General features: G+C 71.3%; 200 protein-coding genes, 3 pseudogenes and 2 riboswitches. Of the genes and pseudogenes, 105 read left to right on the top strand and 98 right to left on the bottom strand.

Annotation, left to right across the window (positions count from 1 at the left end; all coding sequences use genetic code 11):
- Positions 1-822: 822 nt before the first annotated feature.
- The 6 genes from cobA to ACBJ59_RS44450 all read right to left on the bottom strand — a co-directional run bounded on the left by cobA (position 823) and on the right by ACBJ59_RS44450 (position 7,508).
- Positions 823-2,055 (bottom strand): uroporphyrinogen-III C-methyltransferase, encoded by a 1,233-nt coding sequence (gene cobA, locus ACBJ59_RS44475; RefSeq protein WP_364127177.1) that lies wholly within the window; start codon positions 2,053-2,055, stop codon positions 823-825.
- Between the two features lie 80 nt (positions 2,056-2,135).
- Positions 2,136-3,131: an agmatinase gene (gene speB, locus ACBJ59_RS44470; RefSeq protein WP_375116129.1), complete on the bottom strand. Its 996-nt coding sequence runs from the start codon at positions 3,129-3,131 to the stop codon at positions 2,136-2,138.
- Positions 3,132-3,173: 42 nt separating this feature from the next.
- On the bottom strand, positions 3,174-4,244 hold the full coding sequence (gene cobT / locus ACBJ59_RS44465) for a nicotinate-nucleotide--dimethylbenzimidazole phosphoribosyltransferase (protein ID WP_375116128.1): 1,071 nt from the start codon (positions 4,242-4,244) through the stop codon (positions 3,174-3,176).
- A gap of 13 nt (positions 4,245-4,257) precedes the next feature.
- On the bottom strand, positions 4,258-5,103 hold the full coding sequence (locus ACBJ59_RS44460; protein WP_364127171.1) for a sirohydrochlorin chelatase: 846 nt from the start codon (positions 5,101-5,103) through the stop codon (positions 4,258-4,260).
- A 70-nt stretch (positions 5,104-5,173) separates the two neighbouring features.
- Positions 5,174-6,349, bottom strand: coding sequence for a precorrin-6y C5,15-methyltransferase (decarboxylating) subunit CbiE (gene cbiE, locus ACBJ59_RS44455; protein ID WP_375116127.1), 1,176 nt, complete (start codon positions 6,347-6,349; stop codon positions 5,174-5,176).
- Positions 6,350-6,428: 79 nt separating this feature from the next.
- A complete protein-coding gene (locus ACBJ59_RS44450; protein WP_375116126.1) occupies positions 6,429-7,508 on the bottom strand; it encodes a GNAT family N-acetyltransferase in 1,080 nt (359 codons plus the stop codon).
- Positions 7,509-7,584: 76 nt separating this feature from the next.
- On the opposite strand from ACBJ59_RS44450, the gene ACBJ59_RS44445 reads away from it, so the two are divergent.
- Positions 7,585-7,992: a DUF2795 domain-containing protein gene (locus tag ACBJ59_RS44445; RefSeq protein WP_364127164.1), complete on the top strand. Its 408-nt coding sequence runs from the start codon at positions 7,585-7,587 to the stop codon at positions 7,990-7,992.
- A gap of 3 nt (positions 7,993-7,995) precedes the next feature.
- The gene (locus ACBJ59_RS44440) at positions 7,996-9,009 is read left to right on the top strand and encodes a Vms1/Ankzf1 family peptidyl-tRNA hydrolase (protein WP_375116125.1); all 1,014 of its coding nucleotides are present in this window, start codon (positions 7,996-7,998) and stop codon (positions 9,007-9,009) included.
- Here the strand turns inward: ACBJ59_RS44440 and ACBJ59_RS44435 are convergent.
- Genes ACBJ59_RS44435 through ACBJ59_RS44425 form a run of 3 tightly spaced genes read right to left on the bottom strand, consistent with a single transcriptional unit; the run spans position 8,999 to position 11,662 of the window.
- Positions 8,999-9,556 (bottom strand): lactate utilization protein C, encoded by a 558-nt coding sequence (locus tag ACBJ59_RS44435; RefSeq protein ID WP_375116124.1) that lies wholly within the window; start codon positions 9,554-9,556, stop codon positions 8,999-9,001. The genes ACBJ59_RS44440 and ACBJ59_RS44435 overlap by 11 nt on opposite strands.
- Positions 9,543-10,934 (bottom strand): lactate utilization protein B, encoded by a 1,392-nt coding sequence (locus tag ACBJ59_RS44430; RefSeq protein ID WP_375116123.1) that lies wholly within the window; start codon positions 10,932-10,934, stop codon positions 9,543-9,545. The genes ACBJ59_RS44435 and ACBJ59_RS44430 overlap by 14 nt, the downstream gene beginning before the upstream one ends.
- On the bottom strand, positions 10,931-11,662 hold the full coding sequence (locus tag ACBJ59_RS44425) for a (Fe-S)-binding protein (RefSeq protein WP_375116122.1): 732 nt from the start codon (positions 11,660-11,662) through the stop codon (positions 10,931-10,933). The genes ACBJ59_RS44430 and ACBJ59_RS44425 overlap by 4 nt, the downstream gene beginning before the upstream one ends.
- Positions 11,663-11,760: 98 nt before the next feature.
- Here ACBJ59_RS44425 and ACBJ59_RS44420 point away from each other — a divergent pair, with 98 nt between their 5' ends.
- Positions 11,761-12,459 carry a FadR/GntR family transcriptional regulator gene (locus ACBJ59_RS44420; protein WP_375116121.1) on the top strand — a complete coding sequence of 233 codons (699 nt, stop codon included), beginning with the start codon at positions 11,761-11,763 and terminating at the stop codon, positions 12,457-12,459.
- Positions 12,460-12,471: 12 nt separating this feature from the next.
- Here ACBJ59_RS44420 and ACBJ59_RS44415 read toward each other — a convergent pair whose 3' ends face one another.
- The gene (locus ACBJ59_RS44415) at positions 12,472-13,890 is read right to left on the bottom strand and encodes a sulfatase (RefSeq protein WP_375116120.1); all 1,419 of its coding nucleotides are present in this window, start codon (positions 13,888-13,890) and stop codon (positions 12,472-12,474) included.
- Positions 13,891-13,979: 89 nt separating this feature from the next.
- Between ACBJ59_RS44415 and ACBJ59_RS44410 the strand changes: the two genes are divergently transcribed.
- Positions 13,980-14,984 (top strand): LLM class F420-dependent oxidoreductase, encoded by a 1,005-nt coding sequence (locus ACBJ59_RS44410; RefSeq protein ID WP_375116119.1) that lies wholly within the window; start codon positions 13,980-13,982, stop codon positions 14,982-14,984.
- Between the two features lie 61 nt (positions 14,985-15,045).
- Here the strand turns inward: ACBJ59_RS44410 and ACBJ59_RS44405 are convergent, their stop codons facing one another.
- Both ACBJ59_RS44405 and ACBJ59_RS44400 read right to left on the bottom strand, forming a co-directional pair.
- On the bottom strand, positions 15,046-16,983 hold the full coding sequence (locus tag ACBJ59_RS44405; RefSeq protein ID WP_375116118.1) for an FtsX-like permease family protein: 1,938 nt from the start codon (positions 16,981-16,983) through the stop codon (positions 15,046-15,048).
- Positions 16,980-17,663, bottom strand: a complete 684-nt coding sequence (locus ACBJ59_RS44400; RefSeq protein WP_364136838.1) for an ABC transporter ATP-binding protein — start codon at positions 17,661-17,663, stop codon at positions 16,980-16,982. The genes ACBJ59_RS44405 and ACBJ59_RS44400 overlap by 4 nt, the downstream gene beginning before the upstream one ends.
- Positions 17,664-17,754: 91 nt before the next feature.
- Here ACBJ59_RS44400 and ACBJ59_RS44395 point away from each other — a divergent pair, with 91 nt between their 5' ends.
- Together ACBJ59_RS44395 and ACBJ59_RS44390 are read left to right on the top strand one after the other, a co-directional pair.
- Positions 17,755-18,402: a response regulator transcription factor gene (locus tag ACBJ59_RS44395; RefSeq protein WP_364136836.1), complete on the top strand. Its 648-nt coding sequence runs from the start codon at positions 17,755-17,757 to the stop codon at positions 18,400-18,402.
- A 154-nt stretch (positions 18,403-18,556) separates the two neighbouring features.
- Complete coding sequence (locus tag ACBJ59_RS44390) at positions 18,557-19,162, top strand: DUF4328 domain-containing protein (protein WP_375116117.1); 606 nt, start codon at positions 18,557-18,559, stop codon at positions 19,160-19,162.
- A gap of 39 nt (positions 19,163-19,201) precedes the next feature.
- Here ACBJ59_RS44390 and ACBJ59_RS44385 read toward each other — a convergent pair whose 3' ends face one another.
- From ACBJ59_RS44385 to ACBJ59_RS44375, 3 genes are all read right to left on the bottom strand, one after another.
- The gene (locus tag ACBJ59_RS44385) at positions 19,202-22,849 is read right to left on the bottom strand and encodes a DNA polymerase III subunit alpha (RefSeq protein ID WP_375116116.1); all 3,648 of its coding nucleotides are present in this window, start codon (positions 22,847-22,849) and stop codon (positions 19,202-19,204) included.
- Positions 22,849-23,115 (bottom strand): DUF6504 family protein, encoded by a 267-nt coding sequence (locus ACBJ59_RS44380; RefSeq protein WP_168015120.1) that lies wholly within the window; start codon positions 23,113-23,115, stop codon positions 22,849-22,851. Before ACBJ59_RS44380 ends, ACBJ59_RS44385 begins: the two co-directional genes overlap by 1 nt.
- Before the next feature lie 79 nt (positions 23,116-23,194).
- Positions 23,195-23,941 (bottom strand): GntR family transcriptional regulator, encoded by a 747-nt coding sequence (locus ACBJ59_RS44375; protein ID WP_364136830.1) that lies wholly within the window; start codon positions 23,939-23,941, stop codon positions 23,195-23,197.
- 112 nt (positions 23,942-24,053) lie between these two features.
- Here ACBJ59_RS44375 and ACBJ59_RS44370 point away from each other — a divergent pair, with 112 nt between their 5' ends.
- The 6 genes from ACBJ59_RS44370 (at position 24,054) to ACBJ59_RS44345 (ending at position 30,216) form a co-directional block, all read left to right on the top strand.
- The gene (locus ACBJ59_RS44370; RefSeq protein WP_375116115.1) at positions 24,054-25,208 is read left to right on the top strand and encodes an ABC transporter substrate-binding protein; all 1,155 of its coding nucleotides are present in this window, start codon (positions 24,054-24,056) and stop codon (positions 25,206-25,208) included.
- Positions 25,205-26,029, top strand: a complete 825-nt coding sequence (locus ACBJ59_RS44365) for an ABC transporter permease (RefSeq protein ID WP_375116114.1) — start codon at positions 25,205-25,207, stop codon at positions 26,027-26,029. The genes ACBJ59_RS44370 and ACBJ59_RS44365 overlap by 4 nt, the downstream gene beginning before the upstream one ends.
- Complete coding sequence (locus tag ACBJ59_RS44360; RefSeq protein WP_364136824.1) at positions 26,017-26,865, top strand: ABC transporter permease subunit; 849 nt, start codon at positions 26,017-26,019, stop codon at positions 26,863-26,865. Before ACBJ59_RS44365 ends, ACBJ59_RS44360 begins: the two co-directional genes overlap by 13 nt.
- Positions 26,862-27,935: an ABC transporter ATP-binding protein gene (locus ACBJ59_RS44355; RefSeq protein ID WP_375116113.1), complete on the top strand. Its 1,074-nt coding sequence runs from the start codon at positions 26,862-26,864 to the stop codon at positions 27,933-27,935. Before ACBJ59_RS44360 ends, ACBJ59_RS44355 begins: the two co-directional genes overlap by 4 nt.
- Entirely contained in the window at positions 27,925-28,515 is a 591-nt protein-coding gene (locus tag ACBJ59_RS44350; protein ID WP_375116112.1) for an HAD family hydrolase, read from the top strand. The genes ACBJ59_RS44355 and ACBJ59_RS44350 overlap by 11 nt, the downstream gene beginning before the upstream one ends.
- Before the next feature lie 75 nt (positions 28,516-28,590).
- A complete protein-coding gene (locus ACBJ59_RS44345) occupies positions 28,591-30,216 on the top strand; it encodes a serine/threonine-protein kinase (RefSeq protein ID WP_375116111.1) in 1,626 nt (541 codons plus the stop codon).
- Between the two features lie 116 nt (positions 30,217-30,332).
- Here ACBJ59_RS44345 and ACBJ59_RS44340 read toward each other — a convergent pair whose 3' ends face one another.
- Positions 30,333-30,881 (bottom strand): TetR/AcrR family transcriptional regulator, encoded by a 549-nt coding sequence (locus ACBJ59_RS44340; RefSeq protein WP_375116110.1) that lies wholly within the window; start codon positions 30,879-30,881, stop codon positions 30,333-30,335.
- A 175-nt stretch (positions 30,882-31,056) separates the two neighbouring features.
- Between ACBJ59_RS44340 and ACBJ59_RS44335 the strand changes: the two genes are divergently transcribed.
- The 4 genes from ACBJ59_RS44335 (at position 31,057) to ACBJ59_RS44320 (ending at position 35,801) form a co-directional block, all read left to right on the top strand.
- Positions 31,057-32,793: an ATP-binding cassette domain-containing protein gene (locus ACBJ59_RS44335; protein WP_375116208.1), complete on the top strand. Its 1,737-nt coding sequence runs from the start codon at positions 31,057-31,059 to the stop codon at positions 32,791-32,793.
- 242 nt (positions 32,794-33,035) lie between these two features.
- Positions 33,036-33,899 (top strand): virginiamycin B lyase, encoded by an 864-nt coding sequence (locus ACBJ59_RS44330; RefSeq protein WP_375116109.1) that lies wholly within the window; start codon positions 33,036-33,038, stop codon positions 33,897-33,899.
- A 331-nt stretch (positions 33,900-34,230) separates the two neighbouring features.
- A complete protein-coding gene (locus tag ACBJ59_RS44325) occupies positions 34,231-35,178 on the top strand; it encodes a quinone oxidoreductase (RefSeq protein WP_375116108.1) in 948 nt (315 codons plus the stop codon).
- Positions 35,179-35,183: 5 nt separating this feature from the next.
- Positions 35,184-35,801 carry a LysE family translocator gene (locus ACBJ59_RS44320; protein WP_375116107.1) on the top strand — a complete coding sequence of 206 codons (618 nt, stop codon included), beginning with the start codon at positions 35,184-35,186 and terminating at the stop codon, positions 35,799-35,801.
- A 14-nt stretch (positions 35,802-35,815) separates the two neighbouring features.
- On the opposite strand, the gene ACBJ59_RS44315 is transcribed toward ACBJ59_RS44320, so the two are convergent.
- From ACBJ59_RS44315 to ACBJ59_RS44305, 3 genes are read right to left on the bottom strand one after another with little or no spacing between them, the layout of a single operon-like run.
- Positions 35,816-36,859, bottom strand: coding sequence for a PucR family transcriptional regulator (locus tag ACBJ59_RS44315; RefSeq protein ID WP_375116106.1), 1,044 nt, complete (start codon positions 36,857-36,859; stop codon positions 35,816-35,818).
- Positions 36,859-37,650: an ABC transporter permease subunit gene (locus tag ACBJ59_RS44310; RefSeq protein ID WP_375116105.1), complete on the bottom strand. Its 792-nt coding sequence runs from the start codon at positions 37,648-37,650 to the stop codon at positions 36,859-36,861. Before ACBJ59_RS44310 ends, ACBJ59_RS44315 begins: the two co-directional genes overlap by 1 nt.
- Complete coding sequence (locus tag ACBJ59_RS44305) at positions 37,628-38,536, bottom strand: ATP-binding cassette domain-containing protein (protein WP_375116104.1); 909 nt, start codon at positions 38,534-38,536, stop codon at positions 37,628-37,630. Before ACBJ59_RS44305 ends, ACBJ59_RS44310 begins: the two co-directional genes overlap by 23 nt.
- Positions 38,537-38,656: 120 nt before the next feature.
- On the opposite strand from ACBJ59_RS44305, the gene ACBJ59_RS44300 reads away from it, so the two are divergent.
- Positions 38,657-39,469, top strand: coding sequence for a patatin-like phospholipase family protein (locus ACBJ59_RS44300; RefSeq protein ID WP_375116103.1), 813 nt, complete (start codon positions 38,657-38,659; stop codon positions 39,467-39,469).
- Between the two features lie 28 nt (positions 39,470-39,497).
- The gene (locus ACBJ59_RS44295) at positions 39,498-40,502 is read left to right on the top strand and encodes a 1-acyl-sn-glycerol-3-phosphate acyltransferase (RefSeq protein ID WP_375116102.1); all 1,005 of its coding nucleotides are present in this window, start codon (positions 39,498-39,500) and stop codon (positions 40,500-40,502) included.
- Between the two features lie 33 nt (positions 40,503-40,535).
- Here ACBJ59_RS44295 and ACBJ59_RS44290 read toward each other — a convergent pair whose 3' ends face one another.
- Positions 40,536-42,026: a cobyric acid synthase gene (locus tag ACBJ59_RS44290; RefSeq protein WP_375116101.1), complete on the bottom strand. Its 1,491-nt coding sequence runs from the start codon at positions 42,024-42,026 to the stop codon at positions 40,536-40,538.
- A 135-nt stretch (positions 42,027-42,161) separates the two neighbouring features.
- Between ACBJ59_RS44290 and ACBJ59_RS44285 the strand changes: the two genes are divergently transcribed.
- Positions 42,162-43,475, top strand: a complete 1,314-nt coding sequence (locus tag ACBJ59_RS44285; protein WP_375116100.1) for an MFS transporter — start codon at positions 42,162-42,164, stop codon at positions 43,473-43,475.
- Positions 43,476-43,577: 102 nt separating this feature from the next.
- Here the strand turns inward: ACBJ59_RS44285 and ACBJ59_RS44280 are convergent, their stop codons facing one another.
- A complete protein-coding gene (locus tag ACBJ59_RS44280) occupies positions 43,578-43,871 on the bottom strand; it encodes an antitoxin (protein WP_375116099.1) in 294 nt (97 codons plus the stop codon).
- 35 nt (positions 43,872-43,906) lie between these two features.
- Entirely contained in the window at positions 43,907-44,218 is a 312-nt protein-coding gene (locus tag ACBJ59_RS44275; protein WP_375116098.1) for a hypothetical protein, read from the bottom strand.
- A 96-nt stretch (positions 44,219-44,314) separates the two neighbouring features.
- Here ACBJ59_RS44275 and ACBJ59_RS44270 point away from each other — a divergent pair, with 96 nt between their 5' ends.
- Positions 44,315-45,013 carry an SDR family oxidoreductase gene (locus ACBJ59_RS44270; protein WP_375116097.1) on the top strand — a complete coding sequence of 233 codons (699 nt, stop codon included), beginning with the start codon at positions 44,315-44,317 and terminating at the stop codon, positions 45,011-45,013.
- Positions 45,014-45,046: 33 nt separating this feature from the next.
- A complete protein-coding gene (locus ACBJ59_RS44265) occupies positions 45,047-45,997 on the top strand; it encodes a MerR family transcriptional regulator (RefSeq protein WP_375116096.1) in 951 nt (316 codons plus the stop codon).
- A 115-nt stretch (positions 45,998-46,112) separates the two neighbouring features.
- Here ACBJ59_RS44265 and ACBJ59_RS44260 read toward each other — a convergent pair whose 3' ends face one another.
- Positions 46,113-46,991 (bottom strand): NAD-dependent epimerase/dehydratase family protein, encoded by an 879-nt coding sequence (locus ACBJ59_RS44260; RefSeq protein ID WP_375116095.1) that lies wholly within the window; start codon positions 46,989-46,991, stop codon positions 46,113-46,115.
- A 186-nt stretch (positions 46,992-47,177) separates the two neighbouring features.
- On the opposite strand from ACBJ59_RS44260, the gene ACBJ59_RS44255 reads away from it, so the two are divergent.
- Together ACBJ59_RS44255 and ACBJ59_RS44250 are read left to right on the top strand one after the other, a co-directional pair.
- Positions 47,178-48,605: a PLP-dependent aminotransferase family protein gene (locus tag ACBJ59_RS44255; protein ID WP_375116094.1), complete on the top strand. Its 1,428-nt coding sequence runs from the start codon at positions 47,178-47,180 to the stop codon at positions 48,603-48,605.
- Positions 48,602-49,501, top strand: coding sequence for a DNA-3-methyladenine glycosylase family protein (locus ACBJ59_RS44250; RefSeq protein WP_375116093.1), 900 nt, complete (start codon positions 48,602-48,604; stop codon positions 49,499-49,501). Before ACBJ59_RS44255 ends, ACBJ59_RS44250 begins: the two co-directional genes overlap by 4 nt.
- Here ACBJ59_RS44250 and ACBJ59_RS44245 read toward each other — a convergent pair whose 3' ends face one another.
- Entirely contained in the window at positions 49,502-49,765 is a 264-nt protein-coding gene (locus tag ACBJ59_RS44245; RefSeq protein WP_375116092.1) for a winged helix-turn-helix transcriptional regulator, read from the bottom strand.
- A gap of 237 nt (positions 49,766-50,002) precedes the next feature.
- Between ACBJ59_RS44245 and ACBJ59_RS44240 the strand changes: the two genes are divergently transcribed.
- Positions 50,003-50,371 (top strand): STAS domain-containing protein, encoded by a 369-nt coding sequence (locus tag ACBJ59_RS44240; protein ID WP_375116091.1) that lies wholly within the window; start codon positions 50,003-50,005, stop codon positions 50,369-50,371.
- Positions 50,372-50,380: 9 nt separating this feature from the next.
- On the opposite strand, the gene ACBJ59_RS44235 is transcribed toward ACBJ59_RS44240, so the two are convergent.
- On the bottom strand, positions 50,381-50,659 hold the full coding sequence (locus tag ACBJ59_RS44235) for a hypothetical protein (RefSeq protein ID WP_364136763.1): 279 nt from the start codon (positions 50,657-50,659) through the stop codon (positions 50,381-50,383).
- Positions 50,660-50,871: 212 nt separating this feature from the next.
- Here ACBJ59_RS44235 and ACBJ59_RS44230 point away from each other — a divergent pair, with 212 nt between their 5' ends.
- Together ACBJ59_RS44230 and ACBJ59_RS44225 are read left to right on the top strand one after the other, a co-directional pair.
- Positions 50,872-52,074: a hypothetical protein gene (locus ACBJ59_RS44230; protein ID WP_375116090.1), complete on the top strand. Its 1,203-nt coding sequence runs from the start codon at positions 50,872-50,874 to the stop codon at positions 52,072-52,074.
- 90 nt (positions 52,075-52,164) lie between these two features.
- Positions 52,165-53,592, top strand: a complete 1,428-nt coding sequence (locus ACBJ59_RS44225; protein ID WP_375116089.1) for a hypothetical protein — start codon at positions 52,165-52,167, stop codon at positions 53,590-53,592.
- 10 nt (positions 53,593-53,602) lie between these two features.
- Here ACBJ59_RS44225 and ACBJ59_RS44220 read toward each other — a convergent pair whose 3' ends face one another.
- Both ACBJ59_RS44220 and ACBJ59_RS44215 read right to left on the bottom strand, forming a co-directional pair.
- Positions 53,603-54,967, bottom strand: a complete 1,365-nt coding sequence (locus ACBJ59_RS44220; protein ID WP_375116088.1) for a sensor histidine kinase — start codon at positions 54,965-54,967, stop codon at positions 53,603-53,605.
- Positions 54,968-55,061: 94 nt separating this feature from the next.
- On the bottom strand, positions 55,062-55,472 hold the full coding sequence (locus ACBJ59_RS44215) for an organic hydroperoxide resistance protein (RefSeq protein WP_375116087.1): 411 nt from the start codon (positions 55,470-55,472) through the stop codon (positions 55,062-55,064).
- Between the two features lie 82 nt (positions 55,473-55,554).
- Here ACBJ59_RS44215 and ACBJ59_RS44210 point away from each other — a divergent pair, with 82 nt between their 5' ends.
- A complete protein-coding gene (locus ACBJ59_RS44210) occupies positions 55,555-56,124 on the top strand; it encodes a TetR/AcrR family transcriptional regulator (protein WP_375116086.1) in 570 nt (189 codons plus the stop codon).
- Positions 56,125-56,134: 10 nt separating this feature from the next.
- Here ACBJ59_RS44210 and ACBJ59_RS44205 read toward each other — a convergent pair whose 3' ends face one another.
- The 4 genes from ACBJ59_RS44205 to ACBJ59_RS44190 form a co-directional block, all read right to left on the bottom strand.
- Positions 56,135-57,271 (bottom strand): HupE/UreJ family protein, encoded by a 1,137-nt coding sequence (locus ACBJ59_RS44205; RefSeq protein WP_375116085.1) that lies wholly within the window; start codon positions 57,269-57,271, stop codon positions 56,135-56,137.
- Between the two features lie 60 nt (positions 57,272-57,331).
- Entirely contained in the window at positions 57,332-58,807 is a 1,476-nt protein-coding gene (locus ACBJ59_RS44200) for a metallophosphoesterase (protein ID WP_375116084.1), read from the bottom strand.
- Positions 58,702-61,212: a hypothetical protein gene (locus ACBJ59_RS44195; protein WP_375116083.1), complete on the bottom strand. Its 2,511-nt coding sequence runs from the start codon at positions 61,210-61,212 to the stop codon at positions 58,702-58,704. The genes ACBJ59_RS44200 and ACBJ59_RS44195 overlap by 106 nt, the downstream gene beginning before the upstream one ends.
- 273 nt (positions 61,213-61,485) lie before the next feature.
- Positions 61,486-62,487: a LacI family DNA-binding transcriptional regulator gene (locus tag ACBJ59_RS44190; RefSeq protein WP_375116082.1), complete on the bottom strand. Its 1,002-nt coding sequence runs from the start codon at positions 62,485-62,487 to the stop codon at positions 61,486-61,488.
- 320 nt (positions 62,488-62,807) lie between these two features.
- On the opposite strand from ACBJ59_RS44190, the gene ACBJ59_RS44185 reads away from it, so the two are divergent.
- On the top strand, positions 62,808-63,599 hold the full coding sequence (locus ACBJ59_RS44185) for a ThuA domain-containing protein (protein WP_375116081.1): 792 nt from the start codon (positions 62,808-62,810) through the stop codon (positions 63,597-63,599).
- Positions 63,596-64,726 (top strand): Gfo/Idh/MocA family protein, encoded by a 1,131-nt coding sequence (locus tag ACBJ59_RS44180; RefSeq protein ID WP_375116080.1) that lies wholly within the window; start codon positions 63,596-63,598, stop codon positions 64,724-64,726. The genes ACBJ59_RS44185 and ACBJ59_RS44180 overlap by 4 nt, the downstream gene beginning before the upstream one ends.
- On the opposite strand, the gene ACBJ59_RS44175 is transcribed toward ACBJ59_RS44180, so the two are convergent.
- Positions 64,704-66,098 carry a S28 family serine protease gene (locus ACBJ59_RS44175; RefSeq protein WP_375116079.1) on the bottom strand — a complete coding sequence of 465 codons (1,395 nt, stop codon included), beginning with the start codon at positions 66,096-66,098 and terminating at the stop codon, positions 64,704-64,706. The genes ACBJ59_RS44180 and ACBJ59_RS44175 overlap by 23 nt on opposite strands.
- A gap of 409 nt (positions 66,099-66,507) precedes the next feature.
- Between ACBJ59_RS44175 and ACBJ59_RS44170 the strand changes: the two genes are divergently transcribed.
- On the top strand, positions 66,508-66,879 hold the full coding sequence (locus tag ACBJ59_RS44170) for a DUF4267 domain-containing protein (protein ID WP_375116078.1): 372 nt from the start codon (positions 66,508-66,510) through the stop codon (positions 66,877-66,879).
- A gap of 69 nt (positions 66,880-66,948) precedes the next feature.
- Here the strand turns inward: ACBJ59_RS44170 and ACBJ59_RS44165 are convergent, their stop codons facing one another.
- Together ACBJ59_RS44165 and ACBJ59_RS44160 are read right to left on the bottom strand one after the other, a co-directional pair.
- On the bottom strand, positions 66,949-67,962 hold the full coding sequence (locus ACBJ59_RS44165; protein ID WP_375116077.1) for a hydroxyacid dehydrogenase: 1,014 nt from the start codon (positions 67,960-67,962) through the stop codon (positions 66,949-66,951).
- Positions 67,963-68,123: 161 nt separating this feature from the next.
- A complete protein-coding gene (locus ACBJ59_RS44160; protein WP_375116076.1) occupies positions 68,124-69,989 on the bottom strand; it encodes a DUF2264 domain-containing protein in 1,866 nt (621 codons plus the stop codon).
- Positions 69,990-70,136: 147 nt separating this feature from the next.
- On the opposite strand from ACBJ59_RS44160, the gene ACBJ59_RS44155 reads away from it, so the two are divergent.
- Positions 70,137-71,213, top strand: coding sequence for a LacI family DNA-binding transcriptional regulator (locus tag ACBJ59_RS44155; protein WP_375116075.1), 1,077 nt, complete (start codon positions 70,137-70,139; stop codon positions 71,211-71,213).
- Positions 71,214-71,271: 58 nt separating this feature from the next.
- On the opposite strand, the gene ACBJ59_RS44150 is transcribed toward ACBJ59_RS44155, so the two are convergent.
- The gene (locus ACBJ59_RS44150) at positions 71,272-71,421 is read right to left on the bottom strand and encodes a hypothetical protein (RefSeq protein WP_375116074.1); all 150 of its coding nucleotides are present in this window, start codon (positions 71,419-71,421) and stop codon (positions 71,272-71,274) included.
- A 310-nt stretch (positions 71,422-71,731) separates the two neighbouring features.
- Here ACBJ59_RS44150 and nhaC point away from each other — a divergent pair, with 310 nt between their 5' ends.
- From nhaC to ACBJ59_RS44135, 3 genes are read left to right on the top strand one after another with little or no spacing between them, the layout of a single operon-like run.
- Positions 71,732-73,198 (top strand): Na+/H+ antiporter NhaC, encoded by a 1,467-nt coding sequence (gene nhaC, locus ACBJ59_RS44145; protein WP_375116073.1) that lies wholly within the window; start codon positions 71,732-71,734, stop codon positions 73,196-73,198.
- Positions 73,182-74,579, top strand: a complete 1,398-nt coding sequence (locus ACBJ59_RS44140; protein ID WP_375116072.1) for a basic amino acid/polyamine antiporter — start codon at positions 73,182-73,184, stop codon at positions 74,577-74,579. The genes nhaC and ACBJ59_RS44140 overlap by 17 nt, the downstream gene beginning before the upstream one ends.
- Positions 74,580-74,588: 9 nt before the next feature.
- Positions 74,589-75,842 carry an arginine deiminase gene (locus ACBJ59_RS44135; protein WP_375116071.1) on the top strand — a complete coding sequence of 418 codons (1,254 nt, stop codon included), beginning with the start codon at positions 74,589-74,591 and terminating at the stop codon, positions 75,840-75,842.
- Positions 75,843-75,846: 4 nt separating this feature from the next.
- On the opposite strand, the gene ACBJ59_RS44130 is transcribed toward ACBJ59_RS44135, so the two are convergent.
- Positions 75,847-77,220, bottom strand: a complete 1,374-nt coding sequence (locus tag ACBJ59_RS44130; protein WP_375116070.1) for an alpha/beta hydrolase domain-containing protein — start codon at positions 77,218-77,220, stop codon at positions 75,847-75,849.
- A 208-nt stretch (positions 77,221-77,428) separates the two neighbouring features.
- Between ACBJ59_RS44130 and ACBJ59_RS44125 the strand changes: the two genes are divergently transcribed.
- Positions 77,429-78,580 (top strand): low temperature requirement protein A, encoded by a 1,152-nt coding sequence (locus ACBJ59_RS44125; RefSeq protein ID WP_375116069.1) that lies wholly within the window; start codon positions 77,429-77,431, stop codon positions 78,578-78,580.
- A 19-nt stretch (positions 78,581-78,599) separates the two neighbouring features.
- On the opposite strand, the gene ACBJ59_RS44120 is transcribed toward ACBJ59_RS44125, so the two are convergent.
- Positions 78,600-78,905, bottom strand: coding sequence for a hypothetical protein (locus ACBJ59_RS44120; protein WP_375116068.1), 306 nt, complete (start codon positions 78,903-78,905; stop codon positions 78,600-78,602).
- Between the two features lie 214 nt (positions 78,906-79,119).
- Here ACBJ59_RS44120 and ACBJ59_RS44115 point away from each other — a divergent pair, with 214 nt between their 5' ends.
- Positions 79,120-79,578, top strand: a complete 459-nt coding sequence (locus tag ACBJ59_RS44115) for a hypothetical protein (protein WP_375116067.1) — start codon at positions 79,120-79,122, stop codon at positions 79,576-79,578.
- Between the two features lie 92 nt (positions 79,579-79,670).
- Positions 79,671-79,988: a DUF5713 family protein gene (locus ACBJ59_RS44110; protein ID WP_375116066.1), complete on the top strand. Its 318-nt coding sequence runs from the start codon at positions 79,671-79,673 to the stop codon at positions 79,986-79,988.
- A 319-nt stretch (positions 79,989-80,307) separates the two neighbouring features.
- Here ACBJ59_RS44110 and ACBJ59_RS44105 read toward each other — a convergent pair whose 3' ends face one another.
- Together ACBJ59_RS44105 and ACBJ59_RS44100 are read right to left on the bottom strand one after the other, a co-directional pair.
- Positions 80,308-82,068, bottom strand: coding sequence for an amidase (locus ACBJ59_RS44105; RefSeq protein ID WP_375116065.1), 1,761 nt, complete (start codon positions 82,066-82,068; stop codon positions 80,308-80,310).
- A complete protein-coding gene (locus ACBJ59_RS44100; protein ID WP_375116064.1) occupies positions 82,065-82,364 on the bottom strand; it encodes a hypothetical protein in 300 nt (99 codons plus the stop codon). The genes ACBJ59_RS44105 and ACBJ59_RS44100 overlap by 4 nt, the downstream gene beginning before the upstream one ends.
- 341 nt (positions 82,365-82,705) lie before the next feature.
- Between ACBJ59_RS44100 and ACBJ59_RS44095 the strand changes: the two genes are divergently transcribed.
- The gene (locus tag ACBJ59_RS44095) at positions 82,706-83,494 is read left to right on the top strand and encodes an MOSC domain-containing protein (RefSeq protein ID WP_375116063.1); all 789 of its coding nucleotides are present in this window, start codon (positions 82,706-82,708) and stop codon (positions 83,492-83,494) included.
- 281 nt (positions 83,495-83,775) lie between these two features.
- Positions 83,776-84,246, top strand: coding sequence for a hypothetical protein (locus ACBJ59_RS44090; RefSeq protein WP_375116062.1), 471 nt, complete (start codon positions 83,776-83,778; stop codon positions 84,244-84,246).
- 76 nt (positions 84,247-84,322) lie between these two features.
- Here the strand turns inward: ACBJ59_RS44090 and ACBJ59_RS44085 are convergent, their stop codons facing one another.
- Complete coding sequence (locus tag ACBJ59_RS44085) at positions 84,323-85,054, bottom strand: SDR family NAD(P)-dependent oxidoreductase (RefSeq protein WP_375116061.1); 732 nt, start codon at positions 85,052-85,054, stop codon at positions 84,323-84,325.
- A gap of 98 nt (positions 85,055-85,152) precedes the next feature.
- Here ACBJ59_RS44085 and ACBJ59_RS44080 point away from each other — a divergent pair, with 98 nt between their 5' ends.
- Positions 85,153-85,749, top strand: a complete 597-nt coding sequence (locus ACBJ59_RS44080; RefSeq protein ID WP_375116060.1) for a TetR/AcrR family transcriptional regulator — start codon at positions 85,153-85,155, stop codon at positions 85,747-85,749.
- A gap of 84 nt (positions 85,750-85,833) precedes the next feature.
- Here the strand turns inward: ACBJ59_RS44080 and ACBJ59_RS44075 are convergent, their stop codons facing one another.
- From ACBJ59_RS44075 to ACBJ59_RS44060, 4 genes are all read right to left on the bottom strand, one after another.
- A complete protein-coding gene (locus tag ACBJ59_RS44075; RefSeq protein ID WP_364134644.1) occupies positions 85,834-86,379 on the bottom strand; it encodes a dihydrofolate reductase family protein in 546 nt (181 codons plus the stop codon).
- 146 nt (positions 86,380-86,525) lie between these two features.
- Positions 86,526-88,061 (bottom strand): ATP-binding protein, encoded by a 1,536-nt coding sequence (locus ACBJ59_RS44070; RefSeq protein WP_375116059.1) that lies wholly within the window; start codon positions 88,059-88,061, stop codon positions 86,526-86,528.
- A gap of 1,575 nt (positions 88,062-89,636) precedes the next feature.
- Positions 89,637-90,251 carry a hypothetical protein gene (locus ACBJ59_RS44065; RefSeq protein ID WP_375116058.1) on the bottom strand — a complete coding sequence of 205 codons (615 nt, stop codon included), beginning with the start codon at positions 90,249-90,251 and terminating at the stop codon, positions 89,637-89,639.
- Positions 90,252-90,942: 691 nt separating this feature from the next.
- Positions 90,943-91,782: a transposase family protein gene (locus ACBJ59_RS44060; protein ID WP_375116057.1), complete on the bottom strand. Its 840-nt coding sequence runs from the start codon at positions 91,780-91,782 to the stop codon at positions 90,943-90,945.
- Between the two features lie 288 nt (positions 91,783-92,070).
- Here ACBJ59_RS44060 and ACBJ59_RS44055 point away from each other — a divergent pair, with 288 nt between their 5' ends.
- The 6 genes from ACBJ59_RS44055 to ACBJ59_RS44030 all read left to right on the top strand — a co-directional run bounded on the left by ACBJ59_RS44055 (position 92,071) and on the right by ACBJ59_RS44030 (position 95,378).
- The gene (locus tag ACBJ59_RS44055) at positions 92,071-92,718 is read left to right on the top strand and encodes a hypothetical protein (RefSeq protein ID WP_375116056.1); all 648 of its coding nucleotides are present in this window, start codon (positions 92,071-92,073) and stop codon (positions 92,716-92,718) included.
- Positions 92,715-92,999 (top strand): hypothetical protein, encoded by a 285-nt coding sequence (locus ACBJ59_RS44050; RefSeq protein WP_375116055.1) that lies wholly within the window; start codon positions 92,715-92,717, stop codon positions 92,997-92,999. The genes ACBJ59_RS44055 and ACBJ59_RS44050 overlap by 4 nt, the downstream gene beginning before the upstream one ends.
- Complete coding sequence (locus ACBJ59_RS44045) at positions 92,996-94,552, top strand: hypothetical protein (RefSeq protein WP_375116054.1); 1,557 nt, start codon at positions 92,996-92,998, stop codon at positions 94,550-94,552. The genes ACBJ59_RS44050 and ACBJ59_RS44045 overlap by 4 nt, the downstream gene beginning before the upstream one ends.
- A 93-nt stretch (positions 94,553-94,645) precedes the next feature.
- Positions 94,646-94,828, top strand: a complete 183-nt coding sequence (locus ACBJ59_RS44040) for a hypothetical protein (protein ID WP_375116053.1) — start codon at positions 94,646-94,648, stop codon at positions 94,826-94,828.
- Between the two features lie 14 nt (positions 94,829-94,842).
- Positions 94,843-95,109 (top strand): hypothetical protein, encoded by a 267-nt coding sequence (locus ACBJ59_RS44035; protein ID WP_375116052.1) that lies wholly within the window; start codon positions 94,843-94,845, stop codon positions 95,107-95,109.
- A 2-nt stretch (positions 95,110-95,111) separates the two neighbouring features.
- Positions 95,112-95,378 (top strand): hypothetical protein, encoded by a 267-nt coding sequence (locus ACBJ59_RS44030; protein ID WP_375116051.1) that lies wholly within the window; start codon positions 95,112-95,114, stop codon positions 95,376-95,378.
- A 102-nt stretch (positions 95,379-95,480) separates the two neighbouring features.
- Here ACBJ59_RS44030 and ACBJ59_RS44025 read toward each other — a convergent pair whose 3' ends face one another.
- Positions 95,481-95,648 carry a hypothetical protein gene (locus tag ACBJ59_RS44025; RefSeq protein ID WP_375116050.1) on the bottom strand — a complete coding sequence of 56 codons (168 nt, stop codon included), beginning with the start codon at positions 95,646-95,648 and terminating at the stop codon, positions 95,481-95,483.
- Between the two features lie 412 nt (positions 95,649-96,060).
- Here ACBJ59_RS44025 and ACBJ59_RS44020 point away from each other — a divergent pair.
- A pseudogene (locus ACBJ59_RS44020) lies at positions 96,061-96,183 on the top strand (adenosine deaminase); the annotation flags it as partial.
- Between the two features lie 96 nt (positions 96,184-96,279).
- On the opposite strand, the gene ACBJ59_RS44015 reads toward ACBJ59_RS44020, so the two are convergent.
- Together ACBJ59_RS44015 and ACBJ59_RS44010 are read right to left on the bottom strand one after the other, a co-directional pair.
- Complete coding sequence (locus ACBJ59_RS44015; protein WP_375116049.1) at positions 96,280-96,744, bottom strand: hypothetical protein; 465 nt, start codon at positions 96,742-96,744, stop codon at positions 96,280-96,282.
- 159 nt (positions 96,745-96,903) lie between these two features.
- A complete protein-coding gene (locus tag ACBJ59_RS44010) occupies positions 96,904-97,272 on the bottom strand; it encodes a hypothetical protein (protein WP_375116048.1) in 369 nt (122 codons plus the stop codon).
- Positions 97,273-97,507: 235 nt separating this feature from the next.
- Between ACBJ59_RS44010 and ACBJ59_RS44005 the strand changes: the two genes are divergently transcribed.
- Both ACBJ59_RS44005 and ACBJ59_RS44000 read left to right on the top strand, forming a co-directional pair.
- Positions 97,508-97,669 (top strand): hypothetical protein, encoded by a 162-nt coding sequence (locus ACBJ59_RS44005; RefSeq protein WP_375116047.1) that lies wholly within the window; start codon positions 97,508-97,510, stop codon positions 97,667-97,669.
- A 570-nt stretch (positions 97,670-98,239) separates the two neighbouring features.
- On the top strand, positions 98,240-99,349 hold the full coding sequence (locus tag ACBJ59_RS44000) for a cytochrome P450 (protein ID WP_375116046.1): 1,110 nt from the start codon (positions 98,240-98,242) through the stop codon (positions 99,347-99,349).
- A gap of 43 nt (positions 99,350-99,392) precedes the next feature.
- On the opposite strand, the gene ACBJ59_RS43995 is transcribed toward ACBJ59_RS44000, so the two are convergent.
- Together ACBJ59_RS43995 and ACBJ59_RS43990 are read right to left on the bottom strand one after the other, a co-directional pair.
- Positions 99,393-100,241, bottom strand: coding sequence for a PIN domain-containing protein (locus ACBJ59_RS43995; RefSeq protein ID WP_375116045.1), 849 nt, complete (start codon positions 100,239-100,241; stop codon positions 99,393-99,395).
- Between the two features lie 76 nt (positions 100,242-100,317).
- Complete coding sequence (locus tag ACBJ59_RS43990) at positions 100,318-101,250, bottom strand: NAD(P)/FAD-dependent oxidoreductase (protein WP_375116207.1); 933 nt, start codon at positions 101,248-101,250, stop codon at positions 100,318-100,320.
- Between the two features lie 161 nt (positions 101,251-101,411).
- Here ACBJ59_RS43990 and ACBJ59_RS43985 point away from each other — a divergent pair, with 161 nt between their 5' ends.
- A complete protein-coding gene (locus tag ACBJ59_RS43985) occupies positions 101,412-101,558 on the top strand; it encodes a hypothetical protein (protein WP_375116044.1) in 147 nt (48 codons plus the stop codon).
- Positions 101,559-101,675: 117 nt separating this feature from the next.
- On the opposite strand, the gene ACBJ59_RS43980 is transcribed toward ACBJ59_RS43985, so the two are convergent.
- The 5 genes from ACBJ59_RS43980 to ACBJ59_RS43960 form a co-directional block, all read right to left on the bottom strand.
- On the bottom strand, positions 101,676-101,855 hold the full coding sequence (locus ACBJ59_RS43980) for a hypothetical protein (RefSeq protein ID WP_375116043.1): 180 nt from the start codon (positions 101,853-101,855) through the stop codon (positions 101,676-101,678).
- 124 nt (positions 101,856-101,979) lie between these two features.
- Entirely contained in the window at positions 101,980-102,390 is a 411-nt protein-coding gene (locus ACBJ59_RS43975; RefSeq protein ID WP_375116042.1) for a hypothetical protein, read from the bottom strand.
- Positions 102,391-102,400: 10 nt separating this feature from the next.
- The gene (locus ACBJ59_RS43970; protein WP_375116206.1) at positions 102,401-103,225 is read right to left on the bottom strand and encodes a polymorphic toxin-type HINT domain-containing protein; all 825 of its coding nucleotides are present in this window, start codon (positions 103,223-103,225) and stop codon (positions 102,401-102,403) included.
- A 105-nt stretch (positions 103,226-103,330) separates the two neighbouring features.
- Positions 103,331-103,786 carry an SUKH-3 domain-containing protein gene (locus ACBJ59_RS43965; RefSeq protein WP_375116041.1) on the bottom strand — a complete coding sequence of 152 codons (456 nt, stop codon included), beginning with the start codon at positions 103,784-103,786 and terminating at the stop codon, positions 103,331-103,333.
- A 78-nt stretch (positions 103,787-103,864) separates the two neighbouring features.
- Positions 103,865-112,765, bottom strand: a complete 8,901-nt coding sequence (locus tag ACBJ59_RS43960; protein WP_375116040.1) for a DNRLRE domain-containing protein — start codon at positions 112,763-112,765, stop codon at positions 103,865-103,867.
- 538 nt (positions 112,766-113,303) lie between these two features.
- Here ACBJ59_RS43960 and ACBJ59_RS43955 point away from each other — a divergent pair.
- Positions 113,304-114,953, top strand: coding sequence for a hypothetical protein (locus ACBJ59_RS43955; RefSeq protein ID WP_375116039.1), 1,650 nt, complete (start codon positions 113,304-113,306; stop codon positions 114,951-114,953).
- A gap of 23 nt (positions 114,954-114,976) precedes the next feature.
- Here ACBJ59_RS43955 and ACBJ59_RS43950 read toward each other — a convergent pair whose 3' ends face one another.
- From ACBJ59_RS43950 to ACBJ59_RS43930, 5 genes are all read right to left on the bottom strand, one after another.
- Positions 114,977-115,804 (bottom strand): SAM-dependent methyltransferase, encoded by an 828-nt coding sequence (locus ACBJ59_RS43950; RefSeq protein WP_375116038.1) that lies wholly within the window; start codon positions 115,802-115,804, stop codon positions 114,977-114,979.
- A gap of 105 nt (positions 115,805-115,909) precedes the next feature.
- Positions 115,910-116,545: a response regulator gene (locus ACBJ59_RS43945; protein ID WP_375116037.1), complete on the bottom strand. Its 636-nt coding sequence runs from the start codon at positions 116,543-116,545 to the stop codon at positions 115,910-115,912.
- On the bottom strand, positions 116,542-117,564 hold the full coding sequence (locus ACBJ59_RS43940) for a sensor histidine kinase (protein WP_375116036.1): 1,023 nt from the start codon (positions 117,562-117,564) through the stop codon (positions 116,542-116,544). Before ACBJ59_RS43940 ends, ACBJ59_RS43945 begins: the two co-directional genes overlap by 4 nt.
- A 202-nt stretch (positions 117,565-117,766) precedes the next feature.
- Entirely contained in the window at positions 117,767-119,041 is a 1,275-nt protein-coding gene (locus ACBJ59_RS43935; RefSeq protein WP_375116035.1) for a glycosyltransferase, read from the bottom strand.
- Positions 119,038-121,275, bottom strand: coding sequence for a glycoside hydrolase domain-containing protein (locus ACBJ59_RS43930; RefSeq protein WP_375116205.1), 2,238 nt, complete (start codon positions 121,273-121,275; stop codon positions 119,038-119,040). The genes ACBJ59_RS43935 and ACBJ59_RS43930 overlap by 4 nt, the downstream gene beginning before the upstream one ends.
- 156 nt (positions 121,276-121,431) lie before the next feature.
- Here ACBJ59_RS43930 and mqo point away from each other — a divergent pair, with 156 nt between their 5' ends.
- Together mqo and ACBJ59_RS43920 are read left to right on the top strand one after the other, a co-directional pair.
- A complete protein-coding gene (mqo, locus tag ACBJ59_RS43925) occupies positions 121,432-122,943 on the top strand; it encodes a malate dehydrogenase (quinone) (protein ID WP_375116034.1) in 1,512 nt (503 codons plus the stop codon).
- Complete coding sequence (locus ACBJ59_RS43920) at positions 122,936-123,622, top strand: FadR/GntR family transcriptional regulator (RefSeq protein ID WP_375116033.1); 687 nt, start codon at positions 122,936-122,938, stop codon at positions 123,620-123,622. The genes mqo and ACBJ59_RS43920 overlap by 8 nt, the downstream gene beginning before the upstream one ends.
- Here the strand turns inward: ACBJ59_RS43920 and ACBJ59_RS43915 are convergent.
- Positions 123,612-124,574, bottom strand: a complete 963-nt coding sequence (locus ACBJ59_RS43915; RefSeq protein ID WP_375116032.1) for an endonuclease/exonuclease/phosphatase family protein — start codon at positions 124,572-124,574, stop codon at positions 123,612-123,614. The genes ACBJ59_RS43920 and ACBJ59_RS43915 overlap by 11 nt on opposite strands.
- A 276-nt stretch (positions 124,575-124,850) precedes the next feature.
- Here ACBJ59_RS43915 and ACBJ59_RS43910 point away from each other — a divergent pair, with 276 nt between their 5' ends.
- Both ACBJ59_RS43910 and ACBJ59_RS43905 read left to right on the top strand, forming a co-directional pair.
- On the top strand, positions 124,851-126,203 hold the full coding sequence (locus ACBJ59_RS43910; RefSeq protein WP_375116031.1) for a family 43 glycosylhydrolase: 1,353 nt from the start codon (positions 124,851-124,853) through the stop codon (positions 126,201-126,203).
- Positions 126,204-126,367: 164 nt separating this feature from the next.
- Entirely contained in the window at positions 126,368-127,762 is a 1,395-nt protein-coding gene (locus ACBJ59_RS43905; RefSeq protein WP_375116030.1) for an FAD-binding oxidoreductase, read from the top strand.
- A gap of 10 nt (positions 127,763-127,772) precedes the next feature.
- Here ACBJ59_RS43905 and ACBJ59_RS43900 read toward each other — a convergent pair whose 3' ends face one another.
- Positions 127,773-128,330: a CGNR zinc finger domain-containing protein gene (locus ACBJ59_RS43900; RefSeq protein WP_375116029.1), complete on the bottom strand. Its 558-nt coding sequence runs from the start codon at positions 128,328-128,330 to the stop codon at positions 127,773-127,775.
- A 51-nt stretch (positions 128,331-128,381) separates the two neighbouring features.
- Entirely contained in the window at positions 128,382-129,500 is a 1,119-nt protein-coding gene (locus ACBJ59_RS43895; RefSeq protein ID WP_375116028.1) for a S1 family peptidase, read from the bottom strand.
- A 137-nt stretch (positions 129,501-129,637) separates the two neighbouring features.
- On the opposite strand from ACBJ59_RS43895, the gene ACBJ59_RS43890 reads away from it, so the two are divergent.
- Entirely contained in the window at positions 129,638-131,014 is a 1,377-nt protein-coding gene (locus tag ACBJ59_RS43890) for a PP2C family protein-serine/threonine phosphatase (RefSeq protein ID WP_375116027.1), read from the top strand.
- Here ACBJ59_RS43890 and ACBJ59_RS43885 read toward each other — a convergent pair.
- Positions 130,933-133,506: a tetratricopeptide repeat protein gene (locus ACBJ59_RS43885; RefSeq protein WP_375116026.1), complete on the bottom strand. Its 2,574-nt coding sequence runs from the start codon at positions 133,504-133,506 to the stop codon at positions 130,933-130,935. The genes ACBJ59_RS43890 and ACBJ59_RS43885 overlap by 82 nt on opposite strands.
- A gap of 260 nt (positions 133,507-133,766) precedes the next feature.
- Here ACBJ59_RS43885 and ACBJ59_RS43880 point away from each other — a divergent pair.
- The 3 genes and pseudogenes from ACBJ59_RS43880 to ACBJ59_RS43870 form a co-directional block, all read left to right on the top strand.
- Positions 133,767-133,928 (top strand): annotated as a pseudogene (locus ACBJ59_RS43880) (hypothetical protein); the annotation flags it as partial.
- Between the two features lie 19 nt (positions 133,929-133,947).
- The gene (locus ACBJ59_RS43875; protein WP_375116210.1) at positions 133,948-134,163 is read left to right on the top strand and encodes a hypothetical protein; all 216 of its coding nucleotides are present in this window, start codon (positions 133,948-133,950) and stop codon (positions 134,161-134,163) included.
- Between the two features lie 132 nt (positions 134,164-134,295).
- Positions 134,296-135,837: an endonuclease/exonuclease/phosphatase family protein gene (locus ACBJ59_RS43870; protein ID WP_375116025.1), complete on the top strand. Its 1,542-nt coding sequence runs from the start codon at positions 134,296-134,298 to the stop codon at positions 135,835-135,837.
- Between the two features lie 64 nt (positions 135,838-135,901).
- Here ACBJ59_RS43870 and ACBJ59_RS43865 read toward each other — a convergent pair whose 3' ends face one another.
- Both ACBJ59_RS43865 and ACBJ59_RS43860 read right to left on the bottom strand, forming a co-directional pair.
- Entirely contained in the window at positions 135,902-137,176 is a 1,275-nt protein-coding gene (locus tag ACBJ59_RS43865) for a DUF5994 family protein (protein ID WP_375116024.1), read from the bottom strand.
- A 237-nt stretch (positions 137,177-137,413) separates the two neighbouring features.
- Complete coding sequence (locus tag ACBJ59_RS43860) at positions 137,414-137,620, bottom strand: cold-shock protein (protein WP_364134589.1); 207 nt, start codon at positions 137,618-137,620, stop codon at positions 137,414-137,416.
- 581 nt (positions 137,621-138,201) lie between these two features.
- Between ACBJ59_RS43860 and ACBJ59_RS43855 the strand changes: the two genes are divergently transcribed.
- Together ACBJ59_RS43855 and ACBJ59_RS43850 are read left to right on the top strand one after the other, a co-directional pair.
- Positions 138,202-138,519: an STAS domain-containing protein gene (locus tag ACBJ59_RS43855; RefSeq protein WP_375116023.1), complete on the top strand. Its 318-nt coding sequence runs from the start codon at positions 138,202-138,204 to the stop codon at positions 138,517-138,519.
- A gap of 247 nt (positions 138,520-138,766) precedes the next feature.
- On the top strand, positions 138,767-138,892 hold the full coding sequence (locus tag ACBJ59_RS43850; protein ID WP_364134583.1) for a hypothetical protein: 126 nt from the start codon (positions 138,767-138,769) through the stop codon (positions 138,890-138,892).
- Between the two features lie 193 nt (positions 138,893-139,085).
- Here ACBJ59_RS43850 and ACBJ59_RS43845 read toward each other — a convergent pair whose 3' ends face one another.
- Complete coding sequence (locus ACBJ59_RS43845; RefSeq protein ID WP_375116022.1) at positions 139,086-139,778, bottom strand: helix-turn-helix domain-containing protein; 693 nt, start codon at positions 139,776-139,778, stop codon at positions 139,086-139,088.
- A 123-nt stretch (positions 139,779-139,901) separates the two neighbouring features.
- Between ACBJ59_RS43845 and ACBJ59_RS43840 the strand changes: the two genes are divergently transcribed.
- Positions 139,902-141,101 (top strand): cytochrome P450, encoded by a 1,200-nt coding sequence (locus ACBJ59_RS43840; protein WP_375116021.1) that lies wholly within the window; start codon positions 139,902-139,904, stop codon positions 141,099-141,101.
- Between the two features lie 372 nt (positions 141,102-141,473).
- On the opposite strand, the gene ACBJ59_RS43835 is transcribed toward ACBJ59_RS43840, so the two are convergent.
- Positions 141,474-142,337, bottom strand: coding sequence for an aminoglycoside phosphotransferase family protein (locus ACBJ59_RS43835; RefSeq protein ID WP_375116020.1), 864 nt, complete (start codon positions 142,335-142,337; stop codon positions 141,474-141,476).
- Between the two features lie 131 nt (positions 142,338-142,468).
- Here ACBJ59_RS43835 and ACBJ59_RS43830 point away from each other — a divergent pair, with 131 nt between their 5' ends.
- Together ACBJ59_RS43830 and ACBJ59_RS43825 are read left to right on the top strand one after the other, a co-directional pair.
- Entirely contained in the window at positions 142,469-143,488 is a 1,020-nt protein-coding gene (locus ACBJ59_RS43830) for an ABC transporter permease (RefSeq protein WP_375116019.1), read from the top strand.
- 40 nt (positions 143,489-143,528) lie between these two features.
- Positions 143,529-144,794: an SMI1/KNR4 family protein gene (locus ACBJ59_RS43825; protein WP_375116018.1), complete on the top strand. Its 1,266-nt coding sequence runs from the start codon at positions 143,529-143,531 to the stop codon at positions 144,792-144,794.
- A 99-nt stretch (positions 144,795-144,893) separates the two neighbouring features.
- On the opposite strand, the gene ACBJ59_RS43820 is transcribed toward ACBJ59_RS43825, so the two are convergent.
- Positions 144,894-145,814, bottom strand: a complete 921-nt coding sequence (locus ACBJ59_RS43820) for an aminoglycoside phosphotransferase family protein (RefSeq protein ID WP_375116017.1) — start codon at positions 145,812-145,814, stop codon at positions 144,894-144,896.
- 146 nt (positions 145,815-145,960) lie between these two features.
- Between ACBJ59_RS43820 and ACBJ59_RS43815 the strand changes: the two genes are divergently transcribed.
- On the top strand, positions 145,961-146,539 hold the full coding sequence (locus ACBJ59_RS43815; protein ID WP_375116016.1) for a dihydrofolate reductase family protein: 579 nt from the start codon (positions 145,961-145,963) through the stop codon (positions 146,537-146,539).
- Here ACBJ59_RS43815 and ACBJ59_RS43810 read toward each other — a convergent pair.
- The gene (locus ACBJ59_RS43810) at positions 146,536-147,228 is read right to left on the bottom strand and encodes a FadR/GntR family transcriptional regulator (RefSeq protein ID WP_375116015.1); all 693 of its coding nucleotides are present in this window, start codon (positions 147,226-147,228) and stop codon (positions 146,536-146,538) included. The genes ACBJ59_RS43815 and ACBJ59_RS43810 overlap by 4 nt on opposite strands.
- 216 nt (positions 147,229-147,444) lie before the next feature.
- On the opposite strand from ACBJ59_RS43810, the gene ACBJ59_RS43805 reads away from it, so the two are divergent.
- Genes ACBJ59_RS43805 through lexA form a run of 5 tightly spaced genes read left to right on the top strand, consistent with a single transcriptional unit; the run spans position 147,445 to position 153,217 of the window.
- Positions 147,445-148,824, top strand: coding sequence for an ABC transporter substrate-binding protein (locus tag ACBJ59_RS43805; protein ID WP_375116014.1), 1,380 nt, complete (start codon positions 147,445-147,447; stop codon positions 148,822-148,824).
- Complete coding sequence (locus ACBJ59_RS43800) at positions 148,821-149,735, top strand: carbohydrate ABC transporter permease (RefSeq protein WP_375116013.1); 915 nt, start codon at positions 148,821-148,823, stop codon at positions 149,733-149,735. The genes ACBJ59_RS43805 and ACBJ59_RS43800 overlap by 4 nt, the downstream gene beginning before the upstream one ends.
- A complete protein-coding gene (locus ACBJ59_RS43795) occupies positions 149,725-150,606 on the top strand; it encodes a carbohydrate ABC transporter permease (protein ID WP_375116012.1) in 882 nt (293 codons plus the stop codon). Before ACBJ59_RS43800 ends, ACBJ59_RS43795 begins: the two co-directional genes overlap by 11 nt.
- 20 nt (positions 150,607-150,626) lie before the next feature.
- Positions 150,627-152,540: a hypothetical protein gene (locus ACBJ59_RS43790; protein WP_375116011.1), complete on the top strand. Its 1,914-nt coding sequence runs from the start codon at positions 150,627-150,629 to the stop codon at positions 152,538-152,540.
- Positions 152,541-152,548: 8 nt separating this feature from the next.
- Positions 152,549-153,217, top strand: a complete 669-nt coding sequence (gene lexA, locus ACBJ59_RS43785; protein ID WP_375116010.1) for a transcriptional repressor LexA — start codon at positions 152,549-152,551, stop codon at positions 153,215-153,217.
- Between the two features lie 35 nt (positions 153,218-153,252).
- Here the strand turns inward: lexA and ACBJ59_RS43780 are convergent, their stop codons facing one another.
- Positions 153,253-156,201 carry a hypothetical protein gene (locus ACBJ59_RS43780; protein WP_375116009.1) on the bottom strand — a complete coding sequence of 983 codons (2,949 nt, stop codon included), beginning with the start codon at positions 156,199-156,201 and terminating at the stop codon, positions 153,253-153,255.
- Positions 156,202-156,352: 151 nt separating this feature from the next.
- Between ACBJ59_RS43780 and ACBJ59_RS43775 the strand changes: the two genes are divergently transcribed.
- The 3 genes from ACBJ59_RS43775 to ACBJ59_RS43765 all read left to right on the top strand — a co-directional run bounded on the left by ACBJ59_RS43775 (position 156,353) and on the right by ACBJ59_RS43765 (position 159,035).
- A complete protein-coding gene (locus ACBJ59_RS43775) occupies positions 156,353-156,583 on the top strand; it encodes a hypothetical protein (protein ID WP_375116008.1) in 231 nt (76 codons plus the stop codon).
- A gap of 230 nt (positions 156,584-156,813) precedes the next feature.
- Positions 156,814-158,115, top strand: a complete 1,302-nt coding sequence (locus ACBJ59_RS43770) for an alkaline phosphatase family protein (RefSeq protein ID WP_375116007.1) — start codon at positions 156,814-156,816, stop codon at positions 158,113-158,115.
- A 143-nt stretch (positions 158,116-158,258) separates the two neighbouring features.
- Complete coding sequence (locus tag ACBJ59_RS43765) at positions 158,259-159,035, top strand: LLM class flavin-dependent oxidoreductase (protein ID WP_375116006.1); 777 nt, start codon at positions 158,259-158,261, stop codon at positions 159,033-159,035.
- A 58-nt stretch (positions 159,036-159,093) separates the two neighbouring features.
- Here ACBJ59_RS43765 and ACBJ59_RS43760 read toward each other — a convergent pair whose 3' ends face one another.
- The 5 genes from ACBJ59_RS43760 to ACBJ59_RS43740 form a co-directional block, all read right to left on the bottom strand.
- On the bottom strand, positions 159,094-159,930 hold the full coding sequence (locus ACBJ59_RS43760) for a carbohydrate ABC transporter permease (protein WP_375116005.1): 837 nt from the start codon (positions 159,928-159,930) through the stop codon (positions 159,094-159,096).
- The gene (locus ACBJ59_RS43755) at positions 159,927-160,868 is read right to left on the bottom strand and encodes a carbohydrate ABC transporter permease (RefSeq protein WP_375116004.1); all 942 of its coding nucleotides are present in this window, start codon (positions 160,866-160,868) and stop codon (positions 159,927-159,929) included. Before ACBJ59_RS43755 ends, ACBJ59_RS43760 begins: the two co-directional genes overlap by 4 nt.
- A 63-nt stretch (positions 160,869-160,931) precedes the next feature.
- A complete protein-coding gene (locus tag ACBJ59_RS43750; protein WP_375116003.1) occupies positions 160,932-162,236 on the bottom strand; it encodes an ABC transporter substrate-binding protein in 1,305 nt (434 codons plus the stop codon).
- Between the two features lie 213 nt (positions 162,237-162,449).
- Positions 162,450-163,490 carry a LacI family DNA-binding transcriptional regulator gene (locus ACBJ59_RS43745; protein ID WP_375116002.1) on the bottom strand — a complete coding sequence of 347 codons (1,041 nt, stop codon included), beginning with the start codon at positions 163,488-163,490 and terminating at the stop codon, positions 162,450-162,452.
- Positions 163,487-165,949, bottom strand: coding sequence for a glycoside hydrolase family 2 protein (locus tag ACBJ59_RS43740; protein ID WP_375116001.1), 2,463 nt, complete (start codon positions 165,947-165,949; stop codon positions 163,487-163,489). Before ACBJ59_RS43740 ends, ACBJ59_RS43745 begins: the two co-directional genes overlap by 4 nt.
- Positions 165,950-166,256: 307 nt before the next feature.
- On the opposite strand from ACBJ59_RS43740, the gene ACBJ59_RS43735 reads away from it, so the two are divergent.
- The 4 genes from ACBJ59_RS43735 to ACBJ59_RS43720 all read left to right on the top strand — a co-directional run bounded on the left by ACBJ59_RS43735 (position 166,257) and on the right by ACBJ59_RS43720 (position 171,858).
- Positions 166,257-168,707 carry a cellulase family glycosylhydrolase gene (locus tag ACBJ59_RS43735; RefSeq protein ID WP_375116000.1) on the top strand — a complete coding sequence of 817 codons (2,451 nt, stop codon included), beginning with the start codon at positions 166,257-166,259 and terminating at the stop codon, positions 168,705-168,707.
- Positions 168,708-168,717: 10 nt separating this feature from the next.
- Entirely contained in the window at positions 168,718-170,118 is a 1,401-nt protein-coding gene (locus ACBJ59_RS43730) for a glycosyl hydrolase (protein WP_375115999.1), read from the top strand.
- A 99-nt stretch (positions 170,119-170,217) separates the two neighbouring features.
- Positions 170,218-170,679, top strand: a complete 462-nt coding sequence (locus ACBJ59_RS43725) for a GNAT family N-acetyltransferase (protein WP_375115998.1) — start codon at positions 170,218-170,220, stop codon at positions 170,677-170,679.
- Between the two features lie 111 nt (positions 170,680-170,790).
- Positions 170,791-171,858: a hypothetical protein gene (locus ACBJ59_RS43720; RefSeq protein ID WP_375115997.1), complete on the top strand. Its 1,068-nt coding sequence runs from the start codon at positions 170,791-170,793 to the stop codon at positions 171,856-171,858.
- Positions 171,859-171,896: 38 nt separating this feature from the next.
- Here the strand turns inward: ACBJ59_RS43720 and ACBJ59_RS43715 are convergent, their stop codons facing one another.
- Positions 171,897-173,294 carry a serine hydrolase domain-containing protein gene (locus ACBJ59_RS43715; RefSeq protein ID WP_375115996.1) on the bottom strand — a complete coding sequence of 466 codons (1,398 nt, stop codon included), beginning with the start codon at positions 173,292-173,294 and terminating at the stop codon, positions 171,897-171,899.
- A gap of 123 nt (positions 173,295-173,417) precedes the next feature.
- Here ACBJ59_RS43715 and ACBJ59_RS43710 point away from each other — a divergent pair, with 123 nt between their 5' ends.
- The 3 genes from ACBJ59_RS43710 to ACBJ59_RS43700 all read left to right on the top strand — a co-directional run bounded on the left by ACBJ59_RS43710 (position 173,418) and on the right by ACBJ59_RS43700 (position 175,782).
- Complete coding sequence (locus ACBJ59_RS43710; RefSeq protein ID WP_375115995.1) at positions 173,418-174,164, top strand: TetR/AcrR family transcriptional regulator; 747 nt, start codon at positions 173,418-173,420, stop codon at positions 174,162-174,164.
- Positions 174,165-174,316: 152 nt separating this feature from the next.
- Positions 174,317-174,490 (top strand): hypothetical protein, encoded by a 174-nt coding sequence (locus ACBJ59_RS43705; protein WP_375115994.1) that lies wholly within the window; start codon positions 174,317-174,319, stop codon positions 174,488-174,490.
- 89 nt (positions 174,491-174,579) lie between these two features.
- Positions 174,580-175,782, top strand: coding sequence for an erythromycin esterase family protein (locus ACBJ59_RS43700; protein WP_375115993.1), 1,203 nt, complete (start codon positions 174,580-174,582; stop codon positions 175,780-175,782).
- Between the two features lie 22 nt (positions 175,783-175,804).
- On the opposite strand, the gene ACBJ59_RS43695 is transcribed toward ACBJ59_RS43700, so the two are convergent.
- The gene (locus tag ACBJ59_RS43695) at positions 175,805-178,786 is read right to left on the bottom strand and encodes a discoidin domain-containing protein (RefSeq protein WP_375115992.1); all 2,982 of its coding nucleotides are present in this window, start codon (positions 178,784-178,786) and stop codon (positions 175,805-175,807) included.
- A gap of 239 nt (positions 178,787-179,025) precedes the next feature.
- Between ACBJ59_RS43695 and ACBJ59_RS43690 the strand changes: the two genes are divergently transcribed.
- Positions 179,026-180,390 (top strand): DUF1996 domain-containing protein, encoded by a 1,365-nt coding sequence (locus ACBJ59_RS43690; protein ID WP_375115991.1) that lies wholly within the window; start codon positions 179,026-179,028, stop codon positions 180,388-180,390.
- Positions 180,391-180,450: 60 nt separating this feature from the next.
- Positions 180,451-181,506, top strand: coding sequence for a LacI family DNA-binding transcriptional regulator (locus ACBJ59_RS43685; protein WP_375115990.1), 1,056 nt, complete (start codon positions 180,451-180,453; stop codon positions 181,504-181,506).
- A 29-nt stretch (positions 181,507-181,535) separates the two neighbouring features.
- On the opposite strand, the gene ACBJ59_RS43680 is transcribed toward ACBJ59_RS43685, so the two are convergent.
- Complete coding sequence (locus ACBJ59_RS43680) at positions 181,536-181,844, bottom strand: hypothetical protein (protein WP_375115989.1); 309 nt, start codon at positions 181,842-181,844, stop codon at positions 181,536-181,538.
- 33 nt (positions 181,845-181,877) lie between these two features.
- Between ACBJ59_RS43680 and ACBJ59_RS43675 the strand changes: the two genes are divergently transcribed.
- On the top strand, positions 181,878-182,534 hold the full coding sequence (locus tag ACBJ59_RS43675; RefSeq protein WP_375115988.1) for a DeoR/GlpR family DNA-binding transcription regulator: 657 nt from the start codon (positions 181,878-181,880) through the stop codon (positions 182,532-182,534).
- 54 nt (positions 182,535-182,588) lie between these two features.
- On the opposite strand, the gene ACBJ59_RS43670 is transcribed toward ACBJ59_RS43675, so the two are convergent.
- Positions 182,589-183,236, bottom strand: a complete 648-nt coding sequence (locus ACBJ59_RS43670) for a TetR/AcrR family transcriptional regulator (RefSeq protein ID WP_375115987.1) — start codon at positions 183,234-183,236, stop codon at positions 182,589-182,591.
- 140 nt (positions 183,237-183,376) lie between these two features.
- Here ACBJ59_RS43670 and ACBJ59_RS43665 point away from each other — a divergent pair, with 140 nt between their 5' ends.
- The 3 genes from ACBJ59_RS43665 to ACBJ59_RS43655 all read left to right on the top strand — a co-directional run bounded on the left by ACBJ59_RS43665 (position 183,377) and on the right by ACBJ59_RS43655 (position 186,507).
- The gene (locus tag ACBJ59_RS43665) at positions 183,377-184,048 is read left to right on the top strand and encodes an SRPBCC family protein (RefSeq protein ID WP_375115986.1); all 672 of its coding nucleotides are present in this window, start codon (positions 183,377-183,379) and stop codon (positions 184,046-184,048) included.
- A gap of 228 nt (positions 184,049-184,276) precedes the next feature.
- Complete coding sequence (locus ACBJ59_RS43660; RefSeq protein ID WP_375115985.1) at positions 184,277-185,815, top strand: PQQ-dependent sugar dehydrogenase; 1,539 nt, start codon at positions 184,277-184,279, stop codon at positions 185,813-185,815.
- Positions 185,816-186,033: 218 nt separating this feature from the next.
- On the top strand, positions 186,034-186,507 hold the full coding sequence (locus tag ACBJ59_RS43655) for a hypothetical protein (RefSeq protein WP_375115984.1): 474 nt from the start codon (positions 186,034-186,036) through the stop codon (positions 186,505-186,507).
- Positions 186,508-186,534: 27 nt separating this feature from the next.
- Here the strand turns inward: ACBJ59_RS43655 and ACBJ59_RS43650 are convergent, their stop codons facing one another.
- Complete coding sequence (locus ACBJ59_RS43650; RefSeq protein ID WP_375115983.1) at positions 186,535-187,119, bottom strand: O-methyltransferase; 585 nt, start codon at positions 187,117-187,119, stop codon at positions 186,535-186,537.
- Between the two features lie 15 nt (positions 187,120-187,134).
- Entirely contained in the window at positions 187,135-187,731 is a 597-nt protein-coding gene (locus ACBJ59_RS43645; protein WP_375115982.1) for a TetR/AcrR family transcriptional regulator, read from the bottom strand.
- 68 nt (positions 187,732-187,799) lie between these two features.
- Here ACBJ59_RS43645 and ACBJ59_RS43640 point away from each other — a divergent pair, with 68 nt between their 5' ends.
- Positions 187,800-188,723, top strand: a complete 924-nt coding sequence (locus ACBJ59_RS43640) for an NAD-dependent epimerase/dehydratase family protein (protein ID WP_375115981.1) — start codon at positions 187,800-187,802, stop codon at positions 188,721-188,723.
- Positions 188,724-188,828: 105 nt separating this feature from the next.
- Here ACBJ59_RS43640 and ACBJ59_RS43635 read toward each other — a convergent pair whose 3' ends face one another.
- Positions 188,829-189,464: a CHAP domain-containing protein gene (locus ACBJ59_RS43635; protein ID WP_375115980.1), complete on the bottom strand. Its 636-nt coding sequence runs from the start codon at positions 189,462-189,464 to the stop codon at positions 188,829-188,831.
- Between the two features lie 12 nt (positions 189,465-189,476).
- Positions 189,477-189,627, bottom strand: a riboswitch (cyclic di-AMP (ydaO/yuaA leader).
- A 423-nt stretch (positions 189,628-190,050) separates the two neighbouring features.
- Positions 190,051-190,195, top strand: a riboswitch (cyclic di-AMP (ydaO/yuaA leader).
- 12 nt (positions 190,196-190,207) lie between these two features.
- Between ACBJ59_RS43635 and ACBJ59_RS43630 the strand changes: the two genes are divergently transcribed.
- Entirely contained in the window at positions 190,208-190,972 is a 765-nt protein-coding gene (locus ACBJ59_RS43630) for a glycoside hydrolase family 25 protein (RefSeq protein ID WP_375115979.1), read from the top strand.
- 252 nt (positions 190,973-191,224) lie between these two features.
- Here the strand turns inward: ACBJ59_RS43630 and ACBJ59_RS43625 are convergent, their stop codons facing one another.
- Both ACBJ59_RS43625 and ACBJ59_RS43620 read right to left on the bottom strand, forming a co-directional pair.
- The gene (locus ACBJ59_RS43625) at positions 191,225-193,561 is read right to left on the bottom strand and encodes a fibronectin type III domain-containing protein (protein WP_375115978.1); all 2,337 of its coding nucleotides are present in this window, start codon (positions 193,559-193,561) and stop codon (positions 191,225-191,227) included.
- 244 nt (positions 193,562-193,805) lie between these two features.
- Positions 193,806-194,405 (bottom strand): TetR/AcrR family transcriptional regulator, encoded by a 600-nt coding sequence (locus tag ACBJ59_RS43620; RefSeq protein ID WP_375115977.1) that lies wholly within the window; start codon positions 194,403-194,405, stop codon positions 193,806-193,808.
- 155 nt (positions 194,406-194,560) lie between these two features.
- Here ACBJ59_RS43620 and tal point away from each other — a divergent pair, with 155 nt between their 5' ends.
- Positions 194,561-195,676, top strand: a complete 1,116-nt coding sequence (gene tal / locus ACBJ59_RS43615) for a transaldolase (protein ID WP_375115976.1) — start codon at positions 194,561-194,563, stop codon at positions 195,674-195,676.
- 116 nt (positions 195,677-195,792) lie between these two features.
- Positions 195,793-197,115 carry a sensor histidine kinase gene (locus ACBJ59_RS43610; RefSeq protein WP_375115975.1) on the top strand — a complete coding sequence of 441 codons (1,323 nt, stop codon included), beginning with the start codon at positions 195,793-195,795 and terminating at the stop codon, positions 197,113-197,115.
- Positions 197,116-197,345: 230 nt separating this feature from the next.
- On the opposite strand, the gene ACBJ59_RS43605 is transcribed toward ACBJ59_RS43610, so the two are convergent.
- Together ACBJ59_RS43605 and ACBJ59_RS43600 are read right to left on the bottom strand one after the other, a co-directional pair.
- Positions 197,346-198,374, bottom strand: coding sequence for a B12-binding domain-containing protein (locus tag ACBJ59_RS43605; protein ID WP_375115974.1), 1,029 nt, complete (start codon positions 198,372-198,374; stop codon positions 197,346-197,348).
- The gene (locus tag ACBJ59_RS43600; RefSeq protein WP_375115973.1) at positions 198,371-199,900 is read right to left on the bottom strand and encodes a PP2C family protein-serine/threonine phosphatase; all 1,530 of its coding nucleotides are present in this window, start codon (positions 199,898-199,900) and stop codon (positions 198,371-198,373) included. Before ACBJ59_RS43600 ends, ACBJ59_RS43605 begins: the two co-directional genes overlap by 4 nt.
- A gap of 203 nt (positions 199,901-200,103) precedes the next feature.
- Between ACBJ59_RS43600 and ACBJ59_RS43595 the strand changes: the two genes are divergently transcribed.
- The 13 genes from ACBJ59_RS43595 (at position 200,104) to ACBJ59_RS43535 (ending at position 214,349) form a co-directional block, all read left to right on the top strand.
- The gene (locus ACBJ59_RS43595; RefSeq protein ID WP_364133206.1) at positions 200,104-200,496 is read left to right on the top strand and encodes a GntR family transcriptional regulator; all 393 of its coding nucleotides are present in this window, start codon (positions 200,104-200,106) and stop codon (positions 200,494-200,496) included.
- Entirely contained in the window at positions 200,493-201,383 is an 891-nt protein-coding gene (locus ACBJ59_RS43590; protein WP_375115972.1) for an ABC transporter ATP-binding protein, read from the top strand. Before ACBJ59_RS43595 ends, ACBJ59_RS43590 begins: the two co-directional genes overlap by 4 nt.
- Positions 201,380-202,429 (top strand): ABC transporter permease, encoded by a 1,050-nt coding sequence (locus ACBJ59_RS43585; RefSeq protein WP_375115971.1) that lies wholly within the window; start codon positions 201,380-201,382, stop codon positions 202,427-202,429. The genes ACBJ59_RS43590 and ACBJ59_RS43585 overlap by 4 nt, the downstream gene beginning before the upstream one ends.
- On the top strand, positions 202,426-203,871 hold the full coding sequence (locus ACBJ59_RS43580) for a S41 family peptidase (protein WP_375115970.1): 1,446 nt from the start codon (positions 202,426-202,428) through the stop codon (positions 203,869-203,871). Before ACBJ59_RS43585 ends, ACBJ59_RS43580 begins: the two co-directional genes overlap by 4 nt.
- Positions 203,872-203,882: 11 nt before the next feature.
- Positions 203,883-205,040 carry an alpha/beta hydrolase family protein gene (locus ACBJ59_RS43575; RefSeq protein ID WP_375115969.1) on the top strand — a complete coding sequence of 386 codons (1,158 nt, stop codon included), beginning with the start codon at positions 203,883-203,885 and terminating at the stop codon, positions 205,038-205,040.
- 126 nt (positions 205,041-205,166) lie between these two features.
- On the top strand, positions 205,167-205,937 hold the full coding sequence (locus ACBJ59_RS43570) for a hypothetical protein (RefSeq protein ID WP_375115968.1): 771 nt from the start codon (positions 205,167-205,169) through the stop codon (positions 205,935-205,937).
- A 305-nt stretch (positions 205,938-206,242) separates the two neighbouring features.
- The gene (locus tag ACBJ59_RS43565; RefSeq protein ID WP_375115967.1) at positions 206,243-206,803 is read left to right on the top strand and encodes a hypothetical protein; all 561 of its coding nucleotides are present in this window, start codon (positions 206,243-206,245) and stop codon (positions 206,801-206,803) included.
- A 75-nt stretch (positions 206,804-206,878) separates the two neighbouring features.
- Positions 206,879-208,258 carry a DUF4331 domain-containing protein gene (locus tag ACBJ59_RS43560; protein WP_375115966.1) on the top strand — a complete coding sequence of 460 codons (1,380 nt, stop codon included), beginning with the start codon at positions 206,879-206,881 and terminating at the stop codon, positions 208,256-208,258.
- Between the two features lie 25 nt (positions 208,259-208,283).
- Entirely contained in the window at positions 208,284-209,585 is a 1,302-nt protein-coding gene (locus ACBJ59_RS43555) for a tetratricopeptide repeat protein (protein ID WP_375115965.1), read from the top strand.
- Positions 209,582-210,904, top strand: a complete 1,323-nt coding sequence (locus tag ACBJ59_RS43550) for a High-affinity nickel-transporter (RefSeq protein WP_375115964.1) — start codon at positions 209,582-209,584, stop codon at positions 210,902-210,904. The genes ACBJ59_RS43555 and ACBJ59_RS43550 overlap by 4 nt, the downstream gene beginning before the upstream one ends.
- 129 nt (positions 210,905-211,033) lie before the next feature.
- Positions 211,034-211,459, top strand: a complete 426-nt coding sequence (locus tag ACBJ59_RS43545; RefSeq protein ID WP_375115963.1) for a metalloregulator ArsR/SmtB family transcription factor — start codon at positions 211,034-211,036, stop codon at positions 211,457-211,459.
- On the top strand, positions 211,456-213,552 hold the full coding sequence (locus ACBJ59_RS43540) for a hypothetical protein (protein WP_375115962.1): 2,097 nt from the start codon (positions 211,456-211,458) through the stop codon (positions 213,550-213,552). The genes ACBJ59_RS43545 and ACBJ59_RS43540 overlap by 4 nt, the downstream gene beginning before the upstream one ends.
- 404 nt (positions 213,553-213,956) lie before the next feature.
- The gene (locus ACBJ59_RS43535; RefSeq protein ID WP_375115961.1) at positions 213,957-214,349 is read left to right on the top strand and encodes a MerR family transcriptional regulator; all 393 of its coding nucleotides are present in this window, start codon (positions 213,957-213,959) and stop codon (positions 214,347-214,349) included.
- An 80-nt stretch (positions 214,350-214,429) separates the two neighbouring features.
- On the opposite strand, the gene ACBJ59_RS43530 is transcribed toward ACBJ59_RS43535, so the two are convergent.
- The 10 genes from ACBJ59_RS43530 to ACBJ59_RS43485 all read right to left on the bottom strand — a co-directional run bounded on the left by ACBJ59_RS43530 (position 214,430) and on the right by ACBJ59_RS43485 (position 223,050).
- A complete protein-coding gene (locus tag ACBJ59_RS43530) occupies positions 214,430-215,086 on the bottom strand; it encodes a response regulator transcription factor (RefSeq protein ID WP_375115960.1) in 657 nt (218 codons plus the stop codon).
- An 87-nt stretch (positions 215,087-215,173) separates the two neighbouring features.
- Positions 215,174-215,980 carry a phosphate ABC transporter ATP-binding protein PstB gene (pstB, locus tag ACBJ59_RS43525; protein WP_364138077.1) on the bottom strand — a complete coding sequence of 269 codons (807 nt, stop codon included), beginning with the start codon at positions 215,978-215,980 and terminating at the stop codon, positions 215,174-215,176.
- A 41-nt stretch (positions 215,981-216,021) separates the two neighbouring features.
- Positions 216,022-216,900, bottom strand: a complete 879-nt coding sequence (gene pstA / locus ACBJ59_RS43520; RefSeq protein WP_364138075.1) for a phosphate ABC transporter permease PstA — start codon at positions 216,898-216,900, stop codon at positions 216,022-216,024.
- Positions 216,897-217,844, bottom strand: a complete 948-nt coding sequence (gene pstC / locus ACBJ59_RS43515; protein ID WP_375115959.1) for a phosphate ABC transporter permease subunit PstC — start codon at positions 217,842-217,844, stop codon at positions 216,897-216,899. Before pstC ends, pstA begins: the two co-directional genes overlap by 4 nt.
- Positions 217,841-218,839 carry a PstS family phosphate ABC transporter substrate-binding protein gene (locus ACBJ59_RS43510; protein WP_375115958.1) on the bottom strand — a complete coding sequence of 333 codons (999 nt, stop codon included), beginning with the start codon at positions 218,837-218,839 and terminating at the stop codon, positions 217,841-217,843. The genes pstC and ACBJ59_RS43510 overlap by 4 nt, the downstream gene beginning before the upstream one ends.
- Positions 218,840-219,126: 287 nt before the next feature.
- Positions 219,127-219,867: a cation transporter gene (locus ACBJ59_RS43505; RefSeq protein WP_375115957.1), complete on the bottom strand. Its 741-nt coding sequence runs from the start codon at positions 219,865-219,867 to the stop codon at positions 219,127-219,129.
- Positions 219,864-220,268, bottom strand: coding sequence for an ArsR/SmtB family transcription factor (locus ACBJ59_RS43500; RefSeq protein ID WP_375115956.1), 405 nt, complete (start codon positions 220,266-220,268; stop codon positions 219,864-219,866). The genes ACBJ59_RS43505 and ACBJ59_RS43500 overlap by 4 nt, the downstream gene beginning before the upstream one ends.
- Positions 220,269-220,326: 58 nt before the next feature.
- Positions 220,327-221,286 carry a cation diffusion facilitator family transporter gene (locus ACBJ59_RS43495; protein ID WP_375115955.1) on the bottom strand — a complete coding sequence of 320 codons (960 nt, stop codon included), beginning with the start codon at positions 221,284-221,286 and terminating at the stop codon, positions 220,327-220,329.
- Positions 221,286-221,672 (bottom strand): ArsR/SmtB family transcription factor, encoded by a 387-nt coding sequence (locus tag ACBJ59_RS43490; protein ID WP_375115954.1) that lies wholly within the window; start codon positions 221,670-221,672, stop codon positions 221,286-221,288. Before ACBJ59_RS43490 ends, ACBJ59_RS43495 begins: the two co-directional genes overlap by 1 nt.
- A gap of 76 nt (positions 221,673-221,748) precedes the next feature.
- Positions 221,749-223,050: an aminotransferase class V-fold PLP-dependent enzyme gene (locus ACBJ59_RS43485; protein ID WP_375115953.1), complete on the bottom strand. Its 1,302-nt coding sequence runs from the start codon at positions 223,048-223,050 to the stop codon at positions 221,749-221,751.
- 895 nt (positions 223,051-223,945) lie between these two features.
- On the opposite strand from ACBJ59_RS43485, the gene ACBJ59_RS43480 reads away from it, so the two are divergent.
- Positions 223,946-225,100, top strand: coding sequence for an alpha/beta hydrolase family esterase (locus ACBJ59_RS43480; RefSeq protein ID WP_375115952.1), 1,155 nt, complete (start codon positions 223,946-223,948; stop codon positions 225,098-225,100).
- Positions 225,101-225,218: 118 nt separating this feature from the next.
- On the top strand, positions 225,219-226,355 hold the full coding sequence (locus tag ACBJ59_RS43475; RefSeq protein ID WP_375115951.1) for a hypothetical protein: 1,137 nt from the start codon (positions 225,219-225,221) through the stop codon (positions 226,353-226,355).
- Positions 226,356-226,407: 52 nt separating this feature from the next.
- Here the strand turns inward: ACBJ59_RS43475 and ACBJ59_RS43470 are convergent, their stop codons facing one another.
- Both ACBJ59_RS43470 and ACBJ59_RS43465 read right to left on the bottom strand, forming a co-directional pair.
- The gene (locus tag ACBJ59_RS43470) at positions 226,408-227,616 is read right to left on the bottom strand and encodes a cytochrome P450 (protein WP_375115950.1); all 1,209 of its coding nucleotides are present in this window, start codon (positions 227,614-227,616) and stop codon (positions 226,408-226,410) included.
- A gap of 11 nt (positions 227,617-227,627) precedes the next feature.
- Positions 227,628-227,817, bottom strand: a pseudogene (locus tag ACBJ59_RS43465) (ABC transporter permease); the annotation flags it as partial.

Genomic DNA, 227,817 nt, shown 5'->3' with positions numbered 1-227,817 from the left:
CGTCATCGCCTGGCCGTCCTTCAGGACCGGGCCACACCCCAGAACGCGGCCGCCTCTCAGCGTCCGACCGTCCCTGGGCATCCGGCCGCCCCTCAGCGCCAGGCCGTCCCTGGGCATCCGGCCGTCCCTGAGCTCCGGGCCTTCCCTGAGCGTCCGGCTGCCCCTCAGCGCCAGGCCGTCCCTGAGCGTCCGGCCGTCCCTGAGCTCCGGGCCTTCCCTGAGCGCCAGGCCGCCCCTCAGGGGCCGGCTGGTCGTCGAAGCCCGGCGGTGGCCGGTGCCCCGAGGGGCCGTCGGCCGCCGGGGGCCGCCGCAGCGCGGCAGGCTTCTCGAAGAGCGAGGGCCGTCGAGCAGGGGGCTCCTCACGAGCCCCGCGGACGGCGGGCTCGCCACGGAACCACTGACCGGCAGAGCCCTCATCGGCCTCACGGTCGGCAGCCTCGGCCCGGGCATCCCGCCCGGCCGAAGCGTCCCGGGCATCGCGCCCGGTGGAAGCGTCCCGGGCATCCCGCCCGGCCGACCCATCCAGGGCATCCCGCCCGGCCGGACCGCCCGGGGCATCGCGCCCGGCTGACCCGGCGCGCGGGTCGCGGCCGGGCGATTCGGCCGGTGCGTCTCGGGCGGCCTGGTCGGGGCGGGGGTCGTGGGGGGCCGGGTGGTCGGGCCCGTCGGGCGTGCCGGGGTCGGCGCGTTTGTCGCGCGCCGTCCCCTCGCCGTCCAGGGCGTCGTCGTCCCGGACCTCGTCGAGGTCATCATCCGTCACCGGGCGGAAGCTCAACGTCTGCTCCCCGGGTGACTCGTGCCGCCCGTCATCCATGGCCGTGTTCACGGCAAGCGCTCCGCTCGAACCATCTCGACCTCCTGGCCGACCCTCACGACGTCGCCGACGATGACGATCGCCGGCGGCCGTATCCCAGCCGCGGACACGCGGTCGGCCACGGTGGAAAGCGAAGCGATTACCGCCCGCTGGGTCGGAAGGGTACCGTCCTGTACCACCATTACGGGAGTCTCCGGCGAACGTCCGTCGCGAAGCAGGGCCTCGGCGACCTTCGCCAGCCGCTCGACGGCCATCATCAGCACCAGCGTGCCCTGGGAACGCGCCAGGCCGGGCCAGTCGACGGTGGACTTGGGGTCGTCGGGTGCCACGTGCACGGAGATGACGTGAAATTCCTGGCTCACCCCGCGATGCGTCACCGGCACCCCGGCGGCGGCGGGCACCGCGACGGCGCTGGTGATGCCGGGGACGATCAGCACCGGGATGCCGGCCTGGGCACAGGCGATCATCTCCTCGCCGCCGCGCCCGAACACGAACGAGTCGCCGCCCTTGAGCCGGACCACGAACTTGCCCTGCCTGGCGCGGTCCACGAGCAGCTCGTTGATCGTCTCCTGGGACAGCGACCGGCCGTAGGGCACCTTGGCGGCGTCGATCAGCTCGACGTCGGGGGCCAGCTCGTCGAGCAGCGCCCGGGGCGCGAGGCGGTCGGCGACCACCACGTCGGCCTGGGCGAGGAGTTGCCGCCCGCGCACGGTGATCAGGCCGGGATCGCCGGGGCCACCGCCGACGAGCGCCACGCCGACCGGCTTGGTGCGGTTGCGCCGGGCGTCGACCGTGCCGTCGCGCAGCGCCTCGACGATCGCGTCACGGATGCCGGCGGCCCTGCGCGGGTCGCCGCCCGCGGTGACGGCCACGCTGATCTCGTCGACCCGCCCCGTGGCGGGTGTCCAGGCGGCGGAGGCGTCCTTGTCGTCGGCCCGCACGCACCACACGCGCTTGGCCTCCGCCTCGGCGGCGACCGCCGTGTTGACGGATCTCTCATCGGTGCACGCCTGCACGAGCCAGGCCCCGTCGCAGTCGCCGACCTCGTAGGGCCGGGCGTGCCACGTGACCCTGCCCGCGGCGATCAGGTCGTCGAGGGCCGGCGTGACGGACGGCGACACGACGGTGACCTCCGCACCGGCCTCTAGCAGCGCGGGAACGCGCCGCTGGGCGACACGGCCGCCACCCACGACGAGGACCCGGCGGCCGGAAAGCCGCAGGCCGAGGAGGTAGGGACCCATGGGGGGAATCTCCCGTTCGCGAAGGTTGTGTTTAGCAGCTAAACCTACCGGCTCCGCATGTGTCATTTGCTGCGCACGGGTTAACGACCGTCGAGAAGAGGTTGCCGGGGATCCCAGCGAGGCCCGCCCTCATCGTCCTTACGGCGTCTGGCCATCGCTGACAAGGCTTCAAGGATAACCCGGTTCCCGAGGTAGGCCGTGATGTCGGCGTGATCGTACGGCGGCGCCACCTCGACCACCTCCATTCCGGCCACCGGCATTTCATAGCAGATCCGGCGAACCGCATCGAGGAGCTGCCTGGCCGTGAGCCCGCCCGGCTCGGGCGTGCCGGTGCCGGGCGCGTGGCCGGGATCGCAGACGTCGATGTCCACCGACAGGAAGATCTGGTCGCACTCGTCGAGCGCGATCCGGAACGACTCCGTCAGGCATTCGTCAAGCCCGCGAGCCACAATTTCGGTCATCTCATATGAACGCATCTTCTGCGAAGCCATCCAGCCGAGCGTCTCGGGCTCCGGCCAGTAGCCGCGCAGCCCGATCTGCAGGAACCTGTCGCCGCGGATGGCCCCGGACTCGATGAGCCGCCGCATGGGCTGGCCGTGGCCGTACAGGTGGCCGAAGGCGATGTCCCCGGTGTCGGCGTGCGCGTCGAAGTGGATCATCGACGTACGTCCCGCCGCGTACGCCCTGGCCGTGCCCCGCGCGTCCGGCAGCGCCACCGTGTGGTCACCCCCGAGGACCAGCGGGATCGCCCCCGAGGCGGCTACCCGGTGCACCGCCTCCTCGATCGCCGACAGCGCCCCCTCGACGTCGCCCGAATAGCACTCCACGTCACCGGCGTCCAGCACCCGCAGGTCCCGCAGGGCGTCCACGCGCAGCGCCAGGCTGGGCCGGGAGCCGTCGTGCGGCAGGTAGCAGGCCTGCCGCAGCGCCATCGGGCCGAACCTGGCGCCCGGCCGGTTCGAGGTGCCGCCGTCGAACGGGGCGCCGATGATCACCACGTCGGCGCCCTCGTAGCTCGCCGGGTCGTTGACGTCGCATCGGTCGACGCCGAGAAACGTGATGTCAGGGCCGTACATCGGTCCATATCGAGACACTGAGCACCTCCAGTGTCTCCATCATCACACGGGCTTTTCGGTCACTCCCGCCGAATCGAACGTGGCCACGTCGTGCATCACGCGTACGGCCGCGCACACCATCGGGTGCGCCAGCAGCCCGCCCGTCCCCTCGCCGAGCCGCAGCTCCAGGTCCACCAGCGGGCGCAGCCCGAGGTGGGCGAGCGCGGCGGCGTGGCCGGGCTCGGCGGAGCGGTGGCCCGCCACGCAGTGGTCGGTGACGGCCGGATCGAGCGCGGCGGCCACGAGGGCGGCGGCGCCGGCGATGACGCCGTCCAGGATCACGGGCACCCGCGCCGCGGCGCCGGCCAGGATGAAGCCCGCCAGGGCCGCGTGCTCGAACCCGCCGACGGCGGCCAGGGCCCGCAGCGCCTCGCTGGGCGACGTCGAGGCGTCCGACAGCGCGTTCGCGCGCAGGGCCTCGCGGACGATGCCGACCTTGAGCTCGTACGTCTCGTCGTCGATCCCCGTGCCCCTGCCGGTCACCTCGGCCGGGTCCTTGCCGGTGAAGACGGAGATCAGCGCGGCGGAGGCGGTGGTGTTGGCGATGCCCATGTCGCCGGTGATCAGGCAGCGCGCGCCCTTGGCCACCAGGTCCCTGGCCACGACGATGCCGGCCTCCAGGGCCCTGACGGCCTGGTCGACGGTCATGGCCGGGCCCTTGGACAGGTCGGCGGTGCCGTACGCGATCTTGTGCTTGACCAGGGCGGGCGCGTCGGGCAGGTCGGCGGCGACGCCGACGTCCACCACGGTCACCGACGCGCCGGCCTGAGCGGCGAAGGCGTTGGCCACCGCACCGCCCGCGAGAAAGTTGGCGACCATCTGGACCGTGACCTCCTGCGGCCACGGGCTGACACCGCGCGCGTGCACACCGTGATCGGCGGCGAAGATGGCCAGAGCCGCCGGCGCCGGCATGGGAGGCGGGCTGGTGCCGGCCGCCCCCGCGAGGCGTATCGCGATCTCCTCGAGCGCGCCGAGCGAACCGCGGGGCTTGGTGAGGCGGTCCTGATGGGCGCGGGCCTCGGCGAGCGCCGGCGCGTCTGCCGGGCGGATCGCGGCGAGTGTCTCAGCGAGCACTACGAACCTCCACTTAGGGAACGAGTTGGAGCGCTTCCTCGTATCGGTCGATCACGACGTCGGCCAGGATCTCGCAGTCGCCGATCACCTCGGCGCAGCGGATGTCGAGGTCGGGGTGTCCCGCCCCGTACGCCAGCGCCTGGGCCCACACGCGCTCGAGCATGCCGCCCGCGAACAGCAGGTACGGCACCACGATCACCCGCTTGGCCCCCAGGCGGCGGCAGCGCTCGAGCCCGCCGGGCACCCCGGGCGGGGTGACCGACACGAACGCGGTCTCGACGGTCATGAAGTCGTAGGCGTGCGTCTCCCAGAACAGCCGGGAGACGCGGTGGATCTCGGCGTTCGCGGTCGCGTCCGTGGAGCCCTCGCCGACCAGGACGACCGCGGTCTCCCCCGGCTCGACGTGCGTGAGGAGGTCGTCGGACGGGATCGCGTCCACGGCGCGCAGCCGGGGCCTGGCCCCCACCAGCTCCAGCGCGCGCGGCTTGGAGATCTCGGCGGCGGCCTCGTTGAGCCGCTCGGCCAGCAGCGCCAGCACGCGGGGGTCGGGGCCGAGGGGGCGGCCGTAGTCGTACATCAGCGTGGGGTGCCGCTGCTGCTCCAGCGCCATCGCGGCGGGGAACTCCTCGCCCACCCGGCTGAGGCTCAGCGGCAGCGCCACGAGCCGGTGGTGACCCCTGGCGACCAGGGAGGCGACGGAATCGCTCAGCCGGGGCGTGGCCCGCTCCAGATAGCCCCCCGACACGTCCGCTCCGGTCTGGTCGAGTCGACAGCGCAGGCGGTGTACGAACCTGCCGAACTCCGCGGCGTAGGCGTCGTCCTGTGAGCCCTGCCCGATCAGCAGGAGCGGCGGCTTCATTGTGAGGGATTCTCCGGTGCGCTAGACAAAGTCACGCGAGGATAACCGATGCGCACCGGTAGGGAACAGGTCACGCTGTGTGCGCAGGTGTCGCATGCACCACGAAAACGGGGTCAGAGGCGGTCAGGCGGTGGGAACCGTCGGGGTTGAGGGTCAGCTTCGAGGCCAGGATCTGAGTGCCCTCGCCACGGTAGCCCTGCTCGCGCAACCGGTCCAGCACGGCGGTGACCTGCTCGACCTTGCTCAGCGCGCACACGAGCACGCGCGGGCGCCGGGCGGCGCAGGCCACCACCACGTCGAGGCCGCCGCCGCCCACGTAGACGGCGTCGGGGTCGGGCAGCGGCTCGAGCGCCGGGGGCGCCTGTCCCCTGGTCAGAGCCACTTTCACGCCGTGTTCGAGCACGTTGGAGCGCAGTTGGGCGCACCGCTGCTCGTCCCGCTCGACGGCCATGACGGCCGCCCCGTGGCGGGCGCACTCGACGGCGATCTGGCCGACGCCCGCGCCGACGTCCCAGACCAGGTCGCCGAGCCGGGGCCCCAGCTTGGCCAGCACGTACGCCCTGACCTCCGGCGGGAGCCCGCCCTCGAACGGCAGCGCCCACTCTGCGGGCCCCGGCCCGGCACCGGCCACCCAGCTCGGCTCCTTGGCCTGGTGCAGCGGGTCGATGACGAGGACCACGTCGGGGTCCTTCCACGGCCTGGTGGTGGCCTCGCCCATGCGGCTGTGCGTGACCCGCTCGTCGGGGCCGCCGAGGTCCTCGCACACGATCAGCGCGCGCGGCGTGGTGGGCGCCAGCTCCCTGGCGATCTCGCCGGGGCCGACGCCGGGCGCGACGAGCAGCGCCACCTTGGGATGGGCGCGGCAGGCGTTCACGGCCCGGTTGAGCTGGCCGGGGCCGGACGGGGCGACGACCAGGGCGTCCTCCCAGTTGAGGCCGGCGCAGGCGAAGGCGCGGCTCACGAGCGAGATGGCGGGCAGGACGTCCGGCTTGAGGCCGTGTGCCCGCAACGTGCGTACGACGCCGAAGAATCCGGGATCGCCCTCCGCGACCACGACCGCGGGCCCCTCGCCATGTTCGAGGTGGTCGTCGAGGGTCTCCAGCAGCGACCCGTCGGCCGCGGTCGCCGCGGTGAGCCTGAGCTGCCCGAGAATGGCGTCCGGCCCCACGACGAGCCTGGCCTCGTGCAGCTTGTCCACCGCCCTGGCCGAGAGCTCGGACCCGTCCCAGCCGACAACCGTGATCATGCGCCTCACCGTCCTCACCTCAAGGGTGACGGCTGCGGAGGAGATTCACAAAGGGTGCGGGGGTCAGTCCGGTGTGCCCTCAGGCCAGGTCGGACGGGATGAGGCTGTAGATGACCATGTCCGCGCCGCCGAGCGAGGCGCGGGCGACGCCCTCGCGGACGAACCCGGCCTTCTCCGCCACCCGCTGCGACGCGGTGTTGGCCACGACGGCGCGCAGCTGGAGCCGGCTGAATCCGTGCTGCTCGAACAGCCAGCGCGCGAGCGCCCGCACGGCCTCGCCGGTGAACCCCCTGCCCCGGGCCCAAGGGGCGGCCATGTAGCCGACCTCGGCGGTCCGGTTGTCCCAGTCGAGGTGCTGCAGGTCCACGTTCGCCACGTAGCGGCCGGTGCCGAGCTCCTCGGCCGTCCAGACGGCGCCCAGACCCCTCATCCGCAGGCGCTCCGCGTGGGCGATGTACGCCCGCGCGTGCTCCTCGGTGTAGTCACGGGGCACGCCCGTGTACGCCTGCGACAGCGGGTCCGCGGCGGTGTCCGTCAGGTGCCGGACGTCCTGGGGCCCCTGCGGCCGGAGGAGCAGCCGCTCGGTGCGCAGCTCCGTCCTGGGCAGGGCGGCGGTGCGCGTGCCGCTGTCGTGGCGCAGCAGGCCGAAGATGACGAGGTCGTGCGTGCCGTCGCCGTCCAGGACCGCGTCCCGGAGCACGCCTTCCCAGGTGAAGCCCGCTTTGCAGGCCACGCGGAGCGAGGCGAGGTTGTCCAGGTTGGCCGTCAGGTCGATCCTGCGCAGCCCCACCGTCTTGAACGCCCAGTGGGTCAGCCCGCGTACCGCCTCGGTGGCGAACCCGCGGCCCCGGTAGAGGGGATGCACGCCGTAGCCGACCTCGGCGGTGCCGGCGGTCCACGACGTCTTGAACAGGCTGATGGCGCCCACGATGAGCCCGTCGGCGTCGGCCATGGCCAGGTGGACCCCCTGACCGGAGCGACGCAGCTCGTGCACGTCGTGCATGAGCCACCGGTGCACGCCCGAGCGCCTGGCCGGGGCGCCCGGCGGCAGGAACTGGACGCCGGACCCCACGATGGAGCTGACTCTGCGCGCGTCCTTGAGGCCGAATGGCCGCAGCGTAAGCCGTGCCGTGGCGATGCTCACGTCAGGATCGAACACGCTCGGCAGGCTACACACCCGCGATGTTTGCCCACGAAAGCGGGGGTAGGGGCGCACTGAGAGGAGTGAGGGAACTATGGAACGTGGGAGCGACAAGCACGGGCCCCGCCTGGACGACGAGCAGAAGCACGAGACCGAGGGCATGATGCGCGGTGGCGGCTCGACGCACGCCGAGGAGTGGAAGGAGCCCGAGGCCATGCCGGCGGCCGGTGAGGAGCCGCGGCAGTCGTACCCGCCCGGTCACGCCCCCGGCGTCCCCGAAGGCATGACGCAGCGCGACGTCGACGTCCGCAGCGACCTGGCCAAGTGGCTGAGCGACACCCACTGGCCGGCGGACAAGCGCCAGCTGCTGGAACGCGCCCACCGCCACGGTGCCCCGGACCCGGTGATCGACATGGTCGAGGCCCTCCCCGACCGCAGTTTCGTGAACATGGCCGACATCGCCAAGGCACTCGGCATCGGCGTGGAAAAGCGGAGGTGGTGACCGGTGCGGCTCGACTTCATCCGGCCCCTGTACGAGCGGCGCGGCCCGTACGCGTCCGTCTACCTGGGCGCGCTCACCGGGCCCGAGCGGGAGAGCCACTGGCGCGGCGTACGCGACCAGCTCGACCACCACGCCGACAAGGCGACCCTGGACGCCCTCCAGGAGGAGGCCCTGCGGGCCGCGGCCGGGCGGGCGCTGTTCGCCACGCACGGTGACGTGGTGCTGGCCGAGTCGCTCGCGCGGGCGCCGTCCGAGCTGGCCGTCTGGACCTCGCTGCCGCACGTCACCCCCATGCTGATGCAGCGCGGCGAGAACGTGCCGCACATCCGGGTCATCGTGGACCACGCGGGGGCCGAGGTCACCGTGTTCGGGGGCGGGTCGCCGCGCAAGGCCACCGTCGAGGCCGCCTCGTGGCCGCTGCAGAAGACCGCGCAGGGCGGCTGGTCGCAGAAGCGGTACGAGCGGGCCGTGGACGAGGCGTGGGAGAAGAACGCGGTCGCCGTGGCCCACGAGATCGACGAGCAGGTACGCCGCATCGGGGCGGAGCTGGTCCTGGTGGCGGGCGAGCCGAAGTCGCGCTCGTACCTGCTGCACCACCTCGGCACCAAGGCCGCCGACCGGGTGACGATGGTCGAGCACGGCAGCCGGGAGGACCACGGCCAGTTCGAGGTGGACGTGGAGCGGGCCCTCGACGACTGGCTCGACCGCCGGCGCGCCGAGCTGCTCGAACGGCACCAGGAGTCGTCGGGCCCGACCGGGATGGCCCGGGTCTCGCAGGCCCTGCGCGAGGGCCGGGTGCACGCGGTGCTCGTGCCCGGCGAGCTGCCGAAGCCGGTCTGGATCGGCGAGGGCGGCACGCAGTTGGCCACCGACCAGGGTGAGCTGCACCGCTGGGGGGTGGAGGAGCCGATCCAGGAGCGCTCGGACTCCGCGCTGGCCAGGGCGGCCGCGATGACGGACGCCGAGCTGTGGTTCACCGACGCGGTGCCGGACGTGGCGGCCGTGCTCAGGTACTGATGATCACTTCGAGGGTCCGGGGGCCGTGCACGCCCTCGACCCGGTTCAGCTCGATGTCGCTGGTGGCCGACGGGCCGCTGATCCAGGTGAGCGGGCGGGCCGGGTCGAGCCGGGCGACGGCCTCCGGGACGCCGGCCACGATCTGGTCGGCCCGCACCACGCACAGGTGGTAGTCGGGGACCAGCGTCTGCGCCCTCGTGCCCTGGCCCGGGCCGTGGTCGAGGACGATGGTGCCGGTCTCCGCGATGGCCACGGCGCAGTTCGTGACCACGCCGTCGGCCGTCCTGACGTCGCTCCACCCGCCGGCCCGGTCGAAGCCGTCGGGGACGATCATGCGGCGCTCGCCGAGGCATTCGTCGATCTTGCCCGGCACCTCCGCCGCCGGGATGACGTGCACGATCGCCCGGTAGTCGTCCACCCGCTCGGCGAACAGCTCGACCAGGGCCTCGCCCGGCCGCTCGGTGCGGTAGTGCCGGGGGATCTCCACGTCTTCCACGCCGGCGACGGCCTTGCCGATCCGGGCGAGGATCTCCTCACGCGCGCTCATTCCGCTCCCACCAGTCTCTGAAGGATTCTTCCGGAATTTCAGGAATGTCCCTGGTGTCGGTCCACGCCGACAGCGGGCCGGGCATGCGCTTGGGGACGAGCTTGCGCAGCCGGCCGGCCGCACGCTGCGCCTTGGCCAGCCGGCGGTGGTCGTTGAATATCCAGCCGGCGACCTTCATGCCGGCCCGCTCGGCCGCCGCGTGCGGGGCCTTGGCCCGCAGGTCCACCAGGACCTCGGGGATGTCGATGGCCACCGGGCAGGCCTCGTAGCAGGCGCCGCAGAGGCTGGAGGCGAACGGCAGCGAGGCGTCCAGTTCGGAGGACATGCCCCTGAGCTGCGGGGTGAGGATCGCGCCGATCGGGCCGGGATAGACCGAGCCGTACGCGTGGCCGCCCGCGCGCTCGTACACGGGGCACACGTTCAGGCAGGCCGAGCAGCGGATGCAGCGCAGCGCCTGGCGGCCCACCTCGTCGGCGAGCACGTCGGTGCGGCCGTTGTCGAGCAGCACGAGGTGGAACTCCTGGCCCTCGACCGCGCCCGTCCACATGCTCGTGTACGGATTCATCCGCTCGCCCGTGGAGCTTCGCGGAAGGAGCTGGAGGAACACCTCCAGATCCCGCCAGGACGGCAGCAGTTTCTCGATCCCGACGACGCTGATCAGGGTCTCCGGGAGGGTCAGGCACATGCGGCCGTTGCCCTCCGACTCCAGCACCACCAGCGTGCCGGTCTCGGCCACCATGAAGTTGGCGCCGGAGATCGCGACCTTGCTCCTGAGGAAGCGTTCGCGCAGGTGGAGGCGGGCCGCCTCGGCCAGGGCCGGCGGGTCGTCGGTGAGGTCGGGCGACACGCCGGGCATCTTGTCGAGGAAGATCTCCCGGATCTCCGACCTGTTGCGATGGATGGCCGGGACCAGGATGTGGCTCGGGAAGTCGTCGCCGAGCTGGACGATCAGCTCGGCCAGGTCCGTCTCGTACGCGGTGATGCCCGCCGCGGCCAGCGCCTGGTTGAGCTCGATCTCCTGGGTGGCCATCGACTTGACCTTGACCACCTCGGTCTCGCCGGTGGCCTTGACCAGGTCCGTCACGATGCGGTTGGCCTCGGCGGCGTCCCTGGCCCAGTGCACGGTGCCGCCCGCCCGGGTCACCGCCGCCTCGAGCTGGAGCAGGTAGCGGTCGAGGTTGCGGAGGGTGTGGTCCTTGATCGCCTTGCCGGCCGCGCGGAGCTCCTGCCAGTCGGGCAGCTCGCCGACGACGCTCGCCCGCTTGCCGCGGATGGTGTGGGTGGCCTTGCGGAGGTTGAAGCGGAGCTGGGAGTTCTGTACGGCCTCTTTGGCGTTCTCCGGGAAACTTCCCGGCATGCCGAGGAACGTCGAGCTCATTGGGCCTCCTCCGTGGACGCGAGGATCTCGGCCAGGTGCATGGTCCTGACGCCGGTCTGCTGGCGGCTCAGGGTGCCGCCGATGTGCATCAGGCAGGAGTTGTCCGCCGCGCAGAGCACCTCGGCGCCCGTGCCCAGGACGTTGCGGGTCTTGTCGGCGCCCATCGCGGCGGAGACGGCCGGGTTCTTGACCGCGAAGGTGCCGCCGAAGCCGCAGCACTCCTCGGATCCCGGCAGCGGCACCAGCTCCAGGCCACGTACGTTCCGCAGCAGCCTGGTGGGCCGGTCGCCCAGGTGGAGGCCGCGGAGCGAGTGGCACGTCGGGTGATATGTCACCCGGTGCGGGAAATATGCGCCGACGTCATCGGTCTTCAGGACGTCGATCAGGAACTCGGACAGCTCATACACCTTCGGGACGACCTCCGCGATCGCCACCGCTCCCCTGCTGCCCGGCCTGGCCAGCTTCGGGTACTGCTCGCGCACCATGGCCGCGCACGAGCCCGACGGCGCGACGACCGCGTCGTATCCGGCGAACACCTCGGTGAAGTGCCGGGCCAGCCGCACGCCCTCCTCCCGGTAACCGGTGTTGACGTGCATCTGCCCGCAGCACGTCTGGGCGGCGGGGAAGTCCACGTCGCAGCCGAGCCTGCGCAAGAGCGACACGACGGCCTTGCCGGTGCCGGGGAAGAGCGTGTCGTTCACACACGTGATGAACAGGGCGACTCGCACGACTCTCCTTCCAAGGTATGGTCCGACCACAGTATGGTCAGACCATACCGAACCACACCACTTCCGGCCACCATCCATCCCGGCACCAGGAGGCTTCGTTGGACGGCACCGGCTGGCGCCCCGTCAAGCGAACGCGGACGTTCGAGGACGTTCTTGCCCAGATCGAGCGGCGCATCACCGAGGACGGCCTCACCGTCGGCGACCGGCTGCCCGCCGAACGGCAGCTCGCCGAGCAGCTCGGCGTCAGCCGCTCGTCGGTGCGCGAGGCGATGCGCGTGCTGGAGACGCTGGGCGTGGTCTCCTCGCAGGTGGGCCGGGGTCCGGACGCCGGAGCCGTGCTCACCTCGCGCCCGGACTCCGCCCTGACCGACCTGCTCCGGCTGCACCTCGGCCTGGCCAGCCTGGAGATGCGCGAGGTCATCGACGCCCGGCACATGATCGAGCAGTGGGCCGCCGCGCAGGCGGCCGCCACCGGGGCCGACACCTCCGCGCTGGCCGCCGCCCTGGACGGGATGGACGGGGCGAAGACGGCCGAGGAGTTCGTGGAGCACGACACGGCCTTCCACTGCGCGATCGCGGACGCGTCGGGCAACCGGCTCATCGCCGCCATCATGCGCTCGCTCCGCGACTCGATGCGGAGGTACTCGGTCGAAGCGGTGCAACGGCTGGGGGACACGTCGGTCCTGCGCGCGGACCACGTACGCATCCTGGAGGCCATCGAGCGGGGCGCTGCCGACGAGGCCGCCCAGGCCGTCTCGGAGCACCTGGCGCACGCGTACCCGTCGCTGTTCCGCTGATCCGTCAGCGGCTCACTCCCGCCGGTCCGCCTCCCGGCACGTGGCCCCCGAACACCCCGCCATCCCCGTCAACCGCTGGTCCAACCGTCCCACCAGCGCCGGATCGGCGTACTCGGCCAGGTTCCGCAGCTGGTACGGATCAGCGTGCAGATCGTAGAGCTGCCGCTCCCCCGTCTCGTAGCGCACATACGTGTACTGATCGGTCCGCAACGCCTGATAGGCGGGCACGGGCGTCTGAGCCGCCGACGACGGGTCGGCCGGCCGGCTGAACTCGATCAGCACCTGTTTTCGCCAGTCCCCCGGCGGGGTCCCCTTCAGCAGCGGCACCAGCGAGCGGCCCTCCGCGAACGGAGCCGCCGTGGCCCCGCCCAGCTCCGCGAACGTCGGTGCCAGGTCGATCGTGGCGCCCATCTGCGTGACCGCCGCGCCGACCTTGACGCCGGGGCCGCGGACGACGAGCGGGACCTTGATGGCCTCCTCGAACGGGGTGGTCTTGCCCTGCTTGAGGCGGTGGGTCCCGAGGTGGAAGCCGTTGTCGGAGGTGAAGAAGATGTAGGTGTTGTCGAGCTTGCCCGACTCCTGCAGGGCCCGGACCACCGAGCCGACGAGGTCGTCCACGCCGAGCATGGATCGCAGCCGGGTGCGGTAGCGCTCGTCGATCCCGGCGATGGCCGGCTCCGGGATCCTGGGCCTGGTGCGCAGCCAGAGCGGCTCGTCGCTGACGTCCTCCTGGTTGAACGAGGGCGTGCGCGGCGCCGTGGCCGTCGGGAAGGCGTCGAGGTGCCGGAGGGCGGGGTTGGCCGGGTTGTGCGGGCCGGTCGGGGCCAGGTAGAGGAAGAACGGCTCCGGCGATCCGGTGATGAAGTCGTGGGCCTTGCGGGCCAGCACGTCGGACAGGTAGTCCTGCTCGGACCAGCCGTAGTCGTACAGGCTGCCGTTCTCGTTGAGGCGGTAGCCGTACTCCTGGTAGAGCGCGCGGACCGGCACGTTCCACTCGTTCCAGCCGGGCGGCACGAACGACTCCTGGGCCGAGGCTCCCGGATAGTGGTTGAGGTATTTGCCCATCAGCGCCGTCCGGTAGCCGGCCTGCTGCATCCAGGTGCCGATCGTGGAACGTTCCAGACCCTGGGTGTGGAAGCGGTCGAAGCCGCCCTCGGGCGGGGTGTTGGTGAGCACGCCGTGGCTGTGCACGTGCTGGGAGCGCAGGATCGACGCCCTCGACGGGCAGCACCAGGAGTTCGTCACGAAGAAGCGGTCGAACGAGGTGCCCTGGCCGACGAGGTGCTGGGTGATGTTCGGGAAATTCGGCAGGGTGCCGCTCTCGAGATCGTCGGCCAGCACGAGGACGATGTTCGGCCGTGAGTCGCCCTCGGCGATCGTGGGCTCGGCCGCCGGCAGGAGAAGCAGCAGGCAGGCGAGTCGACAGAGCACTTTGAGCACAGAGTCTGACTTCCCCGGAAGATCCCATTGACACCAGGATCGAGCTCGACCGTAATAGAACTTAATTCCGGAGGTGTCCTATGAAGCTCGGCCTGAACCTCGGCTACTGGCAGCGCAACGCCGACGACGCGACGGAGTCGGTGCTGGCGGCCGAACGGCTCGGCTACGACTCGGTGTGGACCGCCGAGGCGTACGGCAGCGACGTCTTCACGCCGCTCGCCTGGTACGGCGCGCGTACGACCCGCATCAAGCTGGGCACCTCGATCGCCCAGATCTCGGCCCGGCCCCCGGTCACGACGGCGATGACCGCCATGACGCTCGACCACCTCACCGGCGGCCGGCTGCTGCTCGGCGTGGGCGCCTCCGGGCCGCAGGTCGTGGAGGGCTGGTACGGCCAGCCGTTCGCCCGCCCGCTGGCCAGGACGCGCGAGTACGTCGAGATCATGCGCAAGGTGTGGCGCCGCGAGGAGCCGGTGACCAGCGACGGCCCGCACTACCCGCTGCCCCTGGCCGGCGGGCTGGGCAAACCGCTCAAGCTCATCACCCATCCGCTCAGGCCGGACATCCCCGTCTACCTCGGGGCGGAGGGCCCCAAGAACGTCGCCCTCGCGGCGGAGATCGGGCAGGGGTGGCTGCCGCTGTTCGCCTTCCCCGAGAAGATCGAGGAGATGTACGGCGAGGCGCTGTCGGGGGCCGCTCCCGGCTTCGACGTGGCCGCCATGGTGATGGTGATGATCTCCGACAACGTCCGGGCCGCGCTGGACGGCGTGAAGATGATGCTCACGCTGTACATCGGCGGCATGGGCGCCAAGCAGCGCAACTTCCACGCCGACATCATCGGCCGGATGGGCTATGCCGAGGCCGCCGAGCACATCCAGTCGCTCTACCTGGCGGGGCGCAAGGACGAGGCGTTCCGGGCGATCCCGGACGAGCTGGCCGACGGCATCTCGCTCGTCGGCCCGCCCGGCCGGATCAAGGAGCGCCTCGACCTGTGGCACCGCAGCCCGGTCACGAGCCTGCTGGTCATGGGGCCGCGGGACGAGCCGACGCTGAAGCTCGTCCGCGACCTCGTGCTCGACGGCTGATCGCAGAGGCGATGCCGGGCGCAGGCCGGGCATGGGCCGGCGCCCGGCTCGTACCGGGTGGCTAGTCCGGGCGCGGGGCCGGGTCGGCGGTGACCGAGCGCAGGAGCGGGCGGCTCAGCGCGCCCGCTCCGATCACGCCGGCGAAGCCCGCGACGACGCAGCCCACCAGGGTCGTCACGCCGATCACGTTGATGCCGCCGATCATGAACGGCATCGCGCAGAACGCCCCGACCAGGATCGCCCCGCCGCCCATCACCGTCAGCGGGATGAGCGTCTCGGCCCGGCGGGCCCGGTCGAGCACCTCCAGCGGCGTGCCGGCCAGCCGCAGCAGCCCGTACGCCTGCCGCCGGTCCAGCACCGACGACATGGCGGTGATCCCCGAGCTGGCGATGGCCACCAGGAACGACACCGACAGCACCACGATGGTGCCCACGCGGACGTCGGCGAGGATCTGGGTGCCGAAGCGCTGGTCGTCGGTCTCCGTGGTGGGCGTGCGGCCGGGGACGAGCCCGGAGAGCGCGGTGCGGGCCCGGTCCAGCGTGGCCGCGTCGGCGGCGCTGCCCAGGGACGCGACGACGACGTTCTTGACGGGCCGCACGGTGGCCGTCACCCCCGCCTCGCGCAGCCGCTCGCGGGCCCGGCCGGTCAGCTCCGCCGCCTGCCCGGCGGGCGCGGTGACGCGGAGCTGGGGCGGCCCGGCCGCCTGGTCGTCGAACGCCGCCGGGCTGAGTAGGCCCAGGAAGCCCGCCACGAAGCCGGTCAGCGCCACACCGCTCACCGTCCGCCAGGCCGAGCGGGGGTCGTCCACGAGCCGGCGGCCGGCGAGCAGCCGGGCGGGGCCGCGCGCGCTGCCGGCCGTGATCCGGCCGATCATGCCGACCACCCACGGGCCGGCCAGGTTGACGCACAGGAACGCGAGAGCGAGCGCCACCGCGACGATCGCCACGCTGGTGCCCCTGGTCAGCAGCGGGAACGCGGCCAGCACCGCCAGCAGGGCGAGCACCCGTACGAACCGCATGGCGGGCGGCGTCTCCCGCTTGGCCACGCCGAGCGGGCTCACCACGACCCGCCGCAGCCCGGCCACCGCCGACAGCCCCACCAGCAGCGGCACCGCGACCAGCACGGCGGCCAGGATCAGCGGGTCCGGGAACAGGTCCGAGACGAACCACGGCCCGCCCTGCATCCTGATCCCGGCCAGCAGCGGCACGGCCAGGGCGAAGGCGACGGCACCCGTGAGCGCGCCGGCCAGCGCGACGATCACCGCCTCGGTCACGGTCATGGTCACGACCTGGCCGGGCGTCGCCCCGACCAGCCGCAGCGCGGCCAGCCGCTGGTTGCGCCGGGCCACCGTGAGCCGGGCCGCCGCGCCCCCGAAGACCAGCAGCGGCACCACCATGAGCACGCTGGCGATGAGCGAGAGCATCCGGTACGCCTCGGCGTCCTCACTCGGCTTCCCGGCCAGGCTCGCGACCTTGGCGGGCGGCTTGGCGACGATCCAGTCGTCGCTGCGGGCGGCGGTCATCGCCGGGGCGCCGGGCTCGTGACCGACGACCGCGACCAGCTCGCCGGGGTGGACGAGCGCCTCGTCGCCGAGCACGCCCTCGGGATCGGGATAGCGGTCGGCGAGCTCGGCCGCGGGCAGCTCCCTGGCCAGCTCGGCCAGGGCCGGCGACAGCCACACCTCGCCCGGCGCCGGGAAGCGGGGCAGGCCGGGCGGCGGGGTGGGGGCCTTGCCGAGCGCGGCCAGGTCGATGACGGTGATCGCCTGGTCGCGGACGAAGTCGTAGCGGGACGCCTCGACGGCGACCGCGCCGGAGGAGACCGGGACCGGGTTGCGCCAGGCGCCGCGCTCGGCCCTGGCCTGGAAGGCGGAGTTCGCGGCCACCGCGAACAGCAGCAGCGCCGTGGCCACCGCGACGGCCCCCAGCGTGAGCCAGGTGCCGAGCATCCCCCTGCGGCCGCCGCCCTTGAGCAGGCGCCAGGTGAGGTCGAGGTTCACGCGCGTACCCCGCTCGCGCCCGCCAGGATCCGGCCGTCGCGGACCTCGACCATGCGGTCGCACCAGGCGGCCACGTTCGGGTCGTGGGTGACGACGATCAGGCAGGCGCCGTTGTGCTTGGTCGCCTCCACCAGCAGCCGCATCGTCTCCTGCCCGGTCTGCTGGTCGAGCGCGCCCGTGGGCTCGTCGGCGAAGACCACGGCCGGCTTGCTCACCAGTGCCCTGGCGATGGCCACCCGCTGCGCCTGGCCGCCGGACAGCTCGCCCGGCCGCCTGGTCTCCATGGAGTGCAGGCCGAGGGGCGCGAACCACTCGCGCGCCTGGCGTACCGCCTGGGCCCTCGGCACCCCGCCCAGCATGAGCGGGAGCGCCACGTTCTCCTCCGCGGGCAGCTCCGGCAGGAGCTGGCCGAACTGGAAGACGAAGCCGAAGCGGGTGCGCCGAAGCGCGCTGCGCTGCCGCTCGCCCATGGCGTCGATGCGCTGCCCGAGCAGGTGCACCTCGCCCCCGTCCGGCTTCATGATCCCGGCCAGGCAGTGGAGCAGGGTCGACTTGCCGGAACCGCTCGGCCCCATGATCGCCACGGCTTCACCGGCCCGTATCGCGATGTCCACGCCGCCGAGGGCGACCGTCTGCCCGAACCGCTTGGCCAGGGCCCGTCCAACAAGCACGTCGTTCATGGCGTCCAGCCTGCCGGGAGCGGGGTGGCGGGAGGATCGGCCGTGCGTCCATAACCGCCTCGGCCGAACGGCTGATCCTTAGAGTTGGGGTGTGACTATTCGGGTTCTCATCGCTGACGACCAGCAACTGGTACGCACCGGCTTCCAGATGATTTTGGATGCCCAACCGGACATGGAGGTCGTGGCCGCGGTCGCGGACGGGGCGGAGGCCGTGGCGGAGGCCAGGCGGCTGCGGCCGGACGTGTGCCTGCTCGACATCAGGATGCCCAAGCTCGACGGGCTGGAGGTGACCCGCGCGCTGGCGGGCCCCGGCGTGGAGAACCCGCTGCGGGTGGTCATCGTCACCACGTTCGACCTGGACGAGTACGTCTACGGAGCCCTGCGCTCCGGCGCCACCGGCTTCCTGCTCAAGGACAGCGGGCCCACGCTGCTGATCGAGGCGGTCCGGGCAGCCGCAGCGGGTGACGCGCTGGTGTCGCCTTCGGTGACCGTGCGGCTGCTGCAACACCTGGCCCAGCCCCGCCGGACGATGCTCCCGGTGAACGAGCCGCTGACCGATCGCGAGCTGGACGTCGTACGGCTGGTGGCCAGGGGGCGGACGAACCAGGAGGTGGCCGCGGAGCTGTTCGTGTCGCTTTCCACCGTGAAGACACATCTCGGCAGCATCTTCGCCAAGCTCGGTGTCCGTAATCGGGTTGGAATCGCAGCTTGGGCGTGGGAATCCGGCGTGGTGAGCTGATTAACAGCGGGGCTCCCGGGATACAAGTGAATCAGAACCTCAGCGCATGGCCCGGGGGGAGAACAACGTGCGCTACACCCAGGCATCGCCTAACAGAGCCGCCTCTGCCGTATATGTGACACTCACTGCTCAGGTCCTCTCCCTCGGCGCTTTGGTGATCTTCGAACAGGCCCGCGGCCGCGAACTCGCCGCCCAGCTCGCCGCGTTCGGCGGCCGTCCCGAGGGGGCGGACGCGGAAGCGGTGGTGGGGGCGGTGACGACGTTCGCGGTGCTGATGATGCTGGTGGCGGGCACCTCGATCGCGGCCGCGGCCGCCTACGTGACCTGGCTCGTGCGGGCCAGGCAGGCCAACGACCGCTCGGCCGCGACGGGTCCGGTGGCGGCCGCCTGGCTGCTGCCCGGCGTCAACCTGATCGCCCCGGTGGTGCTGGTCGACGAGGTGTGGCGGGGCACCCGGCCGCCGGCGGGCCGCCGCGGGCGATGGCTGGCGCTGGTGTCGGGGTGGTGGCTGAGCTGGCTGGCCGCGCTGGCGCTGGTGACGATCCGGCTGCCGCTGGGCGCCTCGGCGGGCGACCTGACGGGGGTGGGGATGCCGGAACTGGCCTGCGCGGGGCTGGCGGCCGTGCTGTGCGCGGCGACGGTGCGCGAGCTGAGCCGGCTGCAGCGGGCGGCCCTCTGCGCCAAGAGCCCCGAGCCCGGCACCGTGCGCGCCTTCTCGCCGTCCGCCACGATCGAGGGCCTGGCGACCGACCCCCGCTGACCGGCGGCGGCACGGCGGCCGCTCCCACGAGGGAGCGGATCAGGCCGCCGTCGGGCCCGAGCTGCCCGGGCTGGCGTGCCAGAGCCGCCTGGGCGGGTTGGCCGCGATGGCCGGGCCGAGGTCGGAGTAGGGCGAGAGGCGGAAGCCGTTGGCGTACTCGATCTTGCGGCCGCCCACCCCGGCCAGCTCCTCCGGGGCCCGGTCGATGACGGCGCGGACCGCCTCGATGCCCTGGGAGCGCCGGAGCGCGTCCAGGTCGGCCAGGTTCCAGCAGTCCACCGCCCGCATCGACACCGCCCGTGTCCCCGTGCGCCGGACCACCCCCCTGGCCAGCACGAGCCACGAGCCGAACACGATCGACGCGCACCGCCCCTGCACCGACTCGAAGAACGTCAGGTCGATCGGCCCCGTCGAGTCGTCGAGCGTGGTGAAGATGACCCGCTGGCCCGAGCGCACGGCCGGCGTCTGGGTCGCCACCTTGACCCCGGCGACCAGGATCTCCGCCCCGTTGCGCTGGGCGAGCAGATCCCTGGAACGTACCACCCCGAGCGCGTCGAGCAATTCGTCGTGGAAGCTGATGACGTGCCGGCTGACGTCGATGCCGAGGATCTCCAGCTCGGCCTCGACCATCTCCGTCTCCGTCATCTCGGGCAGCTCCCCCGGCGGCAGGTGCTCGCCGAACCCCAGCGGCAGCTGGACCGCCGGAGGAGCCGCGTTCTGGGCGGACGACAGGTCCATGTGCGAGCTGTAGCGCCGGGACTTGCGCGGGCCCGCCTGCACGCCGATCGCCGAGGTCCGGTCGAGCACGCCCACCTGGGCGATCAGGTCACGGCGGGTCAGCTCGCCGGGACGCCAGCGGGGCCCGCCCGGGTGCAGGTCGTGCAGCGCGTCCAGGCCGCCGACCTGGACGATCCGCTCGATCGTGGGCCGCGAGGGCCGGGCGCGGTCCCAGAAGTCGGCCAGCGACGTGTACGGCTGCCCGGCCACCATGCGCTCGACCTCCGCCTCGCTCACCCCCTTGATCGCCGAGAACGGCACCCGCAGCGCGTACCCCTTGCCGATCTCCCCGACCTTGAACTCCCGGCGCGCCCGCGCGCCCTCCAGCGCGGCCGGCCGCACCCGCACCTGGACGCGCGGCCCGAGCCGCTCCACCCGCCAGTCCTTGCCCGACTTGTTGACATCGAGCGGCAGGATCTTCACCCCGCACTGCCGGGCCTCGTCGATGATGACCCGCGGCGGGTACATGCCGGGCTCGTGCGTGAGCACCCCGGCGAAGAACGCCGCCGCGTGGTGCCGCTTGAGCCAGGCCGACTGGTAGGTGGGCAGCGCGAACGCCGCCGCGTGCGCCTTGCAGAACCCGAACGCCCCGAACGCGTCCAGCACCTTCCAGGCCCGCTCCACGGCCGCCTCGTCGAACCCGTTGGCCTTGGCCAGGGGGACGAACGCCCGGCGCACCCGTGCGCGCCCCTCCGGCGTGTCCAGCGTCCGCCGCAGCGTCTCGGCGTACGACAGGTCGCGCCCGGTCATCACCGAGATGATCTTCAGCACCTGCTCGTGGAACACCACGACCCCGTGCGTCTCGTTCAGCGCCTCCCGCAGCCTCTCGTGCGGGTAGTACGGCTGCCGCCACCCGTGCCTGGCCTCCAGGTAGGGGGTGACCATGTCGGAGTTGACCGGCCCCGGCCTGAACAGCGAGATGTCCACGATCAGGTCGTGCATCCTGCGCGGCTCCAGCTTGGCCACCAGCTCGCGCTGGCCCGGCGACTCGATCTGGAAGCAGCCGAGGGTGCGCGAGGCGCAGATCATGTCGTAGGTCTCCTGGTCGTCGTGCGGGACGTATTGCACCTCGGGGTCGTCGCCGTGCTGGGTGTCCAGCTCGACCACGACGTCGTCCACCCGCTTGATCTCGGCCAGCGTGTACGCCATGGCCGACTGCATCCGCACGCCCAGCACGTCGAGCTTGAGCAGCCCGGCCTCCTCCACGTCGTCCTTGTCGAACTGCGACATCGGGAACTCCAGCAGGCTGCGCTCCACCGGCGTCCGGTCCCGCAGCGCCGAGTTGCCGATCAGCACGCCGCACGGGTGCAGCGCGATGTGCCTGGGCAGCCCGTCGAGCTTCTCCGCCAGCCGGAACACCCGGTCGAGCCCCGCCTCGCCGAGCCGGCTCTCGCGCAGCTCGGGCAGATCCTCCAGGGACGCGGTGATCTGCCTGGCCCTGATGTGCGGGAACGCCTTCGCGATCGCGTCGATCTCGTGCGGCGGCAGGCCCATCGCCCCGGCCACGTCGCGGATGGCGCTGCGCGCCCGGTAGGTCTCCATCATGGACACGCAGGCCACGCGGGACTCGCCGTAACGGTCGAAGATGGCCTGGTAGCAGTCGAGCCGGCGGGCCGACTCGACGTCCACGTCGATGTCGGGCAGCCCGATGCGGCCCTCGGACAGGAAGCGCTCCATGAGCAGGCCGTGGTCGATCGGGTTCACCTCGCCGATGCCGATGAGGTAGTTGACCAGGCTGCCGGCGCCCGAGCCGCGGATGGCGCAGCGGATGCCCATGCCGCGGATCATGTCCGTGATGCCGGCCACGGCGATGAAATATCCGGACAGGCGCTTGCGCTCGATGATGGCCAGCTCGTCCCGGAGGCGCTCCTTGGCGTCGGCGGAGCGGTCGAGGCCGCGCCTGATCAGCCCGTCCTCGACCCGGTGGCGCAGCAGCGGCACCGGGTCGCGGCCGATCTCCGGCAGGTGCAGGGCGGGCGGGTCGTTGCGCAGCGCGAGCAGGTCGAGCGGATCCATCGAGCACGCCTCGGCCAGCCGCCTGGTGGTGAACAGCAGCCGGGCCACCCGCTCCTGGTCGCCGGCGCACACCTTGGCCGCCACCTGCCGCATCTCCTTGGTGCTCTTGAGGTAGGCATGGGAGGTGGTGCGCTCCAGGTGGCGCGGGTGCAGCGGGACGAGCTGGCGGGCCGCGTCGAGCACGTCGCCCACCTGGTGGTCGGCCGGGTCGAGGTAGCGCACCGCGTTGGTCAGGATCGCGGGCACGCCCATGGACTCGGCCAGGCCGAGCATGCGCACGGCCGTGGTGGCGTCGCGGAAGCCGTACTGGTCGACCAGCTCGATCACCACGCCGGGCACCGCGGCGCGCCACAGGCCCAGCAGCGTCCTGGCGTGCTCGTCGCGCCGCTCGGCCACCGCGCGGCCCACGTCGGACCTGGGGCCGAGCAGCACCACGAGCCCGTCCTCGGCGCCGAACCCGTGGTCGCCGCCGGGTCCGCCGGCCCACTCGGCGACCAGCTCGCGGGTCACCTTGGGCGCGCCCCGCTCGCCCGTGTGGTGGGCGGCCGTGACCAGGCGGCACAGGCGGGACCAGCCCTTGGCGCGGGCCAGCACCGTGACGCGGTCCTCGGCGTTCGGGCCGGTCCTGGGGCGCGGCGGGCGGACGCCCGGCACCGGGGTGAAGGCGGAGGCGTGGACGTCGAGCGCCAGGTTCACGCCGAGCACCGGGGCGACGCCGGCCTCCGCGCACGCCTGGGCGTGCTTGATCGCGCCGTAGAGGCCGTCGCGGTCGGTCAGCGCCAGGATGTCCATCCCGTGCTCCACCGCCCGGCTCACCAGCGCTCGCGGGAACGCGGTGCCGTAGCGCATGGAGTAGGCGGAGCTCACGTCGAGGTGCGGGAACGGGGGCGCCATCAGTCCCACGCCCTCAGCAGCAGCCAGCCGTTGCTGGCGGTGTCGTAGCGCAGCTCGTAGGAGCCCACCTCCCGGCCCGGGCTGGCCTCCACCCGCCAGAACTGGCGCTCGCCGGGATCACCCTCACCGGTCTTCCACCACTCGCGCGCGACCACCCATTGATCGAGGACGCGGCGGACGAGATAGAGCCGATCCCGCCAGACGAACTGGGTCGGCTCCCCGTCCCGGGTCCACACCTCTATCGGATCGCCATAGAGTCTGCTCAAGACGCTTCTCCCCGCGGCTCTTGTCCGTATGCTGAGCCACCCGGGGGAAGACGGGCGCTTATGACTCGAACATATGTTCTCAGCGCTCGAAACGCAAGTCGCCCGCCTGCCGCACGAGAGGGTTGGCGCCGATCGAGTTGCGGATGCTGAAGGCCACGCTGCCCGCCCGGTAACGGTCGTCCGACGACTCCACGGGGCGGCCCTCGTGGGTCGTCGTGGTCCGGCGCTGGCGCAGGAGCGGGCTGCCGCGGCGCACGCCCAGCAGGCGGGCGTCCTGGGCCCCGGCGGGCACCGCGTCGATGAGGTGCTCGCCGTAGGCGAACACCAGGCCGACGGACTCGTACAACGCCTCGGTGACCGACTCGCAGTCGGCGGGGAGCCGCTCGACGGCGGCGGCCACCCACCCGGCGTAGACGGTGCGCTCCACGAGGACCGGCTCGCCCTCCAGCGAGCGCAGGCGCAGCACCTCCAGCACCTCCTCCGAGGCGAGCCTGGCCGGCTCCGCGCCGCTCGCCGGCCGGCGGCGCTGGGCGATCACCTGGCCGCCGAAGCGGTAGCCGTTCGCGCGGGCCCACTGGGCGAAGCTGTGCAGCTCGGCGAAGCTCTGGCTGCGCGCGTTGCCGAGCACGATGCGCCTGGCGCCCTGGCGGGAGCCGACCAGGCCCTCGGCGGCCAGCACGGCCACCGCCTGGCGTACGGTGCCGCGAGCCGCGCCGTACCGCTCGGCCAGCTCCGCCTCGCTGGGGAGCTGGGAACCGACCGGATGAACGCCGGAGAGGATCTCGTCCCGCAGCTCATCAGCGATCCGTTCATAGCGCGAAACCATCACCGACCATCCCTATTCACGAAAGAGCAATGTTTATGGGACTTACTGGTGCTCGCTTGTTTGTACAAGTTCCCCTACGTTCGTGCCACACCCCCTGGAAATTGGAGGCGTCGTGCTCACATCTCGCGCCCGTGCGACCGGCGTGGTCGCAGTCCTTACCGTAGTCACCGCGGCGTGCGGCGCCGCTCCCGGCACCCAGCAGACCACCCAGGCCTCGCAAGGCGGTGTGAACGCCGCCACCGCCACCTCCGCCGCCGATTTCGGCGGATTCGACAAGCTCGTCGAGGCGGCCAAGAAGGAGGGCAACCTGCACGTCATCGCCCTCCCGCCGGACTGGGCCAACTATGGCGAGATCATCGAGAAGTTCCAGGCCAAGTACGGCATCAAGATCGAGAGCGAGACCCCCGACGCGGCCAGCGCCGACGAGATCAACGCCGTGAAGACCCGCAAGGGCCAGGACCGCGCCCCCGACGTGCTGGACCTGGGCCAGTCGTTCGCGATCAGCGGCGCCGCCGAAGGGCTGTTCGCGCCGTACAAGGTGCAGACCTTCGACAAGATCCCCGAGGGCCAGAAGGAGGCGACCGGGCTCTGGGTCAACGACTACGGCGGCTACGTGTCCATCGGCTGCGACGCCAAGCAGATCAAGGTCTGCCCGACGAGCTTCGCCGACCTGCTCAAGCCCGAGTACAAGGGCCAGGTCGCGATGAACGGCAACCCGACCAAGTCGGGCTCGGCCTTCGCCGGCGTGTACGCGGCCTCCATCGCCAGCGGCGGCTCCTTCGACGACATCCAGCCCGGCATCGACTTCTTCAAGAAGCTCAAGGAGGCCGGCAACTACAACCCGGTCGAGACCACGCCCGCGACCATCGAGAAGGGCGAGACCAAGATCAGCATCGACTGGGACTACAACAACGCCGCCTACGCGCCCCAGATGGCCGCCAAGGGCCTCGACTGGAAGGTGAACGTCCCCACCGACGGCAAGTACTTCCAGATGTACGCCCAGGCGATCAACAAGGACGCCCCGCACCCGGCCGCCGCCCGGCTCTGGCAGGAGTACCTCTACAGCGCCGAGGGCCAGAACCTCTTCCTCAAGGGCTTCGCCCGCCCCGTCCTGCTGCCCGCGATGACCACCGACGGCACCGTGGACCAGGCGCTGGCCGACAAGCTGCCCGCGGTCGAGGGCGAGCCCACGTTCCCGACGACCGAGCAGGTGGACACGGCCAAGGCCAAGCTGGCCAGCGGCTGGGACGCCGCGATCTCGGGATGACCCGCTCCCGTTCGAGGGGCTGGCTCGGCGCGCTGCCGCTGCTGGCGTTCTTCGCGCTCGTGTTCGGCATCCCCGCCGTGGCGCTGGTGGCCGGAGCGTTCACGGCGCAGGGGCGGCCGAGCCTGTCCAACCTGTCACAGAGCCTGCAGGGCGGTTACCTCACCGCCATGGCCGGCAGCGTCAAGCTGTCGGCCGTGGTGGCGCTGCTGGGGGCCGTCCTGGGCACCTTCCTCGCCCACGCCGTCGTGACCTCGCGCAGCACGCTGCTGCGCGAGTCCGTGCTGACCGCGTCCGGCGTGCTGGCCAACTTCGGCGGGGTGCCGCTGGCGTTCTTCTGGATCGCCACGCTCGGCAACTCCGGCGTGATCAGCGGCCTGCTGGGGCTGCCCTCCGGCTCCCTGTACACGTTCTGGGGGCTGGTCATCGTCTACCTGTACTTCTCGGTCCCGCTGATGGTGCTGGCCATGGCCCCGGCGCTGGACGGGCTGCGCCCGCAGTGGCGCGAGGCGGCGGCCAACAGCGGGGCCACCACCTGGCACTACTGGCGCTTCGTCGCGCTGCCGGTGCTGGCCCCGGCCATGCTGGGCGGGGTCGTGCTGCTGTTCGGCTCGTCCTTCTCCGCGTACGCGACCGCGAACGCCATGGTCGGCACCGTCGTCCCGCTCGTCACCCTGAAGATCGCCAGCGCGCTGACCGGCGACGTGCTGGTCGGCTACGAGAACATCGCGCTGGCACTCAGCCTGGACATGATCGTGGTGGCCGGGCTGGTGATGGCGATCTACCTGCCGCTGCAGAGGAGGACCTCCCGATGGCTGCACTGACCGGTCTGGAGGGGGTCTCCGGCGCCGCTCCCCGTCGCCCGCCGCGGGCGTGGCGCGGCGCGGTGTTCCTGCTGGCCGCCGTGTACTTCCTGGTCCCCCTGTGCACCTCGCTCTGGTACACGATCTACACGCCGACCTCCGGGGTGTCGTTCTCGGCGTACGGCGAGCTGTTCACGGCCGAGGGCTTCGTCCGCTCGCTGTCGCTCTCCCTCGGGCTGGCCGTCGCCACGATCGCGCTGGTGCTGCTGCTGGCACTGCCCGCGATGCTGGCCGTGCGGCTGTTCGCGCCCCGGCTGCGGCCGGTCATGGAGGTGCTCTGCACCTTGCCGCTGGTCGTGCCGCCGATCACGTTCGTGGCCGGGATCGGCACGTCGCTGCGCAACGGGACCGAGGTGCTGGCGCCGACGCCGTTCTGGGCCACGCTGATCGCGGTGCAGGATCCGGCGTTCCCCGTGGTGCTGGTGCTGGCGTACGTGGTGCTGGTGCTGCCGTTCGTGTACCGGTCGCTGGACGCCGGGCTGCGCACGATGGACGTGCGGACGCTGGTGGAGGCGGCCCGCAACCTGGGAGCCTCCTGGCCGTACGTGCTGGTGCGGGTGATCGTGCCCAACCTGCGCTCGGCCCTGGCCAGCGCGTCGTTCCTGACGCTGGCCCTCGTGCTGGGCGAGTACACCGTGGCCAGCCTGCTCGGGTACGAGCCGTTCGCGGTGTGGATCGTGACCGTCTCGGGCTCCAAGGGACAGCTGTCGGTCGCGGTGTCGATCCTCAGCCTGCTGCTCATCTGGCTGCTGCTGCTCGGAGTGTCCACCATCTTTGGCAAGGAGAAGGGGAAATGACCGCATCGGTGGAGTTCCGTGCCCTGCGGCGGGAGTTCGGGAAGACGGTCGCGCTGGACGGCCTCGACCTGATCGTCGCCCCCGGGGAGTTCGTCGCCCTGCTGGGCCCCTCGGGCTGCGGCAAGACGACGGCGCTGCGCTGCGTGGCCGGGTTCGAGCGGCCGGACTCGGGGGCGGTGCTGGTGGACGGCAAGGACGTCACGAACGTCCCGGCCAACAAGCGGGACGCGGGCATGGTCTTCCAGTCCTACTCCCTCTTCCCCAACCTGAACGCCCGCGACAACGTCGCCTTCGGCCTGCGCGTCCGCAAGGTGCCGGTGGCCACCAGGCGGGCGAAGGCGGACGAGCTGCTCGAACTCGTCGGCTTGCCCACGCACGCCGACCGCTACCCGCACCAGCTCTCCGGCGGCCAGCAGCAGCGCGTCGCGCTGGCCCGCGCGCTCGCCCTGGAGCCGAGCGTCCTGCTGCTGGACGAGCCGCTGTCGGCACTGGACGCCAAGGTACGCGTGACGCTGCGCGAGGAGATCCGCCGCATCCAGCTCGACCTGGGCATCACCACCATCTTCGTCACGCACGACCAGGAGGAGGCCCTGTCGATCGCCGACCGGGTGGCGGTGCTGCGGGACGGGCGGCTCGAACAGGTCGGTGCGCCCGCCGAGGTGTACGACCGTCCGGCCACGCCCTTCGTCGCCGAGTTCGTCGGCACCATGAACCACCTGGCCGGGCGGGTGTCCGGGGACCAGGTGACGGTGCTCGGCCAGCTCCTCCCGGTGGACGGTCCCATTCCTGAGGATCCGTCCGTGGACGTGCTGATCCGTCCGGAGGCGGTGCAGGTCGTACCGTCCGAGGACGGGCCCGCCGAGGTGCTGGCCGCCTCGTTCCGCGGCTCCTCCGTCCGGCTCAGGCTGGCGGTGGAGGGCGGGGAGGTGCTCGCGGACGTGCCGGGACACGAGGCGATCCGGCTCGGGCCGGGCACACGCGTCACGGTGCGGCTGGTGGAGCGGCCCGTCCTGGTGGCCGCCCGCACGGTCACCGTCCCCGTGCCGGTCGTGCCCGCCGATGCGGTCTGACCTGCCCGAGGCCGTCCTGCTAGACCTGGACGGCACGCTGGTGGACACCGAGGGCCTCTGGTGGCAGGCGGTCGCCGCCGTCGCCGGATCCCTCGGCCGCCGCCTGTCCCCCGCCGACGCCCCGTACGTACACGGCCGCACGATCGAGGACGTGGCCGGCTTCCTCGGTGAGCCGGAGCTCACCGGACGGCTCACCGACGCCTTCGCCGACCGCGTCGTACGGGACCTGACGGTCATGCCGGGGGCGCGGCAGCTCCTGTCGGACCTGGCCGCCACCGCCATCCCCACCGCCCTGGTCAGCGCCTCTCCCCGGAGCATCGTGGAGCTGGCGCTGCCGCGGCTGGGGCACGCGTTCGACCTGGTGATCGCGAACGAGGACACGGAGCGGGGCAAGCCGTGGCCGGACCCGTACCTGGAGGCGGCCCGGCGGCTCGGCGCGACACCCTCACGCTGCGTGGCCGTCGAGGACAGCCCGACCGGGATCGCGGCGGCCACGGCGGCGGGGTGCCGGGTGCTGGTGGTGTCGCAGGAGAGCGGGCTGCCGTCGTTGGATCGCCTGCGCGGGTCCTTCCCGCCCTGATCGTTACCCTCGGTGTACGCGTGTCCGTGCGCGAGGCCTGCGGCGGGAAGGCTTGTGTCGGTAAGCTAGCGCGCCGTGAGCGGTGAAACCTCCCACATCGGGCGCTACAGGCTGCTTAGTGTGCTGGGGCGGGGCGGGATGGGCACGGTCCATCTGGCCGAGGATCCTGCTGGGCAACGGGTCGCCGTCAAGGTGATCAACCCGGAGCTCAGCCAGCACGAGCAGTTCCGCATGCGGTTCCGCAGGGAGGCGGACGCGGCGCAGCGGGTCCGCAGGTTCTGCACGGCCGCCGTGATCGAGGCCGCGCTCGACGGCGACCAGCTCTACGTCGTCACCGAATACGTGCCCGGCCCCAACCTCGACGAGGCCGTACTCCAGTCCGGGCCCCTGCGCGGGTCCAGCCTCGACGCGCTGGCCGTCAGCGTGGCCACCGCGCTCACCGCCATCCACGGGGCCGGGGTCGTGCACAGGGATCTCAAGCCGTCGAACGTGCTGCTGTCGCCCGTCGGCCCCCGGGTGATCGACTTCGGCATCGCGCGGGCTCTCGACACGCTCGGCGGCGTCACGAGCACCGGCGAGATCGTCGGCACGCCCCGCTACATGGCCCCCGAGGTACTGCGGGGCGACCCGGTGTCCCCGGCCTGCGACGTGTTCTCGTGGGGCTGCCTGGTGGCGTTCGCGGCCAGCGGGCGGGCGCCGTTCGGCGGGGGCACGCTGCCGTCGATCGTCTACCAGGTGCTCAACACCGAGCCGAACCTCGACGCCGTCGAACCCGGCCTGCGCGAGCTGGTCGCCGCCGCCCTGCACAAGGACCCGGCCATGCGGCCCACCGCACAGCAGCTGCTCGACCACCTCGTCGGGCGGGAAGCGGCGCCGGAGCAGGCGGCCCGGACCGTGAGCGTGGCCTGGCAGCAGTCCACGCTCCCCTACACGCCCGCTCCGCCCGCGAAGCCGGGGCGGGGCAAGCTGTACACGGGTCTCGCGGGGGCCGCGGCCGTCCTGGTGGCAGGGGGCGTGACCGCGTGGGCCGTGCTGGCCCCCGGCGGACCGCCCGACGACCTGAGCGTCCTCTACCGGGAGGACTTCACGCAGACCACCGGCGGCTGGAACGGCGTGTACGACCCTGAGGAGACCACGAGCTACGGATACCGGACCGACGGGACCTACGGGCTGGACGTGGAGGAAGGGTACGAGGAGCGGTGGGCGAAGGCCCCTCTCCCCTTCCTGGTCACCACGCCGACGGCCACGCCCGGCCCGTCGGCCAGCCCCACGCCGATGTTGCCCTCGTCCGTCGTCGTCGCCGTCACCGCCGAGGTCAAGAGGTCCGTCGGCACCGGCGAATACGGCATTTACTGCCACAACTCCGATGACGACGACACCTACTACGAGTTCGGGCTGGACACGACCGGCAAGGCCCGGATCCGGCGCATCCTCGACGGGGCTGGGGGCACGCTGGCCGCTCCCGTACAGGTGGACGGCCTGCCGGGCGGCAAGACCCGGATCGTGGCGTCGTGCGAGCAGGCCGGGAGCACCGTGCGGCTGACGATGTGGGTGAACGACGAGCAGGTGCAGCAGGTGGAGGATCCGAACGGGATCGGCAACGGGACCCTCGGGTTGTTCGCGCGTACGCCGAAGGACGGCAAGTCGCTGCTGAAGACCACGTTCGACGACTTCGAGCTGCGCGGCCAGAAGGAGCCCTGACCGCCCCGTCCGGGCCGCCGAGGGCTCCCGTCCTGGCGGTCAGGGGCTCCCGTCCTGGCCGGCAAGAGTTCCCGTCCGGGGCTGTCGAAGGCTCCCTTCCGCGCCGCCGCCGAGGGCTACAGGACTCCGGCGCGGGCCGCGGCCAGGGCCGCGTCGGCGGCGCGGTCGGCGTCGCGCTCGGTCACCGGCTCGTGCGCGACGAACAGCCGGTAGTAGACAGGCGCGACCGCCACCCTGATCACCTCCCTGACGTCCACGACGTCGGGCAGCTCACCCCGCTCGACCGCCCGCCGGACCACCTCCGCCGACTGCTCGTGCCGGGCCACGAAGAACTCGTGCAGCGCCCGCGCGGCGGCGGGATTCTGTACGGCGGCCGCCACGAACGCCGACGACACCGGCCCCAGCTCGGGATCGGCGAACCCGCTGCGTACGAGCTGGACGATGCCCCGCAGATCACCCTCGATCGAGCCGGTGTCCGGAATGGGCCACGGCTCGTCCCTGGCCAGCTCCAGCGCGTCGGAGATCAGCCCTTCGACACCGCCCCAGCGCCGGTAGACGGTCGTCTTGTGCACGCCCGACCGCTCGGCGACGCCCTCCACCGTCAGGCCCGGGTAGCCGTGCTCGACCAGCTCGGCGAGCGTGGCCTGGCGCACGGCGTCACGCACCCGCGCGCTTCGTCCTCCGGGGCGCTTGCTGGTCTCCAATTACTACTCCAGTTGCGTTAGCCGTCTCCGCATGGCATTCTAACGCTACAACAGTAGCGATTGGAGTTCCATCCTGATCCACCTCCGCGGGGTTTCCAAGTCATACGGCGAGCGGGCCGTCCTCACCGACGTGTCCATGTCCGTGGGGCCGGGCGAGCGCGCCGGCATCGTCGGCGAGAACGGCTCGGGCAAGTCCACGCTCCTGCGCCTGCTGGCCGGGGTCGAGCGGCCCGACGACGGCGAGGTGCGCGTGACCGGCGACCTCGACCTCGGCTACCTCGGGCAGACTCTCGGGCTGCCGCCCGGCCACACGGTCCAGCAGGCCGTTGACGCCGCGCTGGCCGATCTGCGCGCCATGGAGCGCAGGATGCGCGAGCTGGAGTCGGCGCTCAGCGAGTCGGCGCCCACTGAGTCGGCGCCCACCGACGAGGCGATGGACGAATACGGGGAGCTGCTCACGGCGTACGAGCTGCGGGGCGGCTACGAGGCCGACGCGCGCGTGGACAAGGCGTTCCACGGCCTGGGGCTGGCCCACGTGGGCCGCGACCGGCGGCTGTCGAGCCTGTCGGGCGGGGAGCAGGCGCGGCTGGGCCTGGCGTGCGTGCTGGCCGCCGGGCCGCGCGTCCTGCTGCTCGACGAGCCGACCAACCACCTCGACGAGCCGGCGCTGGCCTGGCTCGAAGAGCGCCTGCGCGAGCACCGGGGCACGGTGGCCGTGGTCTCGCACGACCGCGTCTTCCTCGACCGGGTCGCCACGGCCGTCCTCGAGGTCGAGCACGGCACCGTGACCCGCTTCGGCGGCGGCTACCCGGGCTTCCTCGCGGCCAAGGCGGCGGCCAGGGCGCGCTGGGAGCAGGCGTACGCGGCGTGGCGCGAGGAGGTGCGGCAGGTGCGCGAATACGCGGCCACCACCGCGCACCGGGTGGCCGCGGGGCGGCTGATGCGCGACAACAACAAGATGGCCTACGACCGCAATGCCGGCCGGGTGCAGAGCTCGGTGGCGGGCCGCGTCCGCAACGCCCACGAACGGCTCCGCCGCCTGGAGTCCGACCCGGTCCCGCGCCCTCCTGACCCGCTACGCTTCCGCGGCACGTTCGGCACCGCCGCCCCGGCCGACCACCTCCCGGCCGCCCCTCCGCCCACGACCCAGTACGCCCCCAGGCGATCGGCCCCGGACACCACCACGGGATCGGCCCCGGACACCACCGACCAGCCCGCCCGCGGTGGGGCCGAGCAGACCGCCGGGGAGACGGGCGCGCAGGCGGCCGAGGAGACCGGCACGCGGGCGGCCCGAGGCGGGGCCGAGGAGGTCCGTGGCCGGGCCGAGGAGGCGGGTCCTCGCGTGCTCGTGGAGTTGCGCGACGTCCGGGTCGGTGACCGGCTGCGGGTCGAGGCGCTGACGATCAGGGCGGGCGACCGGTTGCTGGTTCGCGGGGTCAACGGCGCGGGCAAGTCCACGCTCCTGCGCACCCTGGCGGAGCGGGCCGAGGGCAGGGTGGGTTACCTGCCGCAGGAGGTGAGCTTCGATCCGGGCCAGAGCGTGCTGGAGGCGTACGGCGTGGGTTATGCGGACGAGCGCAGGGCCGCGCTGCTGAGCACCGGGCTGTTCCGGCCGAACACCCTCGACCAGCGGGTGGGCACGCTGTCGGTCGGGCAGCAGCGCAGACTGGCCCTGGCCAGGCTGCTGGCCGGGGAACACGACCTGCTGCTGCTCGACGAGCCGACGAACCACCTGTCGCCGGTGCTGGCCGAGGAGCTGGAGCAGGCCCTCGACGCCTACCGGGGCGCGCTCGTCGTGGTGTCCCACGACCGCGCCCTCGTCCGACGCTTCCGTGGTACCGCGATCGAGGTGGAGAAGGGGCGCGTACGTTGACCCAGCCGCTGATCAAGCCCGCTACGCCCCTCACCGACCGAGACGCCGACCGGCCCGACCGGCCCGACCGGCGCCAACCGGCGTCAACCGGCCAGGACTTCGGCAGCCGTGAGCAACCGGCCGCCACCGGCCAGGATTCCGGCCCGACAGCAACCGACGCCCACGGGCCGAGGCTCCGGCCGACAGCCACCGGCACTTGCAAGCAGGACGACCAAGCTTCTCGGGGGAAACATATGTTGACCATGATCAAAGACGGCGCGCCGTACGGCATCGCCACCGCGCCGGACGGGGCGCTGTGGTTCACGCTCGTCCACCAAGGGCGGGTGGGGAGGTTGGTGCCCGGTGAGGAGCCTGTCATCCACCAGCTCGACCCGGCCGACGGGTTGCCCACGGTGATCGCGCCCGGGCCCGACGGAGCCATGTGGTTCACCGAGTGTAAGGGTGGACGGGTCAGCCGCATCACCACTGACGGGCGGCGCACCGTACACGAGGTGAGCTCTCCGTACGGGATCGCGGCGGGGCCCGACGGGGCGATGTGGTTCACCGAGATGGAGCCCGGCAGGATCGGCCGGATCGGCGCCGACGGGGCGTTGACCGAGTTCGACGTGCCGGTGGAGGGTGGCATGCCGTCGTTCATCACGGCGGGTCCCGACGACGCCCTCTGGTTCACCCTCAACCAGGGCAACGCCATCGGCCGCATCTCGTTGGCGGGCGAGGTGAGCGTTCATCCGCTTCCCACGGAGGGGGCCGCCCCGGTGGGGATCACTCTGGGCCCGGACCAGGCCCTGTGGTTCGTGGAGATCGGGGCGGGCCAGGTGGGGCGGATCGACACGTCCGGGGCCATCACCGAGCACCCGCTTCCCGACCGCGCCGCCCGTCCCCATGCGATCACCGCCGGTCCGGACGGCGCGCTCTGGTTCACGGAGTGGGCCGCCGACCGGATCGGCCGCATCACCACCGACGGGGTGATCGAGGAGTTGCCGCTTCCTGGGCTGCCGGGGGAAGGTGACGGCGGGCGGAAGGCCGAGCCGCACGGGCTGACCGTGGGGCCGGACCGTGCCGTATGGGTGGCCCTGGAAGCGGGCGCTCTGGCCCGGCTGGGCTGACCGGGCGGCGAGGCGGCTTCGGAAGCGGCCTGCCTTTCCGCCTCAGCCGGCCCCGCACGGCCGATCACGGGCCCACCCGGCCGAACGGCCTGTCCCCGCCTCGCCTGGCCGCACGGCCTGTCACGGGCGCACTCAGTAGAGCGGCCTGTCACCACCTCACCCGGCCGCACGGTCTGTCACGGCCTCGCCCGGCTGGGCGGTCTGGCGTGGTCCGCGGCGGACGGGGCGTCATGAGGCTTTCGGCGGCTCGGCCCCGTCGCGGTTCTCAAGTGATGGGTGGAACGCCCGACCCGGGTGGCATCGTCTGGTGGTGGCGGAGTTGACTAGGGGCATGCATGCCATCATCGTCTCCGCCCAGGGCGGCCCCGAGGTTCTGGAATACGTCGAGCATCCCGATCCGACTCCCGGTGACGGGGAGATCGTGGTCGACGTCGCCGCCAGTGGCGTCAACTTCATCGACATCTACCACCGCTCCGGCGCGTACCCGCTCAACCTGCCCACCTCCATCGGCTCCGAGGGCGCGGGGACGGTGTCGGCGGTCGGGGCCGGGGTGCGGGACGTCTCGGTGGGGGACACCGTCGCGTGGGCCAACGTCCTCGGGAGCTACGCCGAGAAGGCCGTGATCCCGGCCGGCAGGGCGGTGCCGGTGCCGGAGGGGGTGTCCGCCGAGGTGGCGGCGGCGGCGATGTTGCAGGGCATGACGGCCCACTACCTGACCCACTCCACGCACGAGGTCAAGGAGGGCGACCAGGTTCTCGTCCACGCGGGCGCGGGCGGGATGGGGCAGCTGCTGATCCAGCTGGCCAAGCTCAAGGGCGCCAAGGTGTACGCCACGGTCTCCACCGGTGAGAAGGAGAAGCTGGCCCGGGAGGCGGGGGCCGACGAGGTGCTGGGGTACGACGGCTTCGCCGAGGCGCTGCGCGGCAAGATCGACGTGGTGTACGACGGCGTCGGCAAGGCCACGTTCGACGGCGGCCTGGAGGTGCTCCGCCCGCGCGGCCTCATGGCCCTGTACGGCGCCGCCAGCGGCCCGGTGCCCCCGTTCGACCCCCAGACGCTCAACAAGAAGGGCTCGCTCTTCCTCACCAGGCCCACGCTCATCCACTACATCGCCGAGCGCGAGGAGCTGCTGCAACGCGCCTCCGACCTGTTCGGCTGGATCGCGGCCGGGCAGCTCCGGATCAACGTCTCGCACCGCTACCCGCTGGCGGACGCGCGGCAGGCCCACGAGGACCTGGCGGCCCGTCGTACGACCGGAAAGCTGCTTCTCATACCCTGACGTTCATGGACATCGCAGGATCGATCTGGTCGTTCGCCGCCGTGGTCGCGCTGCTCACCCTGACTCCCGGCCTCGACACGGCCCTCATCCTGCGAACGTCCCTCCTGGCCGGGCGGCGGCCCGCCTGGGGTGTGACGCTGGGCATCCAGGCGGGCACGCTGACCTGGGGCGTGCTCACCGCGGCCGGGCTGTCGGCGCTCCTGGCGGCCTCCGAGCTGGCCTACGACGTCCTGCGCTGGGCCGGGGCCGCCTATCTGGTGTGGATGGGCCTGCGCATGCTCATGACCAAGGCCGAGGCGCAGGACATGCCGGAGCGGCAGGAGGTCCGGTTCTGGAAGGGGTTCCGGCGCGGGCTGGTCACGAACCTGCTCAACCCCAAGGTGGGGGCCTTCTACGTGGCCATGCTGCCGAACTTCATCCCCCCGGAGGCGCCGCACGCGCTGATGGGGCTGGCGCTGGCCGGGGTGCACGTGGTGGAGGGGCTGGTGTGGAGCGCGGTGCTGATCGGGTTCGCGTCGCTGATGAGCGGGGTGCTGCGCTCGGCCCGGGTACGGCGGTTCCTCGATCGGCTGACCGGGGTCGTGATCGTCGGGTTCGGCGTACGCCTCGCGGTGAGCGACTGACGGACCGGCTGGCTTCAGCGGGCGAACCCGGCCGGCCAGCCGAGGAGGCGGGCGCCCAGGACGGCTGTCTCCAGGGTGAAGCGCTGTGTCGGGTCGTCCGGGGAGAAGCCGGTCAGGCGGCGGATGCGTTCCAGCCGGTACGTCACCGCCCGCGGGCTCAGCCCCAGCCGCCGCGCGGCCGCCGTCTGGTTGCCGTGCGAGGCGAAGACGGCCTCCAGCGTCTCCAGCAGCGGCTCGTGCCCGCCCCGTGCCTCCAGCAGCGGGTTCAGGACGCTGGTCACGAGATCCTCGATGGCGTTCCTGTCGCGCAGCAGCACGGGGAAGACCAGCAGGTCGGCGGCCTTGACCACGTCGATCCGCAGGCCGAGCCCGTCGGCCAGCTCCAGGGCCTGCGCCGCCTCCCGGTACGACGCCACCACGCCGCCCGGCCCCCGCTGCGCCCGGCCCACGCCCACGCGCCAGCCGGGCGGGAAGCGGGCGCGTACGTGGTGGGTGAACTCCCCCACGGCGACGGGCAGCGTCGCCGGGGCCACGCACACCAGGAGCCCGTCGCGTACGGCCACGAGCACGTTGTGCGAGCCGAACCGGGCGATCAGGTCCCGCTCGATCCGGTCCTGGTCGCCGTCGCCCATGCCGCGGGCCACCGCCACCACGTACGACTCCGCCAGCCGCAGCCCGAAGTGCTCGGCCCGCTCGGCCAGCCGCTCGGCCCGCCCCTGGAGCAGGTCGTCCACGAACTCCCTGCGCGCGTCCTCCTCGCGGCGGAGGGCCGCGAGCTGCGCCTGCCCGTACCCCTCCATCAGCGCCGAGACCGCCTTGCGCAGCGCGGGCAGCACCGCGGGCAGCCCCTCGCCGGCGGCGAGCGCGGCGTCCACGAGGGACCGCAGCGGTACGCCCAGCTCGGCGGCCCTGGTGCCGGCGGCGCGGTAGGCGTCCATCGCCACCCGGTCCGGTAAGCGGCCCGTCGCCGCGTGGGCGGCCAGCCGCTCCCGATGCCCGGCCAGCAGGCCGGCGAGCAAGCCCGCCGGCAGGTCGGCGGGCAGGTCGGAGATCGCCATCAGACTCCTACGTCACGCCTGTCGAAGGCGAGCACCGCGGTGAGCGCGAGCACGGCCGTCGCCCCCGCCAGGACAAGGTAGTCCCCCACCGGCAGCCCCTCGTAGAGCGGCCTGCCCTCGGTGTAGTAGTGGAACGGCGAGAGCCACTTCAGCCAGGCGATGGCGTCGATGTTCCGCCCGATCGTGACGACCACGTACCCGGCCACCGCCCACACCCCCACCACGGCCGAGGCGACCAGCCGACGTCCCGTGGCGGCGCCGACGGCCAGCGCCACGGTGCCGAACAGCAGCCCCAGCAGGAACACCCCGGTGTGCGCGGCCAGGATCCGGTCGAACGCCACCCCCATCTCCACCGACACGGTGATCGCCCACGTCAGGAGCAGGGTCACGAAGGCCACCGCGAGCAGCGACACCACCAGGGCCGCGAACCGCTCCAGCACCAGCCGCCGCCGGTCCACCGGCAGGGTGACGAGCAGCTCCAGCGTGCCGGTCTCCTCCGGCTGCGCGATCGCCCGGTTGGCCAGCAGCGTGCCGCACACGATGAACAGCATGGGGACGAAGATCTGGTAGACGACCGACTGGAGGTAACCGGGGCCGGAGACGAAGTCCGTCATGCCGCCCATGAGGTCGCGCAGCGGGCCGGGGAACTTGTCCGTCCCGACCTGGCCGTAGGTCTCGGGGTCCTGCTTGACGGTCGCGTACGCGCTCAGGTAGATCGCCATGAAGACGCTGATGCCGGCGGTCCACCAGATGAGCGCCCGCCGGTTGTCACGCAGACTCTTGGCGATCATCGTGCCGCTCCTCGCTGTAGTAGGTCAGGAAGATCTCCTCCAGGTCCGGCTCCGCGCTGACCAGGTGCACCACCGTGAACTTCGCCGCCGCCTTGACCAGCGCGTCCGGCCGGCCGTCGATCGTGCACCGCACGCTGGCGCCCTCCACCCGCAGGTCGCGGACGCCGGGCAGCCCCTCGAAGGCCGTGCGCGGCACGGGGGCGTCGAAGTGCAGCTCGATCCGGCGCACCGCCTTCTCGCGCAGCGCCGCCACGTCCTCGACGGCCACCAGGCGGCCGTCGCGGACGATGCCGACCCGGTCGGAGACGACCTCCACCTCGGCGAGCACGTGCGAGGACATGAGCACGGTGCGCCCGGCCTTGCGCACCTCCCGCAGCAGGGCCAGGAACTCCTGCTGCACCAGCGGGTCGAGCCCGCCCGTGGGCTCGTCCAGGATGAGGAACTCCGGTTCGTGCATGAACGCCTGGATCAGCCCGACCTTCTGCCTGTTGCCCTTGGAGAGCTTGCGCATCTGCACCGACAGGTCGGCCTCGAACCGCTCCGCCAGCGCGTCGATGCGGGTCTCCGGCACGCCGCCGCGTACCCTGCCGAGGAAGCGCAGGTAGTCCCTGGCCCGCTCGCGGCCCTCGAGTGCGAGCTCGCCGGGCAGGTAGCCGATCCTGGAGCGGATCGCGGGCTCGCGCGGGTCGGCGCCGAGCACCCGTACCGAGCCGCGGGTGGGCCTGATCACGTCGAGGAGGAGCCGGATCGTGGTGGTCTTGCCGGCGCCGTTCGGCCCGAGGTAGCCGAAGATCTCGCCCGGCTGGATCTCGAGCGTGAGATCCTCCAGGCCACGGCGTTTGCCGTAATACTTGGTCAGCCCTTCGGCCTGCACCACTGCTGTCATAACCGAATCGTCCCGCTCGCCGGGCCCGTGCGTCATCGGGCGGATCCGGCAGCTTGTTTCGCGCTTCGTTTCCGGGACACGGCAAGAACTTCCGGGAAAGGTCCAGAGGGGTGGTGCCGGGTGGAGACCGCGTTCGTGCTCGGTGGGGGCGGCGTGCTCGGCGCGCACGAGGTCGGCATGCTGCGCGCGCTCGACGAGGCAGGGATCCGGCCCGACCTGGTGGTGGGCACGTCCGTCGGGGCGCTGAACGGGGCGGTCATCGCCGCCGGTCCCGCCGAGGCGGTCGGCAGGCTGACGACCTTGTGGCGGTCCGATGTCGTACGTACGGCGTTCGCCGGTTCCTGGGTGTCCCGGCTGTCCACACTGGCCAGGACGCGCACCCATCTGCACCCGATCGGCCCGCTGCGGGAGGTTCTGAGCGAGACCGTGCGGGTTTCCCGGATCGAGGAGCTGGAGGTCCCGTTCCAGTGCGTGGCGGCCTCGGTCGAGCGGGCGGCGGCGCACTGGTTCACCGGCGGGCCGCTGGTGGAGGCGGTGCTGGCCTCGTGCGCGGTGCCCGGGCTGCTGCCGCCCGTCGTGATCGGCGGTGAACACTTCTTCGACGGCGGCCTGGTGCACAGCATCCCGATCGGGCGGGCGGTGCTGCTCGGGGCCAGGCGCGTGTACGTCCTGCACGTCGGCCGGATCGAGCGCCCGCTGGCGCCGCCCCGGCGGTTCTGGGAGGTGGGCATGGTGGCGTTCGAGATCGCCCGCCGGCACCGCTTCGCCGAGGACCTGGCCACGCTGCCGCCGGGGGTGGAGGTGCACGTGCTGCCGGCCGGGGTGACCGAGGCGCTCTCGCCGCTGCGCTATCGCGACGTGTCGCAGATCTCGGCCTGCATCGACCGCGCCTACCAGGCGTCTTCGCGCTATTTGCGGAGCAGGGGAGCATGATGAAAGTAAGTCCTTGAGGGAGGCCGCGTTGCTTCCACCGCGTATTCTGCGCCGGCTCGTCCTGGCTCCGCTGGTCATCGTGGTGACCGCGTTCATGCTGGTGACGCTGCCGTTCTGGCTCGTCGTCACGGCGGCGGCGTCCCTCCGGCTGCCACCGCCGCAGCGCAGGGGGCTGCGGTTCGTCTGGTTCGGGGTGGCGTGGCTGACGCTGGAGTCGGCGGTGCTGATCGCGTGCCTGTGGTTGTGGGTGGCGGGCGGAACCCGGCGCCAGGAGCGGCACTACGAGCTGGTCAGGTGGTTCCTGTCGAAGGTGTACGCGGCGGCGGTGCGGATCTTCCGGCTGGCCATGGACATCGAGGAGCCGGAGCCGACGGAGGAGGAGCGGGCCGCCCGGCTGGCCCGGCCGATCATCGTGCTGTCGCGGCACGCGGGTCCGGGCGACTCCTTCTTGCTGATCTATCACCTCCTGGCGCGCTACCGGCGGCGGCCCCGCATCGTCATGAAGGCCGCCCTCCAGTACGATCCCTCGCTCGACGTGATCATCAACCGGCTGCCGAACGCGTTCGTGCCGCGGAAGGCCGGGCACCGGCGCATCATCGACGAGATCCACCACCTGGCCGCGACCATGGACGACCGGGACGCCCTGGTGATCTTCCCCGAGGGCGGGAACTTCACCCCGCGCCGCCGCCGGCTGGCGATCAGGCGGCTGGAGGAGAAGGGGCTGGCCGAGGAGGCCGAGCGGGCGCGCGGCCTGGACCACCTGCTGCCGCCCCGCCCGAACGGCGCCATCACGGCCATCGAGGCGTGCCCGTCGGCGGACGTCATCTTCGTCGCGCACACCGGGCTCGACGACCTGATCACGCTGGGGGACGTCTGGCGCAAGCTGCCCTTCAGCGCGCACATCACCGCGAAGTGGTGGCGCGTCCCCGCCGACGAGGTGCCCCAGGCGCGGGAGGACCGGATCCGCTGGCTGTACGACCACTGGGAGCAGATCGACGCCTGGATCAGTGCCCAGCGCATGGCCAGGACCTGAGGCTCAGGCGCCCGGGGCCCGGATGCCGGGTGCTCAGGCGGCCGGGGCGCCCGGTGGGAGCGTCGGGAGGCCCTCGGGCGGGCCGTGCTCAATGAGGCGGAGCAGGGCGTCCGTGTCGAGGTGCCGCTCGACCAGGTCCCCGAGCGCGTCGAGCCGCTCCTCCCGCAGCCGGGCGAAGTCGGTGGCGGGATCGGGTACGAAGTCACGCCCCGCCCGCCCGGCCACGTCGGCCAGGAAGGCCCGCCGGAACCCGTCGTTCTCCAGGGCGCCGTGCCAGGTCGTGCCCCAGACGTTCCCGGCCCGGCAGCCGTCCAGGAACGGCTCGCCCCCTTCCACCGTCGCCATCCCGTGGTGGATCTCGTACGCCCGCACCGGCTCCCCGTACGCCGCCCCCTCGGGCCTGCCCAGCCGCTTCTCCCGCCCGAACTCGACCCGCACCGGCAACATGCCCAGCCCCTCGACCCGCCCGGCCCCCGACTCGACCTCGTCCACGATCTCCCGCCCCAGCATCTGGAACCCGCCACAAACACCCAGGACAGGCCCTCGACGCGCGCGGACGGCCGCCGCCAGGCCGGTCTCCCGCAGCCAGGCCAGGTCGCTGACCGTGGCCCGCGAGCCGGGCAGCACCACCAGGTCGGCGTCGTCCAGCTCCACCGGATCGCTAGCGAACCGCACCACCACGCCCGGCTCGGCGGCCAGCGCGTCGACGTCGGTGAAGTTCGAGATCCTGGGCAGCCGCACGACCGCCACCCGCAGGGTCTGCCTGCCGTACGGCGGGCGTACGGCGACGCGGCGGCTGTCGAGGGCCAGGGAGTCCTCGACGTCCAGCCAGAGCCCGTCGAGCCAGGGCAGCACGCCGTACACCTCCCGCCCGGTCAGCCGGCGCAGCATGTCGAGCCCGGGCTCCAGCAGCTCCTTCGCGCCGCGGAACTTGTTCACCACGAAGCCGGCGAGGTGGGACTGGTCGGCGGCGTCCAGGAGGCCCACCGTGCCGTAGAAGGCGGCGAACACCCCTCCCCTGTCGATGTCGCCGACCACGATGACGGGCAGGTTCGCGGCCGTGGCCAGGCCCATGTTGGCGATGTCGCCGCGGCGCAGGTTGATCTCGGCGGGGCTGCCCGCGCCCTCGCACACCACCACGTCGTACTGCTTCCTGAGCCGCCCGAGCGCCTCCAGCGCCGAGGTGCGCAGCAGGTCCTTCAGCGCGCCGTACTCCATGGCGTCCACGTCGGCCACCGGCCGGCCCATGAGCACGACCTGGCTGCGGCGGTCGCTGCCCGGCTTGAGGAGGACCGGGTTCATGTCGGCGACGGGTTCGAGGCCGGCGGCCTGCGCCTGCATGGCCTGGGCCCGGCCGATCTCGGCGCCGTCGGCGGTGACGTACGAGTTGAGCGACATGTTCTGCGCCTTGAACGGCGCGACCCGGACCCCCTGTCGGGCCAGCCAGCGGCAGATCCCGGCCGTGACCACGCTCTTGCCCGCGTCTGACGTGGTCCCCGCGACCAGCAGTGCCCCCTTGACCATGCGATCACCGTACCGGAGGGGTGAGTCACGAAATTTCGCGGTAATCACCCATTTACGAACGCTGTGACTTCTGCCACTCTGGCTAGAACATTGCCCTAGAACTCAATTCTAGATTTCCCTACGGAAAGGGTGGGCATGGTCGGGACGTTCGGTTCGCCGCGTACAGGCACCATCGACGCGCAGTCCCGCGCGCCATTCGGCTGGGCACCCCTCGTGGTGCTCTTCATCGTCGGACTAGTGGACCGGATCGAGCACAACCTCCTATCAGGCGTGCTCCCGCTCATACAGAAGGAATGGGGCTTCAGCGACACCGCCGCCGGCTCCATCCCGACGGCCGCCGCCCTGGCCGCGGCCATCGTCTCCTTGCCCGCCGGATACCTGGCGGACCGCTTCAGCCGCACACGGATCATCGCGGTGGTCGTCTTCATCTGGGCGATCGCCACGCTGGGCTCCGGCCTGGCCACCGGCTTCGCGCTGTTCTACCTGATGCGCGTGGTGCTGGCGGCGGCCGAGAACATCGACAACCCGGCCGCGGGCAGCCTGCTCGCCGACTACTACCCGCCCGCCAGCCGGGCCAAGGCGTACGGGCTCACGCGCGTGACCACGTACCTGGGCGGCGTCGGCACCCTGCTCGGCGGCGTGCTGGCCCAGGCGTACGGGTGGCGCTCGGCGTTCCTCATCATGGTGATCCCCGGCCTGCTCACGGCGGTGCTCGTCTGGTTCCTGCGCGAGCCGCGGCGCGGCGAGCTGGACCGGCTGGTGGCCACCGGCGAGGCCGAGGTCAAGCCGGAGGCCGCGCCCAAGCCGCCCTTCTGGGCGCAGTTCCGCCAGGTGATCGTCATCCCGACGCTGGTCTTCGTCTGCATCGGCCTGGCCCTCCTCAGCCTCGGCCTGGCCGGCGTCTTCTACTGGATGCCCACGCTCATGGTGCGCGGCTTCGGCGTCGGCGTGGGCACGGCCGGCTCCCTCAGCGGCCTGATCACCATCGCCGGAACGCTCACCGGCACCCTGGTCGGCTCGTGGCTGGGCCGGAAGTGGCACGGCACCCGCAAGGGCGGCCGGCTGCTGGCGGGCGGCGGCGGCATCACGGCCGGCTCGCTGGTCCTGGCCGCCGCGCTGTCAATGGACTCGGTCGCCGCGCTGACGGTCCTGGTGCTGGTCGCGTGCTCGCTGATGTCGATCGCGATCCCCAACATGACGGCGTGCCTGGCGGACGTGGTGCCGGCCGCCTCGCGCGGCCTCGGCTTCGCCGTCCTGCAACTGCTCCTGACGTTCGGCGCCGCGTTCGGCTCGCTGGTCGTCGGCATCGCCTCGGACCAGTTCGGCTCGCTGCTGTCCGGCATGTACATCCTGGTGATCCCCATGATCGTGGGCGGCCTGCTCACACTCGGGGCCAGGGCGTCGTTCGAGCGGGACGCGAACAAGGTGCTGGAGGACGCGCGCCGCTGACCGTACGCGCGCGAGACAAGGTCACGCGGGACGCGTGCCGCTGACGGCACGCGGGAACGGTGCCGGTGGCGCTGCCACCGGCACTTTCCGCGCGCCATCGGCTCAGCCCTGCGGCGGCGTGCGCCGCTCGCGCTCCTCCTGCGTCTCAGGACGGGCCTGGGCAGGCGGCTGCTGGCCGGCCTGCTGACCGGGTTGCTGACCGGGTTGCTGGCCGGGCTGCCCGCCGCCGTAGCGGCGCTGCACGGCGTCCACGCCCTTGGTGATCTTGTCGTCGTACTTGTGCCCGGTGCGCTCCTTCACGATCTGCTCAGCGCGGTCCAGCACCTGGTCGGCCTGCTTGGAGTGCCCTCTGGCGAGGTTCTCGGCTTTCCTCAGCCACTCTGCGATGCGGCTCATGACCGTCTCCCCCTTCTTAGGACTACCTCCCGCCCCTACCCCTCCCACCTCGGATGATGTGCCACCAGGTCCCCCTCAGGACGCGGGCAGGACGTGCCCTCGTGGGCGGCCGCGGCGACCACGGCGATGATGGAGTCGAGCTTGTCGCGGGTCCGCACCAGGTCGCCGATCCGCCCGTCGATGCGCTCGCGCTCGGCCCGCAGCCGTTCGACCAACTCGGGCGCCACCTCGCGGGACCTCACGTAGGGCATCAACGGCACGATCGACCGGCTCGGCAGGCCCGCCGTGAGGAGGTGCGGCGCCCGCACGCTCACCCCGGTCCGCGCGGCCAGCTCACCGATGCGCATGAGTGATTCCCCTCACAACACTTGCCTCTGACGTCAACGTCAGGTTTTAGCGTAGCCACGTCCCACCTGAAACCTGTGACCTGCCAGGAGGCAGCCATGATGATCTCTGGTTCCGTCGCGCTCGTGACCGGCGCCAACCGCGGCATCGGCCGCCGCTTCGCCCAGCAACTGCTGGAGCGGGGCGCGAAGAAGGTGTACGCGACGGCGCGCAACCCCTCGCTCGTGGACCTCCCCGGAGTGGAGCCGCTGAAGCTGGACATCACCGACCCCGCGTCGGTGGCGGCGGTGGCCGCGGCCGCCCAGGACGTCACGCTCCTGGTCAACAACGCCGGCATCGCCACCTACACGAACCTGATCGGCGGCGACCTGGACAAGATCCGCCTCGAGATGGACACCCACTACTACGGCACGCTGAACATGGCCCGCGCGTTCGCCCCCGTCCTGGGCGCGAACGGCGGCGGCGCGATACTCAACGTGCTGTCGGCGCTGTCGTGGTTCTCCTACGACGGGGCCAACGCCTACAGCGCCGCGAAGGCCGCCGCGTGGAGCCTCACCAACGGCATCCGCCTGGAGCTGCGCGACCAGGGCACCCTGGTGACGGGCGTGCACCTGGGAGCCGCCGCCACCGACATGATGGCCGGTTACGAGGGCGACCTGCTCGATCCCGCGGACGTGGCCCGCGCCGCGCTCGACGGGGTCGAGTCGGACGCGTACGAGGTCGTCGTGGACGAGTGGAGCGCCACCGTCAAGGCGTCCCTGGCCGGCGACCCGCGCCTGTTCTACACGGCCCCTTGAGTCTCCACCGAGGGGAGACGCCAGAGTTGGGGCATGGACGGGGACACGCTCTACTCGATCGGTGACCTGGCCCGGCGCACCGGGCTGACGGTCAAGACCATCCGGTTCTACGCCGATCAGGGGATCGTGCCGCCCACCGGACGCAGCCCCGCCGGCTACCGCCTGTACGACGTCGCCGCCGTCGCCCGCCTCGACCTGGTGCGCACGCTGCGCGACCTCGGCCTGGACCTGCCCACGATCCGCGAGGTCGTGGACCGGGAGATCTCCCTGCCCGAGGTCGCCGCGGCGCACGCCGAGGCCCTGGAGGCGCAGATCCGCGCGCTGCGCCTGCGGCGCGCGGTGCTGCGGGCGGTGGCCAGGCGCGGCTCCACCCCTGAGGAGACGGAACTGATGCACAAGCTGGCCAAGCTGTCGGAGGACGAGCGCCACCGCCTGATCGGCGACTTCCTCGCCGCCGCGTTCGGCGACCTGGACGCCGACCCCGCCTTCGCGGGGATCATGCCCTCGATGACCCCCGAACTGCCGGACGACCCCGAGCCGGAGCAGGTGGAGGCGTGGGTCGAACTGGCCGAGCTGTCCCGCGACCCGGACTTCCGCGCCCGGTTCCGCCGCATGGCCGAACTCCAGGCCGCCGACCGGCGTGCCACCGACCGGCGGTCCGGTCCGGTGGTGCGGCCCGACCCCGCCGCGCTGACCCGCGACCTCGCCGCCCCCGCGCTGGCCGCCGGCCTCGACCCGGCCGCTCCCGAGGCCGGCCCGTACGTCACGTCGCTCACCACCCGCTACGCCCACGACCACGGCCTGGACCCGGACGACCCCGGCACGCTCCGCCGCCTGCTCGCCCGGCTGGAGGCGGCCGACGACCCCCGCAGGGAGCGGTACGTGCGCCTGCTGGCCGTGATCAACGGCTGGTCGCCCCCGGAGAGCCTGACCCCGGCGCTCGGCTGGTTCACCGAGGCCCTGCGCACCCGCCTGCCCGGTTAGCCCGGCCTCCCGCGCGGTCGGGTACGCGTGCTGGGGCCGTTCCCGCACCGGCTGGGCGCGCCGATGGCAGCCCTGGGCAAGGTGGCCCGCGTACCTCGGATCCGGCTCCCTGAGATCAGCCGCCCGCGCCGAATCCGGTCCGCCACGTGGGGTGCAGCGGCGCCCAGCCGCGCGAGCGGGCCAGGGCGTTGCCGGCGCCGCGCTGCCAGCCCAGGCGCCCGGAGGCGGGGGCGGGCGCCGGCACGCCCGCGGCGGCGGCCAGCACGGGCAGCCACTCACGGGCGGGCGCGGGCTCGTCGTCCACGACGTTGACCGGCCCGGCCGGCCAGTCGAGCGCGGCGACGGTGGCCAGGGCGGCGTCCTGGACGTGCACGAACGACGACACCGCGTCGTTCGCGACCAGGCCGCTGAGGAACACCGACGCCGGATCGTCCGTGCGCCCGCGCAGCACGTCGGCCGCCGGACCGTCGGGCCGGTACCAGGTGCCGGGGCCGTAGAAGAGGCCGTACCGCAGGATCACGTGCCGGTCGAGGCCCGCGACGGCCCGTTCGAGTGCGGTGATCCCGGCGATCGTGGTGGCCCGCGGCTCGGGCGCCCCCTCGTCCAGGGGGGTGGACTCGGTGGCGGGGCCGTCGCCCGGCTCGTACGCCCAGGCGATGGACTGGGCCACGATGCGCGGGACGGCGGCCTGGAGGGCGGCGTCCACCAGGTTGCGGGTGCCGATCCGGCGGATGCGCCCGTTGTCGGCCGGGCTGCCGCCGCTCAGGGCGGTGAGCTGGTGGATGATCGCGTCGGGCGCGGCGGCGGCGACCGCCCGCTTGACGGCCCCGGCGTCGAAGACGTCGAGGCGCACGCCGTCGGCCCCCTGGGCGCGCAGCAGGGCGAGCCCGGACTCCGTACGGGTGCTGCCGGTGACCTCGTGACCGGCCGCCACGAGCGCCGGGACGAGGTAGCGGCCGATGGCGCCCGTGGCGCCCGCGACGAAGACACGCATGTGATCTCTCCTGTTCATTCCGGAAGAGGCCGGCGGTCGCCGAGCCGGACCGCCGCGCCGATCGCGCACGGCACGACGCCGGTGACGGGCCTCCGCGTCCGGAGATCAACGTTCATGCAGCCACGTTATGGGCGAATCATCCCATTACTATGGGCCAGTAACCGCCCATTGAATTGGACCACTTCCATGCCGCGCACCCGCTCGCCGGGCCTTGAGCTGCCGCTCGACCTGCCGGGCTGGGGCGCCCGCCGCCGGGCGCTGGAGGAGGCGCTGCGCGCGGCGATCCGCGCGGGCCGGCTGGTCGCGGGGACGCGGCTGCCGTCGAGCCGGGACCTCGCCGGCCAGCTCGGGCTGTCCCGGGGGACGGTGACGCAGGCGTACGAGCAGCTCGTCGCCGAGGGGTGGCTCACCTCGGTGCAGGGGTCGGGCACCCGGGTGGCCGAGCGGGGCGCGGAGCCGGCCGGCCCGCGGGCGGCGGCGCTCCCACCGGCGGCGCCCCGCCACGACCTGCGCCCGGGACGGCGGGACGCGCAGTCCTTCCCGCGCGACGCGTGGGCCCGCGCGATGCGGCACGCGCTGCGCGAGGCCCCCTCCGACGCGTTCGGCGACGGGGACCCCCGGGGCCGCATCGAGCTGCGCACCACGCTGGCGGCCTACCTCGGGCGGGTGAGAGGCGTCCGCGCCGACCCGGCCCACCTGGTCGTCTGCTCGGGCTACACCCAGGCCCTCGGCCTGCTCGCCGAGGCGTTCGCCGAGCTGGGCGTGCGCACGGCGGGGATGGAGGACCCCGCCATCGGCGACCACGTCCGGCTGCTCGGCCACCACGTGCGGGTCGCCGACGTCCCGGTGGACGCGGCGGGCCCGCGGGTGGACACGCTGGAGGCCGCGGGCGCCCAGGTGGCCGTGTGCACGCCCGCGCACCAGTTCCCGCTGGGCACGAGCATGTCGGCCGAGCGCCGCTCGGCCCTGCTGGCCTGGGCCGACGAGCACCTCGGCTGGATCGTGGAGGACGACTACGACGGGGAGTACCGCTACGACCGGCACCCCATCGCCGCGCTCCAGTCCCGCCGCCCGTCCCGGATCGTGTACGCCGGCTCGACCAGCAAGACCCTCGGCCCCGCCGTCCGGCTCGGCTGGGTCGTCTGCCCGCCGCCGCTGCTCGAACCGCTGGTGGAGGCCAAGCGCCGGGCCAGGCAGTACAGCCCGCTGGACCAGCTCGCCCTGGCCAGGATGCTGGACACCGGCGACTACGACCGCCACCTGCGCACGGCGCGCCGCGGCTACCGGCGCCGCCGGGACCTGCTCGCCGGGGCCGTACGCGCCCGCCTGCCCCGGGCCCGCCTGCGCGGCATCGAGGCTGGCCTGCACGCGCTCCTGGAGCTGCCGCCCGGCCTGAGCGAGGCGGAGGCCGTGGCCGCGCTGCGCGCCGCCTCGGTCGGGGCGAGCCCGCTCGGCGACTACGTGCGCGGCGACCGGGACCGCCACCCGCCCTCCCTGGTCGTCGGGTACGCCGCACCGCTCGCCCACGCCTACCCCGCCGCCGTCGAGGCGCTGGTCCAGGCGATCGCCCGCCCGGGGAGCCGCCCTGCCGGGCCGCCTACCATACGCGCATGACCACGCACGGATTCACGCTCACCGCCCAGGGCCCGTTCGACTTCGCCGATTCGCTGCGCTTCGTCGAGGACTGGCCGGCCACCAGCGCGCTGCCGTCCGACGGCCGGGCGCTGCGCTTCGCCTACTGCGCGGAGTCCGACTGGCGGCCGATCGGCGTGCGCGTGACGGCCGCGCCGGACGGGGTCGACGTCGCCACGACGCGGGCCGCGGGGCCGGGCATCCGGGGCGAGGTGGCGCGGATCCTCTCCCTTGACGTGGACGGCGCCGGCTTCGCCAAGCTGGGCGAGGCCGATCCGGTGCTGGGCGACCTGCAACGGCTGCGCCCCGGCCTGCGCCCGGTGTGCTTCTGGAGCCCGTGGGAGGCGGCGTGCTGGGCGGTGATCGTGCAGCGCTCGTCGATGCTGATCGCCTCCCGGATCAAGCAGCGCATCGCGGAGCGGTACGGCGCGCAGGTCGAGCTGGACGGGCAGGCGTACCCGGCCTTCCCGCCGCCCGTCTCGCTGCTGGACGCGGGCGGCCTCGGGCTGCCCGCGCAGAAGGAGGAATGGGTGCGCGGGCTGGCCCGCGCGGCGCTCGACGGCGTGCTCACCACCGAGCACCTGCGCTCGCTCGCCCCCGAGGAGGCCCTGGCGGAGCTGCGCGCCCTGCCCGGCGTGGGGCCGTTCTCGGCGGGTTTGATCCTGATCAGGGGCGCGGGCGCGCCGGACGCGTTCCCGGGGGACGAGCCGCGGCTGTTCGGGATCCTGCGCGAGGCGTACGGGCTCCCGGAGGACGCCTCGCCCTCCTCCTACCGGAGGCTGGCCGAGGCGTGGCGGCCCTACCGGTCCTGGGCCTCGTTCCTCTTCCGGGCGACGGCCTACGGCGTCATGGAGGATCGGGCACCGGGCCGGGACTGATCAGGCGTCCTGCCGGGAGGGCAGGTCGTGCCGGGTGAACATGTCGATCAGCAGCCGGATCGGCAGGCCGGCCTCGGTGGGGTAGCGGAAGTGCTGGTCGAGGTTGACGCTGTAGCGGTTGCGCCGTCCGATCCGGTCACGGTTGAGGTAACCGTCCTCGTAGAGGTCGCGGACGATGCCCTGGACGGCGCGCTCGGTGATGCCGACGCCGGCGGCGATGTCGCGCAGCCGGATGTCCGGATCCCGGGCTATCTCCACGAGCACCCGCGCGTGATGGGTAAGAAATGTCCAACTGGACTGACGATCATCAGTATCGCTCACGGCCTTCGCCTCTTCGGCCCTGGTCCTGGCCCCGCTGGGACGGACGAAACTTATTACACGAAGATCTTATGACGAACTGTCTTTCCGGTATCTACCTTCGGGACTAGAGTAACCGCAACGGCAGGCGTCGCCGCGGTATCCGTTTCGACCCCCATCGGCAGCCCATCGCCAGGAGTGCCTGTGAAACTCACCTGTCGCCACCTGTCCGGGGCCACCCTGATCACCATCGCCGGTCAGGTGGACACCACCAGTTCCGCGCGGCTGGAAGACTACATCGACGAGCAGCGGCGGCGGCTGGACGAGCATGTCATCGTGGACATGAGCCGGCTGTCCTTCCTGGACAGCTCGGGTCTGGCCGTCCTGCTCGCCGCCGCGGCCCTCGCCAACGCCCACGGTGTCGGCCTGCACCTGGCCGCGCTGCAGTCGATGCCGGCCAGGTTGCTGGAGATCACCGGCGCGCTGCGCGCGGTGACGGTGTACGACCACGTGGAGCAGGCCATCGCGGCGATCGAGGACGTCGACCGCGTCAGCCCCTCGGAGTCCGGGTAGCGGCCCCGGTCACGCCGGCCGGCGGTGCACCCCGACGAGCGCGCCGTTCTGCCTGATCTGGGCCTCGTCGTACGGGCACAGCGCGCGGGTCACGTAGGACTCCGCGATGCTGTCGGCCTCTCCCCTGTCCACGCCCCAGCCGATCGTGTGCCAGCGCGCCTGACCCTCGCCGCCCGTGGTGTCCAGGACGGCGATCTCGTAGAGCTCGGCGGCGGCAGGCGGCGTGCAGCGGACGTGGCCGTGCGCTTCGGTGCGGACGTCCCGGCTGCCGGTCACCCGCTGGTCCATGTGGATCTCCCTCCGGTCGCACGATGCGGTCCGGAGATGCATGCCCCATCTACCGGCCGGTCACTCATGCCGCAGGTAGCGGCCGGCGGGCACCGGGCGGACGGGATCCTTACCGAACGCTGAGCCCCTGGCGAGAGCGCGCAGAGGTTGGTCCGGGAAGCCTCCGGTAGGCGGGCACACCGCATGTTCTCGACCGTCAAGGAGCGGACGCAATGACCTTCAACCCACTGCGCGAGCGGGGTATCCCGCTGGACAGGCAGCTGCGGAACTGGCGTGAGCTGAACGTCACGCCGATCGATCCCGACCATGCCGATCCGTACACGCGGTGCCGGATCATCACGATGAACGGGATCGAGGTGGAGGCGATCCTGTTCAGCCACCAGCTCGCCCGGCACTGCCCGGACCTGGAGGTCAAGCAGCAACTGGCCCGGGTCCGCTACATCGAGGCGCAGCAGCAGAAGGTGGTCAACTGGCTGCTGCCCGGCCTGGCCTCGGTGCTGGAGACCACCATCGCCTACGAGCAGGTCGCCGTCGACCTGACCGCGTGGGTGGCCCGGATGGAGCCGGACTCCTACCTGACGCAGGCCTACCAGTTCGGCGTGCTGGAGGACTTCGACCACCTCTACCGCTACGCCAACCTGTACGAGATGATCGAGCACCGCAAGGCCGAGAAGATCGTCGACCAGCTCACCGAGGTCATGCCGGGCCGCCCGACCTACCTGCACCACCGCGACCCGATGGACAACGTGCGCGAGCCCTACGACAAGAGCTCCACCGCGCCGATCAGCCGGCTGCACGCCCTGACGATCATGGCCGCCGAGCAGCAGACCATGAACTTCTACATGAACGTCGGCCCCACCTACATGGAGCCCATCGCCCGCCAGCTCTACCAGGAGATCGGCCTCATCGAGGAAGAGCACGTCACCCACTACGAATCGCTCGTCGACCCGGGCGAGAGCTGGTGGGAGATGCTGCTCAACCACGAGTACAACGAGTGCTACCTGTACCACTCCTTCATGGAGACCGAGTCCGACCCCAAGGTGAAGAACATCTGGGAGCTGCACCTCAACATGGAGCTGGAGCACCTGCGGCTGGCCGCCGAGCTGTTCAAGAAGCACGACGGCCGCGACCCCGAGCAGGTGTGCGCCCCCGAACTGCCCGCCCCGGTCACCTTCGAGCCGAACAAGGGCTACATCCGCGAACTGATCGCCACCCAGATCGACTACACCACCCTGGGCACCGGCTACGTGCAGGAGGCCCACGAGCGGTTCGAGAAGATGCAGGAAGCGCTGATGGGCGGCGACAAGGCACCCTCCGAGCGGGTCATCGACGACAACCGCGCCAAGTCGGGCCACGAATACCGGCTGCAGACCGAGGGCGAGCACCCGGTGAGCAGCCTCGCGCTCAACCGCTGAATCCGGTTCGTGCCATGGCCGGGCATGGGTTCCGGCAGCACTTGTCGATATGGCCCCGCCGTCGGCGGGCCGGACGCTAAGAACAGGCCGGTGGGACTGAGCACATCACTCCGAACGTCGCGGGCGCCGCTGCTCCTGGTCGCGCTCTGCTACGGGATCGCCCAGCTCGTCATGGTCACGCCCGGGATGGGCCTGGGCTGGGACGAGGTCGTCTACGTCAGCCAGGTCGACCCGCGCGGGCCGGCGGCCGAGTTCATCGCGCCGCGGGCCAGGGGGATCACCCTGCTGGTCGCGCCGCTGATGCTGGTCACCTCGTCCACCGAGGCGCTGCGGGTCTATCTGTGCGTGCTGTCGGCGCTGGGCCTGTACGCGTCGTTCGGCACCTGGCTGCGGGTGCGCCCCGGCGCGACGGTGCCCCTCGCCGCCCTGCTGTTCGCCTCCTCGTGGCTGGCACTGTTCTACGGGAACGAGGCCATGCCGAACCTGTGGGTGGCCTTCGGCGCGGTGGCCGCCGCCGGGTTCTTCCTGCGCTGCGTGCGGCCGGGCAGCGGGCCCGGCCCGGCGGTGGGGCTGGCGCTGAGCGTGGCCGCCGTGGGCCTGCTGCGCCCGCCGGACAGCATCTGGCTCGTCCTGCCGCTCGCGCTCGCGCTGGCCAGGCCCGCGTGGCGGCAGGTCAGGGCCGGGGTCGCGCTCGCGGCGGGCCTGGTCGCGGGCTGGGCCGACTGGATCGTCGAGGCGTTCGTCCGGTTCGGCGGCCTGGCCGCCCGCTGGCAGGCCGCCGGGGCGGCGAACGAGACCGGCCTGCACTTCTCGGTGCCCGAGCACGCCCGCGCGCTCAACGGGCCGCTGCTCTGCCGCCCGCCCGCGCACTGCGGGCCCGTCGTGACGCCCTGGCTGCTCTGGTGGCTGGCGATCCCCGCCCTCGTCCTGCTCGGCCTGTACGTGGCGCGGCGCCGGGGCCGCCTGGCCGAGTGCGCGCTGGCGACCGCCTGCGGCCTGGCCCTGGCGGTGCCGTACTTCTTCCTGGTCGGCTACGCGGCGCCGCGCTTCCTGCTGCCCGCGTACGCGCTGCTGGCCTTCCCGGTCGCGCACGCCGCCGCCGGCCTGGCACGGACGCGCCGGGCCGGCGCCGGCCTCGTCGCCGCCGGCCTGCTCGCCCAGTTCGCCCTGCAGGGCGTCACGCTCGGCAAGGTCGTCGCCAACCGGCTCCCCAAGCGGCAGGCCGACATCGAGGTGGCCCGGGCGCTGACGGCCATGGACGTGCGCCCGCCGTGCCTCGTGTACGGCGAGCACGCGGTGATGATCGCCTACCGGATGGGCTGCGAGGCCCACACGGTCCTGCGCTGGCCGCGGGAGCCGCAGGTCCCGGCCGCGCTCATCGACGCCGGGAGCGCCGGCAAGCGGGTGGTCGCCGTGGACAAGGGCCGGTCGAACCCGGCGCCGTTCCTCCGGAGCTGGGACAAGGGCCGGCTGCCGGGGGTGCGCCGAGGCGGCTGGTATGCCTACCTTCCCCGCTGAGCCGGGCGGCTCATTCCTCCTCGAGCGGTAGCCGCAGGACGAACCGGGCGCCGGAGTCGGAGTCCTCGATGGTCAGCGTGCCCAGATGAGCCGTCGCGATCTCGCGGGCGATGGGCAGGCCGAGCCCGGTGCCGCCCACGTCGCGGCTGCGCGAGGCGTCCAGGCGGGTGAAGCGCTCGAAGACGACCTCGCGCTGGTCGGGGGCGATGCCGGCGCCGTCGTCGACGACCTCCAGCACGGCCTCGCCCCCCTGCCGCCGCAGGGTCACGATGATCTGCGACTCGGCGTGCCGCTCGGCGTTGTCCAGCAGGTTCGTCAGCAGGCGGGCCAGCTGCAGCCGGTCACCGTAGACGATCACGCCCGTCTCCAGTGTGGTGATGACCTGCTTGGCGCGCGGCCTGGCGGTCTCCTCGGCGGCCAGGTCGCCCAGGTCCATGGGCTCGCGGTTGTCGGGGGCGCCGGAGTCGAGCTTGGTCAGCATGAGCAGGTCCGCGACGATGGCCTGCAGCCGGTCCAGGCTGGCCAGCACCTCGTGGCAGGTCTCCCGCCAGTCGACGTCGTCGGGGTGCAGCAGGGCGTCCTCGACCTGGGCGCGCATCGCGGTGATCGGGCTGCGCAGGTCGTGCGAGGCGTCGCCGGCGAACCTGCGCTGCCGCTCCATCGCCATCGTCTGCTGCTCCAGCGCCGTCTCCAGCCGTTGCAGCGTCTGGTTGCTGGTCTCGGCCAGGGCCCTGATCTCGTCGTCGTTGGTCGGGACGGGCACGCGCATCCCGCCGCCGCCGGCGGCGATCTCGGCCAGCCGCCTGGTGATGCTGCTGACGGGCGCGAGCGTCCTGGCCACGACCCGTGACACCCCGAACCAGGTCAGCAATACCAGCACCGTCGTCACGCCGGCCTGGAACAGCAGGACCTCGGCGGCGATGTACCAGGGCACCGCCGGGGAGAAGGAGTAGATGACCCACTCGCCGTCCGGCTCGTACGCGACGAGGGCCACCACCATCTCGCACCGGCGGGGGAAGGCCGGCAGGTCGCAGAGCGTCGCGGCGTCGTTGGCCTGGTCCTTGTGGGGGATCATCGTGGTCAGGCGGGGGTAGCCGGCCAGGTTCCGGGTCCAGGCGACCGGCCGCCCGCTCGGATCGACCACCTGGATGCCGTCGAGCCCGCCGGCCTCCAGCACCTGAGGCAGCCTCTTGCGCTTGACCATGAGCAGCACGCGCACGGCCTTGCCGGACACCTCGTGCGCCCGGATGTCGGCCACCTCGTTGCGCACGCCGTACAGCACGAACGCGCTGACGACGATGTTCAGCAGCAACATCGCGATGCTGGCGAACAGCGCCAGCCGTGTCCGCAGCGACCGGCCCAACCGTGTGCTCACACGCCTCCCCCGCCGACCAGAAGATCACAGCCGGGGCGTTGGCGGCCAACTTCGGGAGATTCCTCGACAAATGCGGTTAAGGAGCTGGCTGCGGCTACTCGATGACGAGGTTGACCGGGATGTTGCCGCGGGTGGCGTTGGAGTAGGGGCACACCTGGTGGGTGGCCTCGACGAGCTCGCGGGCCGCCTCCGGCGCGATGCCGTCGGGCAGCTCGACCCGGAGCGTCACGTCGAGCTGGAAGCCGCCCTTGCCGTTGGGCGACAGGCCGACCTCGGCCGTGACCGACGCCTCGGAGACGTCGATCTTCTGCTGCCCCGCCACCAGCCGCATCGCCGAAGCGAAGCAGGCGGAGTAGCCGGCGGCGAAGAGCTGCTCGGGGTTGGTGCCCTCGCCGTCGCCGCCCAGCTCCTTCTGCAGGGCCAGCTGGACGTCCAGCTTCCCGTCCGAGGAAACGGCGCGGCGGTCGCGCCCGGCGGAGGTGGCGATGGCGGTGTAGATGCTCATGTGATGGCCTCTCCTAAGTAGACAGACCTGTCTGTCCGTCGTTGAACCGATAGTAGACAGACCTGTCTGGTATCGTCAACCTGTGAGCGCAGAAACGTTGGAGGGCGGCCGCCGGAGCCCGGCGCGTGACCGGGTCCTCGAAACGGCGCAGCGCCTGTTCTACGCGGAGGGTGTCCACTCGGTCGGGATCGACCGGATCATCGCGGAGGCGGGCGTCGCCAAGGCGACCTTCTACCACCATTTCCCGAGCAAGGACGAGCTCGTCCGCGCGTTCGTGACCATGCAGTCGTCTCGGCAGCGCGCGATGGTCGCGGCGATGCGCGAGGAGTCACCGTACGAGAGGCTGCGCGGCATCTTCGCCTACATGTGCGAGTTCGGCGCGGGCCCCGGCTACCGGGGCTGCCCCTTCGTCAACACCGCGGCCGAATATCCCGATCCGGCCCATCCGGTCCGCCAGGCCATCGCCGAGCACCGCCGCTGGAACCGCGAGCTGTACCGCGACCTGCTGGCCGGCGACGGCCGCCCCGACGCGGAGCGGGTGGCCGACATCCTCATGCTGCTGCGCGACGGGCTCGTGGTCGGCTTCGACCTCGACGACCCCGTCACCGTCCGCGCCTCCGTGCAGGAGGCCCTGACCAGGGTCCTGGACTGAGCCTGCCCCGTCAGAGCGGCAGCGGGACGCGGTCCAGGAACCAGTACACGCTGACCGCCACGATCGGGATCGACAGCGCGACCACCGCCCAGCGCGACCATGACGTCCGGCGCAGCAGCACCAGCAGCGGGAAGAGCACGGCGATGATCGCGAGCTGGGTCACCTCGATGCCGACGTTGAAGCTCAGCAGCGACAGCAGCAGCTCCCACGACCCGCTCCGGTCGATGTCCAGCGCGCCGGCGAAGCCCAGGCCGTGCACCAGGCCGAAGGCGAAGACGATCGGCAGCCGCCACCTGCCCAGCCGGTCCTCCTCCCGGCCCAGCAGGTTCGCCAGTGCCACGACGACGATCGACGCCGCGATGACCGGCTCGACGATCTCGCCGGGCACGTCCACGACCCCCATGGCGGCCAGGAGGAACGTGATGCTGTGGGCGGCGGTGAAGGCGGAGGCCGTGATGACGACGTCGCGCGGGCGGCGCGCGCCGATGAGCAGCGCCAGCAGGAACAGGACGTGGTCGAGGCCGAACAGCAGGTGCTCGGCGCCGAGCACGAAGAACTCCCCGACCTGGCTCGCGGCCTGGCGCTCGCCGACCCGCAACGTGGGGCTCTGGGCGACCAGGACGGCCGAGCCCTTCTCCCCGTCGAGCTCGTAGCGGACGAGCGTCTCGGTGCTGTGGACGAACGTCTCGGCGTCGGGGAACAGCGCGCTGGAGATGGCGTGGGTGCCCCCGGGCTCGCCCGGGCAGGCGTAGTCGAGGGTCAGCACCGCGAAGGCGGCCTTGCCGCGCGGGCGCACGTCCGCGGCACCCGCCATCGTGGGCGCGCAGGGCCGGTCGTCGTACGCCACGGCGAAGCGGCGGGTGACGTAGTCGAGCACGGCGTCGCGGTTGAGCTCCAGCTGGCGCAGCTGCTCGGCCCGCTCCTCGGCCTCGTACGCCTCCGCGTACAGCCAGGCCGACTTCATGAGCAGGTCGTACTCGAGGTCGAGCACGACCTTGACGCCCGTGCCGGTGCCGGTGCCGGTGCCGGTGACCGTGGCGTGGGCGGTCGTGGTCGCGTCGTGCGCCGCCGCCGGGGCGGGACGCGTCAGGCCGGCCAGCCCGGCGGCCAGGACGAGGGTGAGAACGACGGCGGGCAGCCGGTGCATGTCTCGGTTCTCCAGGGGGAAGGCCGCCCCGGGCCCGTGCCCGGGGCGGCGATTGGCCGGCTAGCGGTTGAACCAGCGGTGCATGGGCGAGTCCGGGCCCCACGTGCCGGGGCGGCCGTGCTCGTCCTTGGTGACGAAGACGCTCGGCTCGGAGGCGGTCACGCCGCCGCCCGCGGAGCGCGCCGTGACGAACCAGGCGTAGGCCGTGTCGTCCTTGAGGCGGTCCCAGGTCACGGAGGCGACCTGGCCCGACGCGACCTTGCTCCTACCGATGGTCCGGGTCGGCTTGTAGAGCGCGAGCGAGTCGGTCTGCAGCGTCGTCGTACGGGAGGTGAGGTCGACCGGCAGCACCATGTTGTCCTCGAGGCCGTTGTACCGGCGTGCCGGGTCGTACTCGTTGGCGCCGAAGTCGTTGAGCAGCGGCGAGTAGGTGTCCACGCTCAGCTCCGCCCGCTTGACGTCGAACTGCAGCAGCCGGAAGAAGCTCGCGCCGAACTGGAGCTGGTCCTCCGGCCGGTAGCCGCCGATCTCGGTGAGCCCGAGCCGGTCGGCCGACACCGTGTAGAACTGGTAGTCCGCCAGCAGCTCGACGACACCGTTGCCGACCTGGCCCACCTTGGGCTTCACGTTGGTCCCCACGCCGTGCTCGTGGCCGGCGAGGATGAGGAAGACGTTCGGGTTCTTCTCGACCACCGTCTTGTACAACATCGACCCGTCGGGGGCGGAGAAACCGGCGCCGCGCCCGTCGGGGTTCGTGCTCGGCACGAGGTAGTCGTGCGAGAGCAGGATGCCGTTGCGGTTGGGGAACTTCTTGAAGACGGAGTCGGCCCATTCGGCCTCCTCCCGCGTCACCCCGTACGACAGGCCGACCACGACGAAGTCCAGCCCGCCCGCGGAGAACAGGTCGTAGTGGTTCTGGTTGTCGCCCTCCTTCCACGGGCCGCCGTACTTGGCGTGCTGCCAGCCCTGCGACACGTCCTGGTAGCGGGTGGGGCCGTAGTACTTGTTGTAGATCGCCTCCGGCCCGTTCTCGGTGCCCGACTGGTTGTCGTGGTTGCCGGCGATCACGCCGTTCGGGATGCCCGCGTCGTCCAGCACGCGCTGCTGCTTCGACGACACCTCGAACTCGCCGGTGACCTGCCGCTGCATGGCCTCGTCGGCGGGCTTGCGGATGTTGTTCTCGATGATGTCGCCGGTGTGGGCGACGTAGGAGATCTTGCGCTGGTCCTTGTTGGCGCTGATCCAGTTGACGACGCCGGCGTAGGCCGACTCCCACACCGCGCGCTCCTCGGCCGTCTCCTGCTCGACCGCGCCCTCGGAGAGGTACTGCGTGTCGGTGAAGTGCACGATCGAGAAGTCGTACGTGGCGGGGTCGGCGAAGCCGTTCGGGTCACCCGGCTCGATGTCGTCGGCGAACGGGTCCTCGCCCGTCACCATGACGTGGACCTGCTGTCCGTCGATGTAGTCGCGGTCCACGACGGCCGTGAGCACGGTCTTGCCCTCGGCGGCGCCGCGGCCGCTGGTGAGCAGGTCCACGCCTTGGACTTCGTGTTCCACACCCGCAGGGACGCCAGGCGCTCGGGGTCGACGGCGCCCTCCCAGCGCAGCACCGGGGCGTCCACGTGACCCTTCACCTGGACGTCGAAGCGCTGGTAGACGAGGTCCTGCCCGGCGGGCGCGTCGAGCGTCCGGCTGTCGGCGGGCTCCAGCGCGTCCGTCCTGGCCCGCCGCTCCCCCGGGACCCGCAGGGTCGTCGGGAGGGACTTGGCCGTGCCCTGGTACGCCTGGTTCGGGGTCAGGATCTCGGCCTGCGAGAACGTCGCCGTCACCTGGCCGCCGTCGGGCTCGGACACCTTCGCCGAGAGCGTGGCCGGGTCCGAGACGTCCACGGCCCCCAGGGCGGGGGTCAGCTCGGCGGGGACGTCCGGGATGCCCGCGGACTCGAACACGATCTCGTGGGTCGTGGCGTTCCCGAGCCCGTCCGCGCCGGTCACCGTCAGGGTGTGCGTGCCCGCCTTGAGCCCGGGGCCCACCGGGACGCCCAGCTCGATCGGCCGGCCGTCGAGCTTGACGTCCGGCCCGGACACGACGCCGGAGGCGTCCTCCAGCTTGACGTCCAGCACGACGGAGGCGGTGATCTTCTCGTCCGCGGCGGGGACGCTCTTGGCGACCTTCGGCGCCGAGTTGTCGGTGAGCAGCAGGCGGGTGGCGACCTCGCCCGTGCTCGACGTGGCGGCGATGGTGTGCTTGCCGTCCTTGACGGCCGTGGTGTCGAGGTCGGCGCGCAGGCCCCGGGCCGGCGCGTCCACGAGGAACTCCAGGTCGATCTCGGTCAGCGGGTTCACCGTGTCGCCGCAGTTGCCGTCGCCCATGCCGTACGACGCCTTGAGCATCTGGCCGGTGGCCGTGCCCTGCGCCGGGGTGAGGGTGATGTTCGAGATCGTGAAGTCGTCGCGGTTGTTGCCGCACGACGTCGGGAAGGTGCCGGCCACGAAGTCGATCGTGTTCCAGCCGGGCACCAGGAACTCGTTCGGGATCGTGAGGTCGACGCGCTTGCTCACGAAGTCGCCGTCCAGCACGACCTTCTGGCCGTTGACCAGCACGAAGTTCTGGTAGCGCGCCTCGATCGAGTTGCTGCCCACGTTGAAGCCGAGCTTGGCCTCGCCCGAGCCGAGCGTCTCGGCGACGTGCACCGCCGGGGCGTCGATCGTGTAGCGCAGCTCGGCCTCGCGCAGGGCGGTCTGGCTGCTGCCGCAGGTGCCGTCGCCCATCTCGTACGACGGCTTGATGTCCTGGCCCGTCACGGTGGCGCCGTCGAGGGTGAGGCCGAGGTTCGAGATCACGAAGTCGTCGCGGTTGTTGCCGCAGGTCTCCTTGTAGTCCCCGGTGACGACCTTGATCGTGTTGTCGCCGGGCACCAGGAACCTGGCCGGCACCGCGACCGTCGCGCGCCCGCTCGCCCAGGTGCCGCCCAGGTCGATGCGCTTGCCGTTGACCAGCAGGAAGTTGTCGAACTTGTCGTCCACCGAGTCCGCGCCCACGTCGAAGGCGAACATCGCGGCGCCGTTGCCCAGCGTGGCCTTCGTGACCGGCTTCTCGCCGTCCACGGTGAGCGACTTGACGCCGCCCTCGCCGCTCGCCGGGACCGTCGCGAAGACCGGCTTGGTGCCGGCCACCAGCGTGCCGTCCGTCGGGAGCAGCCGCGGCGCCCCGGCCGGGGCGTTGTTCACGGTCACGGTGTTCTTGACGGTCACGCCGGCCGCGGTCGTGGCGCTGAGGACGTGCTCGCCGTTGGCCAGCGTCGTGGTGTCCACGTCCGCGGCCAGGCCCGTGGTGCCCTGCGGGTCGCCCAGGGTGAAGAACTTGAGCGTGGCGCGCTTCAGCAGCGAGGTGTTCGTGCCGCAGCTGCCGTCACCGAACGAGAACGTGTACGGGTTGTCCTCACCGTCCGCGACCTCGCCGAGCAGTTCGAGGCCCACGTCGGACAGCACGAAGTCGTCGTAGTTGGTGCCGCACGACGACTGGATCGCGCCGACGACGATCTCGACGGTGTTCTCGCCCTTGACGAGGTGCTCGTTCGGGACCTCGATGGTCGCCCGCTGGTTGACGAAGTTGCCGATCTCGCTCTTGTAGGCGCCGTTGACCAGCACGTAGCTGTGGTACTGCGCCTCAGTGGAGTTGGAGCCGACGTCGAAGCTGAGCCTGGAGACGCCGACCGTACGGGTGGCGTTCAGCGCGGTGTCGTCGATGGCGAGCTTCGTGACGCTGTCACCGGCCGCGGTCGGGACCGCGGCGGCCTTCACCGTCCCCTCAAGGTACGAACCGCTCGCGGGGGTGAGCGTCGGCGGGCTCTGGGTGCCGGTCGGGGTCGGGGTGGGCCGTCCCCGCTCCTGCTCGCCGGGGGCGGGATCGGCGTACGCCGCCGTCACGAGACTGCTCACGAGCAACGCCGCGAGCACGCCGGCCGTGGCGAGCCGTCCCCGTTTCCGTAAGCCACCCAGTGATTTCCGTGATGCCAATGGCTGCATCGGGTGCAGTCCCTTCTCGAACGTTCTGAGCAACCGATCAGGCGGCTTGCCCTAGCGCGGACACATTGGAGCGCGCGAGTGAACGTTGAGCATGGAGTGGCTGAAGGGAACAGAAAATGTCTCCTCATTCTGGTCATCTGTCACGAGACAGGACCAAGTGGGTTACAAATCGGACGTATCCGACAGTCAGCGGCGCGCGGGGCCGACCGACTGGCCCGGCACGAGCGTGCAGGGGATGAGCAGGTGCGGGGGCGCGTCCTGGACGCCTTCGAGCTGGTCGATCAGCGCGTCCGCGGCGAGGCGGCCGAGCCGCGGGGCCGGCGCGGCCATGACGGTCAGGGCCGGCTCGATCATCTCGCCGAGCTCGCGCGTGGTCGCCGCCGAGATGACGGACAGGTCGTCCGGGATCGACCGGCCGAGCGCCCGCACCCCCTTGACCAGCCCCGCCGAGGCGCCCTCGTTGACCAGGATGGCGGCCGTCGCCTCCGGGAACTCCGCGCCGAGCACGCGGGCGGCCTCCCGCCCGCCGGCCGACGTGCCCTCCACCGCGATGACCGCGGGCGGCCCGCCGAGTGGCGCGATCGCGGCGAGGTAGGCGGATTCGACCCGCCTGATCCGGCCGGGCTCGTTTCCCTTCGTCACCTGGGTGACCAGCGCGATGCGCTCGTGGCCGAACGAGCGGAGGTGGGCGACCGCCTGGTCGATCGTGGTGGCGAAATCGATGTCGACGTACGGCAGGTCGTCGTCCTCGGTCCGGCCGATCAGCGCGAACGGGACCCGCGAGGCGAGCAGCCGCTCGACCCGGGAGTCGCGGATCTGCACCTCCATGAGCAGCGCGCCGTCGACGAGACCGCCCGCGAGCAGGTGTGACATCTGCTCGTCGTCGTTGACCGGCCACAGCACCAGGTCGTAGCCGCGCTCGCGGGCGCCGTGCGCAGCGCCCATGACGAACTGGATCACCGTGGCGTTGGCCCGGGACTCCAGGTCGGGGTGGAGCAGCGCGAGGATGCGGGTGCGCGAGCTGGCCAGCGCGCGGGCGACGACGTTGCGCCGGTAGTTGAGCTCCTCGATGGCCGCCTCGATGCGGGCCCGGGTCTCCGGCGCGACGCGCTTGGTGCCGTTGATGACGAAGGAGACCGTGGCGATGGAGACGTTTGCCCGCTGGGCGACGTCGCGCATCGTGACCATGGGTGCCGCCTCCCGGGGACCTGGCGAAGCACTGCGACTATAGCGCAGCATATTCGACGAATTCTCTTAACGTGTTGTTGACATCACAGTTGGAGGGGCGCAACATACTTCACAAGTATGCTCGGTTAAGCGCTTTGATACGCGCGACCGCGCCTCCCCGTCAACCTCCTCTCCAGCTCCGCCTCCGGCGTCCTCCCGCCGCTGACCGACTCCTGTCGGCGTGGAGCGACTTCCTCTTCGCCCTCACCCTGACCAGCACCCCCGAGGTACGGCCGGCGCCGTCAGCGGTGCCGTCAAATGACTCCGGAAAGGAAGACCGCATGAACAGCACCCGACCCCTGCACGTCACGGTGTGGGGCGAGAACCGGCACGAGCAGGTCGAGCCCAAGGTGGCCGAGATCTACCCCGACGGCATGCACAACGCCATCCGGCGGGGCATCGAGGCCCGGCTCGGAGCGCGGGCCACCGTCGCCACGGCCACGCTCGACGACCCCGAGCACGGCCTGACCGAGGAGGTGCTCGCGAGCACCGACGTGCTCACCTGGTGGGGGCACGCCGCCCACGGGGAGGTGTCCGACGAGGTGGTCGAGCGGGTGCACCGGCACGTGCTGTCCGGCATGGGCCTGGTGGTGCTGCACTCCGGCCACTGGTCGAAGATCTTCACCAGGCTCATGGGCACCACGTGCACGCTGCGCTGGCGCAGCGAGAACGACCGCGAGCTGGTCTGGACGGTCAACCCGACCCATCCCATCGCGCGCGGCGTCCCGCACCCCATCGTGATCCCCGCCCAGGAGATGTACGGCGAGCAGTTCGACATCCCGGAGCCCGACGAGCTGATCTTCATCAGCTCCTTCAGCGGCGGCGAGGTGTTCCGCAGCGGCTGCACCTTCCGGCGCGGCAACGGTAAGATCTTCTACTTCAGCCCCGGCGACCAGGACTACCCCGTCTACCACCACCCCGACGTGCTCCAGGTCATCGCCAACGCGGCCGAGTGGGCGGCCGGCGACCGGTCGCGGCGCGAGCTGCCGACCCTGCTCCGCTACGAGACGGGCGACTTCTTCAACGGCCACGGCTACCGCGGCGCCATGAGCAACAAGGAGCACGCCGAGTGAGCGACTCCATCGTTGCCGGGCGGCCGATCCGCGTCGTGCAGGTGGGGGCGGGCTCGATGGGCCTGGCCTGGCTGCGAACCCTGACCGCGGCCGGCGACGTCGAGGTGGTCGGGGTGGCCGACCTCGACGTCGGGCGGGCGGAGGCGGCCGTACGCGATGCCGGCTGCGACGCCAAGGTGGGCGCCTCGCTCGGCGACCTGCTCACGGCCACCGAGCCGGACGCCGTCGTGAACGTCACGATCCCGGCGGCCCACAGCGAGGTCAGCATCGAGGCGCTCTTCGCCGGCGTGCCCGTCCTCTGCGAGAAGCCGGCCGCGCCGACCCTGGCCGAGGCGCTCGTCCAAGTGGCGGCCGCCGAGGCGGCCGGGCGGCTGCTGATGATCAGCCAGTCGCGCCGTTACTACGCCGCCCTGGCGGAGTACCGCCGCCGGATCGCCCGGCTCGGCCCGCCCGGCCTGCTCACCACCGGCTTCTTCCGGGCCCCGCGGTTCGGCGGGTTCCGGGACGAGATGGACCAGCCGCTCCTGGTCGACATGGCCATCCACGCCTTCGACGCGGCCCGCTACCTGCTCGGGGCGGAGCCGGTCTCCGTCATGTGCGAGAGCTGGAACCCCGCCTGGAGCTGGTACCGGGGCGACGCGGCGGCCACGGCGAGCTTCCTCTTCGACGACGGCACCCGTTACGTGTTCACCGGGAGCTGGTGCGCCGACGGGCTGGAGACGTCCTGGAACGGCGAATGGCGGGCCGTCGGCCCCGGCGGCAGCGCGACCTGGGACGGCGAGCGGCGCGTCACCTCCGCACCCGGCGACGCACCCGGTGACGCGGCCGACGTGCCGCCCGGCGGGCACGAGCAGATCGCCGGGGCGCTCCGGGAGTTCGTCGCGGCGCTGCGCACGGGCGCGCGGCCGTCCGGGGCGATCTCCCGCAACCTCCTCAGCCTGGCGATGGTCGAGGCGGCGGTCCGCTCCGCCGGATCGGGCCGGCGGGTGGAGATCGGCGCGCTGCTGGAGCAGGCGTACCGGGACGCGCTGGCCCTTCCCGTCCGCGCGGAGATCCGTGCGCGGCTGGAGTCCTGGGGCACGCCTGCTTCGGCACTGGCCCGGCTCAGCGGGTCCGGCGATCGGTGAGCATGTCGTCGGCGGGCAGGTCCGCCGCCTCGGGGAGCCGCTGCGCCAGCGGCGGCTCCGCCCAGCGCCGCAACGTGGCCGTCGCCGCCGCGCGGTCCGCCTCGGTCAGGCGGGCGATGCTGGCCCCGTGGTTCGATCCGGGCGCGACGTACAGGTAGGAGTCGCGTCCGCTCGGGGTGAACCGCTCGGCGCTCCACGGGTCGTTCTCGCCGTAGACGAACAGCATGCGCTCCGACCGGGTACGCACCCAGCGGTCCACGTCGAGCATCGGCCGCGGGTCGTGCCGGGAGCGCAGCTCGGCGGGCAGCACCGAGTTGGGCTGGTAGAGGCCGCGGTATCGGGTCAGCCCGCGCAGGTGCCGGAAGGCGAGGTCGGGCCAGCCGAGCTGGGTGGCCGCCTGGTAGTAGTACGGCAAGTAGTAGTCCAGGCCCTGGTCGGTGTAGAAGCCGAAGAAGGCGACCCCGTCGATCCAGGCGTACAGCTCCGCGTCCGTGGCGGTCGTGGGCGGCACGGAGGGGCAGTCGGCCACGGAGAGGTACTGCCAGAACGCCCACGCCGTGTCGAGGATCGTCATCTCGAACGACCGGTCGGCGCTGCCGAGCGTCCTGGTGAAGGTGTAGCCGTTGCGCGCGGCGTCCGCCTCCAGCAGCGCCACCATCCGGTCGCGCCGCTTGAGCGCCTCGCGCTGCACGTTCTCCAGCGCGGTCCGGCAGGACTCGGGGCCGACGCGGGCGAAGAACCGGTCGTACTGGTGGTCCAGGGGGTTCACCGGGTCGTTGGGGGCGACGTAGGCCACCACGCCGTCCACGTCGCCGGGGTAGAAGCGGCGGTGGTAGACCGAGGTCATGCCGCCCTTGCTCGCGCCCGTCTGGATCCACTTGCCGGAGTAGATCGTCTTGAGCGCCTGGACGATCCGGTGCTCGTCCGTCGCCTCCTGCCAGACGGTCAGGTCGTCCCAGTCGGCCGGGGCCGGGCGGGAGGTGCGGAAGAAGCGGTGCTCGACGGAGACCTGGTTGCCGTCGAGGAGCTGGGTCGGCTCCGTGCGCGAGGCCGTCGGGTTCACCGGCAGGCCGTACCCGCCGGTGTAGAGGACGACCGGCGCCGCGGTGGAGCGGTGGAGCAGGGTGAGCCGCTGCTGGAAGGTCCCCTTGGCCGGGTAGCGGTGGTCGGCCGGCTGGGTGAAGGTCAGGACGAAGAACCGGTAGCCGGCCGGCTGGGACTCCGACACCACCGTCAGCCCGGGGATGGCCTTGAGCCGGTCCAGCAGGTCGTCCTGGGCGGCGGCGGGAAGGGCTTGCAGGGTGAGGGCCGTCACGAGGGTCGTCACGAGGGCCATCGCGGCCGCCAGCGCGGCCAGTAACCGGGATCGCACGCTTTCGACTCCTTGCGGGGAGGCTGCACGGGGGAGGCTGCTCGGGGAGACTGTTCGGAGGAGGGCCAGTACCGCCCGACGGTATACCGATCACTCCCGTCCGAACAGACCATCCAGCCGTCCCCGGATGAAAGCGATCAACGAGCGCTCAGGCGGGCATCGACCTCCTTCACCTCGCTCACTTCGTGAAGCGGGGCCAGGAGGCGGGCGAGCCGCCGGTCGTGCTGCTCGCGGGGCAGCCGGCCGCCGAGCGTGAGGGTCGCCAGGCCGTGATGATCAACTTCTTCCGCTCGCGCTCCGGCGCGTATGGATCGTCATGCTCTCCCGCAATCTAGCGTCGCTAGCACTTCTGCCGTCGATCTGCTAGCTTCATTTCCGTTCCTAGCAGCGCTAGAAAATGGAGACGGACATGCTCACCCCTCTTGCCTACGGCCTCGCGATCGCCCTCAACCTGTTCATCCTGTTCATCGGGGCCCGTTTCCTGCTGGTGCCGCGCGCCTCCGCCGCGGGCTACGGCGTGCCGGCCAAGGAGCACGGCGACCCCGCCTACCTGACGATCAAGGGCTTGCGCGACGGCGCCTACGGCCTGCTCGGCCTGGCCCTGCTGGCCTTCGCCGGAGCGCGCGCCGAAGCGTGGTTCATGCTGGTCGTCGCGCTGGTCCCGCTGGGTGACACCCTGATCGTGCTGCGCAACGGCGGGACGAAGGCGGTCGCGTTCGGCATCCACTTCGCGACCGCCGTGGTCGTCCTGATCAGCTCCGCCCTGCTCTTCGCCGTCTGAACCCCTGGAGCCGATGACTACGCACAGGGCGAGGACCGGGTTCCGGTGCCTGTGGAGCCGTGCCCCGCGTCAGGCGATGTACGGGAGCTGCTCCAGCTCCACCTGCCCGAGCAGGGGCCTGCCGCCGAGGAACCGACTCACCTCGGCGACGGCGAACTCGCCCAGCCGCCGCGTCTCGCGGCCCTGCGCACCCGCCAGGTGCGGGGTGATCAGGACGTTGGGCAGGGCGAAGAGCGGGTGGCCCGGCGGCAGCGGCTCGGGGTCGGTGACGTCGAGGACGGCGGAGATCCGGCCGGTGGCGCACGACCGGGTCAGCGCGTCGGTGTCGATCAGGGAGCCGCGGGCGGTGTTGATGACCACCGCGCCCTCGGGCAGGAGGTCCAGCCGCCGGGCGTCGAGCAGGTGGCGGGTCTCGGGCAGGGCGGGTGCGTGCACGGTGACGAGGTCGGCGCGGCGGCAGAGGTCGTCCATGCCCACGGGCTCGGCGCCCAGCCGCGCGGCCTCGACGGCGCTCACGTAGGGGTCGTGGAGCAGCACCTCGACCTCGTACGCCCGCAGCCGGCGCAGGACGTGGCGGCCGATGCGGGAGGCGCCGATGACGCCGACGGTGCAGTCGTGCAGCCCGGTGCCGTCGCCGGGCAGCCAGTCACGCGGCGCGCCCTCGACGGCGGCGGCATAGCGGCGGGCGCGGCTGAACGCCCGCTTGGCACCCAGGACCAGCATGGCCATGGTGTAGTCGGCCACCGGGACGGCGTTCGCCTCGGCGGCGGAGGAGACCACGATCCCCTGCTCGAACACGACGGGATCAACGCGGGCCTTGACGGTGCCGGCGGCGTGCACGACGGCGCGCAGCCGGGGCGCGGCGGCCAGCACGCCGGCGTCGATGTGCGGGCAGCCCCAGCCGGTGAGCAGGATCTCCGCCTCGGCGAGGGCGGCGGCGGCCGCCGGTCCGTCGAACGAGGTGAACGTCGTCGCCGGGTCGATGTCGACCAGCTGCCGCAGCCAGGTGAGGAGGTCGGCGGGGAAGACGCCGCCGAACGCCCAGGGGGCGAGGGCGAAGACCGCGACGGGTCGCCGTGGCACGGAGTGAGCTCCTATCGATGGGCGGGCAGGATGGAACTGGTGAAAACGCTTCCATGAACGAGCGTACTTCACCGATAGCCGCATCCGCATCACCTGACAATTGACCGTTTTGAACAGGATCAGGGCCGCCAAACGACTGCTGAAGATGTCGTGTAAGCGCTTTATCTGCTCAACGTACAAGTGGGGGTGTCGTGGAGGTGGACCGTGGCCGTGTCGCCGCTGGGCAGCGTCAGCCGGACCAGGGCGTCGCCCTCGACGTGGACGGCCGGGGCGGGAGGATCCATGCCCGGGCCCGCCAGCCACACCAGGGTGACGTACAGGGCGACGCCTCCCGGGTGGGCCTGCGCGATCGCGTAAGGGGTGGCGGAATGCGGGCCGTAGGCGTTGGTGCCCGCGCCCGTGACCAGGCCGGTGCCCGTGTAGCCGTGCAGGGCGCGCACCGCGGTGGTGAGCCCGTCCGGACGGCGGGCCAGCGCCAGGTCGCCCTCCTCGCTCAGGGCGAGCGGGAGTGCGGCGGCCAGGGCGTGGCCGCCGTCGCGCACCTGGTGGCCGGCGGGGGCGGTGACGCGGTGGATCCGGATCTCCGCCGCGCCGTCCACGACCGAGGCCGTCACCACGCGGACGGTGCCGTCCTGGTAGGCCGAGGCGGCGAAGCGGTCCGAGACGGCCAGGGGTTCGATGCGCCGCCGGAGCGAGGGGGTCCTGTCGGGTGCGATGACGGCCAGGTGGTTGTCCACGCCCTTGGCGGTCCCCAGTTCGGGCCCCGTGTGGCTGGTGTAGGCGTACTTGAGGTAGTGCGGGTCGGGCACACCGTCCGGGTGCCGGACGCGGTCCCGGTCGCTGCCGTGGTTGACCAGCCGTACGACGCCGTCCGCCCGGGTGGCGTGCAGCAGCCAGCCGGGGGCGGCCATGGTCACGGTCTGGTCGGCCAGGTCCACCGGGGCCGCCTGCTCGGGTTCGGTCCAGACGGGATGGGCCGGCGGCAGGAGCAGGCCGAGGAACGCCTTGCTGGCCCAGTACGGCGACGCCGGTCCCGAGTAGTCCTGCGTGACCGGCAGGAAGGGGTCGTACCAGCCGAGGGTGAGCAGGCCGCGCTCGTCCGGCGCGCCCCGCTCGGCGAAGTGGCGCAGGACGCCGCTGGCGATGCGGCGGGTCCGGCCGGGCGGGAGCGGGGAGGCCCCGGTCAGGGCGCCGAGCCACAGCGGCGCCACCGTCGCGAACCGGTAGGTCAGCGAGCGCCCCTGGTGCACGGGCCCGCCGTCGGCGGCGAAGAAGTGCTGGTACTGGTCGAGGAATCGGTGCAGCCGGGCCGCGTAGAGCTCCTGCCGGACGATGTCGCCGGACATCCGCGCCCACAGCGACGGGTAGAGGTGCAGGGCCCAGCCGCAGTAGTAGTCGAAGTTCTTCCCCTTGCCGTCGGAGTACCAGCCGTCACCGGCGTACCACTCCTCGATCCGCTCCAGCCCGCCGGCGATCTCCCCGGGCGAGTACGGCCCGCCCACCTCGGCCAGGAACTGTTCGACGATCACCCGGAACAGCACCCAGTTGTTGTCCGGCGTGCGCCGCCCGACGAACCCGGCCAGCCACTCCACCACCCGCTCCCGCACGGCGGGCGGCAGCCGGTCGAACAGCCACGGGCGGGTCTCGTGCAGCGCCAGCGCCACCGAGGCGGCCTCGACGAGCTGCTGCGACATGTCGGCCAGGGCCGGCCAGGCGTACGGGTGCGCCGGGTCGGTCCCGGCGGCCAGGCCGCTCGCGTACCGCTCCAGCAGCTCCGGCGGCACCTGACCGCCCGCGCCGGCGATCCGGAAGGCCGCGAGCAGGAACGTGCGGGCGAAGCCCTCCAAGCCGTCACTCACCGGCCCCGACCTGCTGGCCCTGCCGGGCAGGCGGAACTGGGCGAAACCGTCCGACGCGTACGGCACCACGGAGTCCAGCAGGTGATCCGCCATGGCCTCCCAATGTGCCCGGGTCCAGCCGGTGTGTCCGGACAGTCGTACGTCGGGGGCGGGAAGGCTCAGTGGCATGACCGCAATCCTAGAACAGCTGCTGTAAGCGTTTTAACATCGGGGTGGGAGCGGTGATTTGACACCGCGACGACCAGCGGGAACCATCACGCGTAAGCGGTTTACCAGCAAGTTTCAGCGCAGGTTTCAGCGCCACGTGGAGGTGAGATGGTCCGGCGTCCGGCGTCCGGCGAGGAGGGGCCCAGGCCGACGACGATCCGCGACGTGGCGGCGCACGCGGGTGTGTCCGTGGCCACGGTCTCCCGGATCCTGTCCGGCACCTACCCCAGCGCGCCCGCCACCCGCGGCAAGGTGATGAAGGCGGTCCGCGAGCTCGACTACGTGGCCAACGCCAACGCCCGCGGCCTGGCCGGGGCGAGCAGCCGCAGCGTCGCCATCGTGGTCAACTCCGTCGTCTCGCCCCACTACGCCCACGTCGCGCAGGGCGTGCAGACGCAGGCCGCGCTCGAGGGCAAGCTGTGCATCGTCGGCACCACGGGCGGCGACCCGGAGCGCGAGCTCGCCACCGTCCAGCTCATGCGCCAGGAGCACGCCGAGTGCGTGATCCTCGTCGGCAACGTCGTCGCCGACGAGGCCTACCGCGAGCGCATGGCCGAATACGCCCGCGCCCTGGCAGGGGCCGGCTCGCGGCTCGTCCTGTGCGGCCGCCCCGCGCTCGGCCCCGACGTGCCCGCCCTCGTCGTCGAGTACGACAACACCGGCGGCGCCTACGCCATCACCAGCCACGTGCTCTCGGCCGGCCACCGCCGCATCCTCTTCCTCGGCCGCCGTGACGGCTACACCACCCCCGACAGCCGCATCGCCGGCTACCGCAGGGCATTGGCCGACTTCCACGTGCCCCACGACCCCGGCCTGGAGGTCGAGGGCACGATGGAGCGCGACGAGGGCCACCGCATGATCCGCGAGCGCCTCGCGGCCGGCCCCCGCGACTTCACCGCCGTCTTCGCCGGCAACGACCTCATCGCCGCCGGCGCCCGCCAGGCGCTGCGCGAGCACGGGCTGCGCGTGCCCGACGACGTCTCCATGGTCGGCTTCGACGACCTGCCGCCCTCGGCCGACATCGACCTCACCACCGTGCACGTGCCGCACGAGGAGCTGGGCCGCACCGCCGTACGCCTGGCCCTCGAACGCGGCAGGTCAGGCAACCCGGCCCAGCACGTCATGCTCGGCACCCACATCGTCGTCCGCGACTCGGTCCGCCCGGTAAGGCCCGAATCTTCATGATCCGGGAGCGGCGGCGGCCCGCGGGCCGCCGCCGCTCCCGGGCCTCAGCCCGCGTCTGTCAGTCGTCGTCGTCATCCGGCACCGGTATGGACTGGGTCACCTGCGTCTGGACCCGCGTGTCGGCCTGCGCGGCGCCGGCCGCCACGCCGAACAGGGCCGTGACGCCCACGGCGGCGGCGAGGGCTGAGCTGATGATGGTTGTCCGCATTGCGGGTACCCCCGGTTCCTGCTTGTTCGCGACGCCGTCCCTGGGGCCGGCCGTCGCCTGGCAGTCAAGGGTCGGGCTGCCCCGGTGGGGGGCAGGGCCATCCCGTCACGGCGTCAAATGCGCCCCAACCGCCGCCGCCTGAGCCGCAGGCGTACCACCTGCCGCAGGAACTCCGCGGGGGACGGTAAAAGCATTCTTGCGGCGATATCGGTAAAGCCATAGGTTCGTCGCACGTTCGCCTGCCTCATGGGGGAATGGTGGAGTAATCGCAGGTAGCCGGGCTGCGTGCCACTCCGACTGGTGAGAGATCATGGCGAACGACCGCAGACGCGAGCCGTCGCTGATCGATGCGCTGATCCCGATGGCCACCCTGGTCGTGCTGATCGGCGGCGCGCTGGCGCTGTTCGGGCTGGACGCGCTGAACGGGCCGATCCAGGTCGCGCTGGTGCTGTGCGCGCTGGTGGCCGCCCTGGTGGTGCTGAAGAACGGTCATCCCTGGGAGGACGTCCAGGCCAGCGGGCAGCGCGCCCTGTCCTCGATCACCAGCGCGATGTTCATCCTGCTGGCGGTCGGCGCCCTCATCGGCGTCTGGAACATGTCGGGCACCATTCCCACCCTGGTCTACTACGGCATCCAGGTCCTCTCGCCGGGCTGGTACTACGCGGCCTCCGCGCTGATCTGCGGCCTCATCGCGATGTCGATCGGCAGCTCGTGGACCACCGCGGGCACCATCGGGGTGGGGCTGGTCGGCATCGCCATCATGCTCGGCGTCTCGCCGGCCATCACGGCGGGCGCCGTGATCTCCGGCGCCTACCTGGGCGACAAGCTGTCCCCGCTGTCGGAGACCACCGTGCTGACCGCCCAGCTCGTCAAGGTGGACCTCTACCAGCACATCAAGCGGCAGGCGTGGACCTCGGTGCCCGCCTTCGTGCTCGGGTTCGTGCTGTTCCTGCTGCTCGGCCTCGGCCGTGGACCGTCGCCGGCGCAGGAGGGCGAGACCGCCGTCGACCTCAAGGCGCTGGGCGACATCTTCTGGATCACCCCGCTGAACCTGCTACCGCTGCTGCTGCTGGTGGTGCTGTCGATCCGCAAGACCCCCGCCACGCTGGCCCTGGTGGCCTCGACCCTCTTCGCGGGCCTACTCGGCCCGTTCACGCAGCCCGCGGTGGTGGCCGACTTCGCGGGCCAGGGCGGCGTCCTGGGCGGAGTCAAGGCGGTATGGCAGGCCATGGCCACCGGGTTCGACAAGAACACCGGCATCGCCGACGTCGACGCGCTGCTGTCGCGCGGCGGCATGGAGAGCATGCTGACGACGCTGTGGCTGATCATCGGCGCGGTCACGTTCGGCACCGTTCTGGAGGAGTTCGGGCTGATCAACCGGCTCATCGCGCCGATGGTGCGCTCGGCCAGGGGCACCGGACGGCTGTTCCTGACGGTGTTCGCGTCGGCGTTCGGGCTCAACGTCATCGCCGGTGACCAGTACATCGCGCTGGTGCTGCCGGCGCGCGTCTACCGGGCCGAGTTCGCCCGGCGCGGCCTGGCGCCGGCCAACCTGTCGCGACTGACCGCCGACAGCGGCACGGTGACCTCGCCCCTGGTGCCGTGGAACTCCTGCGGCGCCTTCATGAGCGCGGTGCTCGGCGTCTCCACGCTGGCCTACCTGCCGTTCTGCTTCTTCAACATCTTCAGCCCGCTGCTGAGCGTGCTGTACGGCTTCACCGGCTTCAGGATCGAGCGGGTCGCCGCGTCGGAGGTCACCCATGAGCAGCACCACTGACACCAGGCAGGCCGCCCAGGGATTGTCACTGCCGACCCTGACGGCCATGGTCGTCGGCTCGATGGTCGGCGCCGGCGTGTTCTCCCTGCCGCGCAACTTCGCCCAGGCCACCGGCGTGTTCGGCGCGGTCGTCGCCTGGGTGGTCGCAGGGGCCGGCATGCTGATGCTCGCCCTCGTCTTCCAGACGCTCGCCGTGCGCAAGCCGGACCTGAACGCCGGCGTCTACGCCTACGCCAAGGCCGGGTTCGGCGAGTTCCCCGGCTTCTTCTCCGCCTTCGGCTACTGGGCCAGCGCCTGCGTCGGCAACGTCTCGTACTGGGTGCTGATCAAGTCCACGCTGGGGGCCGTCATCCCCGGTTTCGGCGAGGGGAACACGCTCCTGGCGGTCCTGGTGTCCATGGTGTGCGTGTGGGCCTTCCACCTCATGATCATGCGGGGGGTCAAGGAGGCCGCCGCGATCAACAAGATCGTGACCGTGGCCAAGGTCCTGCCGATCCTGCTGTTCGTGGTGATCCTCGCCGTCGCCTTCCGGTCCGGCGTCTTCACCGCGAACCTGTGGGGCGACGGGCGGCTGTTCGACCAGGTCAAGGCCACGATGCTGGTGACGGTGTTCGTGTTCCTCGGCGTCGAGGGGGCCAGCGTCTACTCCCGGTACGCGCGCCGGCGCGAGGACGTCGGCCGGGCGACCGTGCTCGGCTTCCTGGGCGTGCTGGCGCTGTTCGCCTCGGTCACGCTCCTGTCGTACGCCGCCCTGCCCAAGGCCCGCATGGAGGGGCTGCGCCAGCCGTCCATGGCCGGGGTGCTCGAATCCGTCGTCGGCACCTGGGGGGCCGTGCTGATCAGCGTCGGGCTCATCGTCTCGGTGCTGGGCGCGTACCTGGCCTGGACGCTGATGGCGGCCGAGGTGCTGTTCGTGGCGGCCAAGGACGACGACATGCCGGCCTTCCTGCGGCGCGAGAACCGGCACGGCACCCCGGTGGCCGCCCTGGTGATGACCAGCGCGCTCATCACCGCCGTGCTGGCGATCACGCTGTTCTCCGACGACGCCTTCTCCTTCACGCTCAAGCTGACCAGCGCGCTCTCGCTGGTGCCCTATCTGCTGGCCGCCGGGTACGCGCTCAGGCTCGGCGGCACCGGCAGGCAGATCCTGGTGGCCGCGCTGGCCGTGATCTACACGGCGTTCCTCATCTTCGCCGCCGGGCTGGAGTTCCTGCTGCTGTCGTGCGTCATCTACGCCCCCGGCACGATCCTGTTCGCGCTGACCCGCCGCGAGCACGGCAGGCGCGTCTTCTCCCCCGCCGAGCTCGTCCTGTTCGCCGTGGTCGCCGTGGGCGCCGTCCTCGGCGTCATCGGCCTGGTCACCGGGTTCATCACCATCTAGGAGGCTTCCATGTCGTACGGCGTGCACTCCGAGGTCGGCACACTGCGCAAGGTCATCGTGCACCGGCCCGAGCTGAGCATGAAGCGGCTCACACCCGACAACAACGACCGGCTGCTGTTCGACGACATCCTCTGGGTCGAGCAGGCGCAACGCGAGCACGACGCGTTCGTGGCCATGATGCGCGAGCGCGGCATCGAGGTCTTCCACCACCAGCAGTTGCTGGCCGAGGCGCTGGACTCCGGCTTCGCGGCCAGGCAGCACGCGGTCGAGCAGGCGGTCACCCACCTGACCGTGGGGCCCGCCCTGGTCGACACCGTCCGCGAGACGCTCTCCGGCTGGAGCGGCGACAAGCTCGCCACCCACCTCATCGGCGGGCTCAGCAAGCGGGAGTACGGCATCGCCGCCCTGGACGACAGGTCCCTGGTCGCCGCCTCGGCCACGCCCGGCGACTTCATCCTGCCGCCGCTGCCCAACACCCTCTACCAGCGTGACCCGTCGGCCTGGCTGTACGGCGGGGTCTCGCTCAACCCGATGTTCTTCCACGCCCGCCTGCTGGAGACCATGAACCAGTCCACGATCTACCACCACCACCCGATGTTCGCCTACGAGGACTTCGCCTTCTGGTACCCCGCCGCCGGGGAGGACGCGCGCTTCGACGAGGAGGACTACGGCACCGCCGCCATGGAGGGCGGCGACATGATGCCCATCGGCAACAGGACGGTCGCCATCGGCCTGTCCGAGCGCACCAACGCCCGCACGGTCGAGCACGTCGCGCTGTCGTTGTTCGCCGCCGGCGCCGCCGAGCGGGTGATCGCCGTCAACATCCCGAAGCGCCGCTCGTACATGCACCTCGACACCGTGTTCACCCTGCTCGACGTCGACAAGGCCACCGCCTACCCGCCATTCCTGGAGACCGCCACCACCTACTCGCTGCGCCCCGGCGACAAGCCGGGCACGCTGGAGGTGCACCGCGACGCCGGCTTCGTCACCGCCCTGGAGGAGGCGCTCGGCCTGAGCCGGCTGGAGGTCATCCCGACCGGCGGCGACGACTACCAGCAGGCCCGCGAGCAGTGGGACTCCGGCAACAACTTCTTCGCCCTGGCCCCGGGGGTGGTCGTCGGCTACCACAAGAACCAGTTCACCAACCGCAAGCTGCGCGAGCACGGCGTGGAGGTCATCGAGATCGAGGGCTTCGAGCTCGGCAAGGGCCGAGGGGGCGCGCACTGCATGACGTGCCCCATCGAGCGCGACGGCGTCTCCTAAGGGGTCATGATCCGGGGCGGGCGGCGTCGAGGAGGTTCTGCCTGGCGTCGGCCGGGAGCAGGTAGCCCGCCTTGAGGTTGTGGGCGTCGGCGCGGGCCACGGCGGCGACGTAGCGGCCGTGGGAGGGGTACAGCTCGTCCAGTCGCGCCTGGTCGAAGGGGATGTGGGTGCCGAAGAGCACGCAGAAGGTCTCGCCGGAGTTGTCGCCGGTGTTCAGCGCGGTGGGCGCCGCGACCTGCGAGAGCCGGATGCCGCCGCGGGCCAGGCCCAGCTCGTCGCGGGCCTTGGTGCCGTCGGGGGCGAACTCCAGCGGCGGCGCGGTGGGCGGCGCGACGCCGCGCTCGGCCCAGCGGGTCAGGTGGTCGTAGGCGGCGGCTATGACGTGGTGCAGCGGGACGCGGCTGAACGGCGGGCGGGCGCACGTGTACGTGGGAGCCTGGCCGAGGTCGCGGGCGAGCAGCGGCACCCGGCTGCGGTAGCCGTGCCAGCCGGAATGGGCGCTGCCGGCCACCTCCCAGCGCCGGAACCGCTCGGTGTCGGGGGGTCGCACGGGGGTGCGCACGTCGGTCTCGGACAACACCTGGAAGACCGGCTCGGCGCCGGCCCGGGTGGGGGCGTTGCCGACGATCTGCGCGAAGCCATCGAAGACGCTCTCGATCTGGGGCAGCACGGCGTCGTAGTAGACGGTGAGCCGGCCGGCGGACTGCGAGGCGCCGATGGCCAGGACGGTACGGGGGCGCAGCCGGCCGAGCGGCGCGGCCCCGGCGGGCGGTGTCCGCAGCGCCTTGGCGGCCTGGGAGAAGATGTCGTAGGAGAGCTGGTCGGTCATGAACTGACCGCCGCCGGTGACGTCGAGGTCGCCGTACCTGGCGGGGCTCCACTGGCGTAGCTGGTTCACGCCGACCCGCTGGGCGGAGACGCCCACCCAGGCGTACCCCGCCCGGGTGATCTGCTCGGTGCTCCACAGCGCGTCCAGGTCGTATCCGGCGGTGACGTTCTGCCATTCGGCCAGGACGGTGCCGTTGAACCCGGCGGGGCTCGCCGGGCGGCGCACCAGGACCCGGGTCCGGTACGGCACGTCCGAGGCGAGCAGCTGCCCCGTCGCGCTGTAGGCGTCGGCGTTCCCCGACAGGTGGAACTCCTGCTCGACGTAGCCGAGAGAGGCCAGGTCGGCGTCGGTGGCCAGCCACGGGTAGGTCTCGGCCACGTCCGGCGAGGCCGGGTCACCCGGCGGGGCTCCCGGCAGCGGCCCCTCGACCTGGGGCACCGCGACCGGGGCCGGGACGGCGGCCGTCCCGTCCTTTGCGGCGGCCGCCGCGGGGGTGAGCAGCAGCGTCACCGCGAGCAGTGCCGCGGCCGTGCTGGGGAATGGCGTCATGGCGCGAGCTCCTTCCGGGCCGGGCCCGACCGGCCACCTCAGATCGTCTCCTCTCCCCGCCCGTCCGGCATCGGTGAAATCACCGTCCCCGTGCCACCTCATGGAGATCGCCGGCGAATCCGGTCAAGCACCCCGCCGGACAACTGCACTTACTTTTCCCGCTTTCACACCGACGAGCAGGGGGCCGGGGCGGGGGTAAGGGAGGATCATGGCCGATTCGCATGACGGCGGTGGCCGCAGGCCGTTGTGGCGCAGGATGGCCGGGCGGGACCCCGGCGAGTCCCATCGTGTCGCCACCCCGCTGGAGCTCCTGTCCGACCTGTGCTTCGTTGTCGCGGTGGCGCAGGCGGCCGCGGCCTTCCACCACGCGCTGGCGGAGGGGCACGCGGGCAGCGGCGTGCTCGGGTACGCCATGGTGTTCTTCGCGATCTGGTGGGCGTGGATGAACTTCACCTGGTTCGCCTCCGCCTACGACACCGACGACGCGGCGTACCGGTTGCTGATCTTCGCGCAGATGGCCGGGGTGCTCATCCTCGCCGCCGGGGTCCCGGCGGCCTTCCAGGACCGGCACTTCGGGCTGGTCACCCTCGGCTACGTCGTCATGCGCATGGCCCTCGTACCGCTCTGGCTGCGCGCCGCCCACGGGCATCCCGAAGGGCGATCGCCCGCGCTCCGGTACGCGCTGGGCATCACCCTGGTCCAGCTCGGCTGGGTCGTGCGGCTGGCCCTCCCCGACGAGCTGGAGCTGGTCTCGTTCGGCGTCCTGGCGGTGGCCGACCTGGCGGTGCCCGTCTGGGCGGAACGGCTGCGCACCACCGCCTGGCACCCGCATCACATCGCCGAGCGCTACGGCCTGTTCACGATCATCGTCCTCGGCGAGTCCATCCTCGCCGCCACCGTCGCCGTCCAGGCCGGGCTGGAGCGGCAGATCAACACGGCGGCGCTGCTGTCGGTGGCCTTCAGCGGCATGGTCATCGTCTTCGCCATGTGGTGGCTGTACTTCGCCCGCCCCGCGCACAGGCTGCTGGCCTCGGGCAAGACCGCCTTCACCTGGGGTTACGGCCACTACTTCGTCTTCTCCTCCGCCGCCGCCATCGGCGCGGGCCTGGCGGTGAAGGTCGACTACGACAGCAACCGGGCGCACGTCGGCGCCCTCGGGGCGGGGGCGGCGGTCGCCGTGCCGGTGGCCGTCTTCCTGGCCAGCCTGTGGCTGGTGCACGTGCGGCCGCATCGCCCGCGTGCCCGGGTGCGGGCCGCCTACCTGGCGGGCACGGTCGCGGTGCTGGCGACGCCGTTCACCGGCCTGCCGCTGCCGCTGATCGCGGCGGTGCTGATCGTGCTCGTCATCGCCGGCCGCTGACCTCGCCTTGCGCGCCCGGTCAGGCCGCGCGGAAGCTCACGGTGGCGTGCAGGCGGTTGCCGAACAGCACGTGCCCGTACGCGTAGGCCGCCACGACCGTCCCCACCCGTTCCGCGCCGCCCGTACGGACGAGCCGGTGCTCGGCCGCGAGCACCACCACGTCGGAGTAGAGCCGCCACAGGCAGATCGCGACGGCGATGCCCAGGACGGGAAGGTCAAGCGTGGGGGTGTCGCTGTGGTCGGTGACGCTGTCCAGCGGGACGAGGACGTCGGCCTCCGGATGGTACGGCGGCGGCCGAGCCGGGGACCGCCGGGCGTCCAGCACGACCAGGCGCGGGCCGGGCCGGCCGCGGGCGGCGCACCAGGGCGTTGTCAGGCACAGGTACGGCTCCTCACCGGACCAACGGTGTCGGCGGGACCTCCGGCAAGGAGGAATATTCCCCTCAGTCGTGTCCGTACGACCTGGGCGGCCACGACGTAGGGTCCAGATCAGCAACCGGTTCCCCGATCACGACCACATCGGCCTCAACGGAGCCTTCATGACCGTCACTCCCGCGCAACTGCGCGCCCTCGCGAGCCGTGCCGAGGCGCTCACCGCCGAGGTCCGGGCGCTCTGCGACGGCGCCGCCAACGGATCACCGGAACGCGACCTCCTCGCCGCGGGGCGGCACGCCGCGAACTGGCTGGCCCGCGGCGCCGAGGACCTGCGGCGCGCGGCCGCGGACGTGGCCGCCGCCCAGGCCCAGCCGTGCGGCCTGCCGTGGAGCGTCTGCCCCGAGCACGGCAACACCCTCGACTCCCGCGCCGGCGTCTCCACCTGCCGGGTGTGCGGCCGCACCTGGAAGTACGACCGGCCGGGCCTGCCGTGTCCGGAGCCGGTGACGTGGAAGGTCATCGACCGGGCGGGGACGGAGACGAGGATGTGCGACGGGCACGTACTCGGCGCGCGGGCGGTCTCCGACGGCGCCACCTTCATCCGCCTCGACGCGGAAGCGTGACCGGGTTTTTGTCGGTGGCGCGGTGCAGGATCGACCTGCCAGATCGTCGACGGGGAAGGGACAGCGCGGTGCCGCCCACGAATCAGCAGGTAGTGGACCATGCCTTTCTGCGGGGCATGTATGCCGACGGCTATTTCCCCGATCACGTCGTGGACAAGGGCAAGGCGATCCTGTTACGGCTGTGCGAGCGGATCGAGGCCGAGCGGCCCGCCGACCTGGCGGCCCTGTACGCGCTCACGGCGGTGGCGACGGAGGAGTTCAACGCGCTGGACGAGGACTTCGTGGCGGCCGGCAGCGAGATCGAGACCGTCGCGCGCGAGGTGATCGCCGAGGACTTCTGGTTCGTGGCGTCGGCGTACGGGTTCGGGGAGGCGGACGTGGAGACGTTGATCGCCGACCGGGACTGGTGACGCGCGGGCTCTCCCACGGCGGCGGGCTCCCCGACCGCGCGAGCGGACTCCCGACCGCGCGAGCCAGCCACCATCCGGCCGGGCCGGGCGGTCGCTGCGCCACCCGACCGGGCCGGGCGGTGGGGGCGCCGTCCGGAACCGGTCGGGCGGCGGGAGGCCGGTCGCCGCACGTCACCGGGCAGACCCCCGATGGGAAGCCGGTCGGGGCGCCACCCGGCCAGGCGGGTGGCGCAGGGCCTGTCGCTGCCTCGTCCCCGACAGGGCGGGGGTCGGCCGCCGCGGTGCCCTGCTCAGCGACGGCCTCCCCCGGTAGTCGCGGTCACTGGGACTGTTCGGCGGCCTCCTCCGCCGAGATCCGGCCGCGGCCGGCCGGAGAGCGGAGCTGGGCGGCCGGCGGGTCGGCGGGGCGGCGCCAGTGCCAGTCCGAGACGGCCTGGTAGGCGGCGACGACCGACAGCAGCCGGTCCTCCCCGTACGGCAGGCCGCCGAGGATGGTCCCGATGGGCTCGCCCGCCGAGGTGAACCCGATCGGAAACCCGATCTCCGGCAGCCCGATCGCGTCGAACGGCGTCGGCGAGGTCTGCACCACCACGTCGCACCGGTCGAACACCTGGTCCAGCACCCGCTCCAGCAGCAACAGCTTGGCCCGCTGCCCCGTGACGTACTCGTTGGCCCCCATCAGCGCCCCCTGGAGCCAGCCGATCACCGACACCCCGAAACCCCGCAGATCGGACCGCAGGTACGGCATGAACGGCTCGCTGCGCTCCGGCAGGCGGACGTTGTTGAACTCGCTGCCGGTCAGCAGGTCCCACTCGTCGGGGAACGGCACCTCGACGAGCGTCACCCCGCGGATCGCCGCCATGGCCGACAGGAAGGCGCGGCGCGCGGCGGCGGTCTCGGAGGTGCCGTCGGAGTAGCCGGGCAGCACCCCGATGCGGGTGTTCCAGCGCAGCCGGAGCCGGCCGCCCACGTGTACGGGGGTGGCGGCGCCGATCAGGTCGGGCACCTTGGGCAGGCCCTGGGTGCGCGGGTCGGCCGGGTCCTCGCCGGCCATCGCCGTGAGCATGATGGCCGCGTCCTTGGCATCGCGGGCGAGCGGGCCCGGATGGTCGCGCGTGTAGCTGAGCGGGATGATCCCGTACAACGACACCCGGCCCATGGTCGGCTTGAGCCCGGTGAGGTTCTGCGCGTTGGACGGGGCGGTGATGGAGCCGCCGGTCTGCGTACCGGTGCCGGCGGCGGCCAGCCGTGCCGCCACGGCGGTCGCCGTACCGGTGGAGGAGCCACCGGGGTTGACGCCCGGGTCGGTGGGCGTCCACGCGTTGACCGTGGTGATCACGCCGGCCGGGGTCGTGGCACGGGTGGTGGCGAGCGGGCCCATCTGGGTCTTGCCCAGCACGATCGCCCCCGCGGCCTTGAGCGACGCCACGGCCGTCGCGTCGAAGGCCGGCACGAAGTCCTTGAACAGGAACGAGTTCGCCGTGGTGGGCACGCCCTGCGTGTAGTAGTTGTCCTTGATCGCGAGCGGCATCCCGTGCAGCGGGCCGCGCCGCTGCCGCCGGCCCGCCGCCCTGGCCGCCTCGCGGGCGGCGTCGGCGAGCACGGTGTTGAAGGCCTGGTACGTCGTCTCGAACGCGCCGATCCTGGCCAGGTAGGCCTCGACCAGCTCCAGCGGGCTGATCTGGCGGTTGCGGATCATCCACGCGGCTTCGGCGAGGGTGAGCTCGGTGGGGTCGGCCATGGCCGCCGGCCGCGGTTTGGCATAGGCGTTCGCCACGTCCAGGCCGGGCCGATCCTTCCCGGCAAGCCCCGCCGGCGCGCCGGCCGGCCCGACGAGACCGCCTGCCCCGGTGGAGGCCGCTGACCCATCCGCGGCGGACCCCGCGGACCCCGCGGCCGCCGCGGATGCCGGGAGGGTCGCGGCGATGCCGGCCGCCGCACTCACCGCCGCCGCCCTGGCCAGGAACGCGCGCCGGTCCACCGTACGGTCGAGCGGCTGCGGGCCGTCGGCGTCGATCGGGAGGGGATGGTCGAGCGGGAGGGGGTGGGGGTGGGGGTGCTGGTGCCTGCGGGAGCTCACTTGCGCCACTCCACGCTGATGGACGGGTACATCATCGGGGCGCGCTGCTGGGACAGCGCCGGGTCGGCCGGCGCGCCGGTCCCCTCGGGCGGGGGGAGTCGGTAGGCGGCGAGCGGCGTGACCGTGCCGCGCATGAACGAACGCAGGGAGGCGAGCGCGGTGTCGCGACCCGGCGCACCCGTCTCGGGATCGGCCGCCGTACCGGCGGGGAGCTGGTCGAGGTCTATGCCCAGCATGGCCAGCCGGGTCCTGATCATGGTGTTGAGCTCGGCGTCAGAGGGGGGTGCGGGCGTCACGGCGATCTCCAGGGTTGAGGGAGCCAGACCACATTCGAAGCACCGCGTGTCACACGAATGTCCCAAAGATCACATACATGTGAAAACCTCCCCGGCGTGGGACTCGCCCGTCACCCGGGGCACGCATCCGCAGGTGCTCCGCACAGGGCCGATCAGCTCCACCACCCCCGGCCACCCGGTCCGGGCCCGGTTGGGGCCGGATTGGGGACCGCGCCAAACGGACGGACCGATGGCCGGCGCGGAGAGGCGAGTCAGCGGCCGGTGACGGCGGCCGGGCCGGAGCGGGCGGGTGAGCTGGGCGGGGTGGTGGGGGTGGTGGGGGTGGGCTTTAGCATTCGATCATGCGTCTGGTCGGCATCTGGATTTATCCGCTCAAATCAGGTGCCGGGTCTCCCGTCCCCGAGGCGGCCGTCGAGCGTTGGGGGCTGGCCGGGGATCGGCGGTGGGCGGTGGTCGACGAGGCGGGTGACAATCTCTGGCTCGGCGAGTATCCGCGGATGGCCTCCGTACGGGCGCGGAACGCGGATGACGGCGGTCTGCTGCTGTCCGCCTCCGGCATGCCCGGCCTCCACGTCCCCCCGGCGACCGGGGAGGCGGTGCCCGTGGGGTTCACCGGGCTGGACCGGGCGATCGACGCCGGCGGCGACGCGCACGACTGGTTCACCCGGCTCCTGGGGCGGCCCGCCCGGCTGGTCTGGCTGGACGATCCGGGCCGCCGTACGATCGATCCGTCCCACGGCGGGCTGCCGGGTGAGGTGGTCACCTTCGCGTGGGACGCGCCGCTGCTGCTGACCTCGGCCGCGTCGCTCCGTGTTCTGGATGGGCAGATCGGCGGGGACGGCCCGCTCGACATGGCACGGTTCCGGCCCAACGTGGTGATCGACGACGTCGAGCCGTACGCCGAGGACTCCTGGACCGAGGTCCGGATCGGCGAGATCGACTTCCGGGTCTCCGAGCTGTGCGACCGGTGCGCGGTCACCACCATCGACCCGGTGACCCTGGTCAAGGGCAAGGAGCCGATCCGTACGCTGGCGAAGCACCGCCGCTGGGACGGCAAGACCTGGTTCGGCATCCGCCTGGTGCCCAAGAACGCGGGCCGGCTCCGCCTCGGCGACCCGGTGATCGCCTGATCCATCCGGGCGGACGGAGGCGAAATCGGGTCGCGGGTGCGGTGGTCGGCGTCGCGAGGAGGCCGAAGCCAGACCCCGGTGCCGGGAAGCAGGTCGAGCGCCTCCCCCCGCGCGCACCAGCGGGAGGGGAGGTACGCCGGGGACCGATCACACACTCGATCGGGGGCACTGTGTGGCATCACACCACCCCGGCTAGGCGGGAAATCGTCACATTTGACCGCCCTATTTAGTCATGAGTGGTAAGCGGGCGAAGTGCCCGTACCGCACAGGGGGTGTTTCTGATGGCCTTCTCCTACACCGACCCCGATGCATGGCGGATCGCCATGAACGTCACCGAGGCGACGCTGACCATGGACACGCCGCGAAAGCTGCGGCTCCTGGACAAGGTCCCCGAAGTCATCGGCTCGTTCTTCCTGCGTCCGAGCGGCGGGCTGGCGGGGTTCTCGCTGCGCCTGCCGCTGTCGTCGCGCCGTGCCGTCCCGCCGGTCCTGGTGTGGGAGTCGGCGAACCTCGAGCTCGGCGAGCCGGCGACGCTGCGGCTCGGAGAGCGGGAGGTGTCCAGCGCCGTGTCCGTCGTGTGCGCCGAGATCCCGGGCGAGCATCCGTACGTGAAGATCGTCCTGGAGACGGAGTTCCCCTCCAAGGCCCTGCTCCTGCCGTCCACGTGGTGGCGCCGGCCGGGAACGGTGCGGCTCAGGCTGTTCAGCGAGCTCCATTCGGCCGAGAAGGCGACGGGCACGCCGGGTTCGTGACCGGCGGCGCTGATCAGGGGGGACGAACGACGGTAACCGGGCGTCGCGTCGATGGCGGACCGACCGGCTCCCACGCTCACCCGAAGGCGCTGAACGTCACCTCGGGGCGGTCGCGCTTGGTGTACAGCTCCCAGGCGGTGTCGGCGATCACGTCAGGGTCCAGGGTCCTGCCGCCCACGTCGCCGAACCGGTCCGGCTGCGACGTCACCAGCTGGTGGATGTCGCCCCGTTCGACCAGTCCGCCAATGATGAGGCTCCCGGCGTAGACGCCCTGCTCGGCCAGCGCCGCGTTGAGCGTCAGGGCGTAGTTGCGCAGGGCCGCCGAGGAGACGGCGAGGCTGCCGAGGGCCGGCATCGGCATGACGGCGCTGAGCCCGCCCGCGAACAGCAGCCCGCCCTCACCCCTGCCGACCATGCCGGGCAGCACCTTGCCGACCAGGTCGACGGCCGGATAGACGATCTCCATCGCCTCCCGGACGTCCTCGGAGGCGGACTCGGTGATGGGCTTCGGCGGGGAGCCCAGGTCGGCGGCACCCGGGCCGTAATAGAGGACGTCGATCGTCCCGAACCGTTCGGCGATCGCGTCCAGGGCGGACGCCGCGCGGTCGCGGTCGCGTACGTCGGCGACGAAGGACGCGGCGTCGATCCCCGCCCCGGCCAGGGACGCCACGTAGGCGGCGTGCCGGGCGTCCGTACGGGAGACCAGGGCCACGGCGTACCCCTCGCGGCCGAACCGGTGGGCGACGGACATGCCGAGCCCCGGCCCGGCACCGATGACGACGGCGGTCTTGCGCGCTGTTCCGGACATGGCTGTGCCTTTCGCGTCAGAAATCGAGGACACCCTCAACTTATGACGCAGACCGTACCACGAACTTGAGGGCATCCTCGATTTCGTATGATGGGCACATGGCAGCCGGATCCAAGCCGCTGCGGTCTGATGCCGCGCGCAACCGCGACAAACTGCTGGTCGCGGCCACTCAGGTGTTCGCCGAACGCGGCCTCGACGCCCCCCTCGACCACATCGCCCGCCGGGCCGGGGTCAGCATCGGCACCCTCTACAACCACTTCCCGACGCGCGAGGCGCTCCTCGCCGCGATCCTCCCCCAGCGGCTGGCCGCCCTCGACGAGATCAGCGCGGCGGCCCTGGCAGACCCCGATCCCTGGAACGGGTTCGCCGGCTTCCTCGAAGGGCTCTTCGCCCTGCAGGCCGAGGACCACAGCCTGAACGACGCCCTCGTCCAGAGCTTCTCCCTGTCCACCGACGTGAGCCAGGCCTGCCACGGGGGCTTCCAGCAGGCCGAACGCATCATCGAGCGGGCTCAGGCCAGCGGCCGGCTGCGCGCCGACTTCGGGTCCCAGGACCTGGTCACGCTGGTGTGGGCGATGTCCCAGGTCATCAGGGAGTCGATGGAGACGGCTCCGGAGACGTGGCGGCGCTGCCTGGCCTTCTTCGTGGACGGCCTGCGCGCCGAAGCGGCCCACACCGCCCTCCGGCGACGGTGACGATCACCTCGTACGCCGAGCGCGCCCCCGTACCCCGCCGCCCCGCCGGGACCCGAGCTCCGGGCCCCCGTCGCACCCGCGCGCTCAGCCGGCGGCCGGAACGTAGGTCAGGCTGAGCACGCCGGTCTCGAAGGTGTCCGACTTGACCAGCTTCAGCGGGTGGGTCGGGGTGTCCTCGAACAGCCGCTGGCCGTGGCCGACGACGATCGGGTGGACGAGCAGGTTCAGCTCGTCGAGCAGGCCGTTGGCCAGCAGCCAGCGTACGGTCGTGGCGGAGCCGGACATCTGCAGGTCGCCGTCGAGCTGCTTCTTCAGCTCGGTCAGCTCGGCCGCGACGTCACCGCGGATCAGGGTGGTGTTGCTCCACTCGGCCTTCTCCAGGGAGTTCGACACCACGTACTTGCGGGCGCTGTTGAAAGTCGCGGCGATTTCCGGGTCGGCGTCGGTGGTCGTCCAGTACGAGGACCACTCCTCGTACAGCTTGCGGCCCATCAGGAACCCCGCCGCGCTCTGCATGCCGGCCTGGACCACGGCACCCATCTCGTCGTTCCAGTACGGGAAGTGCCACTGGTCCGGGGACTCGACCACGCCGTCCACGGAGATGAAGAAACTAGAAATGATCTTGGCCATCGTGTTCGCTCCTTAGTCATCGGGCTTGTCCGCGACATTAGTCCGGCCCATATGCCTGAGTCTTGTACAGAAACGACAACCGCCGGCTGCCGATCCTGGACGACCAACCTCCTTCACGGAGCCGACGGAGGCCGGACAATCGCCCGTCACACGCGCAGAACGGTGACCTGGCGGCCGGACGGTGTGGTCGCCTGCTCGAAACCACCTCGTTCCTTCCAGGGTGGAGCCTCGGGACGCCGGTCGAAGATCACCAGCACGCCGGTGGAAAGGGTGAGCCGGTCCAGGTACCGGTCAAGCTGTGCGAGACCGTCGGGCATCGGGTCGTTCTCGCTCGCTCGCCAGACCTTCAGCTCCATCGCCTCACGCTGTATCAGCCGCTCCCCTTCGGGGCCGGTATAGGACCAGCGGACCAGCACGTCCAGGCGCTTGGTGCCCGCGGCGTACTCCCGGTCGAGCTGGCCGCCGCCGTTGACCAGCCGGTGCAGGAAGGCCATGAGAATGATCTGGCAGGCGGCCTCGTGGTAGCCCTCCTGCCGGATGAGCACCTCGCCGTGCTCGCGCCAGAACACGACGAACTCCCGCAGCAGGCGCGGCAGGTCGAAACGGCCGTCCGGCAGCACGAAGCTGTGCGGATCAGCCATCACATGCTGTTCCGACGGGGCGCCCAGCACCCGCAGGATGACCTCCCGGTAGATGGGGTTCGCCACCTCCAGCGGAGGCTCCTGCTTGATGAGGCCGAGATCGCGAACGTAGGACAGGTCGTCGGAGAAGGTGAGGTCGATGTCAGGGAAAGTCCCGGCCACCACGGGCTCCATCACCCGCTTGACCCGGGGCTCGTGCAGCCGGGCCACCAGGGAGTCCAGATGAGTGGCTCGTGCCCGGATCAACCGCTCCTTGGCCCCCTCCACCTGCCCGGCCGTGATGACGTCAGCCATCCGCATCCGGAAGGTGATCTCATAGGCGAGGGCGTTGACCAGCCACGGCTGTCCCTGTGTCAGCTCGAAGACCCGGTCCACCGCGTCCTTGGTGAACTCCTGGCCGGTCGCCTGGGTGTGCAGGCCGTAAAGCTCGGCGATCTCGTCAGCGGTGAAATCACCCAGGCGCAGCGACTCGGCGATGATGTTGAACGGGCTGGCGGGGTTCACCCGGTCGGCGTCGCCGCCGGAGGCGACCTTGTAGTCACGCAGGTTGCGCAGCCCGCACAGCACCACGGACGCGGGGAACGGACGGCCCTGATGCCGCGCGTTGTGACCGTCGCGGAGCTGGCTGAGGATGCTGACCATGCTGTTGCCCTGCAGGGCGTCGATCTCGTCGAGAAGAAGCACCACCCGGCGCGGGCAGCGGCGGCACCACTCGCTCAGCGCCGAGCCGAACCTGCTGCCCGGCGTGACCTGCGGCCAGGGCTCCGGCGGCAGCAACTCCTCCGGCCAGCCCGATCGTGCGGCGGCTTCGCGGAGGGAGTCCAGCAGGAGCGACTCCGCGGCGGCGTAGTCGTCGCCGGCCGCCTTGGCGCGCTCACAGGAGAACGTCAGGGCGGCGATGTCGCCTCCGGCGGTCAGTTCGGAGGCCAGGGTGTGCAGCGCGGTCGTCTTCCCGGTCTGCCGGGGCGCGTGCAGCACGAAGTAGCGGTCCATCTCGATGAGCACGCGCGCCTGCGGGAGCCGCTGCGTGGGGGGCAGCATGTAGTGATGCTGAGGGCTGCACGGGCCCGTGGTGTTGAAGTATCTCGCTCGAGGTGGCCGCATGGTCACAGTCTGCCATTGCCCTGATCGGGGCGTCTGGGATACAACAACCGGCCCATGCTCTTCCTCGGCGCGGACGAGGCGCGTACGGCGGGGCGCTGGTGGATGAGCCGTCGATCACTTTCATCTGGAGGATTGCGATATGCGGGCAATCCGGACCGTCACTGGCCGACCCCGGCCATTCAGCCGGCACTTCGGCCGGAAGATCGATGGCTCAACAAGGTGCCCTGAACTCAAGGCCCCTTGGGGATATCGGAAAGCGAACCGCTACGTTAAGTCCACTCCGGTCCAGCGGCTCAGCCTACGTTCGGACGGTTTTATCTTTATCCGAGCATATGACCCTCAACGAGCCCGAGTACTTCTCCATGCCGAGAGCAACGACAGCGTGCCATCGAACTGCTGACGGCCAGGCTGCTGTGGTCGGTCATCATCCGCAGTCTTTCCTGCACATGTACGCCAGCGGTCCCACCACGACAATTCGGTGGCACCGCCGCATCGACGTCAGCCGAGCACACTACCTGAGAAGCCCGTGGTGAGTGACCCGGTCAGAGCGCTCGCTGAGCCGCCCGAGGGCGCCTCAGCCGAACCCGGCCCGAGAAAGACCGTGCTGTTGGTGATCCACTCAGCGATCGGATAGAAATCCTGTCCGAATCGCCTCTTGAACCCACGACCAGATCGACCATGCCGCTGCCGGCAAGCTCGGGCTCGAAGAGGATGTCCGCGTTCCGGAACTCCCCGACCGCAACCGGTGGCCGGACGCGCAGGCCGACCAGATTCGCCGGCACGGATGGCGCCAGCGCACGCAGGACGAATCCCTCGGCCCCGAGCACATTGTGCCATCTCCGCGTATCCACGAATCGTTCTTCGTGCCAGCCTGCCGACGAGGTTGAAAGACATCAGCCGTGACGTCCTATGGTCAAAGTGACATGTACTCAACACGACCCGAGGCGTCGAGGCCTGCTCGGTCCTCTCAACGAGCTCGTCGGCGTCCGTCCAGCGCGCGCTCGACGCCCTTGCTGGTGATCGTCTGGAGCGCCGGGTTGCTCCTCGCCAGGCAGGGCCCCGCAACCCCGCCTGGCGAGGAGCCTGGAGTGCCATCAAGCTGTCAAGCTGTCATCGACGTGCCCGGGCAGCTCATGACAGCTCCTCATCCTGATGTGAGCGGCTCCTACGAATACGTTCCGCTTCCGCTCGGGCGGCACGTGCCTCGTCGCCGCCCGGGTCATCGCCTTGGCCGCGATCTTGCGAGCCTTGCCTGGCGCGTACGCCACGCCCTCCCGGCGCCGCACCAGCACCCGATGCGACCCGCCGTACGCGGCGAGGCAGGCATACACCGGCGCCACGTCCTTGCCCACCTCCAGGCACCGTCATACGTGCTCCACCCCCACGGGCGGTACCTCACGGGCCTTGGCGAAACGGCCCAGTGAATTAAGTTTTGCCCCGGTTTCCTTGGGGTGGGAAAACAAAAAAGGCCCCCAGGTGACTCTTGAGGGGCCTTTTTTGCGTTATTTGGTGCTATGGCGCAGTGGCACAGGCCACGTAGAGTGTTCCATTCTGATCCTCGCGAGTGACATTATCGACACGGAAGGTGACTGAGTTGGGCGTGACTGAAGGCGCGCCCGCCGCGTCCGAAGGGTATGCCTCGGCGAGTTCCACGAGCGTGCTCGGACCTGCGGGATTCTGTGGGAAGTCATAGCCGTGAAGGACTGGCACCTTATCTGAAGGACACTCGACGGTGAAGGTCGCGACACCGGCTCCCCCCGCACCCGGGCCTACAGTGAAGGGAAAGGCAACTATCTCGTAGCCCGTGAGACCCCCGTCTGACGGCGGCGGAGGTGTCGGCGTGGTTTGCTGCGCGCTCTGTGTACAGTTGTTGGTTTGACTGGTGGTTACCTGGTTGTGGTCGCCCTTGATGGAATTGTCGTTACGCGCCCCGGGAAGGCACAACACTGAAGGCGCTATGTTCGGGTTCGGGATGAGATTCGGGAGGACGTTCGCGTTCGGGACGACGTCGTCGATAATATCGATGATCGGGTGAGGGTCTGCGAGTGCTGGCGATCCGCTGCTGGCGATAACTGCGCTACTTGCTGAGATGGCCAGAACTGCGGCGAATTTCCCTATTTTGTTCATGCAATCCTCCTGGCTGCGTGTGATCCTCTGATCTGCGTGAAAGGTAGCGGTCATTGATCACCGTTCGCGGGGTTGACACCCGCTCGCCAAATGAGTTCATGAACGTTTTAACGATAGGAAGGACGTCTCTTCGCAGTTATTGGACAGGCGCCTAGCGTGCCAGACGGTAGGGCGGCCCACCATTGGACATTCCAGCGGACGTCTCGGAGCCGGCGACGCGGCCGGGGGCGCGCAGCGAGTCGCATAGTGGTGCGCGCGGAGGAGTTTGGGGTGGCGCCTCGTGGTGGTGAGAGCCGCTGGCGTCTTCGTCCCATACCCCAGTCTGGCTCTCGGGAGGCCGTGATCGCGCAGACAAGGTGGAGTGCACTGATCACGGGTGCGGCCGTTGTTAACCACGGCCCAACGGACATATATATGATCACTGTCGCACTGGTGGCATTGGCATTCCGTATGAGAACGCGGGGTTCGCGTGCACTCTCCTTGGATACCCGTTGGTAGGTGATCCGCTAGGCGAATGCTCGCGCTGCTTGCTGATCGCAAGGGCACTCAAGGAGATGATGACGGCGATCACGGATGCGATGCTGGTGATGATACTGAAGGTGGCCGCCCACCATTGGGCAGTCCAGCGGCCTTGGCGTAGTGGCGGGTCTTGTTGTGGGTCGGGGGCGACCATGCTCTCATTGACGTGATCTCAGCGAATTGCCGGTAGGTAGTTGTGCTCGAAATGTGTGAGGACAAGAGCGGCGCGTGCGATGTCGCCGATTGCGCTGGGGCTGGCGGTGATGTGCTGGAGGATCCGCCAGCGGCCTTTGAGCAGGGCGAACCCGCGTTCGCCGAGACAGCGCAGGGCGCGTAGGAGCCGGTTGTAGGTGCGATTGTCCGGGCTGAGGATCTGGTTGCCGTCAGGCTGCTTTATCGGCGCATGAATGCCGATTCCGGCGCCGTCGTAGCCGCTGTCGGCGAGGGTGGGCAGGCCGGTGGCGGCCACGGCGTACAACGCGCCCAGCACGTGTGCGCGAGCGGCGGTCAGATCGTGGACCGATCCTGGCTCGACATCGGCTATCCACAGGGGACGCCCGCCGGGTGCCGAAAGTGCTTGGATGTTGCCGGCGTGCCGGTGGGCCTTACCGGAGTACCAGGCGTCGATGGGCTCGCCCTTGACACTGGTGGTCAGCTCGGCGCAGCGATCGGTTGGAATCAGGGTGCCGTCCAGGATCACATAGTAGGCCAGCCCTTCGGCTTGGGCGTGGTCCAGAGCCTCGTGCAGGTCGGGGGCTTGAGCTGCGAGGACGTTGATCCCCTCGGCGATGTGGCGGCAGGCCGTGACCCGGGAGATGTGGTGATCGCGGCCTAGCTTGGGGATGTCGCACTCACCCCGAAACCAGCGCAGGATCAGCACCGCCTGCCAGAACGGGGTCAGCGCGCGACTGCCCTTTGGGGTGCCCACCCGCCGGCGTTCGTCCCGCAGCGACCGGGCAACGTGATGAACCAGCGCGCGGGAGACGTCGAGCATGGCACGATGAGTAATCACGTGGAGCCTTTCGGCCGATGGGGTTCTTGTGGTGAGAACTCATCTACCGGAGGCTCCACGTCTGTCTCCGGCCTTCGACGACTTCTCCCGATAGGCCCGAAACGTCACCTTTGGCGTCCCGAACATCCCCAAATCGCCCGAATTATTTCTCTGAGATCACCTCAGTGAACCTGGCTATCAGCCGACTCGGTCACAAGATCAGCGACAGAACCCGTTCACTTGTACATGGCTCTGCACTTGAACTGGTACGCCGACACCACCACCCACCCAAGGCCTCAACACGCCTACTTGACAGGGAAGCAGTCCAGCGCCTACAAGCGGGCCCGCGCCGCCGCGCGGGACGGCGCCAAGTTCACCACCGCGCTACGCCACCAGCATCCGTCCCCGGACCTGGGGTTTCTGGCGGATCTCCCGTTCAGCGCCGATCGCGGCGTGAACGCCGCGCTGGCCACCGCCATCGTCGCCGCCTGCCGGGCCGGATGCCGCCCTTGCCAGGACACCCTCATCCCGCGCCTGCTGACCGAGCGCCCCACGGTCGCCGTGCTGGCGTGCGCGGTGTTCGGGTGGCTGCCCGGCGTCGGGCTGGCGTCGGAGACCACTCGGGTCTGGCAGCCGCTCGCCCAGCAGGCGCACCGCGATGGCGACGGCACCGCGGCGTTCGACGCGGTCGCCGCCATGACCTCCGAGCAGGCATCCGACCTGCTGGAAGACGCGCTGGACATGTGGGCGGCGGGCGCCGCCGACGTGCACCTGGTTGAGCTCGACGACCCGGACATGGACGCCGGCGACCTGGACGCCACCCCGTTCTACGCGCTGTACCCGATGACCGTGCCGACGGCCATGGGCCGTTGCCCGGGCTGCTGCTGGCCCCCGAGACACCCGCCGCCGGGCCCGCCGATCTGCGCGCCCGCTGCGCCTGGCCCACCTGGGACATGACCGTCCTGCCGGACCTCGACACGTCCTGGCGGGTCCGGATGGAGATCGGCTCCCGCTCCGTCGCCACGATCGCGCACATCGACGCCGAGGGCTTCGACGACGTCCTGCTGTGGCAGGCCTCGGAGGCGGTGCCGCTGCCCGACGAGTGGTTCGAGCTGGTCGACCGAGCCCAGCACATGCTGCTGGCCGGCCCAGCTGCCGACTCCAGCGACGCGGCCCTGCAGGCCGCCTGCGACGCCGGCGAGCTGCTCGCGGTGGTCGGGCGGGTGAGCTTCCTATGACCGACACCCAGCAGACCACGCCGACCACCGAGCCCGGCACGACGGCCGTGGCCAAGCCGCGCCGGACGACCGCGCACACCGCCGCCCAGCTGCAGACCGCGCTCGGCTGGAACCAGGCCCAGTTCGGCCGCGCCGTGGCCGCCGGCGTCATCCCGCCCTGCGACATGAAGACGCCGCGCTGGTCCGGCAGCACGGTGGACGACCTGGTGGCCCGCCGCAACGAGCTGGCGGTTATGATCCCCGACCTGCTCGACGACAGCCAGCTCATGGGCGTGCTCGACCTCAGCTTCGGCGACTGGCGGCGTGCTCGCGAGGCCGGCCTCATTCCCGACCCGGCGCGGCCGCCGTACTGGACCAGGACGCAGGCCGACGCCCTGACCGAGCACGCCAGCCAGCTGCGCGGGCAGATCCCGCCGCAGCCGCTCGGCGCCCGCCGGTGTGCCGAGCTGCTCGCCGAGCTGACCGGCCTGCAGGTCGACCAGGCCGACATCGGCGACCTGGCCAAGCGCGGGCTGGCCAGCGTGGTCGACGACTACAAGGGCTGGCCCCTGTACGACGTCGCCGCGCTGCGCGCCATTCCCGGCGATGCTGAGCGTCTGGCCGTGCTGACCGAGGTCGTCGCCGAGCGGCTGGCCCGGCTGGCCAGCTCCCTGACCATGCGCGAAGCCGCCGACGTCCTGGGCTGGCGCGAGTACGACCTGGAGTGCGTGGCCACCGAACGGCACCTCAAGCCCGGCCGGTTCGATCGCTACGCCCGCACCGACATCGCCGCCCTGGCCGAGGACGAAGACCTGATGGAACAGGTCCGCCGCGATCAGCTGCTCGGGCCTGAGCAGGCCGCCGAGCACGCCGAGATGCGGCGCCGGGACTTCGACTACTGCGTGGCCGCCGGCTGGGTTTCCCCGACCACCTACGTCGAACGCGAGGTCGGCCGCCGCAAGACCGTCGACGTGCCGCTGTACGCCGTCGGCGACATCGAGGACATGCTCCTCATCGAGGGCGTGGACTGGGAAGCCGTCCGCGCCGTCAAACCCGGCGAAGTCTCGCCCCTGCGCGAGCACACCCGCCTGCCGATCAGCCGCGCCCAGGCCGTGCGCGGCTTCTGCGCCCAGCTCAGCGCGGACTACTCGGTCGAGGTGTGGCCACACTGGTGGAACGCCGGCGACCGCTGGGAGATCGACTGGGAATACCGCGAAGACGGTCACCCCACCAAGACCGAGGTCGCGGCCGCGCTGGCCGCCCACCCCGGCGCCGCCCAGCACGCCGACCGGATCACCCTGTCCACCGAGGTCGGCGAGGTCATCCGATGGGCCCGCTCCGCCCTGAGGCCCGGCCGCGCCGTGGTGCTGGACACCGAGACCACCGGCCTTGACGGCGTCGTGATCGAAATCGCGGTCCTGGACGCCGCCACAGGAGAAACCCTGCTCGACACCCTGCTCGACACCCTGCTCGACACCCTGGTCAACCCCGGCCCTGTCCCAGTCGAGCCCGGCGCCCGGGCCGTGCACGGCATCACCGACGCCGAACTGGCGGCCGCCCCGTCCTGGGAGTAGGTCGCCCCGGCCTTCCTGGCCGCCATCCGCGGCCGCCACGCCCCGGCCTACAACGCCCCGTTCGACGCGGGCCGGATCCTCACCACGCACAGCATGGCCGGCCTCGACGTCACCGAGCTGCCCCGCCCCGACCACTGGTGGTGCCTGATGCAGGCCAGCTCCGTCTGGGCGCGCGTCGGCTACTGGCTGCCGCTCGGCGGCGGCCACCGGGCACTTGGCGATGCCCGCGACGCCCACAAGCCGCTGCATGCGATCGCTTCCCCGATCGCACGCTGACGAGGGAGACAAGCATGAAGATCCGCCTGGTCGGCACCACAGAAGAAGCCGAGACCGCCGCCGCCCTGATCGCTACCGTAATGACCCTGCTGGAAGACTCCGGCCCGCGTGCCCGCCGCGGCGGAGGCCTGCAAATCCAGCGCTACCTCGAGGTCCGCCTCACCCCGCCGCAACCGCCGGCGTCGTCCGATCCGCCGCCCCGCCCGCAGCGGCACGGCTCGCGTCCCGAACCCGAGATCACGGACCGCCCGGACGCTATCGACCTTGCCGAATGGAGCTGAACATGACCGACCCGAAGGATCCAAAGGAGGCGCGCGGTGAACCCGCCCAGCACGCCTTCGAGACCGCAGGTCGCCTCCAACTACTCGCCGAGCACATGGACATCGTCGGCTGCCGCATCGACGGCTTCAGCACCGACCAGCTGAAGGAGTTGGCGAACCTGCTGCGCGGCACGGCGATCCGGGCCGCACTCGCCAGCGACAACGAGGCGATCGTCAGCATGGTCATGGGTAAGCCGATGACGAAGCTCGACCCCGAGCCTCCCCTTTGAGCAGCCCGGCGATGAGGGAGCGTGCAGAGAAGGATGCCCCAGGGCGTCCATAGATCGACCACGGCCACAGCCATGGCCGGTAGTCGTGATCAGGGGCCCCGCCTACTCGGCGTCCATGGAGGCGTCCAGCACGTACAACCGCTCCCGGTCGGCCGCGGGCAGCGACCGGAACTCCTCACTGTCCAGGAAGGCCTGCTGCACCTCGGGGCGCAGCGCGCGCAGCAGGGACACCGCCACCCTGTCCATGTCGACGGGCTCGTCAGTGGCCATAGTCGGCCCCCTATCCCTTGAGGATCGGCCGCACACGGGCGCGTCGCCGATCGACATCGCCACCAGCTCCGGCCGCTGAGGGATAGGCGTGAGGAGCTCTTTGCGATCTCGCGCCATGCCGGTGGCGATCTCGTCCCCAGGTGGCGCCAGCCGCTCGGATGGCGGTGACGGCCATGACCAGGACGGCGCGGGCCTGGGCGAGCAGGGGGGCTCCGCCCGCCGCCGGGGTGGCGATCAGGCGGCGACGGGGAAGCTGCCGGGCCCTGCGGTCACACGCCCTGTGGGGCGGACAACGAGGAAGGAAATGATCGGCAGACGAGGTGGTCTTCGGCGGGGCGCGGGGACGGCTGACCCGCGAGACGCTCTGAGCGTGGGTGGTTGGTATGGGGTGTTGGTGCGGAGCATGGCGCACAGGACGTCGCAGTTGACCGCGATACGGCACCGGGTCCGGTCGATGGAGATCGCCGAGCTGGCGATCTCCGACCGCGCCGAGGCGGGCTACCCGCCCACCCGGCACCTGGACGAGTACCTGCAATCGCCTGATGAGCGGCACCTCGATTTCGACGAACGCCTGGCCATCATCGGCAACGTCATCAAGTCCTGGTACGCCGACCAGCTGAAAGCCTGAGCGTCAGCGGCCCGGGTGTACGTACTGGTTGTATCGGGACAGGCTGATGTTGCGACGCTTAGTGCCTGATCCGGTGTAGAGCCACACCTCCAGGTAGACGCTCGATATGCCCTTGGTGCTGGGAGGGGTGATGTTTCCGAAGTTGGTGCCGTCGTCGCCGCAGCCGTTGCTGTCCGTCCTCACGGCGCTTTTCCCGGTGGTTCCGTCGGTGTAGTGCCACCAAGCCCGGGCCTGCACCGGCCTGTTGTCGCCGGGACAGAGGTCGCGCACCGTGAAGTTCCGAAAGATGACCTTCCTCCGGTTGACGAAGTCGACGGTCGTCGTGACGAGCGCGCCACCGCCGGGGATCCCGGTGTCCACGCGGACGCGGGCGGAGGACACTCCGTCTCTCGCCTGCGCCGGGCTTGCCACCAGCAGCCCGCTCAACGCTGCGATTGCCAGCGCGGCGCCCAGCATGCGTGTCTTCAACAGTCCTCCAGCAAGAGATGTTTCGGTTGGTTCGGTTGGCCTTGGAGCGTGCACTTCAGCGCTTCCGCGTGGCCGGCGGGGGGAGATGTGCGAGGTATCGCCTCGTGGCGGATCGCGACGAAGAATGGCGATCGATGGTGCGGGGGCCCTGTCTGAGCGTCAGGTCTGGAAGGTGAACGTCCCGCGCAGGACGGTGCCTCGCCCGCTCCAGTAGCTCTCGTGGACGGCCCGGTAGGTGACGTTGTCGAAGGCGGGGAGCACCGCGCAGGTGGCGCCGGGGTGGCGGATGTTGTCGTCTCTGACGACGATGGGCTTTCCGATCACACCCGGGCGGGTCAGGGTCACCTCCACCCAGGCTGTCCCTGTGGTGTCATCCGCCCGGACGCACAGCTCGTTGGCAGGGTCGGCGTAGCGGACGATCCCGTCTCCGACATCCCGTTGAAAACTCGCCGCCAAGGCCGGTTGCGCGAGAATGACGCTCGCCACCGCGACAGCGACTCCGACGGTGACCGTTTTGAGCGGGTTCATCGTTCTTCCTTCTCTCGGACGAAGATCAGCCCGCCGGAGTCGCCTGGTGCCAGGGGGTGGAATACGGCCTCCGACGAGGCTTCTGACATGAGCGATCCCGGCGGTCCGAGGTTCACCGGAGTGATCGTTGCACTCGCCGGCAGCAGCGTGGAATACGCCGGGAATACGCCTGGTCCATCCGGCATCGAGAGATGACTTCGGGCGGAACCCCTTTGCCGGGGGCGCCTGTCTTTGCGTGACGCTGAAGGAGTTGGGGGGTGACGACGATCAGCGGCCAGATGCTCCGGCAACCCAGCTGATCGTCAGAAATGCGTCAACGGGTGCCCGCCTGCTGGACGACGTCCGCGAGCGACCCGGCCTGCGCGAAGCGGCCCGCGAGATCAACGCCCAAAGGTGAGTGTCGAGCACTTTACGCACACCGCTCATCGCGTAGCTATCTCCTGCGCTGCCAGGACTTCGTGAGGTCCGATCCACCTACCGGGCACCGTTCGGGATCCGTGCAGGTTGATCAGTCCGGCGCGTATGCCCGCATGTACGGAACCGTGGTCACGGTGCGGCTGGTGCCCGCCGCGCCGGCGGGTGAGGCCGCCGCGTCCGGCTGAGACAGAGGGCGCCTACCTGTTGCGTTCCGCTGCCGGGTGGGAAAAGCCACATGATCGCGGCGAGCAGATCGTGGAGGGGACGACCGCCGGGTCCCGCATGATCCGGTCGGCCGGGGACAGGCTACGGTGGCCTCAGATCCCAGTTCGGCACGGCGACCACGCGCAACCCGCTGTTTCCCAGGGGCGGTGGTCTTGACCGTTGGCGGCTTGTTGCGTACGTTCCCGGCGAGCTTGTTGGACGATGGCATCGCCTGGAGGCGGTTGTGACAGAACAGTCCAGCACCACTTCGACCTGGCCGGACCTTCCTCCCGGACCGTACGGCACACCGTCACCCGACCTACCCCGCCGCTACGCAGAGGCGCCGATGGAGGTGGTGACGCTACCCAGCGGCGACCGGGCACCGATGATCGTCCGGTACGCGGATGTCCGCAACGTGCTCACCTCGCCGGCCAGCAGCCGCAACCTGCGCGAGCCCGGCCTGCCTCGCATGGTGCGTGGCATGTTCCTGGATGACGACCCGGCGGCGCTGATGAACCAGGATCCGCCGCAGCACACCCGCTACCGGCGCATCCTGCACGGCACGTTCACCCCCAGGCACATCGAGCGCTGGCGGCCCCGTGCGGCGGTCATCGCCGGCGAGCTGATCGACGCCGCTGGCCAGGAGTTTGACCTGGTCGCGGACTTCGCACTGCCACTGCCAGCCCGGGTAATCTGCGAGATGCTCGGCGTGCCGATGGACCGCTTCGACCAGGTGCGCAGCTGGACGGAGATGTTCCTGTCCACCTCCGACGCCAGTGCCGACGCCCGGGCTCAGGGATTCGCCGCGTTCACCGCATACGCGCGCGAGCTGATAGCCCAGCACCGAATCGACCCCGGCGAGGACCTGATCGACCTGCTCATCGCGGCACGCGACGATGACGACGGGCTCAGCGAGGACGAGCTGACCAACATGGTGTACACCCTCATCCTGGCCGGGCATGAGACGACCGCCTCAATGATCATCCGGGGGACCTTCCGCCTACTCTGCCACGCCGACCAGTACGCCGAACTCGCAGCGCATCCCGAGCTGGTCGATCCGGCGGTGGAGGAGATCCTGCGCCACGAAGCACCCGGCTCCAACGGCATGCTCCGGCGCGTCACCGAGGACCTCGAGGTGTCAGGCGGAACGATCCCGGCCGACACGGTCGTGCTGCCCAATCCTTGGGCCGCCGACCACGACCCCTCGGCGTTTCAGGACCCGCTGCGGTTCGACGTGCACCGGTTCACTGGCACGGCGCCCACCCCGCACCTGGCCTTCGGCCACGGCCCGCACTACTGTCTGGGCGCGAACCTGGCCAGGATGGAACTGCAAGAAGCGTTCCGCGCCCTCGTTACGCGCCTGCCAGGACTGCACGCCAAGGAGGAGCTGTCGGCCGTGGCGTGGAGCGACGGGTTCGTCTACCGGCCGCTCCGGCTGGTGGTCAAAGCAGCATGAGACTGACACGTGCGGGCCTGGCGCACACGTGACCGACGCCAACCTAGGTACGGGGCGGCTCTTCAGCTGCGAGTTCCATCCTCCGCTTGATCACCTTCAGATCAGCCTGCAGCCCACGGGTGGCCTGGCCGGTGTCGTAGGTGAGCAGGGTAATCGGACGGGCGGCCAGCACTTCGATCGCCTTCGCCCTGTCGATGATCTCGTCGTCGTTGATGGGAAGCCGTGTGTGCCCGGGCGGGTCGAGCACGATCTCAACGCTCACGTCCCTGGTGGCCACCTCGCCGTCCGGTCCGGCCTCGCCGCGGCGGGAGAAGATGCCCCGGGTGGGGGAGACGAGCAGGCGATCGAGGACCGCGAGGGTGTGTCCTGCCCGCCATCGGGTGTGGCTCTTGCCGTGCTGCTTCAGGGTGTCGAGCTCGTCCACGACCACCATGGGGAAAAGCAGGTGAACTGCCTCGTACTCGCGCGCTTGTACGAGAGCGCCGAAGTCGGTCTTGTCGAAACGGTCTGCGTGCTGGATGTAGAAGCTAGAGTCGGCGACCATGTAGTGGCTCAGGTCGCTCCAGTTCTGCACCTGCTGCTCAAACGCTCGGATCGCCTTGGTCAGGTCATCTACCCGTTCGGCTAGTTCCATCCGGACGATATGGGCCACGCCTGCGATCTTTTGGCTCCCTGGCATGCCGTACGTCGTGGATCCGATGATCTGTTGTAGGGCCCAGTGCCTGCGGGAAAGGATCAGTCGATCGATGTCGCGGGTGGCGAGTTGCCCGCGAAGATGTGCTGCCATCTCCGCTGACCAATGCAGGTATGCGATGCAGAGGTCATCTGCTTCTCCGCTGAAATGGCGCAGGTTGGTGGTCTTCTCCAGGACATAGGTCAGAGACTGACGCACGCTTCGACGGTCTGTGCCCGGCAGGGGAGTAATCAGCACCGCAACAGAATCGCAGATGGGATGTCAAGAAGGCGCATCAGCCCAGGACTGTGCCCGAGTTCTCGGCGCCGCGGGGACGCTTGCGGGAGAACGCCGAAAGGTCTATGGCCAGGCCGGTGTGCTCGCCGACGAATCGTACCGGCCGTTCGTCGTGATCTACGCCGTTCTCGGTCTGTTCGATGATCGCGGCGAGGAACTTGCCGACGACCGGCGCGTTCTTGAACTGGTTGCCGCTCGTCCCCATGGCGACGTAGAACCCGTCCAGCTCCGTACGGTCGTAAATCGGCGTCCAGTCGTCGGCGACGTCGTAGACTCCCACGACCCCGCGAGCCCGATTCGGTATCTCCAACGCCGGTAGCCGTCGCGCAGCCCTCGTCACCTGGGCCTCGAACACCGCCGTCGTCGGATGCGCGGTGACGGCATCCGGGTCGTCCACCCACTGCAGCGGGTCGCATTCCGGTTCCGTACCACCCACCAGCAGTCCCCCGCCGGCCTCACCGCGCAGGTAGATACCCAGGTCCATGTCCGCGACGCAGATCCCGGCGCGGTTGTCGGCGCCGAAACCCGCGGGGGCCGCGACGTGCGCGACCTCCTGCCGTAACGGCCGGCATCCCACGGTGAAGTCGGATCCGACCGAGGCCAGCTCGTTGATGCGGGTCGACCATGGGCCTGCGGCGTTGACCACCACGCCGCAGGGGATCCTGCTCCCGTCCGCGAGTGTCACCGCGGTGACCCGGCCATGAGCCCGCTCGATCCCGCGCACCGACGTATGGAACCGGAACTCGGCACCGTGTGCCCGCGCGGCGGCGGCCAGATTCTGCGCCGCCAGTTGCGGATCGTTCACGAACCCCGCATCAGGTGTGTACACGGCACCCAGCGTGGTTTCGGTCTCTGCCCAGAACTCGTCGTCGTCGATACGTTTCGGTGGCCAGTACCTGCCGACGTCGATACCCAGGATCCGCTCCGACAGGTCCGCACTCGTCCACTCCTCGAACGGGATACCCGCGTTCCGGAACAGTACGGCGGCTACTCACCCGAGCGGAAGGTCTCCCTCCTGATGCCATCGTCAACCTGACGCCCGCGCAGCGGGCCGACCCGTGGCCGCGCGACTACGAGATCCTCACGCAGATCTTGGAGGAGATCGCGGTGCTGGCGGCCGACCGGCGTCGGCCGAAACCGCGCGAAGCGCGACGGCCGGACTGGATCGGAGGCAAGGGGAAGAAGGGCATCGACCGGGCGTTCGGCATCATGGCCTCGACGGCGAACACGATCAGGTAGAACGGGGCGGCAGAGCATCTGCCGCCCCGCTCCGCGTTGCCCACTCACATGGGGGCGGCCGCGAGCAGGGAGCCGGCCGACACCTGGAGCTGCCCGCTCAACTGCTCCAGCACGACGTCAGGCGCGTAGAAGCCGGTTGCGGGTGTCGTGGTCGGCGCTGCGGATCTGGTTGCCTTGAGGCTGCTTGATCGGCTTGTGGACGCCGCCGAGCCGGGCGGCATTTTCGGTGTGGGAAACGAGCGACGCACTGAACGAGCGCGTCGCGGCAGACGACGCGCCCGGGAGATACGCATACATGCCAGCGGTCCCACCGCGACAATTCGGTGGGACCGCCGTTTCGACGTCAGCCGCGCACGCTACCCGAGCAGCCCGTGGTGAGTGACCCGGTCAGAGCGCTTACCGAGCCGCCCGAGGGCGGGCCTCAGCCGAACCCTGAGAACCGCGGATGATATTCAGGTCGACCACACGTGAGGATCCTGCGAAGCCCCAGCAGGATCTCCGCCATGTCCACCTCCTCGCCGACGATCTCGAACTCGTACTCCGAGTCCCCCAGGCGCAGATCACGTGCGGCTTCGCTGGTGAAGACGACCTTGATGAGGTTTCCACGCGCCTCGATCTCGCGCACGCAACCGAACTTGGTCAGCCCAGCCTCGTTCGAGACGCAGTAGCTCTCTCCCTCGGGCCAGTTGCCGCCCTCCTCGTACTCGTTCCGCCGGAGATCGCACTGAAAATGGAAGGCTCGTCCGCCGCCATCTTCCGACTCTGCAATCCCCACCAGAAGCAGTGGTGGATGCTCCTCGACACCCGCCGCTCGAGCGACGATCGAGATCAATGTGCTTCTCCTAACTACCAGGTCCACGCCACCAGAATTGACGAGCACCATTCTCGACCCAGGTGTACACCCAGTTCGTCCCTGTTTCCGCGGCCGCCTCTTCCATGGCGACCTGACACCAACTGCATGGAGGCAACTGTCCCTCAAGGTAGTAGGTGTCGCCGGCGACGGCAGGCGTTCGGCCCAGCAGCGGATCGTCACCCGCCTTCCAGAACGGCCAAGGAGCTCCGGCGGCGCGAGTGGCACGGGCCTCCGTGTGGGTCGCCATGCCCCCCTTCCAGGGCCCCTGCGCCGCCTCCGCCGGTGTCCGTCCGCCCGACCAGAACGTGACTGGACCGGCTTCTCCGGTTTCGGCTCCTCGTGCCACACCCTTGGAGTTGAAGACCGACACCTCCGCGATATGGCCCGGTGCGCAGCCGGTGTTGTGGACGAGGCGGTCGGCCTCTCCAGCGGCCGTGTAGTAGGTGTGGATGTCGGCGATCGACAGGTTGTGGACGCGCTGGCCCTGCCGCACCTCGTGCTCGATCGCGGTGATCTGGACGTACGTGCCCGCAGATGTCTGCAGCCACATGCCCGGCCTGAGCTCGCCGGCGTCCGTCCAGCGGTCGTACTCGGGCACCCAGATCGGGTGGCGGTCCGTGGCGATCACCGTGCCGGTCCTGCCGCCCCGGTCGCCGTCCACGTCCACGGTGATGGACACCAGACGCTTGACGCCCTTGCTGGTGATCGTCTTGAGCACCGGCTTCGCCGCCGTCCGGCCGCTGGCCGGGTCGGTGGCCACCACCTGGTCGCCGGCCTTCAACCGATCGATGGCCTTGTGGGTGCCGTCGGCCAGCAGGACCTTGGTCCGGGAACGAAGTTGACCGGGCGAGCCTTGGCCGCGCCGCCGGGCTGGAAGGTTGGGTCCGCTGCCACGTCCGGCCGAGGCGATGGTTTCCGGTCAGTCTGGCGGATCTATCTTTTGGCGCCCGTACAGCTCCTTCGGAGCAACTCCACGGATGAGATTTTCGAGGCCTTCTGGAATCGTCCCGTAGCAAGCGATCCAATTCGCCACAAGGTAGATCCTCCCCACCTCGTCGATCCCCAGGAAGAAGCGTCCGCCGTCCAGTTCTCCGAGCGGGTACAAGGAGTGCCCGATGACCTCGGACCAGTCAATAAATCGATCTTCTTCCCCGTACGCCAACGATGGGTCCAGCTCAAATGGCTCAGGCGCGCCGCCGCCTGAGCTGCTGTCTACGCTTAGACCTCCGAACTCCGACAGAAAACGGGCCGCGGAATCGTGCAATTGGATTCCGTTCGCACTGAAGTGGGATCGCCACTCGCTGATGTCGATCCCTCGTCCGCGTTCCCAGCCGGCGGCACGTAGTACCAGTTCCGCCTCTACGGAGAGTTCCATGAAACGAGAATAGCAGCAGAGGCTCGGCTGTCGAGCCACGTATGAGGCCCGACAGCCAGTGCCTGCTCTAGTTTCCGGTCATCTGGTCAGGAAGTTCAGGTTGTAGTGCTCTACCAAATGCTCGCAGCTGTTGCATGGTCCGACAGGAACCCCGTGGCTCGAGTGGTTAATGTCACCACGAATAAGAACGGCAGCTGCCGAGGAGCCGGTTGGGTTCAGCCCTGCATTGAGAGCTTCGGTTAGACACACAGCCAGGCCGCAATTTCCGTGCCCTGCCCCTCGGGCTCCGGGCACGTCGGGAATCGCATCGAGAATCTGCTGAACATCCGGATGCAATTGGGGTGCACCCCCCCGAATACTCGGGCTAGAGAAGATCTGACCACCGGGTAACTCAATTGCCTCCGCGACCACAGGGCGAGCACGACTGGGACGAATGACCGAAGCTCGATCGGCTTCGGCCTTCGCCGCATCGATGCAACCGGTGTTGTGGACGAGGAGGTCGGCCTCTCCAGCGGCCGTGTAGTAGGTGTGGATGTCGGCGATCGACAGGTTGTGGACGCGCTGGCCCTGCCGCACCTCGTGCTCGATCGCGGTGATCTGGACGTACGTGCCCGCAGATGTCTGCAGCCACATGCCCGGCCTGAGCTCGCCGGCGTCCGTCCAGCGGTCGTACTCGGGCACCCAGATCGGGTGGCGATCCGTGGCGATCACCGTGCCGGTCCTGCCGCCCCGGTCGCCGTCCACGTCCACGGTGATGGACACCAGACGCTTGACGCCCTTGCTGGTGATCGTCTTGAGCACCGGCTTCGCCGCCGTCCGGCCGCCGGCCGGGTCGGTGGCCACCACCTGGTCGCCGGCCTTCAACCGATCGATGGCCTTGTGGGTGCCGTCGGCCAGCAAGACCTTGGTCCCGGGGACGAAGCTGCTGGTCGGGCAGGCCTTGGCGCCGCCGCTGGGCTGCTTGACGGTGACCTTGGTCTGGCCGGTGACCACCCGGGTCGTCGGGGTGGACGCGGTGGCATGCGCCTTGTCGGCCGATTTCTTGGCTGTCTTGGCTGCTTGTTCCGCGCGTAAAGCGGCCATGATGTCGGGTGCCGTACCGCCGTTCTTGGCGATCAGGTTGACCCGGCGTGAGGCGGCGGCCAGGGCCTTGGCCGCGCCGTCGACACGGGCCGCGGTCTTGGCGGTGTTCCCGGCGGTGCCGGTGATCTTGACGGCTGTCTTGACCCACTTCACGCCGGTCGCGGCGGCCCCCACGAACGGGACGGCACCCGCCAGTGACAGTGCCGCGTCGACGTAGTTGCCCTCCAGGGCGTACCAGCCCGCGTTCGCGAGGTCGGCGACCTCGCCCACGACCGGCACCATGCCGGCCACGTCCAGCGCCAGGTGGCCGATGTCCGACAGAGACAGGCCGAACAGGTGGCCGTCGATCTCCACGTAGGTGATCGGGTTGCCGCCGGCGAAGGCGTACCGGTTGCCGGTCCACGGGTCGGCGGCCAGGTCGAGATCGTCCAGGGCGCCGTTGAACCAGTCCCGCTCCAGGAAGCGGTTGATGCCGGGCAGGTAGTCGCGGGCGCCCATGTCGTACGACTGCGACGCCTCGTCGTACCGCTTGTTGTTGTACCGGAAGCTGTTGTACGGCTCCTTGTCCGGCTGCGTGGCGTCGTACTTGTCGATGCCGGTGAACAGCACCTTCTCGTCGTTGCCGTAGGCGGTGTAGCCGTAGGTGGCCCGGACCGTGCCGCCGTCTCCGCTGATGGCCTCGACGTCGCCGCGCATGTTGAAGCTGTAGAAGGAGTGCTCGCGCACCCCGCCGACCAGCTTCATCTGCGACAGCCGCTGCCCCGGCGCACCGTAGTAGTACGCCTTGATCTGCGCCCCGCCCTCGGATTCGGAGACGACGTCCTCGGAGGTGCCCAGGTACTCGTACGTGGTGGTCTTCTCGCTGCCGGTCCCGGCGTTCTTGGTCCGGGTGACGGTGCGGTCCATCGGGTCGTAGGTGTACCGGGTGGTCTTGGCGTTCAGCCCGGACCCGCCGATGTACTCCTTGACGTGGTCGAACCCGTCGTACTTGTACTTGGCGGTCTGCTGGCCGGCCTGGGTGATGGTGTCCAGGCGGCCGTAGGGGTCGTAGTTGTAGACCGAGGTGGCGCCGCCGGCCGCGGTGGCCGTCATCAACCGGTTGCGGTCGTAGTCGAACTTGGTGGTGGTGCCTTCGACGGTCTGCTCGATGACGTTGTTGTTGGCGTCGTGGACGTAGGTCTCGTCCTTCAGCGGCTGGCCGGTGACGACCTGCTTGCCCACCTTGGCGACCCGGTCGCGCGGGTCGTAGGTGTAGGACAGCTGGTGCTCGAGGTAGGAGCCGGGGCTGTCGGCGTTCTGCAGCTTGACGTGGTCGCTGGCGCGGTGGCCGTTGCCCTGGTATCCGACCTCGTGCGAGGCGACCAGGGTGCCGTCGGACTTCTTCTCGGTCCTGGTGCGGGCCAGGCCGTCGAGGAAGTAGTCCAGCTCGACGACGTTGCCGTTGCCGGCGACCATGCGCAGCAGCTCGCCGCGGGCGGTGTAGGAGAAGGTGGTCGTCTGGGTGTCGGTCGTGTTGACGGCCCGCTGGTTGACCACCGTGGCGATGGCGTCGCGCACGTCGTAGGTGAAGTCGGTGACCAGGCCGTCGTGACGGCGCTGGGTGGGGCTGCCGACCTCGTTGTAGGTGTAGGAGGTGACGTTCTTGACGGCACCGTCCTTGGACTCGGTCACCGACTTGATCTGACCGAGCTCGGTCCAGACCATGTCGTAGGTGTCGATCCGGCGGCCGGAGCTGTTGTCGGTCAGCTTGTCCAGCTGCCCGTTGACGTCGTAGACGTACTCGAACTTCTTCTGCTCGGTGTCCGTCTCGCCGGAGTTGTCGCGCACCAGCTTGACGGCGTCGGCGGCGACCGTGCCGTTGGCGGCGTCGGTCAGCGTGATCATCTGGGTGCCGGTGGAGGTCACGTTGCGCTCGCCGACCTGGCTGACCGGCGGCGCGGCGTCGCTGAAGTCGTACGAGCCCAGCGACACCCACTCGCCGGCGTTCCTGGTCTGGTCGACCTTCACCTGGGTGCTGCCACCGCCGTGGGTGACCTGGTACGGCGCGTCCGTGGCGGTGGCCCCGGACGGGTAGCGGACGAACACCTCGTACTGCCCACCGGCGGGCATGGTGAGGTTCCAGGTCATCGACGACTGCCCGGTCCCCGCGGGGGCGAGGTCGTAGTCGTAGCCCTGGAAACCGGTACCCGCCGCGGCGGGAGCCCAGGTGGTGCCGACGGTGGTGACGTTCTGGAAGTCGGAGTTGTCGACCAGGACGGTGTCCTTGCCGACCGGCGTGCCGTCGTCGGTGTGCGACTTCAGGTTGCCGTCCAGGTAGTAGTCCCACGTCAGCGTGCGGGAGGAGGAGCCGCCGGAGGCGTGCAGGGTGCGGTTGATCTGCTGGCCGATGTCGTTGTACTCGTAGGCGGCCGTCAGGTCCCACGCGTCCGTGGTCGTACGGGTCCAGCCGTTGTCGTAGAACGTGGAGACCGTGTCGTTGCGCACCGTCTCACCGGAGGACGGCGGCGCCGACACCTTGGCCAGGTTGCCGACCTCGTCGTAGAAGTACTTGACGCTGTCGGGCTTGTTGTAGCGCGGGTCGTCCTTGTCGTACGGGTAGACCTGCTCCTCGACCCGGTTCAGCTTGTCGTAGCGGGTCTCCTCGACGAAGTCGTCGGGGTCGTCGGCGGTCTCGACGCCGCGCGGGGTGATGACCTTCGTTCGGTTACCGGCCGGGTCGTACCGGAACTCGGTGACGACGTACTTGATCGCCCCGTTCGTGGACGAGTGCGGCACCTTGGACTGCTTGACCAGACCGCGCTCGTCCAGCACCAGCTCGGTCCGGTTGCCTTCCTGGTCGATGACCGCGGTGGTCTTGTTGTCCTTGTCGTACTCCCACGACACCGCATGCCCAGCCGCGTCGATCTTGGACGTCTGCCGGTGGTCGAGGTCGTACACATGCCTGACGGAGTAGTCCTCCGGGTCGGCCGTGTTGTTCTTGCGCGGATCGACGATCTTGAGCGTGTTGCCGACCTCGTCGTAGAAGTACGAGGTCCTGCCGCCCTCGGCGTCGGTCACCGTGTCGAGCTGGTAGAGCTTCGTGTAGGTGTAGCCGGTGGTGTAGTCGTCCGGGTCGTCGGGCGTCAGGTTGCCCAGCGGCTCGGTCTGCTTGGTCACGTTGCCCAGCACGTCGTACTCGGTGGTGAACTTGCGTTCCTTGCCGTCCGGATACCGCGGGAGGCCCACCTCGATCGGCAGGTCGCCCTTGTCGTAGACGGTCGTCTCCACCGCGCCGTTGGAGGCGGTCTGCTTGACGACGTTGTCGTTGAGGTCGTACTCAGGGGCCGGCGTGACGATGAACTTGCCGGCGTTCTGGTCCTTGGGCACCTTCGTCTCGAGTCGGCGCTCGAAGATGTCGTACGAGATCTCGGAGACCTTGCCCTTGGCGTCCTCTGCCTTGACGATCAGGCCGCGGTCGTCGTAGGTGGTGGTGCTGACCCGGTCGTAGGCGTCGGTCGTCTTCTCCGGGTAGCCGCTCGGGTGATAGTCGGTGAACTCGGTCTCGTGGTTGTTGGCGTCGATCGCCTTGAGGACCTGGCCGTGGCCGTCATAGACGTACCGGGTCGAGTAGTCGTCGGGCGTCTCGGTGAGCGTCCCGGCGGGGTCGGTCACCCGGGTCAGGTTGCCCTTGTCGTCGTAACCGAAGGTCCACCTGCGGCCTTCGGGGCTGGTCTTCTCGCTCAGGTCGGCGACGTTGCCCTTGTAGGCGGGGTCGTAGTCGTACTTGAGCGTGGTGCCCGGCCAGCCGTTCTTGTTGGCCTCGGCACTCTTGATCGTCAGCGGGTAGCCGGTGCGCTGGTCGTACTCCCACGTCTTGTAGGCCTGGTTCGGCTCGGTGAGCTTGGTGACGTTGTGGTCACCGTCCCACTCCAGCGTGGTGGTCTTCTCGTCGGCGTTGGTCACCGAGGTGGGCCGGCCGTAGGCGTCCATCACGTACTTCGTCTGGCGGGTCAGCTCGTCGGTGACGCTGGCGTGCATCACACCGCCCTGCGACCCGTCCGGGTCGAGGTAGCCGAACTGGTACGTCGCCCCGCGCCGGGATGTGATCGTCTCCAGCTTCCACTTGTCCTTGGGGTCGACCGGCGCTTCGTAGTAGGTCAGCGCCGTGTCGTTCCCGCGCGGGTCCTTGACGCCGACCAGCTTGACGTTCCTGGTGCCCTGCGTGGCGTCATAGGTGAAGCGGAACGTCTTGGCCTGCTCGTCCCCCGCGCCGTCGACCATCTTGGCCATCAGGCCCTTGTCGGTGTAGGCGAAGGTGAGCTTGCGGCCGGCGATGTCGGTGATCGACTCGACGTTGTCGATGATGTGCGGGTTGGTCAGCTTGGAGTCGCTGACGTCGTTGCCCTCGTCGTCGACGTAGGTGTAGTCCTGCCCCTTCTTGTAGTAGGACAGCCTCAGCGTCTGGCGGCCGGTCGCGTCAGTGATCGACTGCAGGAATTTGGTGGGCTTGTTGTTGGACCTGCGCCGCTCGTAGGTGAACGACATGGTGTTGCCGTTCTTGTCGACGATGGCCGACTGGAAGCCCTCGGTGTCGAAGAAGAACTGCGTGCGGTCGGGCTTGGTGAACACCCAGGCGCGCTGCTCGGCCAGCTCGGCGGCGTTCGGCTGCCCCTCGAACCCGGCCGGGTCGACCCGCTGCAGGTAGAGGTGCACGCCGCGCGGATGCTTGTACGCGCACGTGTCGAAGTCGCAGTCGGCCTGGTCCGGCGGGTCGAGCGTCCACACGTGCGTGGTGCCGTCACCGTCGGTCAGGCGCACCTGGCCGGGCCAGGACTGGCCGGGCGGGTGGAACTTCAGCTGTGAGCCGAGCTTGGACAGGGTCGAGGTCTGCAGCGACCAGCCGTAGCCGAGGGAGGCCGCGGAGGTGTCGAGTGAGTTGTACGTCATCCGGACGTTTGTCGCGATGCCTCTCGACGGGTTGCTGATCGGGGCGTAGGACCACGTCACGTTGCCCGCGTACAGGTTGGCCGCCGCTGACGAGCCGGCCCCGGTCGCGAGACCCGTGTACTGGTAGAACTTCTCCAGCCCGAGCAGGTCCGAGGTGGGCGAGTCGATGCGGATCTGCTGCGGCAGCTCGGGCAGGTGGTGGGTGGCCGACTTCCAGTTGTTGGTGACGGTGTCCTGCACGTCCCACACCAGTTGCACCCCGTCGGCCAGGTTGGTCGCGGCCGGCGCCTTGACATCGGTGTGGACCACGGCCGACTCGCCGGGTGCCAGGCTGACGGGCAGGGGCGTCCTGAGCTGGTTGTCGGGCGCGGAGATGTCGGTGCCGTCGGGCAGCTTCCAGTGGTAGGACACCACCGTCCTGCCGGCGTCCCAGGTCTCGGTGGTGGTGTTGGTGACCACGACCGGGATTTGCCTGGTCTCGCCGGCGTCCAGCCGTTCCGGCGTGCCGGGCACGTAGAAGGCCGTCTTCTCCTTGTACGTCACGCGCAGCCGGGGCCGCAGCACCGGCTCTTCGGCCTCGCCCGACAGGAAGGACACCGACTGCTTGGCCGTGCCGGCCTCGTCGGCGACCTTGACCAGCAGCCCCTTGGCGGCGGCCGGGTCGGTGAGCCACGCCTTGGCCGCATCCGTGACCGCCCACTGGCGCCAGCCCGGCGTGGCCGTCACCGCGCCGAGCGTGCTCAGGGCGGCGGCGTCGAAGTCGCCGCCCGCGCTCGTCCACGGGGCGGTCCAGGTGGCTGACTCGTCGAAGTCCCTGGTCAGCTTGTGGGCGGTGAAGCCCGCGCCGGTGCCGGTGGCGTTGGCGCCCCACAGGGACAGCGTGGCCTGGGTGATCTCCGCGTCCGCCGGCACCCTGTCGGCGAAGTCACCGAACCTCAGCACAGCGCGGGTGTTGCCGAGTGCTGTGGCGGTGTTGCCGACCTGCACCCGCTTCTGCCCGGCGACCTGGTCGTGGCCGACCGACGGTTCGCCGGCCGACAGCGTGGTGTCGGCGTCGGCGTACACGAGGGTGGTGATCTCGCCCGGCCTGGGCAGGATGGCCCGCAGTTCCTGCGACGGCGAGGTCTTGCCGTTGGCCAGCACCGCCTCGACCCAGTAGCTGGCCTCATGGATGTAGGACGGGTCGGCCACCGCTTCCGGCTCGCCGCCGCTGGCGGTGTCGGTGTAGGAGGTGACGTCGGCCGGCAGCGTGGTCACCAGCGTGTCGTAGCCGTCGGAGAAGCCGCCGCCGATCTGGCAGCCGGACGGGCAGGTGCGGTGCAGCTCGTAGCCGACCAGGTCGTCCGAGGCGTCGCCGGGGGTCGGGTCCGCGTAGGCGGTCCAGGACAGCGACGCGCCTACCGAGGTGGCGGTGGTGACCGGCTTGAGCGTCACGCTCGGCAGGCCGTAGGTGACGACCAGCTTGGGGGTGTTGGCCTGCTCACCGACCATGCCGTCGCCGCCGTACGCGCTCTCGGTCGCGGCCTCGTACACCGGGCCGCCGACCGGGGCCGCCGCCGACTCGTCGCTCGCCTTCAGCAGCAGGCCGTTGGTCCAGAACGGCTGCGACAGCCAGCCCTGCACCACGTTCGTGACGTTGAAGGCGTGCCAGCGCGACAGCTCATTCGGCTGCCGCGTCACGGTGGCAGCGGCCATCGGGTTGAACGTGGGCTGGCTGTTCCAGGTCACCCCGGAGGCGCCCCAGTCGGAGGTGATCTCGTGCGCGCCGACCGTCACCGCGCCGGCCTCGCCCAGCGCCTGGTCGAAGTAGACCTCCAGGCGGGCGTCGTCGACCAGCACGTCCTGGTCCGGCAGCGCGTCCACGACCTGGATGTTGATCAGCGACCGGTTGATCGCGCCGGTGCTGGTCTTGCCCACCGGGAGCTGCCAGGCGCTGCCGAAGTTGCCGGTCTTGGAGGCGGAGCTGACGTAGGCGTCCTCGGCCAGCGCCCAGTCCGGCTGCAGCGCGATCGTGGGGTCGATCACCACCGGCCACCTGCGGTCGGCCGCCGCCAGCCAGGCCGGGTCCGGCTTCAGCGTGATGGTCGCCTCGGCGCCCTGCTGGGTGACCTCCTGCGTGACCGCGTCGGAGTGGCGCTTGCCGTACGGGGAGGCCGGGTCGTCCACGGTGTCGAACATGAACGGCTTCGGGATGGCGAACGCCGCCGTCCCGTCCTCGCCGAGGAACGCGATCGACCCGTCCGGCCGGGCCTCGGCCTTCAGGCCGCCCGTCTTGACGGTGAACGCGAGCGACGTGCCCGCCGCCGGGGGCTTGGTCAGGACCAGGTACTCCTTCACCCCCTCGGAGGTGACCGCGTAGACCAGGTCGGCGCCGTCCCACACGCCCGGGTACGTGACGGTCGAGCCTGCCACCTTCGGGGTCAGCTGCCGGCCGTCGCCGGCCACGCCCAGGGTGAGCTGCCGCCCGTCGGCCTTGACCTGCAGCAGCTTGTCCGACCTGTCGCCGAACCGGGTGCTGTATCCGGCCTTGTCGTTGCCATGCGTGAAGCCGTCCTCCGACACCCCCTCGACCCGGGTGTCGATCGGCTGCCACTCGCCCTTGGCGTCCCGGTAATGGATTGGCCGGGCCGAGATCTCGGCCTGCTGCCGGCCGTCCTCGAGCTCGTACACGGTGGCGAAGCGGGTCCGCTTGCCGGGCACTTCCTTGACCCGCTTGCCCGGCGGGGCGACCTCCCGCCGCTGCTTGGCCGGACCGGAGGTCAGCCCCGGCAGGGTGGCCTTCTGGCCGCTCGGGCGCATCTCGCCCTTCGGCTCCTCGGTGAACCAGCTCGCCACCTGCGCCGCCAGCCAGGTCGAGGCGCGGGAGACGAAGTTCGGCTCTCCCGGAGCCCCGGCCACGGTCTGCGCGGTGGCGGGCGGTGCGGGGGCCGTCGCGATCAGCAGCGTCGCCGCCATCACGACGGTGATCAACGTACGTAAGCGACCACGGGGTAACTGTGACACGGGCACACTCCAGATAAGGAGGATCTAAAAGATCCACAGCGCAAAAACACCCGAATCACGCCATAAATCGACACATCCGGTCAAGAACCACGGAAGGTGACTTACCGGAGTAGGGGAATGCACTGGCGAAAGGCGCCCGGCGCTGCGGAGATCCGCCCAGCGGCGGGAGCCCCAGGTGGACCCGCCAGATCTCACGGAGAGTGAAAGCCACAGGTCGCCGCGACCACCCCGTGCACGCCCGAAGGTCGATTCCCAGCAAACTCACAGCCTGAAAAGCTGCTGTGAGTTTCGCACACGCTTTCTAAGAGGACGGCCACCGGAATCAGGGATGATCACCCACCGTGCCCAACCCGTTGGACCGGTCCGCCGGGCGGACCCCCAGCTCACCGCGGACAGAGCCCCTCCACCGCCGTTACTCTCCGTCAATCTTGACGCGAAGTGCCGCCGTGTGGCTTGATCTTGAAGCTTTCCGACAGCGACCTGCCGCCCAGGAGGAATCTTGTGGTTGTCCCGAGCGCTTGAATCGACCCGATCACTGACCGTCGTGGGCGGGACCCTGGCGCTGCTGGCCGCCCTGACGGTGGCCCAGCCACCGGCCGCCTCCGCCGTGGACTCCACGACGGATCTCGGCGTGAGCCTGGCGACCGTGGGCCTCGATCACGAGAAGGGCGGTGACACGGCCGCCGGCGGGGGCAAGATCTTCGTCTCCGGGCGGGACCGGATCGTCGTCCTGGACGGCCGGGGCACGGTAACGGGCGAGATCACCGGCCTGTCGGGCGCGGTCGGCCTGGCCATGACGGCCGACGGCGCCCGCCTCTACGCGGCGCTGAGCGGCTCGAACCAGATCGCCGAGATCGACACCGGCACCCTCGCCGTCACCCGGCGGATCGACCTCGCCTACCCGTGCCCCATGAACCTGGCCCTCTCCGGCTCCCAGCTCCTGGTCGGGTACGGCTGCGAGCGCCTCTCGGGCGGCGGCGTCCTCAGCCTCGACCTCACCGCGCCGGCGCCGCAGGCCGTGTCCGTCCGGGCCGGGATGTCCAGCGGTGCCCCCCTGGTCGCCGCAGCACGGAACACCCTGGTGTTCGCCCTGCCCAACCTGTTGCCCGCCTACCTGTACGTCTACGACCTCGACGGCACGTCGGCGACCCCGCGGGGCGGCATCGACGGCCTTGCGCATGGTCTGAGCGGCCCGTACGACCTGGCCGTCACGCCGGACGGGGCCACGCTCGTCGCCGCGCTCGACAGCCCGGACCAGATCGACGCCTGGGACACCACGACCCTGACCCGCGTCCGCTCCTACAGCCCGATCCACTCGATCTCCCGCCGCGCCGTCGCGGTGAGCCCCGACGGGACCCAGGTGGTGGGCACGGGCGTGGCGAACGTCGTGTCGTACGACGCGGCCACGGCGGAGATCACCTACCGGAGCGAGAACTCCTCGCTGGGCAGCGTCGTCCCGGGCAGCCTGACGATCTCGGGCGCCGACGTCCTCACCGTGCTGAGGGCCGGCACCGGACGGCTCCACCTGTGGCGGATGCACGGCGCGCTGCTGCCGCGGTCGTCGATGACCCTCACCGCCCCGGCCACGGGAGACGTGCTCGAACCGGTCACGCTGACCGGCGGGCTCACGCTGCCCGGCGGGCTCGACGCCGGCGCGCAGCCGGTCGTGGTGACCCGGCACGCGCCCGACGGCACCAGCGCGACCGTCGCGGAGGTGACGACCGCTGCGGACGGCTCGTTCACGCTCGCCGACACCCCGCCGGTCGGCGGCGCGATCACCTACCAGGCCGTCTGGGACGGCAGCCAGGACGCCCGGTGGAGCTCCGCGTCGGCGACCACCGAGGTCGCCAGGCGGCCGGCCACGCTGACGCTGACCGGCCTGAAGACCGGGTCGGTCGGCAAGGAGATGCGGTTCAGGGGCACCCTGGCGGGCGACGGCGGGCTGCGGCCCGAGGGCGCCGTGATCACCGTCGAGCGCACGTGGGTCGACAGCTCCGCCACGAGACCGCTGCCCAGCGTGACGGTGGACGAGAGCGGCTCGTTCGAGTTCGTCACCACGGTCGGGGCGAGGGGACTGTACAGGTTCACCGTCAGGTGGCCGGGCAACGGCGTCTACCAGCAGGCGCAGGCGAGCCACGAGGTCCAGGTCTCCTGAGCTCGGAGGCACCGGTGGCGTGGTCAGGGTTTTCTGGCCACGCCGCCCGCGATGCAGATCCCGCCCAGCCCCGGCGGCCGCCGGACGGGCTGCTCCGGCCGCCACTCCGGCAGGTGCACCACGCCCGGCTCGACCAGCTCCAACCCGTCGAAGAAGTGCACGATCTCCTTCATGTCCCGGGCCCGGCCGGTGCCCAGCATCGTGAGCAGGACCCCCTCCAGGGCCCGTACCTCCGGCGCGCACGAGCAGAAGTGCGTGAGCTGCAGGTAGCTGCCGCGAGCCAGGCGCGACTTGTACGTGTCCACCAGCTCCTCGGGCCCCTCGTCGTCGCCCAGGTGGTGCACCACGGCCACCAGGAGCAGCCCGATCGGCCGGGAGAAGTCCAGGAAGCCCTCCACCTTCGGATGGTGGAAGATCGCCTCGGGCTCGCGCATGTCGGCGGTGATGACGCGGGTGTTGTCGTTGGTCTGCAGGATCGCCCGGGCGTGGGCGAGCACGATGGGGTCGTTGTCCACGTAGACCACCCGCGCGTCCGGGTTGATCCGCTGGGCGACGGAATGCGTGTTGTCCATCGTGGGCAGCCCGGATCCGACGTCGAGGAACTGGTCGATGCCCTGCTCGGTCATGAACTTCACGCCGCGGAACAACATCGCGCGGTTCTCCCGGGCGCCCTGGCCGCCGTCGGGGAAGTGCTTCATGCCCTCCATCGCGACGGCCCGGTCGACCGCGAGGTTGTCCTTGCCGCCGAGGAACGCGTCGTACACGCGGGCGATGCTGGGCTTGCTGGTGTCGATCTCCGGAGGCAGGTAGTCCGGGTCCTGATGCGTCCAGTTCGGAAGTCCGTCGCCCATGGTCGCCCTCCGCCGCGTCACGTTTGATCGACACCGAATGCGCGGCAGCATAGCGACGATCGAGCAAAGGGCACAGATCCGGATGAAACTTTCAGATGCTCCGGATCACGGCAGCAGGCCGCGGCCGTAGGCGGCGGCCACGGCCGCCGCGCGATCGGAGACGCCCAGTTTCGTGTAGATGTGGGCGAGGTAGGTCTTCACGGTCGTCTCGCTGATGAACAGCGCCGCCGCCGCGTCCTTGTTGGTGAAGCCCTTCGCGACCAGCCCGAGCACGGTACGTTCGCGCTCGCTCAGCTCGGCGGGGGCGAACGCGGGCGCGGACGTACGGACCCGGTCCAGCACCCGGGCGGCCACCGCCGGGGACAACACCGACTCCCCCACGGCCGCCGCCCGCACGGCGCGGAAGACCTCGTCCCGCGGCGAGTCCTTGAGCAGGTAGCCGATCGCGCCCGCGGTCAGCGCCGGCAGCACGTCCTCGTCCCCGTCGTACGTCGTCAGGACCAGCACGCGGGCCGACGGCACCCGCTCGGCCAGCGACCGGATGAGCTCGGCCCCGCTCAGGCCGGGCATGCGCAGGTCGGTGAGCACCGCGTCGGGGCGCGCCCGCTCGGCCAGGGCCAGCCCCCGTTCCCCGTCGCCCGCCTCGCCGACGACCTCCAGGTCGGGCTGCTCGGCGAACATGCCGCGCAGGCCGTCGCGCACCACGGGATGGTCGTCCACGATCACCAGTCGTACGCTCACGTCGCCTCCTGCCCGGCCGTGCTCGGGATGGCGGGGACGGTCACGCTGATCGCCGTCCCCTGGCCGGGCGCCGACTCCACCTCGACGCTCCCGGCGAGCCTGACCACCCGCTGCCGCATCGCCGTGAGCCCGAACCCGCCGCTCTCCCCGGGGCTGAACCCCACCCCGTCGTCCCGGACATCGACCACCACCACGTCCTCCATGTACGACAGGGTGACACCGGTCCGGCCGGCCCCGGCATGCCTGGCCACGTTGGCCAGCGCCTCCTGCACCGCCCGGTACAGCGTCAGCTCGACCTCGGGATGCAGCAACCTGGCCGGGCCGGTGACGGTCAGGCCGGCGGGCACCTCGTGCGCGGCGCTCCAGCCGGACACCAGCGACTCCAGCGCCTCGGGCAGCCTGGACTCCGCCAGCGGGCCGGGGCGCAGCCCGTCGAGGGAGCGGCGGACCTCGGTCAGGCTCTCCCTGGCCAGGCTCCGGGCGACGGCCAGCCGACGGCGTACGGCGTCGGGGTCGTGCGCGGCCTCCTCGGCGGCTTCGAGCTGGGTGACGATGCCCGAAAGTCCCTGGGCGACGGTGTCGTGGATCTCCCTGGCCATCCGGCCGCGCTCCCCCGCGACCCCCGTCTGCCGGGCCGCCGCCAGGAGCCTGCCCTGCAGCTCGGCGTTCTCCTCGCCCAGCCTGACCAGGCGCTCGTTGGCGTCCTCCAGGGCCCGGTTGGCGGCGAGCCGGCGTTCGACCTCGGTCTCCATGGCCCTGATGATCCACCCGAGGAAGGCGGCGAACGCAGCCCCCGCCAGCGCGGGCAGCAGCCCGAGCCAGGGCTCGCCGCCGCTCTGGAACGCGATGGGGCCGCCCGCGGCGACGAGCGCCGTGACGACCACCCCGGCGTAGGCGTACCAGCCGGGCAGGGCCACGAACGCCGTGGGGAAGCAGCCGAGCATGACCAGCGCGTACGCCGGATGGCGGGCCACCAGCACCCAGGCCAGGGCCAGCAGCCCGGCGAAATAGAGCGCCATCGGCGCCAGCGCCGCAGCTCCAGGGTGGGAACCACATTTCCTCCTCGGCTCGATGACTCCCACCGAGTCTGCGAGGCGGAGGCGGCCCGCCGAATCGTGCGTCAGGGCGCGATCCGGCCGACCGGACGGACGATGCGGCCGCTCGTCCGGTCGGAGGATCCCCTCGGAACACGTCTTCGGCGCACGCCTTCAGTGCCCTCCCTCAGAGCACCCCGACGGCGGGCGCCTCCTGCGGGAACAGGTCGTCGAACACCGCGGCCCGGTCGAAGGACATCGCGCGGGCGCGGGCGCGCAGCTCCAGGTCCTGCCGTTCGGCGGCGGACATGTCGAGAACCACCCGGTCCACGGCCGCGGCCAGGGCGTCGACGTCCCCGGGCGGGACCACGACGGCGGTGTCGCCGACGGCCTCGAGGGTCCCGCCGGTCGGGGTGGTGACGATCGGCCCGCCGCCGGCCAGCATCTTCTCGGCCAGGGCGATGCCGAAGGTCTCGACGAAGTCGGGCTCGGGCTTGGTGGGCAGCGCGTAGGCCGCGCAGCCGCGCATGAGCAGCGTCTTCTCCTGGTCGTCGACGTCGGAGAGGAAGACCACCCGGTCGTCCCCCTCGGCCAGCGCGCGCACCTCGTCCAGGGCCGTACCGGTGCCGGCGACGACCAGCCGCACGCTCGACCGGCAGCGCATCCGGCGGTAGGCGAGCACCAGGTCGTGGATGCCCTTGGCCTTGGTCACCCGGGACAGGAACAGCACGTAACCGTCCCGCTCCAGGCCGCGCCGGGCGAGCGCGGCGTCCACCCGCGCCGGCTCCGGGTCGAGGAAGGCGGCGGAGTCGATCGGCGGGTAGCTGACGGTGACGCGGCGCCGGCACTGCTCGGCGAACGTGGTGCCGCAGCGGGCGTCCACCTGCTCGGCCGAGGCGACGATCTCCTCCCGGGTGTATTCGGAGACCGCGACGACCTCGTCGTTGGCCAGGAACGTGGTGAACAGCACCGTCGCCGCCCCGAACCGGCCCTCCCGCAGGCACGACCGGATCACGTTGGTGACGTCGGAGCCGACCGCCTTCGCGACGGTGTGCACGTCGGGCGCGAACCCGGCCGCCCGCGCCGCCGCGACCGCGTCCACGACCACCGAGGCGTGCGGGGCCAGGTACATCGACAGGCAGACCGTGGGCACCGGCTCGGCGAGCAGCTCGACGAGCCGGCCGGTGAGACCCGCCTGATGACGGCCGTCCGGCACGCGGTAGTCGCCGACCGGCTCCGGCCGCTCCACGGTGATCCCCGGGCTGTACGGCAGCAGCCGGTCCAGCGGCTTGAGCGGCAGCCCGGCCGCCCGCAGCGCCGGGATCGGCCAGGTCAGCAGCCGTACGTCGTCGAACCCGCGGGTCAGCGCCACCTCGGCGAGATTGCGGGCCTCGCCGGAGTGACCGCAGATGACCGGGTCGGCCCTGACCACGATGACGAGACGGCGACGGGGGTGGGTCATCGCGCTACCTCCGGTGTCGGGGGCGGATCGGAAAGGGACGGCGGGCGGATCCCCCGTCCCCACGCCGACGGCTCCGGGCCCAGTCGCAGGTGCAACCGGCCGCCGCGGTGCACGGTGGCGGCGCTCAGGTGGGTCGCGTCCAGGGGTTTGCCGTCGAGCGTCGCCGACTGGACGTACTGTGCCGGCAGGTCCCGGTCGAGGCCGTCGACGCCGATCGGCCGCTCGCGGTGCCCGCTGGTCTCGATCACGAACTCGTTGCCGCCGACCCGGAGCACGGCCCGCTCGAACGCCGGCGCGTTCACCAGGAACAGGTTCTGCCCGGCGATGGGGAACAGCCCCAGCGACGCCCACACGTACCACGAGCTGAGGCCGCCGGAGTCGTCGTTACCGGGCAGGCCACCGGGCCCGGTGCCGAACTGCCAGGTCAGCGCCGCGTTCACGATCTCGGCCGTACGGTCGGGACGGCCGGCGTAGTGGTAGGCCCACGGCGCCTCCATGTCCGGCTCGTTGTTCAGCCCCTCGAACCGGTTCAGGGCGTAGCCGGCCGCCATCTCCGCCGCCGACGGGCGCCGGCCAGGCTGCTTCACCGGCGCGGCGCCGAAGCCGAAGAACCGGTCCAGCTTGTCGATGAAGCCCGAGTCGCCGCCGGCCAGGGCGATCCGCGCGGCCATGTCGTGCAGCAGCCGGAACGAGTAGTTCCACTTGCCGCCCTCGTAGAACTCCGAGTCGCGCAGCAGCCCCGTGTCCGGGTCGAAGGCGTTGGACCACTGCAGGCCGCGGTTCTCGAGATCGTCGGCCAGCCGGCGGTCGTTCAACGACCGGGCCACCTGTGCCGTGCAGTGGTGGGCGTAGGCGAGGTCGAGGGTGTGCGTGATCGGGTGCACGACTCCGTGCTCGAAGAAGTCCTCGCCGTACATGCGGCGCAGGTCGCCGACCATGTGCACGAGCGCCCAGCTCCAGTCCAGGGCCGCCCGGCCGAGCGCGTGGGCGTCCGCCAGCGCGGTGTGCACGAGCGCGCTGGCCTGGCGGAAGAAGCGGTCGGCGCCGCGGGCCATCCGGTAGCCGATGGGGAAGTTGCCCTCCTCCTCGCAGACCCGGATCAGCGACTCCAGCAGGTCGGAGGCCCGGTCGGGGGCGATGGCCGCGAGCAGCGGCAGCTGCGTCTTGTAGATGTCCCACATGGTGCACACGTCGAACGCGAACGGCCCGGGGGTCGGCCAGAACGGGCTCTCGTCGTCGGCGAAGCACGGCTTGATCAGCGCGTGGTAGAGCGCCGTGGCGAGCACGGTACGGCGGGCCGGCGTGCCGCCCTCGACCTGTACCCGGTCGAGGTGCTCGCTCCACCGGGCCCGGGTCCGCGAGCGTACGGTGTCGAACGCCGGCTGGGCGTGGCCGCACTCGCGCTCCAGGTTCTGCCGGGCCTGGTCGCACCCGCGCAGCGAGAACCCGAGCCGCACCTCGATGGTCTGCCCCGGCGTGGTGGGGCCCATGAAGAGCATGCCGAACGGCCGCAACGTGGTGTGCCGGATGCTGTCGAAGTCGAGGCGGGTGCCGCCGTCGATGAGGCGCCGGTCGTACCAGAGCATCTGCCGCCAGCCCGGGCTGTCGACGTCCACGTACACCGAGAGCGGGACGCCCTCCATCACCACCGTGCCCTGGGCCCGGCCGCGCCCCATGCTCTCCACCTGCGCCCGCACCGGCACGGTCTGGCCGAGGTCGATGGCCAGGCCGCCGCAGGACAGGTCGACCACCACGCGGGCGCTGCTGTGCTCCGGGAACGTGTACCGGTGCACGGCGACCTTGGTGCCCACGGTGAGCTCGCAGCGGACCCCGGTGCCCAGGGTGGCCGCGTAGTAGCCGGCCTCCGCCACCTCGTCGTGCAGCGGCCAGGACTCGCCCAGCTCGTCCAGCGACTGCACCATCGGGGTGACCCTCACGTAGTTGTAGTACTTGCGGATCGCTCCGGTGCCGGACTGCTGGAAGTGGGTGAACCCGGACGCCTGCAGCTGCTCGAACATCTCCTCGGGCACGCCCTCGGTGTTCTTCGCGTACCGGCCGTAGCCGGTGGGGTACGCGCCGGAGTAGGCGCAGGCCGACACCATGCCCAGCGGCGACGTGGCACCGGGGTGGGTGTTGCCCACCTGTGGTTTCGGCCACCACCAAGTGGCGGCCAGACCACGAGCCGGAGGCAGGTCGGTCGCCGCTGTGCCGATGAAGGGGTCAACGTTGTCCAGGATGGCGGGAATCTACCCACCGCGATCGCGCCTTAGGTTTCCGCCAGGTGAAATCTCCTCGGGAACATGGGTGGAAGGCGTGCGCGAGCAGGCGGACAAACCTGTTATACAGGACAGAACCCTGTCATACAGGTTGCAGTCGCGAGGAGACATCAGGTGAGCGCCGAACGCGGATCGAGGACCGGCACCGGCTACGACGTGGTGCTGGTCGGGGGCGGGATCATGAGCGCCACCCTCGGCGTGCTGCTGCGCCGCGCGCAGCCGGACTGGTCGATCCTCGTGCTGGAACGGCTGGACGGGCTCGGCCTGGAGAGCTCGTCGGCCTGGAACAACGCGGGCACCGGCCACGCCGGGCTCTGCGAGTTCAACTACACCCCGCTCGGCGGCGACGGCTCGATCGACGTCGGCAGCGCCATCGCCGTCAACGAGCAGTTCCAGCTGTCGCGGCAGCTCTGGGCGGGGCTGGTCGAGGAGGGCACGCTCGGCGACCCGGCCGGTTTCATCCGCTCGGTCCCCCACTTCGGCTTCGCCCGCGGCGCCGCCGGGGTGGAGCACCTGCGCCTGCGGCACGAGGCGCTGCGCGGGCACCCGCTGTTCGAGGGGATGGAGTTCACCCGCGACCGGGACGTCATGGCGCGCTGGCTCCCGCTGATGTTCGACCGCCGTCCCGGTGGCGAGCACGTCGCCGTCTGCCGCACGCGTGGCGGCACCGACGTCGACTACGGGGTGCTCACGCGCCGGCTCTTCACCGCCCTCGCACGCGACGGCGTCGAGGTGCGCACCGGCCACGAGGTGCGCTCCCTCTCCCGTGACCACCGGTCGTGGCGGCTGCGGGTGCGCGATCTGGAAGGGGCCCGCGACTACGGCGTGCGCGGCTCGTTCGTGTTCCTCGGGGCGGGCGGCGGGACGCTGCCGCTGCTCCAGAGCGCAGGGGTGCGGCAGACCCGGGGGTACGGCGGCTTCCCCATCAGCGGGCAGTTCCTCCGTACGGACCGGCCGGAGCTGCTCGCCCGCCACCACGCGAAGGTCTACGGCCACGCGGAGCCCGGCGCGCCGTCGCTGTCGGTGCCGCACCTCGACACCCGGGTCGTGGACGGCCGCGGCTACCTCATGTTCGGCCCCTTCGCCGCGTTCTCGCCGCGCTTCCTCAAGCGGGGCCGCCGCTCCGACCTGCCCCGGTCGGTCACCCCGTGGAACGCCGGGACGCTCCTGGGCGCGGCCCGCGAGAACCTCGGCCTGCTGCGCTACCTCGTCGGCCAGCTGGCGCAGACCCACGGCGGCCGGATGCGCGCGCTGCGCCGGTTCGTCCCGGACGCGCGGCCGGGCGACTGGGAGCTCGTCACCGCCGGCCAGCGGGTGCAGGTGGTCAAGCGGGTGGACGGCCGTGGCTCGATCGCCGGGTTCGGCACCGAAGTCGTCACCTCCGATGGCCTCGCCGCCCTGCTCGGCGCCTCACCGGGCGCCTCCGCCTCGGTCTCGATCATGCTGGACGTGCTCGAACGAGCCTTCCCCGAGCGCGTGCCGGCCTGGCGCGCGGCGCTCCGGACCCTGGTCCCCACGTACGGCACCCGCTTGTCCGAACACCCGGACCTGCTCCAGGAGGTCACGCGACGCAGCGCCCTCGCGCTGGGCCTGGCGGAGAGCGCGCACGGAGCCGTCCGTGGCTGACGATCACGCCCCCAGCCTCGCCGACCGGGTGGAGGGCGAGCTCCGGCGCGCCATCGGGGACGGAACCTGGCAGCCCGGCGACCTCATGCCCGCCGAAGGCGACCTCGCCGGCCGGTACGAGGTCAGCCGCACCGTCGTACGCGAGGCCATCTCCCGGCTGCGTGCCGCGGGGCTGGTCGAGACCCGGCGCGGACGCGGATCGTTCGTCCTGGCCAGGCCGGCGGCGCAGGACTTCACGCACTCCGTGGGCACCGTACGGAGCCTGGACGACCGGCTTCACCTGCTCGAACTGCGCCGTGGCATCGAGGTGGAGGCCGCGGCGCTGGCCGCCGCCCGCGCCACACCCGCCGCCCTGGCCGCCGTCGACGCCGCGCTGCGCCGGATGGCCACGGTCCGGGGCAGCGCCAGCGACGCGGTGGAGGCCGACTTCGCCTTCCACCGCGCCATCGCCGTCGCCACCGGCAACCGCTTCTACCTCGACCTGCTCGACGCGCTCGGCGCCGCCGCGATCACCCGGCCGTACGCGGGGACCGAGCACGACCCCGGCCACCTGGACCAGGTGCTCGGCGAGCACCGCAAGATCCGGGACCAGATCTCCGCCGCGGACCCCCTGGGCGCGGCCGCGGCCATGCGCACCCACCTCGACGCGTCCAGGACCCGGCTGACCCTCAGAGCCTGATGCGGGCCACGACCGGGAGGTGGTCGCTGCCGGTCGCGGGCAGCGTCCAGGTCGCGACGGGCGTCGCGGCGCGGGTCATGACGTGGTCGATCCGGGCGAGGGGGAACGCGGCGGGCCAGCTGAAGCCGAACCCCGCCACGGCCGGGGTCATCCGGGAGGTGACCGGTGCCAGGCCGCGGTCGTCGAGGGTGGCGTTGAGGTCGCCCAGCAGGACGATCCTGTCCAGCGGCTCGGCGGCGAGGGCCGCGCCCAGCGCGGCGGCGCTCTCGTCCCGCCACCGGGTGCCGAAGCCGTCCGGCAGCCGGATCCGGACCGAGGGCAGGTGGGCGACGTACACGGCCAGGTCGCCGGACGGTGTCCGCACGGTGGCGCGCATCCCCCGGTTCCAGTCCCCGGTGACCCCCTCGGGCCTGATGCCCACCGGCCGGGAGTCCGTGAGGGGATGTCTGGACCAGAGCCCGACGGTGCCCACGACCACGTGGTGGGGATGGCCGGGGGCGAGGACGGCCTCGTAGACGGGCCGGGCGGCGGGCATCACCTCCTCCAGGGCGATGAGGTCGGCCCCGGCCCCGGCCAGGGCTCGCGCGGTGCCCGCCGGATCGGGGTTCTCCTCGCCGACGTTGTGCTGGAGCACGGTCAGGTCGTGGGCCGCCCCGCCGTCGGCGGGCGACAGCCGCGCACCGAAGACGGCGGCCCAGACCGCCACCGGCAGCACCAGGGACACCATCGCGATGGCCGAGCGGCGCAGCAGCGCCAGGACCAGCAGCACCGGAACGGCCAGGCCGACCCAGGGCAGGAACGTCTCCAGCAGGCTCCCGAGGCTCCCCACGGCGTTGGGCACGGCTCGGGGGAACGCCTGCAGCCCGGCCACCAGCACGGCGAGCGCGGCGAGAACCCGCCCGCGCCGCCACGGCGAGTCGCCGCCACGAGCCCGCCGATCTTCGATGCTCATACGCCCGACCGTACGGCTCGCCGCCCGCCCCCACCGAACCCCGGCGAAGAGCCCGATACGTGAACGTTACGGGGAGGATCACGCCCGAGTTTCCGCTCATAGCCGTTTGACCTGGGATTCCTGCTGTAACGACCTGAATTGGCGGCCGTTCGGGGATTTCTTCCGGGTTATTGACGTAATTTGCGAGACTTCGGCAGACTCTGCGCAGCGGCACGGCGCCCCAGCCGCTCAGCGGGAGCGGGCCCGGCAGGCGTCGATTGCGGGAGGACGTGACAGATGGCTGATTCCGAGAACGGGTTGCACGTGAACCGGCGGTCGTTGCTGACCGGTGCGGCCGGTTTCTTGGGAGCGGCGGCGCTTCCCACAGCCGCCGCGCAGGCGGCGCAGGCGGCGCCCGCCGAGGCCGCGGCGAGGCGGCGCCACCCGTCGAACTGGCCCGAGCCGGAGCCCTACGGCCTCGCCGACACCCGGCTGGACCTGTGGCCGCGCGAGGACAACTCCTTCATCCTCCCGCTCGAGTTGCGCCCCCGCGACGAGGCGCTCGGCCGGGTCTGGATGCGGGACACCTACGTCAACTGCTTCGTCGTCGACGGCCGCCCGGTCTACGTCGCCACCGGCACCACGCGGGTGCCCGGCCTCGAAGCCGCCGCCCCGTGGAACGACGGCATCTTCGTGTGGGTGTCCCCGTCCCTGCGGGGGCCGTGGCGGCTGGCCGACACCACCGGCATCCGGCCCGGCGCCGAGAAGGGCAAGGTGTGGTCGCCGGAGTTCGCCGGCGAGAACCGGCCGGGACGCACGGTCGTGGCCCCGTGGCAGGAGTACTGGACCGACGACCGGTTCGGCAAGCGGGGCCAGGCCTGGGCCCCGGAGGTGCACCACTTCCGCGGCAAGTGGTACATCGTGGCGTGCATGGGCGACCACTCCCAGAAGGTCGGCTCGTTCATGCTGGTGAGCGAGGGCGGGGTCGAGGGCCCGTACCGGCTGGTGGAGGGCAACCTCGACAAACCCTTCGGCGAGTCCTTCATCGGCGGGCCCGCCTTCATCAAGCCGGGCGCCTACCACCACATCGACGGCAGCCTCTACGCCGAGGGCGACGACGCCTGGCTGGTGCTGCACAACCATCTGTACGCGAAGTTCCGGGACGACATGGAGGACATCGTCCCGACGACCGGCCTCCCCCAGTTCCAGCAGGTGCCGTACGCGCCCGAGCCGTACCTCGAAGGCGCGTACGTGTTCAAGCACGGCGGCAAGTACTACCTCCTGCACGCCGCGTGGAACCGCTCCTCCACCAACCCCGACGGCACCACGCGATACGCCTACGCCACGCCCGGCGCCGGCCGCGTGCAGTACCAGTACGACGCGGTCGTCGCCGTCGCGGACAATTTCGAGGGCCCCTATTCCAGGCGGTGGACCGCGGGAGTCGGCGCCGGTCACAACAACTTCTTCGCCGATCGCAGCGGCCAGGTGTGGGCGACGTTCTTCCGCAACCCCAACTTCGGCTACTGGTCCGACCCGTCGCGCATCGGCGACGCCGCGGTGGCCGGTGTCGTACGGGTGGAATGGACCGGCCCCGAGGGCAACCGCCTGTACGTCCAGCGCCGCAACCACGGGCACACGGTCGACGACTGACCGCCGGCTGCCGGGGACGGCCGCCCGCAAGGGCTCCGGCCTCGTCGCCACCAACCCCCCCCCGTCGCCTCCTCCGGCCGGGCGTGCCCTGAAGCCGGTTGGCACGCCTGGTGTCCGTATGATTGCTGAAAGTAATGATACGAACACAGGTCATGGGGGTGGCCGTGACGAGGTCGCGCCGGCCCGCGGCGGATGACTGGCAGGCGCTCCGGAGACGCGTACGCGGACCGGTGCTCCTGCCCGGCGACCCCGGCTACGAGCAGGCGCGCCGGATCGCCGATCCCCGGTTCGGCCTGGTCCGGCCGCTCGGGGTGGTGCGGTGCGCCGACCCCCGGGACGTACGCGAGGCGGTGCTGTTCGCGCGCCGGCACCGGTTGCCGCCGCACCCCCGCTCCGGCGGCCACGGCTACGCCGGCTACTCGACCGGACCCGGGCTGGTCATCGACGTCTCCCCGATGTCCGGGGTCACGGTGGACCAGGACGTCGCCCGGGTGGGAGCGGGGGCCAGGGCCGGCGAGGTGGCACGGGCACTCGACCGGCACGACCGCCTGCTGCCCCTGGGCACGTGCCCGGACGTCGGCATCGCGGGGCTGACGCTGGGCGGCGGCATCGGGACGGTCGGCCGCGCCTACGGGCTGACGATGGACCACCTGCTCCAGGCGGAGGTGGTGCTCGCCGACGGCCGCATGGAGACGTGCGGCCCCGACGCCCACGCGGACCTGTTCTTCGCGCTGCGCGGCGCGGGGACGGCCGGGTTCGGGATCGTCACGTCGCTGGTGTTCGGCACCCATCCGGCTCCCGACGTGCACACGTTCCTGCTCGAATGGCCCTGGGCGCCGGACCTGGTGGCGGCGTGGCAGGAGTGGGCGCTGACCGTGCCCGACCGCATGTTCACCCAGCTCGTCCTGCGGCCCGGCCCCGGGCAGGCCGTCGTGGTGGCCGTGTGGTGCGGCCCGAGGCGGGAGGCCGCGCACCTGCTGGTGGGCCTGACCCGGGCCATGGGGACCGGCCCGGCCGGGGTCAGGACGCACTCGTCCCGGTATCCGGAGGCGACCGAGTTCCTGTGGTGCTTCTCCCGGGAGGGCATGGCCGGGGCGTCCGGCCCCTGCTTCCAGGCCGACCACCTGCTCGACCGGCCGCTGCCCCCGGAGGCGGTGGCCGTGCTGACACGAGCGCTGGCCCGCGGCGCCGCGTCCGAGGGCGGCGGGCGGCGGGACTGCGTGATCGAGTTGCAGGGCGGGGCGCTCGGCCGCGCCGAGGGGACGGCCTGGGCGCACCGCGACTGCCGGTTCGGCATGTGGGTCCGCGCCTGGGCGGACGCCCGCACGGGTCTCGGCGCGACGCTGGCGGCCCGCGACTGGACCGCCCGGCTGTGGCAGGACCTGCGGCCGTGGGCGACGGGGCAGGCGTACCAGAACCACGTCTCCGCACGCCAGCCCGACTGGGGACGCGCCTACTACGGCGAGCACCTCGATCGCCTGCGCGCGGTCAAGGCCCGCTACGACCCCGGTGACCTCTTCCACTTCCCGCACGCCATCCGTCCCCCGCGACCCGCCTGACCGGTCGGCGTCAGCGCGTGCCCGCCACCTGGGCCTCCTTCTTGCGCGCCCGGTAGGCAGCCGCCTTGATCTTGTTGCCGCACGACTCCATGCCGCACCACTCCCGCCGCCCGCCCCGCGAGCGGTCGATGAAGACCTTGGTGCACTCGGGGTTGGCGCACTCCTTCATCAGCGGCACCTCCGGCCCGCTGAGCAGCTCGACGGCATGCCGGGCCACGGTGGACAGCGCCTGGGCCGGGGTCGCCTCGACCCACCGCCCCTCGGCCGTCAGCTGCGGCGCCGCCGCGGGCTCGCGGGCGGCCTCGTTCACCAGGGCGAGCGCCTCGCCGTCGTATCCGTCACCGGCCAGCCGGGCGGTGACCAGCGCGTAGATCGCCTCCCGAACCGCCACGGCCCGGGCCAGATCCGCGTCCCGGCAGGGGGAGACGGCGTCGACGAGGCCGGACTCCAGGTACCAGGCGTCGAGCCGGTCGGGGGCGTCGAGCGTCTCGAAGCGCTCCGTGCGGCGCGCCCGGAGCGTGCCGGCGAGGTCGAGCGCGGGGTTGCCGCAAAGGAACACATGCTTCACATCACCAGTTTGACAGGTGATGCAAATCCTGCGCAATCGCCGGGACGCCGCTCAGCCGGTGACCAGCGTGAGACCGAAGGCCGACAGGGGCTCCGCGACCGGCTGGAAGTACGTGGTGCCGCCGACCGAGCAGTTGCCGGAACCGCCGGAGGTCATGCCCTGGGCCTGGTCCCCGGACAGGAACGGCGCCCCCGACGCCCCCGGCTCCGCGCACACGCTGGTGCGCACCAGGCCGGTGACGGTGCCGCCGGGGTAGACGACGGTGACGTTGCGCTGCTGGACAATGCCGCAGTGCCAGCCGGTGGCCGGGCCGGCCTGGCAGACGGACGACCCCACCGGGGCCGGCGCCGCGCCGCGCACGGGGCGTTCGACGCCGAGGCCGACCACGGTGCCACGGGGGGTCCAGCCCGGGTGGAGCGACACCCAGGCGTAGTCGTCGCCCGGGTAGGAGGATGCCTCGAAGACGCCGATCGGGGTGCCTCCGTAGCCGGTCAGGGCGACGTCCCCCCTCTGGCCGCAGTGCCCGGCGGTGAGGAACCCGCCGGTGGTGCCGCGCCGTACCGTGAAGCCGACGATGCAGCGCCCCTTGTCCCGGACGACGAAGGTGTCGCCGCCGCGGATGTCGGCGTACGGGACGGGGCGGGCGGTCGAGGTCCGCACGCGTACGACGGAGGGGTCGGCCTTGCTGCCGGAGACGAAGGCGGTGCCGCTCGCCCGGTCGGCGGCCAGCACCACGACGTCGTTGGCGGGCTCGTCCACGTACCAGCCGTGCACGCCGGGGCCGGCCAGATGCGCGGCCCGATCCAGGAGGTCCCGCGTGGCTTCGAGCGCGGCGAGCGGCCGGGCGACGACGCTGGGCCGGGCTCCCGAGGCGGCGATGGCCTGCGCGTCGGCCGCGTCGGCGGTGGCGACGACGAACGATCCGTCCGCCGCCAGCCAGGCGCCGCCGAAGCGGGGGCCGAGCAGGCCGCGCAGGGCCGGCTCCGCCCGGCGGGCGCGCTCCTCGGCGACCAGCCGGGAGGCGGCCTGCCCGGCGGTGAGCCCGAGATCGCGCCGCATGGCCCGCACCATCTCGGGGGATGCGGCGGGGACGGGGGTGGCGCGCACGGGCGTGCCGGTGAGGACGAGCGTGGCGGCCACCGCGGCGGCGACCGAGCGGAAGGACTTCATGCGGACCTCCTGAGCCAAGCCCTGCCGCCACCGTAAGCCGGATGGCCACCCCGCCGGACCTACCATTTGCCCCCGGGTCACGGTGATATGAGGGGCGGACGCCCGACCGCCGCGACCCGGATGGTTACGGTAGGTGCATGACCGCTCACAATGCTTCGGCTTCCGGCTCCGAGGAAACGGGGTCGGCGGCGGCGCGGGCGGCGATGTTCGGCGCCCTGATCTCCGCGAGCCACACCTCCACGCTGGAGCAGATCCCGGACCTGGTCTCCGAGCACGCCCGCCGGGTGGGGCTGCGCGAGGTGCTGATCTACCTGGCGGACCTGCAACAGGAGGTGCTCTCCCCGCTGGTCTCCCAGCCGGCCCCCGCCGGGACGCCCGAGCGGGACGAGATCGGCATCGAGGGGACGGTGGCGGGCCGGGCGTTCCAGCACGGGAAGATCCTGCCGGCCACGGTGCGCGACCCGGAGCAGTGGTGGGTGCCGCTGGTGGACGGCACCGACCGGCTGGGCGTCCTGCGGATCGCCGTTCCCGCGGTGGATCCCGAGGTGCTGCTGGACATGGAGCGCCTGGCCGGGCTGGTGGCCCTGCTGGTGGTCTCCAAGCGCCCGCTGAGCGACACCTACGCCCGGCTGGTGCGGCGCCGGCGGATGAGCGTGTCGGCGGAGATGGAGTGGCGGCTCATGCCGCAGCGCACGTTCGCCACCGACCGGCTGGTGATCAGCGCGGTGATGGAGCCCGCGTACGACGTCAGCGGCGACGTGTACGACTACGCGTTCGAGGGCCGTACCGCGCACCTGGCGATATTCGACGCGATGGGACACGACACCGCGGCCGGCCTGACCGCCAACCTCGCGCTGACGACCCTGCGCAACAGCCGCCACGAGGGCGACGGGCTCGCCCTGGCGGCGGCCAAGATCGACGAGGCGCTCACGGGGCAGTTCGGCGGCGAGCGGTTCGCCACCGGCGTCATCGCCAAGCTGGACATCCCCAGCGGCGCCCTGGCCTGGGTCAACTGCGGCCACCATCCGCCGGTCATCGTCCGCAGACGCGCCACCATCGAGCTGGAGTGCCCGCCCGGCTCGCCGACCGGCACCGGTCTGCACCTGCCGGTGACCGTGTGCCACGCGCAGCTGCAACCCGGCGACCGGCTCCTGCTCTACACAGACGGCATCACCGAAGCGCGCAACCGGCACGGTGAGGAGTTCGGCATGGAGCGGTTCACCGACTTCCTCATCCGGCACCAGGCCGACGAGCTCCCGGTGCCCGAGACGTTGCGCCGCCTGATCCACCACCACCTCGACTACCACGAACGCCGGCTCCGCGACGACGCCACGGTCGTGCTCGTCGAATGGCCCGGCTCCCCCTACTCCCAGAGGGAGACCGAGGCGCTGACCGGCCTCCCCCCGGAGAGCGACGGTGCACCGTCCGGTGGCTACGGCGGCGGGGATTCGGCCTCAGGCAGGGGTTCCTCGGAGTCGGGCGCGGATGGGCGCATCATCGACGGGTCGGCGTAGGCCAGGTAGCCGTACTCCGCGTAGTGCGTGGCCCGCCGCAGCTCCTCCTCCTGCCGTCCCAGGTCACGAAGCCGCTGCTCGGCCAGCTCCCGCGCCTCGGGATGGCCGGTGGCGATCGCCTCGCCGAACCAGTGCCGGGCCTGATCGAGATTGCCCTGCCGCTCCTCCAGCAACGCGAGGTTGTACATCGTGAGGGGCGCCTCGACGGGATGGCCGCCGGCGATCGCCTTGCGGTACCAGTGGCGTGCCTGCTCCGGATCCCCTCGGTCCGCTTCGAGCGCGCCGAGGTTGCGCATCGCCTTGGGCGCCTCCTCGGCATGCCCCGTGGCGATCGTCCGGCGGAACCAGCGCCGCGCCTGTTCGAGGTCGTTCCACCGCTCCGCCAGCCACCCGAGGGTCCGCATCGCGACGGGCGCCTCCTCGGCGTGCCCGGTGGCGACCGCCTCGCGGTACCAGCGCCTGGCCTCTCCGATGTCCTCCTGGGCATTGGCCAGCAGTGCCAGGTTGATCATCGCCTTGGGGGCCTCCTCGGCATGCCCGGTGGCGACCGCCTCGCGATACCAGTGCCGCGCCTCTTCGAGCTGCCCGTCCTTCCGCTCCAGCGCTGCGAGGTTGCGCATCGCCGCGGGCGCCTCGTCGGCGTGCCCGGTGGCGATCGCCTCCCGATACCGGCGCCGCGCCTCCCCGAGATCGCCCTGCTGCTCTTCCAACCACCCGAGGTTGACCAGCGCGTTGGGTGCGTGGTCGCGATGGCCGGTGGCGATCGCCTCATGGGACCAAAGGCGAGCGGCGTCGAACTCAGCCTGCTCCATCAGCATCAGGGCGAGATGGACCATGGCCCAGGGGGCGTGGTCGCGGTGCCCGGTGGCGATCGCCTCGCCGAACCAGTGCCGGGCCTGATCGAGATCGCCCTGCTGCTTCTCCAGCAGCCCGAGGCTGCCCTTCGCCCGTGGCGCATGCTCGGGATGGCCGTCGGCGATCGCCTCGCGGTACCAGTGGCGGGCCTCATCGAAATTGCCGTGCTGCTTCTCCATCAGGCCGAGCTCGTACATCGCCTCCGGCGCGTAGTGATCGTGCTCCGTCTCGATCGTCCTGACGAACCAGCGTCGCGCCTGATCGATCTCGCCGGTCTCCTTCAACCGGAAGCTGAGCCGGCAGAGGATCGCCGCGTCGAGGCCGGTGCCGGTGTCGCTGTGGTCCAGCAACCGGCATGCCGCCGGATACGCCTCCCGCTCCACGGCGAGGTAGCCGACGTCGCGGCGCTGATCCCCCTCGAAGTACCGGTCGGCGTAGTCCCACAGGGCGTCGTGGACGGGCCAGCGGGCCGGATCCGACGTCTCGTCGGCGATGGCGGTCAGCAGCGGGTGCGGGGAGTAGAAACGGCCCGAGCCGGAGGACTTCCGCTGGATCAGGCGAGGCCGGCGGCTGCCGGTGGCCATGGCCCACTTCAGGGCCGAACGGTAGCCGGTCACGGGCACCGGAGCGCCGGGCGGCAGGCCGGCGATCTCGCGCCGGTAGCCCTGGAACAGGTGGTCCAGGATGTCGCCGGTGAGCGGGCGCCGGGTGTCAAGGCGCAGGCGGTACCAGTCGGCGACCGCGCGCAGCAGCGCCACCCGGTCGGTGGCCTGCTCCCCGTCGCGGTTCAGGGCGTCACGGATCTCCTCCCAGGAGACCATGAGCCGCCCCATCAGCACGTCGTGCCCCTCGGCGAGGAGCGGGCGAAGGTCCGCGTAGGCGTCCGCGGCCACCAGCGCGCCGCGCTCGCCCGGCGTGATCGCCCGCAGCTCGGCCTGCACCGCGTACCGGTCGAGGAAGTCGGCCACCACCTGCCGCAGCGCCGGGCCGTCGGCGAGGGTGACCGCCAGCCACAGGCGCGGCGGGAGGTCCTGGGGCGAGGTCGCCGCCAGCTCGTTGACGCGGTGCTCCGGCAGGCCCTCCAGCCAGAGCACCGCCCCGCCGCCGTCATCGGCGTGGCGGGCGGCGCGCTCGATCATCCGGCTGATCGGCAGGCGGGGATCGTCGTGGTAGGCCACCATCCGGTAGCGGCCGGGCAGGTGGGTCAGCACCGCGTGCGCCAGCGCGGCGGTGGTGCCGGCCAGCCGTGGCCCGCGTACGACGAGGAGGCGCCGGCCGCCGCCGGTGAGCGCCGCCGCCAGCACGCCGTCGATCTCGCGCGGGATGTACGGGGCGGCCCAGCCGTCCGTGGCGAAGCGGCTGGCGTGCACCCCGAGGTCGCGCGGGGTCACCTGGTCCAGGGACTTGGGCTTCCCGTCGGGGCCGGCGAGGGCGGGCCACAACACCGGAGCGTCACCCTCGCCCCGCGCGACCGCGATCCTGTGGGTGACCACCGCGGCCACCCCGGCCAGCACGAGGTCCCCGGCCAGCCACCACCAGGCCCACTGACCGTCGTTGAGCACCTGGTTGGTCGCGACCCCGATCGCCACCACCAGTGCCGCGGAGGCGGCATCCAGCAACCACACCCGGCGCGTCATCGGCCGCCGCCCGCTGCCGCCCGCCCGTCATCCAGCCGTACGTACGCCATCCGCTCATGAGTCAGTAACTGAACCGGCACACACCGATATCGCAGACGATCATCCGGCCGCTACTGAGACGCCCCGACGCCCTCCGCGGCGAGGCGGATTGCGACGTTCCGCTTCCAACCCGCTAATACTCGTTCGCAGAACTCGAATTCTGCCCGGCCAAAATACCCGATGGCGTCCTGCGTACCAGGGCGTTCAAATTCGAGAACGGCGTGAAGACGGACCTGAATGTCGTCACGGGCAGCAGCGCCGTGGACGTCAACACGGCCGGTCAGATCGCCGGCACCCACCGCCGTACGGAGACGCCGGGCCTGCCCGCGAACCAGCAGACGCAGCGCGCCTTCCTCTGGGCGAACGGCGCCGTCACGGAGCTCGGCACCCTGGGACGACGGTGTGATCGTCGGAACCCACGCCTGCGACCCGGCCGGCACCGCGCACCCGGCGGTGTGGAACGACCCCGCCCAGGCGCCGGTCCGGCTGCCGGACCCGGCGGGAGGCACGGCGACGGCCGTCAACGCCGTCAACCTCGGGGGCGAGATCGTGGGAGCGGCGACGTACCCCGGCAACGAGCAGCGCGTCGTGCTCTGGAAGCCGCAGACCCCCGGCTGACCGCGCCACCCTCGCCCCGGGGAACGACCGGGGCGGGGTCGTTCCTCCGGGCGCCAACGACGTGCCACGGCCCGTACACATGATCGTCACCAGTCCGGTCCACGCTTCTCGATGTCAGTCAAGGAGGCACGGATGCGTTGGCTCACGTCGCTCGGATCAGCGATGCTCGTCCTGTTCACTTACGTCGTCCCGGCGTCGGCATCGCCGGACGGCACGCTGACGGTCGCCTCCCCGGCCGTACGCAGCGGGGAGCCGATCACGGCGACGTACACCACCCCGGCCCCCGACCCGACCAACTGGCTCGGCCTCTACACCGACCCCGGCAACGGCCCGGTGGACGAGAAGTTCGTCGGCCCCTCGCTACGCTGGACCTACATCACCGGCGGAAGCGGTACGGCCACACTGCCGACCGACGGGCTGGAGCCGGGCAACTACATCGTCTTCGCCCTGGCGAAGGACGGCTACCAGTGGCTCGCCACACCGGTGAAGGTACGAATCATGAGCAACGCCCCGCTGCACTTCATCACCGACAGCTTCGACCTGCGCAACGCCCGCGCCCTCGAACCGTACGAGGCGACGGTGGGCGGCCTGGTCCGCGGGGACACCGACGGCCTCACCTTCCGCAAGGTCGCCGGGCCGCAGTGGGTCACCGTGTCGGCCGACGGGAAGGTCACCGGGACGCCGCGCGTACGCGACTCGCTGCGCCCGGCACCCCTGCGCGTCGAGGCCCGCAACGCGCGCGCCGAGACGAGCACGGCCACGATCGGCATCGACGTCCGCCGGCCCGGCGAGGACCTGGTGCCCGAGCTCAGGGCGATGAGCTTCAACCTGTGGCACGGCGGCAGCCAGGTCGACGGCGGCCGGGAGAAGGAGCTGCGGTTCCTGCTCCGGTCCGACGTGGACGTCGTGGGTCTCCAGGAGACCTCGGCCACCTCCACCCGCGAGCTGGCCGAAGCGCTGGGCTGGGACTACCACCAGGCGGGCACCGACCTGGGCGTGATCAGCCGGTACCCGATCACCGAGCGCAAGGCGCCCGTGGACGGCGGCCCGCTGTCGGCGGCGACGAAGGTCCGGGTGCGGATCGGCGAGCGCCAGGAGGTGGTGGTGTGGAACGTCCACCTCGGCTACACCCCGTACGGCCCCTACGACGCGTGCTTCGGCAAGATGACCCAGGAAGAGCTGCTGGCCAACGAGGAGCGTTCCGGCCGCACGCCCCAGATCGAGGCCGTGCTGCAGGAGATGCGCCCGGACCTGGCCGCGGCGGGGCGCACGCCGGTGCTGCTGACGGGCGACTTCAACGCCCCGTCCCACCTGGACTGGACCGCGGCCACGCGCCGGTGCGGCTACACCACGGTCCCGTGGCCGACCTCGGTGCTGCCCGCGCAGGCGGGGCTGCGGGACTCCTACCGGGTGGCGAACCCTGACCCGGTGACCGCGCCGGGGATCACCTGGTCGCCGGTCTATCCGGTGTTCACCGGCGGCTACGGCCACGACCCGCACAAGGGCGAGCCCGAGCCGCAGGACCGGATCGACTTCGTCTACTACGCGGGCCCGCTGCGGGTGACCGGCTCCGAGGCCGTGGTCGAGGGCACGCCGACGGCCGTACCCGACCACCGGGGCAACGACTGGACCTCCGACCACGCCGCCGTCCTGACCACGTTCCGCCCCTCCTGACCACATCTCCCTGGCCAGGTCGCCAGGGCCGGCACGGCCCATGGAGACGTATCGAACCGGGTGGTCAGCCGACGGGGGCGGTCCGGCGGACGTAGGAGACGAGGTGGTCGATCTCCGCGAAGCCGGCGGCCTCGAACAGGGGCCAGGTGGGGGTGCCGGCCACGTACAGGATCGTCTCCGACGCGCCATGGTCGCGGAGGAGGCGATCCGCCTCCTGGAGCAGATCGTGCTCCAGCGTCTCGTCGGCCTGGCACGCGTCCGCGCCGAACCACCACAGGATCCCGAGACCTCCCACGGGCTCCTGGACGACGAGCTCAGCCGAGCAGCCGTCGCCCCGGGCCTTGAGCCACCATCCGGGCGGCGTCTCGCTCCTGACCACCTCGACCAGCGGGGATGCCGTGGCGTCAGGGTCGCGCGGCAGGGTGCGGCGCAGGTATCGCCAGGTGTTCCGCCCCGTGAAGCCGGCGTGCTCCAGCACCTTCGTGGTGATCGGCCGGCGGCCCACCGGCAGCGCGGCGACCCCGAGTCCGACCGCGGCGGTGAAGGCGTGGACGACGGTCCTGCCGTCGAGTTCGCGCAGGGCGTGGCCGACGAGCTCGTCCACCACGTCGAGGATCTCCCGCCCGTGCAACCACAGGATCTGCCCGCTGCCGTCCTCCCGGTGCACCGTGTGGGAGACCGCACCCATGACGCGGCCGTCCGGATCGACCAGGACGTCGGTTCTGGGGTGTTCGAGATCGGCCCAGGGAGCGGGGTCGCGATGGCACGTTCCGGCCATGGCCTCGTCGAGCTCGGCGGGCGTGCAGGCCGGCTGGCCGGGCAGGCGGTCCGCGTCGATCAGCGCGAGCACGGCCTCCCCGTCGCAGTCGCGGTAGCGGCGCATCCTCGTGCCCCCTGCGGAGGAGGCCGGACGGCAGTTGGTGAGGATCTCGTGCGCGGACAGCGTGTTGCCCGTACGGGCGGCGCTTCTCATCGCGGCGGTCGCCACGGGGACGGCGGTGTCCGGTGGGATCACCAGGAGCAGGAATCCGTCCTGGTTGCCGCGGATCATCCTGATCGTGTTGGGGGTCGCCGGCAGGCCGCTGATGCGCAGGAACCGTCCATCGACGAACAGGTGGAGCGGGACCTCGTCCCATGCCGCCACGTCGAGCCGGACCCGGAGGATCGGGCCGAGCCGGTCCTGCAGGAGGCGGATGAGAGCGGGAAGTTCGCGGTGGAGGTCGGTGGAGTACGGCCACCAGGCCCCGTCGAGCGTTCCATCCCTGGTCAGCGTGGGCTCCAGGAACACCCGGGCCGGCTGGAGAGCGATGGGTATGACCGATGGCTGGTGGTTCGGCATCTCGTGTGCCGCCTGTCTCCGGCGTGAACGGGCCGGCTGGGCCTGAGGCGACGCCGACGCGGCTGCCGGCGTGCAAAATATCCCAGGTGAATTCAGCCTACGCCGCCCGATCCGTCCCATGGGGCCTGGGGGGCGCGGCACGCCTGCCCGTCTGCTCAGGACGAGGAATCGCCCGGACATGGGTCGGGCCCGCACCCCCGGAGGGATGCGGGCCCGATCTCATGCCACGCGCCGGTGTCAGGCGGTGACGATGTTCTCCGCCTGCGGGCCCTTCTGGCCCTGCACGACGTCGAAGGATACCTTCTGCCCCTCGACCAGCTCACGGTAGCCGCCGTTGGCGACGATGTTGGAGTAGTGAGCGAAGACGTCGGCGCCGCCGTCGTCCTGCGCGATGAAGCCGAAGCCCTTTTCCGAGTTGAACCACTTCACGGTTCCAGTAGCCATGTCTATCTCCTTCAGATACGTGCATAAGCACAGGGTTCGCACCGTGCGAAACCCGTGTCGCCCGCGATGAGCCCATCCGGAAATGACCGGCAAACAAAAAGCGCCCAGAAGATTGTAATCTCCCAGGCGCACACGAAGTCTTTATGGGTACCACAACTGCAACTCCTTCAGCCTAGCACACCCTCGCAGCGAACCGCGCCATGAGACCCACAGGGGGACCCTGGAGGGGTAGTCTGGGGCTACCGAGGACACTTCGTGCGTTGGCATTCGGGTTGGCGTCGCCCACGGCGAAAGACAGCATGTGGCCCCGCAGGGGTCTGGACGGGCGGGCGATCATGGCGCCGGCATCTCGCATCCACCACAAGCCGCCATGTGTCCTCCATGCTCCATTCCGGGCTCCATTCCGGGCTCCATTCCGGGCTCCATTCCGTGGTGCGGCTCAGCCACCACCTTCACAGGCTCAGGCACCACCTCCAGGCGCGAGGCACGCGACCCCGATCCGCATGCGGGCAGGCGCGTTCGACACCCGCATGCCCGATCCTGTCGCCGCCCCGGCTTCCATCCCTACGATCGGAGCATCCATGACGATCCTTGGCGCCACGCCTCCCAGCATGGTCGAGCCATGCACCACCGTTCACCTGTCCGGCGAGATCGACATCTTCACCAGCAAGGCTCTGCGCACCCGGTTGATGGACGAGTTGGACCGGAGCCGCGAGTTCCTCGTCCTGGACGTGTCAGGCCTGGCGTTCGGCGACGTCTCCGGGCTCGCCGTGCTGGTCGGGGTGCAACGTCGCGCGCGATCCATGGGCATCACCGTCGTCCTGACCGCGCCGTCCCCCCGCATGTCCACGATGCTGCGCATGACCGGGCTGGGCAGAGGCTTCTCGATAGAAGGGTGACGAACACCCGGCCGGATCGCAGGTCCGCGCTGTACGCTGCTGCTGGCGACGACGCGTTCCCCCCGCCGTCCCGGCTCGGGAGCCCGATGTCATCCCACGTCAACGGTCGCTTTACTAGGAGATAGGGCGCATACTTGCACTAATGAGGCCTACTCAAGCCGCGTCCCGGCGCCGACTCCCCGGAAGCCCCTTCAACGTCCCCGAAGCCCCTCCGCCTCCTGTCGAGCAGTACGAGGTGCGAGACCAGGTGAGCCACGACAAATACGGCCTCGGCCGGGTTATCGCCGTGGAGCAGAACCTTGCGATTCTCGTCGACTTCGGCTCGGAGACGTACCGCATTGTCGCACCTTACGCGAAGCTCGTGAAGCTGTGACGATCGCGCCCCTACCCCGCCGACCGGCACTCTGATGCGGTCCGGCACGTAAGCGAGCAACGAGGAGGAACTGCCGGCGAAGTCGAGGTCACCCCTTCATTCCTCCTCCTTTCGCCCCGTTCGCGGGTGACGGTGAACGACGGCACGCAGGCCGCACGGGCCGCCGTCGCCCCCCATACGGGCCAGGTGGAGCTCAGCGCAGGGTTCGCCGCCAGTGCTCGGCCGACTCGGCCATGTCATGGGCGAGCACCTGGAAGACCTGACTCGTGGTGCGCAGCCGGGCGCCGGCCGGGCTGTTGTCCCCGAGCAGTTCGGCGCCTTCCTGGGAGAAGTCCCGCCACATGGTCATCGACTGGATGCTGGCCTGCCACGTCCGGTACCAGATGTGGTCGTCGACCAGGTAGCGCTCCCGCCGGCCGGTGCGCTCGCGCCTGATCAGGCCGCGTGCCGCCAGCCAGCCGACGGCCTTGGAGATGGAGGCCGGGCTCACCTGCAGCAGCGCGGCGAGCTCCGCGGCCGTGCAGCTTCCCGCGTCGGCGGTGAACAGCGTGGCGAGCACCCTGGCCACCATCGCGGGCACGCCGGTCTGGATCATCATGCCGGCGAAGCGCCGCTCGAAGTCGCGCACCGCCTCCGGGTCACGGCCCCGGCCGTCGGCGGCCGGGGCCGGCGGATGCAGGCCGGGCTTGCGGCGCGCGCGCCAGCTGGTCGCCTGTTGCGCCAGGTTGGCCCGATAGTGGCCGGCCCCGCCGTTGCGGGTCACCTCGCGGCTGATCGTCGATCGGGGACGCCCCAGGCTCCTGGCGATCTCGGCATAGCCGTGCCCGGCCGCCAGCCCCGCCGCGATGCGCTGCCGGTCCTCGTAGCTCAGGCGGCCTCCCGGCATCCTCTCCTCCGGCGTGGTGCATTCAGCCTCAATGTCATTGCACCCACGATAACGCTTCTACCTGGCCCGACAGGGATGGAGCGTTGGTGATGCCGGAAACCTGTGCCTAACGTGCGGCAGGTCATGAACGTACGAGAGGAGACCGGCATGACCTCGTCGCTACCGACCGGACGATCAGTTGAGCGGCCGTTCGATCCGCCTGCCGGGCTGCGCGAGCGCGGCCCGCTGAGCCGGCTGAGCTATCCCAACGGGCACGAGGGGTGGCTGGTCACCAGCCACGCCCTGGTGCGCGAGGTGCTGGCCGATCCGCGCTTCAGCATCCGGCCCGAGCTGCGGCACCTGCCCGTCCCCACAGCGGCCCCCGCCAGCGACCGGCCGGCGCCGCCCGGGTTGTTCGTCGCCATGGACCCCCCGGAGCACACGCGCTACCGGCACCTGCTCACCGGCCAGTTCACCGTCCGGCGCATGCGCCTGCTCACCCAGCAGATCCAGGACATCACCGCCGAGCACCTCGACGCCATGGAGCGGACCGGGCCACCCGCCGACCTGGTCACCGCGCTCGCGCAACCCGTCCCCGCGCAGGTGATCTGCGAGCTGCTCGGCGTGCCGTACGCGGCCCGCGCCCGTTTCCAGGACCACGTGTTCGAGCTCTTCCGGCTGGACGCCACGCCCGGGGAGATGGCGGCGGCGTACGCGGCCGTGCACGGTTTCATGGGCGAGCTGGTGCGGGACAAGCGCGCCGACCCCACGGACGACCTGCTCAGCGGCCTGACCACCGGCGACCTCACCGACGAGGAGCTGGTCAACATCGGCTTCGCCCTGCTGGGCGCCGGCCTCGACACCACCGCGAACATGCTGGCGCTCGGCACCTTCGCCCTGCTCAGCCACCCCGGCCAGCTCGAACTCCTGCGTCGGGACCCGAGCACCGCGGACCGCGCCATCGAGGAGCTGCTGCGCTATCTGAGCATCATCCCGTTCACGGTGCGCACCGCGCTGGAGGATCTGGAGCTGGCCGGTGAGCAGATCAAGGCCGGCGAGGCCGTCACCGTGTCGGTCCCGGCGGCCAACCGCGACCCCGCCCAGTTCGCCGATCCCGACACGCTCGACCTGCTCCGCTCCACGGCCGGGCACGTGGCCTTCGGGCACGGCATCCACCAGTGCCTCGGCCAGCAGCTGGCCCGCGTGGAGCTGCGGGTGGCGCTGCCCGCGCTGATCGACAGGTTCCCCACACTGCGCCTCGCGATCCCCGCCACGGACGTTCCCCTGCGTACCGACACGCTCATCTACGGCGTGCACAGCCTGCCCGTCACCTGGGAGGTGTGACGGAGCGGTCCTTACCGGGCGTGGCGTAGCGAGACGGGGCCGAGCGATGGCTCCTGTCCGGGCGTGGCCGTCACGACCATCCGGCCGGACCGCCCCGTTGCCCGCTACGCCTGCTCGATCACCTGGCGACGGCCTCTGTCACCACCAGTCCCAACCGCCGCCCCAGGGGCCGCCCCAGCCGCCCCACCAGCGGCGACGCCGGCGGCAGCGACGACGCCAGCGGCGACGCCGGCAACCTCCGCCTTCGTGGTAGTCATTCGCTTCGAACATCGCTCCTCCCCCCGTTCGATCACTCCTTAATTCCGACATTAACCCCGAAAACACCACAAACAGTGCTATATTCGTCGATTTCGCTTAACTTTGACGTCGAATTCACGACGTAAAAAGGGCTGCCGAGTCGCCGGCCTGCTCCTCCAGCCAGGCCACGATGTGCTTCACGTAGCTGTCGACGAGGGGGATCGGCCCGCCGTCGAGGACGAACACCGCGCAGAGGATGTTGACGCCGAACAGCCGGTCCCAGACGCGCGCCCGGCGGTAGGTCGCCCCGTCCACCGCCCGCCGCACGTTGTCCCAGCCGTGCCACCCCATGAACGCGGCGTCCACCGCCGGGTCGAACAGGTGCGCCCGGTCCCAGTCGAGCACCCCGACCAGCTTGCCGTCCTCGCCCCAGTGCACGTTGTCCCCGACGAGGTCGCCGTGGACGAGCACGTCGGGCACCGCCTCCAGGGCCGTCGCCGCCGCCAGCCGGCGCTCGGCCTCGGGCCGCCAGCGGTCAGGCAGCCGGGGCAGCACGTCCTCCGCCAGCACGCGCGCCCAATGCCCGTCGTACGCCCGCGGCGCCGGCAGCAGGCCGCGCAGCTCCGGCGTGACCGGCAGCTCCCGCAGTGCGGTGAGCACCTCGGCGATCTGCCCGGGATCGCCCTCGCCCTCCGCCAGCCCCGTACCGCCGATCCAAGAGACGGCCACGGCCGCGCGCTCCCCGAACCCCGTCACCGGCGTCAGCGGCTCCGGCACCGCGAACGGCAGCCCGGCCGCCCCGATCGCGCGCAGGATCTCGACGTTGCGCGGCATGGCCCGCGCCCCGAGCGGACGCCGGCTCACCCGGACCGCCGCCACCCCCGGGAGCAGCACGACGTCGTGCACCCCGCCGCGGGCGAGCCGCGCCCGATCCAGCGGCGCTCCCGGCAACAGGGCGTCGGCGATCTCCAGCAGATCGGCGGGCACGCGGTCGTTCATGGCGGGAGGCCTCCTGGTGGCGGTGGGGGACAGCGAGATTACCGGGTCGAATATGCCTTCAGGAGATCAAACCTCCATCAGGGGCGCGTGTCAGGGGCGGACGGCGGCGAGCGCTTGCCTAGCGTGTCAGCATGGACGACCGGACCGGCCGCTGGGCGGCCCTCAAAGGGTCGCCGTACTTTCCCGCGACCGTGATAGTGCTGATCCTCGGCGCGGCGGCGGGGCTGTTCGCCGGGTCCTACACCTACGCCATGGCCGACCCGACCCCGCACCGCATCCCGGTCGCGGTCGTCGGGGTCAGCCACGAGACCGTACGCGGCAAGGCCTTCGCCGCCGGCATGGAGCGGCAGCTGAACGCCTCGCTCGCCCTGCGGTACGAGCGCTCGTTCGAGCAGGCCGCCCAGGAGGTCGAGGAGCAACGCGTCTTCGGGGTGCTGGTGGTGCACGGGGAGGACGTCACGCTGTACGTGTCGGGTGCCTCGGGCGCGTCGGTCGCGCAGGTGCTCAGCGAGGCGGCGCCGAAGGTGGCGCAGCAGCTCGGGGTACGGCTGACGGTGCGGGACATGAAGCCGCTCCAGCGGGGCGATCCGCGCGGCCTGGCGCTGTTCTACATCACGCTCGCCGCGGTGGTCATCGGGTTCATCGGGGCCGTGCAGCTCAGCGTCAACGCCGGTGTGCTCTCGCCCGCACAGCGCATCGCGTTCACCGTGGCGTACGCGGCGCTCGGCGCGCTGTCCATCGTCGCCGTCGTGGACTGGGGGCTCGGCGCGCTCGACCTGCCCCTGCTGGAGTCCTGGTTCATCCTGGCGCTGACCATGTTCGCCTCCGGGATGGTGTTCACCATGTTCAACACGCTCGTCCGGCGGTGGGCGATGGTGCCCACCTGGGGGCTGATGGTGCTGCTCGGCAACCCGTCCTCGGGCGGGGCCGTGTCCTGGCCGCTGCTGCCGTCGCCGCTGGGCACCATCGGACGGTGGCTGCCGCCGGGCGCCTCGATCAACGCCCAGCACACCGCCGTCTACTTCGGGGGCCATCAGCGGGTGGCGCCGTTCCTGGTGCTGGCCGCCTGGGGGCTGGTGTCGTGCGTCGTCTTCCTGATCTGGCGCGACCGCCACCCCAGCGGCCCCTCCGCTGACACGCAGACCACATGAGCCACACGCTCACGTCCGATTCGCAGGATATTGTCCTGCGGTGCGTCCCTCCCTGTCGTCGTGGCCATGGTGGCCCATCGCCGTGGTCACGTATGTCGCCTGGGTGCCGGCGGAGATCATCACAGCTCTGCTGCTGCCGCCTCGGTACTGGGGAGCGGACTTCAGCGTCGTCCCCGCCGCGTACGCCCCCATGTCGCCGGTCCACCGCTTCGTCGACGGCGTCTCCGACATCTCCTTCTGGCCGGTCGGGTTCATGTTGTGGGTGCTGGCCTGGCTGGCGCCGCGCCGGCCGTCGGCCCGGGCCCAGCTGCGGATCGGTACGGCCGCGTTCTCCGTCTCGCTCGCCGAGCTGGCCTTCGCCGAGGCCGACACGATCCTCGACAGCCTCCGCACCGGGGCACCGCCCGTCCACGAGCACGACCTCGCCGGGCTCGTCTGGTTCTACGGCCCGCCGCTGCTCATCACGGTCGCCACCTGGGCGGGGCTCCGCGAGGCCCGGGGTATCGCCTCGTTGCCCGTCCCGTACCGGCCGGCCCGCCGTACCAAGGTCACGCTCACCACGTTCCTGGTCCTGATCCTGGCCACCGGCGAGGCGCCGCCACCCGTCGTGGAGCAGCCGCCCCCCGCTCTGCTGCCGGATCGGCCCGTCCAGACGGCCGAACCCGAGACGGAGAGCATCGGCTGCCGTCCCCGACCGCGCCGGCCCGTGGTCCGCCGGCCGGCTCGCCGGGTCACCGCCCGGGTCGACGCCGCCTGGGCCCGCCTGGACCGGTGGCTGGCCAGGAACGCGCCGCGCACGTACAGGGAGCTCAACCCGCCCGCCGAGCCGACGGACATCGCCCGGGCCGAAGCCAGGATGGGCGTACGCTTCCCCGACGACCTCAAGGCGTCACTGCTGCGCCACGACGGCGCGAAGTTCGGCAAGGGGTCGTTCTTCTTCGTCTACCGCCTGACCCCGGTCAAGGAGATCGTGAACGACTGGAAGGTCAGCTGTGAGGTGGCCGAGGACGTGATGCCGTCGGGCGCCAAGGAGCCCAAGGGATACGTGGATCCCGAAGGCTTCTGGTGGCACGGCAGCGCCATCCCGTTCGCCATGGACGGGGGCGGCGACAACCTGGTGCTGGACGGCAAGGGCCGGGTCGGTCACTTCTTCCACGAGGACGGCCTGAGCTTCACGAGCAGCTGGGCCTGGCCTTCCTACGTGGACTTCCTGGAGGACGTGGCGGACGCGCTGGAAAGCGGCGAACCGCTGCGCGACTCGCCCCACACCGTCACCCCGGACGGCGACCTGGACTGGTCCTACTGAGCCGTGCCGAGCGCGTCGGCGCCGGTGACCGCGGGCCCTCCAGCGGCTTGCCGGTCAACCCGCTGCCCCCGTCAGAACGGCAGCGTCAGAACGGCAGCGTCAGAACGGCAGCGTCAGCGGGGGGCGCTCGCGCCACTGCCCGACCATCGGCTGGAGCATCCGGTCCAGCCCGGGGTCCTCGCGGGTGACCGCCAGGGCGGCGATCACCTGGAGCATTCTCGCCCCCTCCATCCAGTCCAGCAGCTCCCGGTCCACCCGCGTGCCGCCGGCCCGCTCGTACGCCTCGACGGCGCGCGGCCCCGATCCGACCAGGTCCCATTCGACGGGGCCCAGCGTGACGTCCTCGAAATCGCCGAACAGGTGCCCGCGGGCCGTCCGCAGCACGTTGTACGGCGGGGAGTCCCCGTGAATCGGCTGCGGCCGGGACCCGGGGAAATGGCGGGGAAGGTCCGCGGCCGCCCGCTCGACCACGGAGTACTCCTGCTCCGCCCGGTCCAGGTCGGCCACGGTGAGCGACTCGGGGCGGCGCGCGCGCAGGTCGGCCAGGAGCCGCCCGGCCTGCGGCACCAGCGGGGCGAGCACCGGCAGCTCACCGGGGTAGCCGGCCATCAGGCGGTGCAGCTCGGGAACCCAGGCCGTCTGCTCGGTGAATCGGCCCTCCAGCTGCTCCGGAGGGGTGTCCCGGATGGAGTCGCGTTCGTCCACGTACTGCCAGAACGTCAGCGACCTGTCCTCCCGGACGACCGGCTCGCGGGGGACGAGCGGGCTGGGCGGCACGACCGGCGCGCCGTTGCCGGCCAGCCAGCCCACCACGTCCAGCTCCCGCCGCTGCCTGGCCGCCTGCTCGTCGGCGGGGGCGAGGGTCAGGGCCGGCACGCGCGCCACGACCGGCGCGGGAGCGAGGTGGACCAGCACGTTGAACCCCGCGTAGAGGACCCGCGGCTCCTCCACCGTCAGTCCGAGCCGCCGTGCCGCGCCCACCGCGAGCTCCAGGGCGTGTTCCGTACGTTCGCCGGCCATGCCGACGATCTTTCGGGCCGGGGCCGCCGGCGTCAAACAGGCCGCTCGGGGACCGCCGGAAAAATTCTTCGCGCGGATGTCGATCCGCCTGCCCTCAGCTCGACGCGTTGGTGAAAGGTCAGGCAAGAAGACATCTGGGAGATGTGATGAGCAACGTGGTGATGCACAACGTCGTGTCGGTGGACGGCTTCATCGCCGACGGCAAGGACGACGTCGGCCCGCTGTTCGAGTGGTACTTCAACGGCGACGTCGCGCTCGACGAGAACATCGGGATCAAGGTCTCGCAGGTCTCGGCCGCGTACGTCAAGCCGGCGTGGGCCCGGATCGGGTCCATGGTGATCGGGCGTCACCTGTTCGACATGACCAACGGCTGGGAGGCCAAGCCCCCGACGGGCGACCACGTGGTCGTGGTGTCGCACCGGCCCAAGCCCGAGGGGTGGCACCCCGACGCCTCGTACCACTTCGTCGCCGACGTGGCCCAGGCGGTCGCCAAGGCCAAGGAGCTCGCGGGCGACCGCGACGTCGCCGTGGCGGCGGGCGAGGCCGGCGGGCAGGCCCTCGCCCTCGGGCTGGTGGACGAGGTGGCGATGGACGTGGTGCCGGTCGTCTTCGGCTCCGGCAAGCGCTACTTCGGAACGGTCGACGCCCAGCACCTGCTGGAGGACCCGCACGTGGTCGTACAGGGCGATCGGGTGCTGCACCTGCGCTACCGGGTCCGCCGCTAGCGGCCGGGGCGGCGGCGGTTCCAGGAGTCGAGGATGTGGCGGCGCATGGCGGCCGCCGCCGCGTCCGGGTCGCCGGCGGCGATCGCGTCGCTGATCGCCTGGTGCTCGTCCAGCGTCTGGCGCATCACGGGCTCGTTGTACTCCCCGTGGTAACGCATGCTGGTGCGGGCCTTGTCGTGGATGCTGTTGACGATGGCGCGGCCGAGGCGGTTGCGGGACGCCACCATGATCATGTCGTGGAATCGCACGTCGGCGGCGCCGAAGTCGGGGGCTGAGTCGAGGTTGGCGCGCATGACGCCCAGCTCCGCCGCGATGCGCTCGTCATCCTGCGCGGTGTGGAGGCGGGCCGCGGCGGCCGCCATGTCCACCTCCAGCGCCATGCGGACCGAGACCAGCTCGTCCAGGAACGTCGCGTTCTCGTCGTGGGTGATGACCGACGTCAGCACGACGTCGTCGAGCAGGTTCCACTGGCGCGGGTCGGTGACCTGGGTGCCGCGGCCGTGCTCGATCCTGACCAGGCCCTTCTCCTGCACGACCTTCACCGACTCGCGGATCACGGTCCGGCTGACGCCGAACTCCTCGCACAGGTCGCCCTCGGACGGCAGCGCCGAACCGGGGCGGAGCGCGCCCCGGACGATGTCGTCGACGAGCTGCTCGACCACGGTGGTGCCCAGCTTGGCGGGGCGCACGCGGCGCGGTCGGGGACCGGGCGGGGCTGGCTGCGCCGCGTCGCCGGTCGACGGGCCTGCCGGTGCGTGCTGAGTCAACGTGCCCTCCCGAGCACTGATGGTCCTGATCTCGGACCGCCTTGAGTATAGGGCATTGTAAATGACATCACACGTATGATGTCATACTCCGAAACGCGGCGTTTACGTACCTCACTCCCCCGTCAACGAGGAACACCAATGAGACGATGCAGTCACGCCTCCCGCCGCCGGGCGGCGCCGGCGATCACCGCGACGGCGGTTCTACTCGCCCTCACGGCCTGTGCCCCGCCCAGCCCCGCCGGCACCGCCAAGACCGACGCGGGCACGCCCGCCGCCGCCTCCCCGTACGGCTTCGCCCCGGCACCGCAGAAGGACGGCAAGCTCGTGGTCTGGGTGGACTCCACCCGGCTGGACGCGGCGAAGGCATACCAGGCCGCGCATCCGGACAAGCAGCTGGACATCGTCACCTACGACGGCAACGCCAACGGCTCCAACTCGCTCAAGACCAAGGTCCAGCTCTTCAACCGGGCCGGTGAGGGCTGGCCGGACGTGGTGTTCACCACCGACAACAACACCGCGTCGTGGGCCTCCCAGGGTGACGACGCATTCGTCGCCCCGCTGAACAAGGGGCTGATCGACCAGGGCACGCTGAGCGGGTTCGCCAAGGGGGCGCTCGACGTGTGCACCGTCGACGGCGCCGTCTACTGCCTGCGCAACGACCTGGCCCAGGTGGTGCTCTGGTACAACAAGAAGCTGCTGGACAAGTTCGGCTACGAGGTGCCCCGGACCTGGGAGGAATACCAGGCGCTGGGCGAGAAGGTGGCCGCCGAGCACCCGGGCCACATCATCGGCACGGCTGGCGACGCGTGGGCGCCCGAGATCTACATGTGGGGCGCGCAGTGCCCGGCCAACCAGGTCACCGCCGCCAAGGCGATCACCGTCAAGGCCACCGACCCCGCGTGCGTACGCGCCGCGCAGCTGATCGACAAGCTCGTCGCCGGCAAGACCATGTCCATGTTGCCGCTCTTCGGCCCCGACTTCGCCAAGAACCTCGGCGACAAGGTCCTCATGCTCCCCGGCCCCGCGTGGTACGGCGGCGCGGTGTTCCAGGGCGCGCTCAAGACCCCCAAGGGTGAGCTCGCGGTCGGCGACGCGCTCCACTGGGCGGACCAGAACCCGCCGGTGACGGGCAACGTCGGCGGCGGCGCCTGGTGGGTCTCCCGGCACAGCGCCCGCCTGGACGCCGCCAAGGACTTCGTCACCTGGGTCGCCACCTCCGACGAGTACCAGGTGGAGAAGTCGCCCGGCTACCCCGCCTACTCCCCCGCGGCGGCCAAGTGGATCGCCAGGCAGCAGGAGAGCGGCTACTACGCCGGTGACATCGCCGCCCCGATCACCGCCGCGGCCGCTCAGGTGTGGCCCGGCTGGGGCTCGCCGGAGTTCAGCCAGGAGGCGGTGTGGGCCAAGACGGTGATCCCCGGCCAGACCGCGGGCAAGACCGTCGAGTCCCTGCTCCCCGAGTGGCAGACCGCGATCGAGCAGCAGGCCCAGGTGTTCGGCTACCAGGTCGCCAAATGAGCGCACCCGCGCTGACCGCCGCCGGCGTCCGCGCCAGGAGCCGTCCGCGCTCCTGGCGGCCGGCGGCGGGGCACGTCTTCGTCTCCGGATACGTGGTGCTGCTGGTGGCCTTCGGCATCGTCCCGACGGTGTACGCGCTCAACCTGGCCTTCACCGACGCCGGCGGGCGCTTCGCCGGGGTGGCCAACTTCGTGCGCACCGCCCAGGACTACCGGTTCCTGGCCGCCGTCGGGCACGTGGCGACGTACCTGGTGTTGTGGCTGGTCACCCTGACCGTGCTGGTCCTGGTGCTGGCGCTGTTGGTGCACCGGCTCACCGCGACCTGGTCGAGGGCCGTGCTGCGGTTCGTGTACTACGTTCCGGGGGCGCTGGCCGGCGCCTCCAGCGTGCTGTTGTGGCTGTTCATGCTGGACCCGTCCGTGAGCCCGGTCGACGGCATCGTCCGCACGCTGTGGGGGTCGACGTTCGTGGCCGTGGTCGCCCCGGGCCACCTGCCGTGGATCTTCACCATCATCGCGTTCTGGACCGGCGCGGGCGGCTGGATCGTGGTCATGTACGGCGCCCTGAACAGCATCCCGCACGAGGTCATCGAGGCCGCGCGGGTGGACGGCGCCGGGCCCGTACGCACCGCCCTGCGGGTGCAGCTGCCGATGCTGCGCAAGTGGGTCGTCTACATGCTGATCCTCTCCCTCGCGGCCGGCACCCAGCTCTTCGTCGAGCCGCAGCTCATCTCGCAGGCCAGTTTCGGCGTCGTCGGCACCGACTACTCGCTCAACCAGCTCGCCTACCTGTACGCCTTCGACCAGAACGACTTCAACGGCTCGGCCGCCATCGCGATCGACCTGCTCATCGTGGCGCTGTGCGCCGCCGGGCTCTTCGTCGCTCGGGGAGGGTTGTTCGATGCGGACTGACCGGGCCGCCCGCGCCGTGCTGAAGGCGCTGATCGCCGCCCTGCTGACGGGGTTCGCGCTGTTCTTCGTGCTGCCCATGGTGTGGCTGGTGCTGGCCGCCACTAAGACCCCGGCCGGTCTCATCCAGGACGCGCCGCTCTCGCCCGGCTCGCTGGCCGCGCTGCTGGACAACTGGCGGAACCTCATGTCCTTCCAGGACGGCGCCGTGGCGACCTGGATGGGCAACTCCGTGCTCTACGCCGCGCTGTCGGTGATCCTCACCCTGCTGGTGAGCGTCCCGGCCGGGTACGCCCTCGCCCTCATGAGCTTCAAGGGCCGCCGCCTGCTGCTCGTCGTCACCCTCGTGGTCATGCTGATGCCGGCCACCGCCCTGGTGCTGCCGATCTTCCTGGAGTTCAGCTACATGGGGCTGGTCAACACGACGGCCTCGGTGGTGCTGCCGATGTCGTTCTTCCCGTTCGGCGTGTACCTGACCTACATCTACTTCTCCACCAGCGTCCCCGCCGAGCTGCTGGACTCTGCCCGGCTCGACGGCTGCGGCGAGGCGGCGACGTTCGCCCGGGTGGCGCTGCCGCTGGCCAAGCCGGTCGTCGCGCTGGTCGGCTTCTTCAGCTTCGTACAGAACTGGAACAACTTCTTCCTGCCGTACGTGATGCTGCCGAGCAGCGGCAACTACCCCATGCAGGTGGGGCTGACCCAGATGCTGGCCGCGACCCCCACCTTCAACCCCGTCGTCGGCGCCAACGCCGAGGTGCAGCCGCCGGAGCTGGTCCTGGCCACCCTGCTGTCGATCACCCCCGTGCTGCTCGTCTTCCTGTTCTCGCAGCGTTTCCTGGTCGCCGGACTGACCGCCGGCGCGACCAAGGGCTGACCTTGAGGAGTCTCCCCCGCATGACCACCGTCACGGCCAGTGTCCCCGTCCTCGACCCCCCGGCGTGGGCGCTGTCCCAGCGCGCTCTGCTGGACCTGCTCGACAGCGGATGGCGGCTGTTCTCCTCCCGCTACACCAGGCCCGACGGCTCGCTGCGGTACGGCGGCCGGCTGTCCTCGCGTGACGGCGCCGACGACTTCTTCGAGCCGTTCTTCAACTGGCCCCAGCTCTACCTGCTCGGCGGCGCGGACGACCTGCTGGAGACCTGCGCGCGTCACTGGCACGGCGTGGTGGCCCAGATGACCGGGCTGGGCATGTTCGCCGACGAGTTCGAGATCGGCTACGACTGGTTCCACCAGGGTGAAAGCCTGCTGTTCACGTATTTCCTGACCGCCGCCGACCCGGCCGCCTGGGCCGGGCGGGCCACCCGGTTCGCCGACCTCTACCTCGATCCGGCCAAGGGCAACTACGACCCGGAACGCCGCATCATCAAGGCCCCGCACAACGGCAGCGGCGGCGCCAGGGAGGGCGTGGCCGACTCCCCCGCCTACCCGTGGACCGAGGCCGAGGCCGCCCAGTACGGCTACCCGCTGGACTGGCTGCTCCCGCCCGGCGCGCCCGTCCCGCCCACGAGCGAGGACCCCCGCCTGGGCGCGGAGATGCAGCGGCGGCTCGGCCGGGGCGACGCGGTCGGCAACCTGAGCGTGGCCGGCCTGGTCTGCAACGCCTACCTCGTCTCGGGCGAGGAGCGGTACGCCGAGTGGCTGCGCGACTACGTCGGCGCCTGGCAGCGCCGGGCCGAGGAGAACGGCGGCGTCGTACCCGACAACGTCGGCCTCGACGGCGTGGTCGGCAGCGCGCTCGACGGCCGCTGGTACGGCGCCCACTACGGCTGGACCTGGCCGCACGGCCTGTACAGCATCGGCCAGGCGGCGGCCGTCGGCGCGCTCTCGGCCGCCCTCGCCACCGGCGACGACCGGTATCTCGGCTTCGTCCGCTCCCTGCTGGACGCGGTCATCGAGCGCGGCGTCAAGCTGCCCTTCGACGAGAGCGACTCGGCCAACCAGGGCCGCTGGCGCGCCCACCTGGGCCCCGACGCGTACGTCCCGACGCTGCTGGTGCCCTACCGGCACAGCGACAAGGGCTGGTTCGACTACAACCCGATCCAGACCTCCGTGCCGCTCGCGCTCTGGCACCACACCGGTGCCGCCGAGGACCGGGCCCGCCTCGACGCGCTGCGCTCGGCCGCCGGGTACGACTGGGCGACCGTGCGGCCGTTCCGGGACAAGGAGGAGGCCGGGCACGAGGAGCCCTGGTACGCGTACCTGTGCGGCGACAACCCCGGCTACCCCGAGCGGATGCTGGCCGCCGCGCACGCCCAGGCCCGCCGCCGCATCGCGCTGCTGCTCGCCAACGCCGACCGGGACCTGCCGGAGGAGGCCATCCACCTGTGGCAGAACGTCAACCCGGTGGTGACCGAGGCGCTGACCCAGCTCATGTGGGGCGGCCCGCAGGTCGTCTACAACGGGGGCCTGCAGCAGGCCAGGGTCCGCTACTTCGACGCCGAGCGCCGCCGTCCCGGCGTGCCCGAGCAGGTGGCGGCCCTGGTGAGCGCGATCGAGCCGGAGGCCACGGTGGTCACCCTGGTCAACCTGTCGGCGACCGCGGACCGGACGGTCGTCGTACAGGCGGGGGCGTTCGGCGAGCACGAGATCGTCACCGCCGCGGCGACCGCGGCCGAGCCCGGCTGGACCGGGCACGACTCCGAGTACATCCACCACGAACCGGTCGTCTCGACCACCGAGCACGCGGTGGGCGGGCCGCACCTGACCGTGCGGCTGCCGGCGGGCACCACCGTCAAGCTGACCCTGCGGCTGCGGCTGCGCGCCCACCGGCCGTCATATCGCGCGCCGTGGGAGCGCCCGGCACCGTAGCCTCTAGCATGTCGCACGTGACCACCTACGACGATCATGACGCGTTCGAGTACCTGGACTTCTCGGCCCTGCCGCAACGCCAGCAGCGGATCCTGGCCACGATCCGGGACTGGGTGGTCAGGCACGGCTACCCGCCGAGCACCCGCGAGCTCGGCCACGCGGTCGGGCTGCGGTCGTCCTCGTCGGTGTCGAAGCACCTGAAGAGCCTGGAGGAGAAGGGGTTCCTGCGCCGCGGCACGACGATGACCCGGCCGATCGACGTGCGCCTGTTCCTGCGGGCCTCGGCGCCGGAGCCGGCCGCGGACCTGGTGACCGTGCCCGTGGTCGGGGACATCGCCGCGGGCATCCCCATCCCGGCCGACGAGCGCGTGGACGACCTGCTGACCCTGCCCCGCGACCTCACGGGGCGGGGCAACGTCTTCGCGCTCCGGGTGCGGGGCGACTCGATGATCGACGCCGCCATCTGCGACGGCGACATGGTCGTGGTACGGCAGCAGCCGGAGGCGCACTCGGGCCAGATCGTCGCCGCGATGATCGACGGCGAGGCCACCGTCAAGGTGTTCCGCCGCCGTGACGGGCACGTACTTCTCGAACCGCGCAACCCCGCCTACGACGTGATCGACGGCGACGAGGCCGTGGTGCTGGGCATCGTGGTCTCGGTCCTCCGCAACGTCTGACCCTGCTCCCGCGCCCGTCCTGCCACTACCGCTGATCAGTTGCTGCCGGTCAGCTGTTCGTGCAGGGTGCGGGCGGTGCGTACGAAGCCGCTCGACCCCTTGCGGGCCGCCACCTCCGCGACCGCGGGGACGGGACCGCGCGCACCGGCCCAGCGGGCGGCGTCGATGGCGAAGGTGAGCGCCTGGGTGTGCCCGGCATGCGACCGCTCGTCCGGCCCCGGCAGGTAGACGGGCAGCAGCCCGGTCATGATCTCCCACACCTGCCGGTGCGCACCCAGTTTCGCGCACCCCTCCAGCGCCGAGCGCAGCGGACCGAACTTGGCCACGTCCCTGCGCAGGGACAGCCCGAGCTGCCGCCCGCACTCCACGGCGGGCAGGATGCCGGCCGCCGCCGCGCCCAGCAGCAGCCCCTGGCCGCGCTCGGGCCAGCCGTACACGCCCCGCTCGGCCAGCTGGGCGGCGATCAGCAGCGCCAGCGCCTCGCCCACCGGCCCGTCCTGGGAGAACAGCGCCGCCACGTACTGGTAGAAGTAGCCGGGCCGGCCCCAGGCGTTGAGCAGGTGGGGCAGGAGGTGCATGGCCACCGCCTCCCGGTCGGAGGGCAGCGCCAGCCGCCAGGAGTCCATGTACACCCCGCCCTCTTCGTAGGTCCAGGGATTCGGGTCGGACAGCAGCGCGTCGACCAGCGGCAGCCCCGTCGGCTCGATCCGGATGCGGGGGCGCAGCCGGGGACTGTGACCGCCCCGCTGCCGGTCGTGCGTGTAGTCGCCGCCGGCGTGCGACCAGTCCACGCGCATCTCCGGCGCCGGCCGGTCGGCCAGCCAGCGCGCCAGCGTGGCGCCCGCCCGCGAGGTCAGCTTCCCGGCGCGGTCGATCACCTCGGGGTCCACCTCGCGCGGCAGTCGCAGCAGCGCCTGCCCCAGGTCGGCGGGGAGGGCCTCGACGCCGGCCGCCTCGTATCCCTCCAGGCGGGCCACCAGCTCGGCGGGATCGAGGTGGCCGGAGGTGAGCGTCGGGGTGGCCAGCAGGTACGGCGGCAGCGTCCCGGCCTTCAGCGCGGCATACACCTCGGCGCAGCGCATCAGCATGGCGTAGTGCGGCGTCGAGACGTGCCTCGGATCCGGCAGCCGGTCCCGCGGCCCGGCCTCTTCCTGCTCGCTCGGCTCTGCCCAGTTGCCCGACGACATGATCGACACGCCCAGGATCTCCGCTTCGAGCGGCGGGCCCTGCGCCGAATCCGCCAGGTTGCCCAGTGGAACGCCGCGTCGCGTGAGGTCCGCGGCGATGCTCTCCCGCAGCTCGGCGGGCAACCGGCCGAAGTCCGTCTCGAAGTCGCCCTCAGGGGTGCGCACGCCGATGACATGCCTGGCGTACAAGGGGGCGCGCTCGGGCTCGGGGACGGGCGGCTCCTCGCCGGGGTTCGCGGCCTCGCGCAGCAGCGCCTCCGTCCACTCCTCCAGGCGGTTCCACTGGCGGCGGCCGTAGATCCGGCCCTGGCCGGGGCGGGGCCGCTCGGCCGGGTCGCGGACGAAGCCGGCCAGCCACCGCTCGAAGGTGATGCCGTCGTGAACCCAATGGTAGGCGGCGGTCAGGTCGTCGAGCGGCGGCGGGAACGGCTCGCGGGCCGGCGGCTCGAACGGCGGCAGCGTCCCCGGCTCGAAGTCGTCGACCGGTTCCGGCTCCGCCACCGCGCCGTACGCCTCCGACAGCCGCGCCGCCAGCTCGGCGGGCAGGACACCCGCCGCCGTACGCACGGCCTCGGCCCCGGCGGGCGTGAAGCGGGCGGCGTGCTTGACGGCCAGGCGCACCGTGCGCTCGCGCACCTCGTAGGACTCGCACAGGAACGCCGAGGCGAGAGCCGGGGCCAGGTCGTCGAGGTCGCCGGCCGCGTCGCGGGCGGCCTGGTCGAGCAGGGTGAGCCCGGCGCGCACGAGCTTGCCCTCGGGTCGGAACAGCAGCGCCGACACCGCCTCGTTGACCTCCCCACCGCTCAGCCCGCCCCCGCTGCTCCGCCCCCCGCCGGTGCTCGACCCGCCTCCGCCGCCGCTGCTCCGCCCCCCGTCGCTGCTCGACCCGCCTCCGCCGCCCATCCCGCCCGCGCCGCGCAGCTGCCGCAGCGCCAGCTCGGCCACCGGGCCCGGCGCGGCGGGCAGCAGGCGCAGGTAGTCGCGGGTGCGCTCCGGGCTCGGCGCCGGGTCGAGCATCTCGTGCAGGCGGGCGAAGAAGCGCAGGTCGGTGGCGCTGCCGCCGCGCAGGAACCGGCGTACGCAGCCCTCGACCAGCGGCTCGGGGGCCAACCGGCCGGCCGCGACCGCGTCGCGCAGCGCCCCCAGCCAGGTGCGGCGGCCGGAGTCCCAGGAAGGCGGGTCGACGTTGTCGTCCCGCAGCTCCCGGCCCACTCCCTCGGCCTCGAACAGCCGGGGCACCAGGTGCTCGGCCAGCGGGTCATGCTCCAGGTCCGGCGGCTGCGACACCCAGGCGGTGGTGAGCGGGTCGTGGTCGGGCGGAACCGCGCCGGAGCGGCGCAACAGCTCCAGGGCCAGCGGCACGCTGTCGTCCCTGGCCTGGGCACGGCTGCCGCGCAGCCGCAACGCCAGCCGCACGGCGAGGTCGGCCTGCCACTCCGGCGGCCGTGCGGCGATCACCCGCAGCAGCGGCCCGAAGTCGAGCGGCCGCCGCCAGCGGGTGAAGTCGCGCCGGTAGAGCCAGGTCGCGACGGCCGCCGCCCCGCCGAGCACGCCCGCGCCGGCGACCCGCACGGGCTCGATCCAGTCTTCTCCGTCGGTCCAGTGGCCCTTGCGCCGGGCGCGTTCGGTGCTCTCCTTCCTGGCGACGCCGATGTGGCCGGGCAGCTCGCGGGCGACCTCGCGGCGCCCGGCCTCGTCGAGGGCCAGCACCGCGTCCGCGACCAGGGCCGGGTCGCCGGCGGCGACGGCCGCGCGCACGCCCGGCCAGGCCGCGCCCGTGGGGGGTTGTGTCGTCATGCCGCACACCGTAGAGATCGGCTCCGACAGAACCAGAGTGCGCTGGCAAAAGGAGCAGAACCCTTCTGGACGCGGGAGCCGCGTCTACCGTGAACAGGGCAAGGGCTAGGAAAAGGTGTTCTCCGGGACTTGCGGGGGTGGTCTTGTGACGATGTCAACCATCATGGCGGCCGGTTTCGTGATCGCGGTGGCGATCATCATCATCGCGGTGTTGCGGTCCCTGCTGACCGGCGGGCGCACCATGCGGAGGGGATCCGGCAATCCCGGAATCCCGTACGGCGGGAGTTCGGGCCCGTCCGCCGGGGGCGGCTGGGACGGCGGCTCGTCGGGCGGCGACGGGGGCGGGGGCGACTGCGGGGGCGGCGGGGGCGGCGGCGGATGACAGGGTTGCGCCCCTGAACGGGCGCTGGACAGCCCCGAAGCCGCTGCTGACCGTCCCGAAGCCGCTGCTGGACGGCGGCCTGCCGCGGAAGTGCCGCCGCACCAGCCCGGCCACTGCGCGTACGCCGGCGCAGCCGGGCGTTCACGCGGCTGTCACCCTGCTGCCGGTGTGATCGTTCGCCACTGATCTCTACGGTGGTCACGACCATCACGGGAAGCAGGGGAGCATCGATGTCGATCTCTCGACGTACCGTTCTGAGCGGCCTCGCGGCGGTCGGCGCCGTCGGGGCAGGGGCGCCCGCGGCGTGGGCCGCCGGATCACGCCGGGCCGGGCAGCCGGCCAAGCACGTCGTCCTGGTGGACTGGGACGGCTTCGACCCGCGTTACCTGGGGCGCGTGGCGACCCCCAACCTGGACCGGCTGATGGCCCGGGGTGTCCTCGCGACCGCCGAGGCGACGTTCCACACGGTCTCCAACCCCTGCCGCGCGTCCATGAGCACGGGCGCCTACCCGGAGGTGCACGGCAACGTCGCCTACGTGTACGACCCGGTGAGCGGCAGGGCGCAGGGGCAGAGCCGCTTCCTGGCGGCCGAGACGATCGCCGAGGCCCTGGCCGCGGAGGGGCGCACCGTCGCCTCCGTGCAGTGGTACATGATCCAGGACCACGGCGTACGGTACGGCGACCCGGAGCACCTGTACGTCCAGCCCGGCGGCGGGTTCGGGCAGCGGGTGGACGTGGCGATCGACATTCTCAACCTGCGGCCGGTGCTGTCGAACGGGCAGCCGGTGACCGTGCCGAAGATCCCGGATCTGCTCGCCGTCTACAGCTCCGACCTCGACGGGCTGGGCCACGACGAGGGGCCGGACAGCCCGGGCGTCGCCGAGCTGCTGGCCGAGCACGACCACCAGCTCGGCCGGCTGGTGCAGGCCACCAAGGACGTCGGCATCCACCGGGACACCGCCTTCCTGCTCACCGGCGATCACGGTATGACGGCCTGGAACCGTACGTTGCTCCCGCAGGTCATCGGGGCCGTCGAGGCTCTCGGGCACAGCGTCGAGGTCGTTCCGTCGGGTGCCGCCCCGGCTGCCGGCACCGAGGTCGTCATCGTGCCCAACGCGGTCCGGGTGGGCGACATCACGCTGCGCGGCGGCGCGTCCGATCCGAAGGCCAAGGCCAGGATCCGGGCGGCGCTCCGCCGGCTGCCGGAGATCGGCCGGGTGCTCGACGACCGCGACCTGCGCTCCCTGCACGCCGGCGACAAGCTCGGCGACCTGGTGGCCGAGGCGAGGCCGCCGTGGGGTTTCGCCCTCTCCGAGCCGCCGGCCGGGCAGTGGCGCGGGGCGCACGGCAGCCTGAGCGAGAGGAGGGTGCCCCTGCTGCTGTCGGGGGCGGGGATCCGGCCCGGCACCCGCCTGCACCGTCCGCGCCTGATCGACGTCGCCCCCACCATCGCGGCTCTGCTCGGCACCCGGCCGCCCGCGCACGCCCAGGGCCGCGACCTGACCGGAACCGTGCGGTCCGACCTGCTCTAGCGGGTCCCGCCCGCGCCGGCGGCCGGCCGGAGCGGGCGGAGTGCGGCCAGGACAGCAGCCCCGTACCGGAGAAGGACGGGAGAGACGCGCGGAAGAGCGGGCCTGGAGGCGCTGCCCCGCGTGCGCGGGCATAGCCTTGGATCATGGTGCACTTCGCGGTGGGGCTGCCGAATGTCGGCGCGTTCGGGGATCCTCAGGTGCTGGTCGAGTTGGGTGTCGCGGCCGAGGAGCACGGCTGGGACGGGGTCTACGTGTGGGACCACCTGCTCTACCACGATCGCGGCTGGCCGGTCGCCAACCCGACGGTGGTGTTGTCGGCGCTCGCGGCCCGCACCAGCCGGATCCGGTTGGGCGTGCTGATGATGGCCCTGCCGCGGCGGCGGGTGCAGACGGTGGCGAAGGAGACCGCGACGCTGGACGCGCTGTCCGGCGGGCGGCTGGTGTTCGGCGGCGGTCTGGGGTCGATGGACGCGGAATACGCGGACTTCGGTGAGGACCCCGACCTGAAGGTGCGCGCCGCCAAGCTGGACCGCGGTCTGGAGGAGCTGACGCGGCTCTGGGCCGAGCTCCGGCCGGCGCCGGTGCAGCGGCCGCGGATCCCGATCTGGTGCCCGGGCCGGTGGCCGACCCGGGCGGGGTTCCGGCGGGCGGTCCGGTGGGACGGCGCGATGCCGACCTTCCACGACTACGGCCAGGAGCGGCCGGTGCCCGTCTCCGAGTTCGCCCGGGTGGTGGACTTCCTGGCCGCGGAGCGGGGGTCGCTGGACGGGTTCGACATCGCACTGGAGGGGCGCGCCGCGGACGGGCTGGTCGACGGGTACGCGGCGGCGGGCATGACCTGGTGGGTGGAGGCGATGGGCTGGTGGCGCGGCGGCGTCGAGGACGCCCGGCGGACCATCGCCGCGGGCCCGCCCCGCTGACCCGCCCGGTCGGCGGGCGGGGCGGAAGAGGGTTCCCCAGACGTCGGCGCGACAAGCGTCACTTCGCCGCGCCCCGCGTCAGGCCGTTGTAGATGAAGCGCTGCAGCAGCAGGAAGGCGGCCAGCGTCGGGACGATCACCAGGATGGCGCCCGCCGAGATGTTCTCCCAATGCGCGCCGAAGGGCCCCTTGAAACGGAACAGCGACGTCGAGATCGTGCCGAGGCTCTGGTCGGGCATGTAGAGGAAGGGGATGTAGAAGTCGTTGTAGACGGCGATGCCCTTGACGATGACGACCGTCGCGATCGCCGGCTTGAGCAGCGGCAGGATGATCTTCCGGTAGATGGCGAACGCGGAGGCGCCGTCCAGGCGGGCGGCCTCGTCCACCGAGACCGGGATGCTCCGGATGAACTGCAGGAAGATGTAGATGGCGACGATGTCGGTGCCGAGATAGAGCATGATCGGCGCCAGCCGGGTGTTGAACAGCCCAAGCTGGTCGATCACCTGAAATGTCGTTACCTGCGTGGTGATGCTCGGCACGAGCGTGGCGAAGAGGAACAGGCCGACGACAAGCCTCCTGAACCGGAAGGTGAACCGGTCGATGGCGTACGCGGCCGCCGAGCCGATGAACACGGTCCCGACGATCGACACCACCAGGATGACGAAGGTGTTCGACGCGGCCTCCGCCATCCGCCCCTTGTCGAAGGCGGTGACGTAGTTGGCGAGGTTCAGCCAGTCGGACGGCGGCGTCAGCGGGCCGCTGCCGGCCGCCAGCTCGTCGGAGGTCTTCAGCGAGGTGAGCAGCACCACGCCGAGCGGCAGGAGCACGACCACGCTCGCCGCGACCAGGGACAGGTACTTGAGCGCGCTCGCTACCCGGGCGCGGGCGGCGGTCATGACGGGGTCACCCTTTCTTCGGGTACGAGCCGGCGCTGCAGCCAGGCCACCAGCAGGATGATGACGAGCAGCACCACCGCGGCGGCCGAGGCGAGCCCGGTCTTGTTGAAGCGGAAGGCGAGCTTGACGGTCTGGATCACGAAGGTCTCGCTGGCGCCGGCCCCGCCGGTCATGATGTACGGGATCTCGAAGACCGACAGGCAGCCGGAGATCGCCAGGATCGCGGTCAGCCCGATGATCGGCCGCAGGCTGGGCGCGATGATGTGGCGGAACTGCTGCCACCGGCCGGCCCCGTCGAGCTCGGCGGCCTCGTACAGCTCCGGCGGGATCGACTGGATGGCGCCGAGGAACAGCACGAAGTTCAGCCCGAGAAAGCGCCACACCGACACCCCGGCCAGCGAGAAGTTGACCAGGTCGGGGTCGCCCAGCCACAGGTGCTCCCCGCCGACGCCGAACAGCCGCAGCACCGAGTCGAACGTGCCGCCTTCCTGGAAGAAGTAGAGGAAGACGAAGCCGATGGCCACCCCGTTGATCAGGTAGGGGAAGAACAGGATGCCCTTGAACAGGTTGCGGAAGCGGGTGTTGAAGCTGAGGATCGTGGCGAAGTACAGGGCGAGCACGATCTGCAGGACGGCGGCGCCGAGGTAGTAGGCGCTGGCGACGAAGACCTTGAACAGTTCGGGACGGGTGAAGATCTCGGCGTAGTTCTCCAGCCCCGTGAAGGTGTAGTCGGGGCTGACGCCGTCCCAGTCGGTGAAGCTGTACACGACCATGTTGATGATCGGCACGTAGGAGAAGGTGACCAGCAGCGCCAGCGGCACGAGCAGGAACAGCCACGGGGTCAGGCCCTGCCTCCAGTCGCGGCGGCTCCTGGAGTGGCGTGCCGCGTCCCGTGGTCGCGTGCCTCCCGCGGCGCCGCGCCTCAGGGTTGACGTCATCTCTGCCTTTCCGTTGGTCGGGCCCGGTGCCGGCGGATCGCGCCGGCACCGCGGGCGGGAGCGTCAGGCGGCGGACTGCTGCCCGGCCTTCCACTTGGCGGACAGGTCGGCGAGCACGCTGTTCAGATCGCCCTTGGCGGCACCCCGGGCGACGTCGATGAGCTTCTGCCGGTAGTCGGGCGACTTGATCCCGACCTCGGACTCCTTGTCGATGTTGTCCACCAGGATCCGCTGGTCGGTCTCCATCTCGATGAGCTTGACGCCGGCGTCGCTGTACGGCTTGAGCGCCGAGGGCAGCGGGTCGGCCTTGACGCTGGAGACGCCCTGGTTCACGGCGGAGAATCCGGACCTGTCGACGAACCAGTCCAGCCAGGCCCGCGCGGCGGCCTTGTTCCGGGAGTGGCTGTTGACGGCGTACTGGTAGTCGGGGTTGAGCACCGAGCAGAACGAGCCGCCGGGCTGGGACGGGAAGGGCATGAACCCGATGGAGTCGGCGCTGCGGCCGGCCGTGGTGGCGGCGGCCTGCATCTGCGGGATCGCCCACGACCCGAGCCACATCGCGCCGACCTTGCCGGTGGCGATGAAGTTCTTGGAGTCCTCCCAGTTGGTGGTGGTCGGGTCCTTCTCGGTGAGCTGCTCGCGCACGGCGTTGAACAGCAGGGAGTCGATGACGTTGAGGTCCTTGCCGGCGGCCCACGGGTCCTCGGTGGTCATCGCCCTCTCGGCCTTGACGTCACAGGTGACCGAGCCCAGGGCGTTGGTCCAGTTGCTGAGCGGCCAGCCGTCCTTGTAGTTGGTGTACAGCGGGGTCGCGCCGGTCTTCTCCTTGACGGCCTTGAGCGCGGCGAGGAACTCCTCGGGCGTCTTGGGCCATTCGGTGACGCCGGCCTTGGCCCACAGGTCCTTGTTGTAGACGAAGCCGTTGGCCGAGGCGAAGGAGACGATGCCGTAGACCTGGTCGTTGACCGTACCGGCCTGGACGAACTTGTACTTCTGCGACAGCTCCGCGGCCGGGCCGAGCGGGGCGAAGAACTTCGGGTAGTCGCCCTTGGCGATCGCGTTCGGGATGAGCAGCACGTCACCGTAGTTGTCGGTGTTCATGCGGATCTTGACTTCGCCCTCGTAGTCCGTGATCGCCTCGAACTTGACCTGGACGTTCGGGTGGACCTTGGCGAACTCGTCGGCGTACTTCTTCATCGTGCCGTCGTTCACCAGGTCGGTGCGGTTGGTCAGGACCGTGATGTCACCGGAGATCTTCGCAAGGTCTCCCGCCGTCGCGGTCTCCTTGCTCGCCCCGCTGCCGCCGCAGGCGGCGGCCAGGGCCGCGACCGCCGCGAGGGCCAGACCGGTCAGCGCCGTTCTGCGCATCTCACACCATCTCCTATCCGAAGCGCGTTGATTGCGGTGAACAGTGGCATGTCGTGTTTAGTCGCAACAGGGACGAAGTTTTGAAGATACAGAACCGTTACCGGCAGTTCAGGCGATGAGCGAATAGGCATGCCTGTCTACCTGGGGAAATATGGACTTGAACGGTTTAGGTCGATGAGGGCGTGCAGGGGTGCCGTACGAGCCGGAGCTGGGTCAGCGGCGCCTGGCGGTGGTGCCGCGCGGGACGAGCACGGGGGTCGGCACGGAGCCGACGTCCGTCTTCCCGTGGTCGATGAGGTCCATCAGGCGCCGGGCGACCTCGGCGCCGAACGCGAAGACGTCGTGGCTCATCGCCGACAGCGGGGGGTGGGTGAGCCGGCACAGCTGCGAGTCGTCCCAGGCCAGCAGGGACAGCTCGGCGGGCACGGGCACGCCCATCTCCGTGGCCACCGACAGGCCGGCCACGGCCATGATGTCGTTGTCGTACAGGATGGCCGTGGGCCGCTGGGCCGAGGACAGCAGCGCGCGCGTGGCGCGCGCGCCCTGCTCCCCGGAGAAGTCGGTGGGCAGGATGCGGCCCATTTCGAGGTTGAGGTCAGCCACAGCCTTGGAGAACGCCTCGCTCCTGATCGCGCTGTGCCCCAGCGCGGCCGGGCCGCCCACGCGGGCCAGCCGCCGGTGCCCGAGCGCGGCCAGATAGCGCACCGCCTCGGTGACGGCCGCGGCGTCGTCGGTCCACACCGACGGCAGCCCGCCGGTCAGGTCCGGATGCCCGACGGCGATCACGGGCAGGCGCAGCGCGCCGGCCGCGGCGATGCGGGGGTCGTCGATGGTGAAGTCGACCATGATGGAGCCGCTGATCTGCCTGCTGCGGCCCCAGCCGTCGAGGACGCCGATCTCCTCGCCCACGTCGCGCACCAGTCGCAGCAGCAGCGAGTGGGCCCGCTCGGCCAGCACGCTCTCGATGCCGGAGACGAACTCCATGTAGAACGGCTCGAGCCCGAGCATGCGGGCCGGCCGGGCGATGACCAGCCCCACGTTGCTGACCTGCGTCGAGGCCGACGACAACGACCGGGCGGCCTGGTTGGGCAGCCAGCCGAGCTCGCGGGCGGCCTTGAACACCTTCTCCCGCGTGGCGGCGGACACGCCCGGCTTGTCGTTCATGGCCAGCGAGACCGAGCCCTTCGACACCCCTGCTCGCTGGGCGACCTCGGCGATGGTCACCTTGCCGTCGGGCCGGGCGGCGGAGCTCATGGCCGGGGGACCCCTTCCGCCGCGTTGACGCAGAACAGCGCCGACCGTACGGAGGTCTCGTCGGAGGTGTCCAGGCCCGTCACGGAGATCGTGACGCTCTCGCCGGGCAGCAGCGTGACCAGCCCGCGGTCGGCCACGGCGGCCGGGCCCAGCCTGTCGGCCTGCAGCAGCAGGTCACGGACGAAGGAGCGGGCGGTGATCACAACGTCGAGCGTACCGTCCGCGGCGTCCAGGCGCAGATCGAGCTCGGGGGCCGGGAAGGCGAAATCCTTGTCCGCGCGGCCGAGCACGACATCGCGCAGGCCGCCGGCGTCGGCCACCAGCAGCTCCTCCCCCGCGTCCTTGAAGTCGGCCACCGTCAGCGGCAGCAGCCCGACCGAGCGCGGCGGCACGGCGAACGGCAGCCGCTCCTCGGCCAGGCCGGAGCCGTCCGCGCGCAGCCTGCGCACCACCGCGGTGCCCTGCCACGGCTCCGGCGACTGGTTGTCCACGGCCAGCACGCGGGCGCCGTCCCTGCGCTGGAAGGTCAGCAGCCGGTCGGCGTAGAGCCGGCGCAGCTCGTGATAGAGCGGCTTGGGCCGGGCCGCGCCGTCGATCGCCGCCCACGAGGTGACCGGCCAGCAGTCGTTGAGCTGCCACACGACGGTTCCGGCGCACACCGGCCAGTGCGACCGCCAGTGCGCGACCGCGGTCGCGACCGCGCGCGCCTGGTTGACCTGGGTGAGGTAGTGCCAGTGGTCGAAGCTCGCGGGGGCGGTGAAGTGGTGGGCCAGGCCGCGGTCCAGCTTGCCGTTGCCGTCCTCGGCCTTCTGGTGGTGCAGCATGCCGGGCGAGGTGGGGGTGAGGGGGTCGTCGCCGAGCCATTCGCGCAGCGTGGCGTGGGCGGGCGGCGCCTGCCAGCCGAACTCGGCGGCGAAGCGGGGCACGTCGTTGAGGTAGTCGGTGTAGTCGCGCCGGTTCCACGCCTCCCAGAAGTGCGAGGGTCCGTGGGCGGGGTCGTTGGGGTGGTGGTTCCAGGAGCCCGACCAGGGACTGCCCGCGTTGTACGGCCGCGTCGGGTCCAGCTCGGCCACCACGCGCGGCAGCAGCCCGAGGTAGTAGCCCTCACCCCAGCTGTCACCGGCCAGCGCGGCCTCCCACTTCCAGTCGCGGAACCCCCAAAGGTTCTCGTTGTTGCCGTTCCACAGCACGAGGCTGGCGTGCGGGCTGAGCCTGGTGACGTTCTCGCGGGCCTCGGCCTCGACCTCGCCGCGCAGCGGCTGCTCCTCCGGGTAGGCGGCGCAGGCGAACAGGAAGTCCTGCCAGACCATCAGGCCCAGCTCGTCGCAGGCGTCGTAGAAGGCGTGGTCCTCGTAGATGCCGCCGCCCCAGACCCGGACCAGGTCGACGCCGGCCTCGGCGGCCTGGCGCAGCCGGTGCCGGTAGCGCTCGGGGGTGATCCGGGCGGGCAGGGCGTCGTCGGGGATCCAGTTGACGCCCCGCGCGAAGATCGGCTCGCCGTTGAGGCGGAGGGTGAACGCGGTGCCGTGCTCGTCGCGCGACTCGTCCAGCTCGACCGTGCGGAACCCCACGCGCCGCCGCCAGCGGTCCAGGACCCGGCCGGTGCCGGTGTCGGACAGGACGACCACGCAGTCGTACAGGGGCTGGTCGCCGTGGCCGCGCGGCCACCACAGGTCCGGGTCCGGGACCTCCAGCACGGCGACCGCGCCGTCCTCGCCCGCCGGGATGGCGCGCCTGACCGCGTGCCCCGCCGCCTCGACGGTGAGCGTCAGCTCCCGGCCCGCGCCCGTCCCGGTGCGCTCCAGCTCGACGTGCGCCTCGATCCGCCCGTCGCCGCCGGCGACGGTGACCAGGGGCCTGACCGAGGCCAGCCGGGCGGTGCTCCAGCTCTCCAGCCGCGCCGGGCGCCAGATGCCGGCCGTGACGAGGGTGGGCCCCCAGTCCCAGCCGAAGCCGGCGGCCATCTTCCTGATGTAGTTGAACGGGTCGGGATACTCGTTCGGCCGCGGGCCCAGCCGCTCGCGCAGCGCCTCGGCCTCGGTGTAGGCGGAGGTGAAGCGGACCGACAGCGCCGAGCCCGCCCGCACGCGCCCGGTCACGTCGAACCGGTACGACCGGTGCATGTTCCTGGTGCTCCCCAGCTCCACCCCGTCCAGGAGCACCCGGGCGACGGTGTCGAGCCCGTCGAAGACCAGGTCCGTACGCTCGAAGCCGTCCGGCACCCCCTCCAGCACGGTGTCGTAACGCCAGTCCGCCCGGCCCACCCACGCCACCTCGAGCTCGTTGAGGTCGCGGTACGGGTCGGGGATCAGCCCGGCCGCCAGCAGGTCCGCGTGGACGCAGCCGGGCACCCGGGCGGGCAGAGCCCCGTCCCGGAGCCGTTCGAGGCCGGCGGGGGCCTCGCCGCCCGTCAGGCGGAGCGTCCATCCCGAGTCCAGTGCCTTGCTCTGCTTCGTCACCCGCTGCTCCTTGATCATGGCAATGGGACAAAAGCCCCGATACGCCGGATCAAGGTAGCGATTCGCCCTGAACATGTCTAGACCGTTTTAGGTATCCACTAAACCAGCAGGCCGCCGACCTGCCCGGCGACGCTCCGGCGCCGCCGATGCCGGTTCAGGGAGCTGAACCGGGTAAATCATCGGCAACTCCTGCGTCACATCCCGTTGACATCGTTGTCACACTCGTTCTATGGTCAGGCCACTTATCCGGTAAAGCATTCGTTCAGTCGCTTGCCCGGCCTCCGCACCCCCCACGAAAGGTGCCGACATGCGATCCCTCACCTGGGCGGGCCTGGCCCTGCTGGCCCTGGCCGTCTCCTTGGCCCCACCCGCGCACGCCGAATCCCCCGACTTCCGGTCCCTGAACACCCGCTTCGTGACGCGCACGGAGTCCCGTCTCGACCTCGGCGGCGAGCAGTTCCGCTTCGCCGGCACCAACATCTACTGGCTCGGCCTGGACGAGAACGTCGGCGGCGTCGGATACCCGACGTTCTTCCGCATCCGCGACGCGCTCGACACCGCCAAGGCCATGGGCATGACCGTGGTGCGCTCGCACATGCTGGCCTCCACCGGCAACGAGCTGTCGATCCTGCCGTCGAAAGAGGAGGGCTTCAACGAAAGGGCGTTCGACACGGTGGACTACGCGATCGCCTACGCCGGCTCGATCGGGATCCGCCTGGTGCTGCCCCTCACCGACGAGTGGTCGTACTACCACGGCGGCCACCGCGACTTCACCGACCCGTACGGGCTGCCGTCGCCGGCCTTCTACACCGACGAGCGCGTGATCGCCGACTACCAGGCCTACGTCGAGCACGTCATGCACCGCGTCAACCCGCTCACCGGCCTGGCCTACAACGCCGACCCCACCATCATGGCCTGGGAGTTCGGCAACGAGCTCGAAGGCATGACGCTCGACTGGCTCACCGCGAACACCGCCAGGTTCCGCCAGTGGGCGCCGCGCCAGCTCATCGCGGCCGGCCGCCGCTTCGACATCGACCCCGACACGCTCGCCGTGCCCGGCATCGACATCGTGGACGTGCACTACTACCCGCCGACGGCCGAGCGAGTGCGCGCCGACGCGGCCACGGTGACCGGCGCGGGCAAGGTCTACCTCGCCGGCGAGTACGCCTCCACCTCGGCCACCAAGGACCTGCTCACCCCGCTGGCCGGCGACCGGAACGTCACGGGCCTGCTGTCGTGGTCGCTGTTCGGCCACGGCGACCGCAACGGGTTCGTCCAGCACGACGACGGCTTCACCCTGCACTACCCGGGAGACGACGAGCGGATGCGCGCCTCGGTCGAGGCGCAGATGGCCTTCGCGGAGCAGCTCGGGGACGGCCGCCCGGTGCGGGTCGGCCCGCCGCTGATCACCCAGGTGGGCAAGCGTGCCGGTCTGAACGAGCTGCGCTGGCGCGGCACGGCGGGCGCGAGCGGCTACGTCGTGGAGCACCGGTCGCACGGACGCTGGACCTCCGCCCACGAGGGCACGCTGAGCGACAACCAGACGCCGTGGATCGACCCGGTGGCGCGAGGCGACGTCACGTACCGGGTGGTGCCGGTCGACCGGCACGGCCGCCGCGGCCACGCCTCCGAGCCGATGCGCGTGACCGGGGCGCAGATCGTCCTCATCGACCCCTTGCAGACGACCGGCCTGGCCAGCGGCCACGAGAACGTCACCATCACCCCGGACGGCGCACGGGCGGACGGGAGCGCCTGGATGTCGTGGAGCAGCCCCGGCCTCCGGCGCGTGCGGTTCGACCTGGCCGGCCGACCGCGGGTCCGGGTGCAGGTCTCGGACGACGGCTCCGGCTGGCGGACCGTACCGCATGAGAGCGGGAACGGGCAGGTCACGGCCGACGCCGAGGGGGCCGGTCACGTCCGCGTGTCATGGAGCGGCCGCACCGGGCTGACCCGGGCCACGCTCTGGTCCGCCGACCCCGCCCCGGTCACCTCTCCCCCGGCCGCGTCCGCCCCGCTCACCCCCGCTCCGGGCGCGCAGGGCGTGCTGGGCTCGCCGGCGTTCTCCTGGGAGCCCGCCGCGGGCGCGGGCTACTACACCCTCACCGTCTCCGGGCACGCGGACCTGAGCGACCCGGTGCTGTCGGCCACCGCGCTCACCACCACCGAGTACGCCACCACCGGCGGGCTGGAACCCGGGGTCACGTACTACTGGCAGGTCACCGCGGTGAACGCGGCCGGCCGGACGAGCGGGAGCGTGGCCTCGTTCACCACCCGGCCGCTGCCCACCGCGCCCGCCGTCGTGGACGACTTCTCGTCCTACGCCGACAGCGCGCACCTCGCGCGGACTTACGTGCGCAACGCCAACGGCGACCAGATCACCCCGCGGCTCCAACCGGGCAAGGCCATGCGGCTGGACTACTCGCTCGGGTCCGCCGGGTACGCGGGCGTCACCCGCACCTTCTCCCCTTCCCTCGACCTGTGGGGGCATCAGGGCCTGGAGCTGCGGCTGAGCGGAACAGGCGGGCCCGCGAAGATCACGATCCAGTTCGTCACCGGCGGCGTCTACTTCGAGCACACGCTCGACGCCGCGCCGGACGGCACCGTCCGCATCCCCTTCACGGAGTTCGATCACCCGGGCTGGGCCGGGTCCGGCCCGCTCGACCTGACCCGGTTCGAGCAGCTGTCGTTCTACGTCGGCGGCGGGCCGGGCGACGGCACGCTCACCGTCGACGAGGTCACCGCCTACCCCACCGCATAGGAGGACCACGATGCGCACCCCCCGATCCCGCCTCTTCCTGGCCCTGCTGCTGGCACTCGGCGTCGTCGCCGGCCTCACCGCTCCCGCCCACGCCTTCCCCGCCGCCACCCGAGCCGACCTGATCGCCTACCTGGGCGGCATCTCCGGCCGGTACACCCTGTCCGGGCAGCACAACCGCGAGCCCAACAGCGACCCCACCAGGTACACCCGCCTGGCCCAGGGCATCACCGGCCAGACGCCGGGCCTGTGGGGCGGCGACTTCCTGTTCGCCCCGGCCGACATCGCCGCCCGGCAGACGATGGTCAACGAGGCGATCCGTCAGTGGCAGGGCGGCTCCGTCGTGGCCCTGACGTGGCACATGTGCCCGCCCACCACCGGCCCCACCTGCGGCTGGGACTCCGGCGGCGTGCTCGGCCACCTGTCCGACAGCCAGTGGAGCCAGCTCGTCACCGACGGCACGAGCCTCAACACCGCCTTCCGGAACCGGCTCGCCGAGGCCGTGCCCTACCTGCGGCAGCTCCAGAACGCCGGCGTGCCGGTGCTGTGGCGGCCCATCCACGAGATGAACGACGGCTGGTCCTGGTGGGGCGGCCGGCCGGGCGCGAACGGCAGCCGCCGGCTCTACCAGATCACCTACGACTACTACCGGGCCCAGGGCCTGACGAACCTCGTCTGGGTCTGGAACGTCAAGGACGTCTCCATGGGCTCCGTGGGCGAGTACTGGCCCGGCGCGGCCTACGCCGACGTGGCCTCCCTCGACGTCTGGGCGAAGATGGAGCCCTCCGCCTCCGACTACCAGGCGATGCTGACCGTGGCCGGCGGCAGGCCGATCTCGCTGGCCGAGGTGGGCCGCGCCCCCAGCCCCGCGCTGCTCGACGCCCAGCCGCGCTGGACCTGGTTCATGGTGTGGGCGGAGTGGCTGACCGACCCGGCCTACAACACCAGCGCGAGCGTGCAGGCCAGCTATTTCGGGCCGCGCGTGCTCAACCGGGGCGAGTTCACCGTCGGCGGCGGCTCCCGTACGGGGAAGATCAGGGGCGTCGGCGGCAAGTGCGTGGACGTCGCCGCCGCCGATCCGGCCAACGGCACCCGGGTGCAGCTCTACACCTGCGACGCCAACGGCACCGCCCAGGCGTGGACGGTCGGCGCCGACGGCACGCTGCGCGCCCTGGGCAAATGCCTGGACGCGGCGGGCGGCGTGAACGCCGACGGCACCAAGGTGCAGATCTGGGACTGCGCCGGCGGTAACCCCAACCAGCAGTGGCGCCACGACGGCGTGACCCAGCGCCTGGTCAACCCGGCCACCGGCAGGTGCCTGGACGCCACCGGGCAGAGCTCGGCCGACGGGACCCCGCTGCAGCTCTGGACCTGCACGACGAACGCCAACCAGAAGTGGACCCTGCCCGCATGAGCGGCAGACGTTCCCGGGTTTGACGCCTGTGGCCGCCCTGGCCCGGTCGGCGGCACCACGCCGTACACCGGAGGGCGGCCTTCGGCCATCATGGCCTGCATGTCGATCAGAACCGCCGTTCCCGATGATCTGCCCTCCCTGCTCGCGCTCGCCGTGGACTTCTACGCGGAGGACGGGTTCACCACCGCCGAAGCCGATCTGCGCACCAACCTGACCACGCTGATCGCCTCCACCGCGGCCCGCGTCGCGGTGAGCGAGGAGGACGGCCGCCTGGTCGCGTTCGCCATCACCACGACCACGTTCGGGCTCGAGTCCGGCTTGATCGCCGAGCTCGAGGACCTCTACGTCGCCCCGGGCGCGCGCCGGCGCGGCGAGGCCCAGCGGCTCATCGAGGACAGCCTGAGCTGGTCCGCCGGCCGGGGATGCGGTCAGCTGGAGATCGTGATCGCCCCGAACGGGCAGGACGTGAGCCACCTCTTCGACTTCTACCGCAAGCGCGGTTTCCGCGACGAGGGCCGCCGGCTGCTCAGCCGGCCCCTGAAGCCGCACGCCGGCGGATGAGCACCGTGCGGGCCTCGCCGCGGGCGAATGGCCGAACCCGCGCGAGCGACCGCCTTTCCGACCCATACTTGCGGGAGAAGCACGACGCCCGTCATGCGGCCGGAGGCTCCCGTGGATCAAGATGCTCCGCCACCTCGCCCAGAGGGGCAGCCGACTCCATCGGGCCAGCCGCCGTACGGCGGATATTACGACGCGTGGTGGTCGGGCCCGAGCCGCCGGACCAGATCCGCCGCGGCGTCCTGGCTCTTCCGCATCGCCCTGTGGCTCACCCCGATAGTCGTCACCGGGCTCCTGGCCCTGATCACCACGAGAAGCCAGCCGGGCGAGCGGCCGGAAATCCATCTCGGGGTCACCTATTCGAGCCACCTGAGCTGCCATGACGCCTGCACCGTCTGGGCCGGCACGGAGACGATCACTCTCGAACTGCCGGCGCAGGTGCCGGAACTGAGCGGCGTGACCGGCACATTGTCGGGAAAGGGGTGGGCGAGCGCGCCGACGCCCGCGCGGTTCGGCAAGACTCGCGCCCAGGCGTTCACCCGTACGGTGCACCTCCCCCAACCTGCCACCCCCACCGGCTTCCCGGTCACCATCACCCACCGCATCCCGATCCCGGCCGTGGTCGAAGGCCGGGAGAGCATGGGAGTCGTCCGCGGGACCAGCGAGAACGTGATGATGGTGAATGCCGCCGGCCTGCGGCGCACGAGAGAGTTGATCGGCAGGCCGTTGCCGGTCTTCCTCATCCCCGGCGAGGGCTCCAAGGTCGTCCTCAGACATCCTCGCCTCTCCGTCGAGGCCACGACGCCGACCTCCGAACCCGTCGCCATGTCGGGCGGGCGCGAGGAACGCACCATCGACGTCAGCGAACCCGACGCCTACGACGACCACGCGGTGACGGTCGACGTCCGCGCCACGGCGCTGCGGGAATCGACCATAGCCACGGTGCTGGAGGTCCGGCACTCGGTGTGGGCCTGGCTCGTCGTCCTCGCCCTGCTGGGTCTCGTCGCCGCGGCCGTGCGGAGAAGGATCGACCTGAGACTCGACCGGGTCCGCCTGCCCGCCCCCGCGTCGGCCGCACCGGCACCGCCCGCCGCCGCGTCGGCCGCGCAGGCGCCACCCGAGGCCGTGCCCTTCACCCGGCCACCGCCACGGGGCAAGCGGAAGCGCCGGAAGAAGCGATGAGCCGAGCGATGAGCCCGAGGAGCTGACGGGCGGCCGGATCAGGCCGTGGAGACGGCGACCTTCGGTGTCGCTCGCATGCCGAAATAGACGTAGGGCGTGCCGTCCGGAAGCGTCCCGAACACCAGGGGCAGCCAGGGCGCGCTGACGGGACCGAGGCCCGGCATCGCGAGCACCGTGTCGGACACCGGCACCAGGTCGGTCTCGATCGGCGGTGAGTAGGCGGCCATCCCGCCCGTCAGCTGCAACCGCAGGCGAGGGACGCCGTCGCGCTCGCCGATCGTGAGGCGGACCCCCTCGCGTTCGTACGTGCCCGCGAGCCCCGCGACGTCGACCGGCCGCCGCGGTTCCGGGGCGGGGGCGAAGGCGTCGGGCATCCGTACCCCGGCCAGTTCGCCGAGCAGTTCCTGGAACAGGTCGACGAACAGGCCGGTCGCGCCGCCGCCGTTGGTCAGCAGGGCGGCGACGACGCCGCTGCCGGGCACGACCCGCAGGTACGAGAACTGCCCGACCGCGGCGCCGTCGTGGCCGTAGCCGGCGACGCCGTCCCAGTCGTACAGCGCCCACCCGTGGCCCCAGCCGTCCGCCATGAACGACCACCTGTCCGGGCAGCCGGCCACGCGGCGCCGCATCGTCGCCGCCGACTCGGCGGACAGCACGCGCGTGCCGTCGGGCGCGGTGCCGCCGTCGAGGTGCATCCGCGCGAAGCGGACAACGTCGGCGGCGGTGATGAGGACACGCCCGTACGGCCCGGCCGAGCGCGGCAACATGTCCCACGCCGGCGCCGGGTCCGGGTCGGCGCCCAGCTCGCCGAGATGGCCCATCGCCACCCGGAAGCGCAGCGCCTCCTCCGGCAAGGTCATCGAATGCTCGAGGCCGAGCGGTGCCAGCAGCCGGTCGCGCAGCGCGTCGTCCCAGGTCCGGCCGGTGACCACCTCCACGACCCGGCCGAGGATCGCGTACCCGGTGCTGCAGTAGGAGATGACGGTCCCCGGCGGGCAGTCCTGGCCCACGTCCGCGCACGCCGCCACGTACCGGGCGAGGCAGTCGTCGCCGCGGCCGGTGTCGTGGGTGAAGTCCCCGGCGATCCCGCTGGTGTGGCTGAGCAGCCGCCCGATCGTCACGCTCTTCGTGACCTCGTCCTCGGCGACCGCGAAACCCGGCAGGACGTCGGCGACCCTGGTGTCGAGCCGCAGCTCACCGGAGTCGACGAGCTGCATCACCAGCGTCGCCGTGTACACCTTGGCGATCGAACCCGACTGGAACACCGAATCCGTGGTCACCTCCACGCCGGTCCCCCGGTGCAGCACCCCGCTGGCCAGCTCATGGATCCTCCCGCCGGCCAGCACCGCCAGGGCGGCCCCCGGCACGTGGTGAGCGGCGCGCAACGCGTCCAGCCTGGCCTGCCAGCGGTCGGCGTCGAATGGCGATGACGGCATGAGGACAGCCCCTTTCACACAATGAGCCGCACAGTGTGCGGCAGGTCCGCACACTGTACGGTCACCGCACAGTGTTCGCAAGTCGTACGCTGTGCGGAACGGATCGTCGTGAAGGAGACGCGCATGCCGGCCGACCAGCAGCCGTACCCGTCGGTGTGGGCCCGCCCGCAGCGGACCCGGCGCGAGCAGCCGCCGCTGAGCCGGGAGCAGATCGTGTCCACGGCGCTCGAACTGCTGGACGCCGAGGGCATCGACGCCCTGAGCATGCGCAAGCTCGGCGCCCGCCTGAACGCCGGGGCCACCTCGATGTACACGCACGTGACCAACAAGGACGAGCTGCTCGAACTGGTCGTCGACGAGGTCTACGGCGAGGTCGAGCTGCCGGTCGCCGGCGATCCGGCGGGCTGGCGCGCGGCCGTCACGCGCTACGCGCACAGCATGCGGGCCGCGCTCCTGCGCCACCCCTGGATCGTCTCCGTGCTCGGCGAGGCCGGCGTGGCCTACCTGGGGCCGAACGTGATGCGGCAGAACGAGGCCGTCCTCACCGTGTTCGAGCAGGGGGGCTTCACGCTGGCGGCGGCCGATCGGGCCCTGAACACGGTCGTGGCGTACGTCATCGGGGTGTCGACCAGCGAGGCGGCCTGGTTGACCCGGCTCGCGCGCAGCGGCCGGAGCGAGCAGGAGTGGGCCGAAACCCTGTGGCCGGCCGCCGAGCGGGCCGCGCGGGACTACCCGCGGCTGCGGAAGCTGTACGCCGCCCAGCGCGACCGGCACTCGAGCGCCACCCGCGACGACGACTTCGACGCCGGGCTGCAGTGCGTCCTCGACGGCCTGGCCGCCCGCTTCGCGCCCGCGGGGGATGCGTCGTAGCCGAGCACGCCACGCCGGTGACGGCGTCCGCGCCCGAAAAATTGCCATCAATCCTCATCCGGAAAGCGGCCTCTCACGAACCAACGGCAAACCACTGGGGCGGTCACGGCGGCCTCCGGACGGCCACGGCCAGCGTCGTCAAGGTCGGCGTCGTGATGGCGCTGCTGCTCAAGGCCCAGCGCGAGGGGCGCGACCTGCTCGGGCTGATGGCCGGGGTGGCGCCGGAGCAGGCGTGGGGCGTCAGCGCGTCGGGGCGCGCGGGCGCAGGCGTGCACGCGGTGGAGCGGGTTAGCCGGCTGGTCACCGACGCTCCGGCCACCAGGTGACCGAACCATCGTTTGAGGGTTTCACCTGGCGATCCCGGCTGTTACGACGGCCAAGTCTCCACCGAGAGTTCAACGATACCGTTTAAGGCATGGATGCTGACATCAAGGACATCACCCATGCCGTCGAGGCCGCCTCCCTTCTGAGGCTGCTCCCGGCCCGGCCACGGCTGCTCGGCCTGGGCGAGCCCACCCACAGCGCGGAGATCCTGCTCGACCTGCGGAACGAGCTCTTCCGGCAACTCGTGGAGCAGGAGGGCTACCGGTCGATCGCGATCGAGAGCGACTGCCTGATGGGCCTGGTCGTGGACGACTACGTCACCTCCGGCACGGGCACCCTCGACGAGGTCATGGAGCGCGGCTTCAGCCACGAGTGGGGCGCGCACGCGGGCAACCGCGAGCTCGTGCGCTGGATGCGCGCGTACAACGAGGGCCGGCCCGCGGCGGAGCAGGTGCGGTTCGCCGGTTTCGACGGGCCGCTGGAGATCAGCGCCGCCGCGAGCCCTCGCCAGGTCCTCACCGCGCTCCACGGCTACCTCGCCGCCCGGGTGGACGCGGACCTGCTCCCCTGCACCGCGGAAACGCTCGACCGCCTGCTCGGCGCCGACGACCCGTGGACGAATCCCGCCGCGGCCATGGACCCGTCCCAGTCGGTCGGGCGGTCGGCCGAGGCCAGGGAGCTGCGGCTGCTCGCCGACGATCTGGCGGCGCTGCTCGACGCGCACCGGCCGCACCTGGTCGCGACCTCCGCGCCGGACGAGTGGGACCGGGCCCGCCTGTACGGGCGCACCGCCACCGGCCTGCTGCGCTACCACTTCTGGATGACCGACGCCACACCGGTTCGCTGGTCGCGGCTGGCGAGCGTGCGGGACTCGATGATGGCCGCCAACCTCCTCGCCGTCGCCGAGCGCGGCCCGGCGCTGGTCCACGCCCACAACACCCATCTCCAGCGGGAATCGAGCACGATGCGGATGGGCGACCACCTGCTGGAGTGGTGGGGCGCCGGCGCGATCGTGAGCTCCCACCTGGGCGAGGGGTACGCCTTCGTGCCCACGGCCCTCGGCACGATCCGGCACCAGGGAGTGGACACCCCGCCACCGGACACCCTCGAAGGTCTCCTGTACGCGCTCCCGGAGGACCGCCACGTCGTCGACGCCCACCGGCTGGCCGCCGCGCTCGGCGACCCGAGGCCCGCCCCGCGCGTGTCCCCCTGGTTCGGCTACGCCTCGCTGGACCCGGCCCACCTGGACGGTTTCGACGGGATCGTGTTCGTCAAGGACGTCCCGGAGAGCTAGGCACGGGCATCGGTCCAGGCCGTCAGCCGTAGACGCCGAACTCCCACAACGAGTAGCCGTAGGCGGTGCCGCGCCGGGTGAGGTTCAGCCGGACGTATCGGGCGGACGCGTTCAGGTCGATCTCGTCGAAGCCGCCGTCACCACCGGCCGTGGTGACGGCGTTCGCCCAGTCCGTGCCGTTGACCGAGGTCTGGAGCTGGTACGACGTGGCGTACGCGCCCTCCCAGCCGAGCTGGACGTGCTTGATCGCGCTGGTCTGCCCCAGGTCGACCTGGATCCACTGCGGGTCGGCCCACTCGCTGGCCCAGCGGGAGGTGAAGCTGCCGTCGGTGGCCCGATCGGGGGTGAAGGGGCCGCCGTCGCCGGTCTGCTGGTAGGTGGAGGCGGTGGTCGGCTTGCCGCGGGCGAGGTTGGTCCCGGCGACGACCGGCGGCACCACGCGGAAAGACCGCTGCTCGATGCCGACGTTCCCGTGGCCGTCAAAAGCGTAGACGTACACCTTCCACACGCCCATCCGCTCCGGCGCCGTCACCGAGAACCTCCCGGGGCCGGTCTGGGTGAACCGCGCGGCGGCGAAGCCGCGGTTGCCGGTGATGTGCTTGTCGCCGAGCATCACGTTGTAGCGGATCAGGTCGCCGTCCCGGTCGGACGCGGCGACCTCGACGGTGAACGTGCGGCCGGCCGGCACGGCGGTCTGCGAGCCGACCGTCATCGAGGTGATCTCCGGCGGCGTGTTGCCCGTGGCCTGGCCGGTGTAGGCCTGCTTGAGCGCGTGATAGCCGTGCCGGCGCCAGCCTCCGGGCGTGGTGTTGAGCCAGACGCCGCCGAAGTCGTTCTCCAGGCCGTAGTGGAACTCGGTGGCGCCGAGCGCGACCCCGGCGTGGCCGCGTACGGCGTTCCAGCTCGCGGTGTACATGTCCCGCTTCTCCAGGTCGCCCGGCTCGTCCGGCACGCCGTTGACGTCGGCGGGCACCTCCCACTCGCCGTCGGGGCCGGCCTCGGTGACGATGTACGGCCTGGTGTGCCCGCCGTTGATCCAGTCCTGCCTGACGGTGTGGATGGCGCCGTAGGAGTTGACGGCGAGCAGGTCCAGCGCCGGGGAGTGCGCCTTGTAGTAGGTCCAGGCGTGGGTGTAGGCGTCGGTCGAGGTCACCGGGTGGTTCGGGTCGGCGGCGTGGATCGCCTGCGCCACCTCGTTGACGAACCTGGCGTACGCGACCCGCCGCTGCTCCACCACGTCGGCCGGCAGGCCGTGGTCCTGCATGGTGAGGATGACCTCGTTGCCGACGTCCCACATCAGCACGCCCTGGCGGTTCTTCAGGGCGTTGACGCGGGCCACGATCTCGTTCTTCACGCCGGTCTTGTACGCGGTGTCGTTGACGTAGTCGGCGCCCTGGTTCAGCCAGTGCCCGACGATGACCTTGATGCCGTGCCGGGCGGCGGTGTCCAGGAGTGTCGGGGTGTGGGTGTCGTCGACGCCCCAGGTGCGGATCGTGTTGACCCCCATGGCCTTCAGGTCGCGCAGGTAGCCGTCGGCGGCGGCCTGCGGCGGGCCGTACGTCATCCCCTTGATCAGGTACGGTGCGCCGTTCACCGTCAGCCGCCAGTCGCCCTGGGCACCGGTCACCGCGACCACGCTCGGCCCGGCGGGGACGGGCGGGTCGGTCATCGCGGCGGGGACGGAGCCGGTCTGCCGGGACACCGCGATCCAGTCCACGCTCAGCACGCCGCCGGAGGTGGTGTCGGCGGCCGGCGTCGTGACGCCCGCGATCGCGTTCGGCAGGGAGCCGCCGATGGCCAGGTCGAGGCGGAGGTAGAAGCCGTGGTGCACGGCGGCCCGCCAGGCGGTGACGCCGACCTGGCTCTCGCGCACGACCCAGGTCTGCCGCCCGTCGAGGTAGAAGCGGATCTCCTCGTCGGTCCTGGTCCGGTCGATGACCTGCGTGTACTCGTGGTAGCCGGTCTGGCAGCCCCCGCAGGTGGCGAAGCCGCTGCTGCGGCCGGTGTACTCGTTGCACACCCCGTCGGGGGCGGTGCCGCAGTGCAGGGTGTTGGCGAGCTGGTCGCGGCCGTTGACGCCGGTCATGATGTCGGTCTCGCCGACGCCGGGCCAGTTGGTGTAGTCGCCCCGGTAGGCGGCGCCGGTGGCGCGGAACCCGGGCCAGTAGCCGAGGGGGTTGACGACGTCGGGCTGCTTGAGCCGGGCGCTGAACCGCAGCAGCTCGCCCGGCCTCGGCTCGAAGTCGGTGCGCTGGGTCTCGATGCGGCCGGAGGTCCAGCGGCCCGCGCCGTCCTTGATCGCCTTGATGTTCAGGTGGCCGTTGCCGTCGAGGGAGACGTTGGCGGTGGCGGCGCTCATGGTCTCGACCTCGCCGGTGCCCCAGTTCGCGGCTCCGCCGGGGTAGGAGGTGCCGGTGCGCAGGATCCAGTTCGCGGCCGACGGGGAGGTGCCCGCGGGGCCGGTGAAGTCGTCCTTCCACACCTCGGTCCACGTGCCGGGGTCGGGGTCGGGGTCGGGGTCCGCTCCGCCGCTGCCGTAGATCTGCATCTCCCACAGGGAGTAGCCGTAGCCGGTGGCGCGGGTGGTGCCGTACATGCGGACGTAGCGGCCGGTGCCGGTCACGTCGAGGGTCTGGGTGCCGCCGGTGCCGGTGGTGGTGGTGTAGGCGTCGGTCCAGGTGGTGCCGTCGCCGGAGGTCTGGATCCGGAACGCTCTCGCGTACGCGCTCTCCCAGACGAGGACGACCCGGTTGATGACCGCGGGGGCGCCCAGGTCGACCTGCAACCACTGCGGATCGCTGAACGAGCTGGACCACCGGGTGCCCGTCAGGTCTCCGTCGACCGCCGCCGCCGCGCCGTAGGCGGCCCCTTCCACCGACGAGGCCGTCGCCTGCTTGCCCTGCGAGAGCAGGGTGTCGGCCGCCGCCGGACGGGGGAAGGCCGCCACGGACACGACCAGGCCCAGCAGCACGGCGATGATCAGGGAACTGCGAGTTGGACGCACGACCTCTCCTAGCGACCGGGGGTATTGCGGGAGAGCGCTCTCCGTAGAGGAGAGTCCTCCCGCCCCGGAACGGCGTCAAGGCCCATTTCTTCACCGGTGCGAAACGTCCTGCTCACGAGTGCGAAACGCAGCAAACGGGTCGGCCCGGCCGGGATCCCGTGCTTGACAGGGGCTTACCCGGGCGGTCAGTCTTCAGGAGAGCGCTCTCCGACCTGTCGGCCCCCGTCGGAGGAGAGACCATGCACCCTTCCCGAAGTCCCGCCAGGCTCCGCCTGCGGGCGGTGTTCACCGCACTGGCCGCCACGGTCGCGATGACCGCGGCCGGCCTGGCCGCCGTCGTCCCCGCCGTCGCGGCGGACAGCCTGCTCTCGCAAGGCCGGCCGGCGACCGCATCCTCCGTCGAAGGCGGCGGTCACGGCGCCGGCGCCGCCGTGGACGGCCTCCCTGGCACCCGCTGGTCGAGCGCCGCCGCCGATCCGCAGTGGCTGCAGGTCGACCTGGGCGCCCCAGCGACCATCAACCGGGTCGTCCTCGTCTGGGAGAACGCGTACGCGAGAGCGTTCCGGATCCAGACCTCCGGCGACGGCACCACCTGGACCGACGCCTACACCACCACCACCGGCACCGGCGGCACCCAGACCCTCGACGTGACCGGCACCGGCCGCTACGTCCGCATGTACGGCACCACCCGCGCCACCGGCTACGGCTACTCCCTGTGGGAGATGCAGATCTACGGCAGCGGCGGCGCCACGACGACACCGAGGCCCAAGCCCACGTTCACCGACGAGGTGACCCATCACGAGTTCCAGGCCAACTGCTCGTGGACGGCGAACCGGCCAGACGACCCGATCGTCTACCCGGGGCTGCCCGGCGCCTCGCACATGCACACCTTCGTCGGCAACCGCACGACCAACGCGAGCAGCACGGCCTCCTCGCTCCTCGCCGGCGGGACCTCGTGCACGAACCCGCACGACCGGTCGGCCTACTGGTTCCCGAGCTTCTACAAGGGCGACCAGCTGATCCAGCCGACCGGCCACCAGGTCATCTACTACAAGTCGGGCATCCTGGAGTACTGGCGCGTGCAGCCCTTCCCCCAGGGCCTGCGCTTCGTCGTCGGCAGCCCGGCCGCGACCCTGGAGGAGTTCCGCGACTCCCCCGGCGCCGTGGAGGGCTTCGAGTGCGGGGACATCTCACGCAGCTGGGACATCCCGCGCTCGTGCGCGCCCGGCACCCAGGTGAACGTCCGCTACCAGGCGCCGAGTTGCTGGGACGGGGTCCGCCTGGACAGCGCCGACCACAAGAGCCACATGTCCTACCCCAACGGCGGCTACTGCCCGGCCAGCCACCCCGTGGCGGTGCCGATGCTGGAATTCAAGATCGCCTTCCCCGCCGACGGCGACCTGTCCCAGGCGCGCCTGTCCAGCGGGCGCGGATACACCTGGCACTACGACTTCTTCAACGCCTGGGACGACCCGGCGATCCTCGACGCGCTGGTGACCCACTGCATCAACGGCGGCCTCCAGTGCAACCCGCGCGGCTACGACCTGTACAAGCCGCACCGCGGCGCCGCCCTCACGGAGGACTTCCAGCTTCCCCGACCCTGAGGTCCCGAGCCGGCACAGAGGCTGGAGAGCGCTCTCCAGCCTCTGTGCTATAAAGGGCTGATGAGGCAAGATCCCTCGCCGGCGTCGGGCTCATCCATCACCCTGGAGGACGTGGCCCGCGCGGCGGGAGTCTCCCGTGCCACGGTCTCCCGGGTGATCAACGGCATCCGCAACGTCGACCCCGCGATCCAGGAGACGGTCAGGCGGGCCATCGCCACCACCGGATACGTCCCCAACCACGCGGCCCGCTCCCTCGTCACGCGCCGCACCGGGGCCATCGCCCTCGTCGTCTCCGGAGCGGGCGGTGAGGGCGAGGACGCCCCCTTTCCGAGCCAGGTCTTCACCGACCCGTTCTTCGGCCGCGTCGTCGGCGGCATCGTCAGCTTCCTGCGGCCGCGCGGCATCCATCCGATCCTGATGTTCGCCGAGACCGCCGAGATCCAGGCCCAGGTCCTCACCTACCTGCGGCACGGCAACGCCGACGGGGCCCTCCTGGTCTCCACCCACGCGGCGGACCCGCTCCCCCGGCTCCTCGTCGAGGCCGGGCTGCCGGCCGTGCTCTTCGCCAGGCCCGCCGAGCCGATCCCGATCAGCTACGTCGACGTCGACCACCGGGCCGGGGCCGAGCTCGCGGCCGGCCGTCTCGTCGCGCGCGGCCGCCGGCGCGTCGCGACGATCTCCGGCCCCCTCGACGTGCCGGCCAGCCAGTCCCGCCTGACCGGCTTCCGGGACGCGATGGCCGCGCACGGCCACCCCTGCATCCCTTGCGCCGAGGGCGGCTTCACCCATCGCAGCGGGGAGGCGGCCATGGAACGCCTGCTGGCCGAGCATCCCGACCTCGACGGCGTGTTCGCCGCCAACGACCTGATGGCCCAGGGCGCCCTGCTCGCCCTTCGGCAGCACGGCCGCCGGGTGCCGGACGACGTGGCCGTGGTCGGCTTCGACGACAGCAGCGCGGCGACCGCCTGCAGCCCCCCGCTCACGACCATCCGCCACCCGGTGGAGGACATGTCCGCCGAGATGGCCCGCATGCTGCTGACCCACATCGAGCAGCCGGGACGGCCGGTGACCTCGCGCATCTTCGAGCCGGTCCTCGTCGTCCGCGACTCCGCCTGACCTTCGATGGGCACGGCACCCGCGGTGGATCAGCCGGCCTCGTAACCGGGAACGTCCTCGACCCGGTGGTAGACGGGCAGCCCGCGCTCGGTCGCGATCCGGACGTCCTGATCGGCGCCGGTGGACTCGCCGGGCAGCCGCAGGACCGCGTCACAGTGCCGCAACAGGCGCTCCGCGGTCGGATACATGATCTGCTCGGCCACCGGGTCGGCCGGCCCTTCGCCGCCCGCGCCACGCAGCACGGGCAGGGCCACCCACTCCCCGATCATCGGCACGTGCCCGCTGCGGAAGATCGGCCACGCCGCCTCCTCCAGCCGGGCCAGGTTGTTCGCCATCATTCCCGGGTCGTCACCCGTACCGGAACGGTAGGCATGCTGGCCGCCCAACGCCGTGACCTGCGCGATCTCGCCGCGGCAGGCCTGTGCCAACGCGTGTACGGCGGCGCGTTGCCCGCCTCTCCCGCGATCGCCGACTACGCCACCCGCCAGGGCGTCCAGATCTCCGGAAAGGAGCGGGTGGCCACCGCCGCGGCGGCGCTGATCAGGCCCGGCAGCACCGCCATCCTGGACGGCGGCACCACGACCCTGGCGGTCGTCCGCGCGCTCCCGCTCGACCTGCGCGCCACCATCGTCACCCACAGCCCGACCGTGGCCAGCGCGCTGGCCGGCCATCAGGACGTGGAGATGTACCTGATCGGCGGACGGCTGTTCAAGCACTCGATGGTCGCCTGCGGCGCCGCCGCCGTGGAGGCCGCGCGGGGGCTGCACGCCGACCTCTTCCTGCTCGGCGTGACCGGCATGCATCCCGAAGTGGGGCTGACCACAGACGACGCCGACGAGGCCGCGATGAAGCGAGCGCTGGCACGCCAGTCCGCCGACACCTACGTGCTGGGCAGCTCGGAGAAGATCGGCGCGGCCTCCCGGTTCACCGTCCTGCCGCTGACGGAGGTCGCCGGGATCGTCACCGACGCGGACGCCGGCAGCGCCACGGTGCGGGCGCTCAACGTACCCGTCATCCACGCCCCCTGACCTCGTGCACGATTGTGCACGATCTCGCCGGACCGCCCGGCCCACCGGCGCGGGTCAGCCGGCCAGCAGATCGTCCAGCTCGGCCTCGAAGTAGAGCGCGGGGTCGAAGCCCATCCCGGCGAAGTGGCCGGCCAGCTCCAGGGACAGCACGCCGTGCAGCCGGCTCCAGCAGGACAGGGCCCGGTGCAGGACCGCGGGCGGGGCGGGGTGCCCATCCGCCCACTGCCGATGATCTTCGATGTGCTCGTCGAACGGCGTCGCCTGGCCTTCGTCGGGCAGTGCGGCGCAGGCGTCGAGCAGGGTCGCCATGATCTCGGACGAGATGCCGGTGATCTCGTCGGGCGCGTGGTAGCCGGGCACCGGCGTGCCGTAGATCAGCAGGTAGCGCTGGGGATCGTCCAGCGCCCATCCGCGCAGGGCACGTGCCAGCCCGGCCACGTCGGCGCCGGACGCGGCGGTCGCGCGGAGGGTGTCGGCCAGGCTCCGGTAGGCGTCCCTGATGAGCGCGGTGATCAGCTCGTCGCGGCCGGCGAAGTACCGGTAGAGCGCGGGCCCGCTCATGCCCATCCGCTTGGCGATCGCGTTGAGGGAGAGCGCGGACGCCCCCGCCTCGGCGATCTGCTCCCACGCACGTTCCTTGATCTCCGTACGCACCTGATCGCGGTAACGCTCACGCGGGGCCTTCGTGCCCGTTTCCGCCATGGTCTGCCGCCTTTCAGCTCCCGCGCTGCTACAGCTTCCAAGTTCAGTTAGAAGCTATCACGAACCTTATTGACACTCTCCATGCCGTTGCGTTACAACTTCTAACGAACACGAGAACCTGTAGCGAAACGGAGCACACCATGTCGAAGCACAGCTCGCCGAAGCCGTCCGTGCGGCGGACCCGCACCCGCGCCGCCGCGCTGGCGATCCCCCTGACCCTCGCCGGCGTCCTGGCGAGCACCGCCCCGGCCGCCCAGGCCGCCACCACCTTCCCCGGCAGCGCGTCCCAGTGCCGCGGGCACGGCGTCGATCCCAGCGCCCGCATCCGCTACGAGTCCGACATCGTGATCAAGGCGCCGCTCAGCACCGTCTTCAAGCTGCAGACGGACGTCGAGCGCTGGCCGGCCTGGCAGGCCCCCGTCCTGACGATGAAGCGCCTCACCCCCGGCCCGCTGCGGAAGGGCTCGCAGTTCCGGTGGACCACCCCCGCGCCCGCCACGCCCACGACCCCCGCCACCACCTTGGAGATCACCTCCACCGTCCGGCAGCTCAAGCACGACTCCTGCATCCTGTGGAGCGGGCCCGCGATCGGTGCGGGGCTGCGCATCGACGAGGGGGTCCACCTGTGGACCTTCACCAGGGTCAAGGGCGGGGTCCGCGTACACACCGCGGAGACCTGGACCGGCGCGCAGGTGGAAGCCGACATCCCCACGGCGACCGCGGCCCTCGGCGGGGGCCTCGAAGCATGGCTGCGCGACCTCAAGACCACCGCCGAAGCCCACGCCGCCGGTCAGCCGCGCGCCTCCCGCTGACGGTGACCGCGCCCCGGACCGCGAGCGGCTCGCGGTCCGGGCGAATGTACGTTTCATCGGCCGAGGCCGGGGCCCGGCCGGGGCTCTCCCGCATCTCCGCCGGTCAGAGGGTGCGCCGGCGGCCGCGGCGGCCTGGTGCCGTTCCCGCGGCCGGAGCCGCGCTGGATGGGCCGGCGGGCGAGCGGATACCGTCCGGTCGGGACGCAGCCCCGGCCTCTGGAGTCCGACATGCCAGGAAAACGCTGGGCAGCCCCCGTGCTGCTCGCCTTGTCCCTGCCACTGCTCGCCCCTGTGAACGCACTCACCCCACCCGTCGCCGCCGCGACCTCCCCATCCGTCGTGGCCAACTCGGCCCAGGTGCCGCTGGAAGAGATCAACGCGACCAGCACCCAGGTCGCCTTCGGGCTACGCCGCCCCACCGCCATCGCCGCACCCGACGACGGCACGAACAGGCTGTTCATCACCGAGAAGCGCGGGACCGTACGCGTCTACCACCCGGACACCGGCCTCGGGCAGACCCCGATCATCGACATCACCGCGTCGGTGGACGAATCCGGCAACGAGCGGGGGCTGCTCGGCATGACCCTCGCGCCCGACTTCGCCGAGAGCCAGGACCTGTACCTCGCCTACACCGCGCTGCCGGACGGCGCGGTGACCCTGGCCCGGTACCGGCTGGACGAGGCCCGCCTCGAACCGCTGCTCTCCCAGGAGCACGCCGAGTTCGACAACCACAACGGCGGCCAGATCACCTTCGGCACCGACGGCAACCTGTACATGAGCATCGGCGACGGCGGCGGCGCCGGGGACCCCCTCGACAGCGGGCAGCGCCTGGACACCCTGCTGGGCAAGATCCTGCGCGTGGACGTGAGCCGGAGCTGCGGCGACCTGGCCTACTGCGTACCGGAGGACAACCCGTTCGTCGGCGTGGCGGGCGCCCGGGAAGAGATCTGGATGTACGGCGGGCGCAACCCCTGGCGCTTCTCCGTCGACCCCGCGGACGGCTCGCTGTGGATCGCCGACGTCGGGCAGGGCAGGTGGGAGGAGATCAACCACATCCCGGCCGGGCGGCAGGCCGGCGCGAACCTCGGCTGGTCCTGCTACGAAGGGCTCGAGGTGTTCGACCAGGCCCAGTGCCGCTCCGGCGCCGCGTACACCAAGCCGGTCTTCACCTACTCCCCGCACACCGGCGGCTGCGCGGTCATCGGCGGGCAGGTGTACCACGGCGAGCAGTTCGCCCACCTGGTCGGCGGCACCTACATCGCCACCGACTACTGCTACTCCACCGTGTGGGCGCTGCGCGCGAACGGCGCCGGCGGCTACGACCAGGCCGAGATCGGCCAGACGCCCACGCAGGTCACCGCGTTCGGCGCCACGCCGGAGGGCGAGCTCTACGTCGTCAACGACCTTCCCGGCGGCCTGCACCGCATCACGTTCGAACACGCCAAACCGACCTGCCGGATCGCGTACACCACGCAGACCTGGGGTGGCGGGATGACCGTCGACCTCACCATCACCAACACCGGCAGCACGCCGATCAACGGCTGGACGCTGAGGTTCCCCCTCGCCCGGGGGCAGAGCGTCATCTCGGACTGGAACACCGACCTCACCCAGAGCGGTGACATGATCACCGCCGTCAACGCCACCCACAACGGCGCCATCGCCCCCGGCGGCAGCGTCACCATGGGCTACCTCGCCCGCCACACGGGCGACGCGTCCCTGCCGAGCCGGTTCTCCCTCAACCGGGACGCCTGCGCCGTCAACCGCTGAACCTCAGGAAGCCACCGAGCACGAGGAGGGCCGCCGCCACGCTCGCGGCGGCCCTCCTCGGACGCGTCGGGGTCACCCGGGGAGCGCATTCCTGTCACAGCTCGCCGACCTGTCCTGTCCAGAGGGGTGTAATCACGCGACGACGGCAAGGAGTGCATCATGGACACCCGCGCGTACCTCTTGGGCGAGACCTCCTGATGCATGCCATCCTCCACACGGTGGGGATATCGGTCGGCTGCGCCCTGGCCCTGGCCCCGGCGCTGCTGCCCTTCGCCCGGCCCGCCAGGAGATGGCCGCACGTCGTCATGGCGCTCGGCATGGCGCTCGGGCACCTGGGCGGCCTGTTCCTCCCCGCCGGGGTGCTCGCCCTGCTGACCGCCGGCTGGCTCTGCGGCTCACCCTCGCGCCGCGCGGAAACCGGTCACCACATCCAGGACTTCGTGGTCATGTCCCTCCTCCTGGTGCTGACGGCGTTCGACGACCCCACGCCCGCCGGCACCTCCTCACCGGCGCACTCCCACGGGGGCGGAGCGCTGACCGCGGTGGCCCTGGTCATCGGAGTGGCCTGGACCTGCGCCCGGCTCATCCACCTTCTCCCCGGGCGGAGCCCGGACCGCAGGACGCTCAGCCAGAACGCGTGCTCGGCCGGAATGGCGGCCAGCATGGCCTTCATGACCGCGCTGGCCCTCTGACGCGCGGGCGGACGTACGCGGCGCCCCTCAGCGTCGTAGCGCGACCAGTTCGCCCTTGCCGACGTTGATCGTGGTGACCGTCAGGCCGGGCTCCTGCCGGAGCAGGTCGTGCAGGGGGGCGATCTCCTCGGGGTGGGACAGGGCGTTGTCGGCCACGAGGATGCCGCCCCGGCGCAGGACGCGATACGGATGGGGCCACCAGGACGGGTACTCGGGGCGTTCGGCGTCGAGGAAGAGCAGGTCCACCGCCCCGTCGGGCAGGTCCGCGAGGACGGCGCCGCCGTCGGCGACCCGGAACTCCACATGGTCGGCCAAGCCCGCCTCGGCAGTCGTGCGCCGGGCGTGGGCCTGGGCCTCGGCGTCGGTGTCGAGGCTGAGGACGTGACCGCCTGCGGAGCGGGCCGCGTCGGCCAGCCACAGCGTGGACACGCCGCGGGAGGTGCCGATCTCCACGATGTCGCGCGCGTCGATGCTCTGGGCCAGGAACCAGAGGAACTCCCCGGCGTCGGGCTCCAGCACCCGCCACCGGTCCAGCCTGTCCTGCTGGGCGGCGTCGTGCCGGGCCGCGGTCTCGTTCAGGTCATCGATGATCTTCCGTACCGTCGCGTCCACGGGTAGGAGTCTGCCCTACCGCTCGCGGAGGCCGCGCACCATGGTGGCGAAGGCGTCGGTCCAGTGACGGAGGGACTCGTCGGGGTCGCCGAGGGCGCCGCGCAGGTCGAGGCTGCACAGCCCGTGCGCCAGGGCGTTGAGCCGGACGGCGAGGTCGTGGGGCTCGGCGGGGGCGAAGGCGCCTTCCCGCACGCAGCGGGCGACGGCGGCGATGAGGGTGTCGAAGGTGGGCTGGATCCGGGCGGCGGCCTCGGCGTCGGGCTGGAACCCGGGGATCGGCCGGCCGAACATGAGCTCGTAGAGGTGGGGGTTGGCCAGGGCGTTGGCGCGGTAGGCGTGGCCGAGCGCGAGGAGGTCGGCGACCGGGTCCTCGGTGCGGGGCACGGCTTCGAACGCCTGGGCCAGACGCTCGAAGCCGGCCAGGAACATCTCGCGGACGAGGCCCGCCTTGTCGCCGAAGAGCTGGTAGACGGCCATGGTGGACACGCCTGCCTGCTGTGCGACGCGGCGGGTGGTCAGCGCGGCCGGGCCCTCGGAGGCCAGGAGCCGGCCGGCGGCGTCGACGAGCTCATGGCGAAGCTCCTGGTGGTCGCGCTTTCTCGGTCTTGCCATAGTGGCCAGCTTATCATAACGTTGTTATATAACAACGGTTTGAAACCCCTTCGGAAGGGACCAGCACCATGTCCGACCTGCATGTCGTCCTTGGCGCGACCGGCGCGATCGGCTCGGCCGTCGTCGCCGAGCTCACCGCCCGGGGCCACCGGGTCCGCGCCGTCAGCCGGAGCGCGAACCCCGGCCCCCACGAGCTGCGGGCCGACGTCACCACCACCGAGGGCGCCATCGCCGCCTGCCAGGGTGCCGCCGTGGTGTACCAGTGCGCGCAACCGAACTACGCAAGCTGGGCCGCGGAGTTCCCCGATTTCACCAGGACGGTCCTCGCCGGGGTGGAGGCCGCCGGTGCGAAGCTGGTCATGGCCGACAACCTGTACGTCTACGGCCCCGTGACCGGCCCCATGACCGAAGACCTGCCGTACGCCGCCACCAATCCCAAAGGCCGCGCCCGCATCGAGGTCGACGACCTGATCCTCGACGCCCACCGGGCCGGGCGCATCCGCGCCACCCTCGGACGGGCCTCCGACTACTACGGCCCCGGAGGCGTCAACACCGTCATCGGCCCGACCGTCTTCGCCGCCGCCCTGGCCGGCAAGACCGCCCGCTGGGTCGGCGACCTCGACCAGCCGCACACCATCGCCTACCTGCCCGACACCGCCGCCGGGTTGGTCACCCTCGGCGAGCGCGCCGAGGCGGACGGGCGCGCCTGGCACCTGCCCGCCGCCGAGCCCATCACCGGCCGCGCCTTCCTCGACCTCGTGTGGGCCGCGGCCGGCGGCACGCCGAAGAGCGCCGGGCTCGGGCGGGGGATGCAGCGCCTCGTCGGGCTGTTCCACCCCATGGTCCGCGAGTTCGGGGAGACCTGGTACCAGCGGGACCGGCCGTTCGTCTCCGACGACTCGGCCTTCCGGAAGGCGTTCGGACCGGTCGACGTCACCCCGCACCCGGCGGGCGTGGCCGCGACGCTCGACTGGTATCGGCAGCACGCGTAGCCCGCTCTCCCGGAGCGAACACAACGGGTGGCGCAGGATCTCTCCTGCACCACCCGTTGTCCCTTGACCATCGCACCTGGCAAGGAGCGTGCGGCCTGCCTGGGATCAGGCCTTGTACTGGGGGTAGCCGTAGCCGACGACCTGGGACTTGGGCCGGATGCGCTGCTCGACCTTGCCGTTGCCGGTGTTGCCCTCGATCGTGGTGATCGTGCCGTTGCCGTTGTCCTGCTTGACCAGGCCCACGTGGTCGATGCCCGTGGTGCTCTTGCCGTTCCAGTCGAAGAAGACGACGGCGCCGGGCTTGGCGGTCGTGCCCCAGTGCTGGTTGGTCTGGAACCACTTGGCATAGGTGACGGTGTAGGCGTCCCAGCCCATGCTGGGGCGGACGCCGGCCTTCTCGCCGACCCAGGAGACGAACATGGCGCACCACGGAGCGTTGGCGTAGGCCCGCACACTCCCGCCATCACGGGTGATGGTCTCCTGCGCCCGGGGCGAGGACATGTACCAGCTGTGGAACGGGGTGCCACCGCCCGCGGCGTTCTCGGCCACGCCGATCTGCGACTCGGCGACCTTCAGCACCGACTGCGCGGACACCTGACCCGCGGACTTCTGCGCCTGGGAGTCGTCGGCGGCGAAGGCCGGACCGGCGGCGAGAACGGCACCGGCCGCCACGGCCGCCCCGACGGCGAACCGGGTGAGGCTCGCGGGCTTCAGGGCACGGGAAAGGGTGTACTTGGCCATTACTTGGATTGCTCCTCGCTTCCATGCCGCCTACCGGGTTAGCTGACGGGTTCGGGCGTGGAAGTGCCCTACGGAGCGCTCGGATCAGAGCGCGCCGATTCACCCCGGAAAAAAAGGTGGGTCCCCGGTTCCGCTGCATTCACGGATTCGGCGGGCCGCGTCACACATCCCTGCACGTCCGTGCTGGTGAGACGCGGTCTCGACAAATGAACGGCGTCACGCGACAAGTGCTTGTCGGCAGGTCGTACGCCTTGAGTCCTCAAAGGTAAGCGAATCGCATAGAAAGATGCAAGCCGGGCCCTGGGAAAGGCAACAGGATCCCCTGTGACATAGGCGATCGCGACACAATTCTTTACCCAAGCAGCATGGTGGACGGGGTTTAGGAGGGCAAAAGAGGTCGCATCACGAGTATCACAAGTCACAGCCGTTCCGGACCGGCGACCAGGGCGGCGCCGGAAACTTTACCCAGCCCCGGAAACCCTTGCCGGCGCGGCTTTTCGGGCTCGTTCCCGCCGACGAACATGGGGCTTCGCTTTGCCATACTTGCTCCCACTTTAGGGAGATCTGTACCTTTACTGGGCGCGGTCCGCCGCGCCCGCCGAATCCGCGACCCCGCGGAGCCGGGGATCCACTCTTCGGGGTGAATCGGACGCCGGCCCGAGCCGCGCCCGTAGGGGCGACTTCCAGTCCCGAACCCGTCAGCTAACCCGGTAGGCGGCATGGAAGAAGGAGTCGACATCCCCATGCTCAAGCCTCAGCTTGCCGCGATCGTCAGGAACCGCCGCCCCGCCGAGCTCTTCGCGCTGGCCGTCGGAGGCGTGATCCTGGCCGCGACCACCGCCGTCACCGGCGCGACCGGTACGGTGCTCGCCTCGCCCACCGGTCACGGCACCACCGTGCAGGCGACCCAGCACAGGACCCAGCAGCTCACGTACGGCCTGGACATCTCCAACTACGAGCCCCAGTACGACTGGGCCGCCAGCCCCGCCCAGTTCGGCATCATCAAGGCCACCGAGGGCACCGGCTTCCGCGACGCCTCGTTCGCCCGGCACTGGCGTGAGCTGGGCGACAAGGGCATCGTGCGCGGCGCGTACCACTTCGGGCACCCCGGCAACGACCCCATCGCCGAGGCCGAGCACTTCCTGTCCGTGGTGAACGCCCAGCCCGCCAAGGCCGGGGACCTGCTGGTCCTGGACCTGGAGACGACCGACGACAGGTCCGTCGCCCAGGTGAACGCGTGGGCCAAGGCGTGGCTGTCACACGTGAAGGCCAGGACCGGGATCACCCCGATGTTCTACAGCGGCTGGAACTTCGCCGACACGTACGGCAAGGGCCTGGCCGAATATCCCCTGTGGGTCGCTCACTACAGCCGGGCCAAGGGCGCGCTCACCCCGCCCGCCGACTGGAAGTCCTGGACCATCCACCAGTACACCGACTCCCCCATCGATCAGAACGTCTCCGCGCTGACCCCCGGCCAGCTGCGCGACCTGGGCAGGCACGCCGCCTGACCGGCGCGTGCCCTCCCGGCCGCCCTGCCGCCCGGGAGGGCACGCGCCGCAGAGCAAGCACCGCAGAGCAAGCGCCGCAGGACGTGTGCCGCAGGACGACTCGCCGCCGCGACGAAGAGCAGGGCGGCGGTGGCGAGCGAGGCCGGGGCGGGGCCGGGCAGCGCGTCGCCGCGAACGGTGCGCCGGCCCGCTGAGACGGTCGGGGCTGCCGGAAGGCCGGGAGCGGCAGCCCGATCCCGGCCTCCCGGTGAGTCACTCGAAGGTGAGTGAGTCGATGGTGACGGTGCTGTTGCCGCCGTACCAGAAGCCCATCGCGAGCTGTCCGGGGGACGCGCGGTTGATCCCGTTCGCGGACATCGGAAGCCTGATGTCCTTGTACGCGGTGGTGATGGCCGGACGGCCGCCGCCGTCGAGCGTGAAGTCGCCGAACGCCTTGGTCACCCCGCCGAGGCCGAGGTGGAAGTGGGCCTGCTCGCCCCCTGCCGCGCCCTTGATCCGGACGACGAGATGGGTGTACGCGGACAGGTCGGTGTACACGTCGCTGCCGAACCAGCCGCAGTTGTCGTACCGCAGGCTGAGCGCCCCGCCGGGCACGGCGCCGGAGCCGCCGCCGTTGAGGAAGCAGTTGCCGCCGGTCCACCTGCCGAGGTCGTTGCGGGCCGCGGACGGGTACGCCGGGTTGCCGTCGAAGTCGTCCACGACCAGGCCCGCGGACGTCGCCGGAAGGGTGACGACGGTGACGGGCGCCGACGCGGCGGAGGTGTTTCCCGCGGCGTCGTACGCCCTGACGGTGTAGGTGTAGGAGGTCGCGGGGTTCAGCCCGGTCTCGGTGAAGGAGGTCGTCGCCGACGTCCCGACCTGGGTGGCGCCGCGGTGGATGCGGTATCCGGCCACGCCGACGTCGTCCGTGGCCGCCGTCCAGGACAGGGTGACCGAGCTCGCGGTGCGTGACGGGGAGGTCAGCCCGGTGGGCGTGGTCGGCGCCGTGGTGTCCTGGCCGCCGCCGCTGCCGACGGTGACCGGGCCGAGGCCGAGCCAGCCGTCGGCGCCCTGGGTGGCGTTGGCGAAGCGGAGCTTCTTGGCGTTCGAGGAGACGGTCTCCAGCGGGTTCTTCACCCGGAGGACCCACTGGTAGCCACCGTTGGGGACGCCGGAGAGGTTGACGCCGGCCTGGAAGTACTGCGGGTGGCCGTAGTCCAGATAGGTCGGGTCCGAGCCCACACCCCAGTCGGGGAACGCGCGGATCTTGAGCGGCATGACCGTGCGGAGGTCCCAGGACGTGTCGAAGGTCCTGACCACGGTCCCGGCGCTGTTCTTGAGGCCGAGGGTGACCGTCCACGGGTAGTAGAACGGTGCCACGCCGTTGTTCCTGATCCGTACGCCCACGTTCGTGGTGCCGCTCGCGGTGTCCTTGAAGTACGCGTTGTCGACGGTGAGGTCGTACCCCATGAGGCGGACGGCCGCCGCGACGTTCGGGTCGCCGGCCGCGTAGCTCTGGCTCTGTTCGTTGATTTTCCAGGTGGTGTGCTCCAGCTCGATGCACGCCTTCATGTTGTCGACCTGCCCGGAGCCGCCGGGCCAGGACGCGAACGCCGAGGACTGGATCTCGGGCCGGACCTCGCCGCCCATCGAAGCGGTGATCCACTTGTTCTCGGCGCCGTGGCTGAGGGCCCGTTCGAGCTGGGCGTAACCGGCCCCGCCGAGCGACCGCGGCAGCGTGACGCCGGCCAGCGGGGAGCCTTCCTTGTAACAGAAGGAGTCGTCGTGGTAGCCGATGTCCCGGTTCGTCCCCGCGCCGGCCGCCGAATCGGGGTAGCGCATCTCCAGCTTGGTCCGGTTGAACGCGTTGTCGTACGCCTGGAGGATCTGCGCGGCGTGCGCGTCGGTCGGCATGAAGTTCGGGTGGGTGTCGCCGCTGGTGTCGGTGTCGAACGGCCAGGTGTGCCACTCGCCCCACAGCCCGATCAGGCCCAGGTGGATGAACCCGATGCGCGGGTCGCCGTCGTACCGGGCGCCGAAGGCCGCGATGAAGTCGCCCAGCGCGTCGAGCAGGTACGGGCTGTCGTAGTCCGGGCTGGTGGTGCCCCAGTAGGTGTTGGTCCGGTACGTGACGTGCCCGTCGAAGCAGCGCGGGATGGCGTTGGCCGGGTGGCTCCCGGAGCCGCCGGGATACTCCAGGTAGAACCGCACGGCGGCCTGGTTCCCGTACGACGCGATCTCGTTCAGCGCGCTGTCGAGGATCGACCAGTTGTACTTCGAGCAGTCGGCCGGGTCGGTCATCAGCTCTGACAGGCCGAAATAGCTCCACGTGAGGGAGTGCGGGTAGCCGGTGTTCTGGTCGGCCCCGGGCCAGTAGAAGCGGGCGAAGCCCTTGAGCGGGTTGTCCAGCGGTCCGGGTGCGGCCGCCAGCGGGTGCGCCTGGAGCGACGGGTCGGGCGCCACGGGGGCCGGCGGCCGGGGCGGCACGCCGCCCGGGACCGGCGCGGCCGCCCACGCCTGGGCGGCCGGGAACAGGGCCAGCGCGACGGCGGCGAGCGCCGCGAGTAAGGCCCGGCGAAGCCGCCGCGATGGCAGAAGGAGGGCAGGCATGACCAGGGAACCTCCGAGATACGTGACCGGCAGAAGCCTGCTGCGGGCCGCCGTTGACCCGCCGCATGGGGGTTGACGTGGGACGGAAGGGTTCAGAGACGCTGCCGCACGCCCCTCGACATATGAGGAGCCTTTGACAAATTTCCGATTGCTCACATCATTATTCGAGAGCCAGCCCGTGACAAGAGGTCAATTTCACCGAGCGCCCGAGCGCGCGCCTGCCCGCGCCGCCCGATCTACGGGTTCACGCATGTGCCATGGCCGGCCACAGCACGTCCACGACACGTTCGGGGATCTCCTCCCTCGGCTCCCCCGCGTAGAACGCGGCGAAGTAGCTGCCGAAGCACATCATCGCGATCATCCGGACGTCGATGCCGGCGTGGAGCACCTGACGGTCCCGCAACTGCCGCAGCACCTCCTCCATCAGCGCGAGCCGGGGCTCGACGGCGTGCGTGCGCAGGATCTCGAGCAGCTCCGGAGTGCGGGGCAGCTCCCCGGCGAAGTTGCCCATCAGCACCATGGCGTCGGGGTTGTAGCAGGCCGGGTCGAGTCGCCGGACGGCCTCGACGAGGGCCTCGCGAGGCGCCAGCCCGGACAGGTCGACGGTGTACATGTCGCGCTGCCTGCGGAAGCCGTAGTCGAGTGCGTCGACGACCAGGTCGAACTTGTTCTTCCAGCGGCGGTAGAGCGTGGGCCGGGTCACCTTGGCGTCGGCGACGATGTCGCCGATCGTCATCCGGGAGTAGCCGTCGCGTACGAGCCGCTTACGGGTGGCCAGGATGATGGCCTCGTCGATGCCCGTGTCACGCGGCCGGCCGCCGGAGCTCGCCCGTTGCGCGTCCATGACCGCCTCCACCCCGAGATACGTTACAGCAAGTAACTGTAACACAAGGGGGAATGTCAGGAATCGGTAGTTTCGTTACAAGCATTGACTGTAACGAAACAGCGTATCCGGCACCAGACGAGAGCTGGTGTCGCCAAAGGGGAAGGAAAAGAGTTATGAGCGGTAATGACCGACTTGCCCAGCTGGCCGCGGCCGGGGTGTCCATCTGGCTGGACGACCTGTCGAGGGAACGGCTGAACTCGGGCGGTCTCGCCAGGCTCATCCGCGACCACCACGTCGTCGGGGTCACGACCAACCCGACGATCTTCGCCACCGCGCTGTCGAGCGGCGACGGCTACGACAAGCACCTGCGCCGGCTGGCCGACGCCGGCGCCGACCCGGACACCGCCGTCCGGGAGCTGACCACCGCGGACGTGCGCGCGGCCGCCGACCTCCTCCGTGGCGTCCACGACGCGACGGACGGCCGGGACGGCCGGGTGTCCATCGAGGTGGACCCCCGCCTGGCCCGGGACACCGAGGGGACGGTGACCGAGGCGCGGCAGCTGTGGCAGGCCGTGGACCGGCCCAACGTCTTCGTGAAGATCCCGGCGACCCGGGAAGGGCTGCCGGCCATCACCGCGGCGCTGGCCGAGGGCATCAGCGTCAACGTCACGCTGGTCTTCTCGCCCGAGCGGTACCGAGCCGTGGCCGACGCCTTCCTCACCGGCCTCGAACAGGCCAGGGCCCATCGCCTTCATCTCGGCCACATCTCTTCGGTGGCCTCGTTCTTCGTCTCCAGGGTGGACACCGAGGTCGACCGGCGGCTCGACGCCATCGGCACCGGCGCGGCCGGAGCGCTGCGCGGCCAGGCCGCGATCGCCAGCGCCCGCATCGCCTACGGCGTGTTCGAGGAGGTCTTCGCCACCGAGCGGTGGCGCGCGCTGGCCGCCGCGGGCGCCCACCCGCAGCGCCCGCTGTGGGCGTCCACCAGCGTCAAGGACCCTCGCTACCGCGACACCCGTTACGTCGAGGAGCTCGTCGGCGCGGGCACCGTCAGCACGATGCCCGAGCCGACCCTCCTCGCCGTCGCCGACCACGCGCTCATCACGGGCGACACGATCACCGGCACCGCAGCACACGCGCGGGAGGTCTTCGACCGGCTCGCGTGGGCGGGTGTCGACCTGGCCGGAACGTTCCAGGTGCTCGAGGACGAGGGCGTCGGCAGGTTCGCCAAGTCCTGGCGGGAACTGCTCGACACCGTGGCCGAGCGGCTGGTGGAGGCGAGTGGCTGACGTGGTGGCGCATACATCGGTTCGACAACTTCTGTCCGTACGGAGATGACATGTCACTCCTTCCACGCCCGCGTTCCGTCCGAGGTCGGTGCACACTCATCGCGGCTCTGTTCGCGATGAGTGTGCTGGTGGTGCTAGGCGCGACCCTTGACCTCGCGATCCGCTACCGGGTCCAGTCCGACTCCTTCCGCCTGGCAGAACGGGTGGCGAGCCAGTGGAGCCCGGTGGCCCGCAGCGGCCTGGTGCCGCACCCGATCCCGGCCAACCCGCCCGTCGACCTCATCCAGGTCGTGGACGTGCACCACCGGGTCACGAACTCCAGCCGGGAAGCCTCCTCGACGGTCCCGCTCAGCCGGCTCCGGCCACCGCCCGACGCCCGTTTCCAGCCGCACACCGAGTGCCCGCCCAACAACCGATGCATCCTGCTGCAGGCCATCCGCCTGACCCCGGACGAGAACGCGAGTGTCGTCTACGCCGGCACCCCGGAACCGGACCTGCTGGCCACCCACCGCCTCGAATACGCCATCGCGGCCGGGATCGCCCTGATCACCGGCATTGCGGCATGGACCGCATGGGTGCTGGTGGGGCGCGCGCTGGGCCCCGTCGAGGCGATCAGGGCCAGGATGTCGCAGATCACGGTGAGCGACCTCAGCATGCGCGTGCCCGAACCGCAGGGCAACGACGAGATCGCCCGGCTCGCCACCACCGCCAACCAGACCCTCAGCCAGCTCGAGGGCGCGGTGGAGCAGCTCCGCCAGTTCGCCTCCACGACCAGCCACGAGCTGCGCACCCCGATCGCCGGGCTGCGCACGCAGCTGGAGGAGGCCCTGCTCTACCCCGACGACGTGGACGCGCGGGACGCGCTGCAGAGCGCGCTGGTCACCGCCGGGCGGCTGGAGGAGATCGTCAACGACCTGCTGCTGCTCGCCCGCCTCCGGGCCAGCGATCCGCTGCCCCCGGAGAAGATCGATCTCGGCGAACTCGTCACCGCGGAGGTTCGCGCGCAGCCCGGGAGCGTGCCGATCGCCGTCCACGCGCCCGCCGGGCTGGAGATCCGCGGCTCCCGCATGCAGCTGATCCGCGTGCTGGACAACCTCCTGTCCAACGCTCAGCGGCACGCCGAATCATCTGTCGAGGTCAGCGTCGCGCCGGCCGACGAGGGGGTCGTGGTCGCCGTGGCCGACGACGGGCCCGGCGTCCCGCCCGCCCACCGCGAACGCATCTTCGAACGGTTCGTCCGCCTCGACGACGGCCGCCGCCGCGACCCCGGGGGCAGCGGGCTCGGCCTGGCCATCTCCCGCGACATCGCGCACGCCCACCACGGCACCCTCACGGTCGGGGACTCGCCGCGCGGGGCGAAGTTCGTGCTGTGGCTGCCGCTCATCAGCGGATGCCCCGCCCCACCGCAGAACCAGCCGGAGAAGGGCAGGACGTCATGAACCTCGGCAACACGCCGGCCGTCAGGGTGGTCCGTCCCGGGGGCGGGGAGTCGGTCGCCATCGGGGGCTTCGGGGCGGTCTTCAAGCTCCACAGCCGCACGAACCGCCGGCGCCGGCCTTCACGAGACGCCCGGATTCACCGAACTCGCGACGAGGTACAGCCTCACCGACGGCGACCCCGGCTGGCTCGACGACGTCGTGGCCCGTCACGGGCTGACGTCCCCGACCCACTAACCGGGCGGGCGGAGCGTCGCCCGGGTCCGCGTCAGGGTGGCGCGGGCCTGCGGCAGGTCGGTGAGGTGGGCGTCCATCGCGTCCAGGGCGGCGGCCAGCACGCGCTCCGGTACGCCGCGCGACCTGAGCAGCTGCGCCATCCAGCCGATGAAGGTGGTGAACAGGTCAGGGTCGTCCACGTACGCGGCGGTCCTGAGGAAGTCGACGATGTAGGCGACGTCTTCGGCGGTGTGTCCCGGCTGCCCCTCCGGGATGTGCCGGCCCAGCTCTTCCATGACGCTTCTGACCAGGTCCGGAGCGCGGGCGGTGAGCTGGCTGTACTCGTGGCCGGCCAGGTGGGCCGGACCGCCGGCGCTCAGCCCGGACGTGGGCCGGTGCGGCAGCGGCCCGTCGAGGAGGTCGGCGGCGGTGCGGGCGTCGGGTGCCCAGGCGTCGGCTCCGAGCAGCTGGGCGTAACGGCCGTCGGGGCCGAAGGCGGCGCCGCCGGCGAGCACGGGCGTGCCCGCCGCCTGGCAGGCGATGATCGCCGCGTGCGCGGCGGGCAGGCGGGTGGCGATCGAGTTGGACAGCCCGACCACATCGGGGGCCGTCCGGTGCAGGTGCACGATCAGGTGCGCGGTGGGCACGTGGGCGCCCAGGTAGTCGACCCGCCAGCCGCGCAGCCGCAGCACCTCGGTCAGCAGCCGGGCGGGGAACGTGTGCCACTCGCCGGCCACGCACGCCACGGTGATCCGCCCCTTGGACGGCTCGGAACGGTGGTCCCGTGCGACCGGATGGTGGGCCACGACGGTGAGGACGCGCTCGTTGACGGCGGTGGCCGTGTGTTCCTGGGCGACCGTGAGGCGGTTGGCCGCCCAGTCCTGGCCGATGCGGGCCTGCGCGGCGGCGACGACGTCGAGGAGCACGGTCTCCGCCGGGACGCCGGCGTCGAGCGCGGCCCGCGCCGTGTCGATCGCGGTGTACTCGTCGCCGGCCGTCGCCGCCTCCTCCAGCGCTCCGACGTACCGCTCGATGTCGTGCTTCACACCGGCCGCCCTCCGGCCGCGGGGGCCTCGCGCGGCGCCCCGATGGCGACGATCGCGATGTCGTCCTGCTCCCCCTCGCCCGCCCACTGCGACGCGAGCATCTGCACGCGCTCCGCCAGGGCGTCCGGCGGCATGCCGGCGCACTGCCGCAGCTCCTCCCGCAGCCGCTCGTCGCCGAACATCTCGTCGCCGAGCGGCCCGCCCCTGGCCTCGATGACGCCGTCGCTGTAGAGCAGGCACATCTCTCCCGGCCGCAGGAGCACCGTCTCGGTGACGCTGCTGACCTGCTCAAGGATGCCGATCAGGGTCCCCTCGGTACGGGCGACGTCCACCCGGCCGTCGTTGCGCACGATCATCGGCGGCGGGTGCCCGGCGCTGGTCAGCCGCAGCGCGAGCCGCGTGCCTCGGCGTTCGACCGCGGCCAGCACCAGGGTGACGAAGCGCAGGCCGTCACCGGCGAGCAGGACGGCGTTGAGCTGTTCGAGCACGCGCTGGTGGTCGTCGGCCAGCGGCAGCAGGGCGCGCAGCGTGTTGCGGATCTTGCCGGTGATCACGGCGGCCTCCAGCCCCTTGCCGGAGACGTCACCCAGCACCACCAGGGATTCGCGGCCCGAGCCGACGGCGGGATGCACGTCGTAGAAGTCCCCGCCGACCAGCGCGCTGTCGCCCGCCGCCCGGTAGCGGGCCGCCACCTCGGCGCCGTCCAGGTGCGGCGTCACCGGCGGCAGCAGGTCGGCCATCAGCGTCTCGGCGACGGCCGCCTGCTCGGCGTACACGCGGGCGATCGAGATCGCGGTGCCCGCCCGCCCGGCGAACAGGCGCGCGAACACCTCCTCGCGCGGGGAGAAGCCGGCGGCCGAGCGGCGCGACAGGACGAGCGCGCCCACGGGCAACCCGTATCCGGGGAGCGCGATCACCACCACGGAGCCGACCCCGCCGGCCCGGTCACGCACCACCCAGCCGGGGGCCTGCGCGGGCTCGATCCAGCGGGGCGGCCTCGGCGGGATCCCCTGCAGCGCCTCGACGAGCCCCGGCAGTGTCCGCGGGTCGACGTTCAGGCTCGTGTGTACGGCCTCGCCGCCCGAATCGCAGCAGGTGACCTGGTACCGGCGGCTCCCCACCGGCATGACGACCCATGCGGCGTCGGCGAGATGCCGCACGGCCAGGCGCGCGGTCGCCTCCAGGCAGCGGTCGAGGTTGAGTGAGGACAGCAGCTCGGTGGCGACCTCCACCATGGAGACGGCGGAGTCCCGCTCGACCCGCAGCGCCTCCATGGCCCGCTGCTGTCCGGTGACGTCGACCAGCCACCAGGTGACGCGTCCGGCGTCCGCGTACACGGGATGCGCCTCGAACACCCGCTCGCCGATCGGCCCGCGAGCCGGCCCGCGCCGGCCCTGTGCGAGCCACGCCGGCGACGTGTCACCGGCCGCGCGGTGGAGCAGCGACCGGGCGGCCCCGTTCGCCTGCTCGATGATGCCTGAGGCGTCCGTCACCAGCATCGGGTACGGCGTGTCCTCCCCCAGCATGCCGATCCTGCCCCGTCCACGATCACCTGCGAGTTCTTTCACCCTACGGACGTGAAGTGCATGACTTTCTCGACGGCGAATCGTATTTGTGTCATTTTTCGCCGCGCGCGGGCCGCCATCGGAGTTCCCGCCGGGAGCTTCTTAACCAGCGCCATACATGGGACGATCTAAAGTACTAGGAAGCTAGATAAATGGAGTCATCGGTGATCGAGTTCCATCTGGATGCGAAGTCCGGCCTCTCGCCCTACCTGCAGCTGGTCCAGCAGGTACGGCATGCGCTGCGCCTCGGCCTGCTGCGCGAGGGCGACCAGTTGCCGACGGTCAAGGAGGTCGTGGCGCACCTGGCGATCAACGCCAACACCGTGCTCAAGGCCTACCGCGAGCTCGAGCACGAGGGCCTGGCCGCCGCCCGGCCGGGGGTGGGCACGTTCGTGACGGCGACGCTCACCGGCACCTCGCTGGCCGCGCACGGCCCGCTGCGGCTGGAGCTGCAGCGCTGGCTGGCCAAGGCCCGCCGGGCCGGCCTCGACGAGGAGAGCATCGAGGCCCTGTTCCTGACCACCTTTCGCACCACCGCACAGGAGGACATAGCGTGACCGCTGTCCTGCAGGCCCAGCAGCTGGGCAAGAAGTACGGCAAGCGCTGGGCGCTGCGCGAGTGCACCATCGACATCCCGCAAGGCCACGTCGTGGGGCTGGTGGGGCCCAACGGGGCGGGCAAGACCACGCTGCTGAAGCTGGCCGGCGGCCAGCTGGAGCCGACCGCGGGTGGCATCACCGTGCTCGGCGGCCGGCCCGCCGCCGGCCCGGCGCAGCTGGCCAGGGTCGGCTTCGTCGCCCAGGACACCCCCGTGTACGCGGGCCTGAGCGTCGCCGAGCACCTGCGGCTGGGCGCGCGGCTCAACCCCCGCTGGGACAGCGTGATGGCGCGCGAACGCATCGCCCGGCTCGGGCTCGATCCCGCGCACCGGGCGGGCAAGCTGTCCGGCGGCCAGCGCGCCCAGCTCGCCCTCACCCTGGGTCTGGCCAAACGGCCCGAGTTACTGATCCTGGACGAGCCGGTCGCCTCGCTCGACCCGCTGGCCCGCCGGGAGTTCCTGCAGCATCTGATGGAGGCCACCGTCGAGCACGAGCTGAGCGTGCTGCTCTCCTCCCACCTGGTCTCCGATCTGGAACGGGTCTGCGACTACCTGATCGTCCTGGTCGACTCCCGCGTGCGGGTGGCCGGGGAGGTGGACCGGCTGCTGGCCACCCATCACCGGCTCACCGGCCCGCGCCGCGATCCCGACCGGCTGCCCGCCGACCAGCACGTCATCTCCGCCCGGCACACCGACCGGCAGAGCACATACGTCATCCGCACCGACGGCCCGATCCACGACCCCGCCTGGACGGTCACCCAGCTCAACCTTGAGGACCTCGTGCTGGCCTACATGGAGCAGCGCACCGCCGACAACCGGCGGGTCGCCCTGGAGGTGCGGGGATGATCTGGCTGACCTGGCGCCAGTTCCGCGGCTCGGCCGCGATGATGGCCGCCGTCCTCGTCGTCCTCACCGCTGTGCTGGCGCTGACCGGCCCGGGCCTGGCCACCGACTACTCCGCCGGGATCGCCGACTGCGCCCCGGACAACACCTGCGACCGCTTCTACGACCGCTTCTTCGACGAGTACCAGACCCCGTTCATGGCCGTCAGCCTCGTCGTGCTGCTCCTGCCCGCTCTCGCCGGGCTGTTCTGGGGAGCGCCGTTGATCACCCGCGAGCTGGAGGCGAGCACGCACCTGCTGGTGTGGAACCAGAGCGTCACCCGAGGCCGCTGGCTGGCGGTCAAGCTCGGGCTGATGGGTCTGACCGCCGTGGCCGCCGCCGGGCTGTGCGGCCTGGCGGTGACCTGGTGGTCCGACCCGCTGGACAAGTCGGCCGCCGCGGGCTTCGGCCTGATGGCGCCGCTGGTGTTCGGCGCGCGCGGCATCGCCCCCATGGGGTACGCGGCCTTCGCCTTCGTCCTGGGCGTGACCGTGGGCATGCTGGTGCGCCGCACCCTGCCCGCCATGGCCCTCACCCTGGCCGTCTTCGCCGCGATCCAGCTCGCCATGCCGCTGTTGGTCCGGCCGCACCTGAGCACTCCGGTGACCGCGACCTTCGAGCTCGGCAAGGGGAACGTGGAGCACCTCGGCATACCGCCGAACGGCAGCGGACCCGCGCAGATCATGCTGTCGCCGGTCGTTCCCGGCGACACCGGCGCCTGGCTCCTGTCGACCGAGCTCCTCGACCCGTCCGGGCGCGCGGTGGCCGGCGGCAACGAGGAAGCCGCCATCCCGGTTTCCACGACGTCGGGTCCCTGCGGACCGCAGGGAGCACAGCGCATGGACGGGTGCATGGCCGAGATCAACCGGCTCGGCTACCGGCAGCTGGCCACCTACCATCCCCTCGACCGGTTCTGGCCCTTCCAGTGGATCGAGACCGGGCTCTACGCCCTGCTCACCCTCGGCCTCACCTGGTTGTCCTTCTGGTGGATCCGCAGGCGCCTGTCATGACCACCATCATGACCACCGCCAGGATCACCGCCGCCAGGATCGCCGCCGCCGGGCTCGCCCTCCTCCTGGCCGCGGCCTGCACGGCCCCGACGCCACCCCGCAGCCAGGCCAGCCCGGCGGCCGCTACGGTCTGCGCGCCGCCCCAGGGACCCCCCGCAGCCCAGACGGCCACCACGATCGACGTGATCGAACAGGCCTACTTCTGCATCCTCGGCAACCACTACAGCGGCGCCACACTGGACGCCCGCGCCCTGCTCATCGCCGGATTCGCCGCCCTGACCCAGGAACTCAACCGCCACGGCCACGACCTGCCGGGAGCCACCATGCCGGCACTGACCGGCAACCGCACCACCGACTGGACCGCCTTCGAAACCACCTACCGAAAGATCACCGACCAGATCCCCCACCTGCACACCAAACTCGCCGTCACCACCCTGGAAGCCATCGTGGCCGCCCTCGGCGACAACCACACCTCCTGGACCCACCACATCGAACAACCACCCGACCGCTACGACGGCGACGGCTACGGCCTGGGCCTGCACGCCAACCTCACCAGCCGGCAGGCAACCGGCAACCCCGAAGCCGCCCTGCCCCCGCTGTTCATCACCACCGTGCACGGCGGCGCCGCCCAACAGGCCGGACTCCGCCCCGGCGACCTCATCGAATCGATCAACGGATCGGCCCCCTTCATCGACGGCCGGCCCACCCCCGCGATCAACGCCCTCTACCCCCAATACCCGCAAGCGCGCCCCGTCCAGCTGCGGCTGCTGCGGCACAGCACCGGCCGCCGCTGGAGCGTGACCCTCACCCCCGGCCTCTACCAGCAAGACCTGGCCACCCTGCAAACGGTGCAGGCCAAACTGCTGGACAACGACATCGCCTACCTACGGGTGCGCGCATTCGCACCCGACACCGCCGACCGGGTCTTCACCGCGATCACCCGGCTCCGGCAAGGCCGGACGCTCACCGGCGTCGTACTGGACCTGCGCGGCAACAACGGCGGCAGCCCCACCGAGGCGATCCGGCTGCTGAGCGCCTTCACCCACGGCAAGACCACCGCCCACCTGTGCACCGTGGACGACAAATGCGCGACCCTACGCACCGACGACACCGTCGACCTGCTCAACCTGCCACCGGCAGTACTCACCGACCGCGGCTGCGCCTCGGCCTGCGAACACTTCAGCTCCGCCGTCAAAGACCTGCACCTCGGCCCACTCGTCGGCACCAGAACCGCCGGCGTCATCTCCGGCCCCGCCCAGCCGTACCTGCTCGCCAACAACACCCTGCTGAGCCTCCCCACCAGGCACCACCTCGGGCCCAACCGCGAGGTCATCGACCGGATCGGCGTGCCACCCGACCACCATCTGCCACCGACCCCGAAGGATGCGGCCGCCGGGCACGACCCCGCCCTGACCAAGGCCCTGACCCTGCTGCACCAGTGAAGGGACCTCCCATGAGACACCTCCTGGCAGCCGCCGCGGCACTGGCCGTCCTCGCCGCGTCCGCCTGCTCGGCACCCGCACCACCCCGCTCCGCCGCCACCCCGTCGGCCGCGCCCACCGGACCGGCCACCCTGCCCGCCCCCACCGGCCCCCACCCCGTCGGCAGCACCGCCCTGTACCTGAAGGACACCGCCCGCCCCGACCCCTGGAACCTCGACGCCGACGCCAGAGAACTCAAGGTCACCCTGTGGTACCCGACCGAGGAGCGGAACGGGCAGCGGGCGCCGTACATGACACCCAAGGAATCGCAGCTCGCCATGAGGCGCTACGGGATCGCGGGCGTGCCGGACGACATGCTGAGCAGGACGCGCACCAACGCGATCAAGGACGCCGAACCCACCGGGCGGAGGCTGCCGCTGGTGGTGCTCTCCCCCGGCTTCACCAATCCGATGAGCACGCTCACGTCCCTGGCCGAGGACCTGGCCAGCCGCGGATACGTCGTGGCCGGCATCGACCACACCTACGAGAGCTACGCCACCACCTTCCCCGACGGGCGGATCGCCGAATGCCTCGCCTGTGACAGCGACTCCGATCCCGGTTTCGGCGCGGGGCTGGTCGCAGGCCGGGCCGCCGACGTCTCCTTCGTGCTCGACCAGCTACCGGCGAAGTGGGACGGCACCGACCGGATCGACCGCTCCCGCATCGCGATGGTCGGCCAGTCGATCGGCGGGGCCAGCGCCATGGCAACCATGGTGAACGACTCCCGGGTGCGCGCCGGGATCGACATGGACGGCACCACCTACGCCCGGATCCCCAAGAACGGGCTCTCCCGGCCGTTCATGTTCCTGGGCTCGGCCCGGCACGTCCCCGGAGGCCCCGCCCCCACCTGGGACCGCGACTGGAAACTGCTCACCGGATGGAAGCGCTGGATCGTACTGACCGGCGCGGAACACACCTCCTTCACCGACGGCCCGCTGCTGGCGGACGCCCTCGGCATCAGCCCCGCCGCCGGCGCTCTGCCCGCGGCGCGCGCCGCCGAGCTCACCCGCACCTACGTGGCCGCCTTCCTCGACCAGCACCTCAAAGCGCGACGGCAGCCCCTCCTGGACAAGCCCTCCGCGCGCCACCCCGAGGCCAAGTTCTGCCCCGCGGCGTGCGGTCAATCCTGAGGCCGTGCGGTGATCGGCATTCCACCGGGCGGAAGCGGAGAGTAGTGCTATAACTACTTTCCGTAATCGTGACGCCAGGGTGACCCTCCGGCGCCATCCCCCCGCTCTCCATGAAGGAGAACAAGCATGCGCTTGACCCGTGCGGCCCTGGCCGCCGGCGGCACCGTGCTGGCCACCGTCCTGCTGTCCACGCAGCCCACTCAAGCCGCCGCCCCCGGACGCGGCTGTCTCGCCGAGGGACAGATCGGCAGCTACCTGTCCAAGGAAGGCAGCGCGAAGGCCACCTTCTCCACCGAGTTCCTCGCGGAGTTGAAGAGGACCGGGATCAGGTTCGAGACGCTCGATCCGATCGAGCTGGTCGACGGCGGCACCGCCGCCTGGATGCCCATCGGCGAACGGTACGACAACATCGAGACCCCCAGCGGGCGGGTCTGCTACCCGGGCGGGTTTCGCTTCGTCAACGACGAGACCGGGGTGACGTACGAGATCGACACCTTCTGGGTGCTGTTCGCGGCCATGGGTGACAGCAAGTTCTTCGCCACCCCGGCCGTCAACGGGCAGCCCCGGCCGGACGGTGAGCTGGCCATGGTCAACTTCAGCGTCCCGCAGGCCCTCACCCCGGGCAACTTCGTCCCGCACAACGGCGGCATCGGCCCGCTCAAGGTCGTCCTGTCCATGGACCGAGGCTGGTCCGCGGACCTCAACAAGGAACTCGGCACGGCCTTCCGCGGCGGCATGCACTGGGCCGACCTGGACATCGCCTGGCAGGGCCCGCCGAGCCGGCCCATCCCGTCCGGCGCCTCGCTCGGCATGCTCGGCCTGAAGACGATGAGCGACGCCATTCGGGGCCACGGCGGCTTCGGCCTGCCCATGCCGGGGCCGCGCGGCATCTTCTGAGCGCAGTCCGCTCGTAGGGCGTCCCGCGCGACGGGGCGCCCTACATCCATGGGCCGACACCCAAGGATCCCCGCGCCGGAATTAGTCCCTGCCGGCCTTGGGAAATCCCTTTACACAACGTGACCTGATCACTACTTTGGGCGAGTCATTGCAGGTCAGAGGCGTTCCATCGCCTCGGATCGACGAAAGGTCGATTGCTTTGCGTGTTCTTGTCCGCATCGCTCAAACACTCGCGATCGGCGCCGCGGTGTTCGCGGCTGCACCCGTCTCCCCCGCCCACGCCGGACCCTTCCCGCCGCTCCCCGGTGTCCCCGGCGCCCCGTCCGTCGAGCCGCCCAGCGCCTCGTGTTTCAAGTTCGTACTTCGGCCCGAAGGGGCACGCGAACTTCGACTTCGGCCACGACATCGTCCGGCTGCTCGACGAGCGCGGCGTGCAGGTGGAAGGCATCGCCCCCATCGAGGCCAAGCCCGGGAACAAGGGCATCTACATGCCCATCGGGTGGAAGCAGGACCACATCGACCCGTGCAACGGCGTCTACTACCCCGGCGGTTTCGTCCTCAACGACGTCAAGAGCGGGCACACGGCCGCCATCCACGACATCTACCTGCGCCCCGACGGGGCACACGCGCAGGTGGAGGTCGACGGGGTGCCTCAGGGCGAGCAGCTCGTGGCCACGTACCGGCTGCACGAGTTCGTCCCGAACGTGCCCACGCCGCGTCCGCTCGAAGGCGGCATCGGGCCCAAGCACTGGCCGTTCTACACCAGCGCGTACCTCAGCCGGACGGTCAGGGACCTGACCGGCATCCCGCTGAACGAGGGCGACTACCTGGCCAACCTCGACGCGGTCGTCCAGTACGTGCCGTAGGCGACGCTCCCTGACCTGAGACCCACCGGGCCGTGCCCGCGGGCACGGCCCGGTACCTCGCGAATCGAGAGACAGATGCAACTGACCAGCGCTCGAGGCCGGTGGGCGTGGATCACCGGCACCTCCGTCGCCGTGCTGACGGCCACCGTACTGCTCGGCCCCACCATGCGTCCGGGCACGGCGACCAGCCACTGGGACGCCCCCGCCACCACCCTGAACAAGCAGATCGACGCCACCGACCTGTACGCCTTCACCAGCCCGGAGCGGCAGGACACGGTCACGATCGTGGCCGGCTACATCCCTTTCCAGGCCCCGCACAAGCCGTACCAGTTCGACACCGACGCCCGCTACGAGGTGCACGTCGACAACACCGGCACCGGCAAGGCCGCCGTCACCTACCGGTGGACGTTCGCCAACAAGGGCCTGCCGGTGCCCTCCTTCATCCGCAAGCGCGAGCACAAGGCCGGCCCGCTGGACTCCCTGGTCGAGCAGAGCTACACGCTGACCAGGGTGCGCGACGGCAAGTCGGAGACCCTGGTCCGCAACGGGTACGTCGCCCCCACCGACATGGGCGCCCCGGCCACGCCCGACTACCCGGCGCTGCGCCGCAAGGCCGTCCTCGACCTGCCCGGCGGGGGCAAGGTGTTCACCGGCACGGCCGCCGATCCGTTCTACTCCGACAACCACGCCGTCAACCTGCTCAGGTTCGGGCTGCCGTTCTTCCCGGTCAAGACCGGCGTGCCGATGAACGTCAGCGCCCTGGCGCTGCAACTGCCCAAGTCGGAGCTGGCGCTCGGCGGCGACCCGGCCCGCAACCCGGTCATCGGCGTCTGGACCACGGCCTCCCGCAGGTCGAGCAGCCTGCTCGGGTCCGGCTCGGCCGACTACAAGCAGGTCTCCCGGCTGGGTAACCCCAACTTCAACGAAGTGATCATCCCGCTCAAGCACCGCGACCGCTTCAACTCCCTGCGGCCGGACGGTGACGAGAGCGGCAACCTCGTCGTGCCGTCCACGCTCGACCCCGACCAGGCCAGGGTCGTCGCCAGGCAGGCGAAGGTCGCGGCGCCGCCGGCCCCGCGCAAGGACCTGGAGCAGATCTACCTCACCGGCCTCACCACGCGGACGGGCGGGCCGATCGGCCTGGACCTCAACTCCCACCAGCTCAACCAGGACGCCTCGCGGGTCGCCAAGGCGGAGGAGCTGCGGCTCAACATGAGCACGCCCGTCGCCACCGCACCCGACAAGTACGGCCTCCTCAAGGGCGACGTCCAGGGCTACCCCAACGGCCGGCGGCTCATCGACGACGTCGTGACCGTCAACCTGCGGATGCTCCTGGGCGAGCCCGCGGGCCGGGGCGCCCCGGGCCTCATCGCCGAGGACAACCCCGCGTTCCTGCTCAAGCCCATCACCGGCAGCTTCCCCTACCTGGCGCTGCCCATCACCGCCACCGGCTGAACCACCACCGAGGACATCCGATCAGATGAGTCGCGTACGGCGATTGCTGCCCCTGCTGGGATGCGTGCTGCTGGGCTGCGTCCTGCTGACCCTGTACGCCCCGGAAGGCGTTCTGCGCCGGGACGAACCGCCTCCCGCGCCGGCGAGCTGGTCACCGTACGACCTGGCCGGATCGATCGAGGCCGCCCAGAGGCGACTGCGCCGTCACCCCGACGACGCGGCGGTCTGGGCGAGCCTCGGCCACATGTACCTGGAGCAGGCCCGCCGCACCACCGACACCGCCTACTACGACAAGGCCAGGGGTGCGTTCGAACGCTCCATGCGCCAGCCCACCGGCGACGGGGAGCCGTACATCGACGCCATGATCGGCATGGGCGCGCTGGCCAACGCCCGGCACGACTTCGCGGGCGCCGTACGCTGGGCCGAGCGGGCCCGGGAGGCCGCGCCGTTCCGCTGGGCACTTTACGGCGTGCTCACCGACGCCTACCTCGAACTCGGCCGGTACGAGCAGGCCGAGACCGCGCTGCGGCGCATGCTCGGCGGCCGCCCCGACCTCGCCTCCTTCACCAGGGCCGCCCGCCTGGAACACCTGCGCGGCCGGCCCGGCCCGGCCCGCGACCTGCTGCACCGCGCCTGCGCGATCCCCGGCGACCCCGCCGAGTACGCCTTCTGCCAGTGGCAGCTCGGCGAGCTGGCCTGGCACAACGGCGACCCGCGCGCCGCGCTCGCCGCCTACACCCAGGCGCTGGCCGCCGATCCCGGTCACCTGCCCTCGCGGGCGGGCAAGGCGCGCGCCGAGGCCGCGCTCGGCCGCATCGACCAGGCGCTGCGCGACTACGCCACCGCCGTGGCCCGCTCCCCGTCCTTCGTCGTCGAATACGGGGAACTGCTGGAGCACCTCGGCGACCGGGACGGGGCCAGGCGGCAGTACGCCGTCTTCACCGCCCAGCACAGGCTGCTGACCGCGAACGGGGACCCCGACAACCTGGCCGTGGGCACGTTCACGGCGAACCACGGCGACCCGGAGGCCGCCGTCAGATACCTGCGCGCGGAGTGGAAACGACGCCAGAGCGTCGAGGTCGCCGACGCGCTCGGCTGGGCGCTGCACCGAGCCGGCCACCACACCGAGGCCGCCACGTACGCCGCCCGCGCCGACGCCCTCGGCGGGCGCAACGCGCTGTTCGCCTACCACCGGGGCGAGATCGAGCACGCCCTCGGGCACACCGCCGCCGCCCGCGCCCACCTGACCCGGGCACTGTCCGTCAACCCGCACTTCGCACCGGCCGGGGCGGCACGGGCACGGGCGCTGCTGGCCGAGACGCCATGATCACTGCAATCGTCGCCACCGTGCTGGCCGCGCACCCGCTGGGCAACTTCAGCGTCAACCACTACGACGGGCTGACGATCCACCGGGACAGGATCGAGCACCTGGCGATCGTGGACAGCGCCGAGATCCCCACCCTGCAACAGCCCCCGACCGGCCCCGCCCACCGCACCTGCACCGAGTTGCGGGACGCCGTCCGCGCGCAGGTCGATGGACGGCCGCTCACCTGGCAGGTCGCCGACGCCTCCTTCGCCTACCAACCGGGCGCCGCCGGGTTGCGCACCAGCAGGCTCACCTGCCGCCTGACCGCCCCGCTGCGCGTGGACCGGCGGCTCACCCTGACCTTCGCCAACGCCTACCGCGCCGACACCATCGGCTGGCGGGAGATCACGGCCAACGGGGCCGGCGTGCGCCTGCGCGCCTCCACCGTCCCCGCCGACAGCGTGTCCGGCGAGCTCCGCGACTACCCCGCCGACCTGCTCAGCTCGCCGCTCGACGTACGCCGGGCGCGCCTCACGGTGGAGCCGGGCGACGGCACCTCCGCCGCGCCGGCGCAGGTGCCGGGTGCGGACCCCGTCACCCGCTTCACCGGCCTGCTGGCCGACCGGCTCAACACGCTGATCGGCACCGACCGGCTGACCGTGCCGCTCGGGCTGCTGGCGCTGCTGTTGTCGCTGGTGCTGGGGGCCGTGCACGCCGCGATGCCCGGTCACGGCAAAACTGTCATGGCCGCCTACCTCGCCGGGCGGCGGGGGCGGCTGCGGGACGCGGTCGCCGTCGCGGCCACGGTCACCGCCACGCACACGGCGGGCGTGCTGGTCCTGGGCGTGCTGGTCACGGTGGCCAGCGCGGTCGCCGGTGAGGTGGTGATGGGCTGGCTCGGCGTGGCCAGCGGGGTCCTCATCGCCCTGATCGGCGCCGGCCTGCTCCGCTCCGCCCTCCACCGACGCCACCCCGGCCCGGGGCATGGACACGGGCACGGGCACGGGCACGGGCACGGTCATGGGCACCGTAGGTGGTCGGATGGGGTCGTGGCGCTGGCCATGGCCGGTGGGCTGGTGCCCAGCCCGTCCGCCCTGGTGGTCCTGCTCGGCGCGATGGCGCTGGGGCGCACCGCGTTCGGCGTCCTGACCGTGGTGTGCTACGGGCTCGGCATGGCGCTCACGCTGCTGGTAACGGCGCTCACCCTGCGCAGGCTGGGCGACCTCACCCTGGCCGGTCGGATGCGGCGGCTGCGCCCGTACAGCGCCGCCTTGACCGCCACGTTCGTCCTGCTCGTCGGCACGGGCGTCACCCTGCGCGCGGTGGCCGCCCTCGTGTGAACGCCCTCGGGGCCCCACCCCCACCCCCCACCCACCGCGGCCGGTCCCCCTGCCGCCAACGCGGGAATCGCCCCGCTCGCCTGCCATCGCCTATGATTTCGACAGATGTCGAATTAGAAGAGGAGCCGGATGGCCGCCACCACCACCCCATGCTGCGCGCCGATCGCGCGCGAGCCGCTGTCGGAGACCGACGCGGCCGACCTCGCACTCATGCTCAAGGCGGTCGCCGACCCCGTCCGGCTGCGCCTGCTGTCGATGATCGGCTCCCACGCCGGCGGCGAAGCGTGCGTGTGCGACCTGACCGACGCCTTCGACCTGACCGCCCCCACCATCTCCCACCACCTCAAGGTGCTGCGCACCGCCGGGCTGATCGACGGCGAGCGCCGCGGCACCTGGGTCTACTACCGCATCGTCCCCGAGACGGTGAACCGGCTGGGCGCCCTCTTCACCCCGCTGACCGCGCCCGCGCCCGTGCCCGTGTCCGTGTCCGTGCCCGCCCAGCTGACCGAGCCCGCGCCCGCCCGGCCGGTGGACGCCGAACTCCGCACCGCATGACCCGGGCCCAAGCCGATCCCCTGCGTTCGGACCCCGCCTTACGCGACCTCTACTCGGCCGCGCTGACCCGGGCGCTGCACGATCCGGAGATCCGGGACGCGTTCGACTACGTGACGGTGAAGCCGCTGCACATCCGGCTGGAGATGATGGAGCAGGCGGCCGAGGTCTTCGCGGCCGTGGTGGTGCCGGCCGAAGAGCCGGCGGCGCGGCGCGTGCCGATGCCGCGCTTCCCGTTCGTCCTGCTGGCCATCGGTCTGCTGCTGCTCGGCCTGGCCATGGGGAGCTGGCGAGCCCCCGTGCTGATCGGCCTGCCGTCCGTCCTCGTGATCGGCTCGTACCTGGTCCTGGCGCGCGGGCAGGGCTGGTCCAGAGTGCGCGAAGCCCTGCGGTCGTTCCCGTATTCGCCGGTTCGGGCGAAGCTCGTACGGGATCTGGAGGACGGCGAGCTGGCGGCACAGATCCGCCAGCGGATCAACGCCCGCCGCGACCGCTTCGACCCCGTTTTCAACGTGGCGGCGAGTCCCGGGCTGAGCGAGGCGTTCGACAGCGCCTACCATGTGCCGACCCGGGTCGTGGACGAGCTCGACGAACTCCTCGGACGCCTGTCCGGAGCGAGCGTGGGCATCGCGGGACCGCGCGGATCCGGCAAGTCCACGCTGGTCCGGCGCTACTGTGAGGGCTCCCTTCCCAGGCCGGGGACCGGAGATCTGCGATTGCTGGTCTCGGCCCCGGTGGAGTACGCCCCGCGCGACTTCGTGCTGCACCTGTTCGCCGCGTTCTGCCGCGCCACGTTGCGGCACCTCGGCCCCGGCCGCCACCGCCGCGTCGGGCTCCGCCAGGCCCTCATCCCGATCACGTACTGGCTGGTGAGCGCGGCCCTCGCCGCCTGGCCCGTGCTCTTCGCCGAGATCGCCGGTGACGTGCTCCTGCGGCTCGTGCTCGTGCCAGGACCGGTGCCGCAGTGGCTGGCCGACGTCGTCGACCGGTACGGCGACAACCTGGCGCCCGAGGCCCCCGGCCAGTGGGCGTCCTACCTCGCCGGGCTCCTCGGACTGGTCCACTTCGCCCTGTCCATCCGCCGCGCCGGGCGCAAGCACGATCCCGCCGACCAGCTCAGGACACGGGCCCGCCGCCATCTGGCGCAGATCCGCTACCTGCAGACGCAGACCACGGGCTGGTCGGGCACGGTCAAACTCCCCGTCTGGGTCGACGCGCAGCTGAGCGGCGGCCGCAGCCTGGCGGAGCAGCCCCTGAGCTATCCGGAGATCGTCTCCGCCTTCCGCTCCTACGTCCAGGACGTGGCCGGGCACCTCCGGCCGGACCACAGCGTGTACATCGGCATCGACGAACTCGACAAGATCGGGTCGGGCGACCGGGCGGAGCGCTTCCTCAACGAGATCAAGGGTATCTTCGGGCTGCCCAACACGTTCTTCATGATCTCGGTGTCCGACGACGCGATGAGCGCCTTCGAACGCCGTGGCCTGCCCTTCCGCGACGCCTTCGACAGCTCCTTCGACGAGATCGTCCGGGTGGGGCCGCTCTCCTACACCGAGTCCGTACGCTTCATCTACCGCCGCGTCGTCGGGCTCACCGAGCCCTATGTCGCCTTCTGCCACTGCCTGTCGGGCGGGCTGTCCCGCGACCTCCTCCGCGCCGCCCGCGCCGTGATCCGCGCCGCGCACGCCCTGCCCGCCGAGACGCTGGCCCCGATCTGCCTCGCCGTCCTCAAGGACGAGGTACGGAAGAAGGCCCGCGCGCTCATGGAGGTCGCGGACGACCTGCCCCCCGACGTCCTCGACCTGCTGCACGACCTGGCGTATCGCCGGTCGGAGCAGACGCCGTCCGAGACCCTGCGGAGCCTTCTGGGCTGCCCCTTGGCCGGCCCCGCCGTCGAATTCGCCGGGTACGCCTACTTCTGCGCGACCCTGGAGGAGATCTTCACCGGCGAGCCGGCTCGGCTGCGCGGCGTCGGGGCCTTCGACGATCTCGCCGCCGCGCGGCACGCCTTCGCCTTCGGCACCGGTCTCGCCTGGCGGACGATCTCCGCCGCGAGGCGCGCATGGGCGCTCAAGCCGTACGAGCTGCCCGCCTGACCGGCTGGGCGGCCGGCTCAGTGGGGACCGGCTCAGTGGGGACCGGCTCAGTGGGGACCGGCTCAGTGGCTGTCGGACAGCTCTCCGGACAGGGTGGCAGGCAGGGTGGCGGGCAGCGTGTCACCGGCCGGGGCGAGCGGCTGGTGGCGGCGGCGATCGTACGGCACCGGGGATGTCGTCAGGCGGCCGGTTGTGCCAGGGTGGCGGTGTGTCCGGGGCGGGCCTGCGCGGTTCGGCCATCGAAATCTCTACCCTAACGTAAGGGTAGAGATTTGGCGGGTCGGGCGTTCACGCCCGCACCACCGCAACCAGCTGAGCAGTGAGGTCGCACGAAAATGGACGGATCACCGCTTTCCGCCGACGACGGCGAGGTTCCGGCCGCTGCGGGCGGTGGCGGAGATCACATGCACATCGGGCAGGTGGCGGCGCGGACCGAGCTGTCGCTGCGGACCATCCGGCACTACGACGAAGTGGGCCTGGTACGACCCTCGGCACGCAGCCAGGGTGGCTTCCGCCTCTACACCGAGGCCGACGTGGCCCGGCTGATGGTGATCCGCCGGATGAAGCCGCTGGGCTTCACGCTGGAGGAGATGGGCGAGCTGCTGTCCATCACCGACCGGCTCGACCAGGCCGGCGCGGCGGCCCTAGGCGAGGCCGAGCGCGAGCACTTGTCGCGGCGGCTGAGCCGATTCGAGCAGGCCACGCGCGAGCGCTGCGAAGCCTTGCGCACCCAGCTGAGCCGGGCCGAGGAGTTCGCCGCCGACCTGCGGCGACGTGCCGGCCAGCTGGCCACCTGACCGGGCGTGTCGGCCGGCTGGCCACCTGACCGGACGTGCCGGCCGGCTGGCCACCTGACCGGTGCTCGCCGTGGACGCGCCTATTCGCGCCCGAGGGGTGGCGGGGCCAGCTCGTCCTCGGCCGCCTGCTCCGGCAGCACGAGCCGGTAGCCGACGCCGCGCACCGTCAGGATGTGCGTCGGCCTCTTCTCGTCGTCGCCGATGCGGCGGCGTAGCCGTTTGATGTGCACGGCGATGGTGTTGTTGGGCGGGGAGACCGTGCTGTGCCACACGTGCCGGCTGATCTCGTGGCGGGTGACCACGCGCCCGGCGTTCTTCATCAGGTAGGCGAGCAGCTCGAACTCGCGCAGCGGGACGTGCACCGGCTCCCCGCACACCCGGACCACGTGGGCCACCTCGTCCAGCTCGACCTCGCCCACCAGCAGCGGCGCGGACGGGTTGGAACTGGCGTTGATCAGCGGAAGCAGCTCCGACGAACGGTAGGGCCTGGCCACGCACGCCGTGGCGCCCGCGTGCAGCGCCCGCATGGCGAGCTCGGCGTCGCCCGGACCGACGCCCACGATGATCGTCATGTCCATCGATCGCCGCAGCGTGGTAATCAGGGTGACCGCCTCGATGCCGGGCAGGTCGGCGCTCAGCAGCAGCACGTCGGGCTGCGCGGCGCCGATGCGCAGCAGCGCCTCGACGCCGTCGGCACAGTGCGTCACCGTCACCCCGTGCGCGGACAGCTCGCTCAACTCGGCGTCCTGGTCGCGCTGTCTCGCTGCCCGCGCAACGGGACGGCGGCTGTTGCACGGCTCATGTGTTCATCGGCTCCGCTCAGTTCAGCCGAAGCGCCCGGTGATGTAGCCCTCGGTTCGCTTGTCGGCGGGGTTGCTGAAGATCCGTGCGGTGGAGTCGAACTCGACGAGGCGCCCGTGCCGCACGCCCTTGTCGTCGACCTCGGCGGTGAAGAAGGCGGTGCGCTCGGACACCCGGGCCGCCTGCTGCATGTTGTGGGTGACGATGACGATCGTGTAGTCCCTGGACAGGACCTGCATGAGGTCCTCGATCTTGGTGGTGGCGATCGGGTCGAGGGCGGAGCAGGGCTCGTCCATCAGGATCACGTCGGGCTTGACCGCGATGGCGCGGGCGATGCACAGGCGCTGCTGCTGGCCGCCGGACAGGGCCAGGGCGTTCTGCTTGAGCTTGTCCTTGACCTCGTCCCACAGGGCCGCCCGGTGCAGCGCCTCCTCCACCACCTCGTCCAGACCCCGGCGCTGGCCGTTGACGCGGGGGCCGTAGGCGATGTTGTCGTAGATGGACTTGGGGAACGGGTTGGGTTTCTGGAAGACCATCCCGATCCGGCGCCGTACTTCGATCGGATCGACGGACTCGCCGTAGAGGTCCTCGGTGTAGTAGGTGATCTTGCCGGCGATGCGGGCGTCCAGGATGAGGTCGTTCATCCGGTTGAGGCAGCGCAGCACCGTGCTCTTGCCGCAGCCGGACGGGCCGATCAGCGCGGTGATCTCGCGGGGCGCGATGCGCATGTTCACGCCGCGCACCGCCTCGTAGTCGCCGTAGAAGACCGACAGGTCCTTCAGCGTGAAGACGGGGTCGAAGATCTCGGGCGGTGGTTCAGAGGGAGCCATGTTCCTCGCTCCGGTCGTCATTTCGGAGGTCATGTAGGAGTTCACCACCGCTTCTGCGAGCGATTGCGGACGAAGATGGCGATGGAGTTCATCGCGATGATCACGATCAGCAGCAGCACGATCGCCGCCGAGGACAGGTCGTGGAACTCGGTACGGGACTGGCTGATCCAGCCGTAGATCTGGATCGGCAGCACGGTGTAGCCGCTGAGCAGGCCGTCGGGGGTGTAGGCCACGTAGGTCAGGCCGCCGAGCAGCAGCAGCGGGGCCGCCTCGCCGGCCGCCCTGGACAGCGCCAGGATGGAGCCGGTGGCCATGCCCGGCACCGCCGAGGGCAGCACCTGCCGCCAGACGGTCTGCCACTTGGTGGCGCCCAGCCCGTAGGAGGCGTTGCGGATCTCACCCGGCACCGCCCGGATCGCCTCGCGCGAAGCGATGATCACAATCGGCAGGACGAGCAGCGACAGCGTGATGGATGCCGTGACGATGGTCGTGCCCAGGCCGAAACCGCGGGCGACGATGCCCAGGCCGAGGATGCCGTAGACGATGGACGGGATGGCGGCCAGGTTGGCGATGTTCAGCTCGATCAGCCGGTTGTACCAGCGGCGGTGGTCGGCGTACTCCTCCAGGTAGATCGCGCCCAGGACGCCCACCGGCAGGCAGATCACCGCGGTCAGCCCGATCACCCACAGGCTGCCGAACAACGCGGACTTGGCGCCCGCCCGCTCGGGGCGGCGGATGGAGGGGAAGTTCTCCCACAACCTCGCGTCCAGCCGCGACCAGCCCTTGTAGACGACGTAGACCAGCAGCGTCACCAGGAACGCCACCGCGACGGCCAGGCACAACCGCAGCAGCATCTTGAAGGCGATGTCGCCCCAGGGGACGCGCCGGCGGACGAGCAGTCGCTCCTGGGTGACGGTCATTCGTACACCTCCCGGAAGCGGCGCACCAGGCGGGCGCTGATGAAGTTCATCGCGAACGTGATGAGGAACAGCAGGGCACCGACGGCGAAGATGGTCTTGTAGTCCAGCGATGCCGTCGGCAGGTCACCCGAGCCGGCCTGGGCGATGAAGCCGGTCATCGTCTGCATGGCGTCGAGCGGGTTGAACGACAGTGCCGGCTTGTTGCCCGACGCGATCGCCACGATCATGGTCTCGCCGATCGCGCGCGAGATGGCCAGCACGAACGAGGCCACCACGCCCGACAGCGCGGCCGGCAGCACCACGCGCACGGCCACCAGCCTGGTCGACGACCCCAGCGCGTAGGCGCCGTCGCGCAGGCCGCGGGGCACCGCCGACATGGCGTCCTCCGACAGCGACGCCACGGTCGGCACGATCATGACGCCCATCACCAGGCCCGCGGAAAGGGCGTTGAAGATGTCCGGCTGCAGGCCGGCCGGCAGGTAGGTCTGCAGGGCGGGGGTGACGAAACGCAGGGCGAAGAAGCCGTACACGACGGTCGGGACGCCCGCGAGCACCTCCAGGACCGGCTTGAAGACCTTGCGGGTGCGGGCGTGGGCGTACTCGCTCAGATACAGCGCGGCGCCCAGGCCGAGCGGGATCGCCACCACGATGGCGATCACGGTGATCAGGAACGTCGCGGCGACCAGCGGCAGCACGCCGTACGCGGGCGGCTCGAACAGCGGCGCCCACTGCGTGCTGGTGAAGAACTCCGCGAAGCCCACCGCCTCGAAGAACTCGACCGTGGGCGGCACCAGCGAGACCACGATGCCCGCCGTCGTGGCCACCGACACCAGCGCGGCGGCCACCAGCACGACCTGGACCGTGCGTTCCCCGTAGCGCGAGCGCGCCCTCCCCAGCGGCCCCTTCGGAGCGGCCGGGGAGGACGCGGTGCCGGTCGGGCTCATCCGCCGGCCTGGGCCTTCAGCTTGTCCAGAGCGGCCTTCAGCTCCGTCTCCTGCTGGGCGTTCAGCGGGATGAACTTGGCGTCCTCGGCGATCTCCTTGTGGTTGGCCACGTAGTACTCGACGAAGGCGAGCACCTCGGGCCGCTTCAGCGACTCGGCCTTGGGGTAGATGAACAGCGGCCGCGACAGCGGCTTGTAGGTGCCGTCCTGCGCCGCCTGCACGCTCGGGCCGACGCAGCCGTCGCCGCCGTCGACCTGCACGGCCTTGAGCTTGTCGGCGTTCTCCTCGAAGTAGGAGAAGCCGAAGTAGCCCAGCCCGCCCTTGGAGCCGGCCACGCCCTGGACGGTGACGTTGTCGTCCTCGCTGGGGCTGTAGTCGGTGCGGCTCTTGCCCTCCTCACCGTTGATGACGTCGGTGAAGTAGTCGAAGGTGCCCGAGTCGGTGCCCGCGCCGAAGAGCTTGAGCGGCTCGTTCGGGAACTTGGAGTCGATCTGGTTCCAGTTGTTCACCTTCGAGCCGGGCTCCCACATCTTCTTCAGCTGGTCGACGGTCAGGCAGGTGGCCCAGGTGTTGTCCTTGTGCACCACGACGGTCAGCGCGTCGTTGGCCACCGAGAACTCCTCATAGGCGATGTTCTTGGCCTGGCAGGCCGCCTTCTCCTCGTCCTTGATCGGACGTGAGGCGTTGGAGATGTCGGTCTCGCCGTTGCAGAACTTCTCGAAACCGCCGCCGGTGCCGGAGGTGCCGACCGTGACCCGTACCTTGGCCTGCTGCTCGGCGAACAACTCGGCCGCCGCTGTGGACAAGGGCGCCACCGTGGAGGAGCCATCGACCTTCACGTCGCCGGCCAGCTCCTTCGCCGCCGTGGCGCCGCCGGTCGCCTCGCCACCGGTGGTCGTGCCCGGGTTCTGGTTGTTGCCGCCGCAGGCCGCCAGCGCGACAGCGCACACCGCCACCGCAAGCAAGGCACGCGCCATCCGCACTCGATCTTTCACGATCTATCCCTTTTCCTCGGATAAAGGCCCGGCCCCGACCAGGCTCCCGTCACCCATGCATAGAAGTCCGCCTATGTGAACAACCGGCAAACACCGGCTGATCGGCCGATAAATTCATCGATCGACATCAATGCGTCACCCGCACGCGACGGCACCGGCACGCCGATCCAGGGAGGCCGGGGAAGCCGAGGAGGCCGGGGCGCTGCTCGCACCCGCTATCGAGTGCGCTTCGCGGTGCGGAGCCGAGGGGCCGCGTCACCGAGGTCGCGGCGGGGGCGGCGGGCCGTTCAGCGTGGTGCGTGGCCCGGGCTTCGACGGGTGTCGTCGCCGGTCGAGCAGCACCCGTCCGAGCAGCACCCGTCCGAGCAGCCGTCGTCGGTGCCGGCCCCGGTGAGGGAGCCGAGCGCGGGCGTGGCGCAGCAGGCGTCCCCGCGCCAGGCCTCGCGGCCCTCCTTGACGGCGACGGCGGCGATGACCAGGGCGGCGATCGGGTCGGCCCAGGACCAGCCGAACAGGCTGTTGAGTGCGAGCCCGACCAGCAGGACGGCCGACAGGTACGTGCACAGCAGCGTCTGCTTGGAGTCGGCCACCGCCGAGGCCGAGCCGAGTTCCCGGCCGGCGCGGCGCTGGGCGTACGACAGGAACGGCATGACGACCAGGGACAGGGCCGCCAGGATCAGGCCGGGGATCGAGGGTTCGGCCTCCCCGGCGCCGAGCAGGGCGCGTACGGCGTCGAAGGTGACGTACGCGGCGAGGGCGAAGAAGGAGATCGCGATGACGCGCAGCGCGGCCTTCTCGCGGCGCTCGTGGTCGGCGGCGGAGAACTGCCAGGCCACCGCCGCGGCCGAGGCGACCTCGACGATGGAGTCGAGGCCGAACCCGATCAACGCCGCGGACGAGGCGATGGAGCCCGCGGTGATGGCGACGGCCGCCTCGATGACGTTGTAGGTGATGGTGGCGGCGACCAGGAGCCGGACGCGGCGCCGCAGCAGAGCCCGGCGGACCGCGGACAGGTCCGGGGAGGTCATGATGCCGCCTCCCCCGCCAGAGGTTCGATGCGATCGCCCCTCGCCGTGCCCGGCGCGGGGCGGAGCGTCACCGCATGACCGGTGGCCGCCAGGAGTTGCTCGGCGGAGGCGAGCAGGTCCATCAGTTCGGGACGGGTGAGGGAGTAGAACGACTGGCGGCCTTCGGCGCGATAGGCGACCAGGTCGCAGTCGCGCAGGCACGCCAGGTGTTTCGAGACCGTGGACTGCGCGAGGCCGAGCTCCGCGGTGAGGTCGACCACGCGCGCCTCGCCCCGGGCCAAGCGCCGCACGATACGGAGCCGGGTCTCGTCGGCCAGGGAGTGGAACAACGCCGCCGCCGGCGTGATGCCGGCGGCAATGTCGGCGGTCACGCAACGGCCGCCCACCTCATCGATCGTCATATGGCGATGATATCCCGAATCGGGCATGTGATGGCAAGATGCGCCTCCCTGGCCCGGGTCACCAGCCGAGTTCGTCGCAGCCGCGGTGGTCGGCCGGCTCGACCTGCAAGGTCGCGTGGGCGATGTGGTGGCGGCTGCTGAGCAGGTCGCGGGCCTGGTCCAGGACGGCGTGGTTGTCGCTCTCGTCGGCGGTGACGAGGTGGGCGGTGGCGACGTTCATGCCGGAGGTCAGCGTCCACAGGTGCAGGTCGTGCACGTCGCGTACGCCCTCGATCGCGGCCAGGTCGGCGGCGACGGCGGCGGCGTCGATGCCTTCGGGGACGTGCTGGCCGAGCACGGCGAAGACCTGCCGGCCGAGCGAAACGGCGCGTACGGCGACGAAGACGCCGATGACCAGCGCGATGAGGGTGTCCCAGTACGCCTGCCCGGTCGCGGCCACCAGCCAGCCGGCGACGATGACGCCCACCGAGCCGGCCGTGTCGGCGACGACCTCCAGGTAGGCGCCCTTGACGTTGAGGCTCTCGCTCGCCCCGGCACGCAGCAGGAGCAGCGCGACGAGGTTGACGGCCAGGCCGATGGCACCGACGACGAGCATCGGCCCGGAGGAGACCTCGGCGGGACCGCCGAGGCGCCCGATGGCCTCGATGACGACGTACAGGGAGACACCGAGCATCAGCACGACGGCGAGCAGGGAGGCGAACACCTCGGCGCGGTAGGAGCCGTAGCTGCGCCGGCCGGTGGTGTCGGGGCGGGTGGCGATCCGGGTGGCGACCAGCGCGGCGCCGAGGGTGACGACGTCGGCGGCCATGTGCCCGGCGTCCGACAGCAGCGCCAGCGAGCCCGAGATGAGCCCGAAGGCGAGCTCGACGACGAAGAACGCGCCGATCAGCGCGAAGGAGACCGCCAGCCGCCAGCGGTGGCGGGCGCCCGCGTGCCCATGACCCTGCCCATGACCGTGTCCATGACCGTGTCCATGACCGTGTCCATGACCCTGCCCATGACCGTGCCCGGCACCCATCACGAGCTCCCGTCGCGCTCGGGGTGGATGGCTTCGGTGTGCTCGGTGTGCGCGAGCGCCAGGTCGAGCAGCATCCGCACGTGCGGGTCCGCCAGCCGGTAGTACGCCATCCGCCCGGAACGGCGGGCGGCCACGATGCGATGCGCGCGCAGCAGCCGCAGGGCGTGGGAGACGGCCGATTCGCTCTGCCCGGTCACCGCCGCCAGGTCGCACACGCACAGCTCGCCGTCCAGCAGCGCGACCAGGAGCCGCAGCCGGTTGGGGTCGGACAGCAGGCCGAAGACGTCGGCGGTGTCGGCCAGGTCGTCGGCGGCGGGCATCCGCTCGCGCACGGCGACCACTCGATCGGCGTCGACCACCTTGACGCTGCAACCGTCGATCGCCAACGCACCAACATCTGAAGATCTCTTCATATGCGCAAGATAGACGATGGTCGAGCGAGCCTGTCAAGAGCGGCTCGCGTCAGCGGCGGAGGAACCGGCCGCGGATGTCACGCAGCGCGAGCGCCAGCCGGTCCACCTCACCGGCAGAGGTGAACAGGGCCGGCGTGACCCGGACGGCGCCGCCGCCCTTCATTCCGGTACGGCTGACGGTGAAGACGCGGTGCCTGGTCATGAGGTGGTCGGCGATGGCGAGGTTGTCGGCCTCGGTGGTCCGGCCGTCCAGCCGGAAGGCGGTGATGGCGCCGTACATGTCCGGCTCGTCCGGCGTGAGGATCCGGAAGCCGCCCAGCTCGCGCGCCTGCCGCACCCAGCGGTCCCGCAGGTGGCGCAGCCGCGCCTGCTTGACCTTCGCTCCCAGCGTCTCGTGGAAGTCCAGAGCGGCGTCCACGGTCAGGAACGGGGCGACGTTCATGGTGCCGGAGTGCACGCGGGAGCGGATGTCGGAGGCCGGATAGCTCTCGTCGGCGTAGAGGGGATCGATGTCGGCCAGGCGGCCGTCGCGGATGTAGAGGAAGCCGGCGCCCAGGGGCACGCCCATCCACTTGTGCAAGGAGAAGATCGCGAAGTCCGCGTCGAGATCGGCGAGGGTGAAGTCGAGCTGGCCCCAGGAATGAGCGGCGTCCACGATCACGTCGACGCCCCGGCGGCGGGCCATGGCGACGATCTCGCGGACCGGCGCGACCAGGCCGGTCCGGTTGTTCATGTGGCTGAGCAGCAGCAGCCGCACCTTCGGATGCCGCCGCAGCGCGCGCTCGTAGGTGTCGAGCACCGCCTGGCGGGTGGCGGGTTCGGGGATGACGACGCGCTCGACATGGACGCCTCGGCGGGCTTTAAGCCAGTTCATGGCATATTGAGCGCTGTGGTAGTCGAGGTCGGCGTACATGACGGCGTCGCCGGCGCGCAGGCGGCGGTAGCCGGAGATGAGGTTCTGCAGGGCCTCGGTGCCGCCCCTGGTCAGCGCGATCTCGTTCCGGGTGACCCCGAGCAGGGCGGCGATGCGCTCGCGGACCCTGTCGGCGCCCGGCCTGTAGACGGTACGCAGCAGGTGCGAGCTGCGCTCGTTGAGGAGGTCGACATTGCGGTGGTACGCCCGCCGTACCGGGTCCGGCATGATCCCGTAGTAGCCGTTCTCCAGGTTGACGAAGTCGGGGCTCACCCGGAACTGCCTGGCGACCGTGCTCCAGAAGCGCTCGTCCCGGGCCAGCCGCTCGGGGGTGACGCCCTGCGGAACGGCGAACGTCCCGGCCTCGACCGGCCGGGCCACGGCACCGGCGGCCAGCGCGCCGAGCCCGGCGACGATCCGGCGCCTGGAGACGGCCATTCGAACACTCCCCCTGAGAGCAACGGGCACGGAGGCAAGTGTGGCCGATATTCTCGTACGGGCCTGATATTTCCCCGCGCCGACCCGAATGCCGGGACCTGGCCTTACCGGAATCTTTGCCTGTCCGGATCAGTCGCCTGAGGACCGGGTCCTCCCGTTCGGCGACGGCTGGTTCCCGCGGTGCGACGGGCTCGCGGACGCCCGCCACCGCCGGCCTCGACCGCTGCCTGCTCCTGCTCCTGCTCCGGCCGGCTCCGAGCCGCGACTGCTCGCCCGGCTCGACGAGTGGGCACCGCTCGCGTCCGAGTGGCAACGGGTCACGTGAGCGACGTGATCCGTACGATCGGCGTCCGGCTGCGTAGCTGGACGAAGTGGGAGGAAGGGCTGCCCCGGCTCATCCGCTGGGACGCCTCGGCCCGCCGCGTCGAGGAGGTGCCGCCGCCGGCGGCGCCGACCGTGACGCAGGTCCTGGAGGACGCGATCGGACCGCTGGACGACCCGGAGGCGCGGGGTTACCGGAAGGTGGCCCCCGCCACCTATGAGATCGCCGAAGGGCTCGGGTACTTCCCTCGAAGGTCGGCCTCGACCGTGCCGACCGGTTCCCTGCCGGCACCCGCCGCTTCCGCAGCGTCATCGCGATCACGGAGCTCGACCACGTCGCGCGCCACTGGACCGCGGGGCGCTGGGATGTCGAGCACGACGAGATGCTGGACGTCCTCACCGAGAGCCGGTTCGGCACGATCGGGCGCCACTGACCCGCGCAGGCGATGGCACGACCCGCCCTGGCGCAGGGGCGCACACATGCCGGACCCCGGAAAACCGGGCTCGTGACACATATCAGTCGGATCCCGCAAAACATACGGTCACCGGCAAGTACCTCACTCAGGAGTCAACCATGAATGCACTCCTCAGCCGCGCCGTGACCGCGCTCCTCCTCGCCCTCGCCCTCATCGCCGCACCGGCCGTCTCCCAGGCGGCCACCCTCACCAGAGTCACCGGCTTCGGCTCGAACCCCGGCGCACTCAACATGTGGGCCTACGTCCCCGACAACCTCCCGCCCCGCTCCCCCGCCGTCGTGGCCCTGCACGGCTGCACCCAGAACGCGAACGCCTACTACACCAGCTCGGGCTGGCGGAAGTTCGCCGACCAGCACGCCTTCGCCCTGATCTTCCCGGAGGCGACGACAGCGCCCTCGAACTGCTTCCAGTGGTTCCAGGAGGGCGACATCAGACGCGGCCAGGGCGAGGCGCTGTCCATCGCCCAGATGGTGACGCACGCGACCTCGGCCTACAACCTGGACCCGGCCCGCATCTCCATCACCGGCCTGTCCGCGGGCGGCGCGATGACCGCCGTCATGATCGCCACGTACCCCGACCTCTTCCACGCCGCCTCGATCGTCGCCGGCCTCCCCTACCGGTGTTCGCCGCCCGCCTCCACCACCACCTGCATGCTCGGCCCGGTGGCCAAGACGCCGGCCGACTGGGGCTCGTCGGTCCGCGCGGCCCACCCCGGCTACACCGGCCCCCGGCCCAAGGTGGCGATCTGGCACGGCCAGGCCGACTACACGGTCAACAAGGCCAACGGCGACGAGCTGCGCGACCAGTTCACCAACGTCCTCGGGCTCTCCCAGACCCCGGCCTCGACCACGGGCCTGCCCGGCGGCACCACCCTGGAGACGTACGGCGCGGACGCGCTGCGCTACTACAAGATCTCCGGAATGGGCCACGGCACCCCGGTGGATCCGGGCAACGCGGCCGACCAGTGCGGCACGGCGGGCGCGTACTTCCTGGACACCATCTGCTCGGCTTACCACGACGCCCGCTTCTTCGGTCTGGCCACCGGCACCCCGAATCCGACGGTCACCCCCACGCCACCGGGGCAGTGCTTCACCGCCAGCAACTACGCCCACACCCAGGCGGGCCGCGCCCACCAATCCGCGGGCTACGCCTACGCCAACGGCTCCAACCAGCCGATGGGCCTGTGGAACACGTTCGTGATCACCACGCTCAAGCAGACCGGGCCGGCCTATTTCGAGGTGTCCTCCTGCTGACCGGAAGCGATTCCGGACCGTGGATCACGGTTTCCGATCTGTGGGACCCTGGAATGGCGCGTGGATGCAGGTCCAGGAAGCCGTAGGAGCACGGCCCGAAGAAGGAAACGGCACCGCCATGGACGTCATGAAGCAGGCCGGGGCCCTCAAGGAGCGGCTGGTCGACTTCGCTCTGTCACCCCGGTTCGCCCGCGAGCTCGACGAAGCCTTCGAGCGGAGCCATCCCGACGTCCTCGCCGACAGCGAGGTGGCCACGAGCATGATCGTCGACCACTTCGTCCTGCAGCAGCGGCTGGCCTCCGGTGACACGGTCATCGACCGCTTCCTGCGGGCTCACCCCGATCTGAGCCCGCAGGAGCGGGAGATGCTCCTCGGCTGGAAGGACGTGGTCGAAGGCGTCTTCGAGGTCAAGGAGAAGGACCGGGACGCCGTGATCCTGTTCAACCTCGTGGACGAGCTCACCTATCGTGCCCGGTCCAACATGGGCGAGTCCGCCTTCCGTACGGTGGGCAAGGGCATGTTCCTCATCTGCCGCCTGGTGCCGCTCGGCGCGGACTGGCTGGTCAGCGCGCACATCAGCCTCTTCCCCGCCGAGGCTCGTGACGAGCTGCTCATCCAGGCCGCGGAGGTCGCCCTGCGCAACCCCGAGCTGGTCTTCCGCAACCCGGACAAGCTCGCCACCGCCCGCCGGATGCTCGCCGAGCAGCGAGAAGTCTTCATCGAGATGTACGGCGCCGAATACATCGTGGTCCCGGGAGAGGAGGTGCCCTCGCAATATGACGCCTTCATGCGAGCGTGCATGGACCGGGCCCAGCCCGGCAACACCTTCCCTTCACCCAGCCTCACCTACTTCGACGAGATGCCGGACGCCGAGACGGTGGCCATCCACTTCGACCCGGAAACAGGCATCAGCTTCTACCTCGACTTCGGCCTGCTCCAGGAGCTCTTCGCCACCCCGAGCCTGATCAACCGGCGCCGCTACCGCGAGACCCTGACGTCCTATCTGCGCGGCGACGACATCTCCCCCGCGGCCATCAGGCTGCTGGCCGACCCCGACCCGGACAACGCCGGCGTGGTCTTCGGCAAGCTCCTCAAGAAGAAGAACTTCTCCTGGCCCGAGCACGGGGAGTCGCTGCTGCGCCGGTACAAGGCCCGCTACTTCGAGACTCCCCGGCTGCCCACCACCATCCCGGTCAGCGAGACGATGGCCGAGCACCTGCGCAGCTTTCCCCCTGACGGGCCATCGGAGCCGTGACCCCTCCGCAGGGCCCACCGGTCACCCACGCCGGTGCCGCCACGGCCGGCGGTCAGGCGTCCCAGGTGACCGGGAGGCTCTTGACGCCGTAGATGTCGGCGGTCTCCGGGCGCAGGGCGACCTCTTCGGCCGGTACGGCCAGGCGCAGCGTGGGGAAGCGGGCGATCAGGGCGGAGAAGGCGACCCGCATCTCGACGCGGGCCAGCTGCTGGCCCAGGCACTGGTGGATGCCGTGGCTGAAGGCCAGGTGCCCCCCGTCCTGCCTGCGCAGGTCGAGCATGTGGGGGTCGGAGAAGCGCTCGGGGTCGCGGTTGGCGGTGTTGAGGGACATCACGACCATCGAGCCGGCCTTGATGGTCTGGCCGCCCAGCTCGACGTCCTCCAGCGCGGTTCTGTAGAAGGTCTTGGCGACGCTCAGGTACCGCAGCAGCTCCTCGACGGCGTTGTCGGTGAGCGAGGGATCGGCGCGCAGCTCGGCGAGCTGCGCCGGGTTCCGCAGCAGGGCGAAGGTGCCCAGCGCGAGCATGTTGGCGGTGGTGTCGAGCCCGGCCGCGAGCAGGATCAGGGCGATGCCCTTCAGTTCCTCGTCGGTCAGGTCGCTGTCGGTGAGCTCGCTGAGGATGTCGTCGGTGGGGTCGGCGCGCTTGGCGGCCACCAGCCGCGCGAGGTAGTCCTGGACCGCGGTGTAGGCCGCCATCAGGTCCTCGTCGCTGGTCTCGCCGCTCATGAACGTGTCGACCTGCTCCTGGAAGGAGCCCCGGTCCTCGTACGGCACGCCCAGCAGCTCGCAGATCATGATGGCCGGGATGGGCTTGGCGAACGCGGTCACCAGGTCCGCCGTCGGCCCGGCCTTCTCCATGGCGTCCAGGTGCTCGGCGGTGACCTGCTCGACGCGCTCGGTGAGCAGCCGCATCCGGCGGACGGTGAACTTGCCCACCAGCGGCTTGCGGTAGCGGCCGTGCTGCGGCTCGTCCATCAGCAGGAACTCCCCGGGCGGCGCCGGAGGCATCTCGACGCCGGTCAGGTCCATGGCCCAGTGGTGGCGGATGAGCTCCTTGCGGGAGCTGAAGCGCGGGTCGGCCAGCACCTGCCGGACCAGGTCGTAGCCGGTGACCAGCCAGCCCTGGTGCCCGTCGGGGAAGGGGAAGCGGCTGATCGGGCCGTGCTCGCGGGCCTCGATGAGCTCCTTGGGCGGGTCGAAGGGGCAGCCGGGCTGACGCTCGGTCGGCATCGTGGTGATGGTGTGGAGGGAGTCGGTCATGATCCTGCCTTTCAGGAGATCTTGCGGCGGTAGGTGGTCATGGCGAAGGCGTAGGCGACGGCGAGGATGCCGAGGCACCAGGCCAGGGCGATCCAGATGTCGTTGCCGACCGGCTGCTCGGCGAACAGGGCGCGGACGGCGTTGACGATGGAGGTCACCGGCTGGTTCTCGGCGAAGACGCGCAGCGGGCCGGGCATGGTG

The organism is Nonomuraea sp. MTCD27, from assembly GCF_041950495.1.
Classification (GTDB): domain Bacteria; phylum Actinomycetota; class Actinomycetes; order Streptosporangiales; family Streptosporangiaceae; genus Nonomuraea.
This window is presented reverse-complemented; position numbering and strand designations above follow the sequence as displayed.

Coding starts and splice junctions, on each gene's coding strand:
- ACBJ59_RS44095 (WP_375116063.1), top strand. CDS start 82,706: ATGCGTCTGGTCGGCATCTGGATTTATCCGCTCAAATCAGGTGCCGGG.
- ACBJ59_RS44315 (WP_375116106.1), bottom strand. CDS start 36,859: ATGGCGATCTCCGACCTGCCCGCCGACCTGCCGGCGGGCTTGCTCGCC.
- ACBJ59_RS44050 (WP_375116055.1), top strand. CDS start 92,715: ATGACCGTCCTGCCGGACCTCGACACGTCCTGGCGGGTCCGGATGGAG.
- ACBJ59_RS44155 (WP_375116075.1), top strand. CDS start 70,137: ATGGTCCGGCGTCCGGCGTCCGGCGAGGAGGGGCCCAGGCCGACGACG.
- ACBJ59_RS43790 (WP_375116011.1), top strand. CDS start 150,627: ATGACCACCGTCACGGCCAGTGTCCCCGTCCTCGACCCCCCGGCGTGG.
- ACBJ59_RS44400 (WP_364136838.1), bottom strand. CDS start 17,663: ATGAACGACGTGCTTGTTGGACGGGCCCTGGCCAAGCGGTTCGGGCAG.
- ACBJ59_RS44115 (WP_375116067.1), top strand. CDS start 79,120: ATGACCGTCACTCCCGCGCAACTGCGCGCCCTCGCGAGCCGTGCCGAG.
- ACBJ59_RS44035 (WP_375116052.1), top strand. CDS start 94,843: ATGAAGATCCGCCTGGTCGGCACCACAGAAGAAGCCGAGACCGCCGCC.
- ACBJ59_RS44430 (WP_375116123.1), bottom strand. CDS start 10,934: ATGAGCTCGACGTTCCTCGGCATGCCGGGAAGTTTCCCGGAGAACGCC.
- ACBJ59_RS44075 (WP_364134644.1), bottom strand. CDS start 86,379: ATGGCCAAGATCATTTCTAGTTTCTTCATCTCCGTGGACGGCGTGGTC.
- ACBJ59_RS43890 (WP_375116027.1), top strand. CDS start 129,638: ATGACCGCTCACAATGCTTCGGCTTCCGGCTCCGAGGAAACGGGGTCG.
- ACBJ59_RS43805 (WP_375116014.1), top strand. CDS start 147,445: ATGAGACGATGCAGTCACGCCTCCCGCCGCCGGGCGGCGCCGGCGATC.
- ACBJ59_RS43475 (WP_375115951.1), top strand. CDS start 225,219: ATGGACGTCATGAAGCAGGCCGGGGCCCTCAAGGAGCGGCTGGTCGAC.
- ACBJ59_RS44285 (WP_375116100.1), top strand. CDS start 42,162: ATGGTCGGGACGTTCGGTTCGCCGCGTACAGGCACCATCGACGCGCAG.
- ACBJ59_RS43550 (WP_375115964.1), top strand. CDS start 209,582: ATGATCACTGCAATCGTCGCCACCGTGCTGGCCGCGCACCCGCTGGGC.
- ACBJ59_RS43610 (WP_375115975.1), top strand. CDS start 195,793: ATGAGTGTGCTGGTGGTGCTAGGCGCGACCCTTGACCTCGCGATCCGC.
- ACBJ59_RS43730 (WP_375115999.1), top strand. CDS start 168,718: ATGCGCACCCCCCGATCCCGCCTCTTCCTGGCCCTGCTGCTGGCACTC.
- ACBJ59_RS44065 (WP_375116058.1), bottom strand. CDS start 90,251: ATGAACAAAATAGGGAAATTCGCCGCAGTTCTGGCCATCTCAGCAAGT.
- ACBJ59_RS43745 (WP_375116002.1), bottom strand. CDS start 163,490: ATGAGCTCCGCCGCCCGGCCCGACGGCAAGGTGACCATCGCCGAGGTC.
- ACBJ59_RS43895 (WP_375116028.1), bottom strand. CDS start 129,500: ATGAAGTCCTTCCGCTCGGTCGCCGCCGCGGTGGCCGCCACGCTCGTC.
- ACBJ59_RS43725 (WP_375115998.1), top strand. CDS start 170,218: ATGTCGATCAGAACCGCCGTTCCCGATGATCTGCCCTCCCTGCTCGCG.
- ACBJ59_RS43830 (WP_375116019.1), top strand. CDS start 142,469: ATGGACGACCGGACCGGCCGCTGGGCGGCCCTCAAAGGGTCGCCGTAC.
- ACBJ59_RS44090 (WP_375116062.1), top strand. CDS start 83,776: ATGGCCTTCTCCTACACCGACCCCGATGCATGGCGGATCGCCATGAAC.
- ACBJ59_RS43795 (WP_375116012.1), top strand. CDS start 149,725: ATGCGGACTGACCGGGCCGCCCGCGCCGTGCTGAAGGCGCTGATCGCC.
- lexA (WP_375116010.1), top strand. CDS start 152,549: ATGTCGCACGTGACCACCTACGACGATCATGACGCGTTCGAGTACCTG.
- ACBJ59_RS43870 (WP_375116025.1), top strand. CDS start 134,296: ATGCGTTGGCTCACGTCGCTCGGATCAGCGATGCTCGTCCTGTTCACT.
- ACBJ59_RS44025 (WP_375116050.1), bottom strand. CDS start 95,648: ATGGCCACTGACGAGCCCGTCGACATGGACAGGGTGGCGGTGTCCCTG.
- ACBJ59_RS43635 (WP_375115980.1), bottom strand. CDS start 189,464: ATGGCCAAGTACACCCTTTCCCGTGCCCTGAAGCCCGCGAGCCTCACC.
- ACBJ59_RS44445 (WP_364127164.1), top strand. CDS start 7,585: ATGGAACGTGGGAGCGACAAGCACGGGCCCCGCCTGGACGACGAGCAG.
- ACBJ59_RS44150 (WP_375116074.1), bottom strand. CDS start 71,421: ATGCGGACAACCATCATCAGCTCAGCCCTCGCCGCCGCCGTGGGCGTC.
- ACBJ59_RS44410 (WP_375116119.1), top strand. CDS start 13,980: ATGAAGCTCGGCCTGAACCTCGGCTACTGGCAGCGCAACGCCGACGAC.
- ACBJ59_RS43735 (WP_375116000.1), top strand. CDS start 166,257: ATGCGATCCCTCACCTGGGCGGGCCTGGCCCTGCTGGCCCTGGCCGTC.
- ACBJ59_RS43935 (WP_375116035.1), bottom strand. CDS start 119,041: ATGACCCACCCCCGTCGCCGTCTCGTCATCGTGGTCAGGGCCGACCCG.
- ACBJ59_RS43885 (WP_375116026.1), bottom strand. CDS start 133,506: ATGACGCGCCGGGTGTGGTTGCTGGATGCCGCCTCCGCGGCACTGGTG.
- ACBJ59_RS43965 (WP_375116041.1), bottom strand. CDS start 103,786: ATGGAACTCTCCGTAGAGGCGGAACTGGTACTACGTGCCGCCGGCTGG.
- ACBJ59_RS43865 (WP_375116024.1), bottom strand. CDS start 137,176: ATGCCGAACCACCAGCCATCGGTCATACCCATCGCTCTCCAGCCGGCC.
- ACBJ59_RS44260 (WP_375116095.1), bottom strand. CDS start 46,991: ATGCGTGTCTTCGTCGCGGGCGCCACGGGCGCCATCGGCCGCTACCTC.
- ACBJ59_RS43815 (WP_375116016.1), top strand. CDS start 145,961: ATGAGCAACGTGGTGATGCACAACGTCGTGTCGGTGGACGGCTTCATC.
- ACBJ59_RS44355 (WP_375116113.1), top strand. CDS start 26,862: ATGACCGCATCGGTGGAGTTCCGTGCCCTGCGGCGGGAGTTCGGGAAG.
- ACBJ59_RS44270 (WP_375116097.1), top strand. CDS start 44,315: ATGATGATCTCTGGTTCCGTCGCGCTCGTGACCGGCGCCAACCGCGGC.
- ACBJ59_RS44185 (WP_375116081.1), top strand. CDS start 62,808: ATGAACAGCACCCGACCCCTGCACGTCACGGTGTGGGGCGAGAACCGG.
- ACBJ59_RS43625 (WP_375115978.1), bottom strand. CDS start 193,561: ATGCCTGCCCTCCTTCTGCCATCGCGGCGGCTTCGCCGGGCCTTACTC.
- ACBJ59_RS44350 (WP_375116112.1), top strand. CDS start 27,925: ATGCGGTCTGACCTGCCCGAGGCCGTCCTGCTAGACCTGGACGGCACG.
- ACBJ59_RS44310 (WP_375116105.1), bottom strand. CDS start 37,650: ATGATCGCCAAGAGTCTGCGTGACAACCGGCGGGCGCTCATCTGGTGG.
- ACBJ59_RS43685 (WP_375115990.1), top strand. CDS start 180,451: ATGAGGCAAGATCCCTCGCCGGCGTCGGGCTCATCCATCACCCTGGAG.
- ACBJ59_RS44385 (WP_375116116.1), bottom strand. CDS start 22,849: ATGGCGCCCCCGTTCCCGCACCTCGACGTGAGCTCCGCCTACTCCATG.
- ACBJ59_RS44160 (WP_375116076.1), bottom strand. CDS start 69,989: ATGCCACTGAGCCTTCCCGCCCCCGACGTACGACTGTCCGGACACACC.
- ACBJ59_RS44170 (WP_375116078.1), top strand. CDS start 66,508: ATGCTCACCCCTCTTGCCTACGGCCTCGCGATCGCCCTCAACCTGTTC.
- ACBJ59_RS44330 (WP_375116109.1), top strand. CDS start 33,036: ATGATCAAAGACGGCGCGCCGTACGGCATCGCCACCGCGCCGGACGGG.
- ACBJ59_RS44250 (WP_375116093.1), top strand. CDS start 48,602: ATGACCACGCACGGATTCACGCTCACCGCCCAGGGCCCGTTCGACTTC.
- ACBJ59_RS44010 (WP_375116048.1), bottom strand. CDS start 97,272: ATGAACCCGCTCAAAACGGTCACCGTCGGAGTCGCTGTCGCGGTGGCG.
- ACBJ59_RS44435 (WP_375116124.1), bottom strand. CDS start 9,556: ATGAGCGCGCGTGAGGAGATCCTCGCCCGGATCGGCAAGGCCGTCGCC.
- ACBJ59_RS43570 (WP_375115968.1), top strand. CDS start 205,167: ATGCGCTTGACCCGTGCGGCCCTGGCCGCCGGCGGCACCGTGCTGGCC.
- ACBJ59_RS43840 (WP_375116021.1), top strand. CDS start 139,902: ATGAACGTACGAGAGGAGACCGGCATGACCTCGTCGCTACCGACCGGA.
- ACBJ59_RS44320 (WP_375116107.1), top strand. CDS start 35,184: ATGGACATCGCAGGATCGATCTGGTCGTTCGCCGCCGTGGTCGCGCTG.
- nhaC (WP_375116073.1), top strand. CDS start 71,732: ATGGCGAACGACCGCAGACGCGAGCCGTCGCTGATCGATGCGCTGATC.
- ACBJ59_RS44265 (WP_375116096.1), top strand. CDS start 45,047: ATGGACGGGGACACGCTCTACTCGATCGGTGACCTGGCCCGGCGCACC.
- ACBJ59_RS44305 (WP_375116104.1), bottom strand. CDS start 38,536: ATGACAGCAGTGGTGCAGGCCGAAGGGCTGACCAAGTATTACGGCAAA.
- ACBJ59_RS44230 (WP_375116090.1), top strand. CDS start 50,872: ATGACCTTCAACCCACTGCGCGAGCGGGGTATCCCGCTGGACAGGCAG.
- ACBJ59_RS43555 (WP_375115965.1), top strand. CDS start 208,284: ATGAGTCGCGTACGGCGATTGCTGCCCCTGCTGGGATGCGTGCTGCTG.
- ACBJ59_RS43580 (WP_375115970.1), top strand. CDS start 202,426: ATGACCACCATCATGACCACCGCCAGGATCACCGCCGCCAGGATCGCC.
- ACBJ59_RS44205 (WP_375116085.1), bottom strand. CDS start 57,271: ATGCACCGGCTGCCCGCCGTCGTTCTCACCCTCGTCCTGGCCGCCGGG.
- ACBJ59_RS44255 (WP_375116094.1), top strand. CDS start 47,178: ATGCCGCGCACCCGCTCGCCGGGCCTTGAGCTGCCGCTCGACCTGCCG.
- ACBJ59_RS43480 (WP_375115952.1), top strand. CDS start 223,946: ATGAATGCACTCCTCAGCCGCGCCGTGACCGCGCTCCTCCTCGCCCTC.
- ACBJ59_RS44070 (WP_375116059.1), bottom strand. CDS start 88,061: ATGCTGCCCCCCACGCAGCGGCTCCCGCAGGCGCGCGTGCTCATCGAG.
- ACBJ59_RS43800 (WP_375116013.1), top strand. CDS start 148,821: ATGAGCGCACCCGCGCTGACCGCCGCCGGCGTCCGCGCCAGGAGCCGT.
- ACBJ59_RS43835 (WP_375116020.1), bottom strand. CDS start 142,337: ATGAACGACCGCGTGCCCGCCGATCTGCTGGAGATCGCCGACGCCCTG.
- ACBJ59_RS44190 (WP_375116082.1), bottom strand. CDS start 62,487: ATGGTCACGATGCGCGACGTCGCCCAGCGGGCAAACGTCTCCATCGCC.
- ACBJ59_RS43645 (WP_375115982.1), bottom strand. CDS start 187,731: ATGGCAAGACCGAGAAAGCGCGACCACCAGGAGCTTCGCCATGAGCTC.
- ACBJ59_RS43680 (WP_375115989.1), bottom strand. CDS start 181,844: ATGATGGCGAACAACCTGGCCCGGCTGGAGGAGGCGGCGTGGCCGATC.
- ACBJ59_RS43690 (WP_375115991.1), top strand. CDS start 179,026: ATGCACCCTTCCCGAAGTCCCGCCAGGCTCCGCCTGCGGGCGGTGTTC.
- ACBJ59_RS43485 (WP_375115953.1), bottom strand. CDS start 223,050: ATGGCCGTCTCCAGGCGCCGGATCGTCGCCGGGCTCGGCGCGCTGGCC.
- ACBJ59_RS44030 (WP_375116051.1), top strand. CDS start 95,112: ATGACCGACCCGAAGGATCCAAAGGAGGCGCGCGGTGAACCCGCCCAG.
- ACBJ59_RS43545 (WP_375115963.1), top strand. CDS start 211,034: ATGGCCGCCACCACCACCCCATGCTGCGCGCCGATCGCGCGCGAGCCG.
- ACBJ59_RS43950 (WP_375116038.1), bottom strand. CDS start 115,804: ATGGGCGACGGACTTCCGAACTGGACGCATCAGGACCCGGACTACCTG.
- ACBJ59_RS43540 (WP_375115962.1), top strand. CDS start 211,456: ATGACCCGGGCCCAAGCCGATCCCCTGCGTTCGGACCCCGCCTTACGC.
- ACBJ59_RS44140 (WP_375116072.1), top strand. CDS start 73,182: ATGAGCAGCACCACTGACACCAGGCAGGCCGCCCAGGGATTGTCACTG.
- ACBJ59_RS44280 (WP_375116099.1), bottom strand. CDS start 43,871: ATGAGCCGCATCGCAGAGTGGCTGAGGAAAGCCGAGAACCTCGCCAGA.
- ACBJ59_RS43660 (WP_375115985.1), top strand. CDS start 184,277: ATGCCAGGAAAACGCTGGGCAGCCCCCGTGCTGCTCGCCTTGTCCCTG.
- ACBJ59_RS44290 (WP_375116101.1), bottom strand. CDS start 42,026: ATGGTCAAGGGGGCACTGCTGGTCGCGGGGACCACGTCAGACGCGGGC.
- ACBJ59_RS44335 (WP_375116208.1), top strand. CDS start 31,057: ATGTCCGTGGGGCCGGGCGAGCGCGCCGGCATCGTCGGCGAGAACGGC.
- ACBJ59_RS44215 (WP_375116087.1), bottom strand. CDS start 55,472: ATGAGCATCTACACCGCCATCGCCACCTCCGCCGGGCGCGACCGCCGC.
- pstA (WP_364138075.1), bottom strand. CDS start 216,900: ATGACCGTCACCCAGGAGCGACTGCTCGTCCGCCGGCGCGTCCCCTGG.
- ACBJ59_RS43620 (WP_375115977.1), bottom strand. CDS start 194,405: ATGGACGCGCAACGGGCGAGCTCCGGCGGCCGGCCGCGTGACACGGGC.
- ACBJ59_RS43670 (WP_375115987.1), bottom strand. CDS start 183,236: ATGGCGGAAACGGGCACGAAGGCCCCGCGTGAGCGTTACCGCGATCAG.
- speB (WP_375116129.1), bottom strand. CDS start 3,131: ATGTACGGCCCTGACATCACGTTTCTCGGCGTCGACCGATGCGACGTC.
- ACBJ59_RS43495 (WP_375115955.1), bottom strand. CDS start 221,286: ATGGGTGCCGGGCACGGTCATGGGCAGGGTCATGGACACGGTCATGGA.
- ACBJ59_RS43535 (WP_375115961.1), top strand. CDS start 213,957: ATGCACATCGGGCAGGTGGCGGCGCGGACCGAGCTGTCGCTGCGGACC.
- ACBJ59_RS43750 (WP_375116003.1), bottom strand. CDS start 162,236: ATGCGCAGAACGGCGCTGACCGGTCTGGCCCTCGCGGCGGTCGCGGCC.
- ACBJ59_RS44135 (WP_375116071.1), top strand. CDS start 74,589: ATGTCGTACGGCGTGCACTCCGAGGTCGGCACACTGCGCAAGGTCATC.
- ACBJ59_RS43765 (WP_375116006.1), top strand. CDS start 158,259: ATGGTGCACTTCGCGGTGGGGCTGCCGAATGTCGGCGCGTTCGGGGAT.
- ACBJ59_RS43715 (WP_375115996.1), bottom strand. CDS start 173,294: ATGCCGTCATCGCCATTCGACGCCGACCGCTGGCAGGCCAGGCTGGAC.
- ACBJ59_RS43755 (WP_375116004.1), bottom strand. CDS start 160,868: ATGACGTCAACCCTGAGGCGCGGCGCCGCGGGAGGCACGCGACCACGG.
- ACBJ59_RS43910 (WP_375116031.1), top strand. CDS start 124,851: ATGGCTGATTCCGAGAACGGGTTGCACGTGAACCGGCGGTCGTTGCTG.
- ACBJ59_RS44000 (WP_375116046.1), top strand. CDS start 98,240: ATGGAGGTGGTGACGCTACCCAGCGGCGACCGGGCACCGATGATCGTC.
- pstB (WP_364138077.1), bottom strand. CDS start 215,980: ATGGCTCCCTCTGAACCACCGCCCGAGATCTTCGACCCCGTCTTCACG.
- ACBJ59_RS43940 (WP_375116036.1), bottom strand. CDS start 117,564: ATGGCGCTCTATTTCGCCGGGCTGCTGGCCCTGGCCTGGGTGCTGGTG.
- pstC (WP_375115959.1), bottom strand. CDS start 217,844: ATGAGCCCGACCGGCACCGCGTCCTCCCCGGCCGCTCCGAAGGGGCCG.
- ACBJ59_RS43470 (WP_375115950.1), bottom strand. CDS start 227,616: ATGACCGACTCCCTCCACACCATCACCACGATGCCGACCGAGCGTCAG.
- ACBJ59_RS44365 (WP_375116114.1), top strand. CDS start 25,205: ATGACCCGCTCCCGTTCGAGGGGCTGGCTCGGCGCGCTGCCGCTGCTG.
- ACBJ59_RS43845 (WP_375116022.1), bottom strand. CDS start 139,778: ATGCCGGGAGGCCGCCTGAGCTACGAGGACCGGCAGCGCATCGCGGCG.
- ACBJ59_RS43575 (WP_375115969.1), top strand. CDS start 203,883: ATGAGACACCTCCTGGCAGCCGCCGCGGCACTGGCCGTCCTCGCCGCG.
- ACBJ59_RS43820 (WP_375116017.1), bottom strand. CDS start 145,814: ATGGCCGGCGAACGTACGGAACACGCCCTGGAGCTCGCGGTGGGCGCG.
- ACBJ59_RS44375 (WP_364136830.1), bottom strand. CDS start 23,941: ATGGTTTCGCGCTATGAACGGATCGCTGATGAGCTGCGGGACGAGATC.
- ACBJ59_RS44275 (WP_375116098.1), bottom strand. CDS start 44,218: ATGCGCATCGGTGAGCTGGCCGCGCGGACCGGGGTGAGCGTGCGGGCG.
- ACBJ59_RS44125 (WP_375116069.1), top strand. CDS start 77,429: ATGGCCGATTCGCATGACGGCGGTGGCCGCAGGCCGTTGTGGCGCAGG.
- ACBJ59_RS44460 (WP_364127171.1), bottom strand. CDS start 5,103: ATGAAGCCGCCGCTCCTGCTGATCGGGCAGGGCTCACAGGACGACGCC.
- ACBJ59_RS44235 (WP_364136763.1), bottom strand. CDS start 50,659: ATGGACCAGCGGGTGACCGGCAGCCGGGACGTCCGCACCGAAGCGCAC.
- tal (WP_375115976.1), top strand. CDS start 194,561: ATGAGCGGTAATGACCGACTTGCCCAGCTGGCCGCGGCCGGGGTGTCC.
- ACBJ59_RS43585 (WP_375115971.1), top strand. CDS start 201,380: ATGATCTGGCTGACCTGGCGCCAGTTCCGCGGCTCGGCCGCGATGATG.
- ACBJ59_RS44040 (WP_375116053.1), top strand. CDS start 94,646: ATGGCCGGCCTCGACGTCACCGAGCTGCCCCGCCCCGACCACTGGTGG.
- ACBJ59_RS43505 (WP_375115957.1), bottom strand. CDS start 219,867: ATGACCTCCCCGGACCTGTCCGCGGTCCGCCGGGCTCTGCTGCGGCGC.
- cobA (WP_364127177.1), bottom strand. CDS start 2,055: ATGGGTCCCTACCTCCTCGGCCTGCGGCTTTCCGGCCGCCGGGTCCTC.
- cbiE (WP_375116127.1), bottom strand. CDS start 6,349: ATGATCACGGTTGTCGGCTGGGACGGGTCCGAGCTCTCGGCCAGGGCG.
- ACBJ59_RS43630 (WP_375115979.1), top strand. CDS start 190,208: ATGCTCAAGCCTCAGCTTGCCGCGATCGTCAGGAACCGCCGCCCCGCC.
- ACBJ59_RS43675 (WP_375115988.1), top strand. CDS start 181,878: ATGCTGGCCGCCCAACGCCGTGACCTGCGCGATCTCGCCGCGGCAGGC.
- ACBJ59_RS43855 (WP_375116023.1), top strand. CDS start 138,202: ATGACGATCCTTGGCGCCACGCCTCCCAGCATGGTCGAGCCATGCACC.
- ACBJ59_RS44325 (WP_375116108.1), top strand. CDS start 34,231: ATGCATGCCATCATCGTCTCCGCCCAGGGCGGCCCCGAGGTTCTGGAA.
- ACBJ59_RS44080 (WP_375116060.1), top strand. CDS start 85,153: ATGGCAGCCGGATCCAAGCCGCTGCGGTCTGATGCCGCGCGCAACCGC.
- ACBJ59_RS43860 (WP_364134589.1), bottom strand. CDS start 137,620: ATGGCTACTGGAACCGTGAAGTGGTTCAACTCGGAAAAGGGCTTCGGC.
- ACBJ59_RS44130 (WP_375116070.1), bottom strand. CDS start 77,220: ATGACGCCATTCCCCAGCACGGCCGCGGCACTGCTCGCGGTGACGCTG.
- ACBJ59_RS43640 (WP_375115981.1), top strand. CDS start 187,800: ATGTCCGACCTGCATGTCGTCCTTGGCGCGACCGGCGCGATCGGCTCG.
- ACBJ59_RS43700 (WP_375115993.1), top strand. CDS start 174,580: ATGGATGCTGACATCAAGGACATCACCCATGCCGTCGAGGCCGCCTCC.
- ACBJ59_RS44360 (WP_364136824.1), top strand. CDS start 26,017: ATGGCTGCACTGACCGGTCTGGAGGGGGTCTCCGGCGCCGCTCCCCGT.
- ACBJ59_RS43500 (WP_375115956.1), bottom strand. CDS start 220,268: ATGACGATCGATGAGGTGGGCGGCCGTTGCGTGACCGCCGACATTGCC.
- ACBJ59_RS43760 (WP_375116005.1), bottom strand. CDS start 159,930: ATGACCGCCGCCCGCGCCCGGGTAGCGAGCGCGCTCAAGTACCTGTCC.
- ACBJ59_RS43600 (WP_375115973.1), bottom strand. CDS start 199,900: ATGCTGGGGGAGGACACGCCGTACCCGATGCTGGTGACGGACGCCTCA.
- ACBJ59_RS43780 (WP_375116009.1), bottom strand. CDS start 156,201: ATGACGACACAACCCCCCACGGGCGCGGCCTGGCCGGGCGTGCGCGCG.
- ACBJ59_RS43665 (WP_375115986.1), top strand. CDS start 183,377: ATGTCGAAGCACAGCTCGCCGAAGCCGTCCGTGCGGCGGACCCGCACC.
- ACBJ59_RS43775 (WP_375116008.1), top strand. CDS start 156,353: ATGTCAACCATCATGGCGGCCGGTTTCGTGATCGCGGTGGCGATCATC.
- ACBJ59_RS43980 (WP_375116043.1), bottom strand. CDS start 101,855: ATGTATGCGTATCTCCCGGGCGCGTCGTCTGCCGCGACGCGCTCGTTC.
- ACBJ59_RS43710 (WP_375115995.1), top strand. CDS start 173,418: ATGCCGGCCGACCAGCAGCCGTACCCGTCGGTGTGGGCCCGCCCGCAG.
- ACBJ59_RS44045 (WP_375116054.1), top strand. CDS start 92,996: ATGACCGACACCCAGCAGACCACGCCGACCACCGAGCCCGGCACGACG.
- ACBJ59_RS44085 (WP_375116061.1), bottom strand. CDS start 85,054: ATGTCCGGAACAGCGCGCAAGACCGCCGTCGTCATCGGTGCCGGGCCG.
- ACBJ59_RS43915 (WP_375116032.1), bottom strand. CDS start 124,574: ATGAGCATCGAAGATCGGCGGGCTCGTGGCGGCGACTCGCCGTGGCGG.
- ACBJ59_RS43770 (WP_375116007.1), top strand. CDS start 156,814: ATGTCGATCTCTCGACGTACCGTTCTGAGCGGCCTCGCGGCGGTCGGC.
- ACBJ59_RS43560 (WP_375115966.1), top strand. CDS start 206,879: ATGCAACTGACCAGCGCTCGAGGCCGGTGGGCGTGGATCACCGGCACC.